This window comes from Pseudomonas sp. FP603 (assembly GCF_030687415.1).
Taxonomy (GTDB): domain Bacteria; phylum Pseudomonadota; class Gammaproteobacteria; order Pseudomonadales; family Pseudomonadaceae; genus Aquipseudomonas; species Aquipseudomonas wuhanensis.
Map to the genome: position 1 here is coordinate 799403 of NZ_CP117431.1, position 227619 is coordinate 1027021.

Here is a 227619-nt window from a genome sequence, read left to right on the forward strand (position 1 = left end):
CAGCCCGGAGGCCCGCGGTATGGCTCTGGGCATGACCGCCCATGCGGTCGGCACTTCGGTGGCCTTGCAGGAAAGTGAAGAGTGCGGCGCCTTCGCGGCGCTGGCGATGAGTCTGATGGGCGTGGCCACGGCGGTGTTCCTGCCGTTGGCGGTGTCGATGGTGGTGTAAGGAAATGTCTATGAGCTTGCCGCTTTTTCCGCTGAACACGGTGCTGTTTCCCGGCTGCAACCTCGATTTGCAGATTTTCGAGGCGCGCTACCTGGACATGATCGGCCGCTGCATGAAGCTGGGCGGCGGCTTCGGCGTGGTGTGCATTCTGGAGGGCGAAGAAGTCGGCATCGCTCCCGAAGGCTACGCGCGGGTGGGGTGCGAAGCACTGATCACCGATTTTCACCAGCAGGACAACGGCCTGTTGGGCATTCGGGTGAAGGGCGGGCGGCGCTTCCATGTTGTGCGCACCGAGGTGCAGCGCGACCAGTTGATCGTCGCCGAAGTCGAGTGGCTCAAAGATGAACCCGAGCAACCGCTACAGGATGAAGACGCCGACCTGGTCGCGCTGCTCAAGGCCTTGGCGGAACACCCGATGGTCGAAGCGCTGAGCATGGGCACTGAAGCGGCGGGGCAACAGTCGCTGGCCAACCAGTTGGCCTACCTGTTGCCGTTTGCTGAGGTGGACAAGATAGACCTGCTGCAACTTGATGATCCGCAGCAGCGGCTGGATGCGATTCAGGCGTTGCTGGATGAGTTGCAGGGAGAGTTGTTTGCTTAGTTGTACTTTGTATTAAGTTGTCTGGTTCGCCACTATTGTCTTGGCTGTGCTCACTTAGTAGTTTGAGGTTGTTCGCATGAGGCGAATAAACTTTTAACGGTAAGGACGCAGCTATGACAATTTATGAAGATGAGTGGGCGTTTTGGGATGATATCTCAGCGCGTTACATTCTAAAGCACGCGAATATCGATCCTAATACGGCCAACATTATTGACGCCGCTGGTTACTATGCCGATGCGATGGTGGTCGAGCGACGTAAGCGCAAACGCGTAAAGCTTTCCGTCTCTGGCGCTGCTGCCGAGGTTTCAGACGCCCCGGCGGCAATTTAATACATTTGTTATTAAGCGTTCGGCAACAGATCTGCATGTTGTGTCTGTTGCTAAAAAATAAGAATTGAGTGAAAAACACTTTGGGGTGACTCATGTCTCTGGAAAATCAAAGCAACGCATTTACCGCTAATCTTTACGTCAAAGGGATACCGGTGGTGCTTAACCAGCAACGTCTGAAGGTGCGGCAGCTCGACCCACGAATGACCAGGCGCGAGCGTCTGGATGTAGAGGTGGCGTTGGCAAGTAATGACAGTGCAAGTACTTTGACGCTGGCCGATCATGAGGATGACAAACCCTTGTTGTTGAAGTTTGTTCCCAAGGCCGACAAATATGAAATTGTGGCAGTTTTACGGGGTGTTTATGGCGGGAATAGTTTAAAAGTTAATCCCGAAACACATCATTTGTACGTGAGTAATGGTTCGCAAGGTTCTGAGTTTTCAATTTGCAAATATGGGGTAGAAAGGGCGGTTTTTGATGATCTCGGCAACGGCCCTGTTTATATTCAGCTGGTGAGTGAGCTTAATGGTCGGCCATTGTATCTTGCTGGTGACAAGGGGGATCTGCATTTTAAGGATGTAAATCCTAACAACACAAAGCATGATGCGTACAATAATGAGCCCGTTAATTTTGTGATAAAAATTGTGGGTAAGCCGGGTGAGGAGAGGGCGTAAAAGTACGCCGTCAGCTCCGGGCGGCTGATGGCATCTGTTTTGTTAAGGGTAAGTTTAATACGCATACCGCAACATCGCATGCGGCATGTGCCTCAGCACAAAGAAACCGAACAACGCCACCAATGACGGCAGCACCAGCCACCAGATTTTCGGTGGCATGGCGTTGAGCGAAGTCTGGCGTTGAGTCAGCCAAAGACTCACCGCACACACGCACGCCGCCAGCATTGCGCCGGCCAGTACATCGGTCGGCCAGTGCGCGCCCAGGTACACCCGTGACAGGGCAATCGTCAGCGCCGGCAAGCAGCCCACCAATAACCAGGTCAGGCGCATGCGCGGCGGTTGTCCGCGCCCCGCCAGCACCGCGAGCGTCAAGAACAGCGCGAAAGAGCCCGAGGCATGGCCGCTGGGCATGCTGTAGCTGGTCAGCGGATCACTCAGCACTTCCGGGCGCACACGGGCGAAGAAATGCTTGCTCGCGGTGTTGCCCAGCGCGGTGAACAGGAGGGTGCTGCCAGCGAAGATCGCGTGCCGCCATTGTCGTGTCAGCAACAGCAAGACAGTCAGCAGCGCGCTGAGCATAAACATGTTGCGGAATTCACCAATCAGCGTGAACACCACGGCCACTTCATCGAGCACCGGGCTGCGGTGTTCCTGTATCAGGGTCATCAATCCCTGATCGAGGGCGGTCAGGTGCGGGTAGCCGATGAACAGACCGATCAGGATCAACAGGCTCATGCTGCTGATCCAGATGGTCGCCCGGCGATGGCGGCGCAGGCTGCTGTTTGCGCTCAGGCCGACCATTACCGCAATGCTGCCGGCGACAATCCCGGCTTCAGGCCAGAAACCTTCCGGCAATGGCAAGCGGATCGCCGCCCCGGTGGCCCAGCCCGGCAGGAGATAGGCGAGGCTCCAGCCCGCGGCAGCCAACAGGCTGACGACGGCGAAGCGCGGGAACGGCATGTCGAACATCCCGGCAACCATCGGTAGCATTGGCCGCAACGGGCCGATAAAGCGTCCGACCAGCAGGCTGGCGATGCCATAACGCTGGAAATAAGCCTCGGCCCCGGCCATCCATTCCGGATGATGGCGCAACCCCGGCAGGCGACGGATGTTCTGATGGAAGTGTCGCCCTAAAAAGTACGAAACGATGTCGCCCAGCACACCGCCGAGGAAACCCAGCAGCAGCGTTTCACCCAATGACAACGCGCCACTGCCAGCCAGTACCGCCACGGCAAACAGCAACACTGTGCCAGGCACGATCAGCCCGGCAATCGCCAGGCATTCCACACAAGCCACTATGAACAATGCCGCGGCCAGCCACTGAGGATTGACCGTCAGCCAACTGGTCACGCTATCGAGCCATGGGCCCATAAAAACAACTCCATCTGATTCAATTGGCCCTTGGTGGGCGAACACTATTTAAACAACGGCAAAATTCCTGTGGGAGCGGGCTTGCCCGCGATGGCGCCGGGACAGTCAGCATCGATGTCGACCGGTATGGCTCTATCGCGGGCAAGCCCGCTCCCACAAGGAACTCCTTTGCATCAAGATTCAGCAGCTGTCAGGACAACAAAAAATAATCGCGACCCTCGACTTGTCCCCGGCGCAGCGGGTTGCGCGTGCAGTAAAGTGCGTAAGCCGCATCAACAAAGCGGTACATCAAATGTTCGTCGCGCCCGTCGGGAATGCCCAGGCGGGTGGTCTGAATGATGTGGCCGGGCGCCGGCCCGACATCTTCCACCAGCAGCACCCCATGGTCGAAGCGTTTGGCGTCCCAGACTGGCACTTTCAGCCCCAGCGCCTTGCAAAGCAGCGTCTGCCCGGCACACAGCTTTTGCGAGGGGCGAGGGCGGCCATGAGCATCGGGATTGTTCAATAGCATCTGCGCCAGGCTCGCCGGCCCGCTCAGTTCATCGACCCATGGATAGGCGGATTTGATCAGCACTGCATTACCGGGGCCCTGAGCGCTGAAGTTCAGGGAATCGCCGCCGCGGGCGTAATACATATAGATGTGGCCGCCATCCAGAAACAAAGCCTTACGCTTTTCTGTGTAGCCCAGGGAGGCGTGGCTGCCTTTTTCTTCGCAGTAATAGGCTTCGGTCTCGATGATTCGGGCACTGAGCCACAGGTCGCCGACCCGATGGCGGATAATTTTACCCAATAAATCCCGGGCCAGCGTTTGGGCGTCGCGGTCGAAAAATGCATCCGGCAGCCCCTTGGGCGTGCGTGTGTCGGACGCATTAACAGTCAGGTTGGTCATGATGAACAGCGTTTATCAGGGCTGATTGAGTCGTGATGATAACAATATGCAGCTTAATCACGGCTGAACGTCGGCAAATTGCGCTCCATTTCGACCATCCGCCCGTCACCGCTGTTAGTCCCGGGACGCGACAGCTATAATCTGCCGCTTTACTCTTTACCAAGACCTTAGCAAAGACCATTGCAGACCATGACTGAGTCCGTTCTTGACTACATGACCCGTTTGGGTCGCGCCGCCCGCGAAGCTTCCCGCGTGATCGGCCGTGCCAGCGCCGCGCAGAAAAACCGCGCATTGCAGGCGGCTGCCAATGCTCTGGACGCCTCCCGCGCCGAGCTGACCGCAGCCAATGAACAGGATTTGGCCGCAGGCCGCGCCAGTGGTCTTGAGCCGGCCCTGCTGGAACGTCTGGCGCTGACACCGGCGCGCATCGACGGCATGATCGTCGGTTTGCGTCAGGTCGCGGCACTGCCGGACCCGGTGGGTGCGATCCGCGACATGAGTTATCGCCCGTCTGGCATCCAGGTTGGCAAGATGCGTGTGCCATTGGGCGTGATCGGGATCATCTACGAATCACGGCCGAACGTGACCATCGATGCCGCCAGCCTGTGCCTGAAGTCCGGCAATGCGACCATCCTGCGTGGCGGCTCCGAGGCGATTCATTCCAACCGCGCCATTGCCGCCTGCATTCAGCGCGGTCTGGCCGAGGCCGGTCTGCCGGCCGCCGTGGTGCAAGTGGTCGAAACCACCGACCGTGCGGCCGTCGGCGCGCTGATCACCATGCCGGAATACGTTGATGTCATCGTGCCCCGTGGTGGCCGTGGCCTGATCGAACGGGTCAGTCGCGATGCCCGTGTGCCCGTGATCAAGCACCTGGACGGCATCTGTCACGTCTACGTCAGTGCTCACGCCGATCTGCCGAAAGCCCAGCGCATTGCGTTTAACGCCAAGACTTACCGTTATGGCATCTGCGGCGCCATGGAAACGCTGTTGGTCGATCAAGCGGTCGCCAAGGAGTTCCTGCCATCGATGGCTGCTCAGTTCCGCGAGAAAGGCGTCGAACTGCGCGGTTGCGAGCGCACCCGGGCGATTATCGAGGCCGTTGCGGCCACTGAAGAAGACTGGCACACCGAATACCTGGCCCCGATCCTTTCGATCTGTGTAGTCGACGGGCTGGATCAGGCCATCGAGCACATTAACAAGTACGGTTCCCATCACACCGATTCGATCGTCAGCGAAAATCTGGCCGACACCCGGCGTTTCGTGGCTGAAGTCGATTCGTCTTCGGTCATGATCAACACCCCGACGTGCTTCGCCGATGGCTTCGAATACGGATTGGGTGCCGAGATTGGCATTTCTACTGATAAGCTGCACGCCCGCGGCCCGGTGGGCCTCGAAGGGCTGACCTGCGAGAAGTACATCGTGGTCGGTGACGGTCAGTTGCGCGGCCAGGAGTCGGTCTGACTTGGGCGACTTCGACCCGTCAGTCCAAGTGACCGTCAGCGAGCCCCAGCCTCGACGCATTGGCGTGCTGGGCGGGACCTTCGACCCGGTGCACATCGGCCATTTGCGCGGTGCGCTGGAAGTCGCCGAATCGCTGGCGCTCGATGAATTGCGTCTGACACCCAGTGCCAGGCCGCCTCATCGGGGTACGCCGCAGGTGTCGGCGAAGGACCGTCTGGCGATGGTCAAGTGCGCGGTGGCCGGTGTGCCACCGTTGGTGGTGGACGCCCGCGAATTGCAGCGGGACAAACCGTCCTACACCATCGACACCCTGGAACTGATGCGCGCCGAACTGGCCGGCCCGGACCAGGTTTTTCTACTTTTGGGCTGGGACGCATTTTGCGGCCTGCCCACTTGGCATCGCTGGGAAGAGTTACTCCAGCATTGCCACATCCTGGTGCTGCAACGCCCGGATGCCGACAGCGAACCACCGGATGCCTTGCGCAACCTGCTGGCAGCGCGCTCGGTGAGCGACCCGCTGGCCCTCAAAGGGCCGAGCGGACAGATTGCATTCGTCTGGCAGACGCCGCTCGCGGTATCCGCCACCCAGATCCGTCAACTGCTGGCCAGCGGTAAGTCGGTACGTTTCCTGGTGCCCGACGCGGTCCTGGCCTACATCGATGCGCACGGACTCTACCGTGCGTCGAACTGAAAAAGGGCGCGCTTCAAGGCACGTGAATGCGTGTATCGAAGCGCCCGAACATACGAGCAAAACGAGTTTTATATGACTGACAAAGACGTAAGCAAAGTAAAGCGCAAAGGCACATTCAAGAGCGCTCCGCTGCCTGTAGAAGCGCCAACTGGCGCGCCACTGGCCGGCGAAGAGCTGGTCAAGGTTGCCGTAGCGGCCCTGGAAGACGTCAAGGCCCAGGACATCCAGGTGATCGACGTTCGTGAAAAGCAGAGCATCACTGACTACATGATCATCGCCACCGGTACGTCCAACCGCCAGATCGGCGCGATGCTGGACAAGGTCCGCGAAGCGGTCAAGGCCCGGGGCGTCAAGCCGCTGGGCGAAGAAGGCAAGGGCGACAGCGACTGGGTCCTGCTGGATATGGACGACGTCATCGTGCACATGATGACCGCCTCGGCTCGCCAGTTCTATGACCTGGAACGCCTGTGGGCCGGTGCCGAGCAAAGCCGTTCGGCCAGCGCTGCACACCACAGCCCTGAGAACACCCATGAGCATTTCACCAAGCTCAACAAAGACCAGCAATAAGGGACCGCTGTGCGACTGCGACTGATCGCCGTCGGTTCACGCATGCCCAAATGGGTGGAAGAAGGCTGGCATGAATATGCCAAGCGTCTTCCGTCCGAGCTGGCGCTGGAACTGGTGGAAATTCCGCTCAACACCCGCGGCAAGAACGCCGACGTGGCGCGCTTTATCCGTCAGGAAGGCGAAGCCATGCTGGCGAAGGTCGGGCCGAACGAGCGCATTGTCACCCTCGAAGTCCACGGCAAGCCCTGGAGCACCGAGCAACTGGCGGTTGAACTCGATCGCTGGCGGCTGGACTCGCGCACGGTGAATTTCATGGTCGGCGGCCCCGAGGGGCTGTCGCCGGAAGTCTGTGCCCGGGCGGATCAACGCTGGTCGTTGTCGCCGTTGACGTTGCCGCACCCATTGGTGCGGATTCTGATCGGCGAACAGCTGTATCGTGCCTGGACAGTCCTGTCCGGCCACCCTTACCACAAGTAGTTCTGCCCTCATGCCCCAGCCGATCCGCATCAAGGACCACGAAAAAGACGCCCGTCTGGTGCGTGGCCGCGTCGTGTTCGGGGCCATTGCAGTGGTGGCGCTGATTGGCGTGCTGATCGCGCGGCTGTATTTCCTTCAGGTGATCCAGTACGAGTACCACTCGACCCTGTCGGAAAACAACCGCGTCCATGTGCAGCCGATTCCGCCGACTCGCGGGTTGATCTTCGACCGCAATGGCGTGGTGGTGGCCGACAACCGGCCGAGCTTCAGCCTGAGCATGACCCGCGAACGCTCCGGCAACTGGCAGCAAGTGCTCGACGTGATCGTCGAGGTGCTCGAACTGACGCCCGAGGACCGGGTGATCTTCGAGAAACGCATGCGTCAGGGGCGCCGACCGTTTGAGCCGGTGCCAATCCTGTTTGAACTGACCGAAGAGCAGATCGCCCGCATCGCGGTGAACCAGTTCCGCCTGCCCGGTGTGGAAGTGGTCGCGCAGTTGGTGCGTCATTACCCGCAGGGCGCGCACTTTGCGCACTCGGTGGGTTACATGGGGCGGATCAACGAGAAAGAGCTGAAGTCGCTCGATCCGGTCAACTACAGCGGCACCCACCACATCGGCAAGACCGGCATCGAGCGCTTCTATGAGGCCGAGTTGCACGGCCAGGTGGGTTACGAGGAAGTCGAAACCAACGCACGAGGCCGCGTATTACGCGTGCTCAAGCGTACCGATCCGATTCCCGGCAAGGACATTGTCCTGAGCCTGGACATCAAATTGCAGGAAGCCGCCGAAGCCGCATTGGGCGGTCGCCGTGGCGCGGTGGTGGCGCTGGACCCGAAAACCGGCGAAGTGCTGGCGATGGTCAGTCAGCCGAGTTTCGACCCGAACCTGTTCGTCACCGGCATCAGCTTCAAAGCCTATTCCGAGTTGCGCGATTCCATCGATCGGCCACTGTTCAACCGCGTGTTGCGCGGTCTGTACCCGCCGGGCTCGACGATTAAACCGGCGGTAGCGATTGCGGGCCTGGATGCGGGCGTGGTCACGGCGTCGTCCCGGGTCTACGACCCCGGTTACTACCAACTGCCCAACTACGATCACAAATACCGTAACTGGAACCGTACGGGCGACGGTTATGTGGATCTGGATACGGCGATCATGCGGTCCAACGACACCTACTTCTATGACCTGGCGCACAAGCTGGGGATTGATCGGTTGTCGGCCTACATGAGCAAATTCGGCATTGGCCAGAAGGTCTCCCTCGACATGTTCGAAGAGTCGCCGGGATTGATGCCGACCCGGGAATGGAAGCGCGCGACCCGTCGTCAGGCCTGGTACCCGGGCGAAACGCTGATTCTCGGGATCGGTCAGGGCTATATGCAGTCCACTCCGTTGCAGTTGGCCCAGGCCACGGCGCTGGTGGCCAACAAAGGTGTCTGGAATCGTCCGCATTTGGCCAAGACCCTCGAAGGTGCGAAGCCGGTGGACGAAAATCCGATGCCCGATATTATCCTGCGCGACCCGTCGGACTGGACCAAGGTCAACCACGGTATGCAGCAGGTGATGCACGGTGCTCGCGGTACCGCGCGCAAGGCCGCGATCGGTTCGCAATACCGGATCGCCGGCAAAAGTGGTACGGCTCAGGTGGTCGCGATCAAGCAAGGCGAGAAGTACGACCGCTCCAAGGTTCAGGAACGCCACCGCGACCACGCCTTGTTCGTCGGCTTCGCGCCGGCCGAAAACCCGAAAATCGTAGTGTCGGTGATGGTCGAGAACGGCGAGTCCGGCTCCGGCGTCGCCGCGCCTGTGGTGCGTCAAGTCATGGACGCCTGGCTCCTGGACCAGGATGGCCGACTGAAAGCCGAATACGCCAGCCCTATCAGTGCGGAGGCTACGGCCCGTGAAGAGTAATTTCGATCGCATCCTCTCCAGCGAGGACGTGATGCGTCGCCGTGCGACGCTGTTGCAACGCATGCACATCGACGGCCCGTTGCTGATCCTGCTGTTGACCCTCGCGGCCGGCAGCCTGTTCGTGCTGTATTCGGCCAGCGGCAAAAGCTGGGATCTGCTGGCCAAGCAAGCCACTTCCTTCGGCATCGGCCTGGTGTCGATGATCGTCATCGCCCAGTTCGAGCCGCGCTTCATGGCCCGTTGGGTGCCGGTCGGTTATGTGATCGGTGTGTTGTTGCTGGTGGTGGTGGATGTCATGGGCCACAACGCCATGGGGGCCACGCGCTGGATCAACATTCCCGGGGTGATCCGCTTCCAGCCCTCGGAATTCATGAAGATCCTGATGCCGGCAACCATCGCCTGGTACCTGGCCAAGCGCTCCTTGCCGCCACAGCTCAAGCATGTGGGCGTCAGTCTGTTTCTGATCGGGTTGCCATTCATCCTGATCGTGCGTCAGCCCGACCTCGGCACTTCGCTGCTTATTCTCGCCGGTGGTGCGTTCGTGCTGTTCATGGGCGGCCTGCGCTGGCGCTGGATTCTCAGCGTGATCGCCGCGGCTGTGCCGGTGGCTGTCGGCATGTGGTACTTCATCATGCACGACTACCAGAAGCAGCGAATCCTGACCTTCCTCGACCCAGAGAGCGATCCGCTGGGCACGGGCTGGAACATCATTCAGTCGAAAGCCGCCATTGGTTCCGGCGGCGTGTTCGGCAAAGGCTGGTTGCTTGGCACTCAGTCGCACCTGGACTTCCTGCCGGAAAGCCACACCGACTTCATTATTGCGGTGCTGGGCGAAGAATTTGGCTTGGTGGGCATCTGCGCACTGTTGCTGATTTACCTGCTGTTGATTGGTCGCGGGCTGGTGATAACCGCCCAGGCGCAGACGTTGTTCGGCAAATTGCTCGCGGGCAGCCTGACCATGACGTTTTTTGTTTACGTTTTCGTCAACATCGGTATGGTCAGTGGCCTGTTGCCGGTTGTGGGGGTGCCGTTGCCGTTCATTAGCTACGGAGGAACTTCGCTGGTGACGCTACTGTCAGCGTTTGGGGTTTTGATGTCGATCCATACCCATCGTAAGTGGATCGCACAGGTTTGAATAAGGTGAAGATTTCAATGCAAGTAATGCGTGGCTGGGCGACTCGATACGCACCGTGGGTCGGCCTGGTAAGCATCCTTGGTACCGCGCAGCAAGCGTGGGCCGGCGATTACGAAGGCTCGCCCCAGGTGGCCGAGTTCGTCGGTGAAATGACCCGCGACTATGGCTTTGCCGGTGAACAGCTGATGGGCGTGTTCCGCGAAGCCGAGCGCAAGCAGTCGATTCTGGACGCGATCTCCAAGCCCGCCGAACGGGTTAAACAGTGGAAAGAATATCGCCCGATGTTCATCACCGATGCGCGCATCGCCCGTGGTGTGGACTTCTGGCGTCAGCACGAAGCGGTCCTGGCTCGTGCCGAGCAGGAATACGGCGTGCCGGCGCAGGTGATCGTCTCGATCATCGGCGTCGAGACCTTCTTTGGTCGCAATACCGGTAATTTTCGGGTGATCGATGCCTTGTCGACCCTGGGTTTCGACTATCCTCCCCGTGCCGAATTCTTCCGCAAGGAATTGCGTGAATTCTTGCTGCTGGCCCGCGAGGAGCAGGTTGATCCGTTGACCCTCAAAGGCTCCTACGCCGGGGCCATGGGTTTGCCGCAGTTCATGCCGAGCAGTTTTCGCGCCTATGCGGTGGATTTCGACGGTGACGGCCACATTAATATCTGGAACAACCCGGACGATGCCATCGGCAGCGTCGCCAGTTATTTCAAGCGTCACGGCTGGGTCGCCGGTGAACCTGTGGTCAGCCGCGCCGATGTGCGTGGCGATCAGGTAGACGAGGGTTTGACCGCAGGCATCGAGCCGACGAAAACCGTCGGGGAGTTGCGGGTGCTGGGCTGGTCGAGTCATGATGCGCTGCGCGATGATATGCCGGTCACGGCTTTCCGCCTGGAAGGTGACAATGGCCCTGAATACTGGATGGGCCTGACGAATTTTTACGCAATCACGCGTTATAACCGCAGCGTGATGTACGCCATGGCCGTACATCAACTGTCTGAACAGCTGGTCCAAGCACGGGGCGTCAAGTAATGCGGGCATTGCCTATGAATAAACCCCTGAAGCTCATGGCATTCGCCGCGTTGACGGTTCTGGTCGCCAGTTGTTCGACCAGCCGCGCGCCGGCTCAGAAGTCCCCGACCGCCGTTCGTTCGGCGCCTGGCCTCGATATCAACCGGGCTCACAAGGATGGCGCGCCTTGGTGGGACGTTGATGTTTCGCGTATTCCGGATGCCACGCCGACTTTGCACAGCGGTCCTTACAAAGCCAACCCGTATACGGTGTTAGGCAAGACTTATTTCCCGCAGCAGGAATCCAAGACCTACGTAGCCTCGGGCACGGCATCCTGGTATGGCACCAAGTTCCATGGTCAGAACACCGCCAACGGCGAAGTCTATGACCTGTATGGCATGAGCGCCGCCCACAAGACATTGCCACTGCCAAGTTACGTTCGGGTGACTAACCTGGACAACAACAAGGCTGTGATCCTGCGGGTCAACGACCGCGGCCCGTTCTATTCGGACCGGATCATCGACTTGTCCTACGCGGCCGCCAAGAAGCTCGGCTACGCTGAAACCGGCACGGCGCGGGTCAAGGTCGAAGGCATCGACCCGCAGCAATGGTGGGCAGCCAAAGGCCGCCCGGCACCGTTGATGCTTAACGAGCCGAAAGTCGCGCAAAATAGCGCCCCGGTGATGACGGCATCGGCCGGCACCGTCGAGCAATGGACACCACCGCCGCAGCAGCACGCCGCGGCCGTTGTGCCCGTGCAGATCGATGCAAAAAAAAACGCTTCTGTACCAGCCTCTGGCCAGTATCTGCAGGTGGGCGCGTTCGCCAACCCGGACGCTGCAGAACTCCTGAGATCGAAGCTCAGCGGGATGGTGAGCGCTCCAGTGTTCATCAGCTCGATCGTGCGTAACCAACAGACACTGCATCGGGTGCGCCTGGGGCCGATCGGCTCGGCGGGTGAAATCCAGCAGGTGCAGAACAGCGTGCGGCTGGCCAATCTCGGTTCGCCGAGCCTGGTCAGCGCCGAGTAATACCTGGTTCTTGTTTGACGGTTCGCTTGCGGTTTGGGGGGCGAACCGGGTTGTTGGCTCGTTGAAGAACAAAAGCCCGGCAAGGGTTACAGAGTGAGCAACTGAACACGCGACGGCCCGTTAGGGGTTGTCTGATTAGTTTTGCCCGCGAGGGCAGTTTCCATTAGCGATTTCGAGAGACGGATGAACATCACCACCTTTGCCAAACGCCTGTGCCTGCTAGTCCCGCTGCTCCTCTCGCCTGCCGCTTTCGCGGTCGAGATGATGCCGTCGCCACCGCAACTGGCCGCCAAAGCCTACGTACTCATGGACGCCAGCAGCGGCAACGTGCTGGTAGAGAACAACGGTGACCAGCGTCTGCCTCCGGCCAGCCTGACCAAGCTGATGACCGCGTACATCGCGACCCTGGAAATCCGTCGTGGCCAGATCGGCGAAAACGATCCGGTGACCGTCAGCGAGAACGCCTGGCGTACCGGCGGTTCGCGGATGTTCATCAAGGTCGGCTCGCAAGTCACTGTCAGCGACCTGCTGCACGGCATCATCATTCAGTCGGGTAACGACGCCAGTGTTGCGCTCGCCGAGCACATCGCCGGCAGCGAAGATGCGTTCGCCGACATGATGAACAAAACCGTGGCCGATCTGGGCATGACCAACAGCCACTTCATGAACCCGACCGGCCTGCCGAACCCTGAGCACTATTCGTCGGCTCACGACATGGCCGTGCTGGCCCGCGCGATCATCCACGAAGACCCGGCTCACTACGCGATCTACTCGCAGAAAGAGTTCTTCTGGAACGGCATCAAGCAGCCTAACCGCAACCTGCTGCTGTGGCGTGACAAGACTGTCGACGGTCTGAAAACCGGTCACACCGACGAAGCCGGCTACTGCATGGTGTCTTCGGCCGTGCGTGATGGCATGCGCCTGATCGCCGTGGTGTTTGGCACCAACAGCGAAGTGGCCCGTGCTGCTGAAACCCAGAAGCTGCTGACTTACGGTTTCCGCTTCTTCGAAACCCAGACTTTCTATCAGAAAGGCGCCGAGCTGGCTCAGGCACCTGTCTGGAAAGGCACCACCAATCAAGTCAAGGCCGGCCTGGCTCAAGACCTGACCATGACCCTGCCAAAAGGCCAGCTGAAAAAGCTCGCCGCCAGCATGACCATGACCCCGCAACTGGTCGCGCCAATCGCCAAGGGCGATGTGATCGGTAAAGTCGAAGTGAAACTGGACGACAAAGTGGTGCACAGCGCCGACCTGATCGCTCTGGACGCAGTCGACGAGGGTGGTATCTTCCGCCGCATGTGGGATAGCATCCGTCTATTCTTCTACGGCTTGTTCAACTGATAGTGTGCACCTGCATGGCCCCGCGCTGATCCGGCGTGGGGCCTTGCTGTCGCCACGGCTTACGCTTACGAGGCCGTTACGCCATGACCGATACCGAAGTAAAGGCGCCTAAGATCGAATTTCCCAATGTTGATTACCCGGTTAAGGTGATCAGCGATACGGGTGTAGGCAACAAAGACAAGATCATCGAGATCGTCAAGAAACACGCGACGATCAACCATGACCGCGTTGATGAACGCCAAAGCACCAACGGCAAGTACACCACGATTCAGTTGCACATCGTCGCCACCGACCAGGACCAGCTGTACAACATCAACAGCGAACTGCGGGCTACCGGCTTCGTGCACATGGTGCTGTGATGCCTGGCACGCTGGGCTTTCGCGAACTCGGCCAGATGGCTTACGAGCCGGTCTGGCACGCCATGCAGCGCTTTACCAACGAACGCGGGAGCGATGTCGCCGACGAAATCTGGCTGGTGGAACATCCGCCGGTGTTCACCCAGGGCCAGGCCGGCAAGGCTGAGCATCTGCTGCTGCCGGGGGATATTCCGGTGGTGAAGGTCGACCGCGGTGGTCAGGTGACTTACCACGGTCCCGGCCAATTGGTGGCCTACCTGTTGCTGGACGTGCGCAAGCTGGGGTTCGGCGTGCGTGATCTGGTCAGTCGCATGGAACAATGCCTGATCGAGCTGCTGGCCAGCTACGGCGTGACCGCGGTGGCCAAGCCGGATGCGCCGGGTGTCTATGTCGATGGCGCGAAAATCGCTTCTCTGGGTCTGCGGATCCGCCACGGTTGCTCCTTTCATGGCTTGGCCTTGAACGTGGATATGAATCTGGAACCGTTTCGACGGATTAATCCCTGCGGCTACGCCGGGCTGGCAATGACCCAGCTGCGCGATCACGCAGGACCGATTGAATTTGCCGAGGTAAGTGCCCGGCTGCGCGCGCAGCTCGTCAAACACCTCGACTATGCTGAGCAGACGACCCTAACGGGCGGAATCGACTGATATGACTACTGATGCAGTGCAAACCATGATCCCGACGCTCGATGTCACCGAGCGTCCGGCCCCGCGTGCCAAGGTTGAAGCCGGCGTCAAGCTGCGCGGCGCCGAGAAGGTTGCACGCATCCCGGTGAAGATCATCCCGACCACTGAACTGCCGAAGAAACCCGACTGGATTCGCGTGCGCATCCCGGTTTCCCCGGAGGTCGACCGCATCAAGGCCCTGCTGCGTAAACACAAGCTGCACAGCGTTTGCGAAGAAGCGTCCTGCCCGAACCTGGGCGAGTGCTTCTCCGGCGGCACCGCGACCTTCATGATCATGGGTGACATTTGCACCCGTCGCTGCCCGTTCTGCGACGTCGGCCATGGTCGTCCGAAACCACTGGACGTCAACGAGCCGGAAAGCCTGGCCATTGCCATCGCCGACTTGAAGCTCAAGTACGTCGTAATCACTTCGGTAGACCGCGACGACCTGCGTGATGGCGGTGCCCAGCACTTTGCCGACTGCATCCGCGAAATCCGCAAGTTGTCGCCGAACGTTCAGCTCGAAACCCTGGTCCCGGACTACCGTGGCCGCATGGACGTCGCGCTGGAAATCACCGCCGCCGAGCCGCCGGATGTGTTCAACCACAACCTGGAAACCGTGCCGCGCCTGTACAAGGCTGCGCGCCCGGGTTCGGATTACCAGTGGTCGCTGACTCTGTTGCAACGCTTCAAGCAGATGATGCCGCACATTCCGACCAAGTCCGGTTTGATGCTGGGCCTGGGCGAAACCGACGAAGAAGTCATCGAAGTCATGAAGCGCATGCGCGAACACGACATCGACATGCTGACCCTGGGCCAGTACCTGCAACCGTCCCGCAGCCACTTGCCGGTCCAGCGCTTCGTGCACCCGGACACCTTCGCCTGGTTTGCCGAGGAAGGTTACAAGATGGGCTTCAAGAACGTCGCTTCCGGTCCGCTGGTACGCTCCTCTTACCACGCCGACGAGCAGGCGAAACTGGTCAAGGCCGAGCTGATGTCGTCCTGATCCTGTTGCGAGAGCAAAAAAGGCTCGCAAGGCTTCTCCGGCCTTGCGGGCCTTTTTTTAGCAGTGCCCACGGCGATTACAGTCTTTTCCTGCAAACCGTGGTGCGATTGACCCTCTTCTGTTTATTCCCGTTCCTGACTACTGTGTGCTGAAGCGTTCACAGGGAGAATCATGGATGACTGCTCGACCGACCCACACCCTTTGTCCTCATGCCCCCGTACCGGCCTTGCCGGCTGCAGGGCTGATCGGCGTGATCGCGCCCGCCGGCCCCGCGGCGCTGGACACCGATAAAGCCATTGCCTGGATGCGTGCTCGCGGCTATTCGCTGCGCGTGTTTCCCGGCGTTTATGAGCAAGAGGGTTATCTGGCCGGCAGCGATGATGTGCGGCTCAATGACTTGCATGGCGCCTTCGCCGACAGCGAGGTCGATGCCATCATCTGTCTGCGTGGCGGTTACGGTACGCCGCGTTTGCTCGATCGCATCGATTTCGAATTACTGCGCAACAACGCCAAGCCATTTATCGGCTACAGCGACATCACTGCGCTGCACTCGGCCATCAGTCGTTATGCAGGGTTCGTGACCTTCCATGGCCCGATGCTCAACGCTGACCTGCTGGGTGACAAGCAGCAACCCACTGAGTTCTCGTTTTTCAACATGCTGCGCGGGCAGGTAAAGGCGGGCAGTGTGCTTTCTCACCCGGTGGCCTGGCCGTTGACCACAATCGAGCCCGGCATTGCTCACGGGCGTTTGCTGGGGGGCAATCTGTCGATGATCGCCGCGACCATGGGCACGCCTTACGAGATCGATGCCGAGGGCGTCATCCTGTTCATCGAGGATATTAACGAGCCGTTGTATCGCATCGACCGGTTGCTGACTCATTTGCGCCTGGCCGGCACGCTGCACAAGCTGCGCGGGGTTCTGGTGGGGGATGTGGCAGGGGTTGATGCGATTGCGCTGGAGAGGTTGCTCAAGCAGACCTTTGCTCCTTTGCGGATACCGGTGCTATCCGGATGGCGTAGCGGGCATTGTGATCCGAATTTGACGCTGCCGATGGGCGCGCTGGTCAGGCTGGATGCGGGGGACAAGGCGTTGGTGTTGGAGCAGGATGTGGTGATCAAACGGTAAATCGTCACTGCCTGACAGTCAGTCATCGCGGGCAAGCCCACAGGTTCAAGGTGTACGCAAATGTCGCATTCACCTTTGAATTTGTGGGAGCGGGCTTGCCCGCGATGCTTTTAGCGGTTACGCAACCCTTCCAGCAATTTGTGCGTTGGATAGCCGTCCGCCGGCCAGCCGAAGAACTGCTGGGCGGCGCGGATCGCCTTACGGGTATTGGCGCCGATAATCCCGTCGGCGGTCCCTGCGTCGTAATTCTGGGCGCTCAGCAGGTTTTGCAGCTCGATTCGCTCGGTACGGCTCAGCGGCAAGTCATCTTTTGGCCATAGACCGCTGATCAGGCCGCCGCCATTGAAACGCTCGGACAACAGGCTAACGGCCAAGGCGTAGGACGAAGAGTTGTTGTACTTGAGAATCGCGCGGAAGTTATCGAGGACCAGGAACGCCGGGCCGCGATAGCCTGCCGGCAGCAGCAGGGCGGCCGAGAGGTGTTCGGAGCCCGCCGGAACCTGGCCGCCATTGGGCAGGGTCACCCCCAGTTGCCGCCACTCGGCAACGCTCTTGCGAATCGAGCCATCGGCCAGGGCGTAATTGAAGCCACTCGGCAATTGCGCTTCGAAGCCCCAGGGCTGGCCTTTCTGCCAGCCGGAGCTTTGCAGGTAGTGCGCGGTCGAGGCCAATGCATCAGCGGAGCTGTTCCAGATGTCGCGGCGGCCATCGCCGTCGAAGTCCACGGCGTGGGTATTGTAGGTGGTCGGGATGAACTGCGTCTGGCCCATGGCGCCAGCCCAGGAACCGAGCATTTTCTCAGGTTCGATATCACCCTGTTGCAGGATTTGCAGGGCAGCGATCAGTTGCGCATGAGCAAAGCCCGGACGTCGACCTTCATAAGCCAGGGTCGCCAGGGAGTTGATCACCGACTTGCTGCCCTGGAACTGACCAAAGTTACTTTCCATGCCCCACACCGCGACCAATGCCTGACGGTCGACGCCGTAGCGCTGCTCGATGCTTTGCAGGATGTCGGCGTACTGGCTGACCAGCGCCTGACCTTTGCGCACCCGCAGCGGCGACAGCGCCCCGTCGAGGTACTCCCACACCGGGCGAGTAAATTCCGGTTGGCTGCGGTCGGCACGGATCACGCTGGTATCCACGCTGACATTGGCAAATGCACGGTCGAAGAGATCGGCGCGAATGCCGGCGGCGAGGGCGTCTTTACGGAAACCCGCCTGCCATTCGGCAAAGCTCTGGGTAGGCTGGATGTCGAGATTTTCACCGGTTGGAACCACCGGCGGAATGATCGCAGGGGCCGTCGCAACGGTGCGGGTTTGAAGCGGTTGGGCGTCAGCAGCGGTGGGTTTTTCCGCGCAGGCGACAAGCAGAATGAGGCTGGAGGCAGCTATCAGTTGGCGAAGAGGCCAACGACGGGAAATACAAAGGGGCATGCACAGGTCCAGAGGATACGAATCAGGTGCAGACCTTAACATGTTGAGCGATGGCTTGCCTTTCAGGCCGCCAGAAAGTAAGAAGCCTCCCAGCTATTAGACTGGAAGGCTTCGCGGCGGTAGCTGCCTTTGCCCTTGCCGGCTCGTTCCTGACGGCTGCGGAACAGTGGCTGGGCGATGATGGATTTGGCCTTGTTGGGGCCATGTTTGGATGGCTTTTTGCTCATGATGATCTCTTGCAAGTGAGTGGATTTTGCGGGGCAAATCATCGGCCGAAGTTGGGGTTCTGTCTAGTCCCCAGGATGTGTAGGAAATGATGACCTGTGGCGAGGGAGCTTGCTCCCGTTCGGCTGCGGAGCAGTCGTAAACCCGGTGAATATGGATTACCTGATGCGTCGCGGTGTCTGGTTTTGGGGTCGCTTCGCAACCCAGCGGGAGCAAGCTCCCTCGCCACAGAGGTTGGTACAGGCTGAAAAACAGGTTATTCGGCAGGCAACGACAATCTCTGCCCAGCCATCAACAACGTCAACCGGCTCAAACTCATCCAGGGTGAACCCGCCGCCTGGCCTTTGATTTGCGCGTCGATGCGCTGCGCTTCAAGCAGCAACTGCGCCCAGCGTTGCGCCGAGTAGCGTTGCAGCGCCTTGCTCATCAGCGGTTTGCGTTTGTCCCAGATCGGCGGTCGGGCCAGGCTGAAGGCTTTGTCCAGCGGCACGCCCTGGCTGTATTGCAGTGACAGGTTGGCCAGCAGACGCAGCTCTCGGGCCAGTGCCCAGAGAATCACCGGCGGTTCGACACCTTCGCCGCGCAACCCTTCGAGCATGCGCAGGGCGTGAGCAGCCTCGCCATTAAGGATCGCATCGGTCAGGCCGAAGACGTCGAAACGCGCGCTGTCGGCCACCGCCGCTTGCACGGTTTCGACCGTGATCTGCCCACCTTCAGCCATCAGCTTGAGCTTTTCGATTTCCTGGGCGGCGGCCAGCAGGTTGCCTTCGACCCGAGCGGCGATCAGTTCGACGGCGTCCTGGCTGGCGGAAAGCCCTGCCTGGGACAGTCGTTGACGGATCCAGCTTGGCAACTGGTTGGTGTCCACGGGCCAGATCTGCACGAACTGGGTCTGCGGACCTTCGATCAGTGCCTTGCCCCACTTGGTCTTTTGCGCACTGCCGTCAAGCTTGGGCAGGCTGATCAGCAGCACCGTGTCTTCGGCCGGGCGCGAGCAATACTCGATGAATGCCGCGGCGCCTTTGTCTCCGGGTTTGCCGGAGGGCAGACGCAGTTCCAGAAGACGTTTTTCGGCGAACAGCGACATGCTGGCGCCGGCCTGCAGCAGCGTACCCCAGTCGAAACTGGCATCGGCGGCGAAGACCTGGCGTTCATCGAAACCTTGCTGGCGGGCAGCCGCGCGAATGGCGTCGGTAGCTTCCTGACACAACAGTGGGTCATCGCCACTGATGACGTAGACCGGCGCGAGGGCGCCTTGCAGGTGTTTGCCGAGTTGGGCGGGGGCGAGTTTCATAAGAAGAGACGAACGGGGCGCCTGAGCGCCCCGTAAGGCTTATTGCTGCGGCAGTTCGACAGGCGACTGACGCGGCGTCTGCGCTTCAGCCTTCTGCGCCGCTTCCAGTGCGTCGGCTTCAGCCTTGGCCCTGGCATCAGCGGTCTGTTGCATTTGTTCCAGCTGAGTCGGGGTCAACTGTTGCAGGCGCAGCATCATGCGTTGAACCAGTTCACGACGCATTTCCTTGCGGGCATCGTTGGCTTCCTGGTCAGAACCCACCAGGTTGTTGCCGTCATGGATGAAGACTTTCTGTACTTCGAGCTTGTCGCTCAGCAGTGGCAGGTTGCCCTGACCGCGGATGTCGTAATTCACTACCATGGCCATCTGGTACTCGCCAGTACGGCCGGCGCCTGCATAACTGAGGATGCGCTGGTTTTCCTGCTCGTCAGCCAGATACAGTTTGTAAGGCGCGCCGCTGTAGACCTTGACGCCGCTGCTTTCCAGCACCTGACGCATTTGTGTCACGGTTTCGCCGTAGGCGTTGCGGGCGCTCAGGTCGAGTTCCTTGATCGCCAGTTCGGTGGTGCCGGTGCCGCGCAGCTGGAAACCGCAGGCGCTCAGCAGGACTGCAAGGCCCATCACCAGCAAATTGCGTTTGATCATCTTGTTGCTCCCCTTGAAACCATGTGGGCCGGTCAAGCGGCCCGAAAGGTTTTACTCGGCGCCAGGCATGACCTGGCGCCCGATCCAATTTAGCTGGCGACGATATTGACCAGTTTCCCGGGCACTACGATCACTTTGCGAATAGTCAGGCCATCGACGAAGCGCAGGACGTTTTCGTTGGCCCGTGCAGCGGCTTCGACTTCTTCGCGACTGGCGCTGGCCGGCATTTCGATGTGGCCGCGCAGTTTGCCGTTCACCTGAATGACCAGTTGCAGGCTGTCCTGTACCAGGGCGCTTTCATCCAGCACCGGCCAACCGGCATCGATGACCGGATCGGCGTGACCCAGGCGATGCCACAGCTCGTGGCTGATGTGCGGGGTGATCGGTGCCAGCAGCAGGACTACGGTTTCCAGACCTTCGTGAATCAGTGCGCGATCCTGTTCGGTGCCTTGCGCGGCTTTTTCCAGCACGTTCATCAGCGTCATCACCTGGGCGATGGCGGTGTTGAATTTGTGGTTCTGGCCGACGTCGTGGCTGGCCTGCTTGATGGCCTGGTGGATCGAACGGCGAATGGCTTTCTGCTCGTCGTTCAGGCTGGCAACGTCCAGTTTGCCCGGCAGGCCCTGGATGACGTGCGCTTGAGCCAGACGCCAGACGCGCTTGAGGAAGCGGTGCGAGCCTTCTACTCCGGAGTCGGACCATTCCGCGCTCATGTCAGGTGGCGAGGCGAACATCATGAACAGGCGGCAGGTGTCTGCGCCGAACTGGTCAATCATCGACTGTGGGTCAACGCCGTTGTTTTTCGACTTGGCCATCTTCTCGGTGCCACCGATTTCCACCGGCAGGCCGTCGGCGATCAGCTTGGCGCTAATGACCTTGGCCTTGCTGTCGCGTTCGAGTTCGACGTCCGCCGGGTTGAACCACGTGTAGGCACCGTTGGCTTCACGACGATAGTAAGTCTCGGCGATCACCATGCCCTGGGTCAGCAGGTTCTTGAACGGCTCGTTGGAGCTCACCAGGCCTTCGTCGCGCATCAGCTTGTGGAAGAAGCGCGCATAAAGCAGGTGAAGAATGGCGTGTTCGATCCCGCCGATGTACTGATCCACCGGCAGCCAATGGTCGGCAGCCGCTTTTTCCACCAGGCCACCTTCATAGTGTGGCGAGGCGTAGCGGGCGTAGTACCACGAGGACTCGACGAAGGTGTCCATGGTGTCGGTTTCACGCTTGGCCGGTGCGCCGCATTTCGGGCAGCTGCACTCGTAGAACTCGGGCATGCGCGCCAGTGGCGAACCAGCGCCGTCCGGTACGACGTCTTCCGGTAGTACCACGGGCAGTTGATCTTCCGGGACCGGCACATCACCGCAGGTGTTGCAGTGGATGATCGGAATCGGGCAGCCCCAATAGCGCTGACGGCTGATGCCCCAGTCGCGCAGGCGGAACTGGGTGCGCGAGGCGCCGAGGTTTTTCTTGATCAGCGCCACTTCAATGGCGTCGAAGGCGCCTGCGAAGTCGAGGCCGTCGAATTCGCCGGAGTTGATCAGTGTGCCGTGCTCGCCGTACGCATCCTGCCAAGGGGCCGGGTTGGTGTCACCGGAACTTGTGCGTACCACGGATTTGATTGGCAGGTTGTACTTGGTGGCGAACTCGAAATCACGTTCATCGTGAGCCGGAACAGCCATGACCGCGCCATCGCCGTAATGCATCAGCACATAGTTGGCCACCCATACCGGGAGTTTCTCGCCGGTCAGCGGGTGTTCAACGAACAGCGAGGTCGGCAGGCCTTTTTTCTCTTGAGTGGCGACGTCGGCTTCGGCGACGCTGCCGCCCTTGCATTCAGCGATGAACGCTTGCAGCTCAGGGTTGTTCTGCGCGGCGAGGGTAGCCAAATGGTGTTCGGCCGCCACCGCAACGTAGGTTGCGCCCATCAGGGTGTCTGGACGGGTGGTGAATACTTTCAGCGCGCCGGTTTCGCCGATGGAGGCGACGTCGAACGGGAACTGTACTTCCATGCCGCGGGATTTGCCGATCCAGTTGCGCTGCATGGTCTTGACCTGTTCAGGCCAGCCAGTCAGTTCGTCGAGACTTTCCAGCAGCTCATCCGCGTAGGCGGTGATCTTGAAGTAGTACATCGGAATTTCGCGTTTTTCGATCAGCGCGCCGGAACGCCAGCCGCGACCGTCGATCACCTGTTCGTTGGCCAGAACGGTCTGATCAACCGGGTCCCAGTTCACGGTGCCGCTTTTCTTGTAAATCACGCCTTTTTCGAACAGGCGAGTGAACAGCCATTGTTCCCAGCGGTAGTAATCAGGCTTGCAGGTGGTGACTTCGCGGGACCAGTCCACCGCCAGGCCCAGGCTGCGCAGCTGGGTTTTCATGTAGGCGATGTTTTCGTAGGTCCACTTGGCGGGCGCTACGTTGTTCTTCATCGCGGCGTTTTCCGCCGGCATGCCGAAGGCGTCCCAACCCATGGGTTGCAGGACGTTCTTGCCTTGCATGCGCTGGTAGCGGGAGATCACGTCGCCGATGGTGTAGTTGCGCACGTGCCCCATGTGTAGCTTGCCGCTGGGGTAAGGGAACATCGACAGGCAGTAGAACGTCTCCTTGCCTGGCTGTTCACTGACTTCAAAGGACTTTTGCTCGTCCCAGAACGACTGGGCGGCGGCTTCGATTTCACGGGGCTGATATTGTTCGTGCATGGCTACTTTTGAACTGAATAGGGGTGGCCTAATCCTCTTCAATGCAACGCTGGACGGTGATAACGCCAAATCGACGTTCCGGTGCCCAGGCGAGCTGGAAGTGGAGTTACAGGAAGCGCCGTAGCATACATGACCGCACTCTACCGAGGGAAACCCTGATTACACGCAAGGACGCGGCCAATGACCGCCCCGAGGGCCGTTGGTCGCGGCACTCAGCCGGTTTTTTCAGCGAGGCTAAGCTCTAAAAGGGGAGTGAGTCTTATCTTCAATGAGGTGATGGATGGTTGAGTCACAGCAAAAAGCTACAAAACCGGAGCTGTACGAAAGACTGATCGACCGTCTCGCAATGGCCCTGGATGTGGCCAAAACCGCCGGTCGGCTTCGCGATGAGCGTCCCCTGGAGCTGGAGCTGCGTGGTTTGAGCCCCGCAGAGTTTGAACTGGTCAAGGCGTATCTGGACCGTAGTGAACGTGAGACGCATGGATGCTTGTCAGCAGCAATGAAGCAACTCGAGGCACCACGTTCGGCCAATATCATCTGGCTCAAGGATAAGGCACCCGGCAAAGGCGCGGTAAAGGTCCGGTCTTTGCAATTCAAGTAAGGGCACTTGAAGCCGTGGGATATGCTTTTTTGAAGCAAAGTCCTTCCGCATTTGTTGTCGCATTGCGTCAATCCACCTAGGCTTCGGGCATCTATGGAGATGCCCGATGCCTTTTCGTTATTTCATTAAACAACTTCTATTGCCGCCCGGCATTTTATTGCTGTTGCTGGTGCTTGCCTGGTGGTGGCGCCGCTCAAGGCCGAGGCTGGCGGGGTTGTGTTTTATCTTGGGCGTGGGCGGCTTCTGGTTGATGAGCCTGCCAGTGATGGTGGAGTGGAGTGCCAGGGCGCTGGAGCGCGAGCCGCCTCTGGCGCGCGAGGAATGGGCAACCTTGAGCCAGCGGGCCGACGCAATCGTGGTGCTGGGTTCAGGGCGTGAGCGTGGCGACCCGGCCTGGGGCGTTGACCAACCGACCGGTGTAGGCCTGGGGCGTGAACGCTATGCCGCGCGCCTGGCCAAGGCGTCCGGTTTGCCGATTCTGACCAGTGGCGGCCTGCATTACGGCACGCCACCGACCGAAGCGAAGCTGATGGCGGACTCATTGCTAGATGATTTTGGCGTGACGGTGCGCTGGCAGGAAGGGCGCAGCCGCACGACCTGGGAGAATGCGCAATTCAGCGCCCAGGTATTGTTGCCGGAGGGGATCAAGCGGGTGGTGGTCGTGACTCAGGCCTGGCACATGCCGCGAGCGGTTTGGAGTTTCCAGCAGGCCGGGTTTGAGGTGGTGCCCGCGCCAGTGGGGTTTTTAGGCGTGGACAATGCCCGGCCGCTGGGCGGCTGGATGCCGGAATTCAAATCGATCTGGCAGAGCGGGCAGTTGATGAATGAGGCGGTGGGGCAGATCGGGTATTCGTTGTTTTATCGCTGATCTGTGGCGAGGGGGCTTGCCCCCGTTCGGCTGCGCAGCAGTCGTATAATTTGGGGCTGCTGCGCAACCCAGCGGGGCAAGCCCCCTCGCCACAGAAGCTCAGACGGTCTTGGCCATCCGGTTGGCCACCAGCGCCCAGCCAAACAACAACACGCAACTGATGATCAATGGCCACGAACGCCATTCCAGGTAGGGCGTCAGGTTGTGCATCGGCACCACTTCGCCATACAGGATGCCTTGTTCGAACTGCGGGATCTGCGCAGTGATCTGGCCAAAAGGGTTGATCAATCCGGTCACGCCGTTGTTGGTCGCGCGGATCATCCAGCGGCCGGCCTCAAGTGCGCGCATCTGCGCCATCTGCAAATGTTGCAGCGGGCCGATCGAGGTGCCGAACCAGGTGTCGTTGCTGATGGTCAGCAGCAAATCGCTACGGGCAGCGAGGCCGGCGGCGAATTCCGGGTAGACCACTTCATAGCAGATGTACGGCGCAATCTGATAACCCTTGGCCTGCAGCAGCGGTTGATCGGCCGGCCCACGGGCAAAGTCGGACATCGGCAGGTCGAAGAACGCGATCAGGCCGCGCAAGACTTCCTGCAATGGAACGTATTCGCCGAACGGCACCAGTTTCTGCTTCAGGTAAGTGCCATCGCCCTCACCGACAACGGTAATGCCGTTGAAGAAGCGCTTCTGGTGATGGACTTCCTGGCGAATCGGCACGCCGGTGATCAGCGCGGATTTACGTTCGGCGGCGAAGCTTCCCATCATGTTCAGGTAGCCCTCGGCGGACTCCTTGAGCACCGGGACCGCTGTTTCCGGCCAGATCAGCAGGTCGACGCGTTTGGAGCTGAAGCTCATGTCGCGGTACAGCGCCAGCTGCGCGTTGAGCTGCGAGGGGTCCCACTTTATGCTTTGTTCGATGTTGCCCTGAATCGCCGCGACGCTCAGTGGGGCGCCCGCCGGGCTGGTCCAGGCATGTTCCTTGAGCGCCATGCCGGCCACCCATGGGCCAGCCAGCAGTAACACACCGACAGCGATGAAGCCTTTACGGCCAGTGCTCACCAGGCGCGCAGCGTTGTAGATCAGCGCAGCCGTCAGAGCCAGGGAGAAGGAAATCAGCCACATTCCGCCGACCGGCGCGAGCCCGGCCAATGGGCCGTCGAGCTGGCTATAACCGGAATAGAGCCAAGGGAAGCCGGTAAGGAACCAGCCACGAAAGGCTTCCTGACCCACCCACAACGCCGCAAATGCCAAGGCATCGGCCAGCGGCGCTTCGTTACGGCGCAGCCAGCGCGCCCAAATCCAGGCGGGCAGAGCGAAGAACCAGGCAATCGCCGCGGTGAAGAGCAGCATCAAGAACCCGGCCAGCAGCACCGAGGCGCCGCCGAAGTTGTGAATGCTGTAGTAAATCCAGCTGGTGCCTGCGGCAAACAGGCCGAAACCGAAACACCAGCCACGGCCCAAGGCTTGGCGGGGGCTCAGTTCACGCAAACCGGCATAAAAGAAACCGACCGCCAGCAATGCCAGCGGCCAGATATCGAACGGCGCCAGGGCCAGGGTGGTGAGTGCACCGGCCGCCACGGCCAGCAGGTTACCGGGCCAGCCGGGGCGGGTTACGCGGAGCATGTCAATCCTTAACGGGCAATAGGTGTCAGACGCAGCAAGTGAATCCGACGGCTGTCGGCGTTCAGGATGCGGAAGCGATAGGCGCCGATCTCAGTGATTTCGTTGCGTTTTGGCAAGTGCCCGAACGCGCTCATCACCAAGCCACCGACGGTGTCGAATTCATCGTCGGAGAATTCGCTGTCGAAGAACTCGTTGAAGTTATCGATCGGCGTCAGGGCCTTGATCAGGAAGTCCCCGCTGGGCAGCGGCTTGATGTAGCTGTCTTCTTCGACGTCGTGTTCGTCTTCGATGTCGCCGACGATCTGTTCCAACACGTCTTCGATGGTCACCAGGCCGGCCACGCCGCCGTATTCGTCAATGACGATGGCCATGTGGTTATGGTTGGCGCGAAATTCGCGCAGCAGCACATTCAGGCGCTTGGACTCGGGCACGAAGGTGGCCGGGCGCAGCAGGTCCTTGATGTTGAAGCTGTCGCCGTTCTCCTTGAGGATCAACGGCAGCAAATCCTTGGCCAGTAACACACCCATCACGTCATCGTGGCTTTCGCCGATCACCGGGTAGCGGGAGTGGGCCGAGTCGACCACGGCTGGCAGGAACTCGCGGGGTGTCTGGGTCGCCTTGATGCTGATCATCTGCGAGCGCGGGACCATGATGTCCCGTACTTGCAGGTCTGCAACCTGGATGGCACCTTCGACGATGGCCAGCGCTTCGCTGTCCAGCAACTTGTTTTGATGTGCGTCGCGCAGCAGCTCCAGCAGCTCCTGGCGGTTCTTCGGCTCGTGGGCAAAAGCCTGGGTGAGCTTACCCAGCCATGACTTCTGCCCGTTGCTCGATCGATCTTCGCTCATAGCGATTACTCTGAATCCTTTGTTGTTTCGGTTGGGGATGTGTCTGTTTCGTCGTCCGCATAAGGGTCTGGATGACCCAGCTCTGCAAGCAACGTTCGTTCCAGTGCTTCCATTTCTTCGGCTTCGTCGTCATCTATATGGTCGTAACCAAGCAGATGCAAGCAGCCGTGAATGACCAGATGCGCCCAATGGGCCTTTAATTCCTTGCCTTGTTCCGCCGCTTCGCGCTCGACCACCGCTACGCAGATCACCAGATCGCCCAGCAAGGGAATGTCGAGAAATTCATCGGGAACATCGGCCGGGAACGACAAAACGTTGGTGGCGTAGTCTTTCTGCCGCCAGGTGAAATTCAGTTCGCGGGCTTCCTCTTCGTCGACCAGACGGATGGTCATTTCGGAGTCGGCCGTACGCTGGCGCAGGGCCAGTTCGCACCATTGACGGAACTCGGCTTCGCTTGGGGCAGACGCTTCGGTAGCCAGTTGCAGATCAAGCTCAAGCATCGTGGCGAGTGTCCTTGGAAGAGAACTTCGCCGGTTCATCGGCTGTGCGATTTTCGAAGCGTTCATAGGCTTCGACAATGCGCTGCACCAGCGGATGGCGCACCACGTCCTTGGGCATGAAGTGGGTGAAGCTGATACCCGGCACGTCTTTGAGCACTTCGATCACGTGATGCAGCCCGGACTTCGTGCCTTTCGGCAGGTCGACCTGAGTGATGTCACCCGTGATGACGGCGGTGGAACCGAAGCCGATCCGAGTCAGGAACATTTTCATCTGCTCGACGGTGGTGTTCTGGCTTTCGTCGAGGATGATGAAGCTGTTATTCAGCGTACGGCCGCGCATGTAGGCCAGCGGCGCGACTTCGATCACTTGACGCTCGATCAGCTTGGCGACGTATTCGAAACCGAGCATTTCGTAGAGCGCGTCGTAGAGCGGGCGCAGGTACGGGTCGATCTTCTGGGACAGGTCGCCAGGCAGGAAGCCGAGCTTTTCGCCCGCTTCAACCGCCGGACGGACCAGCAGAATGCGGCGAATCTGCTCGCGTTCCAGTGCGTCTACCGCACAGGCAACGGCCAGATAGGTCTTGCCGGTACCGGCCGGGCCGATGCCGAAGTTGATGTCGTTACCGAGGATTTCCTTCACATAGCGCACCTGATTCAAGCCGCGAGGGCGAATCATGCCTTTCTTGGTGCGCAAGGCGACGGACGGTTCGGCAGGGGAGTGGTTATCCAGTTCCTCGACGGCCGACTCCTGCAGGAACAGGTGAACCATGTCTGGCGACAGCTCGGTACCTTTGGTTTCCCGGTACAAGCGGCGCAGCAGGTTTTCCGCGGAGGTGGTGTGCTTGGGCTCGCCGATCAGTTCGAACTGATTTCCGCGGTTGCGGATCTCGATCGCGAGGCGCTGTTCGATCAAGCGCAGATGCTCGTCGAATTGCCCGCACAGATTGGCGAAGCGGCGAGCTTCAAAAGGCTCGAGGATGAAACGATGTGGTTCTATGGGTGCGTTCAAGGTCGTATTTAGCCGCCCAGGGGCAATTATGATGAATCAAGGATAGCGCCAGTCGCCTGGGTGCGAAAGCTCTTAAACAGACCAATCTGATTCATGGTCGGGCGCGGTCTCTGTGGGAGCGGGCTTGCTCGCGAAAGCGGTGTGTCAGCCACATTGTTGTCGACTGACACTCCCTCTTCGCGAGCAAGCCCGCTCCCACAGGGGGGTAATGCACTGTTACTGGATCAGCGAGCCCCGCAGCGAGTGCGGTTGCGCGGCGTCGATGTGCACGTCGGCGAACTGGCCGATCAGGGTCGGATTGTCGCAGCGGAAGTTGACGATACGATTATTCTCGGTCCGGCCTTGCAGTTCTCCGGGGTCTTTTTTCGAATAATCGGTTACCAGAATCCGCTGAATGGAGCCCACCATTTGTCGGCTGATCTCGAAACCTTGCTGGTTGAGGCGATGTTGCAGGGCATTCAGGCGTTCTTTTTTCAGTGCTTCCGGCGTTTCGTCGGCCAGATCGGCGGCCGGCGTGCCTGGGCGCTGGCTATAGACGAACGAGTAGGAAAAGTCGAAACCGACGTCTTCGATCAGCTTCATGGTCTGTTCGAAGTCTTTCTCGGTCTCGCCCGGGAAGCCGACGATGAAGTCCGAGCTGATGCAGATTCCCGGCACGGCGGCTCGCAGCTTGCGTAGTTTGGATTTGTACTCCAGCGCGGTGTGGTTGCGCTTCATCGCCGCGAGGATCCGGTCGGAACCCGATTGCACTGGCAAATGCAGGTGTTTCACCAATTCCGGTACGTCGGCGTGGGCCTGGATCAGGCTGTCGGAGAACTCCAGTGGGTGCGAGGTGGTGTAGCGAATCCGGTCGATGCCATCGACCGCCGCCACTACGCGGATCAGTTCCGCCAGGTCGGCCAGGCGACCATCGTGCGTGGTGCCGCGATAACCGTTGACGTTCTGCCCCAGCAACGTCACTTCGCGCACGCCGTTTTCGGCCAGGTGAATGATCTCGGCAATCACGTCGTCGAACGGTCGGCTGACTTCTTCACCGCGGGTATAAGGCACCACGCAGAACGTGCAGTACTTGCTGCAGCCTTCCATGACCGACACGTAAGCGCTCGGCCCATCGATGCGCGGTTCGGGCAAGTGGTCGAATTTTTCGATTTCCGGGAACGAGACGTCGACTTGCGGCAGCTTGGTCAGGCGCGCGGCGTCGATCATTTCCGGCAGGCGGTGCAGGGTCTGCGGGCCGAATACCACGTCCACATAGGGAGCGCGATCACGGATGGCCGCGCCTTCCTGGCTGGCCACGCAACCGCCGACGGCGATGACCATTTCCGGGTTAGCCAGTTTCAATTCGCGCCAACGGCCCAGTTGGGAATACACCCGGTCCTGGGCGCGTTCGCGGATCGAGCAGGTATTGAGCAGGATCACGTCGGCGTCTTCTGCGCGAGCGGTGACTTCCAGGGCCTGGTGTTCACCCAGCAGATCGACCATGCGCGAGCTGTCGTACTCGTTCATCTGGCAACCGTGGGTTTCGATGTAAAGCTTCTTGGCCATGGATAGAGTCATCACGTGATTCAAAGAACCGCGCATTATAGGGAACATGCACCAAGGTTCCTACCGTTGCGCGTCCGGCGGCTATGCTATAGTTCGCGCCCTCATTTTTATCCCCGATGTGTTACCCGCCCACCATGACCAAACGTGAAGCTCCAATCTACAAGGTGATTTTCCTCAATCAGGGCCAGGTGTACGAAATGTACGCCAAGCAGATCTATCAAAGTGATCTGTGGGGCTTCCTGGAAGTGGAAGAGTTCGTCTTTGGCGAGCGCACGCAAGTGGTCGTCGATCCGAGCGAAGAGAAGCTCAAGGCTCAGTTCGAAGGCGTTGTGCGCAGTTTTGTGCCGATGCATTCGATCGTGCGCATCGACGAGGTCGAGCGCCTCGGCACCCCGAAAATCAGCGAAGCCCGCGGTGCGGTCGGCAATGTGATGCCGTTTCCGATGCCGATGCCTGAGAAGTAGGCCGCAGATTGAGTGGCTAGTGATGCTTGTTGTGGCGAGGGAGCTTGCTCCCGTTGGGCTGCGAAGCGGCCCTGAAATCAGCCGCCGCTACCTTCCAGACAGACCGCGTGTGCTGACTTTACGACTGCTGCGCAGCCGAGCGGGAGCAAGCTCCCTCGCCACAGGGGCCAGTCAATTCAAGGCAGTGGCGAAAACGGCGTACGCCCATCGGCGCTCTGCAATTCCATCAGGTATTTACGGAAAATTTGCCCCAGCACCTGGGTGGCGACTTCCAGATCTTCGCGGGGCATTTTTTCGGCGACTTCGTCGGCGGTGTCCAGCGCCTCTTCGGCACCGTTGACTGCGGCCATTTTCAGCACGATATACGCCTGAACGTTATTGGCCGGTACGCCTTCGCCATGGAAGAACATGGTGCCAAGTTTGAATTGCGCCTGGGCGTGGCCTTGCAGCGAGGCCTTTTCGAAGTAGCTCAGGGCTTGATTGAGGTCGCGCGGCGCGTTTTTGCCGTCGTAGTAGAACTCACCCAACTCGTATTGCGCTTGCGCATCCCCTTCATCCGACGCTTTCTGACAGGCGGCGAGCGCTTGCGTCAGGTCTTGCGGCTGAGTATTGAGGGTGCAGCGACCCATCGCCGGGATCAACAACGAGTTGCCGCCTGCTTGTGCGAGCGCGAGCAGGGGCTGAAGGAGCAACAGGCAGCCCAATGCAAGGGTGCGGCCGGTGCGGTTCATGGGAATCGACTTACCTCTGAGGGGCGCGTGGACCCATCGAGGGATCCAATAAGCGCGCATTATGAAATAAGCAGGGCCAACCTTACAAAGTCTTTACTCGTTTTTCTGCTGCGCGGGGGAATATATCGCCCACTTTGCGGGGGATTATTGGCAGATGAGTAGGAAAAAGGACAGGAATGTAGGTGAAAGCTGACGCTGGCAATGGCCAACGTCAGCGTCGCAGCTTTATTTCAATGCGGCGAACGCACGCTCGGCGGCGTCCAGCGTCAGTTTCAACTCGGTTTCACCGTGGGCGATCGAGGTGAAACCGGCTTCGAAAGCGCTTGGCGCCAGGTACACGCCGCCTTCGAGCATCAGGTGGAAGAAACGCCCGAACAGGCCGGCATCGCTGGCCATCACATCCTCAAAGGTCACGATGTCGTCAGCGCCGCTGAAGTACAGCCCGAACATGCCGCCGGCCTGAGTGGTCACGAACGGAATGCCGGCGGCGTCAGCACGCTGTTGCAGACCATCGAGCAAGCGGCTGGTGTAGTCGCTCAGTTCGGCGTGGAAACCAGGGCGACTGATCAGGCGCAGAGTGGTCAGGCCCTGCCGCCATCGCCAGTGGGTTACCCGACAACGTGCCAGCCTGGTAGACCGGGCCCAATGGTGCGATGTGCTCCATGATCTTGCGTTTGCCACCGAAGCAGCCAACCGGCATGCCGCCACCGATGATCTTGCCGAAGGTGCTCAGGTCCGGCGTGACGCCGTAATGGGCTTGGGCACCACCGAGGGCGACGCGGAAACCGGTCATCACTTCGTCGAAAATCAGCACCACGCCGTGTTTGTCGCACAGGGTCCGCAGGCCTTCGAGGAAGCCCGGAGCCGGTGGTACGCAGTTCATGTTGCCGGCCACTGGCTCGACGATGATGCAGGCCACTTCCTGACCGACTTCGGCGAGCATGGCTTCTACCGCGTCGATGTCGTTGAACGGCAGGGTCAGGGTGTGTTTGGCGAACGCCGCCGGCACACCGGCCGAGCTCGGCACGCCTTGGGTCAGGGCGCCGGAACCGGCCTTGACCAGCAGACTGTCGGAGTGACCGTGGTAGCAGCCTTCGAATTTGATGATGCTGTCGCGACCGGTGAAGCCACGGGCCAGACGGATCGCACTCATGGTCGCTTCGGTGCCGGAGCTGACCATACGCACCATTTCCATCGACGGTACGATCGAGCAGACCAGATCGGCCATTTCGGTTTCCATGGCGGTCGGGGCGCCGTAGGACAGGCCGTGCTCCAGCTGTTTGCGCACCGCGTCCAGCACGTCCGGATGGCTGTGGCCGAGAATCATCGGCCCCCAGGAACCGACGTAATCCACATAACGCTTGTCGTCTTCGTCGGTGACGTAGGCGCCTTCGGCGTGTTTGAAGAACAGCGGCGTGCCGCCAACGCTCTTGAACGCACGAACAGGCGAGTTCACGCCTCCGGGAATGTGTTTTTGGGCGTTGGCAAACAGGGTTTCGGAACGAGACATGATCGGGCTCTCAAAAAATCAGGATTTGAACAATTCATTAAAGGCGCGGGCACGGCGCGTTACTTCAGCCGTGCTCTCGGCGCCAAACAGACCATGCACTACCGCCAGCAGATCGACCCCGTGAGCCACCAGTGGCGCAGCGTTGTCCAGAGTGATGCCGCCGATCGCACAGACCGGCAGATGCAGTTTGCTGCGGGCCTGATCAAGCAGTTCGAGGCTGCAGGCCGGTGCGCCGGGTTTGGTATTGGAGTTGAAGAAGCGGCCGAAGGCGACGTAACTGGCGCCTTCTTTGGCGGCTTGTTCGGCGAGCTCGAGTTGCGCGTGGCAGGTCGAACCGATGATCGCCTGACGACCGAGCAGCGCGCGAACCGGCATCAGTGGGCCATCGGTCTGGCCCAGGTGCACGCCGACGTTCAGGCGCGCAGCCAATTCGGCGTCATCGTTGATGATCAGATGAGTCTTGTAGCGTTCGCACAGATCGCGCAGGGCTTCGGCTTCGCGCAGACGGCGGGCCTCGTCACTGCTCTTGTCGCGGTATTGCAACAGGGTGACGCCGCCTTCGAGCGCCGCCTCCACGTACGAAAGAAATTTACCGGCCAGTAACTGGCTGTCGGTAATGGCGTACAGGCCACGTAGTTTCATCGGACAAGCCTCATGGCGTTACGAACAGAAGTCCAGTGGCAAGCGGCGCGGCACGAACTGGCCTTTGCCCAGCTGCTCCGCATCACGCAGGGTGCGCCAAGTGTAGTCAAGCGCGCTCTGTACGGCACTGACGAGGTGTTCACCTTGGGCCAGACGACCGGCGAGGGCGCTGGCCAGCGTGCAACCGGAACCGTGATAGCTGCCGGGCAGGCGCTGGCAGGTAAAGGTTTCGCGGCGACCGTCGCGGCTGTACAGGCGATTGTGTATTTCGTGTTCGTCGCCATGACCGCCGGTGATCAGCAGGTGTTTGACGAACGGCAGGAGTTTTTCAGCGCACTCGTCCGCGGTGCCTTCGGGCAGTTCGGCGAGGATCCGGGCTTCGGGAAGGTTGGGGGTGGCAATGATCGACAGCGGCAGCAGGCGTTCGCGCATGGCATAGCCGACTTCGTCCTTGCCCAGTCGTCCGCCGCCGCCAGCGCGCAGCACCGGATCGCAGACCACCGGCAAATGCGGGTGCGCTGAAAGCAGTTCGACCACGGTGTCGACCATTTCCAGGGAGCCGAGCATGCCCAGTTTGACGGCGGCGACTTCCGAGTCGTTGAGCACGGCGTTGGCCTGGGCCAGCACCCACTCGCGATCGAGCACGCGGAAGTCAGTGACGTTGACGGTGTCTTGCACAGTCAGGGCGGTGACGGCCGGAGCCGCATGACAACCCTGAGCGAGCAGGGCTTCGATATCTGCCTGCAAGCCGGCGCCACCACTTGGGTCGTGGCCGGAGAGACAGAGGACAACGGGGCGAGAGCTGTAGATATTCATGGTGCGCGAGCTTACCACCAAACATGTTTTTCGGGTGTCGCGAAGTCCAGTCCGGCCGAGACATTGTGGCGAGGGAGCTTGCTCCCGTTCGGCTGCGAAGCAGTCGCAAACCTGTCTACGCGGTGTTCCAGACAGAAGGCAAAGGGGGCGCTTCGCACCCCAACGGGAGCAAGCTCCCTCGCCACAGTTGTCCATCACCCGCCGGGACATTGTCACAACCTGACCAAGCCAACAGCTCTAACTCAATGCATGGCGCTGGAACGCCCGTTCTAGAGCCTTTTTAGGAAAAATTTCAATAGTGTTCAATGGCCATCAACGGCTATGCTAGAGTGGATCCAAACCAATAACAGGTAATACCGGTTTTACGTCTACTCAAAAGGAATGGGGGGCTTCCTGACAGAACCGGACAGGCTACGCTGGGGCTTAAATGCGCTATTTGCTGATGTTGCTGTTGTGCTTGCCCCTCCTGGCGAGCGCCGTCGAATTCGACGAGTTCACCCAGAGCCTTCCCCTGGGCCGAACGATGCAGGTTTATGAAGACGCGGGCGGTCAGGCGACCATCGCCGACGTCCGTGCGCAAGCGGCAGCCGGGCAGTTCAAACCCCACGATAAAGCCACCCTCAACGCCGGTTATTCGCGTTCGGCGTTCTGGCTGAAAATCGACCTGCAGTACCGCCCGACCAACCCGTCGGCACAACAGACCTGGTTGCTGGAACTGGCTTATCCGCCCCTCGATCACCTTGATCTCTACTTGGCCGATGCTGGTGGTGACTATCAATTGGTCCGACAGACCGGCGATGCGTTGCCGTTCGCCACTCGCGAGATCCGCCAGAACAACTATCTGTTCGATCTGAGCTTTACGCCCGGGCAGGCGCAAACTGTGTACCTGCGCCTGCAAAGCGAAGGGTCGGTTCAGGCGCCCGTCACCTTATGGTCAAGCACCGCTTACCTCGAAGAGCAGCCGGTCCGGCTCTATGTGCTGGGGCTGATTTACGGTGTGTTGCTGGGGATGCTGGTCTACAACCTGTTCATCTTTCTCAGCGTGCGCGACACCAGCTACCTCTATTACATCGTCTATATCGCCTCGTTCGGCTTGTATCAGCTGTCGGTGAATGGCGCGGCCGTGGAGTACTTCTGGCCGAACAATCCGTGGTGGGCGAACGCTGCGACGCCGTTCTTCATCGGCTGTTCAGGATTGTTCGGCAGCCAGTTCGCCCGCAGCTTTTTGCAGACGGCCACCCACAGTCGCTGGCTCGACCGATTGTTGTTGGCGTTGATTGCGTTCAGTGTGCTGGTAGTCGGGTTGTCATTGATGACCAGTTACGCCCTGGCCCTGCGTCTGGCGACGCTGCTGGCGTTGGTCTTTACCGTGGTGATTTTCGCCGCCGGGATTTTCGCCTGGTGGCGTGGCCTGCGGGTTGCGCGGTATTTCATCATTGCCTGGTCGGCGTTCCTGCTCGGTGGCATCGTCAACACCTTGATGGTGCTGGGTTATTTGCCCAACGTATTCCTGACCATGTACGCCAGCCAGATCGGCTCGGCAATCGAAGTGGCGCTGCTGTCCCTGGCCCTGGCCGATCGCATCAACGCCATGCGTGAGCAGCAGGCTCAAACCCTGTTCGATGCCGGCCAGAAGCTCGAAATACTGAACCAGCAACTGGCCCACAGTAACAAGCTCAAGGACGAATTCCTCGCCACTCTGACCCACGAACTGCGCACGCCCATGAACGGTGTAATCGGTTCATTGGAGTTGATGCAGACCGTCGAGATGAACCCTGAGCTGGAGCAGTATCAGCAAACGGCCGCCGGTTCGGCGCGGGACATGATGCGCATGGTCAACGGCATCCTCACCTTGACCGAATTGCAGGCCGGCAAGCTCAAGGTCTATCCGGACACGTTCAGTTTGCGCAGTGTGGTCGAGGCCTTGCGCCTGCAGTTCGATGGCAATGCGTCGAGCAAGTCGCTGGACTTCAAGGTCGAGGTTACGCCCGGGCTGCCGGATCGCTTGCACGGCGACAGCGCCAAGCTGACGCAATGCCTGGAATGCTTGCTGGATAACGCGATCAAATTCACCCGGATCGGCGGGTTGGCGCTGCGGGTGACGGGCAAACCGGTGGCGCCCGATCGGCTGGCGCTGTCTTTTACTGTGATCGACACCGGCATTGGCTTTACCGATTTGGGGGAGGCAACGCTGTATCAGCGCTTCTTCCAGCTCGACGGCTCGATGACCCGTGAATACGGTGGTTTGGGCGTTGGCCTGGCCATTTGTCGGCAACTGGTCGAATTGCTCGGCGGGCGCCTGAGCCACCGCTCGGAACCGGGTCGCGGCAGTCGCTTTCAGCTGGACGTCGAGTTCGAGTTGGCGGTGGTGGGATCTGCGCCCTCAATCACCCGGCAAACCACCGGCCTGCGTTTGCCTCAGGACTGCACGGTGTTGCTGGTTGATGACAACAGCATCAATCAATTGGTGATGCGGGGCATGTTGCTCAAGCTTGGGTTCCGGGTACGCACCGCTGACAGTGGCGTGGCCGCGCTCGATCACTTGCAGCGTGAAGCCGTTGACGCGGTGCTGCTCGATTGTCAGCTGCCGCCACTGGACGGCGCCTCGATCTGCTGTCGGATCCGGGCTTTGCCTGGTTGCGCCGAATTACCCGTGTTCATGATTTGCCTGAGTGCGGACCGGGCCTATGGCCCGAGCGACACCTTGGTCGACTACCTGAGCAAACCGGTGAAATTCGAAGATTTGCAGGCGGCGCTCTATCGGCGGGTGCTCAGTCCGGGGCAAGGCGAAAGCGCCGACAGTTAGGCAGATATGCCACTTTGTTCAACCTCGGGGCGGTGCTTAACTGAAAGTCCCTTGGCTGACCAAAGGAGCCCCGTCATGAACCTGCATCAGTTCGCCGAAACCCACGAAGTCACCAACCAGCCACCGTCGCTGGACGGTACCAACCTCTATCGTATCGACCAGCCTTTGCAGGAGTGGTCGCGGCGTTTCGATGCCGGTTGGGCCGAGTCGCGGATCGACGCTTACGGCGCATTGGCCGGCGGGCCGCTGATGGAAGCGGGGTTTGCAGCCAATCAGAACAAACCGGTGTTCGTCAGCCATGACCGTTATGGCCATCGCATCGACCTGGTGGAATTTCACCCGGCCTACCATGAGTTGATGCGCACGGCGGTAGAGCATGGCTTGACAGGTTTGCCCTGGACCGACCCGCAACCGGGTGCCCACGTTGCCCGCGCCTCCATGACCTATTTGCACAGTCAGGCTGAAGCCGGCAGCGGTTGCCCGCTCACCATGACCTTCGCCAGCGTCCCGGCGATGCGCCTGCAACCGGATCTGGCCGAACAATGGCTGCCGAAAATCCTCGCCACCGAATACGACCCGCGCAACGTCGGCATGGCCCACAAGGCCGGGGTCACCATCGGCATGGCCATGACCGAGAAACAGGGCGGCACCGACGTGCGGGCCAACACCACCAAGGCTTATCCGGTCGGCGCCAGTGGCCCCGGTCAGGCGTATGAACTGGTGGGGCACAAGTGGTTCTGCTCGGCACCGATGTGCGACGCCTTCCTGACCCTGGCACAGACCGACAAAGGCTTGACCTGTTTCCTGCTGCCGCGTCATCGCCCGGACGACACGCGCAATCAGTTCTACATACAGCGGCTGAAGAACAAACTCGGCAACTGGTCCAATGCCTCCAGCGAAGTGGAGTTCCGTGGCGCCCTGGCCTGGATGGTCGGCGAAGAGGGGCGGGGGGTTCCGACCATCATCGAAATGGTCGCCATGACCCGCTTCGATTGCATGGTCGGCTCCAGCGCGCTGATGCGCCAGGCGCTGACCCAGGCCAGCCACCACTGCGCCCATCGCAAGGTCGGTGGCAAGTTGCTCAGCGAGCAACCCTTGATGCAAAACGTGCTGGCCGACCTGGCCCTGGAAAGCGAAGCGGCGTTGGCCTTGAGTTTGCGCATGGGCCGGGCGCTGGATCATCTGGATGACGAGCATGAAGCGAAATTCGCCCGGTTGGTGACGGCGGTGGGCAAGTACTGGATCTGCAAGCGTGCGCCCGCGATGATCAATGAGGCTGCCGAATGCATGGGCGGCGCTGGTTATGTCGAGGAAAGCATCCTGCCGCGTCTGTACCGTGAGGCCCCGGTCAACTCGACCTGGGAAGGTTCCGGCAACGTGCAATGCCTCGACGTATTGCGCGCATTGTCGAAAGAGCCGGGCGTGCTTGATGTGCTGTTCAGCGAGTTGGGCGACGGTCATGGCGACAAACGTCTGGCCGCGCACATCAGCCAGTTGCAGGCGGCGTTCAAGGATACCGACGACATTCAATACCGTGCCCGCCAGCTCACCGAGGACATAGCCTTGGGGCTTCAGGCCAAGCTGTTGCTGGAGGCGGGGAATGCGGCGGTCAGTGATGCCTTCATCGCCAGCCGCCTCGGTTCGGCCGGTCGGGTGTATGGAGCGTTGCCTCGCGGGCTGGATGTGGAGGCGATTGTGGCTCGGTCGACCCCGCAGGGCTTTTGACCACAATCGAATAAACACCACAAAACCTGTGGGAGCGGGCTTGCCCGCGATAGCGGTGCATCAGACGACATTGATGTCGACTGTTCGTACGTCATCGCGGGCAAGCCCGCTCCCACAGGGTCTGTCTGCGCAGCACATCTTGATGTATAGCCAACACGCCACTGTTCCCGTGGAGCGACGATGCAGGCAAGATGAAGGTCTGCAAGTCAGAACACAGGAAGCTGATCGTGACCGAAGCGTTTATTGTCGTTCAAACCGCCGAGCAAGCCGTGGATCGGCTTGCTGCCTTGCACGAGCGTGCAACCACAGCGCTGAATCAGGCGCTCAAGCGTTATCTCAAGGACCGCGTCGAGCCGGACGCTGAGCAGCGTGCTCTGTTTCGTTATCCCGAGTTGCGTCTGACCTACCTTTGCCAGGGCGAAGTCCCGCAGACCACTCGCGCCTATGCCAAGGTTCAGTTGCCGGGAACCTACAGCGTCACCGTCACCCATCCCCGTGCCTTCCGCAAATACCTGCTGGAGCAACTGGTCCCGTTGATGCACGACTTCACCGTGACCGTAGAAGTCGGCGTCAGCCAGCAGAACATTCCGTATCCGTACGTGGTCGAGCAGGGCGATGAACTGGCCGGCTCCGGCGTCACGGCGGCGGTGCTGGCGCGCGTGTTCCCGAGTACGGATTTGTCGGCCGCCACCGATGGCATTGCCGATGGCTTGTACGATTGGGAAAACACCGACCCGCTGCCGCTGGCCCTGTTCGACGCCGCGCGGGTGGACTTCTCCCTGCGCCGACTGGTGCATTACACCGGCAGCGACTGGCGCCATGTGCAACCGTGGATTCTGCTGACCAACTACCACCGCTACGTCGACCAGTTCATCGTTCATGGCCTGGAGCAACTGCGCAACGATCCGCGTTTTGTGCGCATGGTGTTACCGGGCAATGTGATCATCGAAAAAGGCATGGACCACGGCGAGGCGTCGGCGATTGCCGCGGGCGTGGTCTGGCATCGTTACCAGATGCCGGCCTATCACCTGATCGCCAGCGACGGCCATGGCGTGACCCTGGTGAACATTGGCGTCGGCCCGTCCAACGCCAAGAACATCACCGACCACCTGGCGGTGCTGCGTCCGCATTGCTGGCTGATGATCGGTCACTGTGGCGGCTTGCGTCAGTCGCAGACCATTGGTGACTACGTGCTGGCCCACGCTTACATGCGCCGAGACGGGATTCTCGATCGGGTTGTGCCGCCGAACATTCCGATTCCGGCCCTGGCTGAAGTGCAGATGGCGTTGCAGCAAGCGGCGGCCAACATCACCGGTGAGAAGGGCGACGAACTGAAAAAACGCCTGCGTACCGGCACCGTGTTGACCTACGACGACCGTAACTGGGAACTGCGCTGGGCGCAGGAACGTCCGCTGATCAACCTGTCCCGCGCCGTGGCGGTGGACATGGAAAGCGGCACCATCGCCGCGCAGGGTTACCGCTTGCGGGTGCCATACGGGACGCTGCTCTGCGTATCGGACAAGCCGTTGCACAGCGAAATCAAACTGCCGGGCTCGGCCAACGCCTTCTATGAACGCGCGGTCAGCCAGCATTTGAAGATCGGCATCGAAGCGGTAGATCTGTTGCGCACCGAGCTCAACTCGCTGCACTCGCGCAAACTGCGCAGCTTCGACGAGCCGCCGTTCCGCTGATTGTTCTCATGGTCATTTGACGGTTGGGGCACTAGCATTAGCAGCCCTGACCGTTAGATGTTCCTTCGCCATGTCTCGTCCTCAACGTCCCGACTCTCGCCGCCCTGGCGCGAACAAATCGCAATCAGCCCCGCGCCGTGTCGCCAAAGCGCCGCCGGCCGAGCCGAAGCTGATTCTGTTCAACAAACCCTTCGATGTGCTGACGCAATTCAGCGACGGCGAAGGGCGGGCGACGCTCAAGGACTTCATCGAGATTCCGGGGATTTACCCGGCAGGGCGGCTGGACCGTGACAGCGAAGGCTTGCTGTTGCTGACCAATGACGGTCAGCTTCAGGCGCGAATTGCCGACCCGAAACACAAACTGGCCAAGACTTACTGGGTGCAAGTGGAAGGCGAACCAAGCGCTGAGCAGTTGCAGCGTTTACGCGAGGGTGTCGAATTGAACGACGGCATGACCTTGCCAGCCGAAGCGCGACAACTGGATGAGCCGCAACTGTGGCCGCGCAACCCGCCGGTGCGCTTTCGTAAAAGCGTGCCGACCCGTTGGCTGGAACTGGTGATTCGCGAGGGGCGCAACCGTCAGGTACGGCGCATGACCGCGGCGGTCGGCTTGCCGACGTTGCGTCTGGTACGGGTCAAAATCGGCGACTGGTCGATCGAAGGGCTCGATCAGGGCCAGTGGAAGGAAGTGCCGGCGCGCTTATAGAGTGCCGGATTCGATCATGCCGATGACCACGCTTTTGACCACGAATGCGGCCACGCCCAGCCCCAGTACAAAGAACAGAATGAACGAGCCGAAGCGTCCGGCCTTGGATTTTTTCGCCAGATCCCAGACGATGAAACCCATGAAAATGATCAAGATGCTGACCAGGCCAGTCATCATCCACTCTTCGAGTACTGCAGGATCCATTGAACATCTCCAGCGCGGGTGGGGCTAAAACGCGGGGGAGTATATGCCAAGGGGGATTGGTGAAGTATTGACCTGCGGCAGTGTGTCGCAGCTATTCGTCGCCTGTGCCGACGCCATCGCGGGCAAGCCCGCTCCCACAAGGCTTTGTGTCGAGCACAATACTGTGACTGACGCATAACCTGTGGGAGCGGGCTTGCCCGCGATGGCGTCCTCAGCTGCGCAAATGAGTCAGCGGCAACTCGGTGCTGTTGAGCACCTGATTCAACACAAAACTCGAGCGCACACTGGTCACCCCTTCAATCCGGGTGAGATGCCCCAGCAACAGTTTCTGATAGTGATCCATGTCCGGCACTACCACCTTGAGCTGATAGTCCGCATCCATCCCCGTCACCAGGCTGCATTCCAGCACCTGCGGCAAGGTGCGAATGGCGGCTTCGAAGTTCTCGAACCGTTCGGGTGTATGGCGGTCCATGCCGATCAGCACGTAGGCGGTCAGGCTCAGGCCGAGCATCTTGCGGTCCAGCAGGGCGACCTGGCGGGTGATGTAACCGTCGTCTTCCAGTTGCTTGACCCGCCGCGAGCAAGGCGAAGGCGAAAGGCCGATGCGTTCGGCCAGCTCCTGATTGGAGATGCGCGCGTCGCGCTGTAATTCCGCCAAAATGCTCAGGTCGTATCGGTCGAGTTTGCTCATCAATCAGGCCTTTGTCATAACTATTGCGGAGGATTATCTATCCTGAGTTAAAAATTGCGCAAGTGATGTTTATTTGAGCAATATTAGCAATCCTCTGTCGTCGCTCCGGGCCTATTCTTATCACCAGAATCACTGCTCGGACAAACAGTCCAGTGCGGCTCGCCCAATCAGGCCAGCTGCGGTCGCCACCCCCACCGGGGATGTGTTGGCCCCCGAGCTACACACTGTCCAGAAGACGGCGTGAGGTGAGCCGACGTCATAAGCGTCGAGCACGGACGAAGTTCTCAAAGGGAGGCCGACGGGTCTCCCTTTTTTATTGCCCGGAATTTGTGGGCGACCCTCAATAAATAAGTTGCATGACTGATAACCTGTTGCAGAACCGGCCTGTGCTTTCCCAGTCTTACGTACAGGCCCTAACCCGCAGTGAGGAAAAGCATGAAGTCGCGCATCTGGCGTTTGGCCGGTGTTGGTTTGCTGTGTGTGAGTGTCACTGCGCAATCGCTGGCCGATGAGCCGCAATATCGCGGTCCCGATAGTGGGGAGCGTGGGGCGGATCATCCGGGCAAAGGTCAGGGTCATGACGGTAACAATCAGCCTCGCCGACAGAACAACGACATCATTCGTGGCGACAACAGCCGCCAGTTCGAGCTCCACGACCAGAATCAGGGCGGCGAGTGGCAAAACCGGCCTTCGCACGATCCCAATACTCAGGGTGGCCAGTGGCAGAACCGTGTACAGCACGACTCCAACGTTCAGGAGCGAGCGCCGCAACAACCCAGTAACAATCTGCCGATTCAGGGCCGGCCCGACACCGTGCGCCAGACCCAGGAACCCCGGCGTGGCTACTATCAGGACGAACCGCGGCGCAACTATGACAACCGCAATTGGCAGACTGGCGGTCAGGGCTCACGTCACGATGACCGTCGCTGGCCCGGTCGCCCGGATGGACGCGGCAATGGCTGGGGCCCCGGCCCGCAGTATCGTCCGGGGTACGTGATCGATCGCTTCCCGGCGCGCAACTACCGCGTGCCGTATCGCGGCCAGGATTATTTCTATTCCGGCGGTTACTGGTATCGCCCGCAAGGCCCGCGTTACGTGGTGGTTCAGCCGCCGCGTGGGATTCGGGTCCGCTACTTGCCCGATTACGCGCGTGAAGTGTGGATTGGCGGCGCGTTGTTGTTTCTGGCGGCCGGCGCGTATTACGTCTACCAGGAGAGCACTCAGGAGTACGTTGTGGTCGAACCCCCCGTGCAGCCGCAACCGGTCGGCAGTGGATACGACGTGGTGGCGTATCCGGCCAACGGCCAGTCGCCAGAGGAGGTCAGTCGGGACGGTTACGAGTGCTATCGCTGGGCCGTGGAGCAGAGTGGATTCGATCCGCGTGCCGTCACCTATCAACCGGCCCCGTCGGTGGTGCAAGCCTACCGACAGGCTCAGGGCAATTGCCTGAGCAGTCGCGGTTATCAGGTGAGTTACTGAGCCATGGCGGCTTTCACCACTTCCTGCGGGTCGGCGTGCACCAGCACTTCGGCTCGCGGGTAGGCGGCGTGAATCGCATCGGCGGCTTGATCGCTGATGCCGTGGGCGACTGACAGGGTCAACTCCCCCGGCAATTCCAGATGCAACTGCACGAACCACTGGTTGCCGGAAATCCGCGTGCGCAGGTCGTGGGCGCCCAAAACCCCCGGTACGCTGCAGGCCAGTTCAAGCATGTGCTGGCTGACATCCGGCGGCAGCTCTTCATCCATCAACACCGCAAAGCTTTCCCGGGCAATATGAATGGCGCTCCAGAGGATGTAGGCGGCAATCCCCAATCCGAACCAGGGGTCGACTTGATGCCAGCCAAACCCGGCCAGCACCAGCGCCACCAAAATGCTCCCGTTGAGCAGCAGGTCTGAGCGGTAATGCAGGGAGTCGGCGCTCACGGCGTTGGAACCGGTTGCCTTGATCACCCGATGCTGCAACATCAGCAGGGCCACGGTCAGGGCGAGGGAGAACACAATCACCCCGATGCTGAGCCACGCTGCGCCTACCGGCTCCGGATGTTTCAATCGTTCGATCGCCTGCAAGGCAATCAGCACCGCACTGCCGCCAATAAACAGCGCCTGAGCCATGCCCGCCAATGATTCGGCCTTGCCATGCCCGTAACGATGATCGTCGTCGGCCGGGCGCAAGGCGTAATGCACGGCCAGTAGATTGAGCAGCGAGCTGACGCCATCGAGTGCCGAGTCGGTCAGCCCGGCAAGCATGCTCACCGAACCACTCAGCCACCAGGCGATGGCTTTGGCGACGATCAATATGCACGCGACCGCCACCGAGGCGCGCGTCGCCAGCCGCAGCAGGCGGGCGTGTTCGGTACTGGTGGTCATAAGTGCGGCTTTTCCTTTTTAGTGCACCGATTAAGCGGCGGGTTGCAGGCCGAACATGGCCAGTTGCTGGGCGCTGCCCTTGTGCTGGATCAGGCGTGGATCGTCCAGCGGGAAGCTGCGGCCCAACTCGGTTTCGAGAATAGTCTGCAACTTGTGGTTATCGACCTTGCCGTCGGCACCGATGGCTTCCTTGAGTTTTTCCGGCGCCACCTGAGCAGTCTCGCCGGGGGCGTAGTAAATCGCGCCGGTGGCAAAGTCCACCGCAAAGGCGATCAAGCCGGGGACGATATAGAACAGCAGTCCCACGGCATCCAGCACCGCGATGGCCGGGTCGATCTTGCCATCGATCTGACCGCGACGATCGGGGTAGAAAATCGTGCCGCAGGCAGTTACTTGGGTCAGCAAGGTCGCGATCAGTACACCGCCGATCAAGCGAAAGGGAGCACGCATGTGAAATCTCCTGGGTTATTACAAAACGAAGGGGCGCCTGTATGAATTAGGACCGTGATAAACGCCAAGCAGTTCGCCGTTATACTCGGCCCTCTGTTTGGGAGCCAGCATGATTTCTTTGCCGATTGATGAAGTTTTACCTGCCCTGCGTGAAGCCCTCGCTACACGCCACGAAGCCGTGCTCGAAGCACCGCCCGGCGCCGGTAAAACCACCCGCGTGCCCTTGGCCTTGCTCGATGAGCCGTGGTTGGCCGGGCAGACCATTCTGATGCTCGAACCGCGCCGCTTGGCCGCGCGGGCGGCGGCGGAGCGGTTGGCCAGTGAACTGGGCGAGAAGGTCGGTGAAACCGTTGGCTACCGCATTCGTCTCGACAGCAAAGTCGGCCCCAATACCCGCATCGAAGTGGTCACCGAAGGCATCCTCACCCGGCGCTTGCAGGATGATCCGGCGCTGGAAGGCGTGGGTTTGCTGATCTTTGACGAATTCCACGAGCGCAGTCTCGACGCCGATCTGGCGTTGGCCCTGAGCCTCAATGGCCGCGAGCTGTTTCGCGACGACCAACCGCTGAAAATTCTGTTGATGTCGGCAACGCTGGAAGGCGAACGCCTGGCCGGGTTGCTGGGTGATGCGCCGATCTTGCGCAGTGAAGGTCGCATGTACCCGGTGGCGATGCGCTGGGGCCGGCCGTTTCAGCCCGGTGAATTCATTGAACCAAGAGTGGTGCAGACCATCCTCGACGCGCTGAACGATGAGACCGGTAGCCTGCTGGTGTTCCTGCCGGGGCAGGCGGAGATCCGTCGAGTGCATCAGCAACTCGCCGATGCGCTGGGCGAGGGCACGCCTGTGTTGCTTTGCCCGTTGCACGGTGAACTGGATTTGGCGGCGCAGCGCGCGGCGATTGATCCGGCGCCCGCCGGCAAACGCAAAGTGGTGCTGGCCACCAACATCGCCGAGACCAGCCTGACCATCAACGGTGTGCGCGTGGTGATCGATGCCGGGCTGGCGCGAGTGCCGCGTTTCGATCCGGGCAGCGGCATGGCCCGCCTCGATACTCAGCGTATTTCCAAAGCCAGCGCCACTCAGCGCGCGGGCCGGGCAGGGCGGTTGGAACCGGGCGTGTGTTATCGCCTGTGGTCGCAGGATCAGCACGAGCAACTGGCGGCCTACGCTAGTGCGGAAATTCTCTCGGCGGATCTTGCCGGTCTGGCCTTGCAACTGGGGCGTTGGGGTGTGACGCCGGGTCAGTTGGTTTGGCTGGATGTCCCGCCCGCAGCGGCTTATGCACAGGCTCAGGATCTGCTTGAACGTTTGGGCGCGCTGGAGGGCGAAGCGCTGACCCGTCATGGTCAGACGATGGCCGAACTGCCGGCCCATCCACGGATCGCTCATTTGCTGTTGCGTGGTCAGGCGCTCGGCCTCGCTGACATGGCCTGTGATGTCGCGGCATTGCTCGGTGAGCGGGATATCTTGCGTGGTGCCGGCGCGGATCTGCACAGTCGACTGGTGCTGCTGTCCGGCGAAGAACGAGCCGCTCGTGGTGCTCAGGGCGGCGTTCAACGGGCCCGGCAATTGGCGCGGCAGTATCGCGGTTATCTGCGAGGAAAGGCGTCGGAACCGGTTAGCGATCCCGAGCATCCGCGCTGGCTTGGCGCATTGCTGGCGTTGGCTTATCCCGACCGGGTCGCCCAACAGCGGCGAGCCGGTGGCGCGGAATATCGATTGGCCAACGGTCGCGCAGCGCTGTTCGCCGAAGCGGACAGCTTGATGAAGCAACCGTGGTTGGTGATCGCTGATCTGGGCAGTCGTCAGGGCCAGCGTGAAGAACGGATTTATCTGGCGGCTGATTTCGATCCGGCGCTGTTTGACTCAGTGTTGGCCGAGCAGGTGCGTTGCGTCGATCAACTGGATTGGGATGAGCGCGAAGGCGTGTTGCGCGCCGAGCGTCAGCGCAAGGTCGGTGAATTGATCCTCAGCCGTGAGCCGCTGACCGGGCTCGATGAAAGCGCTCGCAGTCAGGCGCTGGTGAATCTGGTGCGGCGCAAAGGTCTGGAGCTGTTGCCCTGGACGCCAGAGTTGCGTCAGTGGCAGGCACGGGTGGCGCTGTTGCGGCAGCTGGATCTTGGCAGTAAGGGGCAGAGCGAATGGCCGGATGTCAGCGATGCTGCATTGCTCAAAAGCCTCGAACACTGGTTGATGCCGTATCTGGGAAAAGTCTCGCGGCTCAGTCACTTCGCCAATCTGGACCTGTCGAGCATCGTTCACAACCTGCTGCCGTGGCCACTGCCGCAACGGCTGGATGAGCTGGCGCCGCATCATTTAAGCGTGCCGTCGGGTTCATCGATTCGTCTGGATTACAGCGAGCAGCCGCCGATTCTGGCGGTGCGGTTGCAGGAGTTGTTCGGCCTGGCCGAGACGCCACGCATTGCTGGGGGCCGGCAAGTGGTGAAACTGCATCTGCTGTCCCCGGCGCGCCGGCCGGTGCAGGTGACGCAGGACCTGGCGAACTTCTGGCGCAGTACGTATGCCGAGGTGAAGAAGGATTTGAAGGGGCGTTATCCGAAACACTACTGGCCGGATGATCCGCTGGTGGCCGAGGCGACGGCGCGGATCAAACCGCGTAAAAGCTGAAGGTCAAAAGATCGCAGGCTGCGTTCACTAACGCCGCAAATCTAAGGCGCGGCCGGCAACAGAAACCGTGCAATCACCGGCAAGTGATCGGAAATGCGCAACGTATCGTCCTGCCTCACCCTCGCCTCAACCCGTTTGAGGTGCGGGCTGTAAAACAGGTAATCGACGGTCCGGTCCGGGCCGTTCAAGCCCGGGTCATTCGGGTAATGGGTCAGCCATTGCGCCCGGTCGATGCCGCTGGCTTCGTTGTTGTTCGGGATCATCGGGTATTTGTCCCACAGCACATGCAGCGCGCTGTCGGCGGAGTAGGGCGTGCGTTGCTCGGTGGGCAGGCGTCGATACTGGCCCAGCGGCAACAGGTTGAAGTCGCCACCGATCAGCCACGGCGTGCCGCGGCTTTCATACTTGTCGAGGATCTTGGCCACGGCTGTCACCTGGCTTTGCAAGGTTTCGTCGAGTGCGGTGGTGGCGCGGTCCAGATGGGTATTGAACACGGCCATTTGGCCGCCGTTGCTCAATGGCAAGTGAGTGACCAGCAAGGCGTTTTTCGGCTTGAACTGACGGCTGATGAAATTGGCCGGTGCGACCGGTAATTGCAGGCGTTCGGCGTGTTCGATCTGGTAGCGGCTCAGGGTTGCCAATTGTCGGCCAACGCTGCCGTAGATGTGCGGTTCAGGCACGAAGTCGGCTTTCCAGTCGAAGGCCTGTGCGCTGCACGGATACAGGTCGGTGACTCGATCCTGAAGCAGCTTGAGCTGGTTCTGGTAGTCGCTGGCTTTGGCGCCGTCATCGAGTTCCTGCAACAGCACGATGTCCGGTTGCTCGTCGCGAATCACCCGTGCCACTTCGTCGAGGCTGAAGGCCATGTCTTCAGGTGTAGGGCTCTCGTCGTTACCTGCGGCCAAGTCGTTCCAGAACACGTAGCGCTTGCCTGCCAGATACTGGACGTTCCAGGTCATCACCTTCAGTGCCTGGCCGGGCACCAGCGTCGGTGCTTGGGCGTTGCAATTGACCGGCAGGGCTTCCTTGGCCAGGGGGCGCCAGGTGAGGCTGTAGATCAGCAATGCAATCAGGCCAATGACAATCAGCAGGCCCAGCAGGGTGTAGCGCAGTAGACGGGTCATGGCTCGGCTTATAGCGTTACAAAATTGACCCCGAGCATAACCGAGAGCAGCGCCCAAGCCCAAGGGTAGAGCGCTTAGAGCGCTCCGTCAGCTTTCTCGGGCGCATCGGCGATCAGCATGAACAAGCGGAACACCACCACGCTGGTGAACAGTTGCAGAAAGCTGTGGGCGCTGTCGATCAGCAGCGAGATCACCGGGTTCTGTGGATCAGGGTAAACCGCCAGCGTCGCCCCCTTGAGTACCCACAGCGGGGCCATCACGCACAGAATGCACACCAGAATGCGCAGGAAATTCCCACGGGTCAGGCGCAGGCTTTCCTTCATCGCCGCCAGCGGTGCCAGGCCGCGCAGCACCAGCAGGTATTCGCCGAACGCCAGTGTCACCATCAGCCAGATCCCCGGCAGGAAATACAGCGACAGGCCGAGCAGGATCAGCAGTGTATTGAGGGCGGTCAGTAGGGCGAAACGCGGCCACAGGGTCGCGGAGGTCGCCAGCAAGTCGCGGGTGCGCGGCGATTCGCCACGGCTGCGGGCATCGAGAAACAGGATCAGTGCGGCGGTGTACAGCGGATACACCAGCAGGCCGACCAATACACTGATGCCGGGGAAACTGTCCGGCTCGGTGGAGTGGTCGACCACTTGTTGCAGCAGCGCCTCGAAAATCACCAGCGGCAGGCACAGCTGCACGATCTGGCGCAGATTGCGCTTGAAGAAATACAGAGAGTCACGCAGTACGTCGAACGGATTCATCAGTCGGTATCGCAGGTTGAAAGCAGTGCCTCACTTTAACCGATGAAACCCTTTGGGGCGCAAACGTAAACGTTCGGTAAAGGTCATTGAAACATCCTGTATCAGCCCCATTACTGGTGAGCACCTTATCCACCGTGGATGAGGGCGACGATATTCCCGGCAATCTATGAGGTCGCCATGAACAGCGAAGAACAAACCCTGATCGATGGACTGTTTTCCCGGCTGCAACAGGCCGAAACGGATTCAGCCCCCCGCGACGCCCAGGCCGAAGCGCGGATCAAGGAACACCTGACTCGCCAGCCAGCGGCGGGCTATTTCATGACCCAGGCGATTCTGGTGCAAGAGGCAGCCATCAAGAGCCTCGACGAACAGAACAAGCAACTCACCCAACAAGTCCAGCAATTGCAGGCTGAACTGCAATCGGCCAAGGCGCAGACGGCGGCTCCGGCGCCGAGCGGCGGTGGCTTTTTGTCGAGCATCTTCGGTGGTGGCTCCCGTGATCCACAACCTGCGCCGACTCAAAGTGCCGCCCCGTCGAATACTGGCGGCTGGCGTGAACCGGCGCGGCCATCGTTCAACGCCCAGCCGCCACAGCAAAACTTCGGTGCGGCACCGCAGCAGAACTATGCACCGCAACAACAAGCTCCGGCGGCCGGCAGCAGTTTCCTCGGCGGTGCGTTGAAAACGGCAGCGGGTGTGGCCGGTGGCGTGATGTTGGCGCAGGGCATCAGCAGCCTGTTCCAGCACAATCAACAGCCGGAAGTGGTTGAAGTCATCAAGGAAGAACCGGCTCAGGTCAACGATCAGAGCGACAGCGGTAATGGCTGGGGCGACGATCAGCGTGTGGCTGACAATTCCAGCGATCAAGGCGGATTTGCCGACGCCGACTATAGCGATGACAGCTCATCGTTCTTCGGTGGCGACGACGATTCCTTCATCTGATACACCATTCGTCTGGGGCGCGATGGCGCCCCGGGCCGATTATTCGCGGAACAATCCTTCGGGCTGGCATACTGGGCAACTTTTCGGGCCCGGTGCCTGATCCTGTCCGCGCTTCGGCACGCCAAAGAGGATGTACGGTGAAAAAAATCGCAGTGTTCGCCGATGTCCAGAACCTCTATTACACCGTGCGACAGGCTTATGGTTGCCATTTCAACTACGCCGCGCTGTGGGCTGACGTCAGTAAAGAAGGGCAGATCGTCGAGGCCTATGCCTATGCGATCGATCGTGGCGACAGCAAGCAGCAGCAGTTTCAGCAGATCCTGCGCAATCTCGGCTTCATCGTGAAGCTCAAGCCCTACATCCAGCGCAGCGACGGCTCGGCCAAAGGCGACTGGGACGTGGGCATCACCCTCGACATCATGGACGCCGCCGACCATGTCGACGAAGTGGTGCTGGCCTCCGGCGACGGAGATTTCGACATGCTGCTGGAACGCATCATCAGCAAGCACGGCGTGCAAGCGGTGGCCTATGGCGTACCCGGTCTCACGGCCAATTCGCTGATCCGCGCCGCCAGCCGTTATGTGCCGATCGAAGGCGCGTTGCTGCTCAAGAATTGATTTTTACGGAGTTGAAACAGGTTTGGAACGCATAGCAGTCATCGACTTTGAAACCACCGGGCTCTCCCCGAGCAGCAGCTGCCGGGCCACGGAAATTGCCGTGGTGATTCTTGAACAGGGGCGCATTGTCGAGCGTTACCAAAGCCTGATGAATGCCGGCGTGCGAGTGCCGGCCTTCATTGAGCAACTCACCGGCATCAGCAACGCCATGCTGCGCACCGCGCCCTCGGCCGAGCAGGTGATGAACGAGGTCAATGAATTCGTTGGCATCACGCCGCTGCTGGCGCATAACGCTGCGTTCGACCAGAAGTTCTGGGACTTTGAGCTTGGGCGAATCAAACGCACACGCTTGCAGAACTTTGCCTGCTCACTGTTACTCGCCCGTCGCCTGATGCCCGCCGCACCGGACCACAAACTCGGCACCCTCACCACCTTCGCCAGCCTGCCCAATACCGGCAAGGCTCACCGGGCCATGGCCGATGCCGAAATGGCGGCCAACCTGACGGCGCACTTGGCTGAAGAGTTGCGGCGCAAGCATGGGTTGCGGGAGTTGTCCCATGATCTGCTGGTCAGTTTGCAGAAAGTGCCGGCGGCGAAGATTAATGAGCATCTCAAGCGGCATCGCGGGTTCTGAGTCGCACCTAACCCCTGTGGGAGCGGGCTTGTCCGCGATGAGGGCGTCACATTCAACATCGTTGTTGACTGACAGTCCGCTATCGCGGGCAAGCCCGCTCCCACAGGGACCTTGGCACATCACGCTTTGCCATTCCCTTCCAACTGCCCCAACGGCACCCGCTTCTCGATGGCGCTGGACAGCACGATCGAGGTCTTGCTGAACCCGAACGTGGCGATCCGGTTGATCAACTCTTCCAGCTCCGGCATCGAACCCACCGCCGCTTGCATGATCACGCACGGGTCGCCGGTGACGCGATGGCATTCAGTGAGTTGTGGGATTTTGATCAGTTCGTCGTAGGTTTTCTGATTGCCGTGCTGGTTCAGGCGCAGTTCGATGACGCACTGGATCGGCAGGCCTAGTTTGGCCATGTCGACTTTCGCCTGGTAGCCGGTGATCACCCCGCAGGCCTCAAGTTTGGCCACGCGCTCGGCCACCGCCGGAGCGGACAGGTTTACCTTGCGCGCCAGTTCGGCGTAGGACGCACGACCGTTTTCCAACAGGGCGCCGAGGAGCATGCGGTCGTATTTGTCCATCATGGCATTCCTGAAAAAAGACTGACTTTCGAAAGCACGGTTTATAGCGCTGAACTCCGTGTTTTGAAAAGTGTACCGGCGCTATAAACAGGTTTTGTAACTTATTTTCCGCCGCTGGCCTTTCTAGAATAGCTGCTCTCTTTATCTTGTTCTCGAGCTGCCCATGCCTGGCATACGCCGTTTTTCCTTACCGCTGATCGCTGCTTTTTTCGCGCTGTATGTGATTTGGGGATCGACCTATCTGGTGATTCGCATCGGCGTGCAGTACTGGCCGCCGTTGTTGCTCGCTGGTATCCGCTTCGTGATCGCCGGGACGTTGATGTACGCGTTCTTGCGTTGGCGCGGGGCTCCTGCACCGACGTGGGCGCAATGGAAAGCGGCGGGGATCATCGGGATTTTGCTGCTGACCTTCGGTAACGGTGCGGTGAGCGTCGCCGAGCATACGGGCGTGGCCTCCGGCGTTGCGGCGTTGGCGGTGGCGACGGTGCCGCTATTTACTTTGCTGTGTGGATATTTCTGGGGCGCGCGTAATACCCGTCTCGAATGGGCCGGGATTGTGCTCGGGCTGATCGGTATCGCCATGCTCAATCTCGGTTCCAATCTGCAATCGAGCCCGTTGGGTGCGGCATTGCTGGTGTTCGCGGCAGCGTCCTGGGCTTTCGGTTCGGTGTGGAGCAAACACTTGCCGTTGCCTCAGGGCGCGATGGCGAGTGCCGTGGAAATGCTGGTGGGCGGTGTGGTGTTGTTGATCGGCAGCGCGGTAAGTGGCGAGCATCTGGAGAGCATGCCACCGATCGAAGGCTGGGCGGCGCTGGCGTACCTGACTGTCTTCGGTTCGATCATCGCCTTCAACGCCTACATGTATCTGCTGAAACACGTGCGTCCGGCGGCGGCCACCAGTTATGCCTACGTCAACCCGGCGGTGGCGGTGTTGCTGGGCATCGTGTTTGTTGGCGAGACCATTGGTATCGAAGAAGCGCTGGCCATGACAGTGATCATCAGTGCAGTGGTGTTGATCGGGTTGCCGCAGTGGCGCCGAGGTGCGGATCGGCCTGCGGTAGTTGTGCCGACAGAATCCCGAGCGAATTAGGGTAAACTGCGCGCCATTGCATCTTGTTTTGCACACTTGTATTGAACAACCCGCGCTGAATTTTCCTACGGTACTCCCATGACTTTCGCCACCCTTGGCCTGATCGAACCCTTGCTGCGCGCTCTCGAGACGCTCGGCTACCAGACCCCTACGCCGGTGCAGACACAAGCGATTCCGGCGGTGCTGGCCGGTCGTGACCTGATGGCAGCAGCCCAGACCGGCACCGGCAAGACCGCCGGTTTCGCCTTGCCACTGCTGCAATTGCTGGCCATGGAAGGGCCGAAAGTCAGCGCCAACTCCGTGCGCGCATTGATCCTGGTGCCGACCCGCGAACTGGCCGAGCAGGTTCACGAAAGCGTGCGTCAGTACGCCGAGAACCTGCCGTTGAGCACGTATGCGGTGTACGGCGGTGTCAGCATCAACCCGCAAATGATGAAGCTGCGCAAAGGCGTCGACCTGTTGGTGGCGACTCCGGGCCGCTTGCTCGACCTGTTCCGCCAGAACGCGCTCAAGTTCAACCAGTTGCAAACCCTGGTGCTGGACGAAGCCGATCGCATGCTTGATCTGGGTTTTTCCGAAGAACTGGGGAATATCTATAAAGCGCTGCCGAAGAAACGTCAGACGCTGTTGTTCTCCGCGACCTTCTCCGACGCCATCCGCACGCTGGCCGGGCAAATGCTCAACGACCCGCTGAGCATCGAAGTCAGCCCGCGCAACGTGGCTGCCAACACCGTCAAGCAATGGGTGGTGACGGTAGACAAGAAGCGCAAGTCGGAGCTGTTCGTTCACTTGATGCGCAAGGGCAAGTGGAAGCAGGTGCTGGTGTTCGCCAAGACCCGTAATGGCGTAGACGCGTTGGTGGAAAAGCTCCAGGGCCTGGGCATCAATGCCGACGGTATCCACGGCGACAAACCTCAGGCGACCCGTCAGCGGGCGCTGGATCGTTTCAAGGCCAGCGAAGTGCAGATTCTTGTGGCCACCGACGTGGCTGCCCGTGGTCTGGATATCGAAGATTTGCCATTGGTGGTCAATTTCGACCTGCCGATCGTGGCAGAGGACTACATCCACCGCATCGGTCGTACCGGTCGTGCGGGCGCAACCGGGCAGGCTATTTCGCTGGTGTGCGCCGATGAAGTGAATCAGCTGTCAGCCATCGAGATGTTGACCCGTCAGACGTTGACTCGTCAGATGGAGCAGGATTTCGAGCCTGAGCACCGCGTGCCGGATACCGATGCCAGCGGTCAGGTGGTCAAGAAGCCGAAAAAACCGAAGAAGCCCAAGACCTCCAGTGGCGGCAAGCGCAACCTGGGTAAATGGGTCGAGAGCGGGGATGCTTCGGCGCCGGAGCCTTCGATCAAGCCTGTGCGTAAAGTGCCGGTGTTCAATACCGGGCCGCGTAAGCGTAAGCCTTGATTAAACGCTGCGCCGGTTAGACCGTCATCGCGGGCAAGCCCGCTCCCACAGGGATCTTCAGTGAACACAGCATTTGTGTAAAACAGAGATCAAATGTGGGAGCGGGCTTGCCCGCGATGGGCGCGACACGGTCTTCAGCACTTGCGCTTCAACCACTCCACCATCCCCAACCCAGCCGCTCGCCCACTGGCGAAACACGCGGTCAGCAGATAGCCGCCGGTCGGCGCTTCCCAATCGAGCATTTCCCCCGCGCAGAACACGCCGGGCAGTTGCTTGAGCATCAACCGTTCATCCAACGACTCGAACATCACGCCCCCGGCGCTGCTGATGGCCTCGTCCAATGGCCGGTTTTTTACCAACGTCAGTGGCAATGCCTTGATCGCCTTGGCCAGCAATGCCGGATCGGTAAAGTAATTGGCCGGTGTCAGCTCTCGCAGCAACGCCGCTTTCACGCCATCAAGGCCCAGCTGACTGTGCAGGTGTTTGGACATGGAACGGGAGCCGCGAGGTTTACTCAGCGCAGATTGAATTTTATCCACAGGCTTGCCCGGCAACAGGTCGAGGTGAACAGTTGCCGAACCATGTTGATTGATCGCTTCACGGATCGGTGCCGACAGGGCGTAGATCAAACTGCCTTCAATCCCCGTGGCAGTGATCACACACTCCCCGAGTCGTGGCACGTCGTCATTAAGGCCAATGGCGATGTTTTTCAGCGGGCTGCCGGCGAATTTGCTGACCATCAATTCGCTCCAGGCCTGCACTTCGAAACCGCAATTGCTCGGTTGCAACGGCGCCAGTTCTACACCGCGCTGTTCCAGCGCCAGCATCCAGGCACCGTCCGAACCGAGACGCGACCAACTACCGCCGCCGAGGGCCAACAGGGTCGCGTCGGGTTGAACGGTTTTTTCGCCTTCGGGGCTGTCGACGCGCAAGTCGCCGTTGTGATCCCAGCCGAGCCAGCGATGACGGGTGTGGATAACTACACCCGCATCGCGCAGGCGTTTGAGCCAGGCGCGCAACAGGGGCGCGGCTTTCATGTCTGTGGGAAACACCCGGCCGGAGCTGCCGACGAAGGTTTCGATGCCCAGGTCATGAATCCATTGGCACAAGGCGTTGGCACCGAAGGACCGTAACAGCGGCGCAATCTGCGGTGCCCGTTCGGCATAGCGCGAGAGAAACGCCGGGTAGGCCTCGGAGTGGGTGATGTTCATGCCGCCGACCCCGGCGAGGAGGAACTTTCGCCCCACTGAAGGCATGCCGTCGTACAGGTCGACCTTGATCCCGGCCTGGCTCAGCACTTCAGCCGCCATCAAACCGGCGGGGCCGCCGCCAATGATGGCGACTTGAGGGGGGAGGGAAGTGGAGGGCTGGGTCATGGTGAGAGCTGCGGTTTGGCGGGATAGCCGCGCATTCTAGCAGTACACGATAACTGTGGGAGCGGGCTTGCCCGCGATAGCGGACTGTCAGGCAACAACGATGTTGAATGTGCCGGCTTCATCGCGGGCAAGCCCCCACACAGGGAACATTGGTGTGTTCAAGGGCTGATCAAAAAACAACCACTCCGTTGCACGCTATAGGCAGCATGGCCTGCAGACCCTTTCACTCAGGTTATCCACAGGCGGTTCCACAGGCATTGTGGGTAAAGACTCACACATCAATGACAACCTGATGACTGCCAGACCCGTTGGGCGCTGTGATGGAGAATTCCATGGCGGCGTGCCAGGGCCTTGCGGTCTTTGCTGTAGCCGCCGCCGATCACGCCGACCACCGGAATATCCCGGCCCAGGCAATGGCGCATCACGCTTTCATCGCGAGCGGCAACGCCTTCGTCTGTCAGCTTCAGATAACCCAGGGCGTCATCCTTATGCACATCGACGCCGGCGTCGTACAGCACCAGATCCGGTTGGTAGAGCGGCAGCAAATAGTTGAGTGCGTCGTCCACCACCTTCAGGTAATCGGCATCGCCCATGCCCATCGGCAATGGAATGTCCCAGTCACTTTCGGCTTTGCGTGCAGGAAAATTCTTTTCGCAGTGCAGGGAAACGGTCACTGCCTCCGGGGTGTTGTGCAGAATCCGTGCAGTCCCGTCGCCCTGATGCACATCGCAGTCGAAGATCAGCACCCGATTCACCCGGCCACTTTCCAGCAGGTAATGGCTGATCACCGCCAGGTCATTGAAGATGCAGAAGCCGGCGGGATGATCGTAGTGCGCGTGGTGCGTGCCGCCGGCCAGGTGACAAGCCAAGCCATGCTCCAGCGCCTGTTCGGCCGCCAACAGAGAACCGCCGACCGCTCGCACCGTGCGCCGGGCCAGTGCTTCGCTCCAGGGTAGGCCGAGGCGTCGCTGGTCTTCGCGGGACAATTCACCGTCCATGTAGCGTTCGATATACGCAGGGTCATGGGCGAGGGCGAGAATCTCTGGCGGGCATAGATCCGGACGCAGCAGATCGGTGTCGCGGGTCAGGCCACTGTCCACCAAGTGATCGCGCAGCAGGCGAAACTTGTCCATGGGGAAGCGGTGATCCGCCGGGAACTCGGGACTGTAGTCTTCGTGGTAGATCAATGGCAGGGGCATGGCTGATTTATACAGGAAGGCATGTAGGAATGAGTGAAGGATCCTACCAGCGATGTAGACTTGCGGGATGGGAAAGGGGGACGAGATGGAGCCGATACTGGAACTCGAAAGCGCACGACTGTTGTTGCGGCAGTGGCGTGATGAGGATTTGCCGGCGTTTGCGGCGATGTGCGCCGATCCACAGGTGATGCGTTATTTTCCGGCGCCCTTGAGTCGGCTGGAAAGTGCCTCGCTGATCGGGCGGGTTCGCGGGCACTTTGCCGAGCATGGTTTCGGCCTCTGGGCGCTGGAGCGCAAGGACACCGGCGCGTTCATCGGGTTTACCGGGCTCGGTGTGGTCGGCTTCAACGCGCCCTTCACGCCGGCCATCGAAATCGGCTGGCGCCTGGCGCGCGAGCACTGGGGGCTGGGTTATGCCAGCGAAGCGGCGTGGACCGCTCTGCGCTGCGGGTTCGACCGATTGGCGCTGCAAGAGGTCGTCGCATTCACCACCAAGACCAATCTGCCATCCGAGAAAGTCATGCAAGCGATCGGCATGCACCATGCCCCCGCCGATGACTTCGAGCACCCGCGGCTTGCAGCCGATCATCCGCTGCGCCCGCATGTGTTGTACCGCATCACCCGTGAGCAATGGCTGCAAACCTTGCATGGATAAGCAGGCGCGGACGTTTACAATGGCCCTCATGTTGAACCGGGCCATAAACTGAATCGACCGCCGCAGCCAAGACTGCGCGGCATTGCGTTGTGTGAGGAGAGTCTGAATGAGCCAAGTGTTGGAAGATCTGGTAGACCTGCTGACCCTGGAACCGATTGAAGAAAACCTGTTCCGTGGCCGCAGCCAGGACCTGGGGTTTCGTCAGTTGTTCGGCGGCCAGGTACTCGGCCAGTCCCTGTCGGCGGCCAGTCAGACAGTTGAGCCGGCGCGCCATGTGCATTCGATGCACGGTTATTTCCTGCGCCCGGGCGATGCCAAATTGCCGGTGGTGTATCAGGTCGATCGGGTGCGCGATGGCGGCAGTTTCAGTACGCGCCGGGTGACGGCGATCCAGAAGGGCAATCCGATTTTCACCTGCAGCGCCTCGTTCCAGTACGACGAAGAAGGCTTTCAGCATCAGACTGAGATGCCGCAAGTGGTCGGCCCGGAAAACCTGCCGTCGGAGCTGGAACTCACCCAGCGGCAAGCGCACCTGATCCCTGAGCACATGCGCGAAAAGCTGCTGTGCCCGAAACCGATCGAAGTCCGGCCGGTGACCGAAAAAGACCCCTACAACCCGCAGCCTGCCGATCCCGTCAAATACGTCTGGTTCCGCGCCGACGGTGCCTTGGCTGACACCCCGGCGCTGCACAAATACCTGCTGGCCTACGCGTCGGACTTCGGTCTGCTGACCACCTCGATGCTGCCCCACGGCAAATCGGTCTGGCAGAAAGACATGCAGGTCGCCAGCCTTGATCACGCCTTGTGGTTCCATGCCGACCTGCGCGCCGATGACTGGTTGCTGTACGCCATGGACAGCCCATGGGCCGGCAATTCGCGCGGATTCTCTCGCGGCAGCGTGTTCAACCGTGCCGGGCAACTGGTGGCTTCGGTCACTCAGGAAGGCCTGATTCGCCATCGCAAGGATTGGGCATGAGCCTGGCCGAGGTGCGGCACTGGGTGTTCGACATGGACGGCACCCTGACGGTGGCGGTGCATGACTTCGCGGCGATTCGCGTGGCGTTGGCGATTCCCGCCGAAGACGACATCCTCACCCACCTTGCGGCGTTGCCGGCTGATGAAGCGGCGGCCAAACACGCGTGGCTGCTGGAGCACGAGCGGGATCTGGCGTTGGGTTCGAAGCCGGCGCCGGGCGCGGTGGAACTGGTGCGTGAGTTGGCCGGACGCGGTTATCGTCTGGGCATTCTCACGCGCAATGCTCGCGAACTGGCGCATGTCACGCTGGAGGCGATTGGCCTGGCTGACTGCTTTGCGGTGGAGGATGTACTGGGCCGTGATGAAGCACCGCCCAAGCCGCATCCTGGCGGTTTGCTGAAACTGGCCGAAGCCTGGAAAGTGCCGGCGAGCGAAATGGTGATGGTTGGTGATTACCGCTTTGATCTGGATTGCGGGCGGGCGGCGGGGACGCGGACGGTGCTGGTGAATCTGCCGGATAATCCGTGGCCGGAATTGACTGATTGGCATGCTGCCGATTGCTTGGCGTTGCGGCAGATGCTGTCGGCTTGAGAGATGGGTCGTCTGGTTAACCGCTATCGCGGGCAAGCCCGCTCCCACAAGGATGGTGCATAACCCTGTGGGAGCGGGCTTGCCCGCGATGGCGTCAGATCAGACACCACAAAAACTCACTGGCCAAACAACGCCTTCTGCCCCTCGGGCGACGTAAACATCCCATCCTCATTGTGGCCAACCCCGGGCACTTCGATCAGTTGCTGGCTCAACCCTTGAGAATGGCGCCGCTTCAGATAATTGAAATAGTGGCGCCCACGAATCAGTCGAGACGCACCCTGGGCTTTGGCCTCACAACTCTTATCCAGCGCCGGATGATTCGGGTCGATGTCCTGCTGCCCGAGTAAATAAACGATGTCACGTTTGACGTAGTTTTCTTCGAGTTGCGCAGGTGTTTGCCCATTGGCATAGGCGGGCAGATCCGTCAGCCCATATTTCCAGCGATTGAAATTCGGGCACCCAGCGTGACTGAACGCCACCGGTCGTTGCTCATTGAAGTAGGCATACGACGAAGAGTTGGCGATCACATAGCGCACTTTCACGCCCTCCGCCTCGAGGGCTGGCTGAGGGTGGCCCAGTAGGGCATAACGCTGAACCACCTGAGCGCCGCCGGAGTGACCGGCGATGACGATTTGCTTCACGTCCGGAAACTGTCGTCGATCACCCAGTCGAGCGATGATTTCGTCGAGCGCGGCATAGGAGCTCAGCGTAAACGGCGCGGTGGATAAGCCGCCGGCCATCCAGTCATTGCCTTGCCAGCGTAAAACACTGTCAGACACCTGATGGCTCGCAATGTCGGTTTCGTTGAGAAACTGCGGGGCGAGCACCAACGTGTTCGCGCTTTGCCCCGCCTGCTCGGCGGCGTGTTCGGCGCTTTGGCGGTAGGTTTCGGCATTGCGTAATCGACCATGGACCATGATCAGCACGCGTTCGATTTTCGCCGGCGTCGGGCCAATGCTCACCGCAATTTCCCCGGCGCTCAACAGCAAGCGCCCGGAGCTGATCGCCTTGACGCCCTGCTCGGCAGCCTGGGTGCTTGCGCAGGTGATTAACAGAGTCAGCAGCCACTTACGCATCACAGATTCTTCGCGGCAAAGGTATCGCACTGGCCAACCTGGCCTTGTGCGAATCCGGCCTTGAACCAGCGCACTCGCTGGGCCGAAGTGCCGTGAGTGAAGGAGTCCGGCACCACGCGGCCCTGACCTTGCTGTTGCAAGCGGTCGTCGCCGATGGCGTTGGCGGCGTTCAAGGCTTCTTCGATGTCACCGGGCTCCAGCCAGTTCAGACGTTTTTGCGCATGGTTGGCCCAGACCCCGGCCAGGCAATCGGCCTGCAGTTCCTGACGCACCAGCAAACCATTGTCGCCTTCCATCTGCCGGCCCTGCTGGCGAGCGGCCTGAATTTTCGCTGAAACGCCGAGCAAGGTCTGCACGTGGTGTCCGACCTCGTGAGCGATCACGTAGGCTTGGGCGAAGTCGCCCGCGGCGGAAAAGCGTTGGGACATCTCCTGAAAGAAACTCGTATCGAGATAGACCTTCTGGTCAGCCGGGCAATAGAAGGGACCGGTTGCCGAAGACGCCAGGCCGCAGGCCGAGTTGACGCGGTTGCTGAACAGCACCAGGGTCGGGTCTTTATATTGCCGATCGGCCTGCTGGAAAATCTGGCGCCAGGTGTCTTCGGTATCGCCGAGGATCGAGCGCACGAACTCGGCCCCTTCATCATTGGCCGGTGGCGCCTTGCGGGTTTGGGTGGGGGCCGGGGCCGATTGCTCGCTCATCTGCCCGGTCAGTTGGCCGAGAATCTGCATCGGGTCCTGGCCGGTGATCCAGCCGATCCCGACGATCAACAGGATCGCCGTCAGGCTCAGGCCCTTGCCTCCACCGAAACGCATCCCACCGCCCCCACCACCGACATCATCACCACGGGCATCGACCACGTTGTCGCTGCGTCGGCCTTTTTTCCAAAGCATGGGGGATCCTCTTTTTTACCTGATGAAGGCGCATGGTGATGAGTGTTGCCGGTGAGTAGGTATGGCGCCAGTCCGGTCGTCTGACAGCCCTTGGCGACAGGGGTTCTCCTAAGTGGCGACATTAGCGGTTTCATGGACGGACGGGCACTGCAGAGCGGTCAAGACAACTGCAGGACAGGTTCCAGATTTTGCTTCCTTCGAGTTGTCTTTTAGAATCAGTCAAATTTCGTTTGGAACCTCCCATGGCAGGCAGTCAGATCGAACGTGTTTTCAGCGTGCTGGAAAGCCTTACCGGTGAACCCCAAGGTTTACCGATGCAGACGCTGGCCGAGCAACTGGACATCCCCAAGAGCGCGACCCACCGTCTACTCGCCGAACTGATTCGTTTGGGGTATGTGCGGCAGAACCCGGAAAACCTGCGCTATCACTTATCGACCAAACTGGTCGCCATGGGCTTTCGCTACTTGTCCGGCAGTGGTGCGGATATTGTGCAGCCGGTGCTGGATCGGCTGGCCCGGGAGACCGGCGAGCTGGTGCGTCTGGGGGTGATCGAAGGCGAGCGTCAGACCTGGATCGCCAAATCCCAGGGAGCCCGTTCCGGCCTGCGTTACGACCCGGACATGGGGCGCGATGCGCCGCTGTTCTATACCGCTTCCGGGCATGCGTGGCTGGCCTGCATGAGCGATGCCGAAGCGTTGTCGCTGGTTGAGCGCCAGGCGGTCGAGAAGCCCGAGGGCCTGGGGCCCAATGCGCCACGCTCCAACATCGAACTGCTGGAGCGGCTGCGCCTGGCGCGCGAGCAGGGCTATGCCTGGGTCGAGGAAAGTTCGGCGGTAGGCACGTCGGCGATTGCTGCCGTTATCCGTCATCCATTACAGGGGCGAGTGATCGGCGTGCTCAGCATTGCCGGACCGAGCGCGCGGATGCCGGGCGCGCGACTGCATGAACTGGCACCGACGTTGTTGGCGTTCGCCCAAGAGCTTTCGGCAGCGAGTCAGGCGTCGGAACTCTTTAGCTGATAGCGCTTGCACCCATTGAGTTGGAAGTAATTAAAAACCGTGCGCTGTTCGCACACTTTCAGCCGTTGCGACTATCAGAATCTGGAACCGGGTTCTAAATTATTGGAATTGTCCCGCCAGAAGAGAACCTCGCCTTGACGTCGCCTATCAGCACCCCACTCTCCGGCGTCAATCATCCTTTCAAAGGCATCCTGCTGGTGGTGGTCGCGACCTTTCTGTTTTCCAGCCATGACGCCTTGTCGAAATACCTCAGCGGGTTCTATCCGGTCGTCATGGTGGTCTGGGCTCGCTATGTGATTCACACCTTGTTGATGGCCGGGATTTTTCTGCCGCAATCCGGGTTGCGTGTCCTGCGCACCAAGCGGCCTTTGCTGCAGTTGATGCGGGCGTTGTGCTTATTGGGAACCAGCCTGCTGTTTACCTGTGCGCTGTTGTTCATTCCGTTGGCCGAAGCCACGGCGGTGAATTTTCTTGCACCGGTATTGGTGACGGCATTGTCGGTGCCACTGCTCGGCGAGCAGGTGACGCGCGGCCAATGGCTGGCGGTCATTTGCGGGTTCATCGGGGTGTTGATCATCGTCCATCCCGGCGGCGAGCTGTTCACGCCTGCGGTGCTGCTGCCGTTCTGCTCGGCGCTGTTTTTCTGCTTCTATCAGCTGCTCACCCGCAAGCTCAGCGAAATCGACAGCCCGACCACCAGTAACTTTTTCGCCGGGCTTTGTAATACGTTGGTGATGAGTGCGCTGGTGCCGTTCTTCTGGCAGGTCCCAAGCCTGGGTCATGGGGTTTTAATGGTGGCGCTGGGGGCGTGCGGGATGACGGCGCATCTGTTTCTGACTCAGGCTTTCCGTCACGCCGCGCCCGCGTTGTTGGCGCCGTTCGGCTATTGCCAGATTGTATTTGCCGGTTTGCTGGGCTGGTTGCTGTTTTCTCACACGCCGACCCTGACCACGGTGGTCGGGATCGCGGTGATTTGCTGCAGCGGGTTGGCGGCAGCCTGGCAACAGAGTCGTCGACAAGAGGAGGGAGGCAGGTCTGGAATCAGACCTGCCGGAGGAAGGGAGTTTACTCGGTGACGGTAGGAATCTTGCGCGGTGCCATGAAGTACATCCAGATCAGCGCGATGAAGTACATCGCCGGAATCATGGTGAACAGCACGGTGTAGTTGTTGTTGGTGATTGTCAGAATGTGGCCGACCAACTGAGTCATGAACATCCCGCCAATTGCCGCGCACATCCCGCCGAAGCCGAACACCGTACTCATCATGTGCTTGGGCGTGTAGTCCATTACCAGGCTCCAGATGTTCGCGGTCCAGGCCTGGTGAGCACCGATGGCCAGGGAGATGGCAAACACCGCGAGCCACAGACTGCTCGAGCCGGCGGCCATGACCACGCCGATGATGCAGCAGGCGAACAGGAACATGGACATCAGTCGCGCCTTGATCGGGTTGACCCCGCGACCGATCAGGAACGAGGACAGGATGCCGCCGCCGACACTGCCGAAGTCAGCCGTGAGGTAGATGATGATCAGCGGGATACCCATTTGGGTCACGTTGATCCCCAGGTTGTATTGCTGATTGAGGAACGGCGGCAGCCAGTACAGGTAGAACCAGAACACCGGCGCGGTGATCGAGTAGGCGAGGGCGAAGGCCCAGGTGCCACGCATGCGCAGGATTCGTGAGAACGGTACGCGGGATTGTTCCGGCTCGGCTTCCTTCTGGATGTAGTCCAGTTCCGATTGTTTGACGCTCGGGTGATCTTCCGGGTTGAAGTACTTCAGACCCCAGAACAGCAACCAGATGCCGCCCAGTGCCGCCATGCACAGGAACGCGGCTTGCCAGCCCCAGGCGTGGAGGATCAGTGGCAGCAGCATGGGCGTGAACATCGCACCGACGTTGGTCCCGGCGTTGAAGATGCCGGTGGCCACGGCACGCTCGCCGGCGGGGAACCACAACCGGGTGGTTTTCACGCAGGCGGGGTAATTCGCCGCTTCAGTCAAACCGAGAATGAACCGGCAGACCATGAAGCCCACCGCCGAAGTGGCCAGGCCGTGAGCGCCGGTGGCCAGGCTCCAGAGCAGCACCGCGCAGAAGAACACGCGTTTGACGCCGACCCGGTCGATCAACCGGCCCTGCAGCACAAAGCCGATGGCGTAGCCGACCTGAAACCAGAAGTTGATGTTGGCGTAATCCATCGCCGTCCAGCTCATTTCCTTGGCCAGAATCGGCTGCATGACGCCCAGGGCGGCGCGGTCGATGTAGTTCAGGGTGGTGGCGAAAAACACCAGCGCCAGCATCCCCCAACGGGTTTTGCCGACGGCCATGGCGCCGCGAATTTTGTCGCCGATGCCGCCAGTGGCGACGCTTTGGGCCGAGGCCACGCGAGAGCTTTGAGAAGGAAACATGTGTGTGCCATCCGTTCAATGACTGACAAGCGAGGCTTGTCGGGACTTCAAGGGCGCGTGATCAATCAACGGCGCCAGGCGCGGGTGTGATTGATCGGCTGAGGTGTTTTCGTCGGACTGACGACAACGGGTTATTCAGCGAGCGGCACGGTTCGGCCGAGAGGGCACAAAGTTCGGATGGACGCCAGGCACGGCGTGAGGGCGGTGGAGCAAGCAAACAAGGCGTTGAATGAGTGCATGAGCGTGTACCCGTTTTTTGAAATTTTTATGTGGTGTTCAGGGTCTTTGGTAACCGAGTCCATGGGTCGTGACCGGACTCAATGTGGTGTCGATGTTGCGCAGTGGACGAAAAATCGTCAATTCGCCAACTGCCATTTTGTTCGATAATCGCCCGCAAAACTAACCGGGTAGTACACTTTGAATTGCTGTGTGGATTCGTCAAGCCAATAATTTGCCCAACAAGAATGTCCCCACCACCGGGAGTCGACACATGCAGCGTTCCATTGCCACCGTTTCCTTGAGCGGCACCCTGCCGGAAAAACTTGAAGCCATTGCCGCCGCCGGTTTTGACGGAGTGGAAATTTTCGAGAACGACCTTCTCTACTACGACGGCAGCCCGCGGGAAATCAGGCAGATGTGCGCCGATCTCGGGATCGCGATTACGCTGTTTCAACCCTTTCGTGATTTCGAAGGTTGCCGCCGCGATCGCCTGCCGCGCAATCTGGAGCGGGCCGAGCGCAAGTTCGATTTGATGCAGGAACTGGGCACCGACCTGGTGCTGGTGTGCAGCAACGCCTCGGCCGACTCCATCGGTGATGAGCAGATTCTGGTCGACGACTTGCGTCTGCTAGCCGAACGGGCCGGCGCTCGAGGCCTGCGGATCGGTTATGAAGCCTTGGCCTGGGGCCGGCACGTGAACACCTGGCAGCAGGTGTGGGACATCGTTCGCCAGGCCGATCATCCGAACCTCGGCGTGTTGCTGGACAGTTTTCATACGCTGTCGCTCAAGGGCGACCCGAGTGCCATCGCCGAGATTCCCGGCGACAAAATCTTCTTCGTGCAAATGGCCGACGCGCCTATCCTGGCCATGGATGTGCTGGAGTGGAGCCGACACTTCCGCTGCTTCCCGGGCCAGGGCGAATTCGATCTGCCGGGGTTCCTCGCACCCATCATCAAAAGTGGCTACACCGGGCCGCTGTCCCTGGAGATCTTCAACGACGGTTTCCGCGCCGCGCCACCCCGGGCCAACGCCGCCGACGGCTTGCGTTCGTTGCTGTACCTGGAAGAGAAAACCCGCCAGCGTCTGGAACAGGAAGCCACGCCCCCGGCCATTCGCGACATTCTGTTCGACACCCCCAGCGCCAGCGAATACAACGGCATCGAGTTTCTTGAATTCGCAGTGGACGAAAGCCTCGGTGCCAAGTTGTCTCATTGGCTGGAGCGACTGGGTTTCGTCAAGGCCGGGCAACACCGTTCCAAGAGTGTCAGCCTGTTGCGTCAGGGCGATATCAACCTGATCCTCAACTCCGAACCTTATTCCTTCGCCCATAGTTTTTTCGAGGCGCACGGCCCATCACTGTGCGCCACCGCCGTGCGGGTCAAGGACAGCGCCAGTGCGCTGGCCCGCGCCGTTGCCTACAAAGGCCAGCCCTATCGCGGACTGGTAGGCCCCAATGAGCTTGAGCTGGCAGCGGTGCGTGCGCCGGATGGCAGCCTGATTTACCTGGTGGACCAAAACGCCGACGTTTACGGCACCGACTTCAATCTGCAACCGATGGCCGTCGCCAGAGGTGGCCTCAAGCGTATCGACCACATGGCGATGGCACTGCCGGCCGACAGCCTCGACAGTTGGGTGCTGTTCTATAAAAGCCTGCTGGATTTCGAAGCCGACGATGAAGTGGTACTGCCCGACCCGTATGGTTTGGTGAAGAGCCGCGCATTGCGCAGCCGCTGCAGTTCGATCCGCCTGCCGCTGAACATTTCCGAGAACCGCAACACCGCCATCTCACACGCACTGTCGAGTTATCGCGGTTCTGGCGTGCATCACATCGCTTTCGATTGCGACGACATCTTTGCCGAAGTCAGTCGCGCCAAGGAGGCGGGCGTGCCGCTGCTGGATATCCCGCTCAACTATTACGATGACCTCGCCGCGCGGTTCGATTTCGACGATGAGTTCCTCAGCGAGCTGGCCTATTTCAACGTGCTTTACGACCGCGATGCTCAGGGCGGCGAGCTGTTTCATGTGTACACCGAACCGTTCGAAGGGCGGTTCTTCTTTGAAATCATCCAGCGCAAAAATGGCTATGCGGGTTACGGCGCGGCCAATGTGGCAGTGCGACTGGCGGCCATGGCTAAATCGCGAAGTGGTGGCGTACGTCAGGCAAAGTTGTAGGAAAATCGTAAACACGGGTACAAAACCGCTGCTTCGCGGCTTCCTTCACCGCGCGCAGCGCCCCATAATCGCCTGCTTGTGCAGTGATGGCCGTGAGCCCGCAATGACAATAATTTCAGAACTCTCCGTAGCGCCCGAAAAGCCAATAGCCGAGCCTCGCAAGAGTCGCAAGAACAACCCGGAAAAAACCCGCGAGAACATCCTTCAAGAGGCCATTGTCGAGTTCGTTCAGCAGGGGCTGTCCGGTGCGCGCGTCGATGCGATCGCCGAGCGCATCCACACCTCCAAACGCATGATCTATTACTACTTCGGCAGTAAGGAGCAGCTCTACGTCGAGGTACTGGAGAAACTCTACGGGGATATCCGCAGCACCGAAAACCGTTTGCACCTGGCCGAACTGGCGCCGGTGGAAGCGATTCGGCGGTTGGTGGAATTCACCTTCGATCACCATGATCGCAATGTCGATTTCGTGCGCATCGTCTGCATCGAGAACATTCACAACGCCGAGTATGTGAAGCGCTCCGATGCGATCAAGGCAATGAACAACACCATCCTCGATTCACTGGGCGAGATCTTGCGACGCGGGGCTGCAGAGGGAATATTCCGCACCGGTCTCGATCCGCTGGATGTGCATCTGCTGATCAGCTCGTTTTGCTTCTATCGCGTGTCGAACCGTCATACCTTCAGTGAGATCTTTCAGATCGACCTGCCGGATGAAAGCATCAAGCAGCGTCATCGGGAGATGATTTGCGAGTCGGTTTTGCGGTATCTGCAGGCCTGATCTGTGGCGAGGGGGCTCGCCCCCGTTGGGCTGCGAAGCAGCCCTCAGATCTTTTAAACCTCAACCATTCATGCTCTGAAAATGCGCCAGCATCCGCTGGGCATCCGGCACCACGCCGCTGAATAACTCAAACGCCTTCACCGCCTGAAACACCGCCATGTTGCCGCCATCCAGGGTTCGGCAACCCAGCGCGCGGGCGTGGCGCAGCAGTTCGGTTTCCAGCGGGAAGTAAACGATCTCCGCGACCCACAACTGCGCTCGAAGCAACTCCACCGGCACGGGTGTACCCGGCAGTTTTTTCATACCCATCGGCGTGGTATTCACCAGACCGTCAGCCTGGCCCAACGTGCCTGGCAAATCATGCCCGGCCACGGCGCGGCCGAAACCAAAATGCTGATTGAGGTTGTTCGCCAGCGACTGAGCGCGACTTTGATCCACATCGAAAATGCTCAGCAGCTGTACACCTTCGCTCAATAGCGCGTGGGCCACTGCCGCGCCTGCGCCACCGGCGCCCATTTGTACTACGCGTTCAAGGGCAACGCCCTGCAAGCCACGGCGAAAGCCTTCGGCAAAACCCAGGCAATCGGTGTTGTGGCCGATGCGTTTACCGTCCTTCAGCACCACCGTATTCACTGCGCCGATACCGCGGGCTTCCGGCGACAATTCGTCAAGCAACGGGATGATTGTCTGCTTGCACGGGAAGGTGATGTTCAGCCCGGTGAAATTCATCCGTTCGGCAGCCATCAGCAGGTCGGGCAGGGCGCTGCTGTCGAGTTTCAATTGATCCAGATCGATCAACCGATACAGGTAACGCAAACCCTGCGCATCGCCTTCATGCTCGTGCAGCGCGGGGGTGCGGGAAGCCTGAATGCCGGCGCCGATCAGCCCGGCCAATACCACGGTGTTCTGTGTCATGACGCTTAACCTTTCAAACGTTGGCTGAAATGCTCCAGCGCCAAACGATAGCCGTGGCTGCCGAAACCGCACATCACCGCCGTGGCGATGGACGAGACAAAGGAGTGATGCCGGAAGGGTTCGCGGGCATGGACGTTGGACAGATGCACTTCGATCACCGGCAGTTCGCTGGCGACCAGGGCATCGCGAATGGCGACCGAGGTGTGAGTCCAGGCGGCAGGGTTGATGACGATCCCGGCGCAACGACCACGGGCGGCGTGGATCCAGTCGAGCAGTTCGCCTTCATGGTTGGTCTGGCGAAACTCCACTGTCAGGCCGAACTCTTCGGCAGTACGACCGCACAGTGCGGAAATGTCCGCCAGGGTTTCGTGGCCATAAGTCGCCGGTTCACGGGTGCCCAGCAGGTTCAGGTTCGGGCCGTTGAGCACCAGAACGATAGGGGACATCGGGTCTCTCCACATATTATTTTTGGCATTGGCCGAGGGTTTCAGCCTGTGAGGAGAAATTGTACTAACTGGTTAATAAGGTCAATTGAAGAGGGCGTCAGGCCTGGATTATTTGTGCGGTGATCGGACAGATACAAAAAGATCGCAGCCTTCGGCAGCGCCTACAGATGCGATCTTTTCAGCGCGGCAGACGCTCAACCAGAAAATCGATAAAGGCTCTTAACCGCAACGGCACATGGCGGCTTTGCGGGTACAGCAGAGTGAAGGGGCGGGAGCATCCGCTATAGGGCTTGAGCACTTCCACCAGCGAACCGTCCGCCAGTTCGTTTTCGACGATGAAGCGATAGGTTTGAAAGATCCCGGCGCCGCTTTTTGCCAGCGTCACGCCGCCCAATACGTCATCGGAGCAGCAGTAATTGCCCTCGGCCAACATCTCCCGCGGCGCGCCGTTGTCGTTGAACAGCCAGGCAATCCGTCGCCCACTGCTGGGCAGTTCGTACTGAATGCATTCGTGCTGAGCCAAGTCATCCAGGGTCTTTGGGGTGCCGGCGCGATTCAGGTAATCAGGGCTGGCAATCATCACCAGCGCGGCGTCCTCCAACGGCCGGGCAATCAGCCCGGAGTCGGGAATGGCCCGCACACGGATTGCCATGTCATAGCCTTCGCCGACGAAATCGATGTTGCGATTGCTGATATGCGCCTCGACTTTCACGGCAGGAAAGAGAGCCCGAAACGCAGGCAGCAACGGCAGGATTCGATGATGGGCATAGGTCGTGGGAATGCTGATGCGCAAGGTGCCGGAGGGTTCTTGCTGCTGCCCCATCACCTCGCGCTGAGCCTCGACCAGTTGTGCGAGAGCCTCACGACACTCCTCGAAATAACGCCGGCCACTGTCAGTCAGCTTGACGCTGCGGGTGGTGCGCGCAAACAGCCGTACGCCCAAACGTTCCTCCATACGCGACACCGAGCGGCTGACGGCGGCCGGGGTCACGCCCGCCACCAGGGCCGCGGCAGTAAAGCTGCCGGCTTCGGCGGCCAGGCAAAACAGTTCGATGCTGCCTAATTGAAGATCGTCGAAATGTCGCTGCATGATTGATTACACCAGGAATCAAATGAAGTGTCTGAACTTGTATTTATCAAATAAGAGCGCACAAATACAGCGCCGGATTCTGCACCGGCCAGGTGTTGGCAATGAAAGGATTGCTTACTCTTTTTTGCCTTGATCGGCAGCGCCCGATCAGCTTGGAACGCTAGGCTCAATCGTGGCCGGTTGATCAATCGATCAGTGCCAGTTATCGGATTCTTCAAGGAATGGCGAATCTTCGAACTCTATAACCTAACGGATGGGTTAGCATGAACGTATGCCGCTACAAAGGGTTTTCACTGGTGGTCATGTTGCGTGATGAACACTGTCCGCCGCACGTTCACGTCGACGCAGGCACATGGAGTGCGCGCTTCAGGTTCAGCTTCTGGCACAACGGTGTCGAGCTCTGGGATGTCGTCCCTCAATCACATCGACCTCCTTTGGCTGTGCTGGAGGGATTGCGCCAGACACTCAGGCAACCTGCCCATTTACGGCGAGCCCGTGGCATCTGGTGGAGCAAATTGCAGACGGCTTGCCTCGACAATCAGTTATGGGATTGGCAGGGCAATGAAGTGGTCGTGATGAAGAGGATTGCCAGCACGACTTACATGATTGGTTCGGCTCGCTATGAGCCGGAGAGCAACAAGACCCTGCTGGCCTTGATGGGAGCACCCGAGGGCGTGGAGATCGAATTATGAAAACTATAAGCGCAAAAATGCAGGTCGAGCACCCAGTGACCGAAGGCGCCCTGGACGAAGCGATCGAGAGTGGTGAGGCGCGTCGTCGTGCCGGATTGAATGCGACGACGGTGATCTTTCTTGATCCGTGTCTCGCCGTCGGCTTCGAGGATGGCAGCGGTGTGTTGTTGCCAGTAAAAAACTATCCGGAGTTCGATGGTTTTGAGACCGAGGATTTCGCCGGGCTGAAAGTCGGTTTCGCCGGAGCCGCGCTTTGTCATGAAGACAAGGAATTGCAGGTGTCCATCGCCGGTTTGATTTCGGCGAGTAAACCCCTTATGGATATGGCCGCCTCGGTGATCGCCTCGCGCAATGGTCGTCAGAGCAGCGCGGCGAAGGCCGAGGCTGCGCGGGCTAACGGCAAGAAGGGCGGTCGCCCGCGCAAGGTCGATGTGGCGCGTTGATCGCCCACAAAAAAGCCGTCCAGTGGACGGCTGATTTGTATATGAAGGCTGCAATCAACGACGGGTCAACAACACCCCGGATTCCATGTGATGGGTCCACGGAAACTGGTCGAACATCGCGCATTGGGTAATGCGGTGAGTGTCGTGCAGTTGGGCGATGTTGGCCGCCAGGGTTTGCGGGTTGCAGGAAATGTAGAGGATGTTGTCGAAGCGTCGGGTCAGTTCGCACGTGTCCGGGTCCATGCCGGCGCGTGGCGGATCGACGAACACGCTACCGAACTCGTAGCTCTTGAGGTCGATGCCATGCAGGCGCCGGAACGGGCGAACTTCGTTCAGGGCTTCGGTCAGCTCTTCGGCAGACAGACGCACCAGCGTGACATTACCCACCGCGTTTTCGCTCAGGTTGCTGAGTGCCGCGTTGACCGAGGTCTTGCTGATTTCGGTGGCCAGCACTTTGCGCACGCGGGTAGCGAACGGCAGGGTGAAGTTGCCGTTGCCGCAATACAGCTCCAGCAGATCATCCTGGCGATCACCGAGAGCGTTATACGCCCAGTTGAGCATCTTCTGGTTCACCGTGCCGTTGGGTTGGGTGAACGCGCCTTCCGGCTGGCGATAGCTGAAGGTGCGGCCGCCAACTTCGAGCTTCTCGACCACGTAATCGTGACCGATCACTTCGCGCTTGCCCTTCGAGCGACCGATGATGCTGACGTTCAGGTCGGCTGCCAGTTTCGATGCGGCCGTGTGCCAGTGCTCGTCCAGCGGGCGGTGATAGCACAGGGTGATCATCGCATCGCCAGCCAGGGTGGTGAGGAACTCCACCTGAAACAGCTTGTGGCTCAGGGCCGCACTCGCTTGCCAGGCCGCCTTGAGTTGCGGCATCAATTGGTTGATGCGCAGGCTGGCAATCGGGAACTCTTCGATCAGGATCGGCGTGCGTTTGTCTTCCTGGGAAAACATTGCGTAATGGCGCTCGCCGGCTTCGCGCCACAGGCGGAACTCGGCACGCAGTCGGAAGTTTTTCAGCGGCGAATCAAACACCGCAGGTTCCGGTGCATCGAACGGGGCCAGCAGATCACGCAGGCGCGTGACCTTTTCTTCGAGCTGAACGGCGTAAGCCTGGGAATCAAAAGTCATGCGTTGAACCAACCCAACTTGATCACGAACAGAATCGACAGAATCACCAGCGCCGAATTCAACTCACGGCCGCGACCGGACAGCAACTTGATGGCTGTCCAGGAGATGAAGCCGAAGGCGATACCGTTGGCAATGGAATAAGTGAATGGCATGGCCAGGGCGGTGACCACGACCGGTGCGGCGACAGTGATGTCGTCCCAGTCTATTTCCGCAAGGCCGGATGTCATCAGTACGGCGACGAACAGCAACGCAGGCGCGGTGGCGAAGGCTGGAACGCTGGCCGCCAATGGCGAGAAGAACAGCGCCAGCAGGAACAGAATCGCGACCACGATGGCAGTCAGACCGGTGCGGCCACCGGCACTCACGCCGGCTGCGGATTCGATGTAGCTGGTGGTGGTCGAGGTGCCCAGCAACGAACCGGCCATGGCCGCGGTGCTGTCGGCGATCAGGGCGCGGCCCATTTTCGGCATGTGGCCGTCCTTGCCCATCAGGCCGGCGCGCTTGGCGACGCCGATCAGGGTGCCGGAGTTGTCGAACAGGTCAACGAACAGGAAGGCGAAAATCACGCTGACCAGGCCGATGTCCAGCGCGCCCATGATGTCCAGTTGCAGGAAGGTCGGTGCCAGCGACGGCGGCATCGACATCACGCCGCCGAACGGGGTGAAGCCCACCAGGATGGAGACGATGGTCACCGCCAGAATGCCAATCAGCACCGCTCCACGAACTTTCAGGGCCTCCAGGGCAACGATCAGGGCAAAACCGAGTGTCGCGAGGATCGGCGCCGGTTGCTTCAGGTCGCCGAGGCCGACCATGGTCGCCGGATTGCTGACGACAATGCCGGCGTTGTGCAGGGCGATCAGTGCCAGGAACAGGCCGATACCGGCGGCAATCGCCGAGCGCAGCGCCAATGGGATGCTGTTGATGATCCATTCACGGATGCGGAAGATCGACAGCAGAAAAAACATTACCGCCGAGAGGAACACCGCGCCCAGCGCCACTTGCCAGGTGTGGCCCATGTGCAGGACCACGGTGTAGGTGAAGAAGGCGTTCAGTCCCATGCCCGGTGCGAGGGCGATCGGGTAGTTGGCGATCAGGCCCATGGTCGCCGAGCCGATGGCGGCTGCCAGACAGGTGGCGACGAACACCGCGCCCTTGTCCATGCCGGTCTCGCCGAGGATGCTCGGATTGACGAACAGAATGTAGGCCATGGCCAAGAAGGTCGTGACGCCCGCCAGAATCTCGGTCCGCACGTTGGTGTTGTGTGCCTTGAGTTGAAACAGCCTTTCCAGCATGTCTGCTCCCCGTGGCGCGCCCGGCGCCGTGAATGTATCGACCTCAACAGCAAAGCACAGACCGCTGCAGGCGCCTGGGTATTTTCTGTGGGTCGGAAAAAGCCGCGCATCATACCAGCAGCGTGGGGCTATGGCTGCTTATGGCTGCGATCGTCGCCGATGTTTTGCACAAAAGGGAACTGCGCCATACTGCGCGCTGTTTTTTGGGGGAGGGAGGGGGTAGATATGTATTGCATTAATAAGCGTGTGGTTGCGGCATTTGGGGTGCTGCTTACCTGTTTCATCGGAGCGCAAACAGCCTCTGCGGCCATGGCTCAACCGTTGAGCCAGGTGAAGGTGCTCAAGGTCGAATCGCCATCCTGTGGATTTGAAAGTATTGCGGACGGTCAGGATCAGACGCGCTGCGACCACAGTGGCCCGAACATCAAGGTCTACGTGCTGGAGGTCGGCTACGGTCGCGAGCCTCATGTTGCGCTGGACGGTTTCAAAGTGGACGGCACCCGAACCCCTGTCTGTGCTTTTGATACCGGCAACCTGACCGAGTGCTCCGCCGGGAAAAAAACCGTCGGCTATCTGTACATCTTCAACCTGGCAGGCAAGCAGGACGGCACCTTCACGTTCAGCAACACCTCGATCAACGCGCCGGGCAATACGCTGTCGACGCAGCTTTACATCAAGTAATGGCTGGCCTTGAACAAGGGTCAGGAAAGCTGACTACGCTTTAAAGATCATCCTGTGGACCGCACCCATGACCTTTAGAGCCCTGATTACCCTCGCCGAGGGCATCGACGATCTGCAAACCGTGACCCTGATTGATGTGCTGCGCCGCGCCAAGGTTGAAGTGGTGGTGGCCAGCATCGAGTCGCGACGCATGCTCACCTGCGCTCGCGGCACCCGCTTGACCGCCGATGCGATGTTGGTGGATTTGCTCGCCCAACCCTTCGACCTGATCGTTCTGCCTGGCGGTGCGGTAGGAGCGCAGCATTTGGCGGCCCACCAACCCCTGCAACAACTGATCAAGGACCAGGCCGCAGCCGGGCGTCTGTTCGCCGGTATTGCCGAATCTCCGGCACTGGCGCTGCAAACCTTTGGCGTTTTGCGTCAGCGACGCATGACTTGCTTGCCCACTGTCAGCAATCAACTGTCGGGCTGTAACTTCATCGATCAACCGGTGGTGGTCGATGGCAATTGCATCACCGCTCAGGGTTCAGGCGCCGCGTTGGCGTTTGCGCTGACGCTGGTGGAGCACCTCTGTGGCAAAGCCATGCGGTCAACGGTGGCGGGGGAGTTGCAGGTTTAGAGTGCCCTGGACAACACGTCAGACCCTGACCTCTTCCACCGGCACATGCATACGGTCGCGGTTGGCCAGGGTCGGGAACAGTTTGATCCAGGCCCCGGTCACCATCAGCGTGCCGATGCCGCCCATCACCACTGCCGGCACCGTGCCGAACCAGTGGGCCGTCAGGCCGGACTCGAACTCGCCGAGCTGATTCGAAGCGCCGATGAACAAGCCATTCACAGCGCTGACCCGGCCGCGCATTTCGTCGGGGGTTTCCAGTTGCACGAATGAGGCACGGATTACCATGCTGATCATGTCCGCTGCACCCAAGACCACCAGCACGGCGAGAGAAAACCAGAACGAAGTCGACAGGCCGAAAGCGATGGTCGCTACGCCGAATACACCCACGGCGGTGAACATGACCCGCCCGACGTTTCGCTCCACGGCAAATCGCGCGAGAAACAGCGACATCAGCAGCGCACCGACTGCAGGGGCTGAACGCAGCAGGCCCAGACCCCACGGGCCGGTCAGCAGAATATCTTTGGCGAACACCGGCAGCAGCGCGGTCGCGCCACCCAGCAGGACGGCAAACAGGTCCAGGGAAATCGCCCCGAGAATGTCTGGGCGACTGCGAATGAAGCGGATGCCCGCCAGCAGCGAATCCAGGGTGGCCTTGCCCTTGTTCAGCGGTGTCTGCCGGGCCGGGAGGTTGAGCATCAGCGCACAGGCGATGAGGTAGAGGATCACCGTCGGGCCATACACCCAGACGCTGCCGAAGGCGTAGAGCAAACCGCCCAGTGCCGGGGCGACGATGGTCGCTGATTGTTGTGCAGATTGCGCAGCGGCAACCGCGCGGGGGAACAACGCGCTGGGCACGATGCTCGGCAGCAATGCCTGAGTTGTCGGCATTTCGAAGGAGCGGGCGGCACCGAGCAGGAACGCGAGGATGAAGATCATCTCCCGGGTGACATGGTCGGTCGCGCTGCCAATGGCCAGCGACAGGGCAATCAGCGCTTGCAGGGACTGACAAATCGCCGCGACCTTGCGCCGGTCATAGCGGTCCGCGACATGCCCGGTGTGCAGCATGAACAATACCCGCGGAGCAAACTCCACCAAACCTACCAAGCCCAGATCGAGCACGTTGCCAGTCAGTTGATACAGATTCCAGCCGATTGCCACAGTCAACATCTGAAAACCGCTGGCGGTAAACACCCGAGCCAGCCAGAACGCGATGAACGGGCGGTGATGACGTAACAGCAGGGGCGCTTGGTTGGGCATCTGAAGGCAGGTCTTGAGCGAGGGAAGGGCGAGATTATCACCAACCTGTAACCGGAAGTTGCGAGCGCGGAAAATTTAGTTAGCTAGACACCGATCTACGCAGCCCTTAAATCCCCTGTGGCGAGGGGCAAGCCCCCTCGCCACAGTTAGCCAGCCACCCAAAAGATGTATTGCAGCCCATGACAAAACCCGTGAGGCAACCTGTCACGCGGCAAAAGACCACACCGTCCATCGGCAAAAATGCGACTACTCTTTCAGCGTTGCTTGATCCAGATCAAGACCCTTCGTGGAAATGATCCGGCGGCCAGATGGCCAGATTCCCTACGTTGTGATGATGGTAGAAAAAGAACGAATTCAAATTCGACACACTCCATAACCGTGGGGGCAGTGGGTGCAGGCCGCAAGCCTTCAGCCGGTATTACCTGACAGAGGAAAACTTATGTTCGGTTTGGAGGCACTTGATCTCGCCCGGATTCAGTTCGCATTCACCATTTCGTTTCACATCCTGTTCCCGGCCATCACCATTGGCCTGGCGAGTTACCTGGCAGTGCTCGAAGGCCTGTGGCTGAAGACGCACAACGACACTTACCGCGATCTGTACCATTTCTGGTCGAAGATATTTGCCGTCAACTTCGGCATGGGCGTGGTGTCCGGTTTGGTCATGGCCTATCAGTTTGGCACCAACTGGAGCCGTTTCTCGGATTTCGCCGGTTCCGTGACCGGGCCGTTGCTGACCTATGAAGTACTCACCGCCTTCTTTCTCGAAGCCGGTTTCCTCGGTGTCATGCTGTTCGGCTGGAACAAGGTCGGGCGCAAGTTGCACTTCTTCGCTACCGTCATGGTGGCCATCGGCACGCTCATTTCGACCTTCTGGATTCTGGCCTCCAACAGCTGGATGCAGACCCCGCAAGGCTACGAGATCGTCAACGGCCAGGTCATTCCGGTGGACTGGCTGGCGATTATCTTCAACCCGTCGTTCCCCTACCGCCTGATGCACATGGCCACGGCGGCATTCGTTGCGACCGCCTTCTTCGTCGGTTCGTCGGCGGCCTGGCACTTGCTGCGCGGCAAGGACAACCCGGCGATCCGCACCATGCTCTCGATGGCGATGTGGATGGCGCTGATCGTTGCCCCGATTCAGGCCGTTATCGGTGACTTCCACGGCCTCAATACCCTCAAGCATCAGCCGGCGAAAATCGCTGCGATCGAAGGCCACTGGGAAAACCACGGTGATGAACCGACCCCGCTGATCCTGTTCGGCTGGCCGGACATGAAAGCCGAAAAAACCAAATTCGCCGTCGAGATCCCGTACCTGGGCAGCCTGATCCTGACCCATTCCCTGGACAAACAGGTGCCGGCGCTCAAGGAGTTCCCGCCTGAAGACCGGCCGAATTCGACCATCGTTTTCTGGTCGTTCCGGGTCATGGTTGGTCTGGGCATGCTGATGATCTTCACCGGTTTGTGGAGCCTGTGGCTGCGCAAAAGCGACAAGCTGTACACCTCGCGGCCATTCCTGTACCTGGCGTTGTGGATGGGCCCATCCGGCCTGATCGCAATCCTCGCCGGCTGGTTCACCACTGAGATCGGCCGTCAGCCGTGGGTGGTCTACGGCTTGATGCGCACGGCAGACGCGTCCTCCGGGCACAGCTTCGTGCAGATGAGCATCACCTTGATCATGTTCGTTGTGGTGTATTTCGCGCTGTTCGGCGCCGGTCTTGGCTACATGATGCGTCTGGTGCGCAAAGGTCCGAAGATCGACGAAGGCAAGGAAACCAACGAAGGGGGCCCTGGCCAGAAACGCACACCGGCTCGTCCGCTGTCTGCAGCCGATGACGATGGCACCGAAGCTGATAACAGCCCCAGCCTGACCAAGGAGATTTGAATCATGGGTATTGATCTTCCGCTGATCTGGGCCGTGATCATCATCTTCGGCATCATGATGTATGTGGTCATGGACGGTTTCGACCTGGGGATCGGGATTCTTTTCCCGTTCATCAAGGGCAAGAGCGATCGTGACGTCATGATGAACACCGTCGCCCCGGTCTGGGACGGCAACGAAACCTGGTTGGTATTGGGCGGCGCGGCATTGTTCGGCGCTTTCCCGCTGGCCTATTCGGTGGTGCTCTCGGCGCTGTACCTGCCGCTGATTTTTATGCTGATCGGGCTGATTTTTCGCGGTGTGGCCTTTGAGTTCCGCTTCAAGGCCAAGGACGACAAGCGTCATCTCTGGGACAAGGCATTCATTGGTGGCTCGATCGCCGCAACGTTCTTCCAGGGCGTGGCGTTGGGTGCGTTCATCGATGGGCTACCGGTAGTCAATCGTCAGTTTGCCGGCGGTTCACTTGACTGGTTGACCCCGTTCACGATGTTCTGCGGTGCGGCGCTGGTGGTGGCTTATGCACTGCTCGGTTGCACTTGGCTGATCATGAAAACCGAAGGCAAGTTGCAGAAGCAGATGCATGACCTGGCGCGGCCTTTGGCCTTCGTGTTGTTGGCGGTGATTGGCATCGTCAGTATCTGGACGCCATTGGCCCACGCCGAGATCGCTGCACGCTGGTTCACCCTGCCGAACCTGTTCTGGTTCTTGCCGGTGCCGATTCTGGTGCTGGTGACCCTGTACGGTCTGATTCGGGCGGTGGCTCGCAATGCGCATTACACGCCATTCCTGCTGACCCTGGTGCTGATTTTCCTCGGCTACAGCGGCCTGGGTATCAGCCTGTGGCCGAACATCGTGCCTCCGTCGATTTCGATCTGGGACGCTGCCGCACCGCCGCAAAGCCAGGGCTTCATGCTGGTGGGCACGCTGTTCATCATCCCGTTCATCCTGGGTTACACCTTCTGGAGCTACTACGTGTTCCGCGGCAAGGTCACCCACGAAGATGGTTATCACTAGCCTATGGCGCAGAGGAGAAAGCGATGATGGCTGGCAAACCTGATTTGCAGGAAATCGAAGCAGCCGAGAAAAAGCCGCTCTGGCAGCGACTCGGCTGGCTGGCGATGATCTGGACCGGCAGCGTGGTGGCACTGTTCATTGTGGCCTCGCTGATGCGCATGTTCATGAATGCCGCCGGTTTGAGCACCCACTGAAATTCCCATCCCGTTGCCTTGCAGCACGGATTTATAGCCCTCCTGGTGGAGGGTTTTTTTTCGCTTTATTTACGTGCTTTGAGGATGACGAACTTGGGGGTGGCCGCGACTTGCTCAACGCCGCGGAACAACCGCGCCAGCTTGCTGTGATAACCCAGGTGACGATTGCCGACGATGTACAGCGCGCCGCCCACCACCAAGGATTCACGCGCTTGCTGGAACATCCGCCAGGCCAGGAAGTCGCCGACCACTTGCTGTTGGTGAAACGGCGGATTGCACAGCACCACGTCCAGGGATTGCGGTTCCTGTTCCGCCAAACCATCGCCGGCCCGCACAATCACGTCGCGATCGCCCAGCGCCGCGCGCCAGTTTTCAGCGGCCGATTGCACGGCCATGAACGACTCATCCACCAAGGTGTAGTGGGCCTCAGGGTTTTGCAGGGCACTGGCAATTGCCAGCACGCCGTTGCCACACCCCAGATCGGCAACTCGTGCTGCGCCGAGGTTCTTCGGCAAGTGCGGCAAGAAGGCCCGCGTGCCGATATCCAGCCCTTCGCGGCAGAACACATTGGCGTGATTGAGCAGTTCGATCGCAGGCGTGTCGAGTCGATAGCGGGTCGGGTAAGGGGAGACAGCAGGAGCTTTGGCTTCGGCTGTGGCGATCAGCAACCGAGCCTTCTTCACCGCCAGCGAGGCTTGCACCGGGCCGATGTAACGATCCAGCAGATCGCCCGCAGCGCGCGGCAAATGCTTCACCATGGCGGCCGCAATCACTTGAGCGCCGGGAGCCAGCTGCCCCTGTAGCCGGATCAGTTGCTCTTCCAGCAAGGCCAGGGTTTTCGGTACCCGGATCAGTACCCGGTCAAACGGACCGACGAACGCTTCGCTGGCCGGCACCCTCGGCACCGCATCAAACGCCTGGCCGTTGCGTATCAGGTTTTTTTCCAGTCCCTGAAAGGCCAGAAACGAATCGCCGCTGCTGGTCACCCGAACCTTGCCCACCAGGCTGGCGGCCAAAGCACCGAAGCTGTCGTTGAGCACCAGCACACGAGTATCGGCTGCCGGCTGTTGCGCGGCCAGATGAGTGAGCAGGTATTCGTCTGCGGCATCAAATGCTTGCAACGGTTCATTCTGCTGTTCTGGCTGGCGGATCAGATCGAGTTGAGCGAAGGGGGTTTCGAGCAGAGGCATGAGGCGGGGGAGCTCTGGTAGTCAACGGAGGATAATCAGCGAGTGGCCCGCCGCTCAGGGGCTTATAGCGGGCGAACCATCCGAATGGACTGCGTCGTGGAATTTCACACGGCATCACTCAGGATGGATAGCAGATGGTACGTTTTTTTCGCTTGGATTACTCGCGGGGATTAGCGGATTCAAACAGATTCAGATGACGCCCACTTTCGCGGCTCTGATCACTGCCGCAATTTTGTTGTTCACGCCGAATTTGCGGATAGCGCCCCGTATGTGGAACTGTACCGTGCTTTCACTCAGACTGAGGATGATCGCAATCTCGCCTGCAGTCTTGCCGTCGGCTGAATATTTCAACACCTCGACTTCTCGGGATGATAAATGCACTGTGCCCGGTTTTGAGGGCGCAGGCAGTTCTTTCGCGACAAGCCCGTGCAGGTGACGGCTAATGAATATCGCATAGCCCAGATTTTTATACAGATCATGCGTCGTAATCGGACAGTGGCTTCTGGCCAGGCTCAGCATGCTGCAAAGCCCGTTCTCATCATGAACGGATTGGGACCAGCCATAGCGCAATCCTTGCTGTTTTTGTGCTTGCCACAGCGTCGGTGTCTTGAAAAAGACCTTTTCATGCCAAAGAATCGGCAATTCGGAATGATTGCAATGGGCTAGTATCGGATCGATTTCACTGAAGTGCTCTTGTTCATATTTCGAGTTCCATTCGGTGGGATAGTTATTCAGATTGATCGGATGGCGATGTATCCCCCTTGTTTGGGATGTTATTGAAAATGCACAGAAATTAAAGCCAAGGTTTTTAACGAGATTGAGAGACATCTCGTACGCGGTCTCTATTTTCTGAGCGTAAGAAAGCTGCGTTAACTGTGATTCCTTCCACACTTTCATTTGGTAACTCCATTGCGGACTTACTTGCGTTGGTGCTGATTGGATCCAAGATCCGGCACGCCACGAGTGTAGGAGATTTCCTACTTGCATGCTGGATTTTTTTGCTCTTGAAAATGCTTGCAACTGCATAACCGGTTCTTAGGTCTGTTACTGGCGGAGAAACAGAATCAACGGCTGATCGTGTTTGTACTATTTAGTGAACGGAGCAAAAGCCATTACAAATCACCGGTGTTTATGCCGCCTGCTTTGCGGGACACTGGCGTTATCTGTTGAATGGAGCAACCCATGACTGCCAGTGCAGAGAAATTCACGCGCCAGACGCTACTTGACGTCCAGCCGTTGACTTCAAACCTGTTCACCCTGCGAACTACCAGGGATTCGGGCTTTCGTTTTCGCGCAGGGCAATTCGCCCGGCTGGGCGTGACCAAGGCGGACGGCAGTACGGTGTGGCGGGCTTATTCCATGGTCTCGTCCCCCTATGACGAGTTCCTGGAGTTCTTCTCCATTGTCGTTCCGGGAGGCGAGTTCACCAGTGAGCTGAGTCGGCTGGAAGTTGGCGATACTCTGCTGGTCGACCGGCAGGCCTTTGGTTATCTGACGCTGGATCGCTTCGTCGATGGCCGTGACCTCTGGTTGTTATCCACAGGCACGGGCCTGGCGCCGTTTCTGTCGATCCTGCAGGACTTCGAGGTTTGGGAAAAATTCGAGCGCATCCTCCTGGTTTACAGCGTGCGCGAAGCGCGGGAGCTGGCGTATCAGGAGCTGATTGCGGGGTTGGCGCAGCGTGATTATCTGGCCGAGTACGCACACAAGCTGCAATTCATCGCCACCGTTACCCGCGAGCAGCATTCGGGTGCCTTGAATGGGCGGATCACGACGCTCCTGGAAAGTGGCGAGCTGGAGCGGACGGCTGGTGTAGCGCTGACAGCCGAGCATTCGCGGGTGATGCTCTGCGGTAATCCACAGATGATTGATGACACGCGCAAGTTGCTCAAACAACGACACATGCAGTTGAGCCTCAGTCGCCGCCCTGGCCAAGTAGCGGTGGAAAACTACTGGTAAACAAAACGGCGCCCCGAAGGCGCCGTTTGTGCGGGCAATCAGTCATCAGGGCTGATTGTTCTGGGCCTTGAGCAGATCGCGAATCTCTTCCAGCAGCTCTTCTTCCTTGGTCGGAACCGGCGGCAGGGTTGGCGCAACGGCCTCTTCGCGTTTCAGACGGTTGATGGCCTTGACGCCCATGAAGATCGCGAAGGCGACAATGATGAAGTCGATCAGGCTCTGGATGAACTTACCGTAGGCCAGCACCACCGCCGGGACATCACCGTTGGCGGACTTGAGCGTAATGGCCAGGTCACTGAAGTCGACCCCACCGATCAGCAAGCCGATTGGCGGCATCACCACGTCGCCGACAAACGACGAAACGATTTTGCCGAAGGCGGCGCCGATGATGATACCCACGGCCATGTCGACCACATTACCTTTGACCGCGAAGGCCTTGAACTCACTTATCACGCCCATAGGTTATTTCCTTGTTACAGATGAGGTTGGTGAACGCAGTGTAAATCAGCAAAACGTCCCTTGCTTGAAACGCCTTCTTACAATGCCCGTGTCTATCGACACATCTTCTGGTAATTAGTTTACAAAATGCCACCACTCGCGCGCGATTACCCGCTCTAGACCGGGCTTTCCAGAACCTTTTCGCTATCGCCCCGGTGCGGGATTTCTATTTATGTTTTGGCCTTCGGGTCACTAGCCTCTGTGAAGCGCACCTGGATGCGCCTTATAAAACCAGAGGAAACTTCCATGACAACTCCCCTTGGCCTCGGGGCTTTTCCCTTGCGTCGTACCTTCGGCGTTCTGACCGCCAGCCTGCTGTCCTTCTCCGTCAACGCTGCGACCTTGACCCGTGATAACGGTGCCGCCGTCGGCGACAACCAGAACTCGCAAACCGCTGGCGCGACCGGGCCGGTGCTGTTGCAAGACATACAACTGATCCAGAAACTCCAGCGTTTTGACCGTGAACGCATTCCCGAACGCGTGGTGCATGCCCGTGGCACTGGCGCCCACGGCACGTTCACCGTGACCGACGACCTCAGCGACCTGACCAAGGCCAAGGTATTTGCCAGCGGCCAGAGCACGCCGGTATTTGTGCGTTTCTCCGCTGTGGTCCATGGCAACCATTCGCCGGAAACCTTGCGTGATCCGCGGGGGTTCGCCACCAAGTTCTACACCGCAGACGGCAACTGGGACCTGGTCGGCAACAATTTTCCGACCTTCTTCATCCGTGACGCGATCAAGTTTCCAGACATGGTCCACGCCTTCAAGCCGGACCCGCGCACCAACCTTGACGACGATTCCCGTCGTTTCGATTTTTTCTCCCATGTTCCGGAAGCCACTCGTACCTTGACCGAGTTGTATTCCAACTCCGGCACGCCGGCCAGTTATCGGGAAATGGACGGTAATGGTGTACATGCCTACAAGTTAGTTAACGCCAAAGGCGATGTGCACTATGTAAAGTTTCACTGGAAAAGTTTGCAAGGAATAAAAAATCTCGCCCCTAAAGAAGTAACGGGTGTTCAAGGCCAAGACTACAGTCATATGACTAACGACTTGGTTTCACATATTAACAAGGGGGACTTCCCGAAATGGGACTTGTACATCCAGGTTCTAAATCCACAAGACTTGTCCAAGTTTGATTTCGATCCACTGGATGCAACCAAGATCTGGCCCGGAGTTCCTGAGCGAAAAGTTGGACAAATGGTGTTGAACCGTAATCCGGCGAATGTTTTTCAGGAAACCGAACAAGTGGCCATGGCCCCGGCCAATTTAGTGCCGGGTATCGAGCCTTCGGAAGATCGCTTATTGCAAGGACGAGTGTTCTCGTATGCCGATACCCAACTGTATCGTCTGGGGGCCAATGCTCTGCAGTTGCCGATCAACGCACCCAAAGTCGCCGTGAACAACGGCAACCAGGATGGCGCAATGAACCTCGGCGCCAGCAGCACGGGCGTGAATTACCAGCCAAGTCGCCTGTTGCCTCGTGAAGAACCGCAAACCGCGCGTTACAGCCAGTCGGCCCTGTCGGGCAGCACGCAGCAGGCGAAGATTCAGCGTGAGCAGAACTTCAAGCAAGCCGGCGATCTGTATCGCTCGTTCAACCAGAAGGAACGTCAGGACCTGATCGACAGCTTCGGTGGCTCTCTAGCCACCACTGACGATGAGAGCAAGCACATCATCCTGTCCTTTCTTTACAAGGCCGACCCGGAATACGGGACCGGGGTGGCCAAAGTAGCCAAGGGTGATCTGGCTCGGGTCAAGGCACTGGCGGCCAAACTGGTCGACTGATCCATCTGCCTGAAGCGGGACCTCATGCGAGGTCCCGTCCGATCAAGGAGTTGTGCCATGCGTTTTTATCTGTCTGTGGTTCTGGCGTGCTGGTCACTCAGTGTGTTCGCCGGACCTGACGTGCAAGCCTCGAATGACCCCCAAGCGCTGAAAGCCCAATTACAGGATTACTACTTCGATGCCGCCCGACGTGGTGATGTGCCCATGCTCGAAACCTTCATCGAGGCCGACTATTCCCTCGATACCCGCGACAGCAAGGGTTACACCGCACTGATTCTGGCCGCCTATCACGGCCAGAGCGCCGCAGTGGAGCGTTTGCTCGCTGCCGGGGCGGATGCCTGCGCTCAGGATCAACGCGGCAATACGGCGTTGATGGGCGCGATTTTCAAGGGGGAAGTGCAAATCGCTCGAACCCTGTTGGCCGCCAATTGCAGCCCCGACCAACGCAACGGCGCCGGGCAGACTGCCGCGATGTATGCCGGCTTGTTCAAGCGCGTCGAGTTGCTGGATGCACTCAAGGCCAAAGGGGCGGACATGAACGCCGAAGATCCGCTGGGCAATAGTGCCGCGCGTCTGGCCAGCGGTGAAATCCGCACGGCAGCGCCGCGCTGATCCGCGTCAGCTGAGCTATCATCGCGGTTTTTGCCGGGAGTTCAGATGGCCAAGGCCAAGCGCATGTACGGCTGCACCGAGTGTGGCTCAACCTTCCCGAAGTGGGCCGGCCAGTGCGGCGAATGCGGGGCCTGGAACACGCTGACTGAAACCATGGTGGAGAGCGGCGGCGCCGCAGCCCCCAGTGGTCGCACCGGTTGGACCGGCCAGCAGGCACAGATCAAAACCCTGGCCGAAGTCAGTGTCGAAGAGATTCCGCGTTTCTCCACGGCGTCCAGCGAGTTGGATCGCGTACTTGGCGGTGGCCTGGTGGACGGCTCGGTGGTGCTGATCGGCGGTGATCCGGGTATCGGCAAGTCGACCATTTTGTTGCAAACCTTGTGCAACCTCGCCAAGAGCATGCCGGCACTGTATGTCACCGGCGAAGAATCCCAGCAGCAGGTGGCCATGCGTGCCCGGCGCCTGGGCTTGCCTCAGGATCAGCTGCGGGTGATGACCGAAACCTGCATCGAAACCATCATTGCCACCGCCCGGGTCGAAAAGCCTAAGGTCATGGTGATCGACTCGATCCAGACGATTTTCACCGAGCAACTGCAATCGGCACCGGGCGGTGTTTCCCAGGTGCGCGAAAGTGCTGCATTGCTGGTGCGTTATGCCAAACAAAGCGGCACGGCGATTTTCCTCGTGGGCCATGTTACCAAAGAGGGCGCGCTGGCCGGCCCCCGGGTGCTGGAACACATGGTCGACACCGTTTTGTATTTCGAAGGCGAATCCGATGGGCGCCTGCGTTTGCTGCGGGCAGTGAAAAACCGATTCGGCGCGGTGAATGAATTGGGCGTGTTCGGCATGACCGACAAAGGCCTGAAAGAAGTCTCCAACCCTTCGGCGATTTTCCTGACGCGCGCCCAGGAAGAGGTCCCGGGCAGCGTGGTCATGGCAACGTGGGAAGGCACCCGGCCGATGCTGGTGGAAGTCCAGGCGCTGGTGGACGACAGCCATCTGGCCAACCCGCGTCGGGTGACGCTCGGTCTGGATCAGAATCGCCTGGCGATGTTGTTGGCGGTTTTGCACCGGCACGGCGGCATCCCGACCCACGATCAGGACGTGTTCCTCAACGTGGTCGGCGGGGTGAAGGTCCTGGAAACCGCTTCCGACCTGGCCTTGATGGCGGCGGTCATGTCCAGTTTGCGCAACCGGCCGCTGCCACATGATCTGCTGGTGTTTGGTGAAGTCGGATTGTCGGGTGAAGTGCGCCCGGTGCCGAGTGGCCAGGAACGCTTGAAAGAGGCGGCCAAGCATGGCTTCAAACGCGCCATCGTGCCTAAGGGTAATGCACCGAAAGAGCCGCCGCCGGGGTTGCAGATTATTGCCGTGACGCGCCTGGAACAGGCGCTCGACGCACTGTTCGAATAAGCATGTGATCGCTATCCCTGTAGAAAGCGATCAGGTTTCGATCAGCGCTCCTAACTCCCGGTCCAGCTCCTCTGGATCGCCGAGGTTCAGTTCGATCAGCCGTCTCAAGTGCTCGATCGATTCCAGCCCGATATTCAGGCAGACAAAACCCAGCTGACCGTGGTCATCATGGGTCAGCTGCACGTCCATTCGGATCTCGGCCTCATGGTTCAAATGGATATCGGCTGCGAAGGGCTGGCTGGCGTCGCCTGACCAGGGCTCGGGACGCTGGATCAGCATGCCCTTGAGCGACAGGTCGAGCAATTGCACCGGCCAACGCTGCCCATCCTGGCTCAGTTCGGTCTGTGCGCTGAAGGAAATGCGCTTGAAACGGCGGCGATCGGAATGCTGTTCGCTCATGGCCTGACCTCTCTGTTTGGTGCAATGACTATAGACCGGGCTTTGCGTCGGCCGCCACGCAATCCCTTATCTAGACCAATGTTGGGGGGTGGCCTTTGAGGCCAGTAGCGCTAAACTCCGGATGGCTGTCTTTCTTGTCCACTCTGGCTGGAATCATAAAATGAAAAATAATAATAGCCTGCTGCGCCACTTACCCTGGCTGCTGCTGGCGATCCTGGGAGCGTGCGCCCTGGGCGTAGTGGCATTACGGCGAGGCGAGGCGATCAACGCCTTGTGGATTGTGGTCGCCGCCGTGGCCATTTATCTGGTCGCGTACCGCTACTACAGCCTGTTCATCGCTAACAATGTGATGCAACTCGATCCGCGTCGGGCTACCCCTGCCGTGCTCAACAATGACGGTCTGGACTATGTGCCAACCAACAAACACATTCTTTTCGGTCACCACTTCGCGGCCATCGCTGGCGCGGGGCCGCTGGTCGGTCCGGTGTTGGCGGCGCAGATGGGCTACCTGCCCGGTACGCTGTGGCTGATTGCAGGCGTCGTGCTGGCCGGTGCGGTTCAGGACTTCATGGTCCTGTTCCTGTCCACCCGCCGCAACGGCCGCTCCCTGGGCGACATGGTTCGTGAAGAAATGGGCCGGATTCCCGGGACCATCGCGCTGTTCGGCTGCTTCCTGATCATGATCATCATCCTCGCGGTGCTGGCGCTGATCGTGGTCAAGGCCCTGGCCGAAAGTCCGTGGGGCATTTTCACGGTGATGGCGACCATCCCGATCGCGATGTTCATGGGCATTTACATGCGCTACATCCGCCCGGGCCGCATCGGTGAAATCTCGGTGATCGGCGTGGCGTTGCTGCTGGGTTCGATCTGGCTGGGCGGGCAGATTGCCGCTGACCCGGTCTGGGCCAAGGCCTTTACCTTCACCGGAATCCAGATCACCTGGATGCTGATCGGCTACGGGTTCGTGGCGGCGGTGCTGCCGGTATGGCTGATCCTCGCCCCTCGCGATTACCTGTCGACCTTCCTCAAAATCGGCACCATCGTCGCGCTGGCGATCGGCATCCTGATCACCATGCCCGAGCTGAAAATGCCGGCATTGACCCAGTTCATCGACGGCACCGGGCCGGTGTGGAAGGGCGGTCTGTTCCCGTTCCTGTTCATCACCATCGCCTGTGGCGCAGTGTCCGGTTTCCACGCGCTGATCTCCTCCGGCACCACGCCAAAACTGCTGGATAACGAGGTTAACGCTCGTTACATCGGTTACGGCGGCATGCTGATGGAGTCCTTCGTGGCGATCATGGCGATGGTCGCCGCTTCGGTGATCGAGCCAGGCGTGTACTTCGCCATGAACAGCCCGGCGGCGGTCGTCGGTGGTGACGTGGTGGCTGTGGCACAAGTCGTCAGCGGCTGGGGTTTCGCGATTACCCCGGAAGCGCTGCAAGCGGTGGCCAAGGACATCGGTGAAACCACCATCCTGGCCCGCGCCGGCGGTGCGCCGACCCTGGCGGTCGGTATCGCGCAGATCCTGCACAGTGTGCTGCCGGGTGAAAACACCATGGCGTTCTGGTACCACTTCGCGATCCTGTTCGAAGCGCTGTTCATCCTGACTGCGGTGGATGCCGGTACCCGTGCCGGGCGTTTCATGCTGCAGGACTTGCTCGGCTCCTTCGTGCCGGCGCTCAAACGCACCGAATCCTGGACCGCCAACCTGATCGCAACCGCCGGTTGCGTTGCGATGTGGGGTTACCTGCTGTACCAGGGCGTGATCGATCCGCTGGGTGGCATCAACACCTTGTGGCCGCTGTTCGGTATTTCCAACCAGATGCTGGCCGGTATCGCGCTAATGCTGGCAACCGTTGTGCTGATCAAAATGAAACGCCAACGCTATGTCTGGGTGACCATGCTGCCAGCGGTATGGCTGCTGATCTGCACCACCACCGCAGGCTTCATCAAACTGTTCGATGCCAACCCGGCAATCGGCTTCCTGTCGCTGGCGAAGAAATACAGCGATGCGCTGGCCAATGGGCAGATTCTGGCCCCGGCCAAGAGCATCGAGCAGATGCAGCATGTGATCTACAACGCCTACACCAACGCAACGCTGACGGCGCTGTTTTTGCTCGTGGTGTTCAGCATCCTGTTTTTTGCACTCAAGGTCGGTATCGCCGCCTGGGGCACCAAAGAACGTACGGATAAAGAATCGCCGTTCCAGGCTCAGCCGGATGCGTAATCGAGGATTGCACCATGTTCAATGACCTGAGTCGCCTCGGTAAATACCTCGGTCAGGCCGCGCGCCTGATGGTCGGCATGCCCGACTACGACAACTACGTCGAGCACATGCAAACCAAACACCCGGACAAACCGGTGATGAGCTACGAGATGTTCTTTCGCGAACGTCAGGAAGCCCGTTACGGTGGCAAGGGTGGGCCGAAGTGCTGTTGATGCAACAGCCTGGCTGATGCAATCCCTGTGGGAGCGGGCTTGCTCGCGAAAGCGGTGTGTCATTCAACATTAATGTCGACTGCCACGACCTCTTCGCGAGCAAGCCCGCTCCCACATTTGTTTTGTGTTGTTTTTTAACTTTGTGAAACAGGAGAACCCGTTTGTCCTCTCCCATTCCAGTAACAATTCTCAGCGGCTTTCTCGGCGCGGGAAAAACCACGCTGCTGCGCTATCTGCTCAAAGCCGAGCACGGCCTGAAAATCGCTGTAATCGAAAACGAATTCAGTGATGCCGGTATCGACACCCAACTGTTGGGCGACGAGCCGGTGCAAGTGATGACGCTGTCCAACGGCTGCGTCTGCTGCACCATCCACACCGATTTGACCAAAGCGCTGTTCCTGTTACTGGAACGCCTGGACAGCGGCGAAATCGCCTTCGATCGCCTGGTAATCGAATGCACCGGTCTGGCTGACCCGGCCCCGGTGGCGCAAACCTTCTTCATCGACGAAGAGCTGCGCGAGCGCTATATCCTCGATGGCATCATCACCCTGGTCGACGCCAAGCATGCCGAACATCACCTGACCCAGACCATCGCCCAGGCACAGATCGGTTTTGCCGACCGTTTGCTGGTGAGCAAGCGGGATCTGGTGGACGAGCCGACCTTCACCGCCCTCAGCGAGCGTCTGACCCGCATCAACCGCCGCGCACCGATTCGCCTGGTCGAGCACGGCAAGATCGACCTGGCTGAATTGCTCGACGTGCGCGGCTTCAACCTCAATGCCGACCTCGGCGGTGGGGTGAGTTTGCGTCCTATGAGCAAGGCACCGTCCATCGACCGTATCTCCAGCCTGGTGTTGCGCACGGACAAGCCGCTGGATATCGACAAACTCAGTGAGTTCATGAACGAGCTGCTGGAAGAACATGGCAAGCAACTGCTGCGATACAAAGGTGTTTTGAACATCCTTGGCGAACCGCGGCGTATGGTGTTTCAAGGCGTGTTGAAGTTGTATGGTTTCGACTGGGATACGGAATGGGGCGATGATGAAACACGCGAAAGCGTGATCGTGTTCATTGCCGATGATTTGCCGGAAGAGAAAATTCGTGAGGGGTTCGAAAAAATTGCAATAGACTAAGTTGTTAGTGTTTGTTATGAGTTGCGGAGGTTTGAGGTGGTTACATTAAGTTAGGATTTGTAGCGGGCTTTGGTTGTCCGTTGATGTTAACTTTCTTGGGTGCCAATGAAGGTGCCTGTTAAGTTAATATTGGAGCGTTATATGGAAGAGCAAATCCTGGAAATGTCTGGCGATTTCGACAGTGAGTTTGAAGCCTATGTGAAAGGCGGTATCAACAAGATGGCGGGCGTTGAAGTCATGTCCACCACCGCGATTACCTGCGAGAGCCTGGGTTGCACGGTTTTCTGCTAAATCGTCAGTAATATATGGCAGGTCGATGACCTGCCATTTTGGTCAAGGATGGCAAGCATGTTGGCTGATATTCTGACGTTCCAGGAGCGTGAAACATCGGGCGCGGGAAGTGGAGTCGATGTCGACTTACTGCGCAAGACCATGGAGATGTTGCATAAAGATGATGATGCCGTTATAAAATATTTCGGCATGAACAGGAGTGAGTTGGTTGGGCGGCTCGAAAATGGCACCGAGTATTGTGAGTCGTTACAGCACGCCTCGATAGAAGTTTTGTACAATAAAATTCAACTGATCGTTGCTTTGAGTCATGGTGAGCAGCCATGCAGTACGAGTCAGGAAGCATTTGAAGGCTTTTATAGGGTTTTTTATTGTTACTTCAAGCAAGTGTTTGAGTGTGATAAAAGATATGTCGAAGTTTGTCAGTATTTCAATGCCGAGTCATTGCTGGCCAGTGTCCAGCCTTATGTAATAGCCTGCCTTAAACGTTTGGCGCAAAAGTCCCTTGTTCATTGTCTTAATACGCGAATATCACAAGGTGTCGATACGGACCTGAACACCTTCGAACAGTTTCTTGGTACCCAGTCGATAGGCCCGCTCCTGGCGTCCTATCCGGTACTGACTGACCTGCTGACCCAGCAAATGGAAAGCACATCCGCCTACCTGTACAAAGTCATCTCCCATTTTGCCAAGGACGTCGATGCGCTGGGTCAGCTATTCGCTCTGCGAGGGCAACGAATCGATTCTATCGACCTCGGATGGGGCGATCCCCATGCCAACGGCGAAACGGTCTGTGCTGTTCAGATCGCTACCACTTCGTTGGTCTACAAACCAAGAAGCAACCGCGAAGCGGAGTTCTATGGCGCGTTGATGAGACTGTTGCACGAGAACAACCGTGACGAGTGTTTCTCTGCGCATACCCCATCGTTGATCTGCAGAGACGACCATTGCTGGATCGAAAAAGTCGAGAACCGAGCCTGTGAAACGGTAGGTGATGTGGCGTTGTACTACCGAAGAGCGGGAGCGCAGATTGCGATCGCCCATGCCCTGAATGGCATGGATTTTCACTACGAGAACATCATCGCGTGCGGTAGCAGTCCCGTCATGATCGATCTTGAGTGTCTGTTTACAGCCTCAATGATTGACCTCAAGGGCGACCTGCCCGGTACCAGTGCGTTGTTCAAGACGTTGAAACTGAACGGTCAGTCGATATTCGCGACGGGTTTTGTTCCCTATTCACCTGGCTCTGAAAACGACTTCAGCGGCCTGACCCGACAAAAGCACTTCACCTCAAATGTAGTGCGTCTGGTTCGTGAGCAAGGTTTCTATCACTTGAAACGGGTCAGCATTGAAAAGACGCCGGTTATCCGACACCTTCCGGTTCTCGATGGCCTGCCACGTTCGCTGGAAGACTATCAGGAAGACATTTTTGAAGGATTTGGGTTGGCCTACGATGAGATGATGAAGCATCGGAGCGCGATACTGGCGTTGATCCGTCAGCATGCCAGTGAGTTGAAAACACGGGTATTAATCAAGAATACCCAGCGCTATGTGGACTTCATCGAGTTGACGCTACATCCGCGCTTTATGCAATGCATGCTCCAACGCCAGTTGCTGTTTGCCACGTTGTGGTCGGAGTTGAGCGAAACGCTTATTGCCAAGCATGTTCCTGGTCACGAGTCGGCCGATCTGGAATGGGCAAATATCCCAAGTTTCAGCATGCCTATCGGCTCCAATCGATTGTTCAGCGGTCATGGCGGGTTCGTGGCTGAACTCGACATCGAGAGCCCACTTGAAAGTTGCCGACGAAAGCTGAGCGATCTGTCCGTCAAGGACAAAGCTTTTCAGACACTCATCCTGCGCGAGTGCCTGTTCCCTTCGGACAATGGGGCCATGCCCTTGAATAGGCAGCATCGCCAGAAAGGTGTGCCGGGTATGCGGATGTCGGGCTATCTTGCAGGGGCGCTGAGAGTTGCGGCAGTGATCGAACGGTTGAGCATTGATGGCGAAGACGGGGATGTAGCGTGGTCTTTCCTCAATACCCATCCGACAACTCGACGCTACTACCTTTCGCCCATGAGTAACAGCCTGTACAGCGGCATGGGTGGATTGGCTGTTTTTTACATGAGCCTGTTTCGCGTCAGCGGTCAGCCAGAACACTTGAGCATGGCCGACCGAATTGTCGACTCGATGGCCAGATCCCACGAGCACTTTGACAGCGACATGGCGGTCAGCGCTTATTTCGGCCTGGCGTCTTACCTCTATGTTTTAGTCAACCATCAACAGGTCTTGGGGCAGGATATCCATCGCGCGACCATTGATGACTTATTGCTCAAGCTCGCCGACTTTCCGCGTCAGGATGACGAGTTTGACTTCCTTAATGGATGGTGCGGGACGGTCACGATACTGGTGAATCTGTATCAGCTAGAAAAGCGAGACAGTTTGATCCCACTCATCGAAAAATTCTCGGCAGCCATTCAAGCCGAGCTGCTGAACGAAGAGGGGAGATTTGTGCGCAAGTCCTGTCGAACGCCTTTGCTCACGGGATTCTCCCACGGGATTTCAGGCATTCTCCAGGCGCTCGGCAAAGCTTATGAGTTGACGGGGAATGCGGCGCTCGTCCCGCTGATCGTGGCCTTGTTGAAGGACGAAAACCGCCTGAAAGCCCAAGGGTTCTGGCTGGATCTGCGTGATGCCTCGAAGTCGTCCCACATGACCAAGTGGTGTCACGGCGATGCTGGGATCCTGATCTCCAGGTTGCAACTCAAGAAAGCGCTCAAAGGTGTATTCAGTGTGGAGCTGGGGGCGATCGTCGATAACGATATCAGTCAGTGCGAGCACAATCTCTGGCACCACGGACTTGGTTCCGGCTACAGCCTTTGCCATGGTGACTTCGGTAATCTGGTGTGTTTGCTGGAGCTGTATCGCAGCACGGGAAACAACCAGGGAATTGCGAGGAGCCAGCAGGCGTTCTCCGAGGTCGCAGACAACTTCTTCAATGAAGACTTCATGACGCAAAACAGCGTACCTGTTCTCGGGATGATGCTGGGACTCACAGGGGCAGGTCAGGCGTTGCTGTGTGCGGTAGAGCCGACGTTGCCGAATGTCCTGTCGTTGACGTTTATGGATGCTCGCCCAGCAGCCTCTGTTCAAGATCATCCAGATATTGCGTCATCAAGCGCACTGCTGCACTGACGTCGGTTCGCTCCAGGGCATCCACAAGACGGACGTGCGTCTGCCAGGTGCAAGCGCTACCAGTTTGTCCCTCATGCTGTTGTGCAATCGCCAGCGACGTCAGAGGTACAAGGCTTTCGAGGAAGTGCGCCAACGGGGCGTTATCGGCCATGTTGGCAAGTTGCAGATGGAATTCGCCGGACAGACGGATAGCCGTACCGTGCTGGTCTCGTTCCATGCACTGACGTTGCTCTTCGGTCAATTCACGTAACTTGATCAGCATGCTGGAATGGCGCCGTCGACAGGCGAGTTGAACCAGCGTGCTTTCAACCAGGCGACGAGCATGGAGTACCTGGCGGGTTTGTTCGGGGGAGGGCGCGGCGACTCGGGGGCGGTGATTAGGTCTCAAGATGATGATCTGTTGATGGGACAGGCGCGACAGAACCCGGCGCATGGTGCTGCGGCTGACCCCGAATATATGCCCCAGGCTTTCTTCGGTGAAACGGCTGGAAGGGTTGATGCGTTGCTCAAGGATGGCGTCGAAGATCCGCGGATAGACATCATCCACCGATGGCTTCTCGCTGTCCGTTCGGGAGAAGGGCAGGGCAGTGAATGTCTGTCGTGAGGCGAAGCTGTTCATGGCCTGTCTCCAGTTCGAAGAGGGGGTCAACTGCCGAGGTTATCGTCCGGAATGTTCAGCTCGATGCCCATCCGCTGCCCTTCCCGCAGGATGTGCCGACGCATCTGGGCGCTGGCCTGGGCGCTGTTTTTGCTACGGATAGCTCGCACGACGGCTTCGTTTTCTTCAAGGCGTTCAGCCAGATGCTCAGGCGAATTGCGCAGCACGTCGGCGCTTTGCTTGAGGGCGTTGCTGGTTTGCTGCACCACGCTCTGGAAAATCGGGTTCGAGGTCAGGGCGAACAGCTCCTCGTGGAACGCGATGTAGGCGTTCACGCCCGCCTCGCTGTCGTTGGCCTCAAGGGCTTCGCGCATGTCCATCAGGGTCAGGCGCAGTTGCCCGACTTCCTTGCTGCTGATGGACTGCGCCACCAGGCCGACGATGAACGGTTCGAGGGTGTAGCGCAGTTGCAGCACGTCTTCCAGGCTGGCCCCGGCTACCGCGCTGTCGTGGCTTTGGCTGTCGCTGACGCTGGCCTCCAGCACCACCACGCCTTTGCCCGGCATGGAACGCACCAGCCCGAGGGTTTCCAGCACGATGACTGCTTCGCGCAGGCTCGGGCGGCTGATGCCCAGTTGTTCGGCCAGTTCACGCTGGCCCGGCAGCATTTCGCCGGAACGCCACTGACCGCGGGCCAGTGCGGCCCGAAGTTTTTCTACGACTGAATTTACAACGGTTGACGAGGTAATCACTGTTCGCTCCAAGTCGCGATAAATGTGCCTGCCCTTGAGCAGGCACACGTTGTTTAAAATTCCTGCTGATGCGCCGGGACAACCGGTTTTCTCGGCTGGAAGGTATATCCCACTTGGCCGGAAAGTACTTTGTTTGCCCGTTGGATATCGATGTCCTTTTCCCAGCGAGCGATGGCCACCGTGGCGACGCAGTTACCAATCAAATTGGTCACCGCCCGGCCGATGCCCATGAACCAGTCCACTGCCAATACAAGCACCAGGCCGACCACCGGAATCGCCGGGATCGCCGTCAGTGTCGCCGCGAGAATCACCAGCGCCGAGCCGGGAATTCCGTGGGCACCTTTGGAGGTGATCAGCGACACCAGCAGAATCGTCAGCAGGTCAGTCATGGCCAGCGGCGTACCGGTGGCATTGGCGATGAACACAATGGCCAAGGTCAGATAGATCGAAAAACCATCAAGGTTGAACGAATACCCGGTCGGAATCACCAGCCCCACCGTGGAGCTGCCGATGCCCAGATGCTCAAGCTTGCGCATGATTTGTGGCAGCACGGCGTCGGAAGAAGCGGTGCCCATGACGATCATCAGTTCTTCGCGCAGGTACTTGAGCAGCGGCCACATCTTCAGGCCCGAAAGGCGCATCACCAGGCCGAGAATCAACGTCACAAACGCCACACAGGTCAGATAAAACAAGCCGACCAAACTGCCCAAGTGATGCAACGAATCCAAGCCATATTTGCTGGTGGTGAAAGCGATGGCGCCGAACACGCCGATCGGCGCCAGGCGCACGATCATGCCCATGATGCGGAAGATCACGTGGCTCAGCTCATTGATCAGCCGGGAAATACCCGACGCCGCTTCGCCCACCAGGTTCAGCGCGCTGCCGAACAGCACCGAAAACAGCAGGACTTGCAGAATGTTGTTCTCCGCGAAGGCGCCGATCACCGAAGTCGGGATCAGGTTCATCAGGAACTGGGTGGTGGTGTGCATGTGCTGACCGCGCTGGGCAATGTCGCCGATGTCGGCGGCGGAGAGCTGGTCCAGATGAATGTTCGCGCCGCTGCCAATGCCGGTCGTGAAGGCGAACACCAGGCCGATCACCAAGGCGATGGTGGTCAGTATTTCGAAGTAGATCACCGATTTCAGGCCGATGCGTCCGACCTTCTTCAAGTCGCCGGCACCGCTGATGCCGCTGACCACTACGCAGAACACGATCAAGCCAATGAGCATCTTGATCAGTTTGATGAAACCGTCGCCGAGGGGTTTGAGTTGGGCGGAGTATTCAGGAAGGGCCAGCCCGCAGACGATGCCGAGCACCAGTCCGAGAACCACTTGAAGGAAGATTGAACGCGAGCACCATCTGAGCATGGGAGGAATCCTGGTCGGTGTCCTGGCTGCCGTGCGCGAGACGCATCAGATTCAGGACTTAATTATTGTGGTCTTACCGGTATGTCCAGTGCAGGCGCAGTCTACGCTGGTTTTTTCAGGATTACAAGGGGAAACAGAAAAATTGGCATGACCGGTCTGACCAGTGGCGATGGTCCTGTAGAAGCGGTGTCGGTTTAACATCATTTCTGTTTTGGGATCTTCAACTCAGATGGCTGTGCTGATGCTGACGACTTGAGGCATTTAGAGGCCCCCCGGTGTGTTTGTACCCTTGTGTCCGCATGTGCTCAGGCATGCGTTCCTTGTGAACGCATGCTCGTTAAGTCTGATACTCGTGAAGAGCGTTTATGGTGAGGCATTGGGTGGAAGGACTTCCAGTTCTGTGTCCTTAATAAGGTACATTGCGCTGAAGGATGTTTAGCTTGAAGTCCAGAATGGCTGAACTGCGATTTTGGTTGATGCGAACGAATGTGCCAACCTTGGAATCATATGGGTTGCGGCTGAGTCCTGCTCGTAGCAGATTACCGCCTCGTGTTTGTATTCTTACAGTAGGCGTGTCGTTGTCGAGTTGATCCAGTGTGATGATTTTGCCCTTGGCATCCAGCAGGTTGAATGTCGTCTGGTCCCCATCGTTGGGTGTATAGGCATTTAAAAAATCGTTGTTCTCGTTGCTCAGTGTCATGTAGTAATACACACCGTGGGTAAAGATATACAGTGTGTAGTAGTCGTTCAGACACCTGAAGTAAAAGGTTAATGCGTCTGGGGCAATCTCGGGCTTTAAGAAAAGGTAGTCAGAAACATCCGTGTAGTGATCGAAACTGAAAAATTCGTAGTCCGGTCTTTTTGTGCGAATGGTTTTACCGTATGTCAACTTTGGGAAGTGGGGAGATCCAAAGCGTGTACTTAAAGTCGCAGTAAAGGATTTTTCCTGATCGGTGCTCATGTTTGTACCTTGATGGTTGGGGGATCGACCAGCAATCGCTGTGGTGCCTGTATGACGATGCCGCAGGCGTTGTTCCCGGCGGCCTCTCAGATTTCGTCAGGGTTGCTCAGGAAGGAGGCGTTGCGCTCGATAATGCGTAGCTTGAACACCACGCCTTGCTTCTCGATCTCGGCTAGATAGCTGTAGGGTGCTCCCTTGCGACGGAGAGCGCCGATGTGCCCCGAGTTTCGAGCCTTAAGCCGGACTCTGTGAATATCATTTGGCATGTCTTCCAGCGTCATGATGTTGTTTTGACTGCCCAGGATATTGAAAGAAGTGGTGTCGCTGCCCGCGGGAAGAAATGCGCCAAGCACTCCCGCGGAATCCTTGCTTATACAATGCCCTGTATAGGGGTCGTGAGAACGGATGTATAAGGTGTAATAGTCGTTAGTGCATCGGAAGTAGAGGGTTAATGGCGCAATGGCCTCTATTTCTTCTTGTGCGCGACTGCCCAGTAAGTGAGAGTCGTTGCGTGTTGTTGGGGTGCCAGTATAGAAGCCGCCACTGGCGAATGTGTCGAATCGAATGGCTGGATTTCCATGCAGAGTCTGCAGGAACTCTACATATCGGTTATCCAGTTCCAGTGTTGCAATGAATGATTTTTGTCGGTTGGTAGTCATAAAGTCGTCCTTGGCTTTATTGGTGTGATTGCAGTCGGATAGTAATCGTTTTTGTAGGGTTGAAGTGGCTGTTATGTATTTCTATATGTTGGTTGTTTTGTTTTTGTTAAGTGTTTAAATAAGCAATCAATCGGTAAGCAATGGGCGAGTGTATAGATAATATGGGTAAAATTGCAGGCGAAAAAAAACCCGGCTGATCAGCCGGGTTTCTTTATGTTACGAGTTGCAATTAAGCGCCATACACCGGCAGCTTCTTGCAGATAGCCTTGACCTTCTCACGAACGGCATCGATCACCGCTTCGTTGTTCAGGTCAGCCAGGATGTCGCAGATCCAGCCGGCCAGTTCTTTGCACTCTGCTTCCTTGAAGCCGCGAGTGGTCACTGCCGGTGTACCGAAACGCAGACCGGAGGTGACGAACGGGGAGCGTGGATCGTTCGGTACCGAGTTCTTGTTCACGGTGATGAACGCTTTGCCCAGTGCGGCATCGGCGTCTTTACCGGAGATTTCCTGCTTGATCAGCGACAGCAGGAACAGGTGGTTCTGAGTACCGCCCGACACCACGTCGAAACCGCGCTCGATGAACACGCCGGCCATGGCCTGGGCGTTTTTCACCACTTGTTGCTGGTAGGCCTTGAACTCAGGCTGCAGCGCTTCCTTGAAGCAGATCGCCTTGGCAGCGATCACGTGCTCCAGCGGGCCGCCCTGGGCGCCCGGGAATACCGCGGAGTTCAGCTTCTTCTCGATGTCGGCGTTGGCGCGAGCCAGGATCAGACCGCCACGTGGACCGCGCAGGGTCTTGTGCGTGGTGGTGGTCACGACGTCAGCGAATGGAACCGGGTTCGGGTAGACGCCAGCGGCGACCAGACCGGCCACGTGAGCCATGTCGACGAACAGGTAAGCGCCAACTTTGTCAGCGATAGCGCGAAAGCGCGGGAAGTCGAGGATCTGCGAGTAGGCAGAGAAACCGGCCACGATCATTTTTGGCTTGTGTTCAACCGCCAGACGCTCGACTTCGTCGTAGTCGATCAGGCCGTTGGCGTCGATGCCGTACTGAACAGCGTTGTACAGCTTGCCGGAGGACGAAACGCTGGCACCGTGGGTCAGGTGACCGCCGTGGGCCAGGCTCATGCCCAGAATAGTGTCGCCCGCTTGCAGCAGGGCCAGGTAAACGGCGCTGTTGGCTTGGGAACCGGCGTGTGGCTGAACGTTGGCGTAATCGGCGCCGAACAATTCTTTGGCGCGGTCGATGGCCAGTTGCTCAACCACGTCGACGAACTCGCAACCACCGTAGTAGCGCTTGCCCGGATAACCTTCGGCGTACTTGTTGGTCAGTACCGAGCCTTGAGCTTCCATCACCGCTGGGCTGGTGTAGTTTTCCGAAGCGATCAGCTCGATGTGTTCTTCCTGGCGCTGAGCTTCTTGCTCCATGGCGGCAAAAAGGTCGGCGTCGTACTTGGCAATAGTCAAATCACGGCTGAACATGGCGGTCCTCAAGGATCGGGGGCAGAAAAGGGAGGCATTCTAACCCAATGGGTTTTAGATGGCATATGAAAGGACATCATGTCGCAGACAAGTGGTGTTCATGCGCGGGATTTATGGTGTCCAGGCTGGCCAGTGTCAGGTGATCGTTCCCACGCTCTGCGTGGGAATGCCTCATTGGAGGCTCTGCGTCCGCTTCGGCATGTGACGCGGAGCGTCACGGGCTACATTCCCACGCAGAGCGTGGGAACGATCAAGCTTCAGTCGAGCATGAACAACGCATCATTGCTGAATTGCGCCTCAAACCGACTCGCCGGCATGGGTCGTCCAAACAGATACCCCTGAACCTCATCGCAACCATGCTCACGCAGGAAGTCGAGCTGCTCGTGGGTTTCCACGCCTTCGGCGATCACCGCCAGATTGAGGCTGTGGGCCATGGCGATGATTGCCCGGGCAATTTGCGCATCCTGTTCACCCGAGGGCAGGCCATCGACGAAGGTACGGTCGATTTTCAGCACATCGATCGGGAATTGCTTGAGGTAGTTGAGCGATGAATAACCGGTGCCGAAGTCATCGACTGCGATGCTCAGGCCGAGGTTTTTCAACCCGGCGAGGATCTGCATCGCCTCACTGACTTCGCGCATCAGGATACTTTCAGTCAACTCCAGCTCAAGGCACGCCGGCGGCAGGCCGGTTTCCTTGAGGATGGTGGCGATCCGGGTGCCGAGTTGCCCGTCGGAGAACTGCCGGGCCGAAATATTCACCGAAACCTTTGGCACCCGCACCTTGGTCTGGTGCCAGGTCTTGAGCTGACTGCAGGCTTCGCTGATCACCCAGTCGCCGACGTCCACCACCAGCCCGAGCTCTTCGAGCACCGGAATGAAATCCCCCGGCGGCACCAGACCGCGTCGTGGGTGGCGCCAGCGCAGCAGGGCTTCGGCGCCGGTCAGACGCTTGCCGTCGCCACTGAATTGCGGCTGGTAGTACAGCACGAATTCGTTTTGTTCCAAGGCATGACGCAAGTCGCTTTCCAGCTCCAGACGTTCCAGGGCGCTGGCGTTCATGTCGGCCTGATAGAACTGGAAGTTGTTCTTGCCGCGCTCCTTGGCGTGGTACATCGCGGTGTCGGCGTTCTTCATCAGCTGACTGAGTTCGCTACCGTCCTGAGGACTCAGGGCGATGCCGATACTGGCAGTGACAAAAAACTCGCGGCCTTCCAGCACGAACGGCTTCACCAGGCTGGCGAGGATCTGTTCGGCCACATGAATTGCCCGGTTCAGCGCGATCTCCCGGTTGACCCGCGGTTGCAGCAGCAACGTGAACTCATCGCCACCCATGCGCGCCACGGTGTCGTCATCGTCGACGCAACCGAGCAGGCGTGTGGCCATTTCCTTGAGCATACGGTCGCCGGCGGCGTGGCCCAGGGAGTCGTTGATCGGCTTGAAACGGTCGAGGTCGAGGAACATCAGCACCACCCAGGACTTCTGCCGCTCAGCCGATTGCAGCGCGGTGTGCAGGCGATCCTGGAACAGCGTGCGGTTGGGCAGGTGGGTCAGGGCGTCGTAATAGGCGAGGCGGTGAATCCGTTGCTCACTGGCCTTGCGCTCGCTGATGTCGCTGAAGAAACACACGTAGCTGGCCAGATCGCCTTCATCGTCGAGCACCGCTGTAATCCCGACCCAGGCCGGGTAATGCTCGCCGTTGCGACGCTTGAGCCAGACTTCGCCTTCCCAGGTGCTGTGCTGATGCAATTGCTTGAGCACATAGCGCAGATGGGCTTCCTGCTGCTCATCGACGGTGAGCATGTTCGGCAACTGGTCGAGGACCTGGGCCACCGCATAGCCGCTGACGCGACTGAAAGCCTCGTTGGCCTGGACGATGTAGCCGGCCGGGTCAGTGATCAGAATCGCCGAGGTCGAGTGCTCGAATACCGTGGCCGCCATGCGCAGGTCTTTCTCGGCTCGACGTTGCTGGCTGATGTCGCGGCCGACCCCGAGCACACCTTCGAAGGCACCGTGTTCGTCCCAGACCAGCACCAGGCGCAACTCGATAGGGATCTTGCGTCCGTCGGCCCGCAGGCAGTCGAACAGAAACAGCTGGGTCTGCACCTGGCTGCGTAGCAGCGCCAGTTGTTCGGGTTTATCCAGCGCTTTGCTGACCCGGTCCATCAGGCTGTAGATGCCGGTCAGTTGTTGCGGATTGGCGATGGTCGATTGCCATCCGTTCTGGAATATCCAGTCGGCGTCAAAGCCCAGCACGGCTTGAACTGAGGGGCTGACGTAGTTGAGCGACATCTTGCTGTCGGTGGAGAAAATTACGTCACTGATGCTTTCGGCGAGCATCCGGTAGCGTTGCTCGCTGTCGCGCAGGGACTCACTGGCTTCGATCTGCTCGGTGATGTCCTTGGCCACGCCAATGATGCGCGTAACCTGATCGTGTTTGTCCCGCGCCAGGGCCTGCTCGCGAATATCGAAACGCCGCCATTTGCCATCGCGATGGCGGAAGCGCAGCTGGCATTGCATCAGTTGGGTGTAACCCGCGTGACGTTGGGACTGGCGTGATCGGTGGTAGTAGTCGGCATCCTCGGGGTGCAACAGGATTTCCCAGAAATACTCGCCCATCTGGTGCAGTTCGGTGCGGTTGTAACCCAGCGTTTGCCCCAGGTGATGGTTGCTGAAGATCATCCGCTGGCTGATCACATCCTGCACATACAGATGATCCGGCACGGTGCGCACTACGTCGGACCAGAACCCTTCACGCTCCAGCAGCGACAGCTCGATGAGTTTGCGGCTGGTGATGTCGCTGATGCTAAGGATCACCGCCTTGTAGTCGGCCTGATCTTCCGGCAGACGCAGCACCAGCCAAAAATGCTGGTCGCGGCCATTGGCGTCCTGAAGCTTGATTTCCAGCTCAAGCTGTTTTTGCTGGTGGAGCACCGCTTCGAGCACTTGATTGCCGATGGCCGTGCAGTCCAATGGGGAGCCGTCGATCAGCAGTTTCCAGGCTTGATCGCAGGAATTGACATTGAGCAGCTGCAGGGCGACCTGGTTGACCTCGGTAATGCGCAACTCCTGCAGCAGTTGCTGGCGCTGCTCCGGTGTCTCGAGCCAGGCCTTCAACTGCTCGCTGCTGTTGAGTTGAGCCCTGTCGAAGATACTTTTGAGCCCGGACAGGTCGAGCACACACAGCGCAACGCCGGTGCCTTCGAAAATGTCCTGATAGCGTCGACGGCCTTCATGCAGTTGGCGTTGACGGCGACGAATGTTCAGCAGAGCGATGAACGGCAATAAGGAGAGGGCCAGGCCCAGCAGGCATTTGCCGATGAACGCCGGCAGCAGGTGTTCGATCACCCGTTGCCGGTCGAACAACCCGCGCAATTGCCAGTCGCTGCTGCTCAAGGGAACTGTCAGCACGCTGTTGGCCAGTTCGTCGGCTGTCAGCACGGCAGGTTTGGCCGAGGGCTGGGCGTCATCGCGGCTGATGATTTGATGATTGATGCGGTTTTCTACCAGCCACTGGGGGCGGATGCCAACGTCACCCTGTTTGGTCAGTGAGGAGAAAAACGTCGGCGTCAGGCGCAGGACCCAATAGCCGCGGGTACTGCCGCTGGCCTGATGCAGGAGCAGGTGCACCACCGAACCGTCGTCGGCATTGCTGAAATAATGGGCCTGGGCGCGGCTGCGTTGAACCAGTTCGCTCAGGTAATGGGCATCCGGGCTGTCGGCGGCACTGTCGCTGAGGATTTTTCCGGAGGGACTGAGCAGCGCCAGGCTGCGCAGGTCGGGCAGCGATTGCTGCAGTTTGCGCAGCAACGCCTGCTGTTCGTCGGGGCTTTGTGGTTGTTCGATGATCGGTAGCAGGTTCAGGGCGATCTGGGCATTGAGTGCCATGTTGAGGCTGACTTGCGCAGCCAGATCGGCGGAGTAGTCGATGGTGTACTGGCGCTGGTTTTTCTGGGTTTCGCGAAGCTGATCCAGCAACTGCCAGAACAGCAGTGCGAGCAGCAACAGCACGAGGGTCGCCAGCGCGCCCTTCAAGGTTCCGCGCAGGGGCGAGCCAGTCGCAGGATTGAGTGCGCTCACGGACGATGGCGGAGAGACATTAGACAAACTGTAATCCTGCGGTTTGGCTGGACTGGCGCGACGTGCACTATAAGCCGGACGCCCGAAGGGCGGCTAGCATGCCTTGAGTTGTGGCTAAGTGCCAGTCCCGCTCGGCTGGACTGCCTTCTATCAATAAGGTAGCTTTGCCGGTTACGCGGGAGCGTTCCAGCTCCTAGAATCAGGTTTTTTTCAGCGCGCACGCTTTGATACCCATCAAACGAACGACGCGCATGGCCTGGCCGGGCATCGCCTGCGCTCCAATCATTCATCAGTCACTGACCCAAGGTTCTCCATGGCTCAATACGTCTTCACCATGCATCGGCTGGGCAAAGTTGTTCCGCCGAAGCGGGAAATCCTGAAAAACATTTCGCTGTCGTTCTTCCCAGGCGCCAAAATCGGCGTACTCGGTCTCAACGGTTCGGGTAAGTCCACGCTGCTGAAAATCATGGCTGGCGTCGATACCGAGTTCGACGGTGAAGCCCGTCCGATGCCGGACCTGAACATTGGTTACCTGCCGCAGGAGCCGATTCTGGATCCGACCAAGACCGTGCGTGAAGTGGTCGAGGAAGCGGTCAGCGTGATCAAGGACGCTCAGGCGCGTCTGGACGAGGTTTACGCGGCCTACGCTGAACCGGATGCAGACTTCGACAAGCTGGCGGCAGAACAGGCCAAACTTGAAGCCATCCTGCAAGCCAGCGACGGTCACAACCTGGATCGCCAACTGGAAGTCGCCGCTGATGCACTGCGCCTGCCAGCGTGGGATGCCAAGGTCGAATTCCTGTCCGGTGGTGAAAAGCGTCGTGTGGCCCTGTGCCGCCTGCTGTTGTCCGCACCGGACATGCTGCTGCTCGACGAACCGACCAACCACCTGGACGCCGATTCCGTCGCCTGGCTGGAGCACTTCCTGCACGATTTCCCGGGCACCGTGGTTGCGATCACGCACGACCGTTACTTCCTGGACAACGTCGCCGGCTGGATCCTCGAGCTCGACCGCGGTGCTGGTATCCCGTACGAGGGCAACTATTCGGGTTGGCTTGAAGCCAAGTCCGATCGTCTGGCGGCCGAATCCAAGCAGCAGTCGGCTCACGAAAAGGCCATGAAGGAAGAACTGGAGTGGGTGCGCAAAGGCGCCAAGGCCCGCCAGTCCAAATCCAAGGCTCGTCTGCAACGCTTCGAAGAAATGCAATCGCAGGAATTCCAGAAGCGCAGCGAAACCAACGAGATCTACATCCCGGCCGGCCCGCGCCTGGGCGACAAGGTCATCGAGTTCAAGAACGTCAGCAAGGGCTACGGCGATCGCGTGCTGATCGACAACCTGTCGTTCTCCATGCCTAAAGGCGCCATCGTTGGCGTGATCGGCGGTAACGGTGCCGGTAAATCGACCCTGTTCCGTATGCTGATGGGCAAGGAAACGCCGGATTCGGGCTCCATCGAAGTCGGCGAAACCGTGCAGCTGGCGTGCGTCGATCAGAGCCGTGAAGACCTGGACGGCAGCAAGACTGTGTTCCAGCAAATCTCCGACGGTTCCGATCAGATTCGCATCGGCAACTACGAGATCCCGTCGCGCACCTACGTGGGGCGCTTCAACTTCAAGGGCGGCGATCAGCAGAAGTTCGTCAAGGACCTGTCCGGTGGTGAGCGTGGTCGCTTGCACCTGGCCCTGACCCTGAAAGAGGGCGGCAACGTCCTGCTGCTCGACGAACCGTCCAACGACCTCGACGTTGAAACCCTGCGTTCCCTGGAAGAAGCCCTGCTGGACTTCCCGGGCGCCGCCATTGTGATCTCCCACGATCGGTGGTTCCTTGACCGCGTCGCGACTCACATCCTGGCGTACGAAGACGACTCGCAAGCGGTGTTCTTCGAAGGCAACTACACCGAGTACGAAGCCGATCGTCGCAAGCGCCTTGGCGAAGCGGCTGCCCAGCCACACCGGGTACGCCACAAAAAACTGGCCTGATTTCAGGTTGGTTGCATAAAAAAACGGAGCCTTCGGGGCTCCGTTTTTTTATGGGCGTTCAGTAAGACCGAGGCGCGGCTATCGCGGGCAAGCCCGCTCCCACAGGGATCTGTTTCAGGCTCGGATTTTGAGAACGTTCGAGAACCCTTGTGGGAGCGGGCTTGCCCGCGAAGGCGTCATCGAATTCACCCAATCGCAATGGCCAGAACCTCAATCACCAAATCCCCCGCCGGCCGCTTCCACAACACTTCATCGCCCACCTGCGCCCCGAGCAACGCCCGCCCCAGCGGCGAGCTCCAATTGATCAAGCCATGGGCGGCATCCGCCTGGTCTTCTCCGACCAATTGCACGCGCTGCTCATGACCGTGCTCGTCGGCAAAGGTCACCCAGTTGCCGATCTGCACTTTATCGACCGAGGAGGCCTGCGCGACCACTTGGGCGCTTTGCAGGCGCTGCTTGAAGTAGCGCCAGTCGCGATCGAGGTCGGCCTGGCGCTGCTTGTCGGCCAGTTCGCCTTTGGCGCTTTCCTCATCAAGCAGTTTTTGCAGTTCGGCGACTTTCGCCTGAAGCTGCGCGAGGCCCGCTGGCGTGACGTAATTGGGCTGCGCGCTGACCTGCCGTTCGACTGGCTGATCGGTTTGTGCAGCAGCGTTATCTTCATTGACGAAGGCGCGACTCATGCTGTTCTCCCGTTATAGGGTTTGGGCCATGGTCGCAGGCTTTAAGTTTCGACGAATGTCTGTAAACGACTTATTGCGAGCGATAGGCTCGCGCGGCGTCCCTGTCTTTCTGTTGTTGCCAGGCCCGTTCGCGCTCGTCCCAATGGCGTTCCTTGTACTCGTTACGATCCTCGTTTTCACGCATGGCCTGGCACTGACGGAAGCCATCGGTCCAGCCTTCGGCGTATTGCTTGTCCTTGAGGTAACGCGGGACATTCTTGCGAAACTCGCCAGTGATCGCCCCGGCGGCTTGCCGGCCACTGCTGCAACCGTCATCGAAGCCATCGGCGAACGCCGGCGGATAACCCTTGGCGATCAGATCCTCGTGGGTCGACTGGCATCCCGTGATCATTACCAACAACCCCAATACACCCACGCAACGCCACATCTCGGACTCCTGGACCGTTCAACGGCCTATAAGGGAAGTCTAGAAGCGGAACTGTCGGGTGTGTGTGAAAGGCTTGTGATTAATCTGTGGGCTTACAAGGATTCCATGTGGGAGCGGGCTTGCTCGCGAAGGCGGTGTGTCAGTCAACATTTATATCGACTGACACTTCGCTTTCGCGAGCAAGCCCGCTTGTGTCTTGCGCAGGACTTAGACTGAAGATGAGAGCGGTGAGTGGCAAGCTGAACGCCCGGAGTGCTAGCAGCACGTGTGGGAGCCCATGCTGCCATTCACCTCTCCACTCTGGTTATTGAGCCCGAACAGTTGAACGAGCCGACCTCGAACATTACAAGCGTGGAGCCCAACCAGAGCGCTCTCATTTATGAGTGTAAGAGGGTTTAGCCATGTTTTCCTGCGCAGGCATTGATGTTTCCAAAGACAGTCTGGAAGTCTGGATTAATTCGCAAGGCATTGGTGCGAGTTTTCCGAACAGCGCCAGTGGTTTCCCGGTGCTGATTGATTGGTTAAAAGGCTTCGAAGTCACCCGCGTGTTACTGGAAGCCACCGGTGGCTACGAGCGGGGGCCCATGAAGGTGCTTCAAAGGGGCGGCTTTGACGTCTTACGAATCAATCCTCGTCGAAAGATTTTGCCAAGGCAATGGGTTATCGCGCTAAAACAGACGCGATAGATGCGCGGCTTCTCGCCGAATTTGCAACGATTATAAAGGACGCCGATAGCCGTATCACCAGCGCCGAACAGGACAATTTGCGTGCGCTGGTACAGCAACGCGAAAACTTTGTTCAGCAGCAAAGTGACGACAGGCGGCGTATCAAAACGGCTTCTGTCGACTCGATAAAACCCTTGTTGCAAAGCCATATCGACTATTTAGATCAGGCAATAAAGTCGATAGAACAGCTGATCTGCCAAAGCGCCAAAGACCTGGACAGTGAAAAAATTGCCCGCTTGCGCTCGGTTAAGGGACTAGGGCTCGTGACCGCAGCCAGCATCATGGCCTACCTGCCTGAGCTGGGAGAGGTTGGACGGCACGAGATCGCAGCACTGGCAGGGATCGCCCCTTACAACGACGACAGCGGCAACCACGAAGGGCCTCGTCATATAAGCGGTGGCCGATTTGCCGTGCGACGTGCGATGTACATGGCCAGTTGGGCTGTGATTTTGCGACAACCCGAGTTCAAAGCCCGATATGACGCGCTTCGCCTGAGAGGTAAATGCGCGAAAGTGGCGCTGATCGCCTGCATGCGGGTGTTGTTGATAAGGCTGAACGCGATGATCCGTGACCAAACTGAGTGGAGAGAGCAGGCAGCCTAAACAGACTGCTTGCTCATTTGGGAAATCACATGGTTTGAGACTGTGGAAGTTCGGCTGCCCTTTGATCAAACTTCAAAATAAAAGACATCAAGACAGTTGCTCCCACAAGGGATTTGCGTCAATAGTGATACCACTTCACCTCAAGCATCACTTCGTTTTCGGGCGAAGCCAGGTGGCTGAATTCACGCTGGGCGCTCAGGCGCACACCCAGATTGCGCGACAGTTCCCACTGCTGATTCAGGCTCACACTCCGGCGCACTTCGCCATTGGTGAAGTAATCGCCCTTGGCTTCCAGGCTGAAGTTGCCCAGCGGGTTTTTCCACAGCAGACCGCTGTTGAAGCCCGCGGCCGGTGCGATGAATTGCGCAAAGTCATTATTGTGCTCTACGCGCACGGTACCCAAGGCGAAACCGAGCATGTCGTCACCCAGTTGCCAGGTCCCGCCGCCACCGCCGTTGACATGGCTGACCAGGGTTTCGTCATCATGCTTGCCCGGTACGCGCTCCAGGCCACCGGTGACTTGCCATGACAGCGGTTGCAGCAATTCATTGCGAGGCGTCAGCGAGCGGATGGTCGCCAGATCCAGTTGCTGCAACTGCCACTCATTGCCTTCGTATTGACGCAGCTTCATCTGCAGAATTTCGATCTGCGCACCGAGGGGGAAGCTTTCCATGTTGTCATTGAGGTCGTGATAGGCCATGCGCAGGCCATATTCGCCGAAGGCCTTGTCGCCCCGGGTGCCGATGCCGGCCTGCCAGGTGCGGGACTCATGACCGTCCTCGGGCAGGCCGGGTTGCGGAATTTTCAGCTCCGGGGGCGGGTTTTGATTGATTGCTCGCAGCAATTCGAAACTGCGTTGGGCCCGTTGCGGGTCACGTTCCTGGCCATTGGCGCGATAACGCTCCAGACGATAAGCCGCATCAATGATCAACGCCTGACGGTCGCGAGGTAGAGCCTTGAACGCCGGGGTCTGCAATTGTTTCTGATCGGCACTGACTTTCAGCACCCACTCCTGCTCTTCGGAGGTTAATGGCTCGGCACGGCTTAGCAGTTCACGCTCACGGGACGGGCGATACTCGATCGATTCCACCAGCCCGGCTTCTTTCACCGCTTTTACCGTGTCGGTGGGGATGGCCGTCAACGGGAATTGCTCGGTCAACTGCAGGCTCGGCCGTGCCACTTGCAACAGCTCAAGCAGGCGGTAGGAGCAGTTTTCGTCGAAGAAGAAGTAGTCGAACTGGATCTGCTTGAGCTCCCAGACGTGCTCGACCATGCGCTCGGTTTCCTGCTGGGTCAGGTTCAGGCGGTATTCCCACAGATCGCGGTTCTCGAGGCTGCGGTATTCAGAGAGTTTTTCCTGATACGGCACCAGCGCAAACAGCCCGGGATAACCGCCCATCAAGCCTTTCCAGGCGTACAGAATGCTGTTGTCCGAACCTTCGATGTAGGCGCCGAAGTTGATCGCGTAACTGAGCAGCGACGTCTTGTCGCTCTGCACATTGGCCTGATCGATGCGCAGCAAGGTGTGGCCGAACATCGACGATGGGCTGTTCAGGTAGGCCGCCGGAAAAATCATCACCGCGCTATGGGGCGAAACGTCCTTGAACCATTGCTTGAACTCAGCACAGTCCGGCGTCGGCAGATCGCTCAGCTCAAGTTGCGCCTTGAGCCAGCGGGTGCGGGCCGGATAAACGCATTGGGCATGCTGCTCACCGGCACTGGCCGGGGCATACAGTGCCTGCACGGTCGCCGCCAGTTCACGGTCGGGATGTTCGTTGCCCTCGGGGGCGAGAAAGAATTTCTTGTCGCTGACATAGCTGCGCCAGCCACCGAGCTTGGCGGTTTCGTAATGCCCCAGGGAAATCCAGAAGGGGTCGTTGGCCAGTTGCTGCAAACGTTGATTGTCGATATGTGGCGCGGCGGACAGCGGGGCGCAGACACAGAGCGCCAGCCAGGCAAGGCGTTTGAGCATAGTGAGCAACTTAAGCCGAAAGAAACAAAGACCCAAAGGGGCAGGCCAAAAGAGCCAGGTTCAAAAAATAAAACCCGCTCCCCAAAGAGAGCGGGCCGGTCGAGCTTAAGCTTGAGTGGCGTACTTGGCCAGACGAGGATCGCTTTTCAGCACGGCCAGGGTGTTGGTATGCACGTCATCAGCGGTCACGTCAGCTTTGCTGAAGATCTGCTGGAAGTGCTGATGAGTCACAGCGGCGAAGTGCGCACGGTCTTCCGGCGCCACGCCCAGTACCACGGCGTAAGTGGTCAGCGCTTCGCCCTGACCTTTAGCCATGTCTTCGGACAGCTCGTTCATCATGCCATTCATGGCGATCCAGGATTTGCCGCCATAGGTCAGCGACGCGTTGGTCGAGCAACCGTTGGTACCGGAGGTCATACCGAATGTTGCGTTACCGGAAGTGCCGTTGGTGGTGGATGCCAGGAAGTGTGCCGGGGTGCCACGCTGACCTTCGAACAGCATGTTGCCCCAACCGCAGTCCGGACCGCCTGGCGCCTGAGCCATGGCGTTGATGGATACAGCGGTGAAGAGAGTACCGAGAAGAATCCGTTTCATAGCTATGTTCTCTTTGTGTGCATACCAATGGACAGGGTGCTGGCCCCTAATGGTGCCAGTGGGCCGGTTATTCGTTCCAGCCGCGCAGTTTGGAGTTTAGGCACGTTCCGGGGGTTCCGTTACTTTTTGCGAAACATTCGTTGAAAACCCTGATTTTGAGCCACTCGGCCCGAGGCTGAGGGTTTGTCTGAGCTTTGGCTATAGGCGCGCCTTGCCAGTGAGGTACGGGCAGCGCCAGAATGCCGCTATCTGCCCCGCCTGATGTAAGGAAGCCCGATGCCTGATCCTGTTGCTGCCAGCTTGCGTCTAGCGCCTGAAGCGCTGACCCGTCCGTTTTCCGCTGAACAGTTCAGCTTCTCTACCACCAATGATCTGGAGCCCTTCCGCGGTGTGCTTGGCCAGGAACGTGCGGTCGAAGCCTTGCAGTTCGGTGTGGCCATGCCACGCCCCGGTTACAACGTATTCGTCATGGGCGAGCCCGGCACCGGCCGGTTTTCGTTCGTCAAACGCTACCTCAAGGCCGAAGGCAAGCGCCTGCAGACCCCGGCGGACTGGGTCTACGTCAATAATTTCGATGAGCCGCGCGAGCCTCGTGCGCTGGAATTGCCGTCGGGCACCGCCGGTGCTTTCATCGGTGATATCAACGGTTTGATCGACAACCTGCTGGCGACCTTTCCGGCGGTGTTCGAGCACCCGTCCTATCAGCAGAAGAAAAGCGCCATCGACCGCGCTTTCAATCAGCGTTATGACCGTGCACTGGATGTGATCGAGCGTCTGGCGCTGGAGAAAGAGGTCGCGCTCTACCGCGACAGCAGCAACATCGCCTTCACCCCGATGAGCGAAGGCAAGGCGCTGGATGAGGCTGAGTTCGCCCAGTTGCCGGAAGCCGAACGCGAACGCTTTCATGACGACATTTCCGGGCTGGAAGAGCGGTTGAACGAAGAACTCGCCAGCCTGCCGCAATGGAAGCGCGAGTCGAGCAATCAACTGCGTCAGCTCAACGAAGAAACCATCACCCTGGCTTTGCAGCCATTGCTCGCGCCGCTGTCGGAAAAGTACGCGGAGAACGCAGGCGTTTGCGGTTATCTGCAAGCGATGCAGGTGTACCTGCTCAAGACGGTGGTCGAGCAACTGGTGGACGACAGCAAGACCGACGCCATCGCCCGCAAATTGCTCGAAGAGCAATACGCTCCGAGCCTGATGGTCGGCCATCCGTTCAGCGGCGGTGCGCCAGTGGTCTTTGAGCCGCACCCGACTTACGAAAACTTGTTCGGCCGCATCGAGTACACCACCGATCAGGGCGCGCTCTACACCACGTATCGACAGTTGCGTCCGGGTGCGCTGCACCGCGCCAACGGCGGCTTCTTGATTCTTGAAGCGGAAAAAATGCTCAGCGAGCCGTTCGTGTGGGATGCGCTCAAACGCGCGCTGCAATCGCGCAAACTGAAAATGGAATCGCCGCTGGGGGAGATGGGCCGTTTCGCCACTATGACCCTTACTCCGCAACACATTCCGTTGCAGGTCAAAGTCGTCATCATCGGCGCCCGGCAGCTCTACTACACGCTGCAAGACCTCGATCCGGACTTCCAGGAGATGTTCCGTGTCCTGGTGGATTTCGACGAAGACATCCCGATGGTCGACGAGAGCCTGGAGCAATTCGCCCAGTTGCTCAAAACCCGTACGTCCGAGGAAGGCATGGCGCCGCTGACCGCCGATGCGGTGGCGCGTCTGGCGACTTACAGCGCGCGTCTGGCCGAGCATCAGGGGCGACTGTCGGCGCGAATCGGCGATTTGTTCCAACTGGTCAGCGAGGCGGATTTCATTCGCGACCTGGCGGGTGACGACATGACCGACGCCGGGCACATCGAGCGTGCGCTCAAGGCCAAGGCGACCCGCACCGGGCGCGTTTCGGCGCGGATTCTCGATGACATGCTGGCGGGGATCATCCTGATCGACACCGATGGTGCGGCTGTCGGCAAATGCAACGGGCTGACGGTATTGGAAGTCGGCGATTCGGCCTTCGGCGTGCCGGCGCGGATTTCCGCCACGGTTTATCCGGGCGGCAGCGGCATCGTCGACATCGAACGTGAGGTCAACCTCGGCCAGCCGATTCACTCCAAAGGCGTGATGATCCTCACTGGGTACCTCGGCAGCCGTTATGCCCAGGAATTCCCGCTGGCGATTTCCGCGAGCATCGCCCTGGAGCAGTCCTACGGTTATGTCGACGGTGACAGCGCGTCTCTTGGCGAAGCGTGCACGCTGATCTCGGCCTTGTCGAAAACCCCGCTCAAGCAGTGCTTTGCAATTACCGGTTCGATCAACCAGTTCGGTGAAGTGCAGGCGGTAGGCGGGGTCAACGAGAAGATCGAAGGTTTCTTCCGACTCTGCGAAGCCCGTGGTTTGACGGGGGAGCAAGGGGCGATCATTCCTCACGCCAACGTCGCCACGCTGATGCTCGACGAGAAGGTGCTGGCGGCGGTGCGCGCAGGGCAGTTCCATGTCTACGCAGTGCGCCAGGCCGATGAGGCCCTGAGCCTGTTGGTCGGTGAGCCGGCCGGTGCGCCGGATGAGAATGGCGAATTCCCTGAGGGCAGCATCAATGCGCGGGTAGTGGAACGCTTGCGGGTGATTGCGGAAATGGTCAGTGAAGAAGACCTCAAGGAAGCCGAAAAGGAGTTGGCGCAGGAAGCAATGCTGGAAATCAAACCGGCCTGACGCAACCTCCACGTGGAGCGGGCTTGCTCGCGAAGACGGACTAACATTCAACATCAATGTCGACTGTTATGCCCCTTCGCGAGCAAGCCCGCTCCCATAGGGTTTTGTGTTCAATGCCAATAAAAAACGCCGTCAAAATGGCGTCAATATTCACGCAGTGACCACTCGGCACCTTCTAGTCTCGGTTCGCGTGCGAGCCAGACTTTTCTTCTATTATCTGCTCAAGGATATCGACAGTAATCACTGGATCGAGACAGCCTTCCCGTGGAGGCTGAATACCGGATCTACCGAGGGTCGCCGCCATGTCGCGCAACCTCTGCCTCACCCGTCAATGCCTGGGCCTTGTGACCCGTATCGAATGTGCCATCCGCCCACTGGCGGGGGATACGGGCATGTGGACCTTACTCTTCGCCGCCGGAATGGCCGGCGAGCAGCCTTCCGCCATCAAGGCCCAAGGCCCGTTCCGTGGGCCGGTCGTGGCTGAATCGATCCTCGATACCATCGTTGAAAGTCTGACCTTGCATGGCTACGAGCTGGCCGACGACCCGCAAATCTGGTGCCTGCATCTGCAAGCCCAGTTGCGAGAGATCAATGGTGGTCGTTACCGCAACCTTAGCGGTCCCGAGTTTCGGCCCGAGCACTGAATAGACTATTGATCAAGGTTGCCTGGCTCAGCCTTGTCGAGTTTGACCTCAAACCCGTATTGCACGGTGGTGAGGTTGGTTCGCTGATAAGTTTCCAGACGTGTGGGCTGGCCATAGAAGTAATGCACTGCAAATAACGCCGGGCCTTGCGCGCTGGCGTCGTGACTGACTGAAAGAATCTCCTTCAGATAGTTGCCACTGTCGTCCTTGGCGAAAAAACGCCAGTCCTGGACTGGAAACAGCTTCAAATCCACCACCAACGCATTTCCTTTGAGCTCAAGGCCTTTGGGCAATTGGCGGGCGTCGTACGATTGTTGGTCGACAGTCGCCAGAAACTGCGGCATGGAGCCCACGGCGTAGGCCGGAGTTTCCGGAAACAGGTTCAGATCATAGATGATGGCGCCGCGTATCGGATCGACCTGATACGCCTCCGGCGGCAGCTCGATCGGTCCATCGCGCTGGCCGTTGCGGTCTTGGGTAAAGAACGTCACCGGGCTTTCGCCGGGATTGAAAGAGGTGCCGAGCAGTTCGTCATTGAAGCTTCTGGGGTGATCGAATTCGATGCGCGCGGCACTCGGTTCATCCACCGACTGACTGATGCTGATGCTTTTTTTCAGTTGCTCCTCGTTCAGCGTTGCGCCCTTGAGCCAGGTCGCGGCCTGGTCGTCATACACCACCACCGGCAAGGTCAGTGGCTGGATGGTTTTTTCCGTGGTGTGCGGGTCGAAGCGGCGTATCGGCAGGTCCAGGTCCTTGTGGGTCACCGTGACCGCCGAGAAGTCCAGCAAGCTGACTTCGACGGTGTCGATCGGTCCGTTGAAATAGACCTTGGTGTAATGACGGATTTGTTGCTTTTCAAACGCACGCTGCTCGTCATCGAGCTGCTTTTCGAACGCTTCGCTCCAGGCCTTCTGCTGCTGCATCTGTGTCAGTTGTTTTTGATAAAACGCAATTTGCTCGGCGGTTTCGTTGATCGCCCCTGAGCGAGAGAGGAATTGCCCGGTGGCGTCCCTGGCCTGAACGATCAATGGGTTGAGTGAAATGTCACGTGTCTCGGGGGCCAGCGGCACGCTGTTACTGAATTCGATTTCGGCGTAGTTATTGCCCAGTTTCAATAAGGTGACACTGAGATTGTCGTTGGTGCGAGTCTGGCCGACGTCCTTTTTCGTCAAATCGAAGCTGTAGAGCCGGCGTGGGGCGATGACTTCCACCTTGCCTTGCAGGCTCACCGGTTGTGGTTGGCTCTTCTTATCCACATCCAGGCCTTCGATGAAGGGGTAGGTCACCGTCAAATCATCGGGGTTGGTCAGGTTGGAGCTCGACGGGCTCAACTGAATGCCGGGATCGGTTTCCGACCACTCCGGCTGGAACGCGATGACGCGCTTGTTGCTCAGGGTCACCGATTGCCATTCCAGGCCATGAGGAAAAAGGAACGCACCCGGAATGTTGAAATTGAAGGGGAATACCGGTTGCAGGTCGGTCAGGTAATCCGAGCTGGACTCCTTGTGCAGCACGAACAGACCGTTGATGTAGGTGTCGACCAGCGCCTGGGGCGTGGGGTAGTGCTTGAGCACGGCGAGGGCATCTTCGCCGTATTCGGTGACGACTGGTTTGGTGTCGAGCTTCAGTTGCGCGCGCTCGAGTAATAACAGCGAACCGCCTAGCTCGGCCACGGCATCCTTGAGCTTGGGGTCCTCGATCGTCTCCAGGGATTGTTCGAACTGTGCGATCTTTTCTTCGAGGCTGACCTGACGTTTCTCATCGCTGGGTGAACAACCTCCGAGGAGTAACGTGAGGCAAAGTCCGGCACTCATTAAAGGCAATCGCACATCCATTTCCAGTTTTCCTGTCCGACGTCGCTGACCGTTCAATGATCTGGACACTAGCAGAAAAACTTTGTCACACACACGCAGGTTGCGGATTTTCCGGCGGTTTCTGGGTGTAACAGGTGGCTGTTATACTCGCCGCCATTTCCAGCCCCTTGTGTGAGATTCAATGGAACGCTTTATCGAAAATGCAATGTACGCCTCCCGCTGGTTACTGGCGCCGATCTATTTCGGTTTGTCCCTGGGCTTGCTGGCGTTGGCACTGAAATTCTTCCAGGAAGTCTTCCACGTCATTCCTAACGTGTTCTCGATGGCCGAGTCGGATCTGATTCTGGTACTGCTGTCGCTGATCGACATGGCGCTGGTGGGCGGCCTGCTGGTGATGGTGATGATCTCCGGTTACGAGAACTTCGTTTCTCAACTGGATATCGACGACAGCAAGGAAAAGCTCAACTGGCTGGGCACCATGGATTCGTCTTCGTTGAAGATGAAGGTCGCGGCTTCCATCGTGGCGATTTCGTCGATCCACCTGCTACGGATCTTCATGGATGCCAAGAACGTCGATCCCGAGCATTTGAAGTGGTACGTGGTCATTCACATGACCTTCGTGGTGTCGGCGTTTGCCATGGGCTATCTGGACAAGCTGACCAAGCACTGATCCTTGTGGGAGGGTGTGTGAAACAGACGGGCGGTGCCGTTTGTGGCTTGTACTTTGGCGCGTCGAGGCATATCCATGTAGGGATCGTCACTGCCTGAGGTGCGCACATGAACCTGCAAGAGTTGAATGCGTATGCCGTCGCCGGAAAGATCGATGAGCTGAACCTGATCTCGATGGAAGGCGTGTTCTACGTGCTGGAGGCTCGGATGCATGGCTCGGCCTATCCATTGCTCGACGCCCACGGCAAGACAATGCAGCTTCGCTCGGTCGAGCATGCGCGTGAGGTGCTTCACGCCTTTCCCAAGCTGTCGTTCAACGTGGTGCATACCTCGGTTCAGGACGAAATGTGCGGTGCCAGCACTGAGGAAAGCCTGAAAGTTCCAATCACCTTCCGTTCTGCGTAACAGCCGACGCCGCTCATCAACGTAGCGGCATCTGTGCTAGTCTGCTCGCCCTTTTGATTCCGGGCGCGTTCCGGGACGCGCTGTGCACGCACGGCAAGTTCCAGGGCCGTCCGCATAGCGGAGCAGTGTCATGTCCGAAGTAAATCTGTCCACCGACGAAACCCGCGTCAGCTACGGAATTGGCCGTCAGTTGGGCGACCAGCTGCGTGACAACCCGCCACCGGGCGTTAGCCTGGACGCGATCCTGGCTGGCCTGACCGACGCGTTCGCCGGCAAGCCAAGCCGTGTGGGGCAGGAAGAAATGTCCGCCAGCTTCAAGGTGATCCGCGAAATCATGCAAGCCGAAGCGGCAGCCAAGGCTGAAGCCGCTGCTGGCGAAGGTCTGGCTTTCCTGGCTGAAAACGCCAAGCGTGAAGGCATCACCACTCTGGCTTCCGGCCTGCAATTCGAAGTACTGACTCAAGGTGAAGGCGCCAAGCCAACCCGTGAAGATCAAGTGCGCACTCACTACCACGGCACCCTGATCGACGGCACTGTGTTCGACAGCTCCTATGATCGCGGTCAGCCTGCAGAATTCCCGGTAGGCGGCGTCATCGCTGGCTGGACCGAAGCCCTGCAACTGATGAACGCCGGCAGCAAATGGCGCCTGTACGTGCCGAGCGAACTGGCTTACGGCGCTCAAGGCGTTGGCAGCATTCCGCCGCACAGCGTACTGGTATTCGACGTCGAACTGCTCGACGTTCTGTAATCCCTGAGTGTCGGAACGGGCTCGGTCATGTGGGAGCGGGCTTGCTCGCGAAGGCGGTGTGTCATTCAGCGATGATCTTGAATGTTATGGCCTCTTCGCGAGCAAGCCCGCTCCCACAGGGCTCGCTCCGACATATTGCATTTTCATATTTCGATCTTGTGATGCAGCTCATTCGTCGGGCGCAACGCCCGGGCATAGCAGAACAGAAACAGATTGCGTACCAGTTCCTTGAGCACCACCGGCTCACTGGAACTCAAGCCGTTGACGTCCAGATCACCCTGATCCTGTAGCTCGTTCAAGGCTTCTTCTTCAAGCACCGCACAGACTTCCCCGGTTTCCCGATGCAGGATTCTGAGGTAGGGATGTGGGCGGTCCAGCCAGGCATCGATCAAATAAGTCATGAGTCTCATCTCCATTGATGGGTTTCAATGAGAATAATTCTTATTCATCAAATAGCAAGGGTCTATTGGCGATTTGTGTTTTTTTCTGCGGGGGGTTGCCGGGCGTCAAAACGACTGGCGTTTGGCTGCTGCGCGGGAATGCTGGGTGATGTGGGGAAGGGCGAAGCACCATCCCACGCCAGGCGCGGGATGGAATACAGCAGATTCAGACTTTTCTGACGAACTCGGATTTGAGTTTCATCGGGCCGATGCCGTCGATCTTGCAGTCGATGTCGTGGTCGCCATCGCACAGGCGGATGTTCTTGACCTTGGTACCGACCTTGACCACCAGCGACGTGCCTTTGACCTTGAGGTCCTTGATCACGGTGATGGTATCGCCGTCCTGCAGGACATTGCCGACCGAATCCTTTTTCACGGTGTCATCGGAGGCCGCTTCGGCTTCGCCGCTGGCGGACCACTCGTGGGCGCACTCCGGGCAGATCAGCTGTGCGCCGTCTTCATAGGTGTATTCGGAATTGCATTTCGGGCAGGGTGGCAACGTGCTCACTAAAGCTCCTTGGATTCAGGATGGCTAAAAAGCGCACATTATATAGGGTTTATACGGGGAGAGGGTGGCACATGATTTTGTAGGATCGAGGTTTGCCTGCGAACGCGGTGTGTCAGTCACATTGGTGTCGACTGGTAGATCGCATTCGCGGGCAAGCCGCGCTCCTACAGGGTATGTGTCAGTGTGTGCGGGCGACCGCAAACTCGCTCAATTCCACCAATGCATCGCGGTATTCGCTGGCGGGCAGGGCGTCGAGGCACTTGATCGCACGGGCCACGTAATCGCGGGCCAGTTGCGCGGTGTAATCCAGCGAGCCGGAAGCTTCAACGGCCTCGCGAATGCTTTCCAGATCTTCGATGCCACCTTTCTGGATCGCCTGACGAACCAGTGCAGCCTGCTCCGGAGTGCCTTCGCGCATGGTGTAGATCAGCGGCAGCGTCGGTTTACCTTCGGCCAGATCGTCGCCGACGTTCTTGCCCAAGGTTTCGGCGTCGCCACGGTAATCCAGCAGGTCGTCGACCAATTGGAACGCCACTCCCAGGTGATCGCCGAAGGTGCGCAGTGCTTCGCTCTGTTCCGGCGAGGCGCCGGCCAGGGCCGCGGCACTGTGGGTCGAGGCTTCGAAGAGCATCGCGGTTTTGCCGCGGATGACTTCCATGTAGGTTTCTTCGGTAGTGCTGGCGTCGCGGACCTTCGACAGCTGCAACACTTCGCCTTCGGCGATGATGCGCGTGGCTTGCGAAAGGATCTTCATCACCGGCATGGAGCCCAGTTCGACCATCATTTCGAAAGAACGCGAATACAGGAAGTCGCCCACCAGCACGCTTGGTGCGTTGCCCCACATGGCGTTGGCGGTCGAGCGGCCACGGCGCATGCCGGACATGTCGACGACGTCATCGTGCAGCAGGGTGGCGGTGTGCAGGAACTCGATGGTCGCGGCCAGCAGGCGCAGGTCATCGCCTTCACGGCCGAGTGCCTTGCCGCACAGCAGCACGAGCAACGGGCGCAGGCGTTTACCGCCAGCCGAGGTAATGTAGTCGCCGATTTTCGATACCAGCGGCACTCGGGAAGTCAGCTGTTTCTTGATGATGCCGTCGACGGCGCTAAAATCGTCCGCCACCGCGCGGTAGAAAGCTTGGGGTTGCATCAGCGACAGTTGCTCCAGAAGGGTTGCGCGGCATGCTAGGACCCACGTCCGGGCCTGTCAAGGCACGATGGACAGCCTCTTGCATCGCCCCGGCAGCTTGCGTACAATCGCGCACCCTGAACTTCCTGGGCAGCACCTGCCTTACGCAATTGCAAACAGGCCTTCCAGCCTTATGCAGCCATGCCAGCCAATACCTCTTCTTATAAAGAGCTGGGTGAGCAGGATTATCGGAGAAATACCATGTCTTATGCAGTAATCGTTACTGGTGGCAAGCAGTACAAAGTTGCTCCAGGTGAATACCTGAAGATCGAAAAACTGGAAATCGCTACCGGCGAATCCGTTACTTTTGATCGCGTTCTGTTGGTTGCCAATGGCGACGACGTGAATATCGGCGCTCCAGTTGTTCCTGGCGCTACCGTTGTGGCTGAAGTGATCTCCCAAGGTCGTCACGATAAAGTCCGCATCATCAAGTTCCGTCGCCGTAAGCACCACATGAAGCGTATGGGCCACCGCCAGTGGTACACCGAGATCAAAATCACCGGTATTCAGGCTTAATTTCAGCCTAATTCCTCACTAGGAGAATTGAACTCATGGCACACAAAAAAGCTGGTGGTAGTACCCGTAACGGTCGCGACTCAGAAGCCAAACGCCTTGGCGTGAAGATGTATGGCGGCCAGGTTATCATTCCGGGCAACATCATCGTGCGTCAGCGCGGCACCCAATTCCACGCTGGCTACGGCGTTGGCATGGGCAAAGATCACACTCTGTTCGCTAAAATCGACGGCGTGATCAAGTTCGAAGTAAAAGGCGCCTTCGGTCGTCGTTACGTAAGCATTGTCCCGAAGACTGACGTCGTCGCGGCATAATTACGTAGTTGCTGGAAAAGCCCTGTCTTGCGACGGGGCTTTTTCGTTTGTGGGGTGAGTCTCTTGCAAAGCTGTTTGTGATGGGCTCCAGCGCTGTATTGGCGGTCGTTGATTGAGGTCGCTGCGCTCATTTTTGCAAGAGTCTTATGTCTAGGTTTTTTCGGCTCGTCCGTATGGCGAGAGGCGTTTTGTTATGAAGTTTGTTGATGAAGTATCGATTCGAGTAAAGGCCGGGGACGGCGGCAACGGTTGCATGAGCTTCCGTCGCGAAAAATTCATTGAAAACGGCGGCCCGAACGGCGGTGACGGTGGTGATGGCGGCTCGGTTTATATGGTTGCCGACGAGAACCTGAATACCTTGGTGGACTACCGTTACACCCGGCACTTCGATGCCGAGCGCGGTTCCAACGGCGGTAGCACTGACTGCACCGGTAAGAAAGGTGAGGAGCTGGTGCTGCGCGTTCCGGTCGGTACTACCGTCATCGATTCCGCGACTCAGGAAGTGATCGGTGACCTGACCAAGGCCGGTCAGCGTCTGCTGGTGGCTCACGGCGGCTGGCACGGTCTGGGTAACACTCGTTTCAAATCCAGCACCAACCGCGCACCGCGTCAGACCACGCCGGGCAAACCGGGTGAGCAGCGCGACCTGAAGCTGGAAATGAAGGTGTTGGCGGATGTCGGTCTGCTCGGTTTGCCGAACGCCGGCAAAAGTACCTTCATTCGCTCGGTATCGGCTGCCAAGCCGAAAGTCGCCGACTACCCGTTCACCACTCTGGTGCCGAACCTGGGTGTGGTCAGCGTCGATCGCTGGAAGAGCTTCGTGGTGGCGGACATTCCGGGTCTGATCGAAGGTGCTTCCGACGGTGCGGGCCTGGGGATTCGTTTCCTCAAGCACTTGTCGCGTACCCGTCTGCTGCTGCACCTCGTCGACATGGCGCCGCTGGATGACACCAGTGCTCCGGATGCCGCTGAAGTAATCGTCAGCGAGCTGACCAAGTTCAGTCCCTCCCTGGCTGAGCGTGATCGCTGGCTGGTGCTGAACAAGTGCGACCAGATCCTTGAGGAAGAGCACGACGCTCGCGTCAAGGAAATCGTTGATCGTCTGGAGTGGACCGGTCCGGTCTACGTGATCTCCGCGATCGCCAAGCAAGGCACCGAGCGTCTTTGCCATGACATCATGCGTTACCTGGAAGATCGTGCCGATCGTCTGGCTAACGACCCGGCCTACAAGGAAGAGCTGGCCGAGCTCGATCGGCGCATCGAAGATGAAGCGCGCGCCCAGTTGCAGGCGCTGGACGATCAGCGTGCCCTGCGTCGCAGTGGCGTGAAGTCGGTCCATGACATCGGTGATGACGATTGGGACGAAGAAGATGTGGATGACGAAGACGGTCCGGAAATCATTTACGTGCGTGACTGATTCGTTGCGATAAACTTAAGCGCCGCTCACTAGAGCGGCGTTTTAGTATCTGGAAATCGGTAGTCACGAATAACGTTAGGGCAGCGCCGGGTCGTGCTGTCCTCAAGCTAAGGTTGAAGATGATGCGGAGCAAGGTGACAGGTGCGCAGCGTTGGGTCGTGAAGATCGGCAGCGCTTTGCTGACGGCGGACGGCAAAGGCCTGGATCGCGCGGCAATGGGTGTCTGGGTCGAGCAGATGGTTGCCCTGCACGAAGCGGGCGTTGAGCTGGTGCTGGTGTCCTCCGGGGCGGTGGCGGCGGGCATGAGTCGTCTGGGCTGGACCGTACGACCCAGTGCAATGCACGAGTTGCAGGCGGCTGCCGCCATCGGTCAGATGGGGTTGGTGCAGGCCTGGGAGTCGAGCTTCGCCGAGCATGGCCGGCATACCGCGCAGATTCTCCTGACTCACGACGATTTATCCGACCGCAAGCGCTACCTGAACGCTCGCAGTACGCTGCGGGCGTTGGTCGAACTCAAGGTGATCCCGGTGATCAACGAGAACGACACCGTGGTCACTGACGAAATTCGTTTCGGCGACAACGACACGCTGGCGGCGCTCGTGGCGAACCTGGTTGAGGCCGATTTGTTGGTGATCCTCACTGATCGCGATGGCATGTTCGATGCCGATCCGCGCAACAATCCCGACGCCAAGCTGATTTATGAGGCGCGTGCCGATGATCCGGCGCTGGATGCGGTGGCTGGCAGCACGGGCGGAGCGCTGGGTCGTGGCGGTATGCAGACCAAGTTGCGCGCTGCGCGTCTGGCGGCGCGTTCCGGTGCGCACACCATCATCGTTGGTGGGCGCATTGAGCGAGTGCTGGATCGTCTCAAGGCGGGCGAGCGCGTCGGCACCTTGTTGTCACCTGAGCGCGGCATGTTGGCGGCGCGCAAGCAGTGGCTGGCCGGGCATCTGCAAACTCGCGGCACGCTGGTGCTGGATGCGGGTGCGGTGACGGCGCTGTCCCAGGGCAACAAAAGTTTGCTGCCGGTGGGCGTCAAGCTGGTCCAGGGCAGTTTCCGTCGCGGCGAAATGGTGGTCTGCGTGGCGCCGGACGGTCGTGAAATCGCCCGTGGCCTGGCTAACTACAGCGCTCTGGAAGCACAAAAAATCATCGGTCAGTCGTCTGAGGCGATTGTCGGTTTGTTGGGTTACATGGCGGAGCCGGAACTGGTTCACCGCGATAACCTGATTCTGGTCTGAAGGAATACCTGAATGCGTGTGGCAAAAGGATTATTGGGCTTATTGTTGGCGATGCCGCTGCTGGCCTTGGCCGATGAAATTGGCCAGGTGTCGACGGTGTTCAAGTTTGTTGGTCCGAACGACCGTATCGTTGTCGAGGCGTTTGATGATCCGAAGGTGGATGGCGTGACATGCTACCTGTCGCGCGCCAAGACCGGCGGCGTAAAGGGTGGCTTGGGTCTGGCTGAGGATCGCGCTGAAGCATCTATTGCGTGCCGTCAGGTCGGTCCGATCAACTTCAAGGGTGAGCTCAAGGATGGCGAGGAGGTGTTCAAGGAGCGCACATCCTTGGTGTTCAAGACCATGCAGGTGGTGCGATTCCTCGACAAGAAGCGTAATACGCTGGTGTATCTGGTTTATAGCGATCGTTTGATCGAGGGCAGCCCGCAGAATGCGGTGACGGCGATTCCCATTCTGCCGTGGGCGCACGCTCAATAATTTGACGCAGACCCAAATGTGGGAACGAGCCTGCTCGCGATAACGGACTGGCATTCAGCATTTATGCTGGCTGGACGTCCACTATCGCGAGCAGGCTCGCTCCCACATTTTTTTTGTGGTGTATTTGATAAATCGCAGGCAATAAAAAACCGACCCTGAGGTCGGTTTTTTAACGAGCGCGTCGCTTAGGCAGCAGCGGCAACGTTCAGGGCCTTGACGTGGCCATTCAGGCGGCTCTTATGGCGAGCAGCTTTGTTCTTGTGGATGATGCCTTTATCGGCCATGCGGTCGATAACTGGCACAGCCAGAACGTAAGCAGCTTGAGCTTTGGCAGCGTCTTTTGCGTCGATGGCTTTAACTACATTCTTGATGTAGGTACGAACCATGGAACGCAGGCTGGCGTTGTGGCTGCGACGCTTCTCAGCCTGTTTTGCACGTTTTTTGGCGGAAGGTGTGTTGGCCACCGTCGAGCTCCTCGAAAGACTTTTTAGGAAATAGCAAACAAAATAGGCCGCGAATCATGCCGATGAGTTGATGTCTTGTCAAGGGCGGTTGAGACGATCCGCTAAGTGGCAGGCATAGAGCGCCGGGATATTTCTTTCCGGCGTGCGACCTGTAAACTCGCGAGCTTTGGCTCTGTGCTGTTGCGGCGCGGAGTATCGCATAAGTGGGCGCGTTGTTCGCCTGCTGTTTATCGACAGGCAAAAACTCTTTCAATGAATCTGCTCAAATCGTTGGCCGCTGTCAGCTCTATCACAATGCTTTCCCGGGTGTTGGGGTTCGTTCGCGACACCCTTATCGCTCGCGCATTTGGTGCGGGAATGGCGACAGACGCCTTCTTTATCGCCTTCAAACTGCCCAATCTGCTGCGGCGGATCTTCGCCGAGGGCGCATTTTCCCAGGCCTTCGTGCCGATTCTCGCCGAATATAAAAGCCAGAAGGGTGAGGAGGCGACGCGAACCTTCATTGCCTACGTCTCGGGCCTGCTGACGCTGGTGCTGGCGCTGGTCACCGCGCTGGGCATGCTCGCCGCGCCTTGGGTCATCTGGGCCACGGCACCGGGTTTCGTCACGACCCCGGAAAAATTCGAGCTGACCACCGATCTGCTGCGGGTCACTTTTCCTTATATATTGCTGATCTCCCTGTCTTCATTGGCCGGAGCGATCCTCAATACATGGAATCGCTTCTCGGTGCCGGCCTTCGTGCCGACCCTGCTCAATGTCAGCATGATCATCTTCGCGGTGTTCCTGACGCCGTATTTCGATCCGCCGGTAATGGCGCTGGGCTGGGCTGTTCTGGTGGGAGGCCTGGCGCAATTGCTGTTTCAGCTGCCGCACCTGAAAAAAATCGGCATGTTGGTGCTGCCACGTCTGAATCTGCGCGACAGTGGTGTCTGGCGGGTCATGAAACAGATGCTGCCAGCGATCATCGGCGTTTCGGTGAGTCAGATTTCGCTGATCATCAACACCATATTTGCTTCGTTTCTGGTGGCCGGTTCCGTGTCCTGGATGTATTACGCCGATCGCCTGATGGAGTTGCCATCCGGCGTGCTGGGTGTGGCACTGGGCACGATTCTGCTGCCGACTCTGGCCAGGACCTATGCCAGCCAGGATCGCCACGAATACTCGCGGATCCTCGATTGGGGGCTGCGCCTGTGCTTCATGCTGGTATTGCCGTGCGCCCTGGCGCTGGGGATTCTGGCGGAGCCGCTGACGGTTTCGCTGTTCCAGTACGGTCAGTTCAGCGCTTTCGATGCGGCAATGACCCAGCGTGCGCTGATTGCTTATTCCGTCGGTTTGCTGGGGATTATCGTCATCAAAGTGCTGGCGCCGGGCTTTTATGCGCAACAAAACATCCGCACCCCGGTAAAAATCGCGATTTTCACCCTGATCGTCACCCAGTTGTTCAACCTTGTGCTGATCGGTCCGCTGGCTCACGCCGGTCTGGCCCTGGCCATCAGCGCGGGTGCCTGCATCAACGCCGGGCTGCTGTTCTATCAGCTGCGCAAGCAGCAGATGTATCAGCCGCAACCGGGCTGGGCAAAGTTCGGGCTCAAACTGCTGGTGGCGGTGGTGGTGATGTCCGCGGTATTGCTGGGCGCAATGCACTTCATGCCGGCTTGGGCGGAAGGGCATATGCTGGAGCGTTTGCTGCGTCTGGGCGCATTGGTGATCGCCGGCGTGGTGGCGTATTTCGGCATGTTGCTGTTGATGGGCTTCCGTTTGCGTGACTTCAATCGCAAGGCTTTGAGTTGAGGCTTTTGTCTCGATAAACACGGGCGGGCCGACTGTTTTGTCGGCTCGATCACTTTGGGTTACGGTGTTGCCTGTCGTCGGCCGCCGGGTGTGGTTATAATCGACCACTTTATGAGCAAGAAGCGCGTTATGCAGCTGGTTCGAGGCCTCCACAACCTGCGCCCCCAGCATCGGGGCTGTGTCGCCACTATTGGCAACTTTGACGGTGTTCACCGTGGTCACCAGGCTATCCTGGCCCGGCTGCGTGAGCGTGCGCTCGAGTTGGGCGTGCCCAGCTGTGTGGTGATTTTCGAGCCGCAGCCGCGAGAATTCTTCGCCCCGGACACCGCCCCGGCCCGACTGGCCCGCTTGCGGGACAAACTGCAACTGCTGGCCTTAGAGGGTGTCGACCGGGTGCTGTGCCTGGCGTTCAATCAGCGCTTGAGCAAACTCAGCGCCAGCGAATTCGTCGATACTATTCTGGTGGACGGCCTCGGCGTACAGCATCTGGAGGTCGGTGACGATTTCCGTTTCGGCTGTGACCGGCTAGGGGATTTCGATTTCCTGCAACAGGCTGGCGTCCTTCAGGGGTTTACCGTTGAAGCGGCGCAGACCGTCGAGCTGGACGGTATTCGTGTCAGCAGCACTCAGGTGCGTAACGCCCTGGCCGCTGCAGATTTTGCCTTGGCCGAGCGGCTACTCGGTCGTCCGTACCGGATTGCCGGGCGAGTCCTGCACGGCCAGAAGCTGGCGCGCCAGCTCGGTACGCCGACCGCCAATATACAACTCAAGCGTCGTCGTGTGCCGCTGTCCGGGGTTTATCTGGTCAACGTCGACATCGACGGCAAGACCTGGCCAGGCGTCGCCAATATCGGTGTGCGGCCAACGGTCCAAGGTGATGGCAAAGCCCACCTCGAAGTACATCTTTTGGATTTTGCCGGCGATCTGTATGACCGGCGTTTGACGGTGGTTTTCCACCACAAGCTGCGTGAAGAGCAGCGTTTCGCCTCTCTGGAGGCGCTTAAGACGGCGATCAATGCGGATGTCGCCGCCGCCCGTGCCCTGTCGCACCTAGCGCCAATCGCTAATGAAGAGCCTTAAATGACCGACTATAAAGCCACGCTAAACCTTCCGGACACCGCCTTCCCAATGAAGGCCGGCCTGCCACAGCGCGAACCGCAGATTCTGCAGCGCTGGGACAGTATTGGCCTGTACGGTAAGTTGCGCGAGATTGGCAAGGATCGTCCGAAGTTCGTACTTCACGACGGTCCTCCGTACGCCAACGGCACGATTCACATCGGTCATGCGCTGAACAAGATTCTCAAGGACATGATCATCCGCTCGAAAACCCTGTCGGGTTTCGATGCGCCTTATGTTCCGGGCTGGGACTGCCACGGTCTGCCGATCGAGCACAAAGTCGAAGTGACCCACGGCAAGAACCTGGGCGCGGACAAGACCCGCGAACTGTGCCGTGCCTACGCTACCGAGCAGATCGAAGGCCAGAAGTCCGAATTCATCCGTCTGGGCGTGTTGGGCGACTTCGCCAACCCGTACAAGACCATGGACTTCAAAAACGAGGCCGGTGAAATCCGCGCCCTGGCGGAAATCGTCAAGGGTGGTTTCGTGTTCAAGGGCCTGAAGCCTGTGAACTGGTGCTTTGACTGCGGTTCGGCCCTGGCTGAAGCCGAAGTCGAGTACGAGAACAAAAAATCCGCGACCATCGACGTGGCCTTCCCGATCGCTGATGAGGCCAAACTGGCTGCCGCGTTCGGTCTGCCATCGCTGGGCAAACCTGCTTCGATCGTGATCTGGACCACCACCCCGTGGACCATCCCGGCCAACCAGGCGCTGAACGTTCACCCGGAATTCAACTACGCCCTGGTCGACGTCGGCGACAAACTGCTGGTGCTGGCTGAAGAGCTGGTCGAGTCGTGCCTTGCCCGTTACAGCCTGGAAGGCTCGGTCATTGCGACCGCCACCGGTAAAGCACTGGAACTGATCAACTTCCGCCACCCGTTCTACGATCGTCTGTCGCCGGTTTACCTGGCTGAATACGTCGAACTGGGCGCGGGCACCGGCGTGGTTCACTCCTCTCCAGCCTACGGCGTAGACGACTTCGTGACCTGCAAAGCCTATGGCATGGTCAACGATGACATCCTCAATCCGGTGCAAAGCAACGGCGTGTACGCGACATCGCTGGAGTTCTTCGGCGGCCAGTTCATCTGGAAGGCCAACCCGGCCATCGTCGACAAACTGTCGGAAGTCGGCGCGCTGCTGCACACCGAAACCATTGAACATAGCTACATGCACTGCTGGCGTCACAAGACCCCGCTGATCTACCGCGCCACCGCGCAGTGGTTCATCGGCATGGACAAAGAGCCTGCGACCGGCGAAACCCTGCGCAAGCGGGCGATCAAAGCTATCGAAGAGACCAAATTCGTTCCGGCCTGGGGCCAGGCGCGTCTGCACTCGATGATCGCCAACCGTCCGGACTGGTGCATCTCCCGCCAACGCAATTGGGGCGTGCCGATCCCGTTCTTCCTGAACAAGGAAAGCGGCGAGCTGCACCCACGCACCGTCGAGTTGATGGAAATCGTCGCCCAGCGCGTCGAAGTCGAAGGCATCGAAGCCTGGTTCAAGATGGACGCCGCCGAGTTGCTCGGTGAAGAAGCGCCGCTGTACGACAAGATCAGCGACACCCTGGACGTCTGGTTCGACTCGGGCACCACGCACTGGCACGTCCTGCGCGGCTCGCACTCGATGGGTCACGAGACCGGTCCACGTGCCGACCTGTACCTGGAGGGTTCGGACCAGCACCGCGGCTGGTTCCACTCGTCGTTGCTGACCGGTTGCGCCATCGACGACCACGCCCCGTACCGCGAGCTGCTGACCCACGGTTTCACCGTCGACGAGTCCGGTCGCAAAATGTCCAAGTCTTTGGGCAACGTGATCGCGCCGCAGAAGGTCAACGACACCCTGGGCGCCGATATCATGCGTCTGTGGGTCGCTTCTACCGACTACTCGGGTGAAATGGCGGTTTCCGAGCAGATCCTGCAACGCAGTGCGGACGCCTACCGGCGCATCCGTAACACTGCGCGCTTCCTGCTTTCCAACTTGACCGGTTTCAACCCGGCCACCGACATCCTGCCAGCCGAAGAAATGCTCGCTCTGGACCGTTGGGCCGTGGATCGCACCCTGCTGCTGCAACGCGAGCTGCAAGAGCACTACGGCGAATACCGTTTCTGGAACGTCTACTCCAAGATCCACAACTTCTGCGTGCAGGAATTGGGCGGTTTCTACCTCGACATCATCAAGGACCGTCAGTACACCACTGGCGCCAACAGCAAGGCCCGTCGTTCGGCGCAAACCGCGCTGTACCACATCTCCGAAGCGCTGGTGCGCTGGATCGCGCCGATCCTGGCGTTTACCGCCGATGAGCTGTGGCAGTACTTGCCGGGCGAGCGTAACGACTCTGTGATGCTCAACACCTGGTATGAAGGCCTGACCGAATTGCCGGAAGGCTTCGAGCTGGACCGCGCCTACTGGGAGCGGATCATGGCGGTGAAGGTCGCGGTCAACAAGGAAATGGAAATCCAGCGCGCGGCGAAGGCCGTCGGTGGCAACCTGCAAGCCGAAGTGACGCTGTTCGCCGAAGATGCGCTGAGTGCCGATCTGGCCAAGCTGAGCAACGAACTGCGCTTCGTGTTGATTACCTCGACTGCCACCGTTGCGCCGTTCGTGCAGGCGCCGGGCGATTCCGTGGTCACTGAAGTTGGCGGCCTGAAGCTCAAAGTGGTCAAGTCGAGCCATGCCAAGTGCGCCCGTTGCTGGCACTGAAGACGTTGGCGCGAACCCGGAGCATCCGGAAATCTGCGGTCGTTGCGTCGACAACATCAGCGGCGCAGGCGAGGTTCGTCACTATGCCTAACGCCGTTGGCCGTTTCGGACGGCTGAGCTGGCTCTGGTTGAGCTTGCTGGTCCTGGTCATCGACCAGGCCAGCAAGTTCTACTTCGAAAGCTCGCTGAGCATGTACCAGCAAATCGTGGTGATCCCCGATTACTTCAGCTGGACCCTGGCCTACAACACTGGCGCGGCGTTCAGTTTCCTGGCTGACAGCTCCGGCTGGCAGCGCTGGCTGTTCGCCCTGATCGCGGTGGTGGTCAGTGCGGTGCTGGTGGTCTGGCTCAAGCGCCTGGGGCGCAACGAAACCTGGCTGGCAGTCGCTTTGGCGCTGGTGCTGGGTGGCGCGCTGGGTAACCTGTACGACCGCATTGCCCTGGGCCATGTGATCGATTTCATTCTGGTGCATTGGCAGAACCGCTGGTATTTCCCGGCGTTCAACTTTGCCGACAGCGCAATTTCTGTCGGTGCCGTGATGCTTGCACTGGATATGTTCAAAAGTAAAAAGACCGGAGAAACCGTTCATGACTGAACAGGTATTGGCTGAGCAACGCATCGGCCAGAACACGGAAGTCACCTTGCACTTTGCATTGCGTCTGGAGAACGGCGACACCGTCGACAGCACCTTCGACAAAGCCCCGGCGACCTTCAAGGTTGGCGACGGCAGCCTGTTGCCAGGTTTCGAAGCGGCGCTGTTCGGCTTCAAGGTCGGCGACAAACGCACCCTGACCATCGAGCCGGAAAACGCCTTTGGTCAGCCGAACCCGCAAAACGTGCAGATCATCCCGCGCTCGCAGTTCAAGGATATGGAGCTGTCGCCTGGCTTGCTGGTGATCTTCAACGATGCGGCCAATACTGAGCTGCCCGGTGTGGTAAAAGAATTCGATGACACCCAGGTGACGATCGACTTCAACCACCCGCTGGCCGGTAAAACCTTGACCTTTGACGTCGAGATCATCAACGTCAAAGCGCTGTAACTTGTGGGAGCGAGCCTGCTCGCGATGGCGTCATCACATTCAACATCAATGTTGACTGACGCACCGCTTTCGCGAGCAGGCTCGCTCCCACAGTAGTTTTTTCACTGTTTTCGCTATCTCTTGCGCGCAAGACACGAGGCACAGCATGCAAATCAAACTCGCCAACCCCCGTGGCTTCTGCGCCGGTGTGGACCGGGCGATCGAAATCGTCAACCGCGCCCTGGAAGTCTTCGGGCCGCCGATCTACGTGCGCCACGAAGTGGTCCACAATAAATTCGTCGTCGAAGACCTGCGCGCCCGTGGGGCGATCTTCGTTGAAGAGCTGGATCAGGTGCCGGATGACGTGATCGTGATCTTCAGCGCCCATGGCGTTTCCCAGGCCGTGCGCACCGAAGCCGCTGGCCGTGGCCTGAAAGTGTTCGACGCTACCTGCCCGCTGGTGACCAAGGTACACATCGAAGTCGCGCGCTACAGCCGCGACGGCCGTGAATGCATCCTCATCGGCCACGCCGGTCACCCGGAAGTCGAAGGCACCATGGGCCAGTACGATGGCAGCAATGGTGGCGCGATCTATCTGGTCGAGGACGAGAAAGACGTGGCCGCTTTGCAGGTGAACAACCCTGAAAGACTGGCTTTCGTCACCCAGACTACCCTGTCCATGGACGATACCAGTCGCGTGATCGACGCCCTGCGTACTCGGTTCCCGGCCATCGGCGGTCCGCGCAAGGACGACATATGCTACGCCACGCAAAACCGTCAGGACGCCGTCAAGCAACTGGCGGACGAATGCGACGTGGTGCTGGTGGTCGGCAGCCCGAACAGCTCCAACTCCAATCGCCTGCGTGAACTGGCTGAACGCATGGCCACCCCGGCCTATCTGATCGACGGCGCCGAAGACCTGCAAAAGAGCTGGTTCGACGGTGTCGAGCGGATTGGCATCACCGCCGGTGCCTCCGCTCCGGAAGTACTGGTGCGTGGCGTAATCCAGCAATTGCAGGCCTGGGGCGCCACCGGGGCTGATGAGCTGGCCGGCCGCGAGGAGAACATCACCTTCTCCATGCCTAAAGAGCTGCGCGTGCGTTCGCTGCTTTAACACTTTTCGCCTTTCGACACAGCGCCTGCTCAGCCTTATCGTTGGCCAGGCGCACTCGACCGCTCGCCGCCAGCACCACCTGGAGCTGGCTGACCGGCTCGCGAGCCGAGCAAATATGTAGCGTTCCTGCCTGAAACGCCCGCCTGGGCATCAGCGGTTGGCCCAGACTGCTGAACCGCACAAAACGCCTGACCCACCAATTGCCGACAATCGGCGTCCGCGCATCACTGGCGCGCTCGACCAGCAGCGGATTACTGCTGTCTTCCGGCCCTTTGCCGCTGATGTCCAGAATGATTCGCCAGCCCTGGCTCCAATCGCCGTTGATGCCATGAATGACCACGCTCTGGTTTCGGGTGATGGCCAGGGTTCTGGCGTGCCGGATTCCACTGATCAGCGACTCGGCTGCCTGTTGCCGATGGTTCGATTCGGTAAGCGCGGCAAATGCCGGGCTGACCAGTTGCAGAACAATCCCGACAATTGTCAGTCCCATGAGCAGTTCGATCAGGCTGAAACCTTGCTGATGCATGTCATCTCCCTCCCTGGAGTGCTGCGGCCCGCACGATCCCTGCGCGAGTAATGGCAAAACAACCGTACATCCGCCGGTCGAATGTTCTAGCGTGTAGAAGCAGGTATAGCCGACGGCAACGGAGGGCACCGATGGATCATCGTACAAAAGGTTTCACGCTGATCGAGCTGCTGATTACGCTCGCCGTGTTTCTGATCCTGATCAGCCTGGCTGTTCCGGCGTTTACCCGCTCGGTGCAAAGCACCAAGGCCGACACCGAGATCGGCGACCTGCAGCACGCGCTCAATTACGCCCGCCTTGAGGCGATCGACCGGGGCATTACCACCCGGGTTCGTCCGACAGCAGGAGGGAGTGTCTGGACTGGCGATCTGACCGTTTATGACGGTACTGGCAATTCGGCCAATGTATTGCGGGTTGTTCCAGCGATGAGCAGTGGTGCAACTCTGACGCTAACCTCAGGAGTGACCGCCATTGATTTCAACAACCTGGGCGGTTTGTCGGCGCCGTCCACGGCAGTCGTGATCAGTTATGCACTGGGGGCACAGAGCAGGACGCTGAATGTGTGTTTGAACGGACGAATTCTATTGGGTGGAAGTTGCGGATGAGGGGTTGGAGCAAGCGTGCACAGGAGGGCATGACGCTGATCGAGGTACTGGTCGCGTTGTTGGTCCTGGCCGTGGGGTTGTTGGGCGCGGCGGCGATTCAGCTCAATGCGCTGAAGTACACCGACAGCTCGCGGATGACCAGCCAGGCGAGTTTTATCGCCTACGACATGATGGACCGCATTCGTGCCAACTCCGGCGCCGATTACACCGTCACGCCACCGACCTCGGGCAACCTGAGCGTGGCCCGGGATCAGGACCTTTACGACTTCACCAGCAACATCGTCAATTTCGGCGGCGCCACGGCAACCGGTAGCATCACTCGCAATCAGCGGGTGTATACCATCACCATTGCCTGGGACGACTCGCGGGCCGCCAATACCGCGGACTCGCGCCGCAGTTTTGTCCTCACCAGTCGCGCCACCGTTGATCCGGCGACGACACCATGATCAGAGCCAGCAAAGGTTTCGGCCTGATCGAGTTACTGATCGCCCTGGCGTTGAGTCTGGTCGTGGTTCTGGGCGTGGCGCAGATATTCATCGCGGCTAAAAACACCTACGTCAGTCAGAACACCGCCGCCGGCATGCAGGAAGATGCACGGTTCGTCCTGAGTAAAATGATTCAGGAAATCCGCATGGTCGGCATGTTCGGTTGCCTGGGCACGATTGTCGACGCCAGCTCGGCAGGGAATTTCAATGCCAGTCAGATCACGCCGATCAGTTGGGACAATGCCAATCTCAAATTAACGCTTGTCACCGCCGATGTCGGCGGCAGTGGCGGTGCGCCAACCTGGACAGTAGTTTCGGACTGTCGCAACACCGCAACGGCCTACACCGGACTAAGAACGCCGACGTCTGGGCAGTTGGCATTTCCGATCCGGCGATTGGTCTACAGCTTCAGCAACAACCAACTGCTGATGGGCTCCGGTGCCGGCACACCGACGCAGCAGGTGCTGGTGAACAATGTCAGTGCGTTCAATGTGAGCTTCGGCCTCGCCAGTTCAGCCACGGATACGGCTGCCTCCACCTACAGCAGCAACCCATCCGATCCGGCACGAATCCGTAGTGTGCGACTCACGCTAACGCTGAGCGACCCGAACAACCGGGTACACGAACAAACCTTCAACGTGGTTGCCGCCTTGCGCAACCGGTTGCCATGAGGGGAGGGCCGATGAGTATTGCTCCCATGATCCCTCACGCCCAGCGCGGCATGGCGCTGTTGGTCAGCCTGGTGTTTCTCCTGGTGCTGACGTTGATCGGGCTTTCATCGATGCAGAGCGCCACGTTGCAGGAAAAAATGGCCAGCAGCGTGATCCTGCGCAACCAGTCATTCCAAGGCGCCGAAGCGGCATTGCGAGTCGGCGAAAGCGCGGTGCAACTGAACACCTATTCATTGCCGGTTTGCAGCGGTACCAGCCAATGTGCGCCGCCCACCGAGGCGTCGATCATTACCGCCGCCGGGTTCAACTCCACCTCGGGGGTGACCTGGATCGCCTCCGGCAGCGGCTTTTACGGGGTGCAGAACATCGGCACCACCCTGACGGCCGTGAACGTGCCAAGCAACACGTCGGCAACGCTGTACCGGGTGACCGCCGTGGGCATCGCGGGCAATTCGCGCAGTGTGGTGGAGAGTGTCTATGCGAAGTACTGAGGCCCGCACAGGCTGGCGCCATTGGATGTTGCAGTTGTTCTGCGGCGCGGCGTTGAGCCTTTATCTGACAGCGCCGACCTATGCCTTCACGCCCTCGGATTCGCCGTTGTTGAACGCCGCCGCCGTGGCCCCCAATGTAATGCTGTTACTCGACGACTCGAAGAGTATGAACAGCATTATCTGGGCGCCAGGCTTCGACCCGACGGTCCCACGCCCCCCGGTGACTATTTGCCTCTCCAATGGTTCGTGCAACAAAGGCCGTGAGCTTGGTACGGCCGATGGCAATATTCCCTTGTCGAGTTTGACTCATGGAACATGCTCGAAGGCCGGATGGTACGGTTTTTATAAAAGCGCCGGTCTGGATGCGCTTTGCCTGAAACTTCCCGATCCGGTAGGGAGCGAGGACACGCTTTATACGGCGAATTACCTGTCCTATCTGATAAGCCTGGCCAACAACTCCGAGCGGGATTTCACCGATGGTTCGATTCCCAATGATTACCGGATGAATGTGGCGCGCAACGTTTCCAAGGCGTTGGTGGCCAGCAACCGCTCGCTGCGCGTCGGTCTGTCGACGTTCAACCTGGCGGTCGGCAACCATAAGAATGACGGCGGTTATATCGTTCGTACGGTCAGTGATTTGTCGGCCGTCAGCGGCACCGTGACCTCGGCTCAGGCCGATGCCAACTACAACGCATTGATCGCTGGAATCGACGAACTGAGCGCGCAGGCGAATACGCCCCTGGCTGAAGCCTATTACGAGATCACCCGCTATTTCCGTGGCATGGCGCCATACAACAACTCGACGCCCAACACCTACACCAGTCCGATTCAGTATCGCTGCCAGAGAAATTACGGTGTGGTGATCACCGGTGGTTTGCCGACCTTCGACCACACCTTTCCGACCGACGATCCGCTGGGTGGCAGCGCGTTACCGAACTGGGACGGTATCAGCAGTAACGATGGTGCCAACCGCTTCGGCGACAATGAGGGCGATACCCTGTTCCTGGATGACATCGCCAAGTTCGCCTTCGACATCGACATGCGCTCCACGGGGACCGATGCCACGGGAAAAAGCTGGGATGCCCTGGATTTTCCCAAGCAGAACATGAATACCTATACCGTGGGTTTCACCGCGGCAAACCAGATGTTGTCGGACGCAGCGACCTATGGACAGGGAAGGTACTACCAAGCGACCGACGGCACGGGATTGAACAGCGCACTCTCTTCGGCTCTGAGCGACATCACCGCCAAGGCCGGTTCAGGTGGCAGCGGCGTTACCAGCGGCACGACCCTGACCAGCAACTCAACCTACTTCCAGACCACCTACGACCCCAAGGACTGGCGGGGCACCATCAAGTCCTTTGGCTTCACATCGGCGGGCGCGGTTAACACGGACGCGGTGCTATGGACGACCGATACCACGATTGTGCCCGATGCCACTGCGCCGACCTACCAGTCCTGGAATACCCTGACCAACGCCGCTGTCACTCTGGCCTACGGCAATTTTTCCCCGGCCCAGCAGACTTCCCTCAGCCAGAGCTTACCCATCGGCATCACCGGCAGCGATCTTGTAGAGTGGAGCAAGGGCACCCACAAAACCGGGTTGAAAGCGCGTAGCGTGTTGCTCGGCGATATCATCAATTCGCCCCTCGTGCTGGCCGCGCCCACGGACCAGACCGCGTCCGATCTGGTGGGCGACACCACCTACAGCAGCTACCTGGCCACCAAAGCCGCCAATATGAATGCCAGCCTGGTGGTGAACGCCAACGACGGCTTTGTAAATGTCATCAACTCGGCCAACGGTGTCAGGCGTTATGCCTACATGCCTTCCAGCGTGCTGCCATCATTGCGCTATATCGCTGATCCCACCTACATCAACGGTGTAAGCCACAAGTTTTTGGTCGACGGTCAGCTCGGTGTGTTCGATGCTCAACTCGATAACGCCTGGAAAACCCTGGCGATTGGCGGAACCGGGGCGGGCGGAAAAACGTTCTATGCGCTGCAACTGTTCGACGCCTCAGCCGGTAACGTGATCAGGGCGTTATGGGAAATCAGTGCGCCGGCCACGGCCAGTGCGGCGAACGTTTTCAATGATCTGGGTTATGCCTATGCGCGCCCGGAAGTGGCACGCTTGGCCGATGGTCGCTGGGCTGCGTTCATTTCCAACGGCTATGGCAGTCACTCTGGAGTGGCAGCGCTGTATGTGGTGGATATCCGCGATGGCTCGCTGATCAAGAAAATCGTGGTCGATAGCACGGAAACCACCAACGGCTTGTCGTCGGTGAAGCTCAGGGTCAACTCACAGAATGTAGTGCAGGCCGCCTATGGGGGGGACCTGAAAGGACGGTTGTGGAAGTTCGATTTGAGTGGCACCACCGCCGATACCTGGGGCGTAGCGTTTTCCGGCAAGCCGTTGTTCACCACCGCAGGCGGTGCAACCCAACCGATCACTGTGCAGCCGCTGCTCGCCGATCACGCATCGGGCGGTAAGCAAGTGTTGTTCGGTACCGGCAAATTAAATGAAGCCGCCGACAAGACCAACAAGGATCTCCAGGCGTTCTACGCAGTATGGGATGCAGAAGGAGGCGCGGGTCAAATCACGGTGTCCAGTTTGCAGGCGCAGGCAGTGACCGGCGTTTTTTCGGATAGCACCGGGCAATTCATCACCACCAGCCAGAACGAGGTGACTTACCCGGCAGAGAAAGGCTGGTACTTGCCGCTGATATACAACAACGCGCTGACGGGAGAGCGGGTGATCAATCAGGCCACTTTAGTCTCGGAGCGAATCGTTTTTACCACCGCCAGTATGGACACCACGGACCCCTGTGCCGGCTTCGGCAGCGGCAAACTGGTCGAACTCGATGCGTTCAGCGGTAAGATGCTCAATTACGCGGTGCTCGACACCAATGCCGACGGGGAGGTGGACAGCACTGACACGATTTCCAGCGGGGTGATCTTCACTGGCGGCATCCCGACTCTGAACGCGGTGGTCAACGATGCCTCCCGCAAGATTGTGAACGACTCCGGTGGCGGCATCAGCACACTGGTAGAAAAATCCGGTGGCGGCAGCGGCCGTCGCATCATGTGGCGACAAATACAGTAAGCGAGAGTTGAGGCATGCGCAGATCCAACCAAGGTTTTACCCTGATCGAAATCATGATAGTGATAGCGATCATCGGGATCGTCATCACCATTGGCTATCCAAGCCTCACCGAGTATGTAAAAAAGGGGCGCCGTACCGAAGTGGCTGGTCTGCTTTCCGAACAGGCACAGATCCTTGAGCGCTTCTATTCGAAGAATAATGTCTACACCAATGCCACCGGCCTGAGCGCCGGCAATGATTTCTATACCATCACTCCGACCCTGACCGATCAGACCTTTCTGCTGACGGCCACACGTAAGGCCGGTTCGAGCATGGCGAGCGACAAGTGCGGTGATTTCACTCTCACCAATACCGGCGTCAGAAACATGGTCAATGCGACGTCCGGCCTGACCACCAAGGATTGCTGGGGGCGCTGAGTTTCTTCTTTTCGGGCGCCCTTTGCGCCTTCTGTCTATTGAACGGTTGGATCAGAACATGAGCAGGCAACAGCAAGTGGTGATTGTCGGTGGCGGGGTGATTGGCCTGCTGACGGCGTTCAATCTCGCGTCCGAAGTGCAGAGCGTGGTGCTGCTGGACCGTTCGAATGTCGGTCAAGAGTCGTCCTGGGCCGGAGGCGGAATCGTTTCGCCCCTCTACCCATGGCGCTACAGCCCGGCGGTCACTGCGTTGGCTCATTGGTCCCAGGATTTTTATCCACAGCTGGCGGAACGCCTGTTCGCCGCCACGGGTGTCGATCCTGAAGTGCACACCACCGGGTTGTACTGGCTGGATCTGGATGACGAAGCCGAAGCGCTCGCCTGGGCCAAACGGGAAAACCGTCCGCTGAAGGCTGTGGATATCTCTGCGGCCCACGATGCGGTGCCGGTATTGGGCGCCGGTTTTTCGCGGGCGATCTACATGGCCGATGTGGCCAATGTGCGTAATCCACGGCTGGTGAAATCTCTCAAGGCAGCGTTGCTGGCGCTGCCGAACGTGACGATTCATGAGCAGTGCGAAGTCAGCGGGTTTATCCATGAAGGCGCTGCGGTGGTCGGGGTACAGACCTCGATGGGGGCCATTGCGGGTGATCAGGTGGTTTTGACGGCAGGGGCCTGGAGCGGTGACTTGCTGAAAAGCCTGGGCCTGGAGTTGCCGGTCGAACCGGTCAAAGGCCAGATGATTCTCTACAAGTGCGCGGCGGACTTCCTTCCAAGCATGGTCTTGGCCAAGGGGCGTTATGCCATTCCCCGGCGCGATGGACACATTCTGATCGGCAGTACGCTGGAGCATGAAGGCTTCGACAAGACGCCGACCGACACCGCGCTGGAAAGCCTGAAGGCCTCGGCGGTGGAGTTGATTCCGGCGCTCGCGGATGCCGAGGTGGTGGGGCATTGGGCCGGGTTGCGGCCAGGGTCGCCGGAGGGGATTCCCTATATTGGCCGGGTGCCGGGATTTGACGGGCTCTGGCTCAACTGCGGGCATTACCGCAATGGGTTGGTGCTGGCGCCTGCGTCGTGTCAGTTGTTTGCGGATGTGATGCTAGGGCGGGCGCCGATTATCGATCCTGCGCCGTATGCGCCGGCCGGACGTATCTGACAGAAGATCAAAAGATCGCAGCCTTCGGCAGCTCCTTGTACCGGTTCGATGTCCAGCCGCAATATTTGTGGTGAACGCGATCAATGGAGGAGCGATCTTTTAACGGTTCAATCCAGCCCCAATTTCTTCAGCCTGTAACGCATCGACCGAAACGACAGATTCAACCGCTGAGCCGCCGCCGTGCGGTTCCAGCGGGTTTCTTCCAGGGCCTGGAGGATGAGTTTGCGTTCGACGTTTTCCAGATAGGCTTCCAGGTTGTCGATCTGCGTCAGGTCCGGCACGTCGCTGTCCGAATTGCAGTTACCTTCCACCAATCGTAGGTCGCTGGCTTCGATTTGTTTGTTCTCGCACAAGGTGTGCGCCCGCTCAAGCATGTTCTCCAATTCCCGCACGTTTCCTGGAAAACGATAGCTTTTCAGTGCGTCGAGGGCTTGCGGATGGAGTTTTGCAGCGGGTTGGCCAGTGCCAGTCGCCAGTCGCTTGAGCATATTGTTGGCCAGAAGCTCAATGTCGTCGCGGCGTTCGCGCAAGGGCGGCACCCGCAGCTCGATCACGTTCAGACGGTAGTACAAGTCCTGGCGAAAGCGTTCGGCGGTGACTTCGGTATCGAGGTCTTTGTGGGTGGCGCAGAGGATACGCACATCGACCACGGTTTCCTGCTGCCCACCGATGCTGCGAACGGCTTTCTCCTGAATCGCCCGCAACAGCTTGACCTGCATCGCCAGCGGCAGGTCAGCCACTTCGTCGAGGAACAAAGTGCCGCCCTGGGCCGCCTGGAACAGCCCGGGTTTGTCTTCGATGGCGCCGCTGAAACTGCCTTTGCGATGGCCGAAAAATTCGCTTTCCATCAATTCCGACGGAATCGCCCCACAGTTCACCGGCACGAATGGTCGGGTGGCGCGTGGGCCTTGATCGTGGATCAGTCGAGCGACCAGCTCCTTGCCGCTGCCGGACTCGCCGCTGATGTACACCGGAGCCTGGCTGCGGGCCAGTTTGTCGATTTGCTTGCGCAGGCTGCGCATTGGCAGTGAGTCGCCCAGTAGACGACGGTCGATGGCACTGCTGGCGCCGCCTGGCGCAGGCAAACTCAGCGCGCAGGTGACCAGTTCGCGCAGGCGGGTGAGGTCGACCGGTTTGGTCAGAAAGTCGAAGGCGCCAGCCTTGAGGGCGTTGATTGCCGTCTCCAGGCTGCCGTAGGCGGTGATCATCGCCACTGGCACTTGCGCATAGCGCTGCTGGATGTGCTGCACCAGCGCCAGACCGGTGCCGTCGGGCAGGCGCATGTCGGTCAGGCACAGGTCGAACGTCTCCCGTGCCAGCAGTGCTTGCGCTTCTGCGAGGTTGCGGGCGCTGAAGGTGTCGAGTTTCATCCGTCCCAGGGTGATTTCCAGGAGTTCGCGGATATCCGGCTCATCATCGACGATCAGGATTTTTTGCCGTGGGCTCATGTTCAACTTTGTTTCCGTCCGTGAGCAAAGGTGATGCGAAAGCAGCCGCCGCCTTGGCGTGGTTTGAAGTCTAGGCGGGCCTGATTGCTTTCGCACAGCTCACGGGACAGATAAAGCCCCAGGCCAGTGCCCTGGCTGCTGGTGGTGAAGAACGGTTCGAACAAATGCGAGCGCTGGTCCGGTGCCACGCCGGGGCCATCATCCAGAACTTCAAGGGTCGGCAACTGGCTGTCCGAGTCAATGAACAACTCGAGCCAGGCCTGTGCCCGATCATGGTTCAGGGCGCTATGGCGCCAGGCGTTGCGCAGCAGATTGTCGAGAATCTGGGTCAGCTGATTCGGATCCATCAGGGTTTTGAAGTCTCCGGAACCGATGCGCAGGTGAATTTGATGACGTTCGGTCGCTCCTTCGCGGGTTTCAGCGACGAAATGCTCCAACCACGGCCGCAGATCCAGCCGTTGCGGCACGGTTTGCTGGCGACGGGACAGTTGCAGGACGTTTTCGATTACCCGATTCATTCGCTGAGAGTGGTCTTGAATAATCTGTGTCAGACGCCGATCCGCGCTGTTCAGTTCCTCGGATTCCTGTAGTAACTGGGCGGCATGACTAATGGCACCCAGTGGATTGCGGATCTCATGGGCAATACCCGCAGTCAGGCGACCGAGGGCGGCGAGTTTCAGTTGCTGGGCCTGTTGGGCGATTTGGGCGAGGTCTTCGAGAAAAACCAGCGTCTGGTGGTGCGGGCTTTGGTCCAGGGCAATAAAGCTTGGTTGCAGCTCCAGCCCATTACTGGCGATTTTCAAGCTTTGCGGGCGCAAAGTCGGATTGTTGAACCACAGTTGGAGCCGCTCGACCAACGCCATCGAATAGTCGTCGATCAACTCGCCATCGAGTTTTTCCTGCCCCAGCAAGGTCAAGGCGCTGTGATTGGCCAGTTGCACACACCGTTGGTCGTCGAGCACCAGAATGCCTGTGCGCATGCGTTGCAGGATCAGTGCGTTGAGGGCTTCGAGGCCGAGCACTTCGCTAGCCCGCTGCTCGGCGAGGGTTTCGCTGACTTCCAGCCTTCGGATCAAGCCTTGCACCAACAATGCTGCGGCAAAACACAGGGCGCCGAGAGTGCCGACTTGCAGGTAATCGTTGGGACTGGTGGGGTGGCTGAAGCTCAGAAGGAAGCTCAACCCCACGATGCCGAGGGCGCCAACTGCCGCAATCAGCAGGCCGATACGCCCGGGCAGCAGGGTATTGCTGATGACCACCGACACGATCAACAGGTTGCCGATGGCGCTAGGCATGCCGCCAGCGGCATAGAACAGGCCGCATAGCAGCAGGACATCGACCAGCGCCAGGCTGAACAACTGCGTCGGGCGCCGGGTGTTCCCCTGAAAGACCACCAGCAGGATATTCAGCACCAGGTACAACCAGCTGCCGTTACGCAGCAAGTCGTCATTGGCGAACGTCAGCAACTGGTTGTCCATGTTGCTGGAGATCAACAGCACCAAGGTGATGCCGATGCTTAAACGGTAGAGGTGATAGAGGCGCAGCAGCCGCTGGGCCTGTTTGTTGCCGGGACTGGAGGTCTCAGCGATCACTGGAGCCCGGGCCTTGCTCAAGATGAGCCTGGCTGCAATACCACTGTTGTTCGAGTTTCAGCGCACGGTCGCGGGGCAGATGTACGCCGCAATGAGCGCAACGGACCATGGGTGGAGCATCTTGCTCTCGCGGCGAGTTGGCGCCCGAAGCCGGGGCCTTGAACTTGCGCCAGAGCCATACCGCAGCGGCAATCAGGGCGATCCAGAACAATAAACGAAGCATGGTGAGCTGCTTTTTGACTAATGAATTGGCAGTTTAGCCAAGGACGGGTCAGGCGCACAGCGCAATACGCTCACCCCTGAAATCCGGTAATAAAAAAGGCGCCTCGAAAGGCGCCTTTTCGGCACAACACTCAGCGTCAGTCGAACACGCCGAAGGTCATGTAGCTGAACCACGAGCGGTCGGTGGTATTGGCTTCGGACTCGTGTTCCTCTTCTTCGATCACATCGCCGTTTTCATCTTTAGGCTTGAGCTCGTTCGGAATCGAGTCCTTGGCATCCTGGAACTGCCTCTGCACGTCCTGGTTGGCGCGGGTTTCACCTGGCGGCAACGGCGGACGGGATTCGATCAGGCCCAGGGTGGCCTTGCTCAGCCACGAACGGTTGTCGGCTTCGTCCTTCGAGGGCACGAACTGACCGTCTACCAGGCTTGGGTGGTTCGGGTAGTTGAGCTTCAGGGTTTCGAGGCTGGTTGCGGCCAGTTCGTCCAGGTGCAGGCGCTGGTAGGCTTCAGTCATCACCGCCAGGCCGTCACCGACCGATGGGGTTTCCTGGAAGTTTTCCACCACGTAACGACCACGGTTCGCGGCGGCGACATAGGCCTGACGGGTCAGGTAGTAGTCAGCAACGTGAATCTCGTAGGAAGCCAGCAGGTTGCGCAGGTAGATCATGCGCTGCTTGGCGTCCGGCGAGTAGCGGCTGTTCGGGAAGCGGCTGGTCAGCTGCGCGAACTCGTTGTAGGAGTCGCGAGCAGCGCCTGGGTCACGCTTGGTCATGTCCAGCGGCAGGAAGCGCGCCAGCAGGCCGACGTCCTGGTCGAAGGAGGTCAGACCCTTGAGGTAGTAGGCGTAATCCACGTTCGGGTGCTGCGGGTGCAGACGAATGAATCGCTCGGCGGCGGACTTCGCAGCCTCAGGCTCGGAGTTCTTGTAGTTGGCGTAGATGAGCTCGAGTTGAGCCTGATCGGCGTAGCGACCGAACGGATAACGCGACTCCAGCGCCTTCAGCTTGGCTGTGGCGGCGGTGTAGCTATTGTTGTCCAGATCGTGCTGAGCCTGCTGGTACAGCTCGACTTCGCTCAGGTTTTCGTCTACGACTTCCTTCGATGAGCAAGCAGCGGTCAATGCGAGGATGGCGATCAGCAGCAGGTGTTTCACTTGCATGGCGGCTTGCGTCCCTATGACGGCCGCTGTCTTGGGCGGGGCCGTCCTGTTATGATGAGCGCCCCGTTGAAAAAGCCTCGGGGCAAAAGACGCCGTATTTAACCACAAGCGCGCAGCCGAAACCAAAGGCTGTGCCGACGCCTAGTCTGAGCATGTCCGATAAAATTGAACTTCGCGCAGAGGTGCCGTCCGAATTGGGCGGCCAACGCCTCGATCAAGTCGCCGCACAACTATTCGCTGAGCACTCGCGCTCGCGCCTTTCCGCCTGGATCAAAGACGGCCGCCTGACTGTGGATGGGGCGGTTATCCGCCCGCGAGACATCGTTCACGGTGGCGCCATTCTTGAACTGACTGCCGAGCAGGAAGCTCAGGGCGAATGGATCGCTCAAGACATCGAGCTGGACATCGTCTATGAAGATGACGACATCCTGGTGATCAACAAGCCTGCGGGCCTGGTGGTGCATCCGGCTGCCGGTCATGCTGACGGCACCTTGCTCAACGCCTTGCTGCACCACGTGCCGGACATCATCAATGTGCCCCGCGCCGGTATCGTACATCGCCTGGACAAGGACACCACCGGTCTGATGGTGGTGGCCAAGACCATTCAGGCGCAGACACAGCTTGTCACGCAATTGCAGAGCCGCAGCGTCAGCCGGATCTATGAGTGCATCGTGATCGGTGTGGTGACGGCCGGCGGCAAGATCAACGCGCCGATCGGTCGCCATGGCCAGCAACGCCAGCGCATGGCCGTGATGGAAGGTGGCAAGCAAGCCGTCAGCCATTACCGCGTGCTCGAGCGTTTCCGTTCCCACACTCACGTCCGGGTGAAGCTGGAAACCGGTCGTACGCACCAGATTCGCGTGCACATGGCGCACATCAACTACCCGTTGGTCGGAGATCCTGCCTATGGCGGCCGTTTCCGTATTCCGCCGGCCGCCAGTGTGACCATGGTCGAATCCCTGAAGAATTTCCCGCGTCAGGCGCTGCATGCGCGGTTCCTGGAGCTGGATCACCCGACCACCGGTAAACGCATGAGCTGGGAATCGCCACTGCCCGACGATTTCGTCTGGTTGCTGACACTGCTCAAGCAAGACCGTGAGGCGTTCATCGGATGAGTGACTGGCTGATTCCCGACTGGCCTGCGCCTGCCGGGGTGAAAGCCTGCGTTACCACCCGTGCGGGCGGCGTCAGTCTGGCGCCGTTCGACAGCCTCAACCTGGGCGATCATGTCGACGATAGCCCCGAAGCCGTCGCCGAGAATCGCCGTCGCCTCACCGATCGTTTCTCTATTCAACCCGCCTGGTTAAAGCAGGTTCACGGCATTGTCGTGGCCCAAGCGGATCCAAGCCTGGTCGCCACCGCTGACGCCAGCTGGACGGCTACACCCGGTATCGCTTGCACCGCGATGACCGCCGACTGCCTTCCGGCGCTGTTTTGCGACCGTGCCGGCACCCGCGTCGCTGCCGCCCATGCCGGTTGGCGCGGGTTGGCGGCGGGTGTGCTGGAAGCGACCCTCGACAGTCTGGCCGTGCCGCCTGAAGACGTGCTGGTCTGGCTTGGCCCGGCCATTGGCCCACAAGCCTTTGAAGTTGGCCCGGAAGTGCGCGAAACCTTCGTCGAGCAATTGCCTGAAGCCGCCAAAGCCTTTGTGCCGAGCCAAAACGCCGGCAAGTTCATGGCTGACATCTATGAGTTGGCGCGTTTGCGTCTGGCCGCTCGCGGGGTTACCGCTGTTTATGGTGGCGGTTTCTGCACCGTGACCGATCCACGCTTCTTTTCTTACCGCCGCAGTCCTCGCACCGGCCGGTTTGCCTCTCTGATCTGGCTCAAGCGCTAGACTTCTCTGATCTGCATCAACTCCACGACGCTTGAATCTCCCAGAATCGACCACATCTATAGCGGTATCTGGCAGGTTTCTTCATTCAGGATGTTTATAGGTCCGGCCTGCTCAAAAGGAAGGTGACCCATGCGTATAGACCGTTTAACCAGCAAGTTGCAGTTAGCCTTGTCCGACGCCCAATCTCTGGCCGTCGGCCTCGATCATCCGGCCATTGAGCCGGCGCATTTGATGCAGGCCATGCTTGAACAGCAGGGTGGTTCGATCAAACCCCTGCTGATGCAGGTGGGTTTTGACGTCAACAGCTTGCGTAAAGAGCTGACCAAAGCCCTCGATCAGCTGCCGAAAATCCAGAACCCCACCGGCGACGTGAACATGTCGCAGGATCTGGCGCGCCTGCTCAATCAGGCTGACCGCCTGGCCCAGCAGAAGGGTGATCAATTCATCTCCAGCGAACTGGTGTTGCTCGCCGCCATGGATGAGAACAGCAAGCTCGGCAAATTGTTGCTGGGCCAGGGCGTTAGCAAGAAAGCCCTGGAAAACGCGATCAACAACCTGCGCGGTGGAGAGGCAGTCAATGATGCCAACCACGAAGAGTCACGCCAGGCGCTCGACAAGTACACCATTGACCTGACCAAGCGCGCCGAAGAAGGCAAGCTCGATCCAGTGATCGGCCGTGACGACGAAATTCGCCGCACCATTCAGGTCCTGCAACGCCGCACCAAGAACAACCCGGTACTGATCGGTGAGCCTGGCGTGGGTAAAACCGCCATCGCCGAAGGCCTGGCCCAGCGCATCATCAACGGCGAAGTGCCGGATGGCCTGAGAGGCAAGCGTCTGTTGTCCCTCGACATGGGCGCTTTGATTGCCGGTGCCAAATACCGCGGCGAGTTCGAAGAGCGCCTCAAATCCCTGCTCAACGAACTGTCGAAGCAGGAAGGGCAGATCATTCTGTTCATCGACGAACTGCACACCATGGTCGGCGCCGGTAAAGGCGAAGGCTCGATGGACGCCGGCAACATGCTCAAGCCTGCCTTGGCTCGTGGTGAACTGCACTGCGTCGGCGCGACCACGCTCAACGAGTACCGCCAATATATAGAGAAGGACGCGGCTCTCGAGCGGCGCTTCCAGAAAGTCTTGGTGGATGAACCGAGCGAAGAAGACACCATCGCCATCCTGCGTGGCCTGAAAGAGCGTTACGAGGTTCACCACAAGGTGGCGATCACCGACGGCGCGATCATCGCCGCGGCCAAGCTCAGTCATCGCTACATCACCGACCGTCAGCTGCCGGACAAAGCCATCGACCTGATCGACGAAGCCGCCAGCCGCATCCGCATGGAGATCGACTCCAAGCCGGAAGTGCTGGACCGTCTGGAGCGTCGCCTGATTCAGCTGAAGGTGGAATCCCAGGCGCTGAAGAAAGAAAGCGACGACGCGGCGAAGAAACGTCTGGAGAAATTGCAGGAAGAAATCGTTCGTCACGAGCGTGAATATTCGGACCTCGAAGAAATCTGGAACTCGGAAAAAGCCGAAGTCCAGGGTTCGGCACAGATCCAGCAAAAGATCGAACAGTCCCGTCAGGAGCTGGAAGCCGCACGCCGTAAGGGCGACTTGAATCGCATGGCCGAGTTGCAATACGGGGTGATCCCGGACCTGGAGCGCAGCCTGCAAATGGTCGATCAGCATGGCAAAAGCGAAAACCAGCTACTGCGCAGCAAGGTAACTGAAGAAGAGATCGCCGAAGTCGTGTCGAAGTGGACCGGCATCCCCGTGGCGAAAATGCTCGAGGGCGAGCGCGAAAAACTGATGAAGATGGAAAGCCTGCTGCACCAGCGTGTGATCGGCCAGGACGAAGCAGTGATCGCGGTCTCCAACGCAGTGCGGCGTTCCCGTGCCGGGTTGTCCGATCCGAATCGCCCGAGCGGTTCGTTCATGTTCCTCGGCCCGACTGGTGTCGGTAAAACCGAGTTGTGCAAGGCGCTGGCCGAGTTCCTGTTCGATACCGAAGAGGCGATGGTGCGGATCGACATGTCCGAGTTCATGGAGAAACATTCCGTGGCTCGACTGATCGGCGCGCCACCGGGCTACGTGGGCTATGAAGAGGGCGGTTACCTGACCGAGGCGGTGCGTCGCAAGCCTTATTCGGTGATCCTCCTGGACGAGGTCGAGAAGGCCCACCCGGATGTGTTCAACATTTTGCTGCAAGTGCTCGAAGATGGCCGTTTGACCGACAGCCATGGCCGCACGGTGGATTTCAAAAATACCGTGATCGTCATGACCTCCAACCTCGGTTCGGTGCAGATTCAGGAGCTGGTAGGGGATCGCGAAGCGCAGCGCGCGGCGGTGATGGATGCGATTTCCACGCACTTCCGGCCGGAGTTCATCAACCGGGTCGACGAAGTGGTGATTTTCGAGCCGCTGGCTCGGGATCAGATCGCCGGCATTACCGAGATCCAGTTGGGTCGCCTGCGTAGTCGCCTGACCGAGCGTGAGCTGAAGCTTGAGCTGAGTCCGGAAGCGATGGATAAGCTGATCGCCGTCGGTTACGACCCGGTCTATGGCGCACGGCCGCTCAAACGGGCGATCCAGCGCTGGATCGAGAACCCGTTGGCACAGCTGATTCTGTCGGGTCGATTCATGCCCGGGGAGACCGCCAAAGGTGTGGTGGAGAACGACGAAATCGTCTTTGTCTGATCCACGGCGGCAACAAAATGAAAGAGGCCTCGCATTGCGAGGCCTTTTTTTCGCCAGGCTGTTGAACTCAAAGGAAAAGGCTTGTAAAGTGCGCCCCGCAGTAAGTCACCCCAAGGGGTTTCTGCTCCCCAAGCAGGAATCTGAAATAAGTTGCAAATCATTAACTTGAAAGCAATTTAGGGGGTTGACAGAGGTGCTTAAGATTGTAGAATAGCGCGCCTCAGACACACGAACGCAGCGATGCGAACGGGTCGAAGAGGTGAAGCAAGCTTCACAGTTGTAAATTGAAATATGTAGTTCCGTGATAGCTCAGTCGGTAGAGCAAATGACTGTTAATCATTGGGTCCCAGGTTCGAGTCCTGGTCACGGAGCCAATTTCAAACCGGGGTATAGCGCAGTCCGGTAGCGCGCCTGCTTTGGGAGCAGGATGTCAGGAGTTCGAATCCCCTTACCCCGACCATTTTTGGGTCGTTAGCTCAGTTGGTAGAGCAGTTGGCTTTTAACCAATTGGTCGTAGGTTCGAATCCCACACGACCCACCATTTTTGAAACCAGTTAGCGCTGGAATCGAATCTTAAGATCAGACGCCAAAAGCTCTGTTCGCAGAAGGCGCCTTTCAAAGGTGCCTTTTTTTTACCGGGGTATAGCGCAGTCCGGTAGCGCGCCTGCTTTGGGAGCAGGATGTCAGGAGTTCGAATCCCCTTACCCCGACCATATTAAAAATCCTCGTATCGAAAGATACGGGGATTTTTTTTGCCTGCTGCAAATGCAAAAAAGCCCTGCTTCTCGATGGAGAGGCAGGGCTTGGGCCTTCAGAGGCTTAACTATTGTCTTTCAGGTGCTCGAACAAGCCCTTCGGCATTTTTTTGCCATTGGCTTCGTAGTTGGTTTTCACGTTATCAAAAGCCTCTTGTTCGTCGATTTGGCCATCATGGTTGGTGTCGATCTTGTCGAAGTCAGCTTTGGGCGCCACTTTCAAAAATTCCGCGCGGGATACCTTGCCGTCATCATCGGTATCGGTTTTCGCCATCGAAGCATCGCCGCACTTGCCTTCGCCACATTTACCTTCCGGCGTCTTCACGGCCTGTTCCGCCGAGGCCAGCAGGTAGCCCTGGGTCAGCGGCTGCGAAGCGAATACGGAACCGGACAACATCATGCCTGCGGCCAGGACAGCACCGAGCAGGCCGACGGTGTTTTTGCTGAGAGTACGGGGCATTACAAATCTCCTGGGTTGCACGACACAACCGCTCGATAAAGGACGCCACGTGAGTGCGGCGATGACCGAAGCAGGCAGTGCCTTGCTCGGGTGTGGCCATTTAGCGGGCGTGGTGTATCGCTACTGTGTCGCGCAAGGGGGGGCTTTGTAAGCGAAGGGGCGCAATCGGGGAGAGGGATACAGTGAGACACGGAAGTGTCCGCAGGTTAGACCGAGGCGCCTGCATCGCGGGCAAGCCACGCTCCCACAGATTATGTGTCGGTCCCAGATTCCGTGGTTGACCCATAACCTGTGGGAGCGTGGCTTGCCCGCGATGAGGCCCTGACAGACGCCGAAAACTTAGTGCAGCTTCAGCCGCGGCTCAGTCCCGCGCCCAATCTTGCTGCCCAGCATCAACATCGCCGTGCGGAACGCGCCATACAGCGCCATCTGGTGCATGCGATACAGCGACACGTAAAACATCCGTGCCAGCCAGCCCTCGAGCATCACGCTACCGGTGAGGTTGCCCATCAAGTTACCCACGGCCGAAAAACGCGACAGCGAAATCAGCGAGCCATAATCGGTGTATTTGTACTCCGGCAGGGCTTTGTCTTCGATCCGCAGTTTCAGCGATTTGGCCAGCAACGAAGCCTGCTGATGCGCAGCCTGGGCGCGCGGCGGCACATTGCGGTCGGTGCCCGGTTGCGGGCAGGCTGCGCAGTCACCGAAGGCGAAGATGTTCTCGTCGCGGGTGGTTTGCAGGGTCGGCAGCACTTGCAGTTGATTGATACGGTTGGTTTCCAGGCCATCGATGTCCTTGAGGAAGCCCGGGGCACGAATCCCGGCGGCCCAGACTTTCAGGCTCGCATTGATCACTTTGCCGTCGGCGGTAATCAAGCTGTCAGCCGTCACTTCGCTGACCGCCGCATTGGTCATCACGTTGACCCCGAGTTTCTCCAGGGTTTTATGCACAGGCCCGCCGATTCGTTCCGGCAGGGCAGGCAGCACCCGTGGCCCGGCTTCGATCAGGGTGATGTGCATGTTTTCCGGTTTGATCCGGTCCAGGCCGTAGGCCGCGAGTTCATGGGCGGCGTTGTGCAGTTCCGCTGCCAGTTCGACCCCGGTGGCCCCGGCGCCGACGATGGCCACGCTGATCTGCTGAACTGCGTCAGTTTGCCCGGCGTGGGCGCGCAGATAGTGATTGAGCAATTGCTGATGGAAGCGCTCGGCCTGTTTGCGGGTATCGAGGAACAAGCAGTGCTGCGCCGCGCCTTGCGTGCCGAAATCGTTGTGTGGTGCTGCCGACGGCAATCACCAGCGAGTCGTAAGCTACTTCGCGCGCCGGCACCAGTTCCAGACCGGCCTCGTCGTAGGTGGCGGCCAGCTGGATCTTCTTCTGTGCGCGATCGAGCCCGCTCATGCGCCCCAGCTGGAACTCGAAGTGGTTCCATTTTGCCTGGGCAACATAGTTGAGTTCGTCTTCGGAAGAGTTCAGGGAACCTGCCGCCACTTCGTGCAACAACGGTTTCCAGATGTGGGTCAGGTTCGCGTCGACCAGCATCACACTGGCCGTGCCGCGCTTGCCCAGAGTCTTACCCAGACGGGTAGCCAACTCCAGACCGCCGGCGCCGCCGCCAACGATGACAATACGATGAGTCATGGGGATATCTCGCAAGGCTAAAAGAAATCGGTGCAATTACCCGAGCGAGCGCGATGCAGCTCATAGCGTCAGGTAACTGATAAAACGGCTCAACAGGCCTAAACCAATGGTCACTGCCAACACCACCACCAGGAGCATCCACGGCCGGAAAGGCCGGCGCTCGACTTGGTGCTGGGACAGGCGCAGGTACTCTTCGACATGCTTCTGGTCGTCCGGGTTCAGGCGGCTGGTCATATTGGGCCTCGTCAGGTAGACGTTGCTGAATGTTTAGAAGCTACAGTGGGGGAGATCCTGCGTTGAACGGAGCATAGTCGCTGGCTGGAATGGCTCGACATGTACCGTATCGTCCAGGCGAATGATTCCACTTTGTAACACTCGGCCAGCAACTCCTGCAACGGACTCACAGGCTGATCCCTACGTCGAAAACGATGCTGCGACCCAGATTGCTGCGCAAGAAATCTGGAGCATCCGGGTGGGCGAATAACACTCGGGCGAAGGTCGGGCCGACCAGTGACAACGAGCGCCAGCCCTGACGCAGGTACTCGGTGGGAGGAGGAAAGTGGCTGTTGAGGTCCAGCACTTCGCGCTTGAGGCTGGCGAAGGCGATGATGTCCAGCTCCCCCAGGTCCATGCCGCGCTCTTTATAGTTGTGGGCTTTTTTGCGCAAGGTCGGCGCCAGTCTCAGCAGAAATTCATTGGCCGGGATGCGCCGGGGCTTGGCCTCGCGACGCACCAGCTGGCTCAGGGAAAACGCGCTGCGTCGACGTTGCAGCTCGTCACGCCATTCGTCGTTGAGGCGCCGGCCTTCGTCGAGTACGAAAAACACCTCGAAATTCGCGTCGCGGAACAACACGTCCGGCGGCTCCCCCGCGGGGGCAAATTCGTCGGCGCGATAGGGAATGTTCAAGCCTTGTAGCAGGCGCTGACAAACCCAACGCTCACGCTCCCATTTGCGGGCATTGGAGAGGAACGTGTTGGCTTGCTCGGCCGCAATGGTCAGCAGGCGTAAATAATCTGAGTCATCCATAGGCCCAAGCTTAGCGTTCATTTGTGATCCTTAAGAATAAAGTCGGTCGCAAAATAAAAAAGTCTGGCGCGATTTCGAGTCGTACTGCGAGACGTGGGTAAGGGAGGAGCTGGCTGAATGCTTCCTTGGCAGCAGATCATTGGTGGTGGGCGCTCGTTCGCCTGGATGAGATCATTTTCACACCATCCCCTTTCTGCGGGGGGAAGGCTGGCTGTGTATGGAGGTTGAGAGTCTTTGATCACGCCATCTTCAGATGGCCGCGTGGAGGTTAGATGTAAAAATGGTGATGGTAATTGGAGTTAACTCGACGTTAGATAGACTTTGCGTATTTGTTATTGTATTTTTTTGAGCCTTGGTTTTGATGTGAGGCAATGTCGTGGTTGATGCCGTTAAATTTCTATTGTCTTCGTTTCCTGATGAAAGCTTAGCGTCTCTTCTCTCTCGTTATCACGTTGTCTCCGGTGGGTATTCAGTCACTGAAACAATTTTGGACCTGTTTGGAAAGAAAGCATCTAACCTGTCGTCATTAAGTGTTGATGATGTTAGGGGGGTGTTGAGTCGATTTGGTGATAAAAGTATAGAAGTTGCTCAAGGCCTGATATACAGCAATAGTATGCTCCCATTATATGCAGCCTTTGTTGCTCGTAATGTCAGATTTTTGGACGGTTTAGTGGGCGGTGAAGAGATATACTCGTCGAAGTCTATCTCAGGTGAGGAAAATAAAGTTTGGGTTTGTCCTGAATGTTTGGAGGAGGATCGTAAGAAATATGGAGTGGCTTATTTGCATCGTTCTCACCAAATCCCCGGTGTGTATTCATGTTGGAAGCACGGTATAAGAGTTTTCAGTGCGTGCCCAGACTGCTCTAGTGGTTTTTTGAAAAGAGCTGAGGTGTTAAATGTACATATCGCCGGATGCGATTGTGGATGGCGTGGCTCAATTTCAGTCGAAGAGCGAGATATAACTGGCCAGTTATTCTCAGTTTTTTCAAGAGAATTTATGATTGCCAATCTAGCGCCTATACCTAGTAAGGTTCTAGCTAGAGCTTTTAACAAAGCTATAGGAGAGCGAGTTTTAGGGCGTGGGTGTGGATTGGATGATATAAACGATTATATTTATTCGAGTTTTGATGGCGGCTTTTTGAGTAAGGTTCTTGGTGGATGGCGAAATCCTTCAACAAGAATAATTTTCCCTAGAAATAATGTAGCAGCAGCTCCGCTATCCAGAAAGCTTTTAACTGGATTCTGTTTGTTTGATACCTTCGAAAAATTCTTGGCGGCTATTCAATGTGAATATGAGCGCTTAAGTGATAATGAGTCGAAACACAGGTTGAGAGTTGACGGGCGTCAAAGACTCTATGAAGAGCTGAGTTTATGAAGTGAGAGGTATAAATAGGCAGAAAGTGGTTGCAGTGCTCAAGGTTTGCTAATGATGTTACTAGCAGTTAAAACTTCGTAGGTTTTTGGTAGCTTTCCCAGATTTCTAATGTGTTTTTTAAGTCTAGGTACTCGATTGAATATATTGGACAGGGATAGACATTTGTTCTCTTGCAGCGATTGTATAGCGGGAAGCAGCAAGGCCAATAGCGCGTTGTCCCTGGTTTTCCAGAGTGAAAGCCTGTTATTGGTTGTGTGTTTTGTTCTCGTTTTGTTGATGTTTTTAAGCCATTTTTGATCATGCCTATAGAGCCATGTGTAAGCCTGGCTATCGAGCTCTCGGAGTTCTCTTATGGTTTCGTTTTTGTGCAGCTGAATGTTAAGGGTCCAACGCTGACGATATGATTTAATAAGGGTTTTATGCTTTTCTGTCCTATGTGCCAGATAAATTTCAGGGTTAGCCCTTAGCAAAATCTTTAAGGTCTTTATGGACACTTGATATAGATCTGAGATTTTTTGTAAGTCGATGCATTTGCCTAATTCATTTAGGATTGAGGCACGTATCAGAGGCGTAAGTTTCTTCGGTCTTTTGGGGTACGGTACTCCGCAACGCTCTGCATGGATGATGAGTGTTTCAATGTTAATCCCTAATATTTTTGATGCTTCTTTACTACTACATTTTACGGTGTTTTTTAATGCTAATATTTTTGCACTTAGGTTCGATTTGGTCTTCGAGGTGGAAACTGCTCCTGCTGAAGAACGGAGCGCAGAAATGGGATGATTGTTTATGATGTTTCTGTTGTAGGCTTTCCAAAAGGTTTCCCATGAGCCATATAAAAAATAGACAAAACAAAGATGACGAAGTGGGTGTGTGTTTGAGGCTCTTTTTTTGAACAGTGTTGCTAATTGTGATTTTGCTTCTTGTGCTGTCAAGGGTAACACGGAAAGCTCTGGTATATTGATTAGGTCGCGTATTGCAAGGCAGTAGCTATGCGAGAGGTCTGTTAACAGCAGCTTTGAGTTAGCTCTGAGTGTTAAGAATTCCAACGCTTTATAATGTGTTTTTAGCACTGTTTCTTGGTCGAGTGATATTTCTAAAGAAAGCCTGCCGTAGGTTTCGCATATTGAACTCAGTCTTGAGACACTGGTGAGTGGCTCGGTGTTTATTAAGGTATGTCCTTCCGTGTTTAGAGGTAGCAGGGTATTAAGGGATGGCAGCTGCCAGATTTTTATTCGAAATAGTTCAGCGTCGACTGAATGTTCTTGTAGTAGTAGCTTGTGCACCTTGCAGTACCAGACCCCCGGATATTGATGCGAAAGATGCCAATAGGGGGTTGAGTATTTTTCTAAGTCTGCCTTTATACAAGCTGAGCACGCTTTGAGAGGCAGTCTTGAGGGAAAGCTACTGCTCATTAATCCTAATCTATATTTCGCAGATACTACGGCTTTTGTACTTGAAACTAATGCTGCATGTAGTATCTGTGATTTAAATTGCTCTGATTGCCAGTGCAGAAAGAACGGAAGCACTGAGTGGTTATTGATGATTTCCTGCGGTGAGCCTAGAACACCTTTGCTATTCCTCGTGAGCGCATCAAGGCGTGCGGGAAAGTCAGTCCGGCTTCCCACGTATGGGTGATCGAAAAGGCTTACGCATGTGTCAGCGTGGGAGGTATTTCCGCTAACGCAGTGCTCGCGGCAACAGAGGCTATACAGCGTTTCATCGGGCAGCCATTTCAGGGGCATCTCAAGGCTCCTAATTAAATCGCGTGCAACACATGCTGACAGATGGCAGGTCAACGGCTTTGGGCTGGAAGTCCACCTGTCAGGTGTCCCTAGGCAGTGCAAGGCGCAAAGAGTTGCGTTGGCTGCGCTGAGCACGTCCTTCGACTACGGATTTTGCAAACTGAAATCGAAGGCCAGGACAGCATTTCGGATACTGGTAGATTTACGGGAGGCAGTTTCAGAGGCTGTTCGCTGCCGTCGGTCGAGCTCGCAAACAACTATCAATACCTCGATGGGAGACTCATTACCTTCAGGGCAGTGAATGCAGATTCGGTGAGGACCGTACTCCCTGCATTGTGCTCTATGCAACAAGTAGTCCTAGCTTAAACATCTGTCGTGCCTAGATTCGAGTGCTCTCCTCCAACAGAGTATAGACAGAAAATAAAATGATCTGAGGGGAGCTGATGTTGAGGTTTTCGCTAGAAGAAAAGCGTGGCGTGTTGGGTCCTAACGTTGCAGATTGTAATTATTGGTACGCGCGATGTATCGCTACGAAAGTTGATTACGCATACGAGATAAGAGTTAAAAGTTTAACTAAGAGGATTGTCTTGATTTTTAACGAAAGAATGAGTAATTATAAAAAAATTAGACAAATTTTAAGGGCGCTTATCATGGACATACCTCGTGAAAAGCTGGAGCTTAGACGTGCTGAGTTTGCAGAGAGTGGCATGACTGTAAGCGCTTGGGCCGATGCGCACGGGTTTTCACGGGTAGACGTGTATGCAGTGTTAAGCGGACGCTCAAGGTGCCTTAGAGGTAAGGCACATGCAATTGCTGTAGCACTCGGGTTGAGGAACCCACCCAAGAGCAAGCCCTGACGCATTTGCTCGGCGGCAATCAGAGAATCTGAAGAAGGTCAAAAAATGAAGACAAAATAAGCTGAAGGGTATTCAAGAAAACAGAAAGCCCGAGGGTGGGACCTCGGGCTTCCGTGGAGCTATCAGATTGCGTCCTGATAACTCCATTCTGTGTCTCTGAGCGGCGGACGTCAAGTCCGGCGGTATACCCATTCGTCCATGAAATTGTTCGGCCTGAAAACCCACGGGTGATCAGGCGGAAAGAAGGTGCTGTGCACGAAAAAAAGTGCGGGCGGGATGTGCATCGTGGGTATTCGAGGCATAACGAGATGAAAGCCAACTTAAATAATCTATTGAAGATATATGCCCGTCAAAAAACAAGGATGTTTGGGGCCGATTATACTCCCGCCATACAGGCTACGAAATTCGAGGCTCCCCGTATTTCCTGGGCAACAATAATGAGAAGTGAGCGGCTAGGTCGATCGCTGCATCTTCTATCCTCTGCCGAGAAACAGGCCGCGCTGTTAGCTCTCTATAACCCTTCTGTTTTTGATCTACATGAGCAAAAAATGCTGTGGGCGACACCCTCGGAGCACCCCTTGTATGGTCATCACGCAAGCGCTGGAATGCTGCTTAAAAGTTTTGAGGGAACATTGAAAGTGTGCGAACGAATGGGCGATGTGAAATGGCATCATGGGTTTTATTTGCCTAAGAGTGAAGGCGGGGAAAGGATGGCGTTTCCATATATAGGCGATCTTTTGCTTTTCTGTATGGGGGACGAAAATTATCCATACTGTGTCAATTGGACAGTGAAAAAATATCGTGAAGACTTTTCAGAAAAGGACTACGGAAAGGTGAAAGGCCCTTTGAAGAAGCAAAGGGATATACTTGCTGCTGAATTTAGGCACGAATTAGAAGAGCGCTATTACAGCGGTGCAGGAATACGAACAGTAAGGTTCGTGCCGGACGACATCGATGTGCAGGTACTAGTTAACTTGGATTTGTTGTTTTCATGGCACCACAGGTCGATACCTCTTGAAAAGAATTTAGTTGCGGACCTGATAGAAGACCTGAATTTTGGTGTTGTTAAGGGTGATACTCCTTTTTCTATAATTAATCGATATCTAATGTATGCCAATAGGGAGCATTTATTGCGTGTGTTTTACAATGCGGTCTGGACACGCCAGTTGAGAGTTAGCCTCTTTGATCCGGTACTTGTTGATAAGCCTATGAGAGAGGAGAAGCGGGATGTCATGAGTGTTTATCAGTATCTGTTTGCCGAGTAAAAAAATATGAACGTTGGAGTGCAGTTGATAAGTGAGCGTGGGTATAACGGACTTCTGGCTGGTGAAACTTACTATTTTTTATCAAATGATCAGGAGCAAATGCGCGTAAATTTAGTGTTCTTTTCATTAGGAAAGGACCCGAAATCAATTTTGCTCTCGATGAACGCCTTGGATTTTGAGAATGGGCTTTTGAGTGGGCGTATAGTTTGTGCTGAAAAACAATGGAGCCTCCCTCCATGGCTTCGTGATTATGAAGGAACAAATTTTTACCAACTCGAGCGGCAACGAAAGTCCAAAGTTATTTCATACACAGATAGAGTTGTTCATCGGTTTATGTACATATCTGGTGCGTTAGAATCATTTGAAGGAAATTTAGGTGATCCTGGTTTGGATTCAAGGCTCAATAAATATGCAAGGGAATTAAGTCCCTCTCAGCATGCAAAACGAATTAGGCTTTGGTTTTATACGTATATATTATTTGGCAGAAATATTTGGTCGTTGATGCCGAAATTCTCAAGCATAGGTCATTGGGACCGGCAGGAGGTTTCCAAAATGAAAAAGCTCGGTAGAAAACCATTGCATGAAGGAGGGCAAGAATACGGAGTGACAAAAGAAATGTTGGATATGATTACTGAGGGGTATGCTCTGTATAGTAAGCAATTAAATGGTATGGAGAAAATATATGGAAGGGTAGTGTGTAACGTGTTTGGCTGTGAATCAATTGTGGTGTCAAGGGGGGAGTTTAAATATATTCAGAAGGAGGGTAAACCTTTTCCAAGTCTTCCGCAGTTTAGATATCATGTCACCAAGAGCTTTTCTCAGAAGTCTCGGCAAATACTGAGTTTTGGGGAGGAGGCAGTACGAACAAAGATCAGTGGGAGTGTAGGTAAGTTCTCAGAAAGGCTATCTAGCCTTTTGCAACGGGTTGAATTAGACGCTTATTACAGCAAGGCGCGACCTGTTGGGCTTATAGAAGGAAACGTTATGGATCCTCTCTGTGTTGTTAGAGCGGTCTGCAGTGTGTCCGGCTATCTCGTTGGTATAGGGTTCTCCTTCGACAAGGAAGATATGAGTGGGTACCTAATGGCGTTGTTTTCGATGGCAATCAAGAAGTCAGAGTTTTTTAGGCTTTTTGGAATGAGTGATTTAGACGATGACGATTGGCAAAGCACTGGGTTGTCCACAAATATCATAGTTGATCGAGGTCCTGGCGCTGCTAAAGATCTATTCGATGACTGCAAATGGATCAACTCGCGAGATCTCCCTCCCTCATACTCCGGCCAATCCAAGGCTTCGATCGAGTCTTCTCATCCTCGAGTTAAATCTATAGAAGGACGGCCAAAATACAGGCAGAGTAATTTGAATGTCGTTCAGATGGCAAAGAACGAGATAAAAGACTTAGTAGAGAGTAATTGGACCTCTGATGCCACTGCTAGATGTACTCCAGAGATGATAAACCATGGGGTAAGCACTACTCCTGCCGGTATCTATGGTTTTTTGGATTCGCGAGCGCGTACGGACGCTTACCCAATGAGTTTTGAGGAGGCAGTGAGGAATTTTCTGAAACCAATTAAAGTTTCTTTGCGGCAAGATGCAGTTTACTTCCATCATCGACGATTTAACTCGGTAGAGCTTCAGCAGACAGGGATATTTGATGGCGTTGGGAAGAGCGACGGTGTTGAGGTGGACGCATATCTTTTAGAGATGTGTGTCCGGCATTTATGGGTCGAAATAAATGGCCGATTGTATGAGCTTGATGCTCTCTTGCCGATCCGCGATGATACCAGTCAATTGTATGTTTCATTGGCTGATCTGTGTGCTGAGGAGCATGTTTTGAAAGTAACTCATTCAAAGCTAAGGCAGAGCAAGCCGGCAGTCGCCAGTTATTACGATCAAAAATTTGAGGCGGCGACGGGGAAAGCATCCGGTGCCGTAAAGCTTCAGGAGGGTGTTCCTTCCAAAGGCGATGGATATAAGCGAGAGGTTGCTGATTTAAAACGGAATTTGAGCGGGAAGTCTTAGGATGGGGAGCACCCGACTAATTGACAGGTTTTCACCATATACAAGCTTACGTGATATTCGCGAAGCCAGTATTGTTAAACCTGATCCAGTTTGTGGTCTTGAGACTATGTCCGCCAACATGGCTTCGGCTTCACTTGTGGATACATTGAGAGCTATCTATATTCCCAGTGAGTCTGCATGCGGTTTAATCGGTGAGCTGCTTGAAATAGCATTGCGTCATTCTACGGGCTCATATCCAAGTAATGATGCCTATCTTCGGGGAATCTATTCAGGGGAGTATTCTGACGTGTTTCCCTTGTGCCTGTCTGGAGTGGCAGGAGTAGGTAAAAGCCAACTGATTAAAGCTCTTCGGCGTTTAATGCCAGTGGATGGATCTTTCGACCCGGGACCCGGCGTTTCGGATATGGCGTTTACCTCCATGTGGGAGATTAATGTAAAAGATAAGAAAGGCATTATTCCGATGCTGACCAAATTCCTGCCACCGGAAAAACAAGGTGAAAACAGAAGAAAAACAGTTGATCAGGTGATGGCATACTGTAGAAAAAAAGCATTTCGAGAAGGTGTTTCACTGCTTGTTGCTGATGAATTTCAATTTTATACAAGTGGAGACGCGAGCGCTAAATTGGCTGAGGCATTACTGAACCTGTCAACTTTGGGTGTGCCTATGCTGTATGTGGCTAATTATAGTATGCTTCAAAAGCTACTAGGACGCCCCCAGCAGGATCGACAACGCTTAATGGTGAATCCAAGACTCTTGTTGCCAGACTTATTGGGTGATGATAGCTGGCGCGAGTATGTTGAGGAGTGCGTTAGGGTGTCCAGTGGGGCAATTAATATTGAAATAGATGCTTTCTGCGAAACTCTTCATGTGTATACCGCGGGCATCAAGCGTCTGTGTATTTTGCTTCTGGGGATCGCTTACAAGCACTCTCGAGCTAGAGGGGCGGTTCATATTGGTTTGCATGATCTAAAGTCTGCTTACCAGTCAACTGAATATGCGGTAAATAAGGTGGATGTGGAAATCATCTGTCGTCAAAACATTACAGGGAAAAGTGGAAGGGCTGACTTATGGTGTCCGCTGGCGCTTCCACAATCCACAGCCCTAGCGTTTACAGCTTCCTCTGAGAAAAAGCGAGACGAGGTCGTGTCTGAACAGTTGGTTAGATCTTCACTCACTCTCAAAGAGAAAAATGCAGTAAAAGCATTGGAAGGCAGTCACGTAAAAAAATCTGTAAATAGTGGCGACGTGATAAAGTTAAGAGAGCCACGCAAGGCGCCCACCGTGGAAAGTCTCACTGCATCGCTTCAGCGGTTAATAGAGCGTGATAAGTAGCTACAGGCCTCCTTATCCAGCTAAGATTCGCAAGGAGCGAGGGGGCAACCAGGCGGCCATAACGAATGGTCAGTAGGCTTTAATGAAAGGGATACGGCATGACCAATGATGAGCTTTATGTTTCCGTCGACGTCGAAACTTCCGGGCCTATACCTGGTGAATACAGTCTGCTTTCCATCGGGGCTTGCCTTGTAGCCCAACCTGCAACGTCCATTTATCTCGAACTCCAACCTGACAGTCCGAAACATGACCCAGAAGCACTTGCTGTATCCGGGCTGACTCTGGAAAAGCTGGAGCGCGAGGGCCTAGCGCCACGAGAAGCAATGCACAAGTTTGATCAATGGCTGAAATCGTCTTGTACCACGGGGCAGAAAGTTGTTTTCGTGGGGCTCAACGCACCGTTTGACTGGTCATTTGTTAATTTCTACTTCCACAAGTATTTGGAAACCAACCCTTTTGGCTTCACCGCGATCGACATGAAGGCCTATTTCATGGGCGCTTACGGTTGCACCTGGAAAGAAACAAAGTCCTCTCAGATGACTGTCACGCTAAAGCCGCGTAGCGCTCCGAGCCACAATGCATTGGATGACGCGCGCTTTCAGGCAGAACTCTTTGCGCTAATGTTGGCAGAGCGAGGCAAGCGCTGACCCGTCTATTTTTCATGCAGCGTTTACCTGAGCCAGGTTGCCTCGACATACTTGCCGTCCCGAAATGACCAAGCCTTGATACCTTCTGGCTTTTCGGACTTGCCGACGATAATGGCGATTGGGTGCGGCAAGTCTTGCGTGTAGCGGGCAGCAAATCTGGAGAAGCTGGCTACATCAGCAGGAGAAATTACTGGAACCGATTGGGGATGCGTATGCCAGTACCCCACCAGCCTTAATCCTTTTTCATTGGCATCTTGAATTTCTTGCCGGCAACGTCCCGCATCCAACTCTAGCCAATACCAGCCTGACCGATCGGACCGATGGGGTGGCGTCGCCAAGGCCAGCAACAAGCCAGCCGGGTTAACAGGATCGACGAATAACTGTCCCCCTCTCTCCACGCTCAAAAGACCTTGGCGGTGTCTATCCAAAATGTCGGCTACGGTTTGCGACACCAAGAGTTCAGAGTTGACTCCTGGCCATCTCCAGCGCCAAGCGATATCCGTCACGCCATTACTTCCTTGTGTTCTGGCCATCCACGTTCCAGCAGGATTTGTTGTGCCCCATCAGGCAGCTCAGGACCGTGGTATTCACCCCCTAGGATTGGCACGTCATTAGGCCTGTAGATACTGCTGACCCAAGTTGCATTTTCAATATTTCCGGTCAGCGAACGCAGAGCTGTGTGCGCGACCATCGATGCGATGTTCGTCATCCCCAGAGATCCGCCTGGAATGAAGCTCTCCCCGCAGGCGGGAAGTGGAACGACACCTCCTCCCGGCCATTCGGTGAACTTATGCTTAAAATCGCCGCTGTCCGTGAATAAATGCGTGCCATCAAAGGCACCCTTTGGCGCGAAAAGCGCGTGCCCCACCTGAGTGTGTGGTTCGCTCCAGGCTTGTATCAGCCCCCAGGAGGCGCCGCTGGACTTGGCTCGCCAAACCGTAACTTCTGATTGCCAGTCGGCTGTCGTAATCACGACAAGATCCGCAGAATCGAATACTTCTGGTTTGCTGCTCATCACAACTTCAGCGAACGTCGGATAAGCAGTGCATTCTGTAGTCGGAAGATCTCTAAGAATTTTGTCCCGCAAAGCTGTTGCCTTCAGGCTTCCTAGGCTATCCGCTCCTAGGGCGTGTCGACCAAGGTTGGCTGATACCAAGGTGTCGGGATCGATGAGGGCAAGATGGCCGACCCCGGATCGCGCCAACTGCATTGCCACCGCACTGCCTAATGAGCCAACGCCGACACAAACTACCCGAGCATTCTCAAGGTGCTTTGCAGTGCCGCTTACATCGCGGGACAAAATAGATGCCCGATCAAGCACGTCCAAGGCGGTTGTCAGGACAAGCGCCGGGGCATGTGCGCCTGCCATCGCTGGACGGCGGCGCGCAGTGCGCAATCCAAACCTTGCCCCTCGCTCTGCCTGTACGCCATAGGAGCGAACATTGAGGCAATAGATCGGAGCGTCTATACCCCCGGGAAGCTCCATGACGATCCATCGACTAGCCAGTGTTCCGTGCAGGTCAAACCATGCCAGCAGTTGCTTGGCATCATCTGGCTGAAGGTGAGGCGTAAGCCAGGGCAACAACTCCTCTGGATCAGGAGTACGAATATCCGGATAACTTTGAAGCTTGACGTAAAACCCCGGAGTTTCGGCCGCGCGAATTACAGTGGAGCGTCCGACTGCCCGTCTGTAATGTTCTTTCAATGCTGCTGCGTTCGAGGCCATCCAAACCGTTTCCTGGCCGGATGGCAAAGCCCGCCGCGGATCGCTGAGAGCAAACAATTCCGAGGCAGCTCTAGGTCGATCCAAAAGTAAGAGGTTTTGGAATGAATTGCCGTGCTGAAGAGACCAGTAAGTAGTGATTTCATTTTGGAATTCGATATCGCGCTTCGCTTGGCTTGATCCCATCTCAGATAAAGAAACTATCTTGGCCAAACGAGCAAGGCTGTCCTCTACTATGACTTCTGGGGCGCCCATGATGGGGCGCTCCTGAAAGCCGTGAAGGCAAAGTCCAGACTTCGTGGCATGCGGCCAGACCAACCATGGTGATGGTTCGACATTGAGCCGCAAAGGACCGCGGGGGAAATTGGAGGGAAACCCAATACGCAACCGCCGCTCTCGCCCCGTGTAATCGATCGGTAGAGGAAAGTGAAAGGACGCAGCTTCATCAGCCCGCATTGGTGCGGGCTGAAGCAGTGCATCAGCAGCATCCTGACCTAAGACATTTCGCAGCGCGGAGATTCCGCGCTGTAATGGCGTTTTAATTGGATCAGCCAAGGCGTCCAACTGGCTTTACGCTCGACTGAGGGTTTCCACCACCGCTGGCTCCGCCGAAAAGCGCGCCCATCGAAGCGGCGTTTCGCGTAGTGCCATCCGGTCGACCGGGCATCGTCCAGTTGGCTGGGATCTCATTGTTCACTGCCGTGATGAACGCCGGTGCCATACCGAAGTTCTCTTTCACTGCCTTGGCAAAGGAGTCCGTGGACTCGAAGCTCTCCAAGCCTAAAGACACCGATGCACTGGCGTCAGCGTGCCACTTGGCGAATGCCTGGCGGTAGCCTTGGCCCTCGCCAGGCCTGTTCCACTTCTCTGCAAAATTCTCCCCGGTGTCAGCGGGGTTGCAAACAAAGCAGTCAGTGCCTCTTTTAGCAATATGCTCCGGCATCCTGCGGACAATCTCCAGAATCGCATCTAGCGGCGGCAGCGGTTTCGACTTGGATTCTTTCACGACATCTAGGTAGGCATGGGTCGCTAGGGTCGTGATAACCGCCGATATGGGGCGGGTATCCGCGCTCTTGGTTTTGATTGCCCATTCGTCACGATGTCGTTTTAGAAGCTTGATGGTCGCGCGCAGCGGATCCTGATCGATATAGTCCTCGTATTGCGGAAGCGGAGCCTGTGTCGCCTCATCAAGCATCCGCTGACTTTTGGCAATGACGAGGCTCTCCTCCAGAGAAATTACCTGGGCAGAGGCAACCTGTAACCAATTCGAGTAGGGAATAGGACTACTTGCTTTCCAACCTGTGACCCGATCCGGCACTTCGAGCTTCCCCTCGCCGTTTCCTTTGCCATTTCCGAGAATCGCTCGGGCAGGCGTGACATCGATATGGAAGCCGGGATTTTCATCAGAGTAAACGATCCGAATGCCGCGACGGAGTTGCTTAATCTCTTCCTGAACGCGAGAACCTTTCCTGAACCGTTCTTCAATCGCGTCGAGAATCTCTTTTGCACTGGCGCCTTGAGCATGAGGCAGCCAGATGATTGCGTCCGCATCAATGGTGTCAAGATCCGCAGGCGCGCCTGGAATTGGCTTGATGGTTGTCTTCAGGCGCATAGAGCCCTGAACGAAAATATGGGCCTCAGCAAGCAGTGGATTGTCGGAAGCCGAAAGGATTTTTTCCAGCTGTGAGTAGCGATCGTTGATCTTTTCGTACTGCGCTTCCGACAGTGAGATATCCCGCGCGGCGCGAAGCAGAAAATACTCCCAGCTGTTGCGCTTGGTCTGTTCGTTGCTCAAAAGCATTACTTGGCCTCCCGGGCCTCGAGGCCCAAATGCAGTGTTTGCGTAAACCGATTTTGGTTTTCTCTGTCCCGATCAAAAATCAGGTATTGATGCTGATGCTGTGTGGTCAGCAATGCGCCAAACTCGATGGCCAATGCTGCAGGGATTGCCGAAAAGACGTGGATAGGGTTCGGAGTCATAGCTTCAAGTTGACTCAGTCGAATCTGAAGCGCATCGCGAAAGGCATGAATCACCCGGCGGTTCTGAACCATCGAGTAGCTTGGTTCTGGAATCGTCAGCTCCGCGATACGCGCACCTGGTAGAACATCGGTCACGTCGCGAATTGGAATTTGCGCAGAAATGGAAAGCACCAGCGCCAGTGGACCATCGCCGTCCGACGGTGGAGTAAACAAAAACTCGGGGGGCTCAGCGGATTGATCGGGCCAGCGCAGAAGATGCTCTCGGCTAAAAGAGAAGGTCAAACGCTTGGAGCGGTCGCCGATAGTCTGCCCCAACAGCATCAGCGCAGGAATATCGGCTAAGCCCACTACCGCCAGTGCAGGCGCGTCGCCATAGGTGCCACCACGACGAGTGATTTGCTGCTCCAACCGATGCTGGATGCTGTCCGTGATGTTCTGCCAATAGGTCGCATCTCTACCTCGTGGTCCGGGCGCAGGGAAAGTGATCTTGATGCCATGGTCGAATGCGGTTAATCCCTCAGCAGACATAGCGGTCAATAGATCGCGAACGGGAATGTCGTTGATCGTCTGGAAATGCTGGCTTTGTACGATTAAGGGAATGGCTCTGCCGCCATCGGGGGTCGTTGCGGCGAGTCGGATGCGTTCTAGGTACGCTTGGTGCAAACCGCTCAAATCTTTTTCAGGGTAGCCATCTGCGTCACGATCAATTTTGTCGTGACAGCCTGGGCACAGAAGCATCAGGTTGGCGGTATCGTTCGTATGCGCCTCAGCATCGTGATCCGTGCGTCCACGGGGGCCTCTCGGACTGGCTGGCAGAATATGAGCCACCTCGCCCCATTTCATCGGATTGCCAGCACGATAGTCGAAGGTAAGATCTGTGCCGCAAAGTTCGCAGTGGCCGGCAGTCTGGATCCATACGATCCGCTTCGTTTCATCGTTAGTGTTGAAACGCCCATTCGCAGGCTTAGATTCTTCTTTTTCTGCCATTCGACCTTTCCCCAGAGAATCCATGTTTAAAACTGATAGTGGCCAGATATAATCATATTGAGATCATTTTGTGCGATTTCAAGAAGGGCACATTAGGGTCTAAATTTGGGCCCTTTTTTTGGCCGCCTTTGTCGGCGGCCGCGTCAATATTAGGCGCTAGGTGCGAGCTATCGAGAGGGCGGATTTTTTGCGATCCAGGCATTTGTACCAGCCATAGCGTTTGAATAATGATGGTTCCTCGTGAGTTCAGAAACCCAAATTCTGTCATCGCTATCTACAAACTTTTTAAGATGGTCATGCAATTCCTTAGCCGTATTATTAACCGCTATCAGCCAGAAGGATTCTTGCGTCCGATGTCCGCCAAGACGTGTCAGCTCATCTAATAGCAGCTGATAGTTTTTGTTTCTAACGAGATCATACGACACGGTATAGCTTGTCATTCTTACCTCCAAGCAAGAACATTGTGGCCTATCGCAGTGAACGGGCTGCTATCGAGCGCTTTAGGTGAGGTCGACAATCGGAGCATTTTTCCCGTATGTTTTTACTGCGGCGATGCCCTGGTCTCGAGCGTAAGTCGAACTGTAGGTCTGACTAGTGCCAATTATCTGATTGTTCGCTGCGCGCAATACAAAGTACGGGCGCTGGTTTTGTGCGGTTCGTTTTTCGTAGTACTGGTCGAAGGGCGAGTGAGTTTTGCATGAGGCAATCCCGTTCTCGCAGCCTGATTTTTGAAGGTAGCCCTCGCTAGCGAGAATGATCTCGTTATTAGGCGCCCTCAGACGGAAGTAATACTGCTGATTCTGAGTAGAGCGGAAGATCTCGTAACGTTCGGTCATGGTGAAACCTCTCTTTTGGCCTCAACGCGTTGAGGCTATGTATAGATTGATCCAACGCTTTAGCGACGCATTGGTCTCGGCCGGCTTGATGGCTTGAACTCAAGGCTACGCAACGAGTCGTTAGGGTTGAAGCTCGCAACAATTGGATCCAGACACTCGCGTTAGCATGTGTAGCGGATTTCCAGATTTTTGTGAGCAAACGCAAGATTCCAACCTCTAACGTGAGCAAACACTCACGAAGGCAGAGAGCCGTAGGGGGGGCATAACTGGTACCCTTCCCCAATATGCGCACGAGGTAAAAAGCATGAGAAAGATCGCCATCATTGAAGACTCTGTTGACACGAACAACGCGTTGGCTGGCTTCTGCAGAAGCATCGGGAAGGACATTGTTGTAGAGCAGTTCTATGATAGAGAAAGCGCCGAAAAAGCTATTGTTGAGTCAAGCTATAGTTTGATTGTATTAGATATTGAGTTGTCGCCCGAAAGAAATGCTGGAGTCGGCATACTTCGTACAAACATCATTAATCACAAAACTCCCGTAATGGTAGTGTCAGGGCTTGATCCATCTCTTTATCGAGGGGTAATGCGTCAGTTGGACGTATGGGATTACATGGAAAAGCCGATTCCACCTGATGGACAAGAGTTCATCGAGATGGTGCTTCAAGTATTGCGGAATAACGGCGCCCCAAATACGGAAGATAAGGAAGCACTAATAACCTACGATCATTCGACTGGGAAAATGCGATTCAAAGATAAGCCTTTGAATATTCCGCAAACGGCCAAAAGCATCCTGTGGCGAATTTATGACCGTAGAGGATCCTACGTACCATACGCCGGATTTTATGAGCTCGTAAAATCCGGAAGAAATCCAGAAGCGATTCGCCAGCACGTCAAGATTATACGAGACGCTCTGGAAGAAGTAGGTGAGTCGCCAGAACATGTTGTTGTGATTAGGATGAAAGGTGTTCAGTGGCAAGACTTGGTCAATCCCTAATTAATCTCAAAGCTAATCTGCGAAAAGCTAAGGCTCGTATACTCATAGTTGGGATTATGAGTCTTATGGTTTTAGTTTTGTTCGTTGGTACGATAGCTGTCCTTAGATATAGCTATGTGCCGGTGGCCCGGCAGTACCAAGGCACAGTCCAAAGAACACTGCAGCGTGTTGCAGCTGAATTTGAGAGTTTAGATGGGAAAATAGCGTTCGCTAATGTTAATGAGCAGATTTCTGATGGCTATGGAATTCCTTTAGCTAAACTGCCGCTAGAGTTTTTTAATGTCATTCCAGGGCATATAGAGGAAATTAAACCTCTCCGCGCTTGCAGTTTTTCGACTGTGGCAGTTCCAGATAATCAGCTATGCGCTGGCGTTTTGGAAAACCGAGCTTATGGAACGCTTGTCTACTTGCGCGGAAAATTCCAGATCAACGGTACTCTGACGTCGCCAATTTATGCAAAGTCCCCGTTCACTGCGCACCACTTCAGTATCGCGATTACGGCGAAAGGCAATACAAGCTACTTTTTAGCTACCTTCGATCCAGTTCGTCGCGCTAACGTCCCAGAGAAAGGAATTTTTTCTCCTGCATGGAGCATCGCGGGGTTTAAAACCCAAGTAGAGGGGGCCGGACGCTTTACTCGTGAGCCTGATATTAAAGGGCGCGTATTAGCCCATGGGGCCTCATTGACGGAGGCAGGTGCTTACGAGTTCATACTGCAAGTACCACTATATGCCTATAGTGAAGGCGCGAATGTCACCAGCAGCACATGGCCTCCCGAGGACATATCGAAAGCGCGCGTGATCTTGAAGCTAGTTGGCCCAGACGGTGATGGCCCTGGGCAAGTACTTATGGACGGTTCGACAATGAACCCAAAGGCCATATTTTCTTTTGAGTCGATGGGGCAATACCTCGCGCCAGGGGAAAGCCTTAAATTTTTCCCTCCAGGTCACGATTTACCAGTCGAGGTATTCGCAAATGGCAGTAGCAGCGTACGAGATGGAAATCGGTCGGCACTAAGCAAGTTGGCAAGCATAATAGTAGAGTTGGTCACTCCCGCCGTCTCAACTCAGAAAGCTATACAGCTTTCAAATGGGGGTAAAATTGAATTGCAAGGAAATCCTGCGTTGGTGCTTGGTGGTTGGAGTGCAGCAGCGAAAGCAATTATAGCATTTGCCTTTATTTTTGGCGTGATCCTTGTACTCAGCGGCTTTGCAATTTACTACTTTGTCGTGGCCCCACTCAATCACGTACGACGTAACACTATCTATATGCGTGGGCGTTATTCGGATGCTGAAGATTTCAAGTTGCCCCATACCATCTCCAATCGTCATGATGAAATTGGCGTGTTGTGGGTTAGCATTGAGGACTTGCACAGATCAATCACCACCTATGGGCGGGAAGCATTGGAGCATGCGAAGAAAGAGAGTGACCTTCTTCGCGCCATAGGGCATGAGATTAAATCTCCCCTACAAGACCTTTTGCTACGGCACAACAACGTTGACGATCCAAGCGCGAAAAGTTTGAAGCGAATTTCCTATGCGCTAAAAACATTGTCTAATACGTACTCTGGTCAGAGCTCGGAAAAAGTTGTGGGGCCTAAAGAAGCCATTAGTTCATCACGCGGAAATATTACCAAGGAAGACGTTTCCGAATACTTGGAGAATGCTGCTGAGTCCAGCGATGGAATCATTACGTTCAACAAGTCCCCAAGCGTGCTGTACGTCAGCGCCGATGGCGACATGTTGGAAGCTTCGCTGATGGCAGTATTAAATAACGCGAAAGAATTTCGAAAAGCGGATACGAATATCGTTTTACAGATTTTCTCTGACTCCAATTGGGTCTTAATACACATCAGCAACCAAGGTCCACACATCCCTTTTTATCCTATTGAAGAAGTGTTCGAATATGGCGTGAGCAGTCGGGATGTAGCAGGAGACCATCAGGGCTTAGGTCTATTTATCGCAAAACAGTACATCACAAAGATGGGGGGGGATATTGCTGTTAAGAACGTCAAGGATGGTGTGCGGTTCGAAATTAAACTAGCCAGAGCGCATTAATGCTTTCATCTAGAGGCTGAGGTGTCCCGAGGCAGCGATTCAGTCAGGAGATGATTGCCCCTACGTGGCGTTTGAAGCAGGAACAGCATAGGTCAGGTGCCTGGCAGGAAACGTTCAGGATTTCTGTCAAGTAGGAGGATTTTGCAGACAATGTTTATCCAGCATTGTCTCTCTTATCGAACAGAAGTTTTGGGCCGAGCTCAAGCCCTTGGGAGAGTCAGCAACCGGTTCAAGTGGACGCTCGGTGGGTCAGCGCAGGTACACTTAAGCTTCTTTTCTTTACAAGCCGTTGAGTGGTGGTTTTCGGGGAGCCGCCTTTTGTGCTGTGGCCAGGCTACAGGATGCTTGTACCACCTAAAGCGGTGAGTCGTTGCCATTGCGGTAGTGCCAGAAAAACCACAGAATTGAACACAGTTGGATTTGTGGGACTGTCGAAGCGATGCCGTATAGCCAACCATGACAAGAAGCAAAAATGGAGTTTTTATGCACTGGGGAACCTGGCTGATAGCGCCTAAAACGAGGGCTTCAATCAATTTGGTGCTGACCATTTTGATCGGATTAATATCGAGCATATTGGCCACCCAAATAATGCCTCAGGGGCAGTTGAATTGGAAACTTCTTCATACAGCATCCGCATTTTGGGCTTTAATCGTAGCAGCAGCAGTGCTCCTTAAGTTTCAGTGGTATTGCATTGGTTTCGATGAAGATGTAACAAAATTTGGTGATTCCGCACATTGCATAGCTTACATTCGGAAGGCTCAACTGGAAGGAGCCGCACGGCATATCCGTAAAAATCCAGAACAGGCAATGCTGATGGATGCAAAAGACCTCCTTAAGAAAATGGGGATCAAATGAAAGTACTTGTCTCGAAAAAATTCCAAGATAAGGCAGAGCGACCAGAAACCCTCATTCGCTTTTCCTTCGAAAAAATGGTTTCAACATTGGAACGCCTAAGCCCAAGCGGTTTAGAAAGAAGTGGGAGTGTGCAACGTGTACGCGGTGTGAGCGAAGAGATATATGTAACGAGGGTCGATAACTTCCGTGTTTTTTTCACGCGTCAAAACGACAAACTTGTGCTGCTAGATGCTGAGCTGGTTTAGTTGTCGACGACGAATTACAAGGCCCGTTGTAGAATCTCTTTATGGGTTAAGGCTCGAAAAATTGTCATTTAGTTGGAGCGGGCTTTGAAAAAGTGGAGATTTATTTCCCATGAGTTGGCGTATGTACCGTGTGGTGGATGTGGCTCCTGATACTTGGTATTCCCACTCTATGGCTTATGGTCGGGGTGTTTGTCCACTTCGGTGTTCTTGATAAAGACAGTCCAGGCTGGGTGCAGGCAATTGGCTCGATTGCTGCCATCTTCGTGGCGGTATTGATCACGCACAGACAGGGTGAGCAGCAGACTATGGAGCGTCGCAATAAGGACCGAGTTGTATCCAACCTAATTGTTGGGGTCGCTACGCGCGCGGCGGCAGTTGCAAGCTTATTGTTCCATAGTTTCAATGATTTGCAGCTGCAAGTGCAGGAGACAAATGAGGAAATCCTTACCACTGTCGAGTCGCAGGTGCTTGCACTGCGGGGAATTAACCCTATGGATCTTCCGAGACCAGAGATGGTCGAGCCATTCCTCAGAATTAGAGCGATCATGGAGCAGAGCTATGTGATGGCCGGCTTGCTGGCGAAGGGGCGAGACGGCTACGTCGACCGGCTTCGCTGTGCAACTGTCTTTGCGCACAACTCCCAGGCTGCTCGTATAGCTGCAGAGGAGTTGCAACAAGCGGCTCTAGACTGAGCGGGAGTGCCGCTATCCGGAAAGCTAAATCAGATCAAGTAAGAGTTACATAAAAAAGGCCCCTAAGTGGGCCTTTTCTAATTAGAGAGAAGTTACTTGGAGAGCCAGGACTCGACGGTGGCTGAGTCGTATTTTGCTTTCCACTCCTTCAATGTTTTGTGATTGCCGCCCTTGGTTTCAACGACTTCACCAGTGTGAGGGTTCTTATAGACCTTCACCTGCCGAGGTTTACGAGTGCCGATTTTGGATTGCGCAGCAGGCGCGCGACGAACTGCGTGCGGATCAAGCAGGGTGATCACATTTTGCAAGCTATAACCGTACTCTGCGAGCAAGGCGCGCAGCTTCGACTCGAATTCAATTTCCTTCTTGAGACCAGCATCACCCTTCAGCGCTTCGAGAGCTTGGAGTTGCTCTGCGAGGTGTTTTTCAAGCTGGCGGAACTCTGCGAGTTTAGACATGACGAATCTCTTTCCAATAGATGCCTAACAGTATATTGCAAAATTGAGCCATCACACTCAATTAGCCATGAGCGCAATGGACGCAATCCCATATTCTTTCCTTTGTCGTACCCAGTAGCGTACGAGCGAAATCACTCGGAGCGAGTACGTTCCCCACAAACAGCACAACTGTCAGGGCCAGTGGTAACCGTTCTTATCCACAGTTGGTGAGAGCTGTGGCCGTCACCGGGTGGCCAGGTTGATGCGTCTTGAAGGTTTACGCTCTCAAACTGGGTATCGACGGAGGCCGGGGAAACATGGCGGTAAACCAGCCGTTGCCTCACCGAACTTACTGAAGCGCCAATTCGATGTCAGAGAGCCCAACAAAGTCTGGGTCACAGACATTACCTACATCCGAACAGATGAAGGCTGGCTGTATTTGGCCGTAGTGCTCGATTTGTTTTCACGCCAGATCATTGGTTGGTAAGCGGGCGGTGAACACATCTTGCGTTTTATCGTCGTGAGTTGCAGCTCCAGGGATAGGCAAGCAGACCTATCATCAGGCACGACAAAAATGGCTTAAGATCATCGAAGACTGTAATGGAACATTTCGACTAAAAGGACGCGACATCTTATGGAAATCCCCCTTGCTCAAATCAGGGAGCGTTTGAACAATCGCCGATTTACGGTAGCGGGTAACGCCCACGGGCTATCCGGTGCTGGCACAGTATTTCACTACCATGTCGAAGAAGATTCCATTTGGGGTACTTATCAAGGTGGCCGGATCCGTATGGGTCATCAAGTCGGACGCGTGACTGGCCCCGATACCATTGAGCTTCTTTATCATTGCTTAACTACGGATGGTGAGATTCTTGCTGGCTGGTCTCGTGGCACGGTAGGCGTTGATCACGCAGGACGTACCACTCTGATGTTCGTATGGGGTTGGTTGTCGGGCGCGACTGGAGGTGGGGAGTCTAGCTACGTTGAGCTTGCTGCGTAGTGGTTAAGCTTTTTGATTACGCTCGCGTCCATCTGTGCGGTAGCAACTCGGAAATCTCACTGGACTGCTGCGTCGGCAGGCGCGTGAGAACATCCTTTAGATAGGCGTACGGGTCATGCCCGTTGAGCCGCGCCGACTGGATCAAGCTCATGATCGCCGCAGCCCGTTTTCCGCTGCGTAGCGATCCTGCGAAGAGCCAGTTTTTGCGGCCAAGAGCCCATGGTCGGATCTGATTCTCTGCCCAATTATTATCAATGGGTACGGCCCCGTCATCGAGGTAGCGTGACAGCGCTTCCCAGCGTTTCAGGCTGTAATCGAGTGCTCTGCTAATAGCCGAACCTTCGGGCACAAGATCACGCTGGGCGATCATCCAGGCATGCAGCCTATCCATCACGGGTACGGCTTTTTCTTGCCGTATTCGGCATCGTAAATTCGGCTCCAGGTCGCGCACTTCGCTCTCGATTTCGTACAGCAACTGGATGTAACGCAGGGCCTGCTCGGCGAGCTGGCTTTTGTTCGTGGCGTGCAGTTCGAAGAACTTGCGCCGCGCATGGGCCATGCAGCCGATTTCGGTAACACCAAGTTCGAAACTGGCTTTGTAGCCGCCAAAATCATCGCAGACCAACTTACCTTTCCAGCCTTGCAGGAAGTTGCGAGCATGCTCACCGGCGCGGCTGGGGCTGAAGTCGTAGACGACAGCGGCTGCTTCGCAGAATTGGCTGGTGGCGTAAGCCCAAACATAAGAACGGTGGGTTTTCTTCGAGCCCGGAGCAAGCATTTGCACGGGTGTTTCATCCGCGTGCACGACCTGCTGCCCGATCACTACGTCACGCAGGGCATCGACCAAGGGCTGCAACTGCACGCCTGTAACACCCACCCATTGAGCCAAAGTGGAGCGTGGAATCGCCAAGCCGGCACGACCAAAAATCGATTCCTGACGGTAAAGCGGAAGATGATCAGCGAACTTCGCGATCATGACGTGGGCAAGTAATCCGGCAGTCGGGATGCCCTTGTCGATGACCTGCGCCGGTACCGGTGCCTGGATCAGCGTTTCGCAGTCATCGCAAACCCACTTGCCACGAATATGGCGTTCAACGGTAAACACGCCCGGCGTATAGTCCAGCTTTTCGCTGACATCTTCACCGATGCGCTTGAGTGCGCAACCGCATAGGCAGTGGGTGTTGTCCGGTTCGTGGTGGATCAACGTGCGTGGGAACTCTGACGGCAATGCCGTGCGCTTGGGCTTTTGCTTTTTCTCGATCGCCGCTGGCGCTATTTGCAAGGCTTGAAGCTCGGCCTCAATCGCCGCGATATCGGTATCGATCAGGTCATCAAGCAGGCTGGCCTGCTCAGGATTCATCTGCTCGCTGCGCTTGGCAAACTTCAAGCGCTTGAGTTGTGCGATCTCGTGGGTCAGCTTCTCGATCACCGTTTGATCGCGGTTGATCTTCTTGCCCAGTGTTTCGACCGTCTTGCCCATGGTCTCGACCTGCGACAGCAACTGCGCAGCGAATGCACGCAGTTGATCGGGGGGCATTTGATCGAGATTGGGCGAGGAAGTCATTCCGTGGATTTTACCAAAGCAGATCGCTTGCGGCAGTAGGCCAAGGCGCTAATTACAGCTTCTTAAAGCAGTGTGATTGCACCGCCTGCTCCAACGCGTTGCCAAGGTAGACCGAGCACCAAGGCCTGAAGTTGCTCGTTATCCAGCTCCATTTCGTAGCCTTGTCGAATGCCAGGCCAATGAAACTTGCCTTGGTTCAATCGGCGTGCAGCCAGCCAAACGCCAATGCCATCATGTACCAGCACTTTCATGCGGGTAGCGCGGCGATTGGCAAACAGATAAGCGCAGTGCGGCTTCGCCGCACCGAACACCCCAATCACTCTGGCCAGCGCAGTTTCAGTGCCTGCACGCATGTCCATGGGCTCAGTGGCGAGCCATATGGCATCGATACGAATCATTGCGTGAGCCCACGGACAAAGCGGGCGCATCCTTCAGGATCAGAAGTTGGCCATTTCACTGTGATCGATTGATCGCCAAACGGCAGATCGATTACCGCCGACGTTTCACTCTGCCGTTTTGGCGTAGATTTCACTGGAATAAAAGCAGGTAGCACCGCTGGCGGCTGATCCCGGTACAGCGGCATCCACTTTCGAATGACGTTGGCGTTGATGCCATGACTGATGGCGACACCGGAGATCGTCGCGCCTGGTTGCAGACATTCCTGAACAACCTGGGCTTTGAACGATTTGGGATAAGAGCTTCGTTGGCGCATGGAATTCCTGACGTTAAGGGCGATAGCGTCCGCTTAAAAATACGCGGACACCATCGTCCTTAATGCTGGAGTTCGGAAGGTGTGTTCGCCGGCCCCTTACATTGGTTGGTCAATGAAGTCGCAGATGACCAGCGACATAGCCATTGATGCACTGCTGGGCGGTTTGGAGACGTAAGCCGAAGCAAGAGGTGATGATTCACTCGGATCAAGGCAGTCAGGGCAGCTCAGACTGGCGAAGCTTCTTGAAAGCTAACAACCTGGTAGCCAGCATGAGTCGTCGAGGTAACTGCCACGACAATGCTGTGGCGGAGAGCTTTTCCAGTTGCTAAAGCGGGAACGGATCAAGCGTAAAATCTACACTACACGTCAGGATGCTCGGGATGATGTGTTCGATTACATCGAAATGTTTTACAACCCAAAGCGACGTCAAAGTTTCAACAATCAGCTGTCACCGGTAGAGTTTGAAAAGCGTTACGCAGCGAGCCTGGAGAGTGTCTAGAAAACCCGGGGCGATTCACTCAGCGATTTCAACTTCAAAAGGATTCTATGGAGACTAGACTCGATCAAATCTTCCATCCCGTAGGGCACGGAACATTTCTCACCGGCAGAGCTCACTCTCGAGATGGGCAGAGCTCCTTCACTTGGGCTTATGACTGCGGATCCAAGCGGCCAAACCGTATCAAGGCGGCGATAGATGGTCTAGCTTCAGGTCAATGGGGACGGCATTGGGCGCAGGGCAAGGATATTAATCTGTTTGTTCTCTCCCATTTCGACGATGACCATGTGAATGGTGTAGAGAAGTTTCTAACGACATGGACAATTAGATGGCTGGCTCTTCCATTCACGGATTTGGCCCAAAAATTAGCTGTAGCTGCAGGTTTAACTGGTGAATCCTGTTCATCCTCTACTGCTCTCTTTCAGCTTTACCCCAGTCATTGGCTGGCGGTTAGAGGACTGGCTGAACGTGTTGAAACGATTTTAGAGGTTGAAGGAGGCATAGCCAAAGACCTCCCAAACGATCCTGAACGTGGTGGTTCAAGGCAAGATCTTAATCCACCCAGAGATGCAGGCGGTCCTTTCGAAGAACACACCCCTAGACGCGAAGCACGTCGAGACTTGGAGCAAAACTGGGCAACCGATCTTGGATCGCAAATCGTACCATTATCAATGGGCCCTTTATCTAAAGATGCTGGTCCGCTAGTTGCGAAGCTCAATCACAGCCGTCCTTTTCGTGTGATCAATACAAACTTGGAGTTTATGTTTTACAACTCTGACCAGCCGGATGTTTGTAGAAGCCTACCGACAGGAGAGCGTGTTGCGCGTCGCTCTGGCGCTACGATGTCAGCGGTTGACTCCGAGATCCAAGATATTGTTAAACGCTATCGGGTGGGGTTACCTAACCACAAGCCTAAACCGCATTGGCGCGATAAGCTGCGTAGCATTTATGACAAGCATTTTGGGCAGTCAGCTAAAGCGAGGAATAACATTTCTCTGTGCCTACTGACGCGCATGATCCGACCATGTGATTACTTCTGTCCTCTTTGTGCTGTCCATGGCACTAGGCACCCCCAACCTCATGTCGCAACCTTGCTTTTGGGAGATTTGAAGGTGGACTCACTGACAATCCAGTCCATGGCGAAGCATTTTGGCTCGCAGCGTTGGAGACGCTTGAGTGTTGTCCAGGTACCCCACCACGGATCTGCTCTTTCCTGGAAGCCTGGGAACGCTAGGCTTTTGCAAGCAGCGACATATGTGCAATGCGTTCCAGATACCTCACCGTATCACCCGCACAAGGATGTTGTTGCTGACATCGGTGCGCGTCGAATAAAGCGTGCAGACTATCGTAGTGGTTTACTCCTTAGCTATCACCGCTGCCGCTTCTTAATTTACGACATCTGACAAAATCTGACGTTGGGATTGGTCTATAAATCCTGTTTAATTCAAGGGAAGCTGGTGTCACCAGCTTCCTCGCCTTCGTGCGGACGATGTCGGTTGGAGACATCGAGGCGGGGATACGATTCTTCATGCCCTGTGAGAGGCGTTCGATACACACCCACTACTGCGCTATGCGTACGTTATTCAGGCCCTATCAGTACACCAAATCAGGGCGAATTTTCAGCTTGGCATCACGCAGCTTGCGAAAGTTTTTGATGGTCAGATCAGCGAGGTGATTGGAGGTCTTCACCCTTGTTTTACGGATGAAAACCTTTTCGAATTGATATGCGCAATAGGGCGTTACGTTAGACGAATATATCCGTAATGCGCACACGCTTCTTCCAGAGTGCTCCTGCCATCGGCCACCACTCGGCGCCGTCGGCGTGGCCAGTTTATTTAACGTGTTGTTTGATGCACGCGTCATCTAGCCATTACCTAAACCTTGTTGTCTTCTCTTCACCGAGTTAGTGGCAAGCTGCTACGATGCGGCCGGCAAAAGAAGCAGGCGATAGCCGCTGCAGGGAGGCGTTATGACTATTTCCATCCGTGACGTGGAAGGCGTGCTCCAAGCCCGCTTGCTCAGAAATCCATCTCTCGATGCGCTGAACCCGAACGACCAGTCGTATCGCGCGCTTTTACTTCAGCCTTCCGGTCCAATATTGGCTGACAACACCCGCATCGGTCCGCTCGACCTTGCGTTCGCCGATAAGCAGGCTACGAATTTCCTTGAGCTGGCCTCAGAGAAAGGACACCACCTCGTTGTAACCCCGGAGTACTACCTCCCAATCGAGACTCTGGTGAAGTGTGTTCAGGGCCCCACATTCCCCGCTGTCGGAGCCCTTTGGGTGCTGGGTTGTGAAAGCATGACGCCAGCTCAACTCGAGAGGTTCGAAACCGACTGCAATGGCTACTGCGATGTCATCTTCGAGAAAGACACATCTGCGGCCATTCAGGGTATCTACTACGATCCCGTCGCCTTCTGCTTCGTAACGAAGGACGCTGATGGGAAGGACCGGCGCGTGGTCCTCTTGCAGTTCAAGACGATTTCCTCGAGGGATCTGCACTTTTTCGAAAACAAGAACCTTCGCTGCGGTACTGTCATCTATCAATTCAAGGGGGTGGATGAAGAGCTCTCGCTCGCAACCATCATCTGCTCAGACTCCTTCAAGGTCTCACCCGACGAAACGCTTCGCAGGAAACTCTCACGCAACGCGACGCTGCTACACATTCAGCTGAATCCGAAGCCTAAGCACACCGGTTACATGCGCTATCGCGTCGACACGTTCAACAAAAGTAAGGACCTAAACAACTGCGACATCGTCTGCTTGAATTGGGCAGAGAACATGGTCCAGGTTGATGAGCCCGGCGGCAATAGCGAAGCATGGAAGAACGAGAGCGGGTCCGCCTGGTACATCTCGGAACATCGCTGTTCATCTAACGATGATGAGGTTGAGAAAAACGAACAATGCGGTCTTTATTTTTCGCGTCACGTTAACCAGCGGCATGTGCTCCACTTTCACTTCGGCGCAGCTGCGTTTGAATTGACCGTCGCTAAGATTGTTCAACTGGGCCACCGCGTGCACGACAACCATCTCGGACCAAAGATGGATGTTCGGTACACCTGGCATGATGACCATCAGGCCTGGATGCCCAACGCAGAAAACCCTGACCCGGGCTTGTCAAATCTCTTCGCACTTTCGCTTGATGTGACGTCGGCGTTCTCAAGCCTGAAGACAGTGAATAGCCGACTACAGGTGGAGCGTGCAATTGCGCTTTCCTGCGGTCTCTCGAAGTGCAAGGAAACCTGGTTCAAGGCTGGCGAACTTGACGCATGCAAACTGGGCGAGGACGAAGTTGTGCGACGCGTGACTCTCGCTCTGGACCGCGATGTAGCTGCGCGCAATGCCCGTGAAAACAGCATCAAGAAGGTTGCGGCTCTGAACAAAATCTTGGCCACGAAGAAGCTACCGCGTCAGATTCACGACCTCGGTGGCGGTGAAGCTCGCATCATGTGGCGACCAGACTCACCGCATGTGAACGTCTTCAAAGATGGGAAGCAGCCGGCCTTGGTCGCTTATCTAGGAATGGATCCGAGCTCAGAGATGATTAAAAACGTGAGTGACGCTGCGTTTGAGTTGCTGCGCCGAGAGAACAACGATAACCACAAGCACCGCATCGCGGTCTGCTATCACACGATAGATGGGCAAGCCGAGTTCGCACCAATTTCCAAACTCACTGACATCACCCATGGGGGCGGCAGCGCTACCTCCATTGCAGAGGCGGACTAAATGTTGGAACTTCAGTCAGTTCGAGAGAAAGTCTTCGCACTGCTCAGTGACGTTCAGAATATCGATGATGCGGTGGTACGAGGCGAGCGCTGCCACGAAGGCAAGTGCTACGCCATCGCCTATGTGGATCTTGCCGATAACGTGGTTGGTCGCGCTGGCGAACTATACGACTTTCAGGAGCGAATCCTGGGCGACGATTTCTTCGGCACGCCTGGCGACTTGCGATGGAACAAGTACCTTTACATCGTTGCCGGCCCGAAATCGCTACGCCATGATGACTTTGAAAAAGCGAAGGCGACTATTGAGTCGGACAAAGAGTACGCACGCAAGCGCGTCGTCTCCGAAGAAGAGCTTGAAGCGTTGCTTGGCGCCGCCCAGTACTTCACACCAACCGACACTGGCAAGGACTTCAACGTCGTTGGCGAATGGGAAAAGCGCCTCGCCGCCGCAGATTTGGATGAATTGCTCGATCGACCTACACGAAAGGACGTTGTTGAGCGCATCGGCACCCGGTCAGCCAAACGCGTACCCGTCGCAGACAAGACCCTGACGCTAAATCCATCCGACGCCCTTCTTACTCAGAAATGGCTCGCATCCATCTCGATCGATCAGTTCCGTCCAGTTCACGACGGGAAGTCGTACACCTTTGGCCAGGTAACCCTCATCGTTGGAGCCAACGGTACTGGTAAGACATCGTTGCTTGAAGCTGTCGAATATTTCTACTGTGGTCATAACCGTAGGCAGGGGAACGCGGTCATTCCGAAAATCTCCGGCTCATTGGTTGGTAAGACTGAGGCGCTGGTAGCCTCGGCAGAGGCCGGTCGAATCAGAGCTCGCTGCTTCAGTTGGTATAATCGGGACGAACGACTTGCAAAGTCGATTCTGAGTGCATTCACTCGATACAACTTTCTCGATACAGATGCGGCATTCAGAATCTCGACAGAATTAGAACCATCAGAAATACCAAGTGATTTGAGCCGATTGCTTGTCGGTGCGGATGCCTCAATGATCTGGGACTATCTCGGCAAGATTTCGCCTGAGATCGAAACCGCCCATGAGCGTTCAATCATGCGAGTCGACGAAAGTCGGCAGAGGCTAGAGATTGCTCAGAAGGAGCTTGAGGACACTCAGAGTCGCCCCTCGGACGGCAAAGCTCTCACAGAGGCATTTCGCGTAGCCTTGGAAGGGCTTAATTGGAAAGCTCAAAAGGTAACGGCGCCGCTAGTCACAGAAGAAGAAGCAAATGGCCTCGCGGAGGCACTCGGCCATCTGAAATCTGTACTTTCGGCGGGTTCAGCCGTGGTGTCTATTGACGCGATTTCGACGCGCGGCAAAGAGATAAACCAGGCATTGGCGCTTGCTATTCCGCTCGAAGCGGATCGAACAAAATATGTGCAGGAAATGAATCGGCTTGCTAAACATGCAGCTGCCTGCGAAGAGGCTTGTGAAACCCTAGATCGCTGGCTGACCTACGTGAATAGTGGCTTCGCCATCGCCTATGCTCGTGGCAAGAAGGCCAATACAGCGGTAGAAATCGCCCAGGGCCGATTGGGCCTGTACGCGACAGGCGATATTCCCAAAGTACCTCAAGGGTATGCAGCCGAAACGCTGGAGTCTGCAATTCGCGACGCAACCTTGGATGTCCAGGACTGCATTGATCAAGTGATCAGTTTGGATAATCTGGCTGACAGCTTTGGAAAGGCAGCATCCGCTCGAGCGCTAGCTGCACGTCAACTACGATCCGCTGCAGTGGCATCGTTCAACGCTGGCCATCCGGAAGACGATTGTCCCATTTGCCGGGCCAAATATTCACCCCAGAAGTTGGCCGATCTTGTTGAGCAAATCACACAAACATTAGAAGAGACCAACGAGCTCACAGAGGTCACTTCTAAACTTTCCGAAGCTCAGGAACAGCTCGATTTTTTTCAAGATAAAGTCCGCCTCATTGAGAACCTGCAGCGAATAGCAAGTGCCATTGACCTAGCACCAGATGCGCTTTGCTCTGAGGTTCCCGCCCGACTGGCAGAACTGCAATTCGAGTTGGCGAGTGCTGAGCAAGAACTTGCCTCCGCCAGAATTGACTGGAAGGAGCTAGCCAACTCAAAGTTGACGGCACGCGAGCACGACGACCTTCGGGACATTGTCACAACGCTTCTGCTCACGTCTGAAACAGAGTTCGATACGGTAGCTATTGATGAAGCACGAGCTTCGTTTCGCGAAGCCGCTGCTGCAGCTCATAAACTTATAACTCAGAATTTCGAACTGCATAACTCCCTTGAAAAACAGCTTTCTGGTCTCAGTGCTGCTGCCACCGTCGAAGGTTGGCAAACACGAGCCCGACCCAATGCAGGTATAGAATCTCTAATAACTATGCAAGGTGAAATCGAATCGATTCAGACCCGAATTGATGGTTTACAAAGTTTTTTGGATATAGATGACAGCGCAAACTTTGCTGATTTAAGTATCGGGATAATTGGCGCCACTCGGATCCATTCTGAAGCGATGGAGGCCGTCAAAATGGAAAACATGGCGTCTAGCAAAATTTCCACACTTGTCGAGCAGATTGAGCACCTGAACCGGCAGCTGAACGAAAACTTGGAAAAGGCGGAAAACTATCAGGTCGCCAAAGAAACTCTGGAGCTGCTTCGCAATGAGTGCTCTCTTGAACACGCAACGCAAGAATCGTTGAGCGCCATCAGCTCGCAGATAAATGAAATTTTCAGTCGCATCCATGCGCCGAACGAATATGAATATGTTGGCCAGGGAGAGGCACTCCTCCAGACATCGGGCTCACATGAGAAACGTACGCTGGAGCAAATAAGCACAGGGCAACGTGCAGCGTTTGCGCTCTCTGTATTTTTGTCGATGAATCGTAACGCAAGCAAGGCACCGCCGGTCCTTCTGATTGACGACCCGATCGCGCATATCGACGATTTAAACGCACTGTCCTTCCTAGACTATCTACGCGATTTGGCCGTGAACTCCAGTCGACAGATTTTTTTTGCTACAGCAGATACTCGTATCGCAGCGCTCTTTGCTCGGAAATTTAGCTTTCTTGGAGAATCGTTTCAGAGCATTCAACTAGAGCGCGGGGTGGATGGGGGCTAAGGATAGTGAGCGCAGCCAGAATCTCCTCACCGCGGGCGGCGATGTCCAGTTATGGATACCATAGCCTTTAATGCAGTATGTACAGTTGATGCGGTGAGCCGAGTCGTTGATTTGAGCGAATAGGATTAATTCAAGATGATGCCTATACCACTCAGTAGTGTCTATTTGATATCATCAGCCCCTCGTACTCTCAAGTGCTTAGTACGAGGGGGGAGGTCTGCACATTCAGGGGTGTGTCTCTGTAATAAGCAGCAGGCACGATGCGCCCTCCCTTAATAATATGTTGAAGCGGAATTTCACCTATTAGTAAGTTTAGGAGAGCAAAAATTTTAAAATATCTTATTGCCCTGGTGCCTTCAATTCTTGTGTGCGGATGCGTAGCTCAAACGTCTGACAATTCCGGTCTGTCTAGTCGAGGAATTGGGAAGTGGCAGGCAGAGGTAGTCTGCAAGAAGATGGGAGTGGATACACGTGATACTATCATGTTCAAACTCAGCCCCGGCGAGCTTCCATATTCCCAGCACGGACTTATGGTATTCCACAGTCGAGATGAAAGTGGTCGTAACCTTGGGTTTTCTACATATTTTGTTCTTGTTAAAACGACTCCGTTGACAGGTGGAATAGCAATTGATGCAGATCACCGGATAGTTAAAAACGGCCCTGATGTAGATACTTTTTTTACAAAAATGGCTGGTGAGGATCAGCGGAAACGGGGAGAGTTCACCGGCCCTGACACTATGAAACTCAATATGTGTGGTCGTGTAGAAAAATTTTACCGAATTGCGAACTACACTCGACTTGATCAGCCGCCACCGCTAGAAAGAGTTGATTATAATTAGCAGATAAGCCAGCGCTGCTATCGGACCTGCATTCACCCTCGATTCTTTTCGCTAGGTCTTGATCCTATACGGACCAATAAAAGGTCTTCACGCCAACGCTCCATTTAGTAATATTATTAAGAGATATGATAAAAGTCGAACAGCAACTCGAGAGCATTCATCAGGAACTTCGTGGAAGTGTGCAGGACCTGACTCAGGAAGAGCAAAAATCGTTGAAGTACTATATTCGCGACATTCATCAGCGCTTAAGCGAATGGCTGAGCGTACAGGGGAATGAAAAAGACGAACGCAGTTATGAAATCAGTTGGGCTCTTGGCCTGGTCGGTACTGTCGGTGTCCTTCTGGCGATCACTCGATCCGCTGGCAGCGATATTGATTGGGTGCGCGAGCACACTTTGGCATTTAGGCTCTGGGCGGTAGTACTGTGCACCCTTTTCGTTGGGGTGTCATTGGAGCGCTCCGCGGTGGTGAGGTCCCTGTGGGGTTTTACCATTACCAAGTTTTTGGTTTCGATTATTCTTTCCGGTGTGGTGCTCTACGCCCGAGGCAAAGCTGCGGGCTACATCAATGGAGTATTTCACATAGATGCTTCCGCGTTGCCCTTCACATTTGTGTTTACCACCGCACTGTTGGTGCTTAAGTTGTTGTTGCCGTTCGTACTTACTGTGGCATTGATTTTTTTACTGGTTCACGCTCTGATTGTAGCCGGCTGGTTGAAGGGTAAAGTTGATGGTAATACTGCTACTGCGGCCCCGCTTTTCTCGTTACTGTCCGCTTTTGTGTTCGGTGTAATTCTCTATTTCGGGTGGAGCTGGTCCGGTAATCAGATAGCCGACTCCCGGGTGCCGGAAAAAGTCTATTTGATGGCTCATACGCTGGACTTTAATTACTCGCACGAATGCGCCAATGTGGCAGCGACTCGGCCGGTACTCTTCCTCGGACCTGCTCAGGAGTCCGTGCTGGTTGCCCCCGAAAAGCTGGCTGATTTCAGTTTTACCGATTTCTTTGAAGGGGGAGTGAAAGTACCGACTAGCTTCGTGCGTCAACGATGCGACTACAAACCGGCGTGGGCTGTGGATGAGTCGAATTAGGATTGTGCTGAGTCCGTTTGTTGTATCGGTCGTTGAGTCCACAGCGGCCGTTCGCTAGCCGTTGCGAATGTGTCACTCCGGCGTCATGAGCATCGCAAGCACCATGTTGATGAACTCCTCGTTCTTGCCGATTGTATCCAAGGCACCGCGTACGTTGGCTGTCACCTCCGTAGCCCCTAACTGGCCAAGCAATTGTCCGATCAGCCTATCATCGTCTCTGACACGTTCTGGCAAGATCGGCGCCATGACTTCGCTGCCCGACCTCGATCAACTGACCCCCGAACAACTGCGCGCTCTGGCTGCACAGTTGTTTTTTCAGGTCGGCGCTATGGACAAGAAATCCCAGCACGACAAAACGCTCATCGAGGAACTCACCCACGAGATCACGCAGCTCAAACGCTTTAAGTTCACCAAGCGTAGCGAGCAGATGAGCCTGGAGCAGGACAGTTTGCTCGATGATCTGATCGATACTGATATCACGGCCATCGAAGCTGAGCTGGAGTCATTGTAAACAGTTCCAGCATCGGCCCAGATATTAACTGATTACGTCTGGCCACAATCGGTATCGCCATAGTAGAGGTCTTCACAACCGAAGGAGAGTGGGAGGGATCCAGACGGTGTTCGTTGTCGCAGAAGCTTTGAATAGCGAATTGCTAATCTCTAGGCGCAAAACGCCGCCTTAATAAAGCTGCGAGGCTGTAGTACACACCGAGGAAAATCTCGACTTGCTTTAGCTCTGAGAGATAATTTTCTTATTTCGTTATGTGCTGATGACAACATTGCAATGAGCTAATCTCAGTTCCGTGCATAAAACGTGAATGAGCGTTTTTCTTAACTAAGCTGAGGGAATGATATGAAAAATATTACGAGTATCGATCACCGCAAAGTGATGCAGTCTGCCCAGACGCTAAAAGCCAATCCCCCACTCCCATCCGAGATCACCAAAGACCCGATTGCATTTCTTGAGGCACAAGGCATTACTGTTGGCGCGGACATCGAAGCGATGATCAAAGCCAAAGGTATGTTTCCTCTCGCGAAAGCGCCAAGACAAGCGGGCATATTACACATCGATATTTAGTGGCACCCATAAATAAAAACCGAGGGAAATCTCTGCTTGCTTTGGCTCTGAGAGAAATTTTCTTATTCTATTATGTGCTGGTGACAACATTTTAATGAGCTAAGATCAGTTCAATGCGCAACACGTGGATGAGCGTTTTCTTTAACTAAACAGAGGGAATGATATGAATAATATTACGAGTATCGATCACAGCAAAGTGATGCAGGCTGCCCAAGCGCTAAAAGCCAAACCCCCACTCCCATCCGAGATCACCAAAGACCCGATTGCATTTCTTGAGGCACAAGGCATCACTGTTGACGCGGACATCGAAGCGATGATCAAAGCCAAAGGTGTGTTCCCCATCGCGAAAGCGCCAAGACAAGCGGGCATAGTACACATCGATATTTAGTGGCACCTATATGTAGATCGGCGAAAAAACTGGCTGTTCTGAAGAGGTCCGTTTGTACAGGTCGGCCAGTTTTTGCTTGTAACGAATACGGAGCAACGCCATGGAAACGCTGCCCGCAGCTCTGGTCATCAACGTTACACTTCAATGTCCCTTAAAGTGTGCTCATTGCTGTTATTCGTCCGATATGTTCAAGGCTGGTCATCTGTCATTTGAACAGATAGCGCTAGCCATTTCACAAGCTGCCGGCATCCAAGCGTTCCGGGCAGTCCACTTTGTCGGCGGCGACCCTTTGCTGCATCCCGACCTGCTAGCCGATGCAATCGCGCTAGCTGCCGGACTAGGACTTAGCACCGGTATCACAACCAGCGCTTTCTGGGCGAAGTCCCCGGGCCACGCTCAGAAGGTCGTCGACAAGCTATGCGATGCTGGATTGAGCGAAATAACTGTATCTTACGATGATGCCCATGCCGCTTTCCTAGGCCTGCATTACATCGCTAATGCGGTGGCTGCCGCAGTCCTGCGTTCTCTCAAGTTAAGAATCGCCGTAGTGGTCGAACCTGGCGCCGCGATCACCGCCGCGACGCTGCGCGCGCAATTAGGACTGCAAGAGGCGAGCGCCATTCAAATTTACGAAACGGCTGTGAACTCAACCGGCCGGGCCGCTGCCGTAGACGAAGTCCGCCTTCACACACGCACCGAGCATGCAGAGGTCTATCGGGGGGCCTGCCAGTCGGTGTTTCGGAACGTCCAAATCGATCCACAAGGTAACGTGATCCCCTGTTGCGGTGTCTTGCCTCACCACTCCTCAATGGTGGTTGGAAACCTAGTGGATGATGGCTTGGAGATTGCGGTAGCGCGGGCCCAGCAAGACCCTTTATATCGTTGGATCAGCAAGGACGGGCCGGTGGCAATCCTGGCCGACATTACCGCTGCCGATACGGCGCCGATGCGCACCACGGATTTCGATGGTATCTGCACGGCTTGCGACCGCATGTTTTCCTCCCCTTTGTTGCTAAGACGGGCGCGACACACGGCCGCCGCCAGGTGCGCCGAGGGCCAGTCGGAGAATGTCGTGTTGAAATGGGTGACAACATGACGACTGACGTTTTGCTAGTGTCGGCCCCGGTTATGTCGGTGCTGCGGCCTTCGGCCGCACTCGGGCTACTGCAGTCGGCGCTCACGGCCATTGGGGTACGCACCGAATCCCTCTACTTGAATCTGATGTTCGCCGAGATGATTGGTATTGACCTGAACGAACGCCTTGGCGAGACTTTGCCAAGCCATCTCCTCGCTGGCGAATGGCTATTCGAACAGCCAGCACCGGCCGTAAATGCAAAAAATCGAGCCGTCTTCGAGGGACAACTCAACACGGCCTTAGAGCAACATAAGTTCGACGATCTAGAGGCCATCAAATCCAAGACGGCACCCGCATTTATCCTGCAGGCAGCGCAAGCTATCCTCAGGCGCAAGCCACGCATCTTGGGTTTCACTACCATGTTCCAACAGACCATGGCATCGCTGGAGATCGCGGCTTCCGTCAAACGTGCTGCACCGGAAATCATCATTTGCTTCGGTGGCGCAAATTGCCACGGTCCGATGGGGGCCGTGCTGATCCAACATTACCCACAGATCGACTATGTATTTACAGGCGAGGCCGACGCATTATTCCCTGATTTCGTCAAAGCCTTGCTAGCCGGACGTTCGCCCCGCCGCACCCAAGGCTGGCTGGGACGTATGTCGGGTACGCACCCGCTGTCCCAACCGGTCCGCGAACTCGATGACTTGCCGATCCCGGACTACAGCGACTACTTCAGCCAACTGGCCAGAATGTCTGAAGCACACCGGATACGCAGCAGCGTGCCGTTCGAATCCTCGCGAGGTTGCTGGTGGGGGCAAAAAAACCACTGTACTTTCTGTGGGCTCAATGCCACAAGCATGGTATTCAGAGAGAAAAGCGGGAACCGCGTACTGCGCGAACTGGGAGTTTTGGCGCGTGCATACGGCATCAAACGTTTTTCCGCATGCGACAATATCCTGAGCATGGGGCACGTCGACCGCGTAATTGCCGAACTAGACGGCAACGTGCAGCAATACCGCTTTTTTTACGAAATCAAGTCAAACCTTGATGAAGCGAAGCTGCGCATACTTGGCAAGGCCGGTGTGGTGTGGATACAACCAGGCATTGAAAGCCTCTCTGACCCTGTACTCAAGTTGATGCGCAAAGGTGTCGACCGCATGCTCAATCTGCGCCTGCTACGCAATTGCCGCGAATTTGGCATGTGCGCGATCTGGTCGATGCTGTACGGCTTTCCTGGGGAGGCCGCAGCGGATTTTGACGATGTGGCCCGCATCGTTCCAATGTTAGAGCATTTGCAGCCGCCAGTCGGATGCGGCCGGATCCGACTCGATCGTTTCAGCCCCAACTTCGAGCAAGCGGAGGCAATCGGTTTTACCGACGTACAGCCGGTAAGCTCATATGGCGCAATTTTCAACCTCCCTGCCGATGCGCTTTTTGGCTTGGCCTATTTCTTCGATGGCTATGCGCCACGGGCAGCCAGCGAATCCGACCTGATTCCCCTAAAACAAGCTATCGCGGCTTGGCGCAGTGCCTGGCTACCCGGGACTACTCCGCCTCGCCTGGTCGCGCTTCCATGCGAAGGCCGCTGCTTGATCGAAGATACCCGCCGGTGTGCCATCGAGCGCTTCTTTGTCGCTAGCGAACTCGAAACCGCCATCATCGGGCATTGCCGATCGGCGCGCGCGATCGCCAAATTCGACATCTTGACCGACAGGTGGAGCCCGAGCGAAATCGAAGCAGCTCTTGGCAACCTGCTCTACCGCAATTATCTGTTAACCGATCAGGACCGGGTGATTTCGCTGATAGTTACCAGCGGGAACGAGCTATTTAGCGATGAGGATCGGGCCGACCTGCCTTTTGGGTACGTTGCGTCAAGCAGCGTCCAGATATAACAGGAGAACGCTATGAGTGTCGAAGTGCGACCGCTTGGCGATAAATGCAATATCGGCTGTACATATTGCTATCAGGAAGGTACCCGTGCCAGTAGCACCGCTGGTAATCGTTATGAGATTTCGAAGATCATCGAAGTACTGAACGAACTCGATGAGCCGTTCACGTTGTTTGGCGGCGAGATTATGCTGACCAAGCGACGCGATTTAGAGCACCTTCTGGAGTTCGGCCAGCGCCGCTATGGCCAGGTAGGCCTTCAAACGAACGGCACCTTGGTCAAGGAACGCGATATCGACCTGTTCCTTGAACATAACGTAAAGGTAGGAGTCTCGATCGATGGCCCCGGCGAATTGAACGATGCGCGCTGGGCCGGCAGCCTTCGCGCGACCCGTCGCGCTACGGCGATGACTGAGGCGGTGATCGAAACCATGTGTCGGACAGGCGCGCCGCCGGGGGTCATCGTCACGCTTCACCGTTTGAATGCGGTTGGTGAACGGCTCGCCCACCTCTGCGGCTGGTTGCAGTTTCTCGACACTTTGGGTGTAACGCGCGTGCGCCTACACCTGCTCGAAAACGATAATGCCGGGCCAGCCGAGGATCTGGTGCTGACTACGGAGCAGGCGCTGCTGGCCATGCGCCGCCTGCGCGCACTCGAACGGACGCTGGTATGCATGCGATTCGATTTGTTCCGCGAACTAGAGTCGATGCTTCTTGGGCAAGACGATGAAGCGTCCTGCGTGTTTCGGGCATGCGACCCCTATCTGACCCGCGCCGTCATAGGTGTCGAAGGGGATGGCCGGCGATCCAATTGTGGCCGCACAAACAAGGATGGCATTGCATATACACCTGCCACAGTCAATGGCTACGAACGCCAGCTCGGACTGTACGCAATGCCGCAGGAGGAAGGCGGATGCAAGGGTTGCCGGTTCTTTCTAATGTGCAAGGGAAACTGTCCGGGCACCGCGATTGACGGCGACTGGCGCCTTCGTTCCGTTGATTGTTTGGTGTGGTTCGGACTCTTCGAAGATACCGAAGCCCGTCTCCTGTCCGAAGGTAGGGCGGTACTGAGCCAGTCGCCTCAGCGTACCGCAGTCGAAGCCATCATTGTCGAGGGTTGGCGGGATGGTCACGACCGGTTATTGCGCGAAGCCTGCGATCTGGTTGGCGGACTATGATGCTCGATGCCGTATCGCGGTCTTGGCCGAGTGCGGGATCCGGACCTGCGGATGGCGCCGCGCGCGCGCGCGGACGTCTTAGTTTCGCCGCATCGGAAGAAGGGGACCAATGGCGAAGCCAAATTCCAGGCATGGTCCACGCCTCCTTGGTCACCGATCTTGCCGACGTCAAGCACGGCGGGCTGGCATGGATGCGCTTCTGGGCTCCATATCGCGCTCTTGCCGAAACGCTCGAATGGGTTCAGGAGATGAGCTTGAAGGCAACCGTGTGCGACTGCGCGTTCGATGAGGGCGCCCCCGTCTCTCCCGTGCTTGTCGCAGGCGAGGCGCTCGACCCACGCACCCGCATCACCTATGCATTGGAGGTGACGGGGCGCAATGCCGTATTTCCGCTTCACAGCGCTGCCAGCCCGGTGCCTCCATGTTGCGCCTTGGCCCGCGAATCTACGAGTGACCGGCTCCTGCTTAATGGCGGAAACGGTCCCTTACACGCATATGTAGCGCTCGCGCCGCTTGGCCTCACGCCACTGCGGCACGCACCGTGCTCACTCGACTGCCCTGCCACTGTCGAAATTGTGAACGCCTTTATTGTGCGAGCGCTCGCCCTTGGCTTCAATGACGCGGCCCAGGCGTGGAAAACACTACAACACGTCCAGCCAAGTGCCACGCTGCGTGCAGGCCTAATGGAAGTAAAGATGCCGGGTTTACGCTTTGCTTACCGAACGGCACTGCACGAACGTAGCAATCGCATTGCCGTAACGATGCATAAACCCTGGATGCTATCGCCAGAGATCGACACCTTCATCCACACGGACCCTTCGTTCGCCAGTGAGTTTGCTCGCCGTTCGCGTTTCGCGACAATCCTGTGGGAACAAGAGGCGGTCATAAAGCGCGCACGAGGACCGATCGTCCACCTCGGCTGTGGCGATGGGCTGCTGTTGGATCTGCTAAAAATTGCCAAGCCGAACGCCGTGCTGCACGGAGTACAAAGCAATGCAGCGCCGGTCGAAGTCGGAGTATGCGTTCAGGACAATAGCGCGCCTGCCGTTCACGCAGAAAAGTGGGAAGTGGAGCTGAAAGCGATCATGGCTTCCGGGAAGAAACCCGATCTCCTTCTGTTTGACCCCATCCATCTGCTGGCGCTAGGGGCGGTCGAGCGCCAAATGCTTGTCTCCGCTATGCATGCATCAGCGGCCGCGGTCGTTGCCTACGCCACCGACGCAAGCTTAAAGCGCTATGGCGACCTCGCCGAGTTGGCTCGGGCGGCTGGAATAGGGCTGGTACAGGGGCGACGGCTTCGGGTGTCGGCGTTGTTAGCAGCTCCCTGATCACCTCATTTTGTAAGGGCGGAATTCGCATCGGTACACCATAGTGTTTGCTCAACATCCCATGCATCGTCGAGCTGCGTGAAGAAAAACTCTTTATCGATAAGTTTTTGATCGCCGTGACCACCATACGCCATGCGATCAACCAGGCTAGCCGTGGTCGTGAAGCCAATTTTGTATAAAAGACCCTGTTGAGAGTTTAGCCGTACGTAATTGACATTAGCTGCAGGGTCACTAGGCCTGCGGAACCAGCGCTTGAATCTCGTATACAGTGATGCATGTAGCTTGGCCATTCCCTTCACAAATCCCGATAAATCCTCCGCTGGGACATCCTACAGTGGTGGCAATAAGCCGCTCACCTCAGCCTTGCATCTCCCCGGACACGTGAGACGGTAATTCCAGTTAGTGCTGCAGACCAGGAACTGCCGCACCTGCCCAGAGATCATGGCTTGTCTCACAAACGGAAAGGCTATGGCAAAAATTCCTCCGAGTAAGCTTCCAAAAAAACGTGGCCGGTCTCGGTTAGAGACGCTGTTCGCTCGGTATGAAATACAGATCATAAGCTGGGATTTTAGCTGGTCGTTCTACCTATCTCGGCCTACGGACCGGTGGCAAGGGAAGAGCCACTTTAAGGAGATGGCCACCTTGACCTTGGTGGGGCGTGTTACCTCTCCAGAGGAATTCAAATATCCAGAAGCACTTCTGCGTTTAGTAGCCGATCCATGGCTGGATACCTTGGTAGAGCAACCAGCGGCCATCGGCTCCCTCCACATCAATGACAAACAGTTGACGGGTTATGTGTGTATTCCCAGCCATCAAATGCCCATGCTTGTGAACGCAGCAAATCGATTGTTATTTATCGAGCTCAATGGAACACCGTTGCGGTATCGCAAAGCTCTAATTAGAGATCTCCATTTGAGTACGGCCCCTGAGTAACTGACTCACCCCCGAATCTGTTCCACCTATCCAGGTCAATTACATCGCTGCGGTGATCATAGTGTTGGCGGATCGCCACCGTTGACCACTACGACTGTCGAGATGCCCTTTGGCGAGTCACTGAAGGGCATGCCCAGTTTTACTAACATGAGCAGTTGCCTTCTTTCACCATGGATGCGCTTTGCGATCTTCAGTCCGGCCGTTACCTCGTCATGGGAATGAAGAACGAAGAGGAGCGCGCCTGGAATTTTGATGACAAGCCGCAAGAGCGGGAGTTCGCGCCCGCGGCCATTAGGCAGTCCTCTAGTCCGACGACTCCCCAGGCCAACCAAATATAGGAAGGTCTAGCGATGTCTAGCGAATTTTGCTAAATCTCACTAGATTCGCGCAAAAGTCGATCGCAGCCATGCGCGATACGCTGGCTACGTTGGAGGGTTGGATACTTCGTAGCTGAGGGACGGGGTTTGTTTGATCTCTCAGACTTCACGTAGGAACACGTTGTCTTGAACCAGAGCGCTTTTGACGGTTTTCACCTTGACCTGCGCTCAACCTCGCACCGACAAGGAGTAGCCATCTGGCTACACATGGGACTATGATCAATAAGAAAAAAACATGCGAGATCCACCAAACGCCCGAGTTTGAGGATTGGCTTGACGGTGTGAAGGATGTTCAAGGAAAAGCGGCCATCTTGGCCCGCCTGGATCGCGCCGGAGACGGCAATTTTGGAGATTGCGAACCGGTAGGCGATGGGGTGAGCGAAATGCGTGTTTTTGTAGGACCAGGGTACAGAATTTACTTTGTACGCTCGGGGAAAGCTGAGTTCTTGATGCTCAGCGGAAGCGATAAAACGGATCAAAAGCGAGGTATCAAGCGAGCTAAAACGATCCTCGATGCGCTGAGAGGCCAATGATATGAGCGATACGAAATTCAACCCCGGGGATATGCCGATCCTCAGCCTCAACGCTTCTGGTACGACTCGTTATGAAGCTTCGCGCTTTCTCGACAGCCCGGAAGCTATGGCGGCTTATTTGGCTGAAAGTATGAAAGCCGGTGATACGGAAGGTCTCATTCATGCTTTGGCAGAAGTCGCAAAAGCTAAAGGCGTAAATAAGGTCGCCAAGGATGCTGGGGTCAATCGTGAAAGCCTTTACAAGGTGCTGAAATCCGGCGCGAAAACGCGGTTTGAGACCATTAGAAAACTGATGAAGGCGATAGGTGTAGAACTCACCGTACAACCGATTGCAGCACTAGTAGTGGGTACAAACGCTGCTCCAAGGGCTGGCAAACCAGCCGTAGCTGCGGCCAAGTCTGCTGCGAAACCTGCTGTGAAAAAACCAGCCGTGGCGGCATCCAAGTCTGCTGCGAAACCTGCTGTGAAAAAAACAGCCGTAGCGGCATCCAAGCCTGTTGCGAAACCTGCTGTGAAAAAACCAGCCGTAGCGGCATCCAAGCCTGTTGCGAAACCTGCTGCGAAAAAACCAGCCGTAGAGCATGTTGCAAAACCAGCGGTCAAAAAACCAGCCGCGGCCAAGCCTGCTGCACCGACACCTGCTGCCTCGGCAACACCTCACGGCGTGCCCGCTACTTCCAATACAAATAATGTTCAGGGAGCAGGCCAAGACGGACTCTCTACTCATTCGTAGAACTGAGAGGCGCAAGAGCACCGGCGGCACCGAGCCGCGCGGACAGGGCCATCGCATGCACTTTTACATGGTCACCCTGGTGACCTTGAGTGGCGCCGAACTGGTCTGAGTGGTGACGACCACGTGCGAGCAGGATCGTCCAATGTGAGTTGAGTAGCCAGTACCCCACATGCGGTGATGAGTCTTGTAAGCAAGACCTGAGCACAAATAAATGCGCTACGGCCTCCCGCTGGGAGGATGAGTAGAGGCAGCTTCGATATTTCTCACCGAAACGGCCTCCCCGTAAGGGCAACGACGCCTGAAGAAACTGGCCGTCTTAAGCGAGGAGGGTTTTCCTGATAGCACGATTGCAGGAGATTGTAGAAGTGGCTGCTCCTGTCGCGACCGGCAGAAGTCGACTCAGAGCTAACGTTAGTGGACGAAAGTCCACATGGTTCATTCTGCCGGGGTCAGGTCCAGCATGTACTGCGCAACGCTTTTATCAGTTCCGGGTAATTGCGTGGATAGTACTTTGAGTAGCGCCGTGCAGTGGATTTGGAAAAACTCACCAGCGATGTCATCGAAGTCGCCACCGTCAGCTTGAACATGAACATCAATTAGCGAGCGTCGTGTGTACAGCAAGATGATCGGACCATACCCTACGCGATGCTGGACGCTAAAAATCCACTGAGTTAAGGACAGTGAATTCAACTGGTGAACCAGTTCATTCAGGCGGCCTTGTTCCTCTTCGGATACTGGATTACACCAAAGACCGATACCAACAGACAGGTCAGGAATACCGACAGTAGCAGGCTTGATGGACTGGTAAACTTCACCAGCAATGGTCCCACTCCAGAGTATGAGGTGGGCATCATGGGGCTTGTAGCCACCATTGCATAATGTCCATCCAAAGAATGCTGGCCAAATAAAATCACCGCCGCTCCCACCACGTGGGGCCTTTAGCTGCTGCAAATCCTCTTGCAGGAACGCTAGCTTTAGGCGGTTCTCGGCGATGCTTCCCAGTCCATATAGGCCTTCTGTGAGCCGCTGGTAGGCAGGATATGCGGTGATGTCTTGTAATGCGATGCGGGTACCGCTCATGCCATTCTCTCCAAGAAACAAGGTTAGTTGCCGGGTAAAGTAATCTAGTGTCGAGATCGAGGTGGCCGAACTATCACCTACAAACGCGCGCAGGTATTGCTCTACATCGCGCCAGTAAACCGCACCATGTGACCAGTCTTTAGGTGGCAGCGTGAAGTGTGTAAGTAGCACAAGGCCGCCATATGGCTCTACTCGTTCGTGCCGGTAAGACTCGTAAAGGGCAAGCTGATTGATCTCGCCCAAAACATCTTGGTGCTGAGTGAAACCCGCTGCGATTTTGTTCTCAAGGATTAGGAAAAAATCAGTAGTGCGACCGATTAGGTCTGGACGTTTCCCTTCTGCACGGTGTCCCGGGCCAATGATGTGCTGGGTTTCCCATACAATAGTATTGAGGTTGTTTTGATTACCTAGCTGACTCGGGTTCAGTTTAAACAGGCCGGTCAAAACCTCTGAAATTCTGCCGGACAGAGTGACCTGACGCAGCCACTCGGCTAGTAATTCTGTAAGGAAGTCTTCTAAGGGTGAGCGGGCATCGCTCTCTCGAAAGTAGAATAGACGGTCGAAAAAGCTCATTTCTATCCTTAGCAAGTATAGTCATTTGCATATTCTGTCATGCCCCTCATCTGTTCAACAGCCTGCCGGCTGGCAGCGTTGTGTTTAACATCATAGGGTGAGGTTTGAATCGCCTCTGGTTTCGTAGATAGACCTGAATACCTGCTTCTGAACAGGAGCGCTCTTGTAAACCAAATTTTTGCCCTGTTAATCAGGATAGTTAACAGGGCAGAAAAATGATTTACAGGGAGCAAAGGTTTCCTTGCTGATTGGGAAATAGCACAAACTTCCCCCGTCCGGCCCACATCAAAACGTCTAGTGCATTTTTTTGCAGCTATGGCCAGCAAGGTCAGTCCAGCGCAGCTCCTCGCTAGAGTCTGTGTGTGGTCAATCCCCCCAAGAAGAGGGCGTTCGACCCAATCGATTATCGTGAATTACTTCCAAGGATGGTTGATTAGCACGCCCCTGCACCAGTCTACGTGAGTCCTTTGTCGCTTGAATGACAGACTTTTTTCGCAGAAATATTTAGAGAATGTTGCCTTTTGGTACCTACGACAGACTTTCCAAAAAATTGTTGGTTCGTTGATCTCACGAATATCAATGCATCCAGAGGGTGGGCCGCGACAGACTTTATTCTTCAATATCATTTGCGACAAGCAGAAAGCGTGAAACGGTAAACGGGAGTACTGAGCTCGCGGAACGGGCGGTGTAGACTGATGGCCATTACGTATTTGCGCTCGAACGAGGAGTAGAACTTGAAATATTGGCCGGTGGTATTGCTCAGTCTTCTGCCTCTTTGGGCTCAGGCGCTGGAGGTTGGCGAGCGCTTGGCGCCGTGGACCTTACTTGATCAGTTCGATCAGGCCTTCACGCTCGATAACCAGACTCAAACGCTGCTGGTGGCGCGCAGCATGGACGCCGCCAAATTGGTCGGCGCCGCTCTGCAGGACCAGCCCAAGGGCTACCTGGAGGCTCGGCACGCGGTATTCGTCGCGGACATCCAGCGCATGCCTCGACTGATCGCGAAGATGTTCGCAATACCGGCCATGCGCGATTATTCCTATCGAGTGATGCTTGACCGTGACAGTCGCGTGGCGCCGCGCTACCCCGGGTCCGTGGATAAAGTGCTTTGGCTGCAGCTCAAGGACGGTCAATTGGTGGGCAAGCACGAATACGCCACGGCGGCACAATTGCGTGAGGCGCTGGAGAAAGCCCTGCCATGATCGGCGCATGCCTATGGGCGTTCACGCTGCAGTAACCTGTCCATGTTGTGCTTTATGACATCCATCACCGCGGCGGTCATCACTGAGGTGGAGACACCAAACATCAGGATTCCGTTGGCGGCCTCCAATGGGCCAAGCAGACGCCAGCGAGAGGACATGACGATATCGCCGTAGCCTAGCGTGGCGAAGTTGACCGCCGAGTGATACAGCGCGATGGCGAATTCGTCGAATTCGTTGAGCAGCATGAACAGCGTGGCCCAGATGGCGATCTGCACGAAATTACTCAGCAACATCAGCAGCATCACCATCGACAACAACAGGATATTCAGCCATTGCGTTTCAGGCGGTTTGGAATGCCTGAAATGCACGTAATGACGCAGGCACATAGTCACGAAAATGGCTTGCAGTACCAGGCATAACAACATCACGGGAAGGCCGGCCAGTAGATTCAACAGCATGGGAATATCCTCTGCCGCTGTGTCAGGCCTGTCCCTGGTTGTCTGGGCCGGGCTCTTGCGCCTGATCCACCCATTCCCAGAACAACTGATAGCCGACCGCGAGTATCACAGGGCCGATAAACAGGCCGAGGATTCCGCTCGTGACCATGCCGCCCAAGGCTCCGATCAGCACCACTGGCATCGGTACATCAACACCACGACCGAGCAGCAGCGGTTTGAGGACGTTATCGACCAGTCCCGCGATGAAGACATAAATGGCAAACACAATGGTCGCCGTACTGGCACCTTCGCTCATGAAAACAAAGACGATGACCGGAAGGGTAATCAGGGTTGCCGGTAATTGCATGATGCCAAGAAGCAGCACCGCCAAGGCGAGAATACCGGCGCCGGGAACGCCCATGAACACAAAGCCGATGCCCACCAACAGCATCTGAATGAACGCAATGCCGACCACCCCCAACGCCACTGCCCGGATGGTGGCGGTGCACAGATCGGCGATTTTCGGCCCGTTGATCGGGCCGCTGAAGCGCGTCACGATTCGCACCGCGCTGCGGTGGCCGCTTTCGCCATACGCTAAAAAAATACCGGCAATAAGCAAGGCGACGATGAATAAAAGGAGTCCCATGCTGACACCCGCAAGCTTGCTCAGCAGGGAGAGGCTGATACCTTTGATTTGCGGTATGAACTTTTGAGCCAGATCGGGCAGGTCAGTGGTGGCTTGTGCCCATAAGTTATAGAGAGGTTCTCCTACCAGTGGCCAGCTGGCGACCGCATCGGACGGTGGCGGAATATGGAAACTGTCGGTTTTGACCATGGTCATGACCCTCTCCACGGAATCCGCAAGCGAGGCTCCCAACAAATAAACAGGCACCATAAGAATACTGATGACGATCAATACGATCAGCGTCGCGGTGATCCCGTCCTTGTTCCCCAGCTTGCCTTTGAACCTGACTTGCAAGGGGTAGAGGGTGATTGCCAGGATCACCGACCATAGCATCAGGTCGAGGAACGGGCTGAATATCTGAAAGCAAAACATCACCAGGACGGCAATCACTCCGGCACGAATCAGTACATCGAGCAGGTCTCGGGAAAAAACCTTTTCGAGAGTGGGTATGGGAACCATTGATTACCTCCTGTAGAGGGTGACAAAGACATGCGTTCGGTAAGTCCAGCATAGACGGGCTTGCGACGTGCAGGCCGCGGGCGAGTCGGTAAATATTGATAAAGACTTGCGCTGCCACTCAGTGATCCTCGTCCTCCCAATCCACCGGATGAATCATCAGATAGCTGTCGACCGCAGTGCCTATTGTTGGAAAGAACGCCGTTTCGCCAAGCCGCGCGAAAAGCCCGAATCGCTTCAGTTTGTCCTTGACCGGGTCCTTCATCTCGGCCACGCACAACTTGATGCCCGCCGCGTGCAAGGTTTCGTCCAGCTCCGCCAACATGTCGGCAGAGGTCACGTCCACGCTGGTGACGGGTTCCGCCGCAACGACCAACCAGCGCACTGGCGTAGGCGACGCAGCCACTGCGTCGAGCACTCGCTCATGGAACAACTCGGCGTTGGCGAAAAACAACGGCGCATCCCAGCGAAACAGCACTAGCCCTGGAACTAGGCGTGCGTCGGGATAGCGCTTGATGTCGTGATAACCCTTGACGCCTTTCGCGCGTCCCAGAACGGCAGAGTAGGGACGCCAGCCATCCCACAGAAATTCGATGACGGCGATCACGATGGCCAGGCCAATGCCTTCAATAGCTCCCAGCACGGCCACGCCGACGGTGCAGACGATTGACAGCCAGAACTCCCAACGCTGGATTCGATAGATTCGTCGCAGGTCAGTGACCTCGATCAGGCCGATGGCGGAAGCGATCACTACCGCAGCCAATGCGCTGGTGGGTAAATCCTTCAACAGGTCCGGTGCCACCACCAGCAGTAAGGCAACAGCAAGCGCGCCGATGACTCCGGTCAGCTGGGTTTTGGCGCCTGCGGCCTCGGCCACGGGCGTACGTGACGAACTGCTGCTGATTGGAAAACCCTGAAAAAGCCCGGCGGCCAGATTGGCAACTCCGAGGCCCACCATTTCCTGGTTCGGGTCCACATAGGTACGGGTCCGCGCCGCATAGACACGCGAGAGCACGCTGGTATCGGCGAACGAAACCAGGGCAACGGCGCAACCGCCGATCAGGACGGGGACGATATCGGCACTGGTGATCCAGGGGATGGCGAACGCAGGCAAGCCTTGTGGCAGAGAGCCGAGGACCGATATTCCAGTGCGCGCGGCAAGGTCCAGTACACCCACGGCGACGGTCGCTCCTGCCACGGCGATCAGAATGCCCGGCACGCGCTTGTTGCTCTTGAGCAACAGGATCACCGCCAAAGTAGCTGCGCCGACCATGAAAGCGGTCCAGTTGGCTTTCCCCTCCATGATCGCTGTAGCGATCGCCCACAGGTTTCTCAGCGGGCCGTCGGATTCAATCGAAAAACCGAAAAACTTGGGCAGTTGGCTGATCAATACCGTCAGCGCGATTCCGTTCATGTACCCGTAGCGGATCGGTTTGGAAAGAAGCTCCGTGACAAAGCCAAGGCGCGCTATGCCGGCCAGGATGCACACCGCCCCCGACACGAGCGCCATCATGCCCGCAAGGGCGATTGCCCGATGCGGATCGCCGCCGGACAGTGGCAGGACGACGGCGAGGATAACGGCAGCCAGCGAGGAATCCGGCCCCAGCACCAGAATCCGGCTGGGTCCGAACAGCGCATACGCGAGCAGTGGAACGATGGTCGCGTAAAGGCCATAGATGCCGGGTACGCCCGATGCCACCGCGTAGGCGATACCGACAGGCACCAGCATCGTGGTCAGTACCAGTCCGGCCACGAGGTCGTGCCGAAACCAGGCTATTTTGTATCCGCGCAGTGTGCGCAGTCCTGGCAGCCAGCGACTCCAACCGGTGTCGCCGCCGGTATCCCGATGGGTAATCCGGCCCGGTTCCGGGACGGGAGACGAAGCATCCGAATGGCTCATAGGACTGTGGCCCTTTGGTGTACAGCGCAGATCCGCTTGAACGTGCCGGTCAGAATTTTTCTGGAATTCGCCGCAGCGGATAATTCGGCTCACGATAGCCGCCTGATTTCTGCCGTTTGGGTAAAATCACCTTCTCGCGCGGTACATTCTTGTACGGAATGCGGCTGAGCAAATCAGAGATGATGTTGAGGCGGGCCCGCTTTTTGTCGTTCGAGTCGGCCACCAGCCACGGAGCATGATCGGTGTCGGTCGCCTTGAACATGTCGTCACGTGCGCGCGAGTAGTCATACCAACGGCTGTATGACTTGAGATCCATTGGCGTCAGTTTCCAGATTTTGCGGCCATCCTTGATCCGCGCCTCGAGCCGGCGGGTCTGCTCCTCTTCGCTGACTTCCAGCCAATACTTGAACAGCATCACGCCCGAGTCGACCATCAAGCGTTCCATGAGGGGGGCCAGGGCCAGGAAACGGGTCGTCTGTTCATTGGTACAAAATCCCATCACCCGCTCGACCCCTGCGCGGTTGTACCAACTGCGATCGAAGATCACCACTTCTCCAGCCGCAGGCATGTGCGCCAGGTAGCGCTGTATATACATCTGGCTCTTCTCGCGCTCGGTCGGTGCAGGTAGCGCCACCACCCGAAAGACACGCGGGCTCACCCTTTCAGTGAGCGCCTTGATCGTCCCACCCTTGCCGGCACCGTCGCGCCCCTCGAAGACGATACAGATCTTGATGCCCTTGGCTTTTACCCACTCCTGCAACTTGACCATTTCGACATGCAGCAGGCGTAACTGCTCAAGATAGTCTTTGTTCTTCAGTTTCAAGGGTTCAGCGGCGTTACGTTTAACAGGGGTTTTCTTCTTGTTCTTTGCCATGACCAAAGCCTCACCTATGCCAGTCGCTGACTACCGATAGATAGACCCTGCAGGTGCAACTATCAGCTTGCAGATCGCGCATTGCTTGGAGCGAGACTGGCGTCAGATGTGGACGGCGCCTGACTTAACTCCATCACTAACCGGGTGAGTCTAGTCCATGAATCAACCCTCTACAGGGTTGCTACAGGCTCTTGGAACACTCCCCGCCCCACGCCCGACTCAGGGCATTGCACAAAACGGATAGCGATCTGCGCAAAGCGGCTATTGCCCCGTGCCCGGCGTCTTTACCCTCGGCTGTACGGACGTTAGCCGCGTTACCGACTCTTAAAAAAACAACAACAAGAGATAGATGCCATGCGCAAGATTGACGTACATGAGGTTATCGATAACGCACGATTCAACCGTTTTCACTGGATGGTGCTGTTCTGGTGCGCCCTGATCATCATCTTCGACGGATACGATTTGGTGATCTACGGCGTGGTGTTGCCGATGCTGATGAAGGAGTGGGGGCTCAGTCCCCTGCAAGCCGGCGCGCTGGGAAGTTATGCACTGTTCGGGATGATGTTCGGCGCGCTGTTTTTCGGCCCGCTGTCGGACAAGATCGGCCGCAAGAAAGCCATCACCCTGTGCGTAATGCTCTTCAGCGGTTTTACCGTGCTCAATGGTTTTGCCCGTAACCCCACCGAGTTTGGTCTCTGCCGGTTCATTGCCGGGCTGGGTATTGGCGGGGTGATGCCCAACGTCGTGGCGCTGATGAACGAGTACGCACCGAAGAAAATCCGCAGCACGTTGGTGGCGATCATGTTCAGCGGCTACTCGGTGGGCGGCATGCTCTCGGCGGGGCTCGGCATCGTGCTGATCCCGAGTTTTGGCTGGCAGTCAGTGTTTTACGTGGCGGTGCTGCCATTGCTGTTGTTGCCGCTGATCATGTACTTCCTGCCCGAATCGGTGGGTTTCATGCTGCGTCAGGGGCGCAATGAAGAGGCGCGCCACGTTCTGGAACGGGTTGATCCGGCTTACGTTGCACTCGCCAGCGATCAGTTGCACATGAGCGAAGTGAAGGGCACTGGCACCCCGGTGTTGCAACTGTTCCGCGAGGGGCGTGCGCTGCGCACGTTGATGCTGTGGCTGGCGTTCTTCTGCTGCTTGCTGATGGTCTACGCCTTGAGTTCCTGGCTGCCGAAACTGATGGCCAACGCCGGTTACAGCCTGGGTTCGAGTCTGTCGTTCCTGCTGGTGCTCAACTTCGGTGCCATATTCGGTGCGGTTGGCGGCGGGGTGCTGGGCGACAAGCTCAACCTGCCGCGCGTGTTGGCGGTGTTCTTCGTTGTGGCTGCTGCATCGATCACCTTGCTGGGCTTCAACAGTCCAATGCCGGTGTTGTACCTGCTGATTGCCCTTGCCGGCGCCACCACCATCGGCTCGCAGATTCTGTTGTACGCCTGCGCCGCGCAGTTCTACTCCATGACCATTCGCTCCACCGGTTTGGGTTGGGCCTCAGGCATCGGCCGCAACGGCGCGATCGTCGGCCCACTGCTGGGCGGTGCGTTGCTGGGGATCAGCCTGCCGCTGCAACTGAACTTCATGGCGTTTGCCTTGCCCGGTGCGGTGGCCGCCCTCGCCATGACCGTGTTCGCCATCAGCGACCAGCGCAGCGCCAAAGGTGCCGTCCAGACGCTAGCGCCGACCAGCGCTTGAACCAGACAGCGGTCGGCACGGCGTCATGCCGTGTCGCCTGCCTGGTCGCCCACACTTTTTTCCGAACAAGAGCGACCGGGCCTGTGCCACGGATCGCCTGACGAGTCTTGCGGCGAGGTTTCATGAAAGCGTTATTCCAGGACTTTTCCCTGTCTGCTGCCGTCGCCGGAGTTATCGCCACGGTGATTTCCTATGCAGGCCCCTTGGTGATCATCTTTCAGGCCGCCGAGACCGCGCACCTCTCGCGTGAAGTCTTGTCGTCCTGGGTCTGGGCGATTTCCATCGGCAGCGCCGTGCTCGGCATCGGTTTGAGCCTGCGTTACCGCGTCCCGGTGATCATCGCGTGGTCGGCACCAGGTTCGGCATTGCTGGTGGCGTTGTTGCCGGGGATCTCCATGCCGGAGGCGGTGGGCGCTTATCTGGTCAGCAGCCTGATTATTTTCCTGGTCGGAGTGTCGGGGGCGTTTGACTGGATCATCGGCAAACTGCCCGCGGCAATTGCAGCAGCGATGCTGGCGGGGATTCTGTTCAGCTTCGGCACGGGGCTGTTCGTCTCGTTGCAAGGCAAGCCGCTGTTGGTGCTGGCGATGTTTGCCACGTACCTGATCTGCAAGCGGGTGATGCCGCGTTATGCGGTGTTGATGGTGCTGCTGGTGGGCTGTTCGATTGCGTTTCTCGCCGGTGATTTGCACCGCGAAGCGCTGGTGATTGGCTTGGCCACGCCGGTATGGATCACCCCCGCGTTCAGCCTGAGCGCGATCCTGAATGTCGCCTTGCCGCTGGTGATGGTGGCGCTGACCGGCCAGTTTGTTCCCGGCATGGCGGTGCTGCGTGCCAGCGGTTACCCAACGCCGGCCAGCCCGATCATCGCCAGCAGTGCGTTGGGCACTGCGCTGTTGGCACCGTTCGGTTGTCATGGGCTGAATCTGGCGGCGATTACCGCGGCCATTTGTACCGGTCGCGAGGCCCATGAAGATCCGCGCAAACGCTATGTGGCCGGGGTCGTGGGCGGGCTGTGTTACCTGGTGCTGGGGATCTTCGGAGCCACGCTGGTTTCGTTGTTTTCGGCGTTCCCCAAGGAACTGATCGCGGCCCTGGCCGGGCTGGCGCTGTTCGCGGCGATAGCCGGGGCGTTGGCCGGTGCAATGGCGGTGCCGAGTGATCGAGAAGCCGCGCTGGTGACTTTTCTCACCACCGCCTCAGGCATGTCGCTGTTTGGTTTGTCCGCCGCATTTTGGGGGCTGATTTTCGGCATGGTCACGCATGTGCTGTTGAGTGCCCGGCGTCCCGCGCCGGCGACTCAAGCCACCCCTGTGCAGGAGGTGGTGCGCTGACCGAGCAGGTAATCGCAACCCCGATCCTTATCCGTTTTCACCATCCCCCGCGGCGAATCCGCCACGGGTGGAGCACTTCAACCTGTCGATCAATAACAATAAGAGAACAGCGATGAAACAGATTCTTCCAGCAACCGGTTCAGTGTTGTCCCTGGCGGTCGTCTCGGGTTTTTCCAGTGGCGTGATGGCCGCCGAGGGCGGGTTCATCGAAGACACCACGGCCACTTTGCAGGCGCGTAACTACTACTTCAGTCGGGACTTCTCGGACATCGTCGGCGCCAATCAACAGTCGAAGGCCGAAGAGTGGGCGCAGGGCTTCATCCTCAACGTCAAATCCGGTTATACCCAGGGCCCGGTCGGTTTTGGCGTGGATGTCATTGGCTTGCTCGGCCTCAAGCTCGATAGCAGTCCAGACCGGGTCAATACCGGTTTGCTGCCGGTGCACGATGACGGACGCGCGGCAAATGATTACAGCCGTCTGGAAGGTGCGTTGAAGATGCGTTACTCCAAGACCGAGTTGAAAGTGGGGGAGTTGCAACCCAACCTGCCGGTGCTGGCCTTCAGCGATATCCGTCTGCTGCCGCCCAGCTATCAGGGCGCGAGCATCAGCTCCAATGAGATCGATGGCCTGACCTTGCAAGGCGGCCACTTGAATTCGACCAGCCTGCGCAATGAGGCCGGCGACGAAAAGATGCAAGCCATGCTCGGCCATGTTCCGCAGCGTCAGGTCAGCAGCGATGGCTTCAACTTTGCCGGCGCCGACTACGCCTTCAATGACAAACGCAGCTCGGTCAGTGCCTGGTTCGGGCAACTGGAAGATATCTACAACCAGCGCTTTCTCGGCTTCAAGCACAGTGAGCCGTTGGGAGACTGGACCCTGGGCGCCAACCTTGGCTATTACGACTCGCGTGAAGACGGCAAAAAGTTGCTGGGCAATATCGACAACCAGGCGTTCTTCTCGTTGCTGTCGGCCAAGCGGGGAGGGCACACGTTTTATGTCGGCTATCAGGGCATGTTCGGCGACAGCGCTTTCCCGCGAGTCTTTGCCAACATCTCGCCATTGGGCAACGAAGTGCCGACCTACGAGTTCGCCTTCACCGATGAGCGTTCCTGGCAGGCGCGTTATGACTATGATTTCGCGGCCCTCGGCATGCCGGGGCTGACCAGCACCGTGCGCTACATCACCGGTAATAACGTCGACACTGGCAAGGGCTTTGAAGGCAAGGACCACGAGCGCGATCTGGATATCGGTTATGTGCTGCAGAGCGGCAGTCTCAAAGGCCTCGGGATCCGCGTGCGCAACGTCATGGCGCGCTCCAACTACCGCAGTGATATCGACGAGAACCGCCTGATCCTCAGCTACACCTGGAAGCTGTTATGAGCAGTGTCACAGGCTGCTCGTGCAGTCACCCATGACTTCGTATGTCACGCGATGGGTCTGGCCCTGATGATCGACATACTCCATGGTCGCAGGCACAACCGCGCAGGCGGTTGCGGTGTTCGTCACTGAAACCACCTTGGCGATGTCCAGCGGCTGCGACGGGTTGTATGAGGTGGCGGCTGGCTCGTTTCCGGCGGCCAGGGCCGAGGTGGCGACGAGGGTCAGAAACAGGCTGATCAAGGTTTTCATCTTTCCGTGCTCCGTGTTGATTCCGATGCTTGGATTTTAGTCTTTGCCCGCTATCGATAAAGGGGCATGGGGCTGATTCAGCCTTGCAGGAAACGTAACAATCGCTGGCTCTTTTTGATCGGGTACATATCCGTTTCTGCGGTAACGACCGCCTATGGTTCCGCCCTTACGGCGGGTCACTTTCGAAAAGCGCGAAAGTGACTCGCTGTAAGAGCGAAACCATAAGCCGCCGTTACCGCAGCAACGGATATGTACACGATCAGAAAAGAGCCGCCATTGCCGCAGCAACGGATATACCCCCAATCGTAAAACGCCCCTCCAGAGCAAAGTCGAAGGGCGGTGTAGACTGAAGCCCTGTTCTCTTTCGGCAAGACAAGGGAGTATGCCCAGCCATGATCGGTGCCGAGTTACTGTCACCCCAAACCCTCACAGTGGGTTGGCTGATCTATATTCCGGTGCTGATCTGGGCCATTGCGCGAGCCCCTTGGGTCGAACTGTTCAGCGATAGCCGCCGTCAGCATTTGTTGTTCGGCACGGTGTTCGCACTGTTCATGCTCTGGCTGGTGCGACGGGACTTCGACACCGGCGTGTCCTATCACTTCATCGGTATGACGGCGGTGACGTTACTGCTCGATTGGCCGTTGGCGATTGTCGGCGGGTTGGTCGCGCAAGCGGGATTGGTGCTCCTCGGACGGCAGGACATGGTGGCCATGGGGGTCAACGGCGCGCTGTTGATTCTGCTGCCGGTGCTGGTCACCGAGTGCTGCGCAATCCTGGTCGAACGCGCGCAGCCGCGTAATCCCTTTGTGTACATCTTCTGTTCCGGTTTTTTTGCCGCTGCGTTGTCGGCCCTGTTGTGTTTGATTCTGGCGCTCACATTGCTGTGGTACGACGAACGTTTCGCCATGCCCTATTGGCTGATAGATTTTGTCGGTTACCTGTGGCTACTGATTTTCCCGGAAGCCTTTATCAACGGCATGGTGGTCAGCGCATTGGTGGTGTTCTGCCCCGAATGGCTGGAGACGTTCAATCGTACGCGCTACCTTTCGGCGCCCTGGAAGGACGACGATCCCAAATCTTGATCCACATCAAACTCAAAAAACGTTGCCGAATCCATGCTCCGGAAAACCTTCAGGAGTATCGAAATGAGTGTGTATGAATGGGCCAGGCAGGAGTTGCGTCAGAGTCTGGATGTGGCGCAAGAGGTGGGCTTTGATCCGGGATTGAGCCTGCGCGCCTTGCTCAGTGCGGTGGTGCAGCAGAGCAAGGCGGTACGCAATATCGAAGACTTGGCCGATGAGTTGCGGTTTCTCGCCGAGAACCTCGACGAGGGCCAGGACTATGGCTTTATGCGGCCCTGACGGTCGGGGTCAGTGACGCGGGTCGAAGTCGCCGCTGAACAACTCGTCCTCGGCATCGGGGGCCACCGGAATCTTGTGTTCTTCCGATGCCCAGGCGCCCAGGTCGATCAGTTTGCAGCGGTCCGAACAGAACGGCCGGTTGACGTTGCTGGTGACCCATTCGACGGGAGCGCCGCAGGTTGGACAATTGACGGTTGGGGTTTGGCTCATGACTGGCCTCCACGCAAAGTAAGGTAAAAGTGATGCAGGCGTTCGACCTCGCTGTGCAGCCAGGCAAGGTCGCGGTCATTGACCACCACATCGTCGGCATGGCTCACGCGGTCCTGTCGGCTGGACTGGGCCTTGAGGATCGCCTGAACCTGCTGTTCGCTGGTCTGGTCACGTTGCAGGGTGCGTTCGATCTGTAACTGTTCCGGGGCATCGATCACCAGGACCCGCTGGGTCATGGCGTACTGCCCGGACTCGATCAGCAGCGGCGAAACCAGAATCGCGTAAGACGATTGTGCCTTGGCCAGATGGTGGGCGATCTCCTCGGCGATCAGCGGATGCAGCAGCGCTTCGAGCCAGCGGCGTTCATCCGGGACTTCGAAAATCAGCTTGCGCAGTGCCGCGCGATCCAGTTGGCCGTCGGCTTGCAGCACGCCGGGGCCAAAGTGCTCGGCGATCTTCGCCAGTGCCGGGCGACCGGGTTCGACCACCCAGCGAGCCGCATGATCGGCGTCCACCACGTGCACGCCCAGATCGATGAAGTGCTGGGCTGCCGCGCTTTTGCCGCTGCCGATGCCGCCAGTCAGACCGAGAATCCAGGGTTTTTCCACAGGGGTATTCATTTCAAACCGACAAACTGCCAATAGAAGCCGGTTATTTGACCACCCCAGAGCAAGGCAATCCAGCCGGCAATCGCCAGATAGGGGCCAAAGGGCAGCGGCGTCGAGGTTTTTGCGTCCCGCAGGCGCAGCAAAATCACCCCGATGATGGCGCCCAGCAGCGATGACAGCAGGATGGTCAGCGGCAGGATTTGCCAGCCGCCCCAGGCGCCGAGCATCGCCAATAGCTTGAAGTCGCCGTAGCCGATGCCGTCCTTGCCGGTGATCAGCTTGAACAGCCAGAACACCGTCCACAGCGCCATGTAGCCGGCCACCGCGCCCCAGAGCGCGTCATGCAGAGACACGAAGAGCCCGAAACTGTTGACGATCAACCCCAGCCATATCAACGGCAGCACCAGCACGTCCGGCAACAGCTGGTGTTCGGCGTCGATCAGGCTCATCGCCAACAGGCCCCAGCTCAGGACCAGCACCATGCAGGCCTGCCAACCGAAACCGAAATGCCAGGCGACGAACGCCGATAGCACGCCGCAGGCCAGTTCGGTCAGCGGGTAACGTTTGCTGATCGGCGCCGCGCAGTTCGAGCATCGTCCACGTAAAAACAGATAACTGAGCACGGGAATGTTTTCCCAGGCTCGAATCCGATGGCCGCAGTCGGGGCACTCGGAGTGAGGCAGTATCAGGTTGTAAGTCGGGCCAGGGACTTCGGGTGGCAAATTCAGTACCTCGTGGGCCTGCAGGCGCCATTCACGCTCAAGCATTTTCGGCAGGCGCCAGACCACCACATTGAGGAAACTGCCGATCAGCAAGCCGATCACCAATGCAGTGATCACGAAGGCCTGCGGGTTGAGACTCAGAAATTCGTTCAAGGACATATCAGATCGCTGAGCCAAGTTGGAAGATAGGCAAGTACATCGCAACCACCAGGCCGCCGACGATAACCCCCAGCACCACCATGATGAAAGGCTCCATCAGACTGGTCAGGTTATCGACCATGTTATCCACCTCGTCCTCATAGAAACTCGCGACCTTGTCGAGCATGTCGTCCAGCGCACCGGACTCTTCACCAATGGCCGTCATCTGGATTGCCATGTTCGGAAAGATGCCGGAAGTGCGCATGGAAAAATTCAGCTGCATGCCAGTTGAAACGTCCTGCTTGATGCGTAACACCGCTCGCTTGAACACGATGTTGCCAGTCGCGCCCGCCACTGAATCCAGGGCTTCGACCAGTGGCACCCCGGCGGCAAAGGTCGTCGACAAGGTGCGGGCGTAACGGGCCACGGCGGACTTGTACATGAGCGCGCCAACCAACGGCAGTTTCAGCAGCCAGGTGTCCATCCGGTCCCGAAAGCCCGGGGACTTTTTAAAGGCATGGCGGACGCCGAAGACCAGCGCACCCAGCATGCCGAGCACCATCCACCACCAGGCCTGCAGGAACTCCGACAAGCCGATGACCATCACGGTGAACGCCGGCAGCTCGGCGCCAAACCCCGAGAACACCGACTCGAACTGCGGCACAACCTTGACCAGCAGAATCCCGGTCACAATGATCGCGACGAACACCACCGCCAGCGGGTAAGTCATGGCTTTCTTGATTTTGGCCTTGAGGCTTTCGCTCTTTTCCTTGTAGGTCGCCACTCGTTCCAACAAGGTATCGAGGGCGCCGGCCTGTTCGCCGGCATCCACCAGGTTGCAGTACAGCTCATCGAAATACTGGGGCTTTTTGCGCAGGGCTGCGGCGAAGCTGTTGCCGGCCGCGACTTCCTGTTTCACCTCGTCTACCAGCTTGCGCATGTTCGGGTTATCGAAGCCCTCGCCGATAATGTCGAACGATTGCAGCAGCGGTACGCCGGCTTTCATCATGGTCGCCATCTGCCGGGTAAACAGGGCAATGTCCAACGCCTTGATGCGTTTGCCGGCACTGAAAATGGACGCGGTTTTTTTCCGCACCTTGCCCGGGTTGATCCCTTGCTTGCGTAACTGGGCCTTGATCAGCGCGGGATTTTGGCCGGTCAATTCGCCGGTCATTTTTGTGCCTTTTTTGTCTGTGCCTTCCCAGGCGTATACGCTGATTTTCGCTGCTTTGACCGCCATGTTCAGTCCTTCGTGACCCGGTTGATTTCTTCAAGGCTGGTGATGCCTTGCATGGCCTTGAGCAGGCCCGAAGTACGCAGGTCGTTGAAGCCGTCCTTACGCATCTGGATGTCGATTTCCAGTGAGTTGCCTTCGGCCATGATCAGCCGTTGCAGGTCTGGGGTGTTCTTTACCACTTCATAAATCCCTACTCGCCCTTTGTAACCGCTGTTGCACTGATCGCAACCGATCGGTTCATAGATCGTGAACGAGCCGATGCGTTCCTCGGGAAAGCCTTCTTTGAGCAACGCCTCGCGGGGAATCTCGATGGGCTTTTTGCAATGACTGCACAGTTTGCGCGCCAGGCGCTGAGCGATGATCAGGCTGACCGAGGTCGCGATGTTGAAGCCCTGAATCCCCATGTTGTGCAGGCGTGTCAGGGTTTGCGCGGCGCTGTTGGTGTGTAGGGTGGAAAGTACCATGTGCCCGGTCTGGGCAGCCTTGATGGCGATTTCGGCGGTTTCGAGGTCGCGGATTTCGCCGACCATGATCACGTCCGGGTCCTGACGCAGAAACGAGCGCAGCGCCTGGGCGAAATCCAGTCCTTGCCTGGGATTGACGTTGACCTGGTTGATGCCTTCCATGTTGATTTCTACCGGGTCTTCGGCGGTGGAGATATTGATGTCGACGGTGTTGAGGATGTTCAACCCTGTATAGAGCGACACGGTCTTGCCCGAGCCGGTGGGACCGGTCACCAGAATCATCCCTTGTGGCTGCTTGAGGGCGGCCATGTACAGGTCTTTCTGGTCGGGTTCGTAACCGAGGGCATCGATGCCCATTTGGGCACTGGACGGGTCGAGGATCCGGATCACCACCTTCTCGCCCCACAGGGTTGGCAGGGTGTTGACCCGGAAGTCGATGGAGTTGCTTTTGGACAGGCGCATCTTGATTCGCCCGTCCTGGGGTTTGCGCCGTTCGGAGATGTCGAGACTGGCCATGACCTTCAGCCGCGAAGCAATGCGGTTGGCCAGTTGTGTCGGCCTTGCGACCTCTCGCAGCATGCCATCGGTGCGCATCCGCACGCGGTAGATTTTTTCATAGGGCTCGAAATGCAGGTCGGAAGAACCGCTCTTGATCGCGTCGAGCAGCATCTTGTGGACGAAGCGCACCACGGGCGCATCATCGGTATCTTGCCCCGGGATGGAATCCTGGTGCTGGTCATCGACCGACTCGATGTCCAGCCCGTCGAGGTCGACATCGGCCATGTCTTCCAGACCGGTGGAGGGGTTGTCGAAGAATTTTTCGATGGCGTCGCTGAGCTTGTCTTCCTCCACCAGAATGGCTTCGGTGCTCAGCCCGGTGCTGAACTGGATGTCGTTGATGGCTTGATGATTGGTCGGGTCGGAAATCCCCACGAACAGCTTGTTACCCCGTCGCCAGAGGGGCAGGGCGTGGTGCTGGCGGATCAGTTTCTCGCTGACCAGCCCTCGGGGTTGGGTGTCCTTGTCCAGGCAATTGAGGTCCAGCAGGGCCATGCCGAAATGCTCCGAGGCCACCTCGGCGACTTGCCAGCTCTTCAGCAGTTTGTTTTGCACCAGATAGCTGACCAGCGAGATTCGATTGCGTTGGGCTTGTTGATACGCCTGTTGCGCACTTTGATCAGTGATCAGCTCGGCCAGTACCAATTGCTTGGCCAGACCGCTAAGGGCAATGTCATTCATTGGGATACCGGCCGCAGACAGTTAATGACTTATAGCCTAGTCAAGCAGTGGAACCAAACCGGCCGGGGTGAGGTGACAAAAAGTGTCAGATAGTGCGGTTCCTTGGAGTAGGAAAGGTCTTTGCCGCGATCTCGCGCCCAGCAGGCAGGGGCGCGCGCGGCTTGGCATGACCTGTGCTGTGCCTTGTTCAGATCATGAGATTTCGACTCATGCATGGAGCCTGTCTATGAAAAATCAAAAAGGTTTTACTCTGATTGAACTGCTGATCGTGGTGGCGATCATCGGGATTCTGGCGACGTTTGCATTGCCACAGTATTCGAAGTACCAGGCGCGGGCGAAGGTCACTGCCGGCCTTGCAGAAATATCGGCACTGAAGGTGCCTTTCGAAGACATCATCAACCAAGGCACCAACCCTACCCTCGAACTGATCGGCGGTACGACGACTACAGGCAATTGCACGATTACGGCAACAGGTACCGCCTCTTCCGGTGTTGGCAGTATTGGCTGCACGATTCTCAATGCCCCGGGACCGGTGCTCAGCAAAACCATTACGCTTTCACGCACACTCGCTGGCGGCTGGACTTGCGCCACTACGGTTGAACAGGAATACGCTCCTAAAGGCTGCACTGGTGCTGCTGCCGCTGGCTCTTGATCCATTGTCATCCTGCCAATGCCCCGCCTTTCACGACGCGGGGTATTTTTTTGCTCGTCATTTGAGGAGCGCACCAATAATCAAGAAAACCCCCCGACAATTCATGGCCTTAGGCCGGCGTTAAAACCCGCAAGTTGCATGTAGATAATTTCGCAGTCATGCAATTTGCATGATTTCGGAAATTATCATTGTGGTTAACTTGTTGATTTAAACGGTTTTATTTTTTATGTCGCTGTTGGCACAGCGTTCGCACTACCTCCTGTAACCCTGCTGACAAGACACGCAGCAGACTTTCCAGAAATACAGGAGTTACTCGTATGAAGAAGTTCGCTATCGCTGCCGCTACTGCTACCGCGTTGACCCTGACCATGGCCAACGCTGCATTTGCACAGACCACCCAAGCGACTCAGGCACCCATGATGCTGGCCGCCGGTGAAGTCACTGAAGCGAAAGAGGATGTTTCCGATACCTGGATCACAACCAAAGTCAAAGCAGACCTGGTAACCGAAAAAGGCATCCCCGGCACCGACATCAAGGTCGAAACCAACAAAGGCGTTGTATCCCTGTCTTCCACCACTGTGCTGACAGATGCTCAGAAAGCCACCGCCGTGCAAATCGCCAAGAACATCAAAGGCGTCAAAGCGGTGTCCGCTGACGGCCTGAAATCGGAGTAAAACAAGGCTTCTCGCCTGGACCGGGAGAAGGTGCGGTAGGCGGGCCGAGTCATACGTCTGCCGCTACTTGAGAGTTCATGCGAAGGCCACAAGGATGTGGCCATTACAGGCCCCGGCATTCGTGTCGGGGCCTGTTCTATTGGGAACAACGCAAAAACAACTGTGGGAGTGGATTCAATTCCCACGCTTGCTGGTGATTCGAACCAACCGGTTGCCTTCAAAGCGCAGGTACTGGTACATCCCGCTGTTGGGCCCGTAGGTCCATTCCTCGACCTGAAACTCTTCCCGCCGATTGGCACTACGCTTGTAGCCCAACAAGTCGCGGGCAACCGGCTCTCCGCATTTCTGCAGCACTTCGCCGGACCTGTCCCCCACGCTGATCAATTGACTGCCGCAGCGCAAGGTATCGGCCGCTGCTGTCTGGCCGGCAACCAGCAACAGAGCCAGGCTCAAAAGCCAACGTGCGCCCATCACTCGGCATCCAGATGCATGGGGGTGATAACGCGGCCATCGCTTTGTGCCTCACCGAGGCTGGCGTCGATGAAGTACACGCGGTCATCGGCCAATTGACCCTTGTCCACCAGAAAATCCTTGATGCTGCTGGCCCGTTCTTGCCCCAGTTGACGTAACAGAACTTCGCTGGAGCTCCAGAAGGCGATCACGCTTTCACGCATTTTTTTGCTGCGTTCTTCCTTGCCCAGGTCCTTCCATTCGGCGGGCGGCTGGGTCTTCAGGCGTGTGCGGTAGATCCCTTCGAGCAGCGGGCCTTTCTCGCTGTCCGGCACTTCCAGCAATGAGGCCTGGGCCGGCACCTTGTCACCGCGACGCTGGAGCATCTTGTAGTAGTTGTACTGGTATTCCCGTTCCAGGCGTTGCTCGGCAATCAGCGGACCATCGCTGCTCTTGGCTGCAGTGCCTTCGATTTCCAGGCGCAGGGCCGGACGTTCCTTGAGCGCCTGGGACAGCTTGACCAGCGCCGCTTCGGCGTCTTTGCTCAGGTCGCTTGAGCCCGGTGCGAATGCCACTGTGCCCAAGTCTTCCGAACCACCGCCGCTGACCAGCCCGCCAATCATTTTGAATGGCGCGGCGGCGGCTTTCACGATCAGGTTGCGCAGGGTCTGCCAGATAATAGGCATGACACTGAACTGTGGGTTGTTCAGGTCGCCGCTCACCGGTAGCTCAATGGAAATCTTGCCGTCGACATCCTTGAGCAAGGCAATCGCCAGTTTCAGCGGCAGGCTCACGGCGTCCGGGCTGTCGACCTTTTCACCCAGTTGCAACTGCTCGACCACCACTTTGTTTTCGGCCAGGAGCTGGCCGTTGGAGATCTTGTAATGCAGGTCGAGATTGAGCCGGCCCTTGCGGATACGGTAACCGGCGAACTTGCCGGAGTAGGGCGTCAGGGTGGTCAGTTCCACGCGTTTGAAACTGGTGGCGATGTCCAGGCTGGCCATCGGGTCGAACGGGTTGACCGAACCCTTGATGGTCACCGGCGCATAGCGGTCGACCTTGCCTTTGACGTCGACGCTGGCCGGTTTTGCCTGGCGGCTGTCGATGGTGCCGATCTTGCCGTTGAGCTGTTGAACCGCTGTGGCGAAGTTCGGGGTCAGGCTGAAGTCGGCGAAGTTGGCCGAACCGTCATTGATGGCAATGCCGCCAATGTGGATGCCCAGCGGTTTTTCTTTTCCGGCTGCAGGCTTGGCCGCGGCGGTAGTGGCGCCGGAATCGGCCGGTTGCGGGATCAGCAGGTCATCGATGTTGGTGGTGCGATCATCGTTGATCATGAAGCGTGCATAGGGCTGGAACAGGTTGACCTTGTCGATCGACAGGCTGTCGCCATGCTGATAGTTCAGGCCTTCGAGCACCAACTGTTGCCACTTGAGGAAGTCGCGGGTTTTCAGGGTGTCGAGGGTATGCAGTTGATCGACCTGGGCTCGTCCAGTGACGTTGAACGCCAGCGGCTCGGTGCTTTTCAGGTCGACCGCCAGATCACTGCCCAGCATGCCGCTGCGCAGTTCGAGACGAATGAACGGGTTGATGTAGGACTGGGCGACGCGCAGGTCGATGTCCTTGGTCTGCACGTTCAGTTTGGCGCTGATCGGGGCCAGATTGACCACGCCGTCCGCGGTGATCTTGCCTTGCTTGCCCACGCCGGTGTCGAGTTTGAGGTTGAAAGGTGAGCCATTGAGGCTGTCGAAATTTTGCAGGTCCAGGTTCAGTGGGCCCAGCTCCAGCGCCACCGCCGGTTGTGCCTTGCGGTCGGCCAGGTGCACCTGATAATCACGTAGCTGCACGTCTTTGAGCAGCACCTGCCAAGGCTTGCTCGGCGCGGTCGGTTCAGGCTTCGGCGAATCGGCCGCCGCTGGTGCGCTGGTCGGCTCGGCATTGGCCTTGGCGGCCGCTTTGGACGGCTGACTGGCGAACAGTTTTTGCCAGTCGAGTTGCCCGTCGGCTTCGAGTGCGGCCCAGGTTTCCAGTTTCTGGCTGCGAATCTTGCCGACCACCACTTGCTGTTTGGCCAGGTCCACGGTGGTTTCGCTGATGTCCAGCCGCTCGAGCTTCGCCAGCGGTCGGCCGTCCGCAGTCTTGATGGCGAAAGGCGCGACGCTGACGGCAACGTTGCTCAGCAGCAGTTCGGTTTCCTTGGCCAGGTTGAGTTTGTAGTCGGTGCTGAGGCTGACGACGCCATCTTCGAGTGCGAGTGGCACAGCATCGCGCACATAGGGCCAAAAGGATTTCATCTTGCCATCGGTGATTTTCAGCTTACCTTCGGAGGCGATCGGGATCAGGCTGAAGTTACCGGTCCAGTCGATCTGTCCACCTGCCGGGCCGACGGCCACCAACGTCATGTCGGCGCTGTCTTCGGGCAAGGTGCTGAGGTTTTTCAGTTCGAAGTCGAGTTTGTCGTAGAGGAATTCGATGGGTTCGCTGGGCCGTGCATCCTCGAAATGGACGGAGCCGCTGGCCAGTTTGACTCGCTCCACGCGCAGCGGGAATGGTTTGGCGTCCGGATCGGCCGGGGTCGGTTCGCTGGCGGGGATTTTGAACAAACCGAGCAGATTGAGCTTGCCGTCCTTGCTGAAGAGGATTTCGGTCTTGGGTTTGTCCAGTTCAATATCGGACAAGTGCAGCGCCTTGGTCCAGAGGCTATCGATCTGCAGGTTGGCGTACAGACGTTCGAAGCCCACTTGTTCCTTGCCCGGTTCGCCGATGACCAGGCCCCAAAGGGTGACTTCAAGACTGAACGGGTTGAGTTCGATCCGCGAAATCGTGGCGGGCGTCGTGGCGTAGTTGGCCAATTGTTGGTTGGCGATTCGCAACGCGATGCCCGGCAAAATCAGAAACCCCAACAGGCTATAAAGAGCCAGGGCAGTCAACAAGGCGCCGATAGCGCGAATCAATCCTTTGGGCATGTGCGGCTTCATCTGTCGGAATCGGAGTGCCTTGGAGTATGGCATGCGTTTGCGGTTCCGAAGCAACCACGCTTTATAGGATTTATCTGATTATCGGCGTGGAATTTCAAAGCTGCAGGATCAGCGTTTTCAACGGCGGCTGCTGGTCCATCGACGGGAAATCGCTGCCCGGCGTCAGCACGCTCCACTCACGCACCGGGCGCCCGGCCTTCTCTGCGCAGCGCAGAACCTGTTCGCGCCAATCGTCCATGCTGACTTTCGCCAGGTTGTTGCAGCAGATCAGCACGCCATCGTCGGCGGTGGTCAGCAGCGCCGGTTTGAGCAGGCTCTGATAGTCGCGCAACAAGTCGACCGTGCCAAAGGCACTCTTCGCCCAGGCCGGAGGATCAAGCAGCACCAGATCGTACTGACGCGGGTCCAGACGTTGATAGCTCGGCAGTTTCTGGCCGCGACGCTGACTGATCGGCAGACCGGCCAGTTGGCGAATCGCCGGAAAGTAATCGGACTGAATGAATTCCATCGTCGGCAATTGCGGGTTAAGCAGACCGTTCTCGCGGCCGACCGCCAGATTGCCTTCGGCAAAGTCCAGGTTACACACCTCGCTCGCCCCACCCGCCGCGGCGCTGAGGCCGACGCCACAGGTATAGGCAAACAGGTTCAGTACACTTTTGTTTTTGCTGTGCGCCTTGACCCAGCCGCGAGCGTTGCGCAGGTCGAGAAACAGCAGCGGGTCCTGACCAGCGTGGCGCCCGCGAACCCGGTAGTTCAGTCCCCATTCGTGGCCGATCAAATCATGCAGGGCGGCTTCGTCGGCGCGGTAGACGGTGTCTTCGCGGTCGATGCGCGAGTTGCCACGGGAACGGTCGTTGTAGACCAGCAGGGTGTCGAGGCCCAGCTGTTGATTGACGATCTCGTGCAGTTGCAGCAGGGCGTCACGCTCCAGTGCCTGGTGAAAACTCTGCACCAACAGTTGCGGGCCGTAGCGGTCGATGGTCAAGCCGCCGGCGCCTTCCTGGCTGCCGTGGAACAGGCGATAGCAATCGGTACCTTGCTGATGCAACTCGGCAAGCAGCTCCTGACGACGATCGAGGGCGGCGCGCAGCGCCTGATTCAAGGGAGACATGCTGGGCGCCTTGCAGGAGGGAATTGGGGGCGCGGGAGTTTAACACTGTGGCGAGGGGGCTTGGGAATGCCTCACCGGACGCTCTGCGGCTGCTTCTGGGACGCGGAGCGTCCCCTGGCTGCATTCCCACGCAGAGCGTGGGAACGATCATTGCGCGAACGATTTACGAGTTCAGGCGTTTGTCGATCAAACCCTGCACCACGCTCGGGTCGGCGAGGGTCGAGGTATCGCCCAGGCTGTCCAGTTCGTTGCAGGCGATCTTGCGCAGAATTCGTCGCATGATCTTGCCCGAACGGGTTTTCGGCAGGGCCGGCGCCCATTGGATCAAGTCCGGTTTGGCGAAGCTGCCGATTTCCTTACTGACATGCGCGAGCAATTGTTTCTTCAGTTCGTCGTTGGGTTCGGTGCCATTCATGGGCGTGACGAAGGCATAGATACCCTGGCCTTTGACGTCATGGGGATAACCGACCACGGCGGCCTCGGCGATGCTGTCGTGCAGCACCAGCGCGCTTTCGACTTCGGCCGTGCCGATGCGGTGCCCGGAGACGTTGATCACGTCGTCGATGCGCCCCGTGATCCAGTAATCGCCATCCTCGTCACGACGGGCGCCATCGCCGGTGAAGTAGTAGCCGGGGTAGGGCTTGAAGTAGGTTTCGATCATCCGTTTCGGGTCGCCGTAGACGCTGCGGATCTGCGCCGGCCAGCTGGACTTGATGGCCAGTATGCCGCTGCCGGCGCCTTTGATTTCCTTGCCGTGTTCGTCGAGCAATACCGGTTGCACACCGAACATCGGTTGGGTGGCGCAGCCGGGTTTGATCCGTTGAGTGCTGACCAGCGGGCTGAGCATGATGCCGCCGGTTTCGGTCTGCCACCAGGTATCGACAATCGGGCAGCGCTGCTCGCCGACCGTATTGAAATACCACTCCCAGGCTTCCGGGTTGATGGGTTCACCGACGGTGCCGAGTAACCGCAGGCTCTCGCGGGACGTTTCCTTCAACGGTTCGGGACCTTCACGCATCAGCGCGCGCAGGGCGGTCGGCGCGGTGTAGAAGATGTTCACGTGGTGCTTGTCGATCACCTGCCAGAAGCGCGAGGTGCTCGGGTAGCTCGGCACGCCTTCGAAGATCAGCGTGGTCGCCCCGTTGGCCAGCGGCCCGTAGACGATGTAGCTGTGGCCGGTGACCCAGCCGACATCGGCGGTGCACCAGAAAACTTCACCGTCGCGATAGTCGAGCACGTACTTGAAGGTCATGGCTGCTTGCAACAGATAGCCGCCGGTGGTGTGCAGCACGCCTTTGGGTTTGCCGGTGCTGCCGGAGGTGTAGAGGATGAACAGCGGGTCTTCGGCGTCCATCGGCTCTGGTGGGCAGTCGTCGCTGACGTCGCGCAAAGCCTGGTGGTACCAGATGTCCCGATCGTCGACCCAGTTAACCTGGCCTTGGGTGCGTTCGACCACGATCACGGTGTTCACGCCGGGGCAGCTTTGCAGCGCGGTGTCGACGTTCTTTTTGAGCGGCACGAATTTACCGCCGCGCACGCCTTCGTCGGCAGTGATCACGGTGCGGCAATCGGCGTCGAGGATCCGGTCACGCAACGAGTCTGGGGAGAAGCCGCCGAACACCACCGAATGAATCGCGCCGATGCGCGCGCAGGCGAGCATGGCATAGGCGGCTTCGGGGATCATCGGCATGTAGATGCACACGCGGTCGCCTTTCTTCACGCCACGGCTTTTGAGCACGTTGGCCAGTCGACAGACGTAGTGATGGAGTTTTTTGTAGGTGATCTGGGCGGATTCGGCGGGGTCATCGCCTTCCCAGATGATCGCGATTTGATCGCCGCGTTTTTCCAGGTGACGGTCGATGCAGTTGTAACTGACGTTTAACGTTGCGCCAGCGAACCAGCTCGCCTCACCGGTTTTCAGGTCGTAACGCTGGACAGTTTGCCACGGCGCGCTCCAGTCGAGAAAGCGGGTGGCCTGTTCGGCCCAGAAGGTGCTGGGGTGCTCGATGGATTGGCGGTACAGGCGTTGGTAGTCGTCTTGACTTAACTGTGCAGCCCGGCGGACGGCATCGGCTTTGGGGAACGTGCTGATATCGAACATGACGGTTCCTTATTCTTGTTACGACAAGTAATAAAAAGATGCGCCGAGTGGGGAAAGGGTTCAATACAGAAAACAAACACAAACCTGTAGGAGTAGAGCTTGCTCGCGAAGCAGGCGCCTCGGTGTATCAAATACACCGAGTCATCGTTCTTCGCGAGCAAGCTTCGCTCCTACAGGACTGCATCAAATCACCCGCGGTGACGACCGCGGAAGTAGTTGATCAAGCCTTGGGTGGAGGCATCGTCGGCCGGTGTTTCTTCGCTGCCGACCAGGCGGTTGTAGACGCCTTTGCCCAACTCCTTGCCCAGCTCCACACCCCACTGGTCGAAGGCGTTGATGCCCCAGACCACGCTTTGCACGAAGACTTTGTGTTCGTACAGCGCCACCAGTGCGCCAAGACGGCGCGGGCTGATGCGCTCGACCACCAGGGTGTTGCTCGGACGGTTGCCCGGGATCACCTTGTGTGCCGCCAGCTTCTGCACTTCGTCCTCGCTCATGCCCTTGTCACGCAGCTCGGCTTCGGCCTCGGCGCGGGTCTTGCCCAGCATCAGCGCCTGGCTTTGCGACAGGCAGTTGGCGTACAGCCACTGGTGGTGGTCGGACACCGGGTTGAAGCTGACGATCGGCACGATAAAGTCGGCCGGAATCAGCTGGGTGCCCTGGTGCAGTAACTGGTGATAAGCGTGCTGACCGTTGCAGCCGACGCCGCCCCAGATCACCGGGCCGGTATCGGTGGACACTGGCGTGCCGTCCTGGCGCACACTCTTGCCGTTGGATTCCATGTCCAGCTGTTGCAGGTGTTTGGTGATGTTGCGCAGGTAGTGGTCGTACGGCAGGATCGCGTGGCTTTGCGCGCCCCAGAAGTTGCCGTACCAGACACCGAGCAACGCCAGCAGCACCGGCATGTTCTGTTCGAATGGCGCACTCTGGAAATGCTGGTCCATGGTGTAGGCACCGGACAGCAGTTCCTTGAAGTTCGACATGCCGATGGCCAGGGCAATCGGCAAACCGATGGCCGACCACAGCGAGTAACGCCCGCCGACCCAATCCCACATCGGGAAGATGTTCTCTTCGCGAATACCGAACGCCACCGCCGCCGCGTTGTTGCTGGAAACGGCGATGAAGTGACGGTACAGCTCAGCTTCCGAACCACCCTGAGCCAGATACCAGGCGCGTGCGGCCTGGGCGTTTTTCAGGGTTTCGAGGGTGTTGAAGGATTTCGACGAGACGATGAACAGCGTGGTCTCGGCGCGCAGCTTCATGGTCAGTTCGTGGAACTCACTGCCGTCGATGTTCGCCAGGTAATGGCAGCGCACGCCTTTCTGGGCGTAGGACAGCAGCGCTTCGGACACCAGCTCAGGGCCTAGGAACGAGCCGCCGATGCCGATATTCACCACGTCAGTGATCGGCTTCTCGGTGTAACCACGCCACAAGCCGTCGTGGATGCGGCCCACGAGGTCGGTGATCTGGTTCAGCACCTTGTGCACGTCGGGCATCACGTTGACGCCGTTGACCGACAGCTTGTCGCCCACCGGGCGGCGCAGTGCGGTGTGCAGCGCGGGGCGGCCTTCGGAAGAGTTGACGATTTCGCCATCGAACAGCGCTTTGATTGCGCCTTTGAGGTCGACTTCGTTGGCCAGGCCCACCAGCAGATTGCGGGTCTCGGCGTTGATCAGGTTTTTCGAGTAGTCGAGAAACAGGCCGCAGCTGCTGAGGGTGAATTGAGTAAAACGCTGCGGATCGGCATTAAAGGCTTCGCGCATGCTGAAATCCTGCATGGCTTGGCGGTGGTCATTCAACGCTTGCCAGGCGGGCAGAGCGGTAACGTCGTGAGGAGTGCGGTAATACGCCATCGCTGCGGTTTTCCTTTTACTTGAACGGCCTTTTGAACACTAAAAATCCCGGAGCGCTGCGGGTGGGCGTCCGGTCAACTGCGTCGACACGATTTCTGGCGCAGGGCGAATACAGTAAACCTAGCGCTGCAATCTGTCTTGACTTTGTCTGACCTGCTCCCGGTACTTTTTTAACATTTAAACAGGGAGCGGTCCGACAAACGGAAGCCTGACAGGGGCAGTGGCTCGATCAGGCCACCTGAACCGGAATGGCATTACTGGTGTGGCTCAGCTCGTTACCCGGCGCCATGTAGAGCATGCGCGGCTTGAAATTAAGCAGCTCGGCTTCGCTGTAGTGGGCGTAAGCGCAGATGATCACGCGGTCGCCGACCTTGGCCTTGTGGGCCGCGGCACCGTTGACCGAAATCATGCGCGAACCTTCTTCGCCACGAATCGCGTAGGTGGTGAAGCGTTCGCCGTTGTCGACGTTGTAGATCTGGATCTGTTCGTACTCACGGATGCCGGACAGGTCCAGCCATTCGCCGTCGATGGCGCAGGAGCCTTCGTAATCGAGTACAGCATGGGTGACTTCGGCGCGATGCAGCTTGGCCTTTAGCATGATGGCGTGCATGAGTGTTTCCCCAGGGCGGAATCGAACGGCGGGCAGTTTGCCCGAAGGCTTTGTGAGCGGCAATACAGTCTGGACACGACGCAGATCCAATGTGGGAGCAGACCTGTGGCGAGGGGGCTTGCCCCCGTTTGAGTGCGTAGCACTCACAGGATCTTTGGTATATCAGAGATTTTGGGGCTGCTTCGCAGCCCAACCGGGGCAAGCCCCCTCGCCACAGGCCCGCTCCCACAGGGTTTGGTGGTGTTTATGCGGGCGCGTCGAGGTTCAGGTGCAGGTTGTCGATCAACCGCGTCGTGCCCAGGAATGCCGCCACCAGAATCACCAGATCCCGATCTTCCGCCGTCGCCGGACGCAAGGTCAGCGCATGGCGAATTTCCAGATAATCCGTACGCAGGCCGGCGGCTTCAAGCTGTTTGATCTGCTCGTTGATCAACGTCGGGTAATCCCGCTCACCCTGTTTAATTGCATCGGCAATATGGGTCAGGGTGCGATAGACCACTGGCGCGACGGCACGCTGTTCTTCGCTGAGGAAACCATTGCGTGACGACAGAGCCAGACCATCGGCGGCACGCACGGTGGGTTCGCCGATGATCTGGATCGGCATGTTCAGGTCATGCACCAGGGCGCGAATCACCGCCAGTTGCTGGAAGTCTTTCTGGCCGAAGATCGCCAGGTCCGGCTGGACCATGTTGAACAGCTTGCTGACGACGGTCGCCACCCCCTTCGAAATGCCCCGGACGGCTGGCGCCGCACAGGCCCTCGGACAGTTGCGGAACGCTGACGCGGGTTTGCCCGGCCATGCCGTCGGGGTACATTTCTTCGACGGTCGGTGCGAACAGCAGATGGCAACCGGCCTGGAGCAGTTTCTCCTGATCGGCGGCCAGGGTCCGCGGGTACTTGTCGAGGTCTTCGCCGGCACCGAACTGCAGCGGGTTGACGAAAATGCTCGCGACCACGAAATCCACCCGTTGGATGGCTTTGGTGATCAGCGCGATATGCCCGCTGTGCAGGTTGCCCATGGTCGGCACGAAGCCGATGCGCTTGCCTTCGCTACGGGCACGGGCCACGGCGGCCCGCAGTTCGCGTACGGTTTTTACGGTGTTCATGCAGAGAATCCGTGTTCGATACCGGGGAAAGTCGCCGCTTTGACTTCAGTGACGTAAGCGCTCAAGGCGGTTTGAATGCTGGTTTGGCCAGTCATGAAATTCTTCACGAATTTTGGTACTCGACCGGTAATGGACAGGCCCAGCATGTCGTGCAGGACCAGTACCTGGCCGTCGGTGCCACTGCCGGCGCCGATGCCGATTACCGGGATCTTTACCGCCTGGGTGATTTCTTCGGCCAGTTCGCTGGGCACGCATTCGAGCAGCAGCATGGCCGCACCGGCCTGTTCCAGGGAGATGGCATCGGCACGCATTTGCCGCGCCTGGTTCTCGTTGCGGCCCTGGACTTTATAGCCACCGAGGATGTTGACCGATTGCGGCGTCAGCCCCATGTGCGCGCACACCGGGATGCCACGTTCGGCCAGCAGACGGATCGAGTCTGCGAGCCACAACGCTCCTTCAACCTTGACCATGTGCGCACCGGCCTGCATCAACAGGGCGCTGTTGGTCATGGTTTGTTCGGTAGTGGCGTAGGACATGAAGGGCAGGTCGGCGAGGATCAGGGCATCGGCGTTGCCGCGTTTGACGGCCGCCACGTGGTAGGCCATTTCAGCGGTGGTCACCGGCAGAGTGCTGTCGTGACCTTGCAAGACCATGCCGAGGGAGTCGCCTACCAGCAGCACTTCAACCCCGGCCTCATTGCAGGCATGGGCGAAGGTCGCGTCATAGCAGGTCAGCATGGTGATCTTTTCACCTTTCTGCTTGAGGCTCTGGAGCGTGGTCAGGGTGATGGCTGGCATGAAAAAAATCCTCATTACAGGCGCTATGGAAACTACTGCGAGTAACGCGCGTGATTCGTCATTTATACAGGCGCACCTTCTTTCGTGGTGCTTGTAAGGCCTGGATTGCGCCCTTTGGCGCCGCGTTGGCGGCAGCGGGACGCCTATAGTCGTGAGGAGAACCCGGGAAGTCAATTGCGTGTGTTACCGCATTGTTACGCGTGGGGTGTTACCGGCGTTACTGATGCGATTCAGCAGGTTTTTGTTGCTGAAAATCTTTGATACGACAGAAACCATTGTGGGAGCGGGCTTGCCCGCGATAGCGACTTTGCATTCAACATCAATGTTGACTGATAGTCCGCCATCGCGGGCAAGCCCGCTCCCACAGGGATTTTTTGTCAATTCGGGGAGAGGCGTTCCAACCCGACGAACGGGCAAGCGGCGAGTAATTCTGTGAGGGTGCGGCCATCAGCCAGGCGCAATTGCGCTGGTGCCAGCTCGGCCAGCGGATAGAGCACAAAGGCCCGTTCCTGCAGGTGATAGTGGGGGACTTTGAGGCGAGGTTCGTCGATCAGTCGATCGCCGAACAGCACGATGTCCAGATCCAGCGTACGCGGGCCCCAGCGTTCAAGGCGCTCGCGTCCTTGGCCGTTCTCGATGGCTTGAAGCGCATCCAGCAGGTCCAGTGGCGCGAGGCTGCTGTCGAGCGCTGCGACCGCGTTGGTGTAGCGCGGTTGGCCGGGTAGCAGCGAGTCGCTTTGATAAAACCCGGAAACCCCGACCAGTTCGGTTTGCGGCAATTGCGCCAGCGCTGTGACAGCGCTGCGTAATTGTTCGGCGGGGTCAGCCAGATTGCTGCCCATGCCGATGTAGATGCGTTCCATGACTTACTCGCCTGTAGCGCTCGGTGCGCCGGCAGTGCGCTTGCGCTTGGCACCGCCGCTGCGGCGGCGTTTGCGTGGAGCACCGGTGCCGTCGTCCTTGCCACTGAGGTCGCGGATCATGTCCCGGCGTTCGCTGTCGTTGGCGTCCTGATAGTCGGTCCACCACTCGCCCAGGCCGTCGGTCTGCTCACCGGCGCTTTCGCGCAGCAGCAGGAAGTCGTAACCGGCACGGAACCGCGGGTTGTCCAGCAACAGGTCGGCGCGTTTGCCGCTGCGCCGTGGCAGGCGCTCCTGCATGTCCCAGATCTCGCGGATCGGCATGGTGAAGCGTTTCGGAATGGCGATGCGCTGGCACTGTTCGGCGATCAACTCGTGAGCGGCTTCCTGCATCGCCGGAATCGGCGGCATGCCGCGTTCTTGCAGACGCAACACACGGGCCGGCAGGGCAGGCCAGAGCAGGGCGGCAAACAGGAACGCCGGAGTGACCGGTTTGTTCTGCTTGATCCGCAGGTCTGTATTGATCAGCGCTTCACTGATCAGCGTGTGGGTGTAGGTCGGGTTGTACTCCAACGCTGCCGCACTGGCCGGGAACAGCGGATCGAACAACTGCAGGTCGACCAGCATTTCGAAGGTGTCCGCGGCATAGCCGGAGAGGAACAACTTGAGCACTTCTTCGAACAGACGAGCCGACGGGATCTCGCGCAGCAACGGTGCCAGTTCGCGGATCGGCGTGGCGCTGTGTTTTTCGATGCCGAAATTCAGCTTGGCGGCGAAACGCACGGCCCGCAGCATCCGCACCGGGTCTTCCTGGTAGCGTTGCTTCGGATCGCCAATCAGGCGGATCAGATGATTGCGGATGTCGTGTACGCCGTTGGCGTAGTCGAGAATGCGCTCGCTGACCGGATCGTAATACAAGGCGTTGATGGTGAAGTCGCGGCGTTGCGCGTCTTCTTCCAGGGTGCCGTAGACGTTGTCGCGCAGAATGCGCCCGCTTTCATTGCGAGACGATTGGTTGCTGTCTTCGTCCTCGTCGTTTTGCGGGTGATTGGCGCGAAAGGTCGCGACTTCAATGATTTCGCGGCCAAAGTGGATATGCACCAGTTTGAAACGCCGACCGATGATCCGCGCGTTGCGGAATTCGGCGCGTACCTGTTCGGGGGTGGCGCTGGTGGCGACGTCGAAATCTTTCGGCGTGATGCCGAGCAGCATGTCACGCACACAGCCGCCGACCAGGTAAGCCTGGTAACCGGCGTTCTGCAGGCGCTCGACGATATTCACCGCGTAGCGGCTGAACTGTGCCTTTTGCAGCGAATGTTGGCCGCTGTTGAGCACTTCAGGCGTACTGCGAATGTGTTGCGTATGACGCTTGGGAGAACGGAATGACTGGAACAACTTCTTCAGCATGGGATGCACTGTTTGAAG

General features: G+C 57.5%; 210 protein-coding genes, 4 tRNA genes and 8 pseudogenes (1 of these 222 running past the window's edge). 125 read left to right on the forward strand and 97 right to left on the reverse strand.

The genetic code is table 11. The features are described 5' to 3' along the window. From PSH65_RS03745 to PSH65_RS03760, 4 genes are all read left to right on the forward strand, one after another. Positions 1-169 carry the 3' portion of an LrgB family protein gene (locus PSH65_RS03745; protein ID WP_008009037.1) on the forward strand. It extends 548 nt beyond the left edge of the window, so the window shows 169 of its 717 coding nt (coding positions 549-717); its start codon lies beyond the left edge, outside the window; the stop codon is at positions 167-169. Positions 170-179: 10 nt separating this feature from the next. After that, on the forward strand, positions 180-770 hold the full coding sequence (locus PSH65_RS03750) for an LON peptidase substrate-binding domain-containing protein (protein ID WP_305424976.1): 591 nt from the start codon (positions 180-182) through the stop codon (positions 768-770). 113 nt (positions 771-883) lie between these two features. Beyond that, positions 884-1099, forward strand: coding sequence for a hypothetical protein (locus PSH65_RS03755; protein WP_305424977.1), 216 nt, complete (start codon positions 884-886; stop codon positions 1097-1099). 92 nt (positions 1100-1191) lie between these two features. Then, on the forward strand, positions 1192-1770 hold the full coding sequence (locus tag PSH65_RS03760; protein WP_305424978.1) for a hypothetical protein: 579 nt from the start codon (positions 1192-1194) through the stop codon (positions 1768-1770). Between the two features lie 54 nt (positions 1771-1824). Here PSH65_RS03760 and PSH65_RS03765 read toward each other — a convergent pair whose 3' ends face one another. Together PSH65_RS03765 and PSH65_RS03770 are read right to left on the reverse strand one after the other, a co-directional pair. After that, positions 1825-3141 (reverse strand): bifunctional DedA family/phosphatase PAP2 family protein, encoded by a 1317-nt coding sequence (locus PSH65_RS03765; protein ID WP_305424980.1) that lies wholly within the window; start codon positions 3139-3141, stop codon positions 1825-1827. A gap of 190 nt (positions 3142-3331) precedes the next feature. Then, a complete protein-coding gene (locus PSH65_RS03770; protein ID WP_305424981.1) occupies positions 3332-4030 on the reverse strand; it encodes a DNA-3-methyladenine glycosylase in 699 nt (232 codons plus the stop codon). Between the two features lie 189 nt (positions 4031-4219). On the opposite strand from PSH65_RS03770, the gene PSH65_RS03775 reads away from it, so the two are divergent. The 13 genes from PSH65_RS03775 to PSH65_RS03835 all read left to right on the forward strand — a co-directional run bounded on the left by PSH65_RS03775 (position 4220) and on the right by PSH65_RS03835 (position 16802). Then, entirely contained in the window at positions 4220-5491 is a 1272-nt protein-coding gene (locus tag PSH65_RS03775) for a glutamate-5-semialdehyde dehydrogenase (RefSeq protein WP_305424983.1), read from the forward strand. A gap of 1 nt (position 5492) precedes the next feature. Continuing rightward, positions 5493-6182, forward strand: a complete 690-nt coding sequence (gene nadD, locus PSH65_RS03780) for a nicotinate-nucleotide adenylyltransferase (protein ID WP_305424984.1) — start codon at positions 5493-5495, stop codon at positions 6180-6182. A gap of 72 nt (positions 6183-6254) precedes the next feature. Beyond that, a complete protein-coding gene (rsfS, locus tag PSH65_RS03785; protein ID WP_205886540.1) occupies positions 6255-6749 on the forward strand; it encodes a ribosome silencing factor in 495 nt (164 codons plus the stop codon). 9 nt (positions 6750-6758) lie between these two features. Then, a complete protein-coding gene (rlmH, locus tag PSH65_RS03790; protein WP_305424985.1) occupies positions 6759-7226 on the forward strand; it encodes a 23S rRNA (pseudouridine(1915)-N(3))-methyltransferase RlmH in 468 nt (155 codons plus the stop codon). Positions 7227-7236: 10 nt separating this feature from the next. Then, entirely contained in the window at positions 7237-9132 is a 1896-nt protein-coding gene (gene mrdA, locus PSH65_RS03795) for a penicillin-binding protein 2 (RefSeq protein ID WP_305424986.1), read from the forward strand. Between the two features lie 31 nt (positions 9133-9163). Then, positions 9164-10267, forward strand: coding sequence for a rod shape-determining protein RodA (gene rodA / locus PSH65_RS03800; protein ID WP_050549258.1), 1104 nt, complete (start codon positions 9164-9166; stop codon positions 10265-10267). Positions 10268-10284: 17 nt separating this feature from the next. Next, the gene (gene mltB / locus PSH65_RS03805) at positions 10285-11295 is read left to right on the forward strand and encodes a lytic murein transglycosylase B (protein ID WP_305424987.1); all 1011 of its coding nucleotides are present in this window, start codon (positions 10285-10287) and stop codon (positions 11293-11295) included. Continuing rightward, positions 11295-12305 carry a septal ring lytic transglycosylase RlpA family protein gene (locus PSH65_RS03810; RefSeq protein WP_305424988.1) on the forward strand — a complete coding sequence of 337 codons (1011 nt, stop codon included), beginning with the start codon at positions 11295-11297 and terminating at the stop codon, positions 12303-12305. The genes mltB and PSH65_RS03810 overlap by 1 nt, the downstream gene beginning before the upstream one ends. Positions 12306-12488: 183 nt before the next feature. After that, on the forward strand, positions 12489-13646 hold the full coding sequence (locus PSH65_RS03815) for a D-alanyl-D-alanine carboxypeptidase family protein (protein ID WP_305424989.1): 1158 nt from the start codon (positions 12489-12491) through the stop codon (positions 13644-13646). Between the two features lie 83 nt (positions 13647-13729). Next, entirely contained in the window at positions 13730-14005 is a 276-nt protein-coding gene (locus PSH65_RS03820; RefSeq protein ID WP_003215438.1) for a DUF493 domain-containing protein, read from the forward strand. Beyond that, on the forward strand, positions 14005-14652 hold the full coding sequence (gene lipB, locus PSH65_RS03825) for a lipoyl(octanoyl) transferase LipB (protein ID WP_305424990.1): 648 nt from the start codon (positions 14005-14007) through the stop codon (positions 14650-14652). The genes PSH65_RS03820 and lipB overlap by 1 nt, the downstream gene beginning before the upstream one ends. A gap of 1 nt (position 14653) precedes the next feature. After that, positions 14654-15676, forward strand: coding sequence for a lipoyl synthase (gene lipA, locus PSH65_RS03830; RefSeq protein ID WP_007946663.1), 1023 nt, complete (start codon positions 14654-14656; stop codon positions 15674-15676). A gap of 175 nt (positions 15677-15851) precedes the next feature. After that, the gene (locus tag PSH65_RS03835; RefSeq protein WP_305424991.1) at positions 15852-16802 is read left to right on the forward strand and encodes an LD-carboxypeptidase; all 951 of its coding nucleotides are present in this window, start codon (positions 15852-15854) and stop codon (positions 16800-16802) included. A 110-nt stretch (positions 16803-16912) separates the two neighbouring features. Here the strand turns inward: PSH65_RS03835 and PSH65_RS03840 are convergent, their stop codons facing one another. The 5 genes from PSH65_RS03840 to leuS form a co-directional block, all read right to left on the reverse strand. Beyond that, complete coding sequence (locus tag PSH65_RS03840) at positions 16913-18235, reverse strand: lytic murein transglycosylase (protein WP_305424992.1); 1323 nt, start codon at positions 18233-18235, stop codon at positions 16913-16915. Between the two features lie 62 nt (positions 18236-18297). Further along, positions 18298-18462 (reverse strand): alternative ribosome rescue factor ArfA, encoded by a 165-nt coding sequence (gene arfA, locus PSH65_RS03845; protein ID WP_003176285.1) that lies wholly within the window; start codon positions 18460-18462, stop codon positions 18298-18300. A 254-nt stretch (positions 18463-18716) separates the two neighbouring features. Further along, on the reverse strand, positions 18717-19754 hold the full coding sequence (gene holA, locus PSH65_RS03850; protein ID WP_305424993.1) for a DNA polymerase III subunit delta: 1038 nt from the start codon (positions 19752-19754) through the stop codon (positions 18717-18719). A gap of 39 nt (positions 19755-19793) precedes the next feature. Next, positions 19794-20399, reverse strand: a complete 606-nt coding sequence (lptE, locus tag PSH65_RS03855) for an LPS assembly lipoprotein LptE (RefSeq protein WP_305424994.1) — start codon at positions 20397-20399, stop codon at positions 19794-19796. 89 nt (positions 20400-20488) lie between these two features. Beyond that, positions 20489-23095: a leucine--tRNA ligase gene (leuS, locus tag PSH65_RS03860; protein WP_305424995.1), complete on the reverse strand. Its 2607-nt coding sequence runs from the start codon at positions 23093-23095 to the stop codon at positions 20489-20491. Between the two features lie 280 nt (positions 23096-23375). Between leuS and PSH65_RS03865 the strand changes: the two genes are divergently transcribed. Next, positions 23376-23696, forward strand: coding sequence for a hypothetical protein (locus tag PSH65_RS03865; RefSeq protein ID WP_305424997.1), 321 nt, complete (start codon positions 23376-23378; stop codon positions 23694-23696). Positions 23697-23802: 106 nt separating this feature from the next. Further along, positions 23803-24564, forward strand: a complete 762-nt coding sequence (locus tag PSH65_RS03870) for a YdcF family protein (protein ID WP_305424998.1) — start codon at positions 23803-23805, stop codon at positions 24562-24564. 99 nt (positions 24565-24663) lie between these two features. Here PSH65_RS03870 and lnt read toward each other — a convergent pair whose 3' ends face one another. From lnt to miaB, 5 genes are all read right to left on the reverse strand, one after another. After that, positions 24664-26187 (reverse strand): apolipoprotein N-acyltransferase, encoded by a 1524-nt coding sequence (lnt, locus tag PSH65_RS03875; RefSeq protein WP_305424999.1) that lies wholly within the window; start codon positions 26185-26187, stop codon positions 24664-24666. An 8-nt stretch (positions 26188-26195) separates the two neighbouring features. Beyond that, positions 26196-27035, reverse strand: a complete 840-nt coding sequence (locus PSH65_RS03880; RefSeq protein ID WP_007894419.1) for an HlyC/CorC family transporter — start codon at positions 27033-27035, stop codon at positions 26196-26198. Positions 27036-27040: 5 nt separating this feature from the next. Beyond that, positions 27041-27535, reverse strand: coding sequence for an rRNA maturation RNase YbeY (ybeY, locus tag PSH65_RS03885; protein ID WP_305425000.1), 495 nt, complete (start codon positions 27533-27535; stop codon positions 27041-27043). Next, entirely contained in the window at positions 27528-28544 is a 1017-nt protein-coding gene (locus PSH65_RS03890) for a PhoH family protein (protein WP_305425001.1), read from the reverse strand. The genes ybeY and PSH65_RS03890 overlap by 8 nt, the downstream gene beginning before the upstream one ends. A gap of 216 nt (positions 28545-28760) precedes the next feature. Next, entirely contained in the window at positions 28761-30089 is a 1329-nt protein-coding gene (gene miaB / locus PSH65_RS03895) for a tRNA (N6-isopentenyl adenosine(37)-C2)-methylthiotransferase MiaB (protein WP_305425002.1), read from the reverse strand. A gap of 134 nt (positions 30090-30223) precedes the next feature. Here miaB and PSH65_RS03900 point away from each other — a divergent pair, with 134 nt between their 5' ends. Beyond that, complete coding sequence (locus PSH65_RS03900; protein ID WP_007894425.1) at positions 30224-30553, forward strand: DUF1820 family protein; 330 nt, start codon at positions 30224-30226, stop codon at positions 30551-30553. Positions 30554-30729: 176 nt separating this feature from the next. Here the strand turns inward: PSH65_RS03900 and PSH65_RS03905 are convergent, their stop codons facing one another. The 4 genes and pseudogenes from PSH65_RS03905 to PSH65_RS03920 form a co-directional block, all read right to left on the reverse strand. Then, positions 30730-31284: a tetratricopeptide repeat protein gene (locus tag PSH65_RS03905; protein WP_008070087.1), complete on the reverse strand. Its 555-nt coding sequence runs from the start codon at positions 31282-31284 to the stop codon at positions 30730-30732. A gap of 225 nt (positions 31285-31509) precedes the next feature. Then, positions 31510-32794, reverse strand: a pseudogene (gene hemL / locus PSH65_RS03910) (glutamate-1-semialdehyde 2,1-aminomutase). Between the two features lie 18 nt (positions 32795-32812). Beyond that, positions 32813-33436 (reverse strand): thiamine phosphate synthase, encoded by a 624-nt coding sequence (gene thiE, locus PSH65_RS03915; protein ID WP_305425003.1) that lies wholly within the window; start codon positions 33434-33436, stop codon positions 32813-32815. Positions 33437-33454: 18 nt separating this feature from the next. Beyond that, on the reverse strand, positions 33455-34252 hold the full coding sequence (locus tag PSH65_RS03920; protein WP_030129523.1) for a hydroxymethylpyrimidine/phosphomethylpyrimidine kinase: 798 nt from the start codon (positions 34250-34252) through the stop codon (positions 33455-33457). Between the two features lie 427 nt (positions 34253-34679). Between PSH65_RS03920 and PSH65_RS03925 the strand changes: the two genes are divergently transcribed. The 4 genes from PSH65_RS03925 to PSH65_RS03940 all read left to right on the forward strand — a co-directional run bounded on the left by PSH65_RS03925 (position 34680) and on the right by PSH65_RS03940 (position 41180). Beyond that, the gene (locus PSH65_RS03925) at positions 34680-37058 is read left to right on the forward strand and encodes a hybrid sensor histidine kinase/response regulator (RefSeq protein ID WP_305425004.1); all 2379 of its coding nucleotides are present in this window, start codon (positions 34680-34682) and stop codon (positions 37056-37058) included. Between the two features lie 75 nt (positions 37059-37133). Then, positions 37134-38783: an acyl-CoA dehydrogenase family protein gene (locus PSH65_RS03930; protein ID WP_305425005.1), complete on the forward strand. Its 1650-nt coding sequence runs from the start codon at positions 37134-37136 to the stop codon at positions 38781-38783. Positions 38784-38974: 191 nt separating this feature from the next. After that, positions 38975-40474 (forward strand): AMP nucleosidase, encoded by a 1500-nt coding sequence (gene amn, locus PSH65_RS03935; protein WP_161794734.1) that lies wholly within the window; start codon positions 38975-38977, stop codon positions 40472-40474. A 70-nt stretch (positions 40475-40544) separates the two neighbouring features. Then, positions 40545-41180 carry a pseudouridine synthase gene (locus PSH65_RS03940; protein ID WP_305425006.1) on the forward strand — a complete coding sequence of 212 codons (636 nt, stop codon included), beginning with the start codon at positions 40545-40547 and terminating at the stop codon, positions 41178-41180. Here the strand turns inward: PSH65_RS03940 and PSH65_RS03945 are convergent. Continuing rightward, positions 41175-41384: a DUF2788 domain-containing protein gene (locus tag PSH65_RS03945; RefSeq protein ID WP_038981401.1), complete on the reverse strand. Its 210-nt coding sequence runs from the start codon at positions 41382-41384 to the stop codon at positions 41175-41177. The two genes, PSH65_RS03940 and PSH65_RS03945, sit on opposite strands and share 6 nt — an antisense overlap. A gap of 211 nt (positions 41385-41595) precedes the next feature. After that, positions 41596-42075 carry an Lrp/AsnC family transcriptional regulator gene (locus tag PSH65_RS03950; RefSeq protein WP_007894448.1) on the reverse strand — a complete coding sequence of 160 codons (480 nt, stop codon included), beginning with the start codon at positions 42073-42075 and terminating at the stop codon, positions 41596-41598. 435 nt (positions 42076-42510) lie between these two features. Between PSH65_RS03950 and PSH65_RS03955 the strand changes: the two genes are divergently transcribed. Further along, entirely contained in the window at positions 42511-43554 is a 1044-nt protein-coding gene (locus PSH65_RS03955; protein WP_305425007.1) for a DUF6515 family protein, read from the forward strand. Here PSH65_RS03955 and PSH65_RS03960 read toward each other — a convergent pair. Next, positions 43548-44444, reverse strand: a complete 897-nt coding sequence (locus PSH65_RS03960; RefSeq protein WP_305425009.1) for a cation diffusion facilitator family transporter — start codon at positions 44442-44444, stop codon at positions 43548-43550. The two genes, PSH65_RS03955 and PSH65_RS03960, sit on opposite strands and share 7 nt — an antisense overlap. 30 nt (positions 44445-44474) lie before the next feature. Next, on the reverse strand, positions 44475-44894 hold the full coding sequence (locus tag PSH65_RS03965; RefSeq protein ID WP_305425010.1) for a polyribonucleotide nucleotidyltransferase: 420 nt from the start codon (positions 44892-44894) through the stop codon (positions 44475-44477). Between the two features lie 109 nt (positions 44895-45003). Between PSH65_RS03965 and hrpB the strand changes: the two genes are divergently transcribed. After that, on the forward strand, positions 45004-47523 hold the full coding sequence (gene hrpB / locus PSH65_RS03970; protein ID WP_305425011.1) for an ATP-dependent helicase HrpB: 2520 nt from the start codon (positions 45004-45006) through the stop codon (positions 47521-47523). Positions 47524-47564: 41 nt separating this feature from the next. On the opposite strand, the gene PSH65_RS03975 is transcribed toward hrpB, so the two are convergent. Further along, on the reverse strand, positions 47565-48647 hold the full coding sequence (locus PSH65_RS03975; protein WP_305425012.1) for an endonuclease/exonuclease/phosphatase family protein: 1083 nt from the start codon (positions 48645-48647) through the stop codon (positions 47565-47567). 74 nt (positions 48648-48721) lie between these two features. After that, on the reverse strand, positions 48722-49396 hold the full coding sequence (locus PSH65_RS03980) for a YciC family protein (RefSeq protein WP_305425013.1): 675 nt from the start codon (positions 49394-49396) through the stop codon (positions 48722-48724). Positions 49397-49573: 177 nt separating this feature from the next. Between PSH65_RS03980 and PSH65_RS03985 the strand changes: the two genes are divergently transcribed. The 3 genes from PSH65_RS03985 to PSH65_RS03995 all read left to right on the forward strand — a co-directional run bounded on the left by PSH65_RS03985 (position 49574) and on the right by PSH65_RS03995 (position 51589). Continuing rightward, on the forward strand, positions 49574-50338 hold the full coding sequence (locus tag PSH65_RS03985) for a DUF2076 domain-containing protein (RefSeq protein WP_305425014.1): 765 nt from the start codon (positions 49574-49576) through the stop codon (positions 50336-50338). Positions 50339-50475: 137 nt separating this feature from the next. Then, positions 50476-50955, forward strand: a complete 480-nt coding sequence (locus tag PSH65_RS03990; RefSeq protein WP_030129509.1) for an NYN domain-containing protein — start codon at positions 50476-50478, stop codon at positions 50953-50955. A gap of 22 nt (positions 50956-50977) precedes the next feature. Next, a complete protein-coding gene (locus tag PSH65_RS03995; RefSeq protein ID WP_305425016.1) occupies positions 50978-51589 on the forward strand; it encodes a PolC-type DNA polymerase III in 612 nt (203 codons plus the stop codon). Positions 51590-51708: 119 nt separating this feature from the next. Here the strand turns inward: PSH65_RS03995 and PSH65_RS04000 are convergent, their stop codons facing one another. Beyond that, the gene (locus tag PSH65_RS04000) at positions 51709-52164 is read right to left on the reverse strand and encodes an Lrp/AsnC family transcriptional regulator (RefSeq protein ID WP_305426935.1); all 456 of its coding nucleotides are present in this window, start codon (positions 52162-52164) and stop codon (positions 51709-51711) included. A gap of 163 nt (positions 52165-52327) precedes the next feature. Between PSH65_RS04000 and yedA the strand changes: the two genes are divergently transcribed. Then, positions 52328-53254 (forward strand): drug/metabolite exporter YedA, encoded by a 927-nt coding sequence (yedA, locus tag PSH65_RS04005; protein WP_305425018.1) that lies wholly within the window; start codon positions 52328-52330, stop codon positions 53252-53254. Between the two features lie 78 nt (positions 53255-53332). After that, a complete protein-coding gene (locus PSH65_RS04010; RefSeq protein ID WP_038981420.1) occupies positions 53333-54667 on the forward strand; it encodes a DEAD/DEAH box helicase in 1335 nt (444 codons plus the stop codon). Between the two features lie 134 nt (positions 54668-54801). Here PSH65_RS04010 and PSH65_RS04015 read toward each other — a convergent pair whose 3' ends face one another. Both PSH65_RS04015 and PSH65_RS04020 read right to left on the reverse strand, forming a co-directional pair. Then, positions 54802-56043: a TIGR03862 family flavoprotein gene (locus tag PSH65_RS04015; protein ID WP_305425019.1), complete on the reverse strand. Its 1242-nt coding sequence runs from the start codon at positions 56041-56043 to the stop codon at positions 54802-54804. Between the two features lie 278 nt (positions 56044-56321). Then, entirely contained in the window at positions 56322-57242 is a 921-nt protein-coding gene (locus PSH65_RS04020) for a histone deacetylase (protein WP_305425020.1), read from the reverse strand. Between the two features lie 85 nt (positions 57243-57327). Between PSH65_RS04020 and PSH65_RS04025 the strand changes: the two genes are divergently transcribed. The 3 genes from PSH65_RS04025 (at position 57328) to PSH65_RS04035 (ending at position 59463) form a co-directional block, all read left to right on the forward strand. Further along, positions 57328-57897, forward strand: a complete 570-nt coding sequence (locus PSH65_RS04025; RefSeq protein ID WP_305425021.1) for a GNAT family N-acetyltransferase — start codon at positions 57328-57330, stop codon at positions 57895-57897. A gap of 106 nt (positions 57898-58003) precedes the next feature. After that, a complete protein-coding gene (tesB, locus tag PSH65_RS04030) occupies positions 58004-58873 on the forward strand; it encodes an acyl-CoA thioesterase II (RefSeq protein ID WP_305425022.1) in 870 nt (289 codons plus the stop codon). Continuing rightward, positions 58870-59463, forward strand: coding sequence for an HAD family hydrolase (locus PSH65_RS04035; protein WP_305425023.1), 594 nt, complete (start codon positions 58870-58872; stop codon positions 59461-59463). The genes tesB and PSH65_RS04035 overlap by 4 nt, the downstream gene beginning before the upstream one ends. 116 nt (positions 59464-59579) lie before the next feature. On the opposite strand, the gene PSH65_RS04040 is transcribed toward PSH65_RS04035, so the two are convergent. Together PSH65_RS04040 and PSH65_RS04045 are read right to left on the reverse strand one after the other, a co-directional pair. Continuing rightward, the gene (locus PSH65_RS04040) at positions 59580-60539 is read right to left on the reverse strand and encodes an alpha/beta fold hydrolase (RefSeq protein WP_305425024.1); all 960 of its coding nucleotides are present in this window, start codon (positions 60537-60539) and stop codon (positions 59580-59582) included. Further along, positions 60539-61432 carry a neutral zinc metallopeptidase gene (locus tag PSH65_RS04045; protein WP_305425025.1) on the reverse strand — a complete coding sequence of 298 codons (894 nt, stop codon included), beginning with the start codon at positions 61430-61432 and terminating at the stop codon, positions 60539-60541. Before PSH65_RS04045 ends, PSH65_RS04040 begins: the two co-directional genes overlap by 1 nt. 242 nt (positions 61433-61674) lie before the next feature. On the opposite strand from PSH65_RS04045, the gene PSH65_RS04050 reads away from it, so the two are divergent. Both PSH65_RS04050 and PSH65_RS04055 read left to right on the forward strand, forming a co-directional pair. Further along, the gene (locus tag PSH65_RS04050) at positions 61675-62451 is read left to right on the forward strand and encodes an IclR family transcriptional regulator (protein ID WP_048396459.1); all 777 of its coding nucleotides are present in this window, start codon (positions 61675-61677) and stop codon (positions 62449-62451) included. Between the two features lie 134 nt (positions 62452-62585). Further along, the gene (locus PSH65_RS04055) at positions 62586-63527 is read left to right on the forward strand and encodes a DMT family transporter (RefSeq protein WP_305425027.1); all 942 of its coding nucleotides are present in this window, start codon (positions 62586-62588) and stop codon (positions 63525-63527) included. On the opposite strand, the gene PSH65_RS04060 is transcribed toward PSH65_RS04055, so the two are convergent. Continuing rightward, complete coding sequence (locus tag PSH65_RS04060) at positions 63517-64854, reverse strand: MFS transporter (protein WP_305425029.1); 1338 nt, start codon at positions 64852-64854, stop codon at positions 63517-63519. The two genes, PSH65_RS04055 and PSH65_RS04060, sit on opposite strands and share 11 nt — an antisense overlap. Positions 64855-65344: 490 nt before the next feature. On the opposite strand from PSH65_RS04060, the gene quiC reads away from it, so the two are divergent. Further along, positions 65345-67246, forward strand: coding sequence for a 3-dehydroshikimate dehydratase QuiC (quiC, locus tag PSH65_RS04065; protein ID WP_305425031.1), 1902 nt, complete (start codon positions 65345-65347; stop codon positions 67244-67246). 103 nt (positions 67247-67349) lie between these two features. Further along, positions 67350-68027 (forward strand): TetR family transcriptional regulator, encoded by a 678-nt coding sequence (locus PSH65_RS04070; protein WP_305425033.1) that lies wholly within the window; start codon positions 67350-67352, stop codon positions 68025-68027. Positions 68028-68087: 60 nt separating this feature from the next. Here the strand turns inward: PSH65_RS04070 and PSH65_RS04075 are convergent, their stop codons facing one another. The 3 genes from PSH65_RS04075 to PSH65_RS04085 form a co-directional block, all read right to left on the reverse strand. Beyond that, a complete protein-coding gene (locus tag PSH65_RS04075) occupies positions 68088-68942 on the reverse strand; it encodes a shikimate dehydrogenase (protein WP_305425034.1) in 855 nt (284 codons plus the stop codon). A 5-nt stretch (positions 68943-68947) separates the two neighbouring features. Beyond that, positions 68948-69388: a type II 3-dehydroquinate dehydratase gene (aroQ, locus tag PSH65_RS04080; RefSeq protein WP_305425035.1), complete on the reverse strand. Its 441-nt coding sequence runs from the start codon at positions 69386-69388 to the stop codon at positions 68948-68950. A gap of 178 nt (positions 69389-69566) precedes the next feature. After that, the gene (locus PSH65_RS04085) at positions 69567-70478 is read right to left on the reverse strand and encodes a LysR family transcriptional regulator (protein ID WP_305425036.1); all 912 of its coding nucleotides are present in this window, start codon (positions 70476-70478) and stop codon (positions 69567-69569) included. 263 nt (positions 70479-70741) lie between these two features. Here PSH65_RS04085 and PSH65_RS04090 point away from each other — a divergent pair, with 263 nt between their 5' ends. Then, positions 70742-71170, forward strand: coding sequence for a DUF4160 domain-containing protein (locus tag PSH65_RS04090; RefSeq protein ID WP_305425037.1), 429 nt, complete (start codon positions 70742-70744; stop codon positions 71168-71170). After that, complete coding sequence (locus tag PSH65_RS04095) at positions 71167-71613, forward strand: DUF2442 domain-containing protein (protein WP_305425038.1); 447 nt, start codon at positions 71167-71169, stop codon at positions 71611-71613. Before PSH65_RS04090 ends, PSH65_RS04095 begins: the two co-directional genes overlap by 4 nt. Before the next feature lie 54 nt (positions 71614-71667). Here PSH65_RS04095 and trmA read toward each other — a convergent pair whose 3' ends face one another. Both trmA and PSH65_RS04105 read right to left on the reverse strand, forming a co-directional pair. Then, a complete protein-coding gene (gene trmA, locus PSH65_RS04100) occupies positions 71668-72747 on the reverse strand; it encodes a tRNA (uridine(54)-C5)-methyltransferase TrmA (RefSeq protein ID WP_305425039.1) in 1080 nt (359 codons plus the stop codon). Beyond that, on the reverse strand, positions 72744-74039 hold the full coding sequence (locus PSH65_RS04105) for an NCS2 family permease (protein WP_305425041.1): 1296 nt from the start codon (positions 74037-74039) through the stop codon (positions 72744-72746). Before PSH65_RS04105 ends, trmA begins: the two co-directional genes overlap by 4 nt. A 225-nt stretch (positions 74040-74264) precedes the next feature. Here PSH65_RS04105 and PSH65_RS04110 point away from each other — a divergent pair, with 225 nt between their 5' ends. Further along, positions 74265-74720 (forward strand): DUF4879 domain-containing protein, encoded by a 456-nt coding sequence (locus PSH65_RS04110; RefSeq protein ID WP_305425042.1) that lies wholly within the window; start codon positions 74265-74267, stop codon positions 74718-74720. A 67-nt stretch (positions 74721-74787) separates the two neighbouring features. Then, positions 74788-75339, forward strand: a complete 552-nt coding sequence (locus PSH65_RS04115) for a DJ-1 family glyoxalase III (RefSeq protein WP_305425043.1) — start codon at positions 74788-74790, stop codon at positions 75337-75339. An 18-nt stretch (positions 75340-75357) separates the two neighbouring features. Here PSH65_RS04115 and PSH65_RS04120 read toward each other — a convergent pair whose 3' ends face one another. Beyond that, positions 75358-76596, reverse strand: a complete 1239-nt coding sequence (locus tag PSH65_RS04120) for an MFS transporter (RefSeq protein WP_305425044.1) — start codon at positions 76594-76596, stop codon at positions 75358-75360. Positions 76597-77035: 439 nt separating this feature from the next. Between PSH65_RS04120 and PSH65_RS04125 the strand changes: the two genes are divergently transcribed. The 3 genes from PSH65_RS04125 to PSH65_RS04135 are packed head-to-tail and all read left to right on the forward strand — an operon-like array spanning position 77036 to position 79683. After that, entirely contained in the window at positions 77036-78478 is a 1443-nt protein-coding gene (locus PSH65_RS04125; RefSeq protein ID WP_305425045.1) for a cytochrome ubiquinol oxidase subunit I, read from the forward strand. Positions 78479-78481: 3 nt separating this feature from the next. Beyond that, positions 78482-79489 (forward strand): cytochrome d ubiquinol oxidase subunit II, encoded by a 1008-nt coding sequence (cydB, locus tag PSH65_RS04130; RefSeq protein ID WP_305425046.1) that lies wholly within the window; start codon positions 78482-78484, stop codon positions 79487-79489. 26 nt (positions 79490-79515) lie between these two features. Beyond that, on the forward strand, positions 79516-79683 hold the full coding sequence (locus PSH65_RS04135; RefSeq protein ID WP_052967973.1) for a DUF2474 domain-containing protein: 168 nt from the start codon (positions 79516-79518) through the stop codon (positions 79681-79683). A gap of 65 nt (positions 79684-79748) precedes the next feature. Here PSH65_RS04135 and PSH65_RS04140 read toward each other — a convergent pair whose 3' ends face one another. Both PSH65_RS04140 and PSH65_RS04145 read right to left on the reverse strand, forming a co-directional pair. Further along, positions 79749-80873, reverse strand: coding sequence for a class I SAM-dependent methyltransferase (locus tag PSH65_RS04140; RefSeq protein ID WP_305425047.1), 1125 nt, complete (start codon positions 80871-80873; stop codon positions 79749-79751). 189 nt (positions 80874-81062) lie between these two features. Then, positions 81063-81770: an autoinducer binding domain-containing protein gene (locus tag PSH65_RS04145; RefSeq protein WP_305425048.1), complete on the reverse strand. Its 708-nt coding sequence runs from the start codon at positions 81768-81770 to the stop codon at positions 81063-81065. 285 nt (positions 81771-82055) lie between these two features. Here PSH65_RS04145 and PSH65_RS04150 point away from each other — a divergent pair, with 285 nt between their 5' ends. Next, entirely contained in the window at positions 82056-82832 is a 777-nt protein-coding gene (locus PSH65_RS04150) for a ferredoxin--NADP reductase (protein WP_305425049.1), read from the forward strand. 45 nt (positions 82833-82877) lie between these two features. Here the strand turns inward: PSH65_RS04150 and mscL are convergent, their stop codons facing one another. Next, positions 82878-83291: a large-conductance mechanosensitive channel protein MscL gene (mscL, locus tag PSH65_RS04155; RefSeq protein ID WP_305425050.1), complete on the reverse strand. Its 414-nt coding sequence runs from the start codon at positions 83289-83291 to the stop codon at positions 82878-82880. 285 nt (positions 83292-83576) lie between these two features. On the opposite strand from mscL, the gene katB reads away from it, so the two are divergent. Genes katB through radA form a run of 3 tightly spaced genes read left to right on the forward strand, consistent with a single transcriptional unit; the run spans position 83577 to position 87143 of the window. Beyond that, positions 83577-85118: a catalase KatB gene (katB, locus tag PSH65_RS04160; RefSeq protein WP_305425051.1), complete on the forward strand. Its 1542-nt coding sequence runs from the start codon at positions 83577-83579 to the stop codon at positions 85116-85118. Positions 85119-85175: 57 nt separating this feature from the next. Then, the gene (locus tag PSH65_RS04165; protein ID WP_305425052.1) at positions 85176-85730 is read left to right on the forward strand and encodes an ankyrin repeat domain-containing protein; all 555 of its coding nucleotides are present in this window, start codon (positions 85176-85178) and stop codon (positions 85728-85730) included. A gap of 45 nt (positions 85731-85775) precedes the next feature. Continuing rightward, a complete protein-coding gene (radA, locus tag PSH65_RS04170) occupies positions 85776-87143 on the forward strand; it encodes a DNA repair protein RadA (RefSeq protein WP_305425053.1) in 1368 nt (455 codons plus the stop codon). 30 nt (positions 87144-87173) lie between these two features. Here the strand turns inward: radA and PSH65_RS04175 are convergent, their stop codons facing one another. Beyond that, positions 87174-87542 carry a PilZ domain-containing protein gene (locus PSH65_RS04175; RefSeq protein WP_305425054.1) on the reverse strand — a complete coding sequence of 123 codons (369 nt, stop codon included), beginning with the start codon at positions 87540-87542 and terminating at the stop codon, positions 87174-87176. 160 nt (positions 87543-87702) lie between these two features. Here PSH65_RS04175 and PSH65_RS04180 point away from each other — a divergent pair, with 160 nt between their 5' ends. From PSH65_RS04180 to lanM, 5 genes are all read left to right on the forward strand, one after another. Further along, positions 87703-89769 (forward strand): carbon starvation CstA family protein, encoded by a 2067-nt coding sequence (locus PSH65_RS04180; RefSeq protein ID WP_305425055.1) that lies wholly within the window; start codon positions 87703-87705, stop codon positions 89767-89769. Between the two features lie 14 nt (positions 89770-89783). After that, positions 89784-89981 (forward strand): YbdD/YjiX family protein, encoded by a 198-nt coding sequence (locus tag PSH65_RS04185; RefSeq protein ID WP_007895266.1) that lies wholly within the window; start codon positions 89784-89786, stop codon positions 89979-89981. Positions 89982-90142: 161 nt separating this feature from the next. After that, positions 90143-91114 (forward strand): GTPase, encoded by a 972-nt coding sequence (gene yjiA / locus PSH65_RS04190; RefSeq protein ID WP_305425056.1) that lies wholly within the window; start codon positions 90143-90145, stop codon positions 91112-91114. A gap of 141 nt (positions 91115-91255) precedes the next feature. Then, positions 91256-91405 carry a hypothetical protein gene (locus PSH65_RS04195; RefSeq protein WP_305425057.1) on the forward strand — a complete coding sequence of 50 codons (150 nt, stop codon included), beginning with the start codon at positions 91256-91258 and terminating at the stop codon, positions 91403-91405. Between the two features lie 57 nt (positions 91406-91462). Continuing rightward, positions 91463-94597 (forward strand): type 2 lanthipeptide synthetase LanM, encoded by a 3135-nt coding sequence (lanM, locus tag PSH65_RS04200; RefSeq protein WP_305425058.1) that lies wholly within the window; start codon positions 91463-91465, stop codon positions 94595-94597. On the opposite strand, the gene PSH65_RS04205 is transcribed toward lanM, so the two are convergent. From PSH65_RS04205 to PSH65_RS04235, 7 genes are all read right to left on the reverse strand, one after another. Then, the gene (locus PSH65_RS04205) at positions 94524-95216 is read right to left on the reverse strand and encodes a GntR family transcriptional regulator (protein ID WP_305425059.1); all 693 of its coding nucleotides are present in this window, start codon (positions 95214-95216) and stop codon (positions 94524-94526) included. The two genes, lanM and PSH65_RS04205, sit on opposite strands and share 74 nt — an antisense overlap. Positions 95217-95242: 26 nt before the next feature. Beyond that, positions 95243-95947, reverse strand: coding sequence for a FadR/GntR family transcriptional regulator (locus PSH65_RS04210; RefSeq protein WP_305425060.1), 705 nt, complete (start codon positions 95945-95947; stop codon positions 95243-95245). 53 nt (positions 95948-96000) lie between these two features. After that, a complete protein-coding gene (locus PSH65_RS04215; RefSeq protein ID WP_305425061.1) occupies positions 96001-97314 on the reverse strand; it encodes a C4-dicarboxylate transporter DctA in 1314 nt (437 codons plus the stop codon). Positions 97315-97720: 406 nt separating this feature from the next. Continuing rightward, positions 97721-98275 carry a hypothetical protein gene (locus PSH65_RS04220; RefSeq protein WP_305425062.1) on the reverse strand — a complete coding sequence of 185 codons (555 nt, stop codon included), beginning with the start codon at positions 98273-98275 and terminating at the stop codon, positions 97721-97723. Positions 98276-98361: 86 nt separating this feature from the next. Then, a complete protein-coding gene (locus PSH65_RS04225) occupies positions 98362-98934 on the reverse strand; it encodes a hypothetical protein (protein ID WP_305425064.1) in 573 nt (190 codons plus the stop codon). A 229-nt stretch (positions 98935-99163) separates the two neighbouring features. Beyond that, positions 99164-100417 carry a serine hydroxymethyltransferase gene (glyA, locus tag PSH65_RS04230; RefSeq protein ID WP_030129473.1) on the reverse strand — a complete coding sequence of 418 codons (1254 nt, stop codon included), beginning with the start codon at positions 100415-100417 and terminating at the stop codon, positions 99164-99166. A 257-nt stretch (positions 100418-100674) separates the two neighbouring features. Then, the gene (locus tag PSH65_RS04235; RefSeq protein ID WP_305425065.1) at positions 100675-104523 is read right to left on the reverse strand and encodes an EAL domain-containing protein; all 3849 of its coding nucleotides are present in this window, start codon (positions 104521-104523) and stop codon (positions 100675-100677) included. Between the two features lie 286 nt (positions 104524-104809). Between PSH65_RS04235 and ettA the strand changes: the two genes are divergently transcribed. Continuing rightward, complete coding sequence (gene ettA / locus PSH65_RS04240; protein WP_305425066.1) at positions 104810-106474, forward strand: energy-dependent translational throttle protein EttA; 1665 nt, start codon at positions 104810-104812, stop codon at positions 106472-106474. A gap of 185 nt (positions 106475-106659) precedes the next feature. Here the strand turns inward: ettA and PSH65_RS04245 are convergent, their stop codons facing one another. Then, positions 106660-107154 carry a GreA/GreB family elongation factor gene (locus tag PSH65_RS04245; RefSeq protein WP_305425067.1) on the reverse strand — a complete coding sequence of 165 codons (495 nt, stop codon included), beginning with the start codon at positions 107152-107154 and terminating at the stop codon, positions 106660-106662. A 70-nt stretch (positions 107155-107224) separates the two neighbouring features. Then, entirely contained in the window at positions 107225-107581 is a 357-nt protein-coding gene (locus tag PSH65_RS04250) for a hypothetical protein (protein WP_305425068.1), read from the reverse strand. A gap of 401 nt (positions 107582-107982) precedes the next feature. Between PSH65_RS04250 and PSH65_RS04255 the strand changes: the two genes are divergently transcribed. Further along, positions 107983-108267: a transposase gene (locus PSH65_RS04255; RefSeq protein WP_305425069.1), complete on the forward strand. Its 285-nt coding sequence runs from the start codon at positions 107983-107985 to the stop codon at positions 108265-108267. Continuing rightward, positions 108237-108908 (forward strand): transposase, encoded by a 672-nt coding sequence (locus tag PSH65_RS04260; protein WP_305425070.1) that lies wholly within the window; start codon positions 108237-108239, stop codon positions 108906-108908. Before PSH65_RS04255 ends, PSH65_RS04260 begins: the two co-directional genes overlap by 31 nt. A gap of 118 nt (positions 108909-109026) precedes the next feature. On the opposite strand, the gene PSH65_RS04265 is transcribed toward PSH65_RS04260, so the two are convergent. Both PSH65_RS04265 and PSH65_RS04270 read right to left on the reverse strand, forming a co-directional pair. Then, entirely contained in the window at positions 109027-110880 is a 1854-nt protein-coding gene (locus tag PSH65_RS04265; protein ID WP_305425071.1) for a DUF4105 domain-containing protein, read from the reverse strand. Between the two features lie 105 nt (positions 110881-110985). Beyond that, positions 110986-111474, reverse strand: a complete 489-nt coding sequence (locus PSH65_RS04270; protein ID WP_007901840.1) for a DUF3015 domain-containing protein — start codon at positions 111472-111474, stop codon at positions 110986-110988. 276 nt (positions 111475-111750) lie between these two features. On the opposite strand from PSH65_RS04270, the gene PSH65_RS04275 reads away from it, so the two are divergent. Both PSH65_RS04275 and PSH65_RS04280 read left to right on the forward strand, forming a co-directional pair. Further along, the gene (locus PSH65_RS04275; protein ID WP_305425073.1) at positions 111751-114189 is read left to right on the forward strand and encodes a Lon protease family protein; all 2439 of its coding nucleotides are present in this window, start codon (positions 111751-111753) and stop codon (positions 114187-114189) included. Positions 114190-114491: 302 nt separating this feature from the next. Next, positions 114492-114833 carry a hypothetical protein gene (locus PSH65_RS04280; protein WP_007901845.1) on the forward strand — a complete coding sequence of 114 codons (342 nt, stop codon included), beginning with the start codon at positions 114492-114494 and terminating at the stop codon, positions 114831-114833. A 5-nt stretch (positions 114834-114838) separates the two neighbouring features. Here PSH65_RS04280 and PSH65_RS04285 read toward each other — a convergent pair whose 3' ends face one another. Beyond that, the gene (locus tag PSH65_RS04285; RefSeq protein ID WP_305425075.1) at positions 114839-116668 is read right to left on the reverse strand and encodes a hypothetical protein; all 1830 of its coding nucleotides are present in this window, start codon (positions 116666-116668) and stop codon (positions 114839-114841) included. Between the two features lie 160 nt (positions 116669-116828). Here PSH65_RS04285 and PSH65_RS04290 point away from each other — a divergent pair, with 160 nt between their 5' ends. The 3 genes from PSH65_RS04290 (at position 116829) to PSH65_RS04300 (ending at position 118469) form a co-directional block, all read left to right on the forward strand. Next, positions 116829-117317 carry a TIGR00645 family protein gene (locus PSH65_RS04290; RefSeq protein ID WP_007901849.1) on the forward strand — a complete coding sequence of 163 codons (489 nt, stop codon included), beginning with the start codon at positions 116829-116831 and terminating at the stop codon, positions 117315-117317. Between the two features lie 107 nt (positions 117318-117424). Beyond that, a complete protein-coding gene (locus PSH65_RS04295) occupies positions 117425-117721 on the forward strand; it encodes a DUF6482 family protein (protein ID WP_305425076.1) in 297 nt (98 codons plus the stop codon). A gap of 130 nt (positions 117722-117851) precedes the next feature. Next, positions 117852-118469: an FKBP-type peptidyl-prolyl cis-trans isomerase gene (locus PSH65_RS04300; RefSeq protein WP_007901858.1), complete on the forward strand. Its 618-nt coding sequence runs from the start codon at positions 117852-117854 to the stop codon at positions 118467-118469. 143 nt (positions 118470-118612) lie between these two features. Here the strand turns inward: PSH65_RS04300 and PSH65_RS04305 are convergent, their stop codons facing one another. The 3 genes from PSH65_RS04305 to PSH65_RS04315 form a co-directional block, all read right to left on the reverse strand. Then, positions 118613-118870 carry a hypothetical protein gene (locus tag PSH65_RS04305; RefSeq protein WP_095055691.1) on the reverse strand — a complete coding sequence of 86 codons (258 nt, stop codon included), beginning with the start codon at positions 118868-118870 and terminating at the stop codon, positions 118613-118615. A gap of 205 nt (positions 118871-119075) precedes the next feature. Then, positions 119076-119417, reverse strand: coding sequence for a zinc ribbon domain-containing protein YjdM (locus tag PSH65_RS04310; RefSeq protein ID WP_010467527.1), 342 nt, complete (start codon positions 119415-119417; stop codon positions 119076-119078). A gap of 178 nt (positions 119418-119595) precedes the next feature. Then, positions 119596-120564 carry a polyprenyl synthetase family protein gene (locus tag PSH65_RS04315; protein ID WP_030129461.1) on the reverse strand — a complete coding sequence of 323 codons (969 nt, stop codon included), beginning with the start codon at positions 120562-120564 and terminating at the stop codon, positions 119596-119598. Positions 120565-120804: 240 nt separating this feature from the next. Here PSH65_RS04315 and rplU point away from each other — a divergent pair, with 240 nt between their 5' ends. From rplU to PSH65_RS04340, 5 genes are all read left to right on the forward strand, one after another. Further along, positions 120805-121119: a 50S ribosomal protein L21 gene (gene rplU / locus PSH65_RS04320; RefSeq protein WP_007901869.1), complete on the forward strand. Its 315-nt coding sequence runs from the start codon at positions 120805-120807 to the stop codon at positions 121117-121119. Between the two features lie 35 nt (positions 121120-121154). Further along, positions 121155-121430 (forward strand): 50S ribosomal protein L27, encoded by a 276-nt coding sequence (gene rpmA, locus PSH65_RS04325; protein WP_007901871.1) that lies wholly within the window; start codon positions 121155-121157, stop codon positions 121428-121430. A gap of 193 nt (positions 121431-121623) precedes the next feature. Continuing rightward, positions 121624-122847, forward strand: a complete 1224-nt coding sequence (gene cgtA, locus PSH65_RS04330) for an Obg family GTPase CgtA (RefSeq protein ID WP_305425077.1) — start codon at positions 121624-121626, stop codon at positions 122845-122847. Between the two features lie 122 nt (positions 122848-122969). Next, entirely contained in the window at positions 122970-124088 is a 1119-nt protein-coding gene (gene proB / locus PSH65_RS04335) for a glutamate 5-kinase (RefSeq protein ID WP_305426936.1), read from the forward strand. Between the two features lie 12 nt (positions 124089-124100). Further along, complete coding sequence (locus tag PSH65_RS04340; protein WP_305425078.1) at positions 124101-124565, forward strand: CreA family protein; 465 nt, start codon at positions 124101-124103, stop codon at positions 124563-124565. A gap of 185 nt (positions 124566-124750) precedes the next feature. On the opposite strand, the gene rpsT is transcribed toward PSH65_RS04340, so the two are convergent. Next, positions 124751-125029, reverse strand: coding sequence for a 30S ribosomal protein S20 (rpsT, locus tag PSH65_RS04345; protein WP_007901883.1), 279 nt, complete (start codon positions 125027-125029; stop codon positions 124751-124753). A gap of 252 nt (positions 125030-125281) precedes the next feature. Here rpsT and murJ point away from each other — a divergent pair, with 252 nt between their 5' ends. The 6 genes and pseudogenes from murJ to ispH all read left to right on the forward strand — a co-directional run bounded on the left by murJ (position 125282) and on the right by ispH (position 132770). Further along, a complete protein-coding gene (gene murJ / locus PSH65_RS04350; protein WP_305425079.1) occupies positions 125282-126820 on the forward strand; it encodes a murein biosynthesis integral membrane protein MurJ in 1539 nt (512 codons plus the stop codon). 129 nt (positions 126821-126949) lie between these two features. Continuing rightward, entirely contained in the window at positions 126950-127900 is a 951-nt protein-coding gene (ribF, locus tag PSH65_RS04355; RefSeq protein ID WP_007901886.1) for a bifunctional riboflavin kinase/FAD synthetase, read from the forward strand. Then, positions 127901-130727: pseudogene (gene ileS, locus PSH65_RS04360) on the forward strand (isoleucine--tRNA ligase). After that, positions 130720-131232, forward strand: a complete 513-nt coding sequence (gene lspA, locus PSH65_RS04365) for a signal peptidase II (protein WP_305425080.1) — start codon at positions 130720-130722, stop codon at positions 131230-131232. Before ileS ends, lspA begins: the two are co-directional and overlap by 8 nt. 7 nt (positions 131233-131239) lie before the next feature. Further along, entirely contained in the window at positions 131240-131677 is a 438-nt protein-coding gene (gene fkpB / locus PSH65_RS04370; RefSeq protein WP_305426937.1) for an FKBP-type peptidyl-prolyl cis-trans isomerase, read from the forward strand. 145 nt (positions 131678-131822) lie between these two features. Further along, positions 131823-132770, forward strand: a complete 948-nt coding sequence (gene ispH / locus PSH65_RS04375; RefSeq protein ID WP_008008700.1) for a 4-hydroxy-3-methylbut-2-enyl diphosphate reductase — start codon at positions 131823-131825, stop codon at positions 132768-132770. Here the strand turns inward: ispH and PSH65_RS04380 are convergent. After that, entirely contained in the window at positions 132739-133296 is a 558-nt protein-coding gene (locus tag PSH65_RS04380) for a GspH/FimT family protein (protein ID WP_305425081.1), read from the reverse strand. The two genes, ispH and PSH65_RS04380, sit on opposite strands and share 32 nt — an antisense overlap. 131 nt (positions 133297-133427) lie before the next feature. Here PSH65_RS04380 and PSH65_RS04385 point away from each other — a divergent pair, with 131 nt between their 5' ends. Genes PSH65_RS04385 through thiO form a run of 7 tightly spaced genes read left to right on the forward strand, consistent with a single transcriptional unit; the run spans position 133428 to position 140226 of the window. Then, positions 133428-133901 (forward strand): GspH/FimT family pseudopilin, encoded by a 474-nt coding sequence (locus PSH65_RS04385; protein WP_305425082.1) that lies wholly within the window; start codon positions 133428-133430, stop codon positions 133899-133901. After that, positions 133898-134347 (forward strand): type IV pilus modification protein PilV, encoded by a 450-nt coding sequence (gene pilV / locus PSH65_RS04390; protein ID WP_305425083.1) that lies wholly within the window; start codon positions 133898-133900, stop codon positions 134345-134347. Before PSH65_RS04385 ends, pilV begins: the two co-directional genes overlap by 4 nt. Beyond that, on the forward strand, positions 134344-135057 hold the full coding sequence (locus PSH65_RS04395; RefSeq protein WP_305425084.1) for a PilW family protein: 714 nt from the start codon (positions 134344-134346) through the stop codon (positions 135055-135057). Before pilV ends, PSH65_RS04395 begins: the two co-directional genes overlap by 4 nt. 11 nt (positions 135058-135068) lie before the next feature. Next, complete coding sequence (locus PSH65_RS04400) at positions 135069-135548, forward strand: PilX N-terminal domain-containing pilus assembly protein (protein WP_305425085.1); 480 nt, start codon at positions 135069-135071, stop codon at positions 135546-135548. Further along, positions 135535-138651 carry a pilus assembly protein gene (locus PSH65_RS04405; RefSeq protein WP_305425086.1) on the forward strand — a complete coding sequence of 1039 codons (3117 nt, stop codon included), beginning with the start codon at positions 135535-135537 and terminating at the stop codon, positions 138649-138651. The genes PSH65_RS04400 and PSH65_RS04405 overlap by 14 nt, the downstream gene beginning before the upstream one ends. Before the next feature lie 14 nt (positions 138652-138665). Beyond that, positions 138666-139067, forward strand: a complete 402-nt coding sequence (locus tag PSH65_RS04410; protein ID WP_305425087.1) for a type IV pilin protein — start codon at positions 138666-138668, stop codon at positions 139065-139067. 58 nt (positions 139068-139125) lie between these two features. Beyond that, on the forward strand, positions 139126-140226 hold the full coding sequence (gene thiO, locus PSH65_RS04415) for a glycine oxidase ThiO (RefSeq protein ID WP_305425088.1): 1101 nt from the start codon (positions 139126-139128) through the stop codon (positions 140224-140226). 107 nt (positions 140227-140333) lie between these two features. Here thiO and PSH65_RS04420 read toward each other — a convergent pair whose 3' ends face one another. The 4 genes from PSH65_RS04420 to PSH65_RS04435 form a co-directional block, all read right to left on the reverse strand. Beyond that, positions 140334-141674 (reverse strand): sigma-54 dependent transcriptional regulator, encoded by a 1341-nt coding sequence (locus tag PSH65_RS04420; RefSeq protein WP_305425089.1) that lies wholly within the window; start codon positions 141672-141674, stop codon positions 140334-140336. Positions 141675-141676: 2 nt separating this feature from the next. Next, entirely contained in the window at positions 141677-143266 is a 1590-nt protein-coding gene (locus PSH65_RS04425; RefSeq protein ID WP_305425090.1) for a PAS domain-containing sensor histidine kinase, read from the reverse strand. After that, positions 143256-143489 (reverse strand): PP0621 family protein, encoded by a 234-nt coding sequence (locus tag PSH65_RS04430; RefSeq protein ID WP_305425091.1) that lies wholly within the window; start codon positions 143487-143489, stop codon positions 143256-143258. The genes PSH65_RS04425 and PSH65_RS04430 overlap by 11 nt, the downstream gene beginning before the upstream one ends. Positions 143490-143625: 136 nt before the next feature. Beyond that, a complete protein-coding gene (locus PSH65_RS04435; RefSeq protein WP_305425092.1) occupies positions 143626-144648 on the reverse strand; it encodes an outer membrane protein assembly factor BamD in 1023 nt (340 codons plus the stop codon). Positions 144649-144800: 152 nt separating this feature from the next. Between PSH65_RS04435 and rluD the strand changes: the two genes are divergently transcribed. From rluD to PSH65_RS04470, 7 genes are all read left to right on the forward strand, one after another. Further along, entirely contained in the window at positions 144801-145763 is a 963-nt protein-coding gene (rluD, locus tag PSH65_RS04440; RefSeq protein WP_038981503.1) for a 23S rRNA pseudouridine(1911/1915/1917) synthase RluD, read from the forward strand. Then, positions 145760-146485 (forward strand): peptidoglycan editing factor PgeF, encoded by a 726-nt coding sequence (pgeF, locus tag PSH65_RS04445; protein WP_305425093.1) that lies wholly within the window; start codon positions 145760-145762, stop codon positions 146483-146485. The genes rluD and pgeF overlap by 4 nt, the downstream gene beginning before the upstream one ends. A gap of 129 nt (positions 146486-146614) precedes the next feature. Continuing rightward, positions 146615-149179 (forward strand): ATP-dependent chaperone ClpB, encoded by a 2565-nt coding sequence (clpB, locus tag PSH65_RS04450; protein ID WP_305425094.1) that lies wholly within the window; start codon positions 146615-146617, stop codon positions 149177-149179. Positions 149180-149477: 298 nt separating this feature from the next. Continuing rightward, positions 149478-149553: transfer RNA gene (locus PSH65_RS04455), tRNA-Asn, on the forward strand. Positions 149554-149562: 9 nt separating this feature from the next. Continuing rightward, positions 149563-149639, forward strand: a tRNA-Pro gene (locus tag PSH65_RS04460). 5 nt (positions 149640-149644) lie between these two features. Then, positions 149645-149720: transfer RNA gene (locus tag PSH65_RS04465), tRNA-Lys, on the forward strand. A gap of 95 nt (positions 149721-149815) precedes the next feature. Then, a tRNA-Pro gene (locus PSH65_RS04470) sits at positions 149816-149892 on the forward strand. A 106-nt stretch (positions 149893-149998) separates the two neighbouring features. Here PSH65_RS04470 and PSH65_RS04475 read toward each other — a convergent pair. The 4 genes and pseudogenes from PSH65_RS04475 to PSH65_RS04490 all read right to left on the reverse strand — a co-directional run bounded on the left by PSH65_RS04475 (position 149999) and on the right by PSH65_RS04490 (position 153060). Then, the gene (locus tag PSH65_RS04475; protein WP_305425095.1) at positions 149999-150394 is read right to left on the reverse strand and encodes an EF-hand domain-containing protein; all 396 of its coding nucleotides are present in this window, start codon (positions 150392-150394) and stop codon (positions 149999-150001) included. A 339-nt stretch (positions 150395-150733) separates the two neighbouring features. Then, positions 150734-152033: pseudogene (locus PSH65_RS04480) on the reverse strand (NAD(P)/FAD-dependent oxidoreductase). 60 nt (positions 152034-152093) lie between these two features. Further along, entirely contained in the window at positions 152094-152267 is a 174-nt protein-coding gene (locus PSH65_RS04485) for a DUF3094 domain-containing protein (protein ID WP_253548430.1), read from the reverse strand. A gap of 166 nt (positions 152268-152433) precedes the next feature. Continuing rightward, positions 152434-153060 carry a DUF1780 domain-containing protein gene (locus PSH65_RS04490; RefSeq protein WP_123357369.1) on the reverse strand — a complete coding sequence of 209 codons (627 nt, stop codon included), beginning with the start codon at positions 153058-153060 and terminating at the stop codon, positions 152434-152436. 376 nt (positions 153061-153436) lie between these two features. Between PSH65_RS04490 and PSH65_RS04495 the strand changes: the two genes are divergently transcribed. Further along, complete coding sequence (locus PSH65_RS04495) at positions 153437-154435, forward strand: TniQ family protein (protein WP_305425096.1); 999 nt, start codon at positions 153437-153439, stop codon at positions 154433-154435. A gap of 38 nt (positions 154436-154473) precedes the next feature. Here PSH65_RS04495 and PSH65_RS04500 read toward each other — a convergent pair whose 3' ends face one another. Further along, a complete protein-coding gene (locus PSH65_RS04500; RefSeq protein WP_305425097.1) occupies positions 154474-156177 on the reverse strand; it encodes a TnsD family Tn7-like transposition protein in 1704 nt (567 codons plus the stop codon). 650 nt (positions 156178-156827) lie between these two features. Here PSH65_RS04500 and PSH65_RS04505 point away from each other — a divergent pair. The 5 genes from PSH65_RS04505 (at position 156828) to PSH65_RS04525 (ending at position 162301) form a co-directional block, all read left to right on the forward strand. Then, positions 156828-157034 (forward strand): DNA-binding protein, encoded by a 207-nt coding sequence (locus tag PSH65_RS04505; protein ID WP_305426938.1) that lies wholly within the window; start codon positions 156828-156830, stop codon positions 157032-157034. Between the two features lie 308 nt (positions 157035-157342). Next, positions 157343-158299 (forward strand): hypothetical protein, encoded by a 957-nt coding sequence (locus PSH65_RS04510; RefSeq protein WP_305425098.1) that lies wholly within the window; start codon positions 157343-157345, stop codon positions 158297-158299. 6 nt (positions 158300-158305) lie between these two features. Continuing rightward, positions 158306-160321 (forward strand): hypothetical protein, encoded by a 2016-nt coding sequence (locus tag PSH65_RS04515; RefSeq protein WP_305425100.1) that lies wholly within the window; start codon positions 158306-158308, stop codon positions 160319-160321. A gap of 106 nt (positions 160322-160427) precedes the next feature. Then, the gene (locus PSH65_RS04520; protein WP_305425101.1) at positions 160428-161654 is read left to right on the forward strand and encodes a hypothetical protein; all 1227 of its coding nucleotides are present in this window, start codon (positions 160428-160430) and stop codon (positions 161652-161654) included. A 98-nt stretch (positions 161655-161752) separates the two neighbouring features. Then, complete coding sequence (locus PSH65_RS04525) at positions 161753-162301, forward strand: 3'-5' exonuclease (protein WP_305425103.1); 549 nt, start codon at positions 161753-161755, stop codon at positions 162299-162301. Between the two features lie 23 nt (positions 162302-162324). Here PSH65_RS04525 and PSH65_RS04530 read toward each other — a convergent pair whose 3' ends face one another. The 6 genes from PSH65_RS04530 to PSH65_RS04550 all read right to left on the reverse strand — a co-directional run bounded on the left by PSH65_RS04530 (position 162325) and on the right by PSH65_RS04550 (position 167827). Further along, positions 162325-162807 carry a Mov34/MPN/PAD-1 family protein gene (locus tag PSH65_RS04530; RefSeq protein WP_305425104.1) on the reverse strand — a complete coding sequence of 161 codons (483 nt, stop codon included), beginning with the start codon at positions 162805-162807 and terminating at the stop codon, positions 162325-162327. Beyond that, positions 162804-164588, reverse strand: coding sequence for a ThiF family adenylyltransferase (locus PSH65_RS04535; RefSeq protein WP_348529752.1), 1785 nt, complete (start codon positions 164586-164588; stop codon positions 162804-162806). Before PSH65_RS04535 ends, PSH65_RS04530 begins: the two co-directional genes overlap by 4 nt. Beyond that, positions 164572-165825 carry a nucleotidyltransferase gene (locus tag PSH65_RS04540; RefSeq protein WP_305425106.1) on the reverse strand — a complete coding sequence of 418 codons (1254 nt, stop codon included), beginning with the start codon at positions 165823-165825 and terminating at the stop codon, positions 164572-164574. The genes PSH65_RS04535 and PSH65_RS04540 overlap by 17 nt, the downstream gene beginning before the upstream one ends. Then, positions 165825-166991, reverse strand: coding sequence for an SAVED domain-containing protein (locus PSH65_RS04545; RefSeq protein WP_305425108.1), 1167 nt, complete (start codon positions 166989-166991; stop codon positions 165825-165827). The genes PSH65_RS04540 and PSH65_RS04545 overlap by 1 nt, the downstream gene beginning before the upstream one ends. A gap of 167 nt (positions 166992-167158) precedes the next feature. Further along, positions 167159-167431, reverse strand: a complete 273-nt coding sequence (locus PSH65_RS31720; RefSeq protein WP_370694675.1) for a hypothetical protein — start codon at positions 167429-167431, stop codon at positions 167159-167161. Positions 167432-167491: 60 nt separating this feature from the next. Beyond that, complete coding sequence (locus tag PSH65_RS04550; RefSeq protein ID WP_305425109.1) at positions 167492-167827, reverse strand: YegP family protein; 336 nt, start codon at positions 167825-167827, stop codon at positions 167492-167494. 304 nt (positions 167828-168131) lie between these two features. On the opposite strand from PSH65_RS04550, the gene PSH65_RS04555 reads away from it, so the two are divergent. The 5 genes from PSH65_RS04555 to PSH65_RS04575 all read left to right on the forward strand — a co-directional run bounded on the left by PSH65_RS04555 (position 168132) and on the right by PSH65_RS04575 (position 172670). Continuing rightward, on the forward strand, positions 168132-168821 hold the full coding sequence (locus tag PSH65_RS04555) for a response regulator transcription factor (protein ID WP_305425110.1): 690 nt from the start codon (positions 168132-168134) through the stop codon (positions 168819-168821). Between the two features lie 56 nt (positions 168822-168877). After that, positions 168878-170878: a sensor histidine kinase KdpD gene (locus PSH65_RS04560; RefSeq protein WP_305425111.1), complete on the forward strand. Its 2001-nt coding sequence runs from the start codon at positions 168878-168880 to the stop codon at positions 170876-170878. A gap of 483 nt (positions 170879-171361) precedes the next feature. Further along, the gene (locus tag PSH65_RS04565) at positions 171362-171733 is read left to right on the forward strand and encodes a hypothetical protein (protein WP_305425112.1); all 372 of its coding nucleotides are present in this window, start codon (positions 171362-171364) and stop codon (positions 171731-171733) included. Further along, positions 171730-171978, forward strand: a complete 249-nt coding sequence (locus PSH65_RS04570) for a hypothetical protein (protein ID WP_305425114.1) — start codon at positions 171730-171732, stop codon at positions 171976-171978. The genes PSH65_RS04565 and PSH65_RS04570 overlap by 4 nt, the downstream gene beginning before the upstream one ends. Positions 171979-172115: 137 nt before the next feature. After that, positions 172116-172670: a hypothetical protein gene (locus tag PSH65_RS04575; protein WP_305425115.1), complete on the forward strand. Its 555-nt coding sequence runs from the start codon at positions 172116-172118 to the stop codon at positions 172668-172670. Positions 172671-172762: 92 nt separating this feature from the next. Here PSH65_RS04575 and PSH65_RS04580 read toward each other — a convergent pair whose 3' ends face one another. After that, the gene (locus PSH65_RS04580) at positions 172763-173128 is read right to left on the reverse strand and encodes a histone-like nucleoid-structuring protein, MvaT/MvaU family (protein WP_305425116.1); all 366 of its coding nucleotides are present in this window, start codon (positions 173126-173128) and stop codon (positions 172763-172765) included. Positions 173129-173321: 193 nt separating this feature from the next. On the opposite strand from PSH65_RS04580, the pseudogene PSH65_RS04585 reads away from it, so the two are divergent. Together PSH65_RS04585 and PSH65_RS04590 are read left to right on the forward strand one after the other, a co-directional pair. Next, positions 173322-173591 (forward strand): annotated as a pseudogene (locus PSH65_RS04585) (DDE-type integrase/transposase/recombinase); the annotation flags it as partial. A 150-nt stretch (positions 173592-173741) separates the two neighbouring features. Beyond that, positions 173742-174107 (forward strand): hypothetical protein, encoded by a 366-nt coding sequence (locus PSH65_RS04590; protein ID WP_058886542.1) that lies wholly within the window; start codon positions 173742-173744, stop codon positions 174105-174107. Positions 174108-174123: 16 nt separating this feature from the next. On the opposite strand, the gene PSH65_RS04595 is transcribed toward PSH65_RS04590, so the two are convergent. The 3 genes from PSH65_RS04595 to PSH65_RS04605 form a co-directional block, all read right to left on the reverse strand. Continuing rightward, positions 174124-175671, reverse strand: coding sequence for an IS66 family transposase (locus tag PSH65_RS04595; protein ID WP_305425117.1), 1548 nt, complete (start codon positions 175669-175671; stop codon positions 174124-174126). A gap of 62 nt (positions 175672-175733) precedes the next feature. Further along, positions 175734-176069, reverse strand: a complete 336-nt coding sequence (gene tnpB / locus PSH65_RS04600; RefSeq protein ID WP_305425118.1) for an IS66 family insertion sequence element accessory protein TnpB — start codon at positions 176067-176069, stop codon at positions 175734-175736. Then, positions 176066-176383 (reverse strand): transposase, encoded by a 318-nt coding sequence (locus tag PSH65_RS04605; RefSeq protein ID WP_081625541.1) that lies wholly within the window; start codon positions 176381-176383, stop codon positions 176066-176068. The genes tnpB and PSH65_RS04605 overlap by 4 nt, the downstream gene beginning before the upstream one ends. Positions 176384-176483: 100 nt before the next feature. Here PSH65_RS04605 and PSH65_RS04610 point away from each other — a divergent pair. The 6 genes and pseudogenes from PSH65_RS04610 to PSH65_RS04635 form a co-directional block, all read left to right on the forward strand. Next, a pseudogene (locus tag PSH65_RS04610) lies at positions 176484-176882 on the forward strand (DDE-type integrase/transposase/recombinase); the annotation flags it as partial. A 47-nt stretch (positions 176883-176929) separates the two neighbouring features. Continuing rightward, positions 176930-178282 (forward strand): hypothetical protein, encoded by a 1353-nt coding sequence (locus PSH65_RS04615; RefSeq protein ID WP_305425119.1) that lies wholly within the window; start codon positions 176930-176932, stop codon positions 178280-178282. Between the two features lie 566 nt (positions 178283-178848). Continuing rightward, positions 178849-180606, forward strand: a complete 1758-nt coding sequence (locus PSH65_RS04620) for a hypothetical protein (RefSeq protein ID WP_305425120.1) — start codon at positions 178849-178851, stop codon at positions 180604-180606. Further along, entirely contained in the window at positions 180607-183714 is a 3108-nt protein-coding gene (locus tag PSH65_RS04625) for an AAA family ATPase (protein ID WP_305425121.1), read from the forward strand. Between the two features lie 482 nt (positions 183715-184196). Then, a complete protein-coding gene (locus tag PSH65_RS04630; protein ID WP_305425122.1) occupies positions 184197-184553 on the forward strand; it encodes a hypothetical protein in 357 nt (118 codons plus the stop codon). 125 nt (positions 184554-184678) lie between these two features. After that, a complete protein-coding gene (locus PSH65_RS04635; RefSeq protein WP_305425123.1) occupies positions 184679-185644 on the forward strand; it encodes a hypothetical protein in 966 nt (321 codons plus the stop codon). A gap of 72 nt (positions 185645-185716) precedes the next feature. Here the strand turns inward: PSH65_RS04635 and PSH65_RS04640 are convergent, their stop codons facing one another. Then, on the reverse strand, positions 185717-185890 hold the full coding sequence (locus PSH65_RS04640) for a hypothetical protein (RefSeq protein ID WP_305425124.1): 174 nt from the start codon (positions 185888-185890) through the stop codon (positions 185717-185719). Between PSH65_RS04640 and PSH65_RS04645 the strand changes: the two are divergent. The 7 genes and pseudogenes from PSH65_RS04645 to PSH65_RS04675 all read left to right on the forward strand — a co-directional run. Continuing rightward, positions 185889-186152, forward strand: a pseudogene (locus tag PSH65_RS04645) (transposase); the annotation flags it as partial. The gene PSH65_RS04640 and the pseudogene PSH65_RS04645 overlap by 2 nt on opposite strands. 345 nt (positions 186153-186497) lie before the next feature. After that, complete coding sequence (locus tag PSH65_RS04650) at positions 186498-186722, forward strand: hypothetical protein (RefSeq protein WP_305425125.1); 225 nt, start codon at positions 186498-186500, stop codon at positions 186720-186722. Between the two features lie 163 nt (positions 186723-186885). Then, positions 186886-187110, forward strand: coding sequence for a hypothetical protein (locus PSH65_RS04655; RefSeq protein WP_305425126.1), 225 nt, complete (start codon positions 186886-186888; stop codon positions 187108-187110). Positions 187111-187210: 100 nt separating this feature from the next. Then, on the forward strand, positions 187211-188206 hold the full coding sequence (locus PSH65_RS04660) for a radical SAM/SPASM domain-containing protein (protein ID WP_305425127.1): 996 nt from the start codon (positions 187211-187213) through the stop codon (positions 188204-188206). Continuing rightward, the gene (locus PSH65_RS04665) at positions 188203-190080 is read left to right on the forward strand and encodes a RiPP maturation radical SAM C-methyltransferase (protein ID WP_305425128.1); all 1878 of its coding nucleotides are present in this window, start codon (positions 188203-188205) and stop codon (positions 190078-190080) included. Before PSH65_RS04660 ends, PSH65_RS04665 begins: the two co-directional genes overlap by 4 nt. Positions 190081-190092: 12 nt before the next feature. Next, a complete protein-coding gene (locus PSH65_RS04670; RefSeq protein WP_305425129.1) occupies positions 190093-191253 on the forward strand; it encodes a radical SAM protein in 1161 nt (386 codons plus the stop codon). Positions 191254-191399: 146 nt separating this feature from the next. Then, complete coding sequence (locus tag PSH65_RS04675) at positions 191400-192581, forward strand: hypothetical protein (protein WP_305425131.1); 1182 nt, start codon at positions 191400-191402, stop codon at positions 192579-192581. A 5-nt stretch (positions 192582-192586) separates the two neighbouring features. Here PSH65_RS04675 and PSH65_RS04680 read toward each other — a convergent pair whose 3' ends face one another. Then, positions 192587-192871 carry a hypothetical protein gene (locus PSH65_RS04680; RefSeq protein WP_305425132.1) on the reverse strand — a complete coding sequence of 95 codons (285 nt, stop codon included), beginning with the start codon at positions 192869-192871 and terminating at the stop codon, positions 192587-192589. Positions 192872-193214: 343 nt separating this feature from the next. On the opposite strand from PSH65_RS04680, the gene PSH65_RS04685 reads away from it, so the two are divergent. The 4 genes and pseudogenes from PSH65_RS04685 to PSH65_RS31730 form a co-directional block, all read left to right on the forward strand. Continuing rightward, positions 193215-193514: a hypothetical protein gene (locus tag PSH65_RS04685; protein ID WP_305425133.1), complete on the forward strand. Its 300-nt coding sequence runs from the start codon at positions 193215-193217 to the stop codon at positions 193512-193514. Positions 193515-193732: 218 nt separating this feature from the next. Next, entirely contained in the window at positions 193733-193852 is a 120-nt protein-coding gene (locus tag PSH65_RS31725) for a hypothetical protein (protein ID WP_370694693.1), read from the forward strand. A gap of 254 nt (positions 193853-194106) precedes the next feature. Then, positions 194107-194424 (forward strand): type II toxin-antitoxin system RelE/ParE family toxin, encoded by a 318-nt coding sequence (locus PSH65_RS04690; protein ID WP_305425134.1) that lies wholly within the window; start codon positions 194107-194109, stop codon positions 194422-194424. Position 194425: 1 nt separating this feature from the next. Next, positions 194426-194830, forward strand: a pseudogene (locus PSH65_RS31730) (addiction module antidote protein); the annotation flags it as partial. A 762-nt stretch (positions 194831-195592) separates the two neighbouring features. Here the strand turns inward: PSH65_RS31730 and PSH65_RS04700 are convergent. Further along, positions 195593-196810 carry a hypothetical protein gene (locus PSH65_RS04700; protein WP_305425136.1) on the reverse strand — a complete coding sequence of 406 codons (1218 nt, stop codon included), beginning with the start codon at positions 196808-196810 and terminating at the stop codon, positions 195593-195595. Between the two features lie 734 nt (positions 196811-197544). On the opposite strand from PSH65_RS04700, the gene PSH65_RS04705 reads away from it, so the two are divergent. Next, complete coding sequence (locus tag PSH65_RS04705) at positions 197545-198012, forward strand: FAD/FMN-containing dehydrogenase (protein WP_305425137.1); 468 nt, start codon at positions 197545-197547, stop codon at positions 198010-198012. 11 nt (positions 198013-198023) lie between these two features. On the opposite strand, the gene PSH65_RS04710 is transcribed toward PSH65_RS04705, so the two are convergent. From PSH65_RS04710 to ppk2, 4 genes are all read right to left on the reverse strand, one after another. After that, on the reverse strand, positions 198024-198470 hold the full coding sequence (locus PSH65_RS04710) for a potassium channel family protein (RefSeq protein ID WP_305425138.1): 447 nt from the start codon (positions 198468-198470) through the stop codon (positions 198024-198026). Positions 198471-198492: 22 nt separating this feature from the next. Next, complete coding sequence (locus PSH65_RS04715) at positions 198493-199593, reverse strand: AI-2E family transporter (protein WP_305425139.1); 1101 nt, start codon at positions 199591-199593, stop codon at positions 198493-198495. A gap of 118 nt (positions 199594-199711) precedes the next feature. Next, a complete protein-coding gene (locus PSH65_RS04720) occupies positions 199712-201490 on the reverse strand; it encodes a SulP family inorganic anion transporter (protein ID WP_305426939.1) in 1779 nt (592 codons plus the stop codon). A gap of 49 nt (positions 201491-201539) precedes the next feature. Then, the gene (gene ppk2 / locus PSH65_RS04725; RefSeq protein WP_305425140.1) at positions 201540-202364 is read right to left on the reverse strand and encodes a polyphosphate kinase 2; all 825 of its coding nucleotides are present in this window, start codon (positions 202362-202364) and stop codon (positions 201540-201542) included. Positions 202365-202718: 354 nt separating this feature from the next. Between ppk2 and PSH65_RS04730 the strand changes: the two genes are divergently transcribed. The 3 genes from PSH65_RS04730 (at position 202719) to PSH65_RS04740 (ending at position 206777) form a co-directional block, all read left to right on the forward strand. After that, the gene (locus tag PSH65_RS04730) at positions 202719-204062 is read left to right on the forward strand and encodes an MFS transporter (protein ID WP_305425141.1); all 1344 of its coding nucleotides are present in this window, start codon (positions 202719-202721) and stop codon (positions 204060-204062) included. 122 nt (positions 204063-204184) lie between these two features. Continuing rightward, positions 204185-205396, forward strand: coding sequence for a benzoate/H(+) symporter BenE family transporter (locus PSH65_RS04735; protein ID WP_305425142.1), 1212 nt, complete (start codon positions 204185-204187; stop codon positions 205394-205396). A 112-nt stretch (positions 205397-205508) separates the two neighbouring features. Beyond that, the gene (locus PSH65_RS04740) at positions 205509-206777 is read left to right on the forward strand and encodes an OprD family porin (RefSeq protein WP_305425143.1); all 1269 of its coding nucleotides are present in this window, start codon (positions 205509-205511) and stop codon (positions 206775-206777) included. A gap of 6 nt (positions 206778-206783) precedes the next feature. On the opposite strand, the gene PSH65_RS04745 is transcribed toward PSH65_RS04740, so the two are convergent. Continuing rightward, entirely contained in the window at positions 206784-207026 is a 243-nt protein-coding gene (locus PSH65_RS04745) for a DUF2790 domain-containing protein (RefSeq protein WP_305425144.1), read from the reverse strand. 392 nt (positions 207027-207418) lie between these two features. Between PSH65_RS04745 and PSH65_RS04750 the strand changes: the two genes are divergently transcribed. Beyond that, entirely contained in the window at positions 207419-208108 is a 690-nt protein-coding gene (locus tag PSH65_RS04750) for an energy-coupling factor ABC transporter permease (RefSeq protein ID WP_305425145.1), read from the forward strand. A 63-nt stretch (positions 208109-208171) separates the two neighbouring features. After that, a complete protein-coding gene (locus tag PSH65_RS04755; RefSeq protein ID WP_007938959.1) occupies positions 208172-208387 on the forward strand; it encodes a hypothetical protein in 216 nt (71 codons plus the stop codon). Positions 208388-208396: 9 nt separating this feature from the next. Here PSH65_RS04755 and yacG read toward each other — a convergent pair whose 3' ends face one another. Genes yacG through pilB form a run of 5 tightly spaced genes read right to left on the reverse strand, consistent with a single transcriptional unit; the run spans position 208397 to position 213005 of the window. After that, on the reverse strand, positions 208397-208597 hold the full coding sequence (yacG, locus tag PSH65_RS04760) for a DNA gyrase inhibitor YacG (protein ID WP_305425146.1): 201 nt from the start codon (positions 208595-208597) through the stop codon (positions 208397-208399). After that, positions 208594-209217: a dephospho-CoA kinase gene (gene coaE, locus PSH65_RS04765; protein WP_305425147.1), complete on the reverse strand. Its 624-nt coding sequence runs from the start codon at positions 209215-209217 to the stop codon at positions 208594-208596. Before coaE ends, yacG begins: the two co-directional genes overlap by 4 nt. Then, positions 209214-210086, reverse strand: a complete 873-nt coding sequence (locus tag PSH65_RS04770; protein WP_305425148.1) for an A24 family peptidase — start codon at positions 210084-210086, stop codon at positions 209214-209216. The genes coaE and PSH65_RS04770 overlap by 4 nt, the downstream gene beginning before the upstream one ends. 1 nt (position 210087) lies before the next feature. After that, positions 210088-211305 (reverse strand): type II secretion system F family protein, encoded by a 1218-nt coding sequence (locus tag PSH65_RS04775; protein ID WP_305425149.1) that lies wholly within the window; start codon positions 211303-211305, stop codon positions 210088-210090. Between the two features lie 2 nt (positions 211306-211307). Continuing rightward, positions 211308-213005: a type IV-A pilus assembly ATPase PilB gene (gene pilB / locus PSH65_RS04780; RefSeq protein WP_305425150.1), complete on the reverse strand. Its 1698-nt coding sequence runs from the start codon at positions 213003-213005 to the stop codon at positions 211308-211310. A gap of 226 nt (positions 213006-213231) precedes the next feature. On the opposite strand from pilB, the gene PSH65_RS04785 reads away from it, so the two are divergent. Then, positions 213232-213657, forward strand: a complete 426-nt coding sequence (locus PSH65_RS04785; protein WP_305425151.1) for a pilin — start codon at positions 213232-213234, stop codon at positions 213655-213657. Between the two features lie 317 nt (positions 213658-213974). Continuing rightward, complete coding sequence (locus PSH65_RS04790) at positions 213975-214331, forward strand: BON domain-containing protein (RefSeq protein WP_305425152.1); 357 nt, start codon at positions 213975-213977, stop codon at positions 214329-214331. A 174-nt stretch (positions 214332-214505) separates the two neighbouring features. Here the strand turns inward: PSH65_RS04790 and PSH65_RS04795 are convergent, their stop codons facing one another. The 10 genes and pseudogenes from PSH65_RS04795 to PSH65_RS04840 all read right to left on the reverse strand — a co-directional run bounded on the left by PSH65_RS04795 (position 214506) and on the right by PSH65_RS04840 (position 227601). Further along, positions 214506-214802, reverse strand: coding sequence for a DUF2845 domain-containing protein (locus PSH65_RS04795; protein WP_305425153.1), 297 nt, complete (start codon positions 214800-214802; stop codon positions 214506-214508). Next, on the reverse strand, positions 214802-217789 hold the full coding sequence (locus tag PSH65_RS04800; protein WP_305425154.1) for a DUF748 domain-containing protein: 2988 nt from the start codon (positions 217787-217789) through the stop codon (positions 214802-214804). Before PSH65_RS04800 ends, PSH65_RS04795 begins: the two co-directional genes overlap by 1 nt. Positions 217790-217850: 61 nt before the next feature. After that, complete coding sequence (locus PSH65_RS04805) at positions 217851-218867, reverse strand: class I SAM-dependent rRNA methyltransferase (RefSeq protein ID WP_305425155.1); 1017 nt, start codon at positions 218865-218867, stop codon at positions 217851-217853. A 163-nt stretch (positions 218868-219030) separates the two neighbouring features. Then, complete coding sequence (gene acs / locus PSH65_RS04810) at positions 219031-220968, reverse strand: acetate--CoA ligase (RefSeq protein ID WP_305425156.1); 1938 nt, start codon at positions 220966-220968, stop codon at positions 219031-219033. A 188-nt stretch (positions 220969-221156) separates the two neighbouring features. After that, complete coding sequence (gene pgi / locus PSH65_RS04815) at positions 221157-222821, reverse strand: glucose-6-phosphate isomerase (protein ID WP_038981528.1); 1665 nt, start codon at positions 222819-222821, stop codon at positions 221157-221159. A gap of 229 nt (positions 222822-223050) precedes the next feature. Continuing rightward, complete coding sequence (gene panD, locus PSH65_RS04820) at positions 223051-223431, reverse strand: aspartate 1-decarboxylase (RefSeq protein WP_003228271.1); 381 nt, start codon at positions 223429-223431, stop codon at positions 223051-223053. 244 nt (positions 223432-223675) lie between these two features. Further along, positions 223676-224537, reverse strand: a pseudogene (gene panC, locus PSH65_RS04825) (pantoate--beta-alanine ligase). Continuing rightward, positions 224534-225334, reverse strand: a complete 801-nt coding sequence (panB, locus tag PSH65_RS04830) for a 3-methyl-2-oxobutanoate hydroxymethyltransferase (protein WP_305425159.1) — start codon at positions 225332-225334, stop codon at positions 224534-224536. Before panB ends, panC begins: the two are co-directional and overlap by 4 nt. 377 nt (positions 225335-225711) lie before the next feature. Next, entirely contained in the window at positions 225712-226197 is a 486-nt protein-coding gene (folK, locus tag PSH65_RS04835) for a 2-amino-4-hydroxy-6-hydroxymethyldihydropteridine diphosphokinase (RefSeq protein ID WP_305425160.1), read from the reverse strand. Positions 226198-226200: 3 nt separating this feature from the next. Further along, positions 226201-227601: a polynucleotide adenylyltransferase PcnB gene (locus tag PSH65_RS04840; protein WP_033036534.1), complete on the reverse strand. Its 1401-nt coding sequence runs from the start codon at positions 227599-227601 to the stop codon at positions 226201-226203. Positions 227602-227619 lie beyond the last annotated feature (18 nt).

Excerpts from the sequence above, each read along its gene's own strand:
- PSH65_RS04195 (WP_305425057.1), top strand. The coding sequence starts at position 91,256 with ATGGAAGAGCAAATCCTGGAAATGTCTGGCGATTTCGACAGTGAGTTT.
- PSH65_RS03755 (WP_305424977.1), top strand. The coding sequence starts at position 884 with ATGACAATTTATGAAGATGAGTGGGCGTTTTGGGATGATATCTCAGCG.
- amn (WP_161794734.1), top strand. The coding sequence starts at position 38,975 with ATGAAGGTCTGCAAGTCAGAACACAGGAAGCTGATCGTGACCGAAGCG.
- ettA (WP_305425066.1), top strand. The coding sequence starts at position 104,810 with ATGGCTCAATACGTCTTCACCATGCATCGGCTGGGCAAAGTTGTTCCG.
- PSH65_RS04730 (WP_305425141.1), top strand. The coding sequence starts at position 202,719 with ATGCGCAAGATTGACGTACATGAGGTTATCGATAACGCACGATTCAAC.
- PSH65_RS03760 (WP_305424978.1), top strand. The coding sequence starts at position 1,192 with ATGTCTCTGGAAAATCAAAGCAACGCATTTACCGCTAATCTTTACGTC.
- PSH65_RS04265 (WP_305425071.1), bottom strand. The coding sequence starts at position 110,880 with ATGCTCAAACGCCTTGCCTGGCTGGCGCTCTGTGTCTGCGCCCCGCTG.
- thiO (WP_305425088.1), top strand. The coding sequence starts at position 139,126 with ATGAGCAGGCAACAGCAAGTGGTGATTGTCGGTGGCGGGGTGATTGGC.
- PSH65_RS04740 (WP_305425143.1), top strand. The coding sequence starts at position 205,509 with ATGAAACAGATTCTTCCAGCAACCGGTTCAGTGTTGTCCCTGGCGGTC.
- PSH65_RS04615 (WP_305425119.1), top strand. The coding sequence starts at position 176,930 with ATGGAGACTAGACTCGATCAAATCTTCCATCCCGTAGGGCACGGAACA.
- PSH65_RS04220 (WP_305425062.1), bottom strand. The coding sequence starts at position 98,275 with ATGAGCACCGATCAGGAAAAATCCTTTACTGCGACTTTAAGTACACGC.
- PSH65_RS03750 (WP_305424976.1), top strand. The coding sequence starts at position 180 with ATGAGCTTGCCGCTTTTTCCGCTGAACACGGTGCTGTTTCCCGGCTGC.
- coaE (WP_305425147.1), bottom strand. The coding sequence starts at position 209,217 with ATGAATACCCCTGTGGAAAAACCCTGGATTCTCGGTCTGACTGGCGGC.
- PSH65_RS04300 (WP_007901858.1), top strand. The coding sequence starts at position 117,852 with ATGTCCGAAGTAAATCTGTCCACCGACGAAACCCGCGTCAGCTACGGA.
- PSH65_RS04380 (WP_305425081.1), bottom strand. The coding sequence starts at position 133,296 with ATGCATCAGCAAGGTTTCAGCCTGATCGAACTGCTCATGGGACTGACA.
- PSH65_RS04140 (WP_305425047.1), bottom strand. The coding sequence starts at position 80,873 with ATGCCTCTGCTCGAAACCCCCTTCGCTCAACTCGATCTGATCCGCCAG.
- yacG (WP_305425146.1), bottom strand. The coding sequence starts at position 208,597 with ATGAGCCAAACCCCAACCGTCAATTGTCCAACCTGCGGCGCTCCCGTC.
- PSH65_RS04280 (WP_007901845.1), top strand. The coding sequence starts at position 114,492 with ATGTCGCGCAACCTCTGCCTCACCCGTCAATGCCTGGGCCTTGTGACC.
- PSH65_RS03920 (WP_030129523.1), bottom strand. The coding sequence starts at position 34,252 with ATGAATATCTACAGCTCTCGCCCCGTTGTCCTCTGTCTCTCCGGCCAC.
- PSH65_RS04490 (WP_123357369.1), bottom strand. The coding sequence starts at position 153,060 with ATGGATGACTCAGATTATTTACGCCTGCTGACCATTGCGGCCGAGCAA.
- PSH65_RS04185 (WP_007895266.1), top strand. The coding sequence starts at position 89,784 with ATGTTCAATGACCTGAGTCGCCTCGGTAAATACCTCGGTCAGGCCGCG.
- PSH65_RS04255 (WP_305425069.1), top strand. The coding sequence starts at position 107,983 with ATGTTTTCCTGCGCAGGCATTGATGTTTCCAAAGACAGTCTGGAAGTC.
- PSH65_RS04225 (WP_305425064.1), bottom strand. The coding sequence starts at position 98,934 with ATGACTACCAACCGACAAAAATCATTCATTGCAACACTGGAACTGGAT.
- PSH65_RS04045 (WP_305425025.1), bottom strand. The coding sequence starts at position 61,432 with ATGCTTTGGAAAAAAGGCCGACGCAGCGACAACGTGGTCGATGCCCGT.
- PSH65_RS04650 (WP_305425125.1), top strand. The coding sequence starts at position 186,498 with ATGAAAAATATTACGAGTATCGATCACCGCAAAGTGATGCAGTCTGCC.
- PSH65_RS04715 (WP_305425139.1), bottom strand. The coding sequence starts at position 199,593 with ATGGTTCCCATACCCACTCTCGAAAAGGTTTTTTCCCGAGACCTGCTC.
- PSH65_RS04250 (WP_305425068.1), bottom strand. The coding sequence starts at position 107,581 with ATGTGGCGTTGCGTGGGTGTATTGGGGTTGTTGGTAATGATCACGGGA.
- aroQ (WP_305425035.1), bottom strand. The coding sequence starts at position 69,388 with ATGTCCCCTATCGTTCTGGTGCTCAACGGCCCGAACCTGAACCTGCTG.
- PSH65_RS03840 (WP_305424992.1), bottom strand. The coding sequence starts at position 18,235 with ATGCCCCTTTGTATTTCCCGTCGTTGGCCTCTTCGCCAACTGATAGCT.
- PSH65_RS04700 (WP_305425136.1), bottom strand. The coding sequence starts at position 196,810 with ATGAGCTTTTTCGACCGTCTATTCTACTTTCGAGAGAGCGATGCCCGC.
- PSH65_RS04290 (WP_007901849.1), top strand. The coding sequence starts at position 116,829 with ATGGAACGCTTTATCGAAAATGCAATGTACGCCTCCCGCTGGTTACTG.
- PSH65_RS04775 (WP_305425149.1), bottom strand. The coding sequence starts at position 211,305 with ATGGCGGTCAAAGCAGCGAAAATCAGCGTATACGCCTGGGAAGGCACA.
- PSH65_RS03960 (WP_305425009.1), bottom strand. The coding sequence starts at position 44,444 with ATGACCACCAGTACCGAACACGCCCGCCTGCTGCGGCTGGCGACGCGC.
- PSH65_RS31720 (WP_370694675.1), bottom strand. The coding sequence starts at position 167,431 with ATGACAAGCTATACCGTGTCGTATGATCTCGTTAGAAACAAAAACTAT.
- PSH65_RS31725 (WP_370694693.1), top strand. The coding sequence starts at position 193,733 with ATGAAGAACGAAGAGGAGCGCGCCTGGAATTTTGATGACAAGCCGCAA.
- PSH65_RS04085 (WP_305425036.1), bottom strand. The coding sequence starts at position 70,478 with ATGCAGCGACATTTCGACGATCTTCAATTAGGCAGCATCGAACTGTTT.
- PSH65_RS04720 (WP_305426939.1), bottom strand. The coding sequence starts at position 201,490 with ATGAGCCATTCGGATGCTTCGTCTCCCGTCCCGGAACCGGGCCGGATT.
- katB (WP_305425051.1), top strand. The coding sequence starts at position 83,577 with ATGACAACTCCCCTTGGCCTCGGGGCTTTTCCCTTGCGTCGTACCTTC.
- PSH65_RS04510 (WP_305425098.1), top strand. The coding sequence starts at position 157,343 with ATGAAAGCCAACTTAAATAATCTATTGAAGATATATGCCCGTCAAAAA.
- PSH65_RS04560 (WP_305425111.1), top strand. The coding sequence starts at position 168,878 with ATGAGTCTTATGGTTTTAGTTTTGTTCGTTGGTACGATAGCTGTCCTT.
- tnpB (WP_305425118.1), bottom strand. The coding sequence starts at position 176,069 with ATGATTCGTATCGATGCCATATGGCTCGCCACTGAGCCCATGGACATG.
- rpmA (WP_007901871.1), top strand. The coding sequence starts at position 121,155 with ATGGCACACAAAAAAGCTGGTGGTAGTACCCGTAACGGTCGCGACTCA.
- PSH65_RS04435 (WP_305425092.1), bottom strand. The coding sequence starts at position 144,648 with ATGCAAGTGAAACACCTGCTGCTGATCGCCATCCTCGCATTGACCGCT.
- PSH65_RS04090 (WP_305425037.1), top strand. The coding sequence starts at position 70,742 with ATGAACGTATGCCGCTACAAAGGGTTTTCACTGGTGGTCATGTTGCGT.
- PSH65_RS04035 (WP_305425023.1), top strand. The coding sequence starts at position 58,870 with ATGAGCCTGGCCGAGGTGCGGCACTGGGTGTTCGACATGGACGGCACC.
- PSH65_RS04770 (WP_305425148.1), bottom strand. The coding sequence starts at position 210,086 with ATGTCCTTGAACGAATTTCTGAGTCTCAACCCGCAGGCCTTCGTGATC.
- PSH65_RS04015 (WP_305425019.1), bottom strand. The coding sequence starts at position 56,043 with ATGACCCAGCCCTCCACTTCCCTCCCCCCTCAAGTCGCCATCATTGGC.
- PSH65_RS04095 (WP_305425038.1), top strand. The coding sequence starts at position 71,167 with ATGAAAACTATAAGCGCAAAAATGCAGGTCGAGCACCCAGTGACCGAA.
- PSH65_RS04285 (WP_305425075.1), bottom strand. The coding sequence starts at position 116,668 with ATGGATGTGCGATTGCCTTTAATGAGTGCCGGACTTTGCCTCACGTTA.
- PSH65_RS04640 (WP_305425124.1), bottom strand. The coding sequence starts at position 185,890 with ATGGCGCCGATCTTGCCAGAACGTGTCAGAGACGATGATAGGCTGATC.
- PSH65_RS04620 (WP_305425120.1), top strand. The coding sequence starts at position 178,849 with ATGACTATTTCCATCCGTGACGTGGAAGGCGTGCTCCAAGCCCGCTTG.
- PSH65_RS04635 (WP_305425123.1), top strand. The coding sequence starts at position 184,679 with ATGATAAAAGTCGAACAGCAACTCGAGAGCATTCATCAGGAACTTCGT.
- PSH65_RS03965 (WP_305425010.1), bottom strand. The coding sequence starts at position 44,894 with ATGCGTGCTCCCTTTCGCTTGATCGGCGGTGTACTGATCGCGACCTTG.
- cgtA (WP_305425077.1), top strand. The coding sequence starts at position 121,624 with ATGAAGTTTGTTGATGAAGTATCGATTCGAGTAAAGGCCGGGGACGGC.
- PSH65_RS04315 (WP_030129461.1), bottom strand. The coding sequence starts at position 120,564 with ATGCAACCCCAAGCTTTCTACCGCGCGGTGGCGGACGATTTTAGCGCC.
- PSH65_RS04275 (WP_305425073.1), top strand. The coding sequence starts at position 111,751 with ATGCCTGATCCTGTTGCTGCCAGCTTGCGTCTAGCGCCTGAAGCGCTG.
- PSH65_RS03945 (WP_038981401.1), bottom strand. The coding sequence starts at position 41,384 with ATGGATCCTGCAGTACTCGAAGAGTGGATGATGACTGGCCTGGTCAGC.
- pilV (WP_305425083.1), top strand. The coding sequence starts at position 133,898 with ATGAGGGGTTGGAGCAAGCGTGCACAGGAGGGCATGACGCTGATCGAG.
- ribF (WP_007901886.1), top strand. The coding sequence starts at position 126,950 with ATGCAGCTGGTTCGAGGCCTCCACAACCTGCGCCCCCAGCATCGGGGC.
- PSH65_RS04070 (WP_305425033.1), top strand. The coding sequence starts at position 67,350 with ATGACAATAATTTCAGAACTCTCCGTAGCGCCCGAAAAGCCAATAGCC.
- clpB (WP_305425094.1), top strand. The coding sequence starts at position 146,615 with ATGCGTATAGACCGTTTAACCAGCAAGTTGCAGTTAGCCTTGTCCGAC.
- PSH65_RS04755 (WP_007938959.1), top strand. The coding sequence starts at position 208,172 with ATGAGTGTGTATGAATGGGCCAGGCAGGAGTTGCGTCAGAGTCTGGAT.
- PSH65_RS03765 (WP_305424980.1), bottom strand. The coding sequence starts at position 3,141 with ATGGGCCCATGGCTCGATAGCGTGACCAGTTGGCTGACGGTCAATCCT.
- PSH65_RS03950 (WP_007894448.1), bottom strand. The coding sequence starts at position 42,075 with ATGAGCAAACTCGACCGATACGACCTGAGCATTTTGGCGGAATTACAG.
- rplU (WP_007901869.1), top strand. The coding sequence starts at position 120,805 with ATGTCTTATGCAGTAATCGTTACTGGTGGCAAGCAGTACAAAGTTGCT.
- PSH65_RS04790 (WP_305425152.1), top strand. The coding sequence starts at position 213,975 with ATGAAGAAGTTCGCTATCGCTGCCGCTACTGCTACCGCGTTGACCCTG.
- rluD (WP_038981503.1), top strand. The coding sequence starts at position 144,801 with ATGTCCGATAAAATTGAACTTCGCGCAGAGGTGCCGTCCGAATTGGGC.
- PSH65_RS04050 (WP_048396459.1), top strand. The coding sequence starts at position 61,675 with ATGGCAGGCAGTCAGATCGAACGTGTTTTCAGCGTGCTGGAAAGCCTT.
- glyA (WP_030129473.1), bottom strand. The coding sequence starts at position 100,417 with ATGTTCAGCCGTGATTTGACTATTGCCAAGTACGACGCCGACCTTTTT.
- PSH65_RS04150 (WP_305425049.1), top strand. The coding sequence starts at position 82,056 with ATGACTGCCAGTGCAGAGAAATTCACGCGCCAGACGCTACTTGACGTC.
- PSH65_RS03865 (WP_305424997.1), top strand. The coding sequence starts at position 23,376 with ATGGTTGAGTCACAGCAAAAAGCTACAAAACCGGAGCTGTACGAAAGA.
- PSH65_RS04180 (WP_305425055.1), top strand. The coding sequence starts at position 87,703 with ATGAAAAATAATAATAGCCTGCTGCGCCACTTACCCTGGCTGCTGCTG.
- mrdA (WP_305424986.1), top strand. The coding sequence starts at position 7,237 with ATGCCCCAGCCGATCCGCATCAAGGACCACGAAAAAGACGCCCGTCTG.
- PSH65_RS04340 (WP_305425078.1), top strand. The coding sequence starts at position 124,101 with ATGCGTGTGGCAAAAGGATTATTGGGCTTATTGTTGGCGATGCCGCTG.
- PSH65_RS03905 (WP_008070087.1), bottom strand. The coding sequence starts at position 31,284 with ATGAACCGCACCGGCCGCACCCTTGCATTGGGCTGCCTGTTGCTCCTT.
- mscL (WP_305425050.1), bottom strand. The coding sequence starts at position 83,291 with ATGGGCGTGATAAGTGAGTTCAAGGCCTTCGCGGTCAAAGGTAATGTG.
- panD (WP_003228271.1), bottom strand. The coding sequence starts at position 223,431 with ATGCACGCCATCATGCTAAAGGCCAAGCTGCATCGCGCCGAAGTCACC.
- PSH65_RS04125 (WP_305425045.1), top strand. The coding sequence starts at position 77,036 with ATGTTCGGTTTGGAGGCACTTGATCTCGCCCGGATTCAGTTCGCATTC.
- PSH65_RS04405 (WP_305425086.1), top strand. The coding sequence starts at position 135,535 with ATGCGAAGTACTGAGGCCCGCACAGGCTGGCGCCATTGGATGTTGCAG.
- hrpB (WP_305425011.1), top strand. The coding sequence starts at position 45,004 with ATGATTTCTTTGCCGATTGATGAAGTTTTACCTGCCCTGCGTGAAGCC.
- PSH65_RS04665 (WP_305425128.1), top strand. The coding sequence starts at position 188,203 with ATGACGACTGACGTTTTGCTAGTGTCGGCCCCGGTTATGTCGGTGCTG.
- lanM (WP_305425058.1), top strand. The coding sequence starts at position 91,463 with ATGTTGGCTGATATTCTGACGTTCCAGGAGCGTGAAACATCGGGCGCG.
- PSH65_RS04670 (WP_305425129.1), top strand. The coding sequence starts at position 190,093 with ATGAGTGTCGAAGTGCGACCGCTTGGCGATAAATGCAATATCGGCTGT.
- PSH65_RS04750 (WP_305425145.1), top strand. The coding sequence starts at position 207,419 with ATGATCGGTGCCGAGTTACTGTCACCCCAAACCCTCACAGTGGGTTGG.
- rodA (WP_050549258.1), top strand. The coding sequence starts at position 9,164 with ATGCGTCGCCGTGCGACGCTGTTGCAACGCATGCACATCGACGGCCCG.
- PSH65_RS03955 (WP_305425007.1), top strand. The coding sequence starts at position 42,511 with ATGAAGTCGCGCATCTGGCGTTTGGCCGGTGTTGGTTTGCTGTGTGTG.
- ybeY (WP_305425000.1), bottom strand. The coding sequence starts at position 27,535 with ATGCTTGAGCTTGATCTGCAACTGGCTACCGAAGCGTCTGCCCCAAGC.
- PSH65_RS04520 (WP_305425101.1), top strand. The coding sequence starts at position 160,428 with ATGTCCGCCAACATGGCTTCGGCTTCACTTGTGGATACATTGAGAGCT.
- PSH65_RS04245 (WP_305425067.1), bottom strand. The coding sequence starts at position 107,154 with ATGAGTCGCGCCTTCGTCAATGAAGATAACGCTGCTGCACAAACCGAT.
- murJ (WP_305425079.1), top strand. The coding sequence starts at position 125,282 with ATGAATCTGCTCAAATCGTTGGCCGCTGTCAGCTCTATCACAATGCTT.
- PSH65_RS03930 (WP_305425005.1), top strand. The coding sequence starts at position 37,134 with ATGAACCTGCATCAGTTCGCCGAAACCCACGAAGTCACCAACCAGCCA.
- PSH65_RS04475 (WP_305425095.1), bottom strand. The coding sequence starts at position 150,394 with ATGCCCCGTACTCTCAGCAAAAACACCGTCGGCCTGCTCGGTGCTGTC.
- PSH65_RS04570 (WP_305425114.1), top strand. The coding sequence starts at position 171,730 with ATGAAAGTACTTGTCTCGAAAAAATTCCAAGATAAGGCAGAGCGACCA.
- lspA (WP_305425080.1), top strand. The coding sequence starts at position 130,720 with ATGCCTAACGCCGTTGGCCGTTTCGGACGGCTGAGCTGGCTCTGGTTG.
- cydB (WP_305425046.1), top strand. The coding sequence starts at position 78,482 with ATGGGTATTGATCTTCCGCTGATCTGGGCCGTGATCATCATCTTCGGC.
- radA (WP_305425053.1), top strand. The coding sequence starts at position 85,776 with ATGGCCAAGGCCAAGCGCATGTACGGCTGCACCGAGTGTGGCTCAACC.
- pilB (WP_305425150.1), bottom strand. The coding sequence starts at position 213,005 with ATGAATGACATTGCCCTTAGCGGTCTGGCCAAGCAATTGGTACTGGCC.
- PSH65_RS04840 (WP_033036534.1), bottom strand. The coding sequence starts at position 227,601 with ATGCTGAAGAAGTTGTTCCAGTCATTCCGTTCTCCCAAGCGTCATACG.
- holA (WP_305424993.1), bottom strand. The coding sequence starts at position 19,754 with ATGAAACTCGCCCCCGCCCAACTCGGCAAACACCTGCAAGGCGCCCTC.
- miaB (WP_305425002.1), bottom strand. The coding sequence starts at position 30,089 with ATGGCCAAGAAGCTTTACATCGAAACCCACGGTTGCCAGATGAACGAG.
- PSH65_RS04135 (WP_052967973.1), top strand. The coding sequence starts at position 79,516 with ATGGCTGGCAAACCTGATTTGCAGGAAATCGAAGCAGCCGAGAAAAAG.
- lnt (WP_305424999.1), bottom strand. The coding sequence starts at position 26,187 with ATGCTCCGCGTAACCCGCCCCGGCTGGCCCGGTAACCTGCTGGCCGTG.
- PSH65_RS04555 (WP_305425110.1), top strand. The coding sequence starts at position 168,132 with ATGAGAAAGATCGCCATCATTGAAGACTCTGTTGACACGAACAACGCG.
- PSH65_RS04580 (WP_305425116.1), bottom strand. The coding sequence starts at position 173,128 with ATGTCTAAACTCGCAGAGTTCCGCCAGCTTGAAAAACACCTCGCAGAG.
- trmA (WP_305425039.1), bottom strand. The coding sequence starts at position 72,747 with ATGACTTTTGATTCCCAGGCTTACGCCGTTCAGCTCGAAGAAAAGGTC.
- PSH65_RS04795 (WP_305425153.1), bottom strand. The coding sequence starts at position 214,802 with ATGGGCGCACGTTGGCTTTTGAGCCTGGCTCTGTTGCTGGTTGCCGGC.
- PSH65_RS04060 (WP_305425029.1), bottom strand. The coding sequence starts at position 64,854 with ATGTTTCCTTCTCAAAGCTCTCGCGTGGCCTCGGCCCAAAGCGTCGCC.
- yedA (WP_305425018.1), top strand. The coding sequence starts at position 52,328 with ATGCCTGGCATACGCCGTTTTTCCTTACCGCTGATCGCTGCTTTTTTC.
- PSH65_RS04075 (WP_305425034.1), bottom strand. The coding sequence starts at position 68,942 with ATGACACAGAACACCGTGGTATTGGCCGGGCTGATCGGCGCCGGCATT.
- PSH65_RS04505 (WP_305426938.1), top strand. The coding sequence starts at position 156,828 with ATGGACATACCTCGTGAAAAGCTGGAGCTTAGACGTGCTGAGTTTGCA.
- PSH65_RS04500 (WP_305425097.1), bottom strand. The coding sequence starts at position 156,177 with ATGCCCCTGAAATGGCTGCCCGATGAAACGCTGTATAGCCTCTGTTGC.
- PSH65_RS03900 (WP_007894425.1), top strand. The coding sequence starts at position 30,224 with ATGACCAAACGTGAAGCTCCAATCTACAAGGTGATTTTCCTCAATCAG.
- rsfS (WP_205886540.1), top strand. The coding sequence starts at position 6,255 with ATGACTGACAAAGACGTAAGCAAAGTAAAGCGCAAAGGCACATTCAAG.
- PSH65_RS04110 (WP_305425042.1), top strand. The coding sequence starts at position 74,265 with ATGTATTGCATTAATAAGCGTGTGGTTGCGGCATTTGGGGTGCTGCTT.
- proB (WP_305426936.1), top strand. The coding sequence starts at position 122,970 with ATGCGGAGCAAGGTGACAGGTGCGCAGCGTTGGGTCGTGAAGATCGGC.
- folK (WP_305425160.1), bottom strand. The coding sequence starts at position 226,197 with ATGGAACGCATCTACATCGGCATGGGCAGCAATCTGGCTGACCCCGCC.
- PSH65_RS04020 (WP_305425020.1), bottom strand. The coding sequence starts at position 57,242 with ATGCCCCTGCCATTGATCTACCACGAAGACTACAGTCCCGAGTTCCCG.
- PSH65_RS04735 (WP_305425142.1), top strand. The coding sequence starts at position 204,185 with ATGAAAGCGTTATTCCAGGACTTTTCCCTGTCTGCTGCCGTCGCCGGA.
- PSH65_RS04120 (WP_305425044.1), bottom strand. The coding sequence starts at position 76,596 with ATGCCCAACCAAGCGCCCCTGCTGTTACGTCATCACCGCCCGTTCATC.
- PSH65_RS03770 (WP_305424981.1), bottom strand. The coding sequence starts at position 4,030 with ATGACCAACCTGACTGTTAATGCGTCCGACACACGCACGCCCAAGGGG.
- lipA (WP_007946663.1), top strand. The coding sequence starts at position 14,654 with ATGACTACTGATGCAGTGCAAACCATGATCCCGACGCTCGATGTCACC.
- PSH65_RS03810 (WP_305424988.1), top strand. The coding sequence starts at position 11,295 with ATGCGGGCATTGCCTATGAATAAACCCCTGAAGCTCATGGCATTCGCC.
- PSH65_RS04590 (WP_058886542.1), top strand. The coding sequence starts at position 173,742 with ATGGAAATCCCCCTTGCTCAAATCAGGGAGCGTTTGAACAATCGCCGA.
- PSH65_RS04025 (WP_305425021.1), top strand. The coding sequence starts at position 57,328 with ATGGAGCCGATACTGGAACTCGAAAGCGCACGACTGTTGTTGCGGCAG.
- PSH65_RS04420 (WP_305425089.1), bottom strand. The coding sequence starts at position 141,674 with ATGAGCCCACGGCAAAAAATCCTGATCGTCGATGATGAGCCGGATATC.
- PSH65_RS04655 (WP_305425126.1), top strand. The coding sequence starts at position 186,886 with ATGAATAATATTACGAGTATCGATCACAGCAAAGTGATGCAGGCTGCC.
- PSH65_RS04540 (WP_305425106.1), bottom strand. The coding sequence starts at position 165,825 with ATGCTTTTGAGCAACGAACAGACCAAGCGCAACAGCTGGGAGTATTTT.
- PSH65_RS04545 (WP_305425108.1), bottom strand. The coding sequence starts at position 166,991 with ATGGCAGAAAAAGAAGAATCTAAGCCTGCGAATGGGCGTTTCAACACT.
- PSH65_RS04805 (WP_305425155.1), bottom strand. The coding sequence starts at position 218,867 with ATGTCTCCCTTGAATCAGGCGCTGCGCGCCGCCCTCGATCGTCGTCAG.
- PSH65_RS04145 (WP_305425048.1), bottom strand. The coding sequence starts at position 81,770 with ATGAAAGTGTGGAAGGAATCACAGTTAACGCAGCTTTCTTACGCTCAG.
- PSH65_RS03820 (WP_003215438.1), top strand. The coding sequence starts at position 13,730 with ATGACCGATACCGAAGTAAAGGCGCCTAAGATCGAATTTCCCAATGTT.
- pgi (WP_038981528.1), bottom strand. The coding sequence starts at position 222,821 with ATGGCGTATTACCGCACTCCTCACGACGTTACCGCTCTGCCCGCCTGG.
- PSH65_RS04800 (WP_305425154.1), bottom strand. The coding sequence starts at position 217,789 with ATGCCATACTCCAAGGCACTCCGATTCCGACAGATGAAGCCGCACATG.
- PSH65_RS04410 (WP_305425087.1), top strand. The coding sequence starts at position 138,666 with ATGCGCAGATCCAACCAAGGTTTTACCCTGATCGAAATCATGATAGTG.
- PSH65_RS03880 (WP_007894419.1), bottom strand. The coding sequence starts at position 27,035 with ATGAGCGAAGATCGATCGAGCAACGGGCAGAAGTCATGGCTGGGTAAG.
- PSH65_RS04175 (WP_305425054.1), bottom strand. The coding sequence starts at position 87,542 with ATGAGCGAACAGCATTCCGATCGCCGCCGTTTCAAGCGCATTTCCTTC.
- PSH65_RS03870 (WP_305424998.1), top strand. The coding sequence starts at position 23,803 with ATGCCTTTTCGTTATTTCATTAAACAACTTCTATTGCCGCCCGGCATT.
- mltB (WP_305424987.1), top strand. The coding sequence starts at position 10,285 with ATGCAAGTAATGCGTGGCTGGGCGACTCGATACGCACCGTGGGTCGGC.
- PSH65_RS04690 (WP_305425134.1), top strand. The coding sequence starts at position 194,107 with ATGATCAATAAGAAAAAAACATGCGAGATCCACCAAACGCCCGAGTTT.
- PSH65_RS04000 (WP_305426935.1), bottom strand. The coding sequence starts at position 52,164 with ATGGACAAATACGACCGCATGCTCCTCGGCGCCCTGTTGGAAAACGGT.
- PSH65_RS04295 (WP_305425076.1), top strand. The coding sequence starts at position 117,425 with ATGAACCTGCAAGAGTTGAATGCGTATGCCGTCGCCGGAAAGATCGAT.
- tesB (WP_305425022.1), top strand. The coding sequence starts at position 58,004 with ATGAGCCAAGTGTTGGAAGATCTGGTAGACCTGCTGACCCTGGAACCG.
- PSH65_RS04595 (WP_305425117.1), bottom strand. The coding sequence starts at position 175,671 with ATGACTTCCTCGCCCAATCTCGATCAAATGCCCCCCGATCAACTGCGT.
- PSH65_RS04685 (WP_305425133.1), top strand. The coding sequence starts at position 193,215 with ATGGCCACCTTGACCTTGGTGGGGCGTGTTACCTCTCCAGAGGAATTC.
- PSH65_RS04515 (WP_305425100.1), top strand. The coding sequence starts at position 158,306 with ATGAACGTTGGAGTGCAGTTGATAAGTGAGCGTGGGTATAACGGACTT.
- PSH65_RS04660 (WP_305425127.1), top strand. The coding sequence starts at position 187,211 with ATGGAAACGCTGCCCGCAGCTCTGGTCATCAACGTTACACTTCAATGT.
- PSH65_RS04485 (WP_253548430.1), bottom strand. The coding sequence starts at position 152,267 with ATGACCAGCCGCCTGAACCCGGACGACCAGAAGCATGTCGAAGAGTAC.
- PSH65_RS04630 (WP_305425122.1), top strand. The coding sequence starts at position 184,197 with ATGTTCAAACTCAGCCCCGGCGAGCTTCCATATTCCCAGCACGGACTT.
- leuS (WP_305424995.1), bottom strand. The coding sequence starts at position 23,095 with ATGCACGAACAATATCAGCCCCGTGAAATCGAAGCCGCCGCCCAGTCG.
- PSH65_RS04430 (WP_305425091.1), bottom strand. The coding sequence starts at position 143,489 with ATGCTTCGTTTATTGTTCTGGATCGCCCTGATTGCCGCTGCGGTATGG.
- PSH65_RS04270 (WP_007901840.1), bottom strand. The coding sequence starts at position 111,474 with ATGAAACGGATTCTTCTCGGTACTCTCTTCACCGCTGTATCCATCAAC.
- PSH65_RS03925 (WP_305425004.1), top strand. The coding sequence starts at position 34,680 with ATGCGCTATTTGCTGATGTTGCTGTTGTGCTTGCCCCTCCTGGCGAGC.
- PSH65_RS03975 (WP_305425012.1), bottom strand. The coding sequence starts at position 48,647 with ATGACCCGTCTACTGCGCTACACCCTGCTGGGCCTGCTGATTGTCATT.
- PSH65_RS03985 (WP_305425014.1), top strand. The coding sequence starts at position 49,574 with ATGAACAGCGAAGAACAAACCCTGATCGATGGACTGTTTTCCCGGCTG.
- lipB (WP_305424990.1), top strand. The coding sequence starts at position 14,005 with ATGCCTGGCACGCTGGGCTTTCGCGAACTCGGCCAGATGGCTTACGAG.
- PSH65_RS04605 (WP_081625541.1), bottom strand. The coding sequence starts at position 176,383 with ATGCGCCAACGAAGCTCTTATCCCAAATCGTTCAAAGCCCAGGTTGTT.
- PSH65_RS04745 (WP_305425144.1), bottom strand. The coding sequence starts at position 207,026 with ATGAAAACCTTGATCAGCCTGTTTCTGACCCTCGTCGCCACCTCGGCC.
- PSH65_RS04625 (WP_305425121.1), top strand. The coding sequence starts at position 180,607 with ATGTTGGAACTTCAGTCAGTTCGAGAGAAAGTCTTCGCACTGCTCAGT.
- ispH (WP_008008700.1), top strand. The coding sequence starts at position 131,823 with ATGCAAATCAAACTCGCCAACCCCCGTGGCTTCTGCGCCGGTGTGGAC.
- ppk2 (WP_305425140.1), bottom strand. The coding sequence starts at position 202,364 with ATGGCAAAGAACAAGAAGAAAACCCCTGTTAAACGTAACGCCGCTGAA.
- arfA (WP_003176285.1), bottom strand. The coding sequence starts at position 18,462 with ATGAGCAAAAAGCCATCCAAACATGGCCCCAACAAGGCCAAATCCATC.
- PSH65_RS04785 (WP_305425151.1), top strand. The coding sequence starts at position 213,232 with ATGAAAAATCAAAAAGGTTTTACTCTGATTGAACTGCTGATCGTGGTG.
- thiE (WP_305425003.1), bottom strand. The coding sequence starts at position 33,436 with ATGAAACTACGTGGCCTGTACGCCATTACCGACAGCCAGTTACTGGCC.
- pgeF (WP_305425093.1), top strand. The coding sequence starts at position 145,760 with ATGAGTGACTGGCTGATTCCCGACTGGCCTGCGCCTGCCGGGGTGAAA.
- PSH65_RS04395 (WP_305425084.1), top strand. The coding sequence starts at position 134,344 with ATGATCAGAGCCAGCAAAGGTTTCGGCCTGATCGAGTTACTGATCGCC.
- PSH65_RS04010 (WP_038981420.1), top strand. The coding sequence starts at position 53,333 with ATGACTTTCGCCACCCTTGGCCTGATCGAACCCTTGCTGCGCGCTCTC.
- lptE (WP_305424994.1), bottom strand. The coding sequence starts at position 20,399 with ATGATCAAACGCAATTTGCTGGTGATGGGCCTTGCAGTCCTGCTGAGC.
- quiC (WP_305425031.1), top strand. The coding sequence starts at position 65,345 with ATGCAGCGTTCCATTGCCACCGTTTCCTTGAGCGGCACCCTGCCGGAA.
- PSH65_RS03775 (WP_305424983.1), top strand. The coding sequence starts at position 4,220 with ATGACTGAGTCCGTTCTTGACTACATGACCCGTTTGGGTCGCGCCGCC.
- PSH65_RS04215 (WP_305425061.1), bottom strand. The coding sequence starts at position 97,314 with ATGCTCAGATGGTGCTCGCGTTCAATCTTCCTTCAAGTGGTTCTCGGA.
- PSH65_RS04400 (WP_305425085.1), top strand. The coding sequence starts at position 135,069 with ATGAGTATTGCTCCCATGATCCCTCACGCCCAGCGCGGCATGGCGCTG.
- PSH65_RS04680 (WP_305425132.1), bottom strand. The coding sequence starts at position 192,871 with ATGGCCAAGCTACATGCATCACTGTATACGAGATTCAAGCGCTGGTTC.
- acs (WP_305425156.1), bottom strand. The coding sequence starts at position 220,968 with ATGTTCGATATCAGCACGTTCCCCAAAGCCGATGCCGTCCGCCGGGCT.
- PSH65_RS04305 (WP_095055691.1), bottom strand. The coding sequence starts at position 118,870 with ATGACTTATTTGATCGATGCCTGGCTGGACCGCCCACATCCCTACCTC.
- PSH65_RS04385 (WP_305425082.1), top strand. The coding sequence starts at position 133,428 with ATGGATCATCGTACAAAAGGTTTCACGCTGATCGAGCTGCTGATTACG.
- PSH65_RS04710 (WP_305425138.1), bottom strand. The coding sequence starts at position 198,470 with ATGCTGTTGAATCTACTGGCCGGCCTTCCCGTGATGTTGTTATGCCTG.
- PSH65_RS04115 (WP_305425043.1), top strand. The coding sequence starts at position 74,788 with ATGACCTTTAGAGCCCTGATTACCCTCGCCGAGGGCATCGACGATCTG.
- PSH65_RS04565 (WP_305425112.1), top strand. The coding sequence starts at position 171,362 with ATGCACTGGGGAACCTGGCTGATAGCGCCTAAAACGAGGGCTTCAATC.
- PSH65_RS03980 (WP_305425013.1), bottom strand. The coding sequence starts at position 49,396 with ATGAATCCGTTCGACGTACTGCGTGACTCTCTGTATTTCTTCAAGCGC.
- PSH65_RS04205 (WP_305425059.1), bottom strand. The coding sequence starts at position 95,216 with ATGAACAGCTTCGCCTCACGACAGACATTCACTGCCCTGCCCTTCTCC.
- PSH65_RS04550 (WP_305425109.1), bottom strand. The coding sequence starts at position 167,827 with ATGACCGAACGTTACGAGATCTTCCGCTCTACTCAGAATCAGCAGTAT.
- PSH65_RS03815 (WP_305424989.1), top strand. The coding sequence starts at position 12,489 with ATGAACATCACCACCTTTGCCAAACGCCTGTGCCTGCTAGTCCCGCTG.
- PSH65_RS03835 (WP_305424991.1), top strand. The coding sequence starts at position 15,852 with ATGACTGCTCGACCGACCCACACCCTTTGTCCTCATGCCCCCGTACCG.
- PSH65_RS04165 (WP_305425052.1), top strand. The coding sequence starts at position 85,176 with ATGCGTTTTTATCTGTCTGTGGTTCTGGCGTGCTGGTCACTCAGTGTG.
- PSH65_RS04040 (WP_305425024.1), bottom strand. The coding sequence starts at position 60,539 with ATGCGTAAGTGGCTGCTGACTCTGTTAATCACCTGCGCAAGCACCCAG.
- PSH65_RS04105 (WP_305425041.1), bottom strand. The coding sequence starts at position 74,039 with ATGCTGGAAAGGCTGTTTCAACTCAAGGCACACAACACCAACGTGCGG.
- PSH65_RS03940 (WP_305425006.1), top strand. The coding sequence starts at position 40,545 with ATGTCTCGTCCTCAACGTCCCGACTCTCGCCGCCCTGGCGCGAACAAA.
- panB (WP_305425159.1), bottom strand. The coding sequence starts at position 225,334 with ATGCCAGCCATCACCCTGACCACGCTCCAGAGCCTCAAGCAGAAAGGT.
- PSH65_RS04575 (WP_305425115.1), top strand. The coding sequence starts at position 172,116 with ATGTGGCTCCTGATACTTGGTATTCCCACTCTATGGCTTATGGTCGGG.
- PSH65_RS04260 (WP_305425070.1), top strand. The coding sequence starts at position 108,237 with ATGGGTTATCGCGCTAAAACAGACGCGATAGATGCGCGGCTTCTCGCC.
- PSH65_RS04525 (WP_305425103.1), top strand. The coding sequence starts at position 161,753 with ATGACCAATGATGAGCTTTATGTTTCCGTCGACGTCGAAACTTCCGGG.